General features: G+C 67.3%; 165 protein-coding genes, 1 other RNA gene, 4 pseudogenes and 2 riboswitches. Of the genes and pseudogenes, 78 read left to right on the top strand and 92 right to left on the bottom strand.

What is annotated here, in order from left to right; genetic code table 11:
* Nucleotides 1–419: 419 nt before the first annotated feature.
* The 3 genes from AC1VXD_RS00850 to AC1VXD_RS00840 all read right to left on the bottom strand — a co-directional run bounded on the left by AC1VXD_RS00850 (nt 420) and on the right by AC1VXD_RS00840 (nt 3017).
* Nucleotides 420–1580, bottom strand: a complete 1161-nt coding sequence (locus AC1VXD_RS00850; RefSeq protein ID WP_482990417.1) for an MFS transporter — start codon at nt 1578–1580, stop codon at nt 420–422.
* A gap of 258 nt (nt 1581–1838) precedes the next feature.
* Nucleotides 1839–2588 carry a TerC family protein gene (locus AC1VXD_RS00845; RefSeq protein WP_482990416.1) on the bottom strand — a complete coding sequence of 250 codons (750 nt, stop codon included), beginning with the start codon at nt 2586–2588 and terminating at the stop codon, nt 1839–1841.
* A gap of 33 nt (nt 2589–2621) precedes the next feature.
* Entirely contained in the window at nt 2622–3017 is a 396-nt protein-coding gene (locus AC1VXD_RS00840) for a diacylglycerol kinase (protein ID WP_482990415.1), read from the bottom strand.
* A 213-nt stretch (nt 3018–3230) separates the two neighbouring features.
* On the opposite strand from AC1VXD_RS00840, the gene AC1VXD_RS00835 reads away from it, so the two are divergent.
* On the top strand, nt 3231–3932 hold the full coding sequence (locus AC1VXD_RS00835; RefSeq protein ID WP_482990414.1) for an SGNH/GDSL hydrolase family protein: 702 nt from the start codon (nt 3231–3233) through the stop codon (nt 3930–3932).
* Nucleotides 3933–4102: 170 nt separating this feature from the next.
* Here AC1VXD_RS00835 and AC1VXD_RS00830 read toward each other — a convergent pair whose 3' ends face one another.
* The 3 genes from AC1VXD_RS00830 to AC1VXD_RS00820 all read right to left on the bottom strand — a co-directional run bounded on the left by AC1VXD_RS00830 (nt 4103) and on the right by AC1VXD_RS00820 (nt 6970).
* Complete coding sequence (locus AC1VXD_RS00830) at nt 4103–5374, bottom strand: sensor histidine kinase (RefSeq protein ID WP_482990413.1); 1272 nt, start codon at nt 5372–5374, stop codon at nt 4103–4105.
* Between the two features lie 150 nt (nt 5375–5524).
* Nucleotides 5525–6238, bottom strand: coding sequence for a response regulator transcription factor (locus AC1VXD_RS00825; RefSeq protein ID WP_002811889.1), 714 nt, complete (start codon nt 6236–6238; stop codon nt 5525–5527).
* Between the two features lie 87 nt (nt 6239–6325).
* The gene (locus tag AC1VXD_RS00820) at nt 6326–6970 is read right to left on the bottom strand and encodes an arylesterase (protein WP_482990412.1); all 645 of its coding nucleotides are present in this window, start codon (nt 6968–6970) and stop codon (nt 6326–6328) included.
* 75 nt (nt 6971–7045) lie between these two features.
* On the opposite strand from AC1VXD_RS00820, the gene AC1VXD_RS00815 reads away from it, so the two are divergent.
* The 3 genes from AC1VXD_RS00815 to AC1VXD_RS00805 all read left to right on the top strand — a co-directional run bounded on the left by AC1VXD_RS00815 (nt 7046) and on the right by AC1VXD_RS00805 (nt 10807).
* On the top strand, nt 7046–7693 hold the full coding sequence (locus AC1VXD_RS00815) for an ABC transporter ATP-binding protein (RefSeq protein ID WP_108767784.1): 648 nt from the start codon (nt 7046–7048) through the stop codon (nt 7691–7693).
* On the top strand, nt 7690–10206 hold the full coding sequence (locus AC1VXD_RS00810) for an ABC transporter permease (protein ID WP_482990411.1): 2517 nt from the start codon (nt 7690–7692) through the stop codon (nt 10204–10206). The genes AC1VXD_RS00815 and AC1VXD_RS00810 overlap by 4 nt, the downstream gene beginning before the upstream one ends.
* A gap of 115 nt (nt 10207–10321) precedes the next feature.
* A complete protein-coding gene (locus AC1VXD_RS00805; RefSeq protein ID WP_482990410.1) occupies nt 10322–10807 on the top strand; it encodes a hypothetical protein in 486 nt (161 codons plus the stop codon).
* Nucleotides 10808–10835: 28 nt separating this feature from the next.
* On the opposite strand, the gene AC1VXD_RS00800 is transcribed toward AC1VXD_RS00805, so the two are convergent.
* The 5 genes from AC1VXD_RS00800 to AC1VXD_RS00780 form a co-directional block, all read right to left on the bottom strand.
* On the bottom strand, nt 10836–11762 hold the full coding sequence (locus AC1VXD_RS00800) for a DUF6607 family protein (protein ID WP_482990409.1): 927 nt from the start codon (nt 11760–11762) through the stop codon (nt 10836–10838).
* Between the two features lie 71 nt (nt 11763–11833).
* Nucleotides 11834–12436, bottom strand: a complete 603-nt coding sequence (locus AC1VXD_RS00795) for a Hemin transport protein (RefSeq protein ID WP_079220664.1) — start codon at nt 12434–12436, stop codon at nt 11834–11836.
* Nucleotides 12437–12441: 5 nt separating this feature from the next.
* Nucleotides 12442–14628 carry a TonB-dependent hemoglobin/transferrin/lactoferrin family receptor gene (locus AC1VXD_RS00790; RefSeq protein WP_482990408.1) on the bottom strand — a complete coding sequence of 729 codons (2187 nt, stop codon included), beginning with the start codon at nt 14626–14628 and terminating at the stop codon, nt 12442–12444.
* A gap of 149 nt (nt 14629–14777) precedes the next feature.
* Entirely contained in the window at nt 14778–14972 is a 195-nt protein-coding gene (hemP, locus tag AC1VXD_RS00785; protein WP_005412278.1) for a hemin uptake protein HemP, read from the bottom strand.
* A 166-nt stretch (nt 14973–15138) separates the two neighbouring features.
* Nucleotides 15139–16110: a potassium channel beta subunit family protein gene (locus AC1VXD_RS00780; RefSeq protein ID WP_482990407.1), complete on the bottom strand. Its 972-nt coding sequence runs from the start codon at nt 16108–16110 to the stop codon at nt 15139–15141.
* Nucleotides 16111–16301: 191 nt separating this feature from the next.
* Between AC1VXD_RS00780 and AC1VXD_RS00775 the strand changes: the two genes are divergently transcribed.
* The 4 genes from AC1VXD_RS00775 to AC1VXD_RS00760 all read left to right on the top strand — a co-directional run bounded on the left by AC1VXD_RS00775 (nt 16302) and on the right by AC1VXD_RS00760 (nt 20718).
* Nucleotides 16302–17600: a NupC/NupG family nucleoside CNT transporter gene (locus AC1VXD_RS00775; protein ID WP_116865111.1), complete on the top strand. Its 1299-nt coding sequence runs from the start codon at nt 16302–16304 to the stop codon at nt 17598–17600.
* A gap of 25 nt (nt 17601–17625) precedes the next feature.
* Nucleotides 17626–18582, top strand: coding sequence for a ribokinase (locus tag AC1VXD_RS00770; RefSeq protein WP_482990406.1), 957 nt, complete (start codon nt 17626–17628; stop codon nt 18580–18582).
* A 302-nt stretch (nt 18583–18884) separates the two neighbouring features.
* On the top strand, nt 18885–19880 hold the full coding sequence (gene dusB / locus AC1VXD_RS00765) for a tRNA dihydrouridine synthase DusB (RefSeq protein WP_482990405.1): 996 nt from the start codon (nt 18885–18887) through the stop codon (nt 19878–19880).
* 10 nt (nt 19881–19890) lie between these two features.
* Nucleotides 19891–20718: a class I SAM-dependent methyltransferase gene (locus AC1VXD_RS00760; protein WP_482990404.1), complete on the top strand. Its 828-nt coding sequence runs from the start codon at nt 19891–19893 to the stop codon at nt 20716–20718.
* Between the two features lie 25 nt (nt 20719–20743).
* Here AC1VXD_RS00760 and AC1VXD_RS00755 read toward each other — a convergent pair whose 3' ends face one another.
* The 3 genes and pseudogenes from AC1VXD_RS00755 to olsF all read right to left on the bottom strand — a co-directional run bounded on the left by AC1VXD_RS00755 (nt 20744) and on the right by olsF (nt 24278).
* Entirely contained in the window at nt 20744–21799 is a 1056-nt protein-coding gene (locus tag AC1VXD_RS00755) for a metal-dependent hydrolase (RefSeq protein WP_482990403.1), read from the bottom strand.
* 152 nt (nt 21800–21951) lie between these two features.
* Nucleotides 21952–22573: pseudogene (locus tag AC1VXD_RS00750) on the bottom strand (UDP-2,3-diacylglucosamine diphosphatase).
* Nucleotides 22570–24278: pseudogene (gene olsF / locus AC1VXD_RS00745) on the bottom strand (bifunctional ornithine lipid synthase OlsF). The pseudogenes AC1VXD_RS00750 and olsF overlap by 4 nt, the downstream one beginning before the upstream one ends.
* A 315-nt stretch (nt 24279–24593) precedes the next feature.
* Here olsF and metK point away from each other — a divergent pair.
* Nucleotides 24594–25805: a methionine adenosyltransferase gene (gene metK, locus AC1VXD_RS00740; RefSeq protein WP_482990402.1), complete on the top strand. Its 1212-nt coding sequence runs from the start codon at nt 24594–24596 to the stop codon at nt 25803–25805.
* Nucleotides 25806–25979: 174 nt separating this feature from the next.
* Nucleotides 25980–26486, top strand: a complete 507-nt coding sequence (locus AC1VXD_RS00735; protein WP_164073371.1) for an acyl-CoA thioesterase — start codon at nt 25980–25982, stop codon at nt 26484–26486.
* 103 nt (nt 26487–26589) lie between these two features.
* On the opposite strand, the gene ppc is transcribed toward AC1VXD_RS00735, so the two are convergent.
* On the bottom strand, nt 26590–29301 hold the full coding sequence (gene ppc, locus AC1VXD_RS00730) for a phosphoenolpyruvate carboxylase (RefSeq protein WP_482990401.1): 2712 nt from the start codon (nt 29299–29301) through the stop codon (nt 26590–26592).
* Between the two features lie 279 nt (nt 29302–29580).
* Nucleotides 29581–32091: a S9 family peptidase gene (locus AC1VXD_RS00725; RefSeq protein WP_482990400.1), complete on the bottom strand. Its 2511-nt coding sequence runs from the start codon at nt 32089–32091 to the stop codon at nt 29581–29583.
* Between the two features lie 123 nt (nt 32092–32214).
* Nucleotides 32215–32298: riboswitch (S-adenosyl-L-homocysteine riboswitch) on the top strand.
* 36 nt (nt 32299–32334) lie between these two features.
* Between AC1VXD_RS00725 and ahcY the strand changes: the two genes are divergently transcribed.
* The 3 genes from ahcY to AC1VXD_RS00710 all read left to right on the top strand — a co-directional run bounded on the left by ahcY (nt 32335) and on the right by AC1VXD_RS00710 (nt 34996).
* Nucleotides 32335–33780 carry an adenosylhomocysteinase gene (gene ahcY / locus AC1VXD_RS00720; protein WP_482990399.1) on the top strand — a complete coding sequence of 482 codons (1446 nt, stop codon included), beginning with the start codon at nt 32335–32337 and terminating at the stop codon, nt 33778–33780.
* 299 nt (nt 33781–34079) lie between these two features.
* On the top strand, nt 34080–34553 hold the full coding sequence (gene ybaK, locus AC1VXD_RS00715) for a Cys-tRNA(Pro) deacylase (RefSeq protein ID WP_482990398.1): 474 nt from the start codon (nt 34080–34082) through the stop codon (nt 34551–34553).
* The gene (locus AC1VXD_RS00710; protein ID WP_482990397.1) at nt 34553–34996 is read left to right on the top strand and encodes a hypothetical protein; all 444 of its coding nucleotides are present in this window, start codon (nt 34553–34555) and stop codon (nt 34994–34996) included. Before ybaK ends, AC1VXD_RS00710 begins: the two co-directional genes overlap by 1 nt.
* 45 nt (nt 34997–35041) lie before the next feature.
* Here AC1VXD_RS00710 and AC1VXD_RS00705 read toward each other — a convergent pair whose 3' ends face one another.
* Genes AC1VXD_RS00705 through AC1VXD_RS00690 form a run of 4 tightly spaced genes read right to left on the bottom strand, consistent with a single transcriptional unit; the run spans nt 35042 to nt 38395 of the window.
* The gene (locus AC1VXD_RS00705; RefSeq protein ID WP_482990396.1) at nt 35042–35599 is read right to left on the bottom strand and encodes a DUF3228 family protein; all 558 of its coding nucleotides are present in this window, start codon (nt 35597–35599) and stop codon (nt 35042–35044) included.
* A gap of 50 nt (nt 35600–35649) precedes the next feature.
* On the bottom strand, nt 35650–36381 hold the full coding sequence (locus AC1VXD_RS00700; RefSeq protein WP_482990395.1) for a LytR/AlgR family response regulator transcription factor: 732 nt from the start codon (nt 36379–36381) through the stop codon (nt 35650–35652).
* Nucleotides 36366–37436 carry a sensor histidine kinase gene (locus AC1VXD_RS00695; protein WP_482990394.1) on the bottom strand — a complete coding sequence of 357 codons (1071 nt, stop codon included), beginning with the start codon at nt 37434–37436 and terminating at the stop codon, nt 36366–36368. The genes AC1VXD_RS00700 and AC1VXD_RS00695 overlap by 16 nt, the downstream gene beginning before the upstream one ends.
* A 26-nt stretch (nt 37437–37462) precedes the next feature.
* A complete protein-coding gene (locus tag AC1VXD_RS00690) occupies nt 37463–38395 on the bottom strand; it encodes an alpha/beta fold hydrolase (protein ID WP_482990393.1) in 933 nt (310 codons plus the stop codon).
* Between the two features lie 204 nt (nt 38396–38599).
* On the opposite strand from AC1VXD_RS00690, the gene metF reads away from it, so the two are divergent.
* Together metF and AC1VXD_RS00680 are read left to right on the top strand one after the other, a co-directional pair.
* The gene (metF, locus tag AC1VXD_RS00685) at nt 38600–39427 is read left to right on the top strand and encodes a methylenetetrahydrofolate reductase [NAD(P)H] (RefSeq protein ID WP_200751467.1); all 828 of its coding nucleotides are present in this window, start codon (nt 38600–38602) and stop codon (nt 39425–39427) included.
* Between the two features lie 40 nt (nt 39428–39467).
* The gene (locus tag AC1VXD_RS00680) at nt 39468–40049 is read left to right on the top strand and encodes a DUF4124 domain-containing protein (RefSeq protein ID WP_482990392.1); all 582 of its coding nucleotides are present in this window, start codon (nt 39468–39470) and stop codon (nt 40047–40049) included.
* A gap of 95 nt (nt 40050–40144) precedes the next feature.
* On the opposite strand, the gene AC1VXD_RS00675 is transcribed toward AC1VXD_RS00680, so the two are convergent.
* The 4 genes from AC1VXD_RS00675 to AC1VXD_RS00660 form a co-directional block, all read right to left on the bottom strand.
* Nucleotides 40145–41101, bottom strand: coding sequence for a Nudix family hydrolase (locus tag AC1VXD_RS00675; protein WP_482990391.1), 957 nt, complete (start codon nt 41099–41101; stop codon nt 40145–40147).
* Between the two features lie 100 nt (nt 41102–41201).
* Entirely contained in the window at nt 41202–44876 is a 3675-nt protein-coding gene (locus AC1VXD_RS00670) for an autotransporter outer membrane beta-barrel domain-containing protein (RefSeq protein WP_482990390.1), read from the bottom strand.
* Between the two features lie 299 nt (nt 44877–45175).
* On the bottom strand, nt 45176–47908 hold the full coding sequence (gene secA, locus AC1VXD_RS00665; protein WP_482990389.1) for a preprotein translocase subunit SecA: 2733 nt from the start codon (nt 47906–47908) through the stop codon (nt 45176–45178).
* A gap of 236 nt (nt 47909–48144) precedes the next feature.
* Nucleotides 48145–49098, bottom strand: a complete 954-nt coding sequence (locus AC1VXD_RS00660; protein ID WP_482990388.1) for a M23 family metallopeptidase — start codon at nt 49096–49098, stop codon at nt 48145–48147.
* 12 nt (nt 49099–49110) lie between these two features.
* On the opposite strand from AC1VXD_RS00660, the gene AC1VXD_RS00655 reads away from it, so the two are divergent.
* Complete coding sequence (locus AC1VXD_RS00655; RefSeq protein ID WP_482990387.1) at nt 49111–49560, top strand: DciA family protein; 450 nt, start codon at nt 49111–49113, stop codon at nt 49558–49560.
* A 281-nt stretch (nt 49561–49841) separates the two neighbouring features.
* Here AC1VXD_RS00655 and lpxC read toward each other — a convergent pair whose 3' ends face one another.
* The 15 genes from lpxC to mraZ form a co-directional block, all read right to left on the bottom strand.
* Nucleotides 49842–50753 carry a UDP-3-O-acyl-N-acetylglucosamine deacetylase gene (lpxC, locus tag AC1VXD_RS00650; protein ID WP_482990386.1) on the bottom strand — a complete coding sequence of 304 codons (912 nt, stop codon included), beginning with the start codon at nt 50751–50753 and terminating at the stop codon, nt 49842–49844.
* Between the two features lie 183 nt (nt 50754–50936).
* Nucleotides 50937–52172, bottom strand: coding sequence for a cell division protein FtsZ (ftsZ, locus tag AC1VXD_RS00645; protein ID WP_482990385.1), 1236 nt, complete (start codon nt 52170–52172; stop codon nt 50937–50939).
* Between the two features lie 164 nt (nt 52173–52336).
* Nucleotides 52337–53572 carry a cell division protein FtsA gene (ftsA, locus tag AC1VXD_RS00640; protein ID WP_482990384.1) on the bottom strand — a complete coding sequence of 412 codons (1236 nt, stop codon included), beginning with the start codon at nt 53570–53572 and terminating at the stop codon, nt 52337–52339.
* Nucleotides 53569–54318 carry a cell division protein FtsQ/DivIB gene (locus AC1VXD_RS00635; RefSeq protein ID WP_482990383.1) on the bottom strand — a complete coding sequence of 250 codons (750 nt, stop codon included), beginning with the start codon at nt 54316–54318 and terminating at the stop codon, nt 53569–53571. The genes ftsA and AC1VXD_RS00635 overlap by 4 nt, the downstream gene beginning before the upstream one ends.
* Nucleotides 54315–55277 carry a D-alanine--D-alanine ligase gene (locus AC1VXD_RS00630; protein WP_482990382.1) on the bottom strand — a complete coding sequence of 321 codons (963 nt, stop codon included), beginning with the start codon at nt 55275–55277 and terminating at the stop codon, nt 54315–54317. Before AC1VXD_RS00630 ends, AC1VXD_RS00635 begins: the two co-directional genes overlap by 4 nt.
* Complete coding sequence (gene murC, locus AC1VXD_RS00625) at nt 55274–56710, bottom strand: UDP-N-acetylmuramate--L-alanine ligase (protein ID WP_482990381.1); 1437 nt, start codon at nt 56708–56710, stop codon at nt 55274–55276. Before murC ends, AC1VXD_RS00630 begins: the two co-directional genes overlap by 4 nt.
* 40 nt (nt 56711–56750) lie before the next feature.
* Nucleotides 56751–57848 (bottom strand): undecaprenyldiphospho-muramoylpentapeptide beta-N-acetylglucosaminyltransferase, encoded by a 1098-nt coding sequence (gene murG / locus AC1VXD_RS00620; RefSeq protein WP_482990380.1) that lies wholly within the window; start codon nt 57846–57848, stop codon nt 56751–56753.
* Nucleotides 57845–59167 carry a putative lipid II flippase FtsW gene (ftsW, locus tag AC1VXD_RS00615; protein ID WP_482990379.1) on the bottom strand — a complete coding sequence of 441 codons (1323 nt, stop codon included), beginning with the start codon at nt 59165–59167 and terminating at the stop codon, nt 57845–57847. Before ftsW ends, murG begins: the two co-directional genes overlap by 4 nt.
* A gap of 2 nt (nt 59168–59169) precedes the next feature.
* Nucleotides 59170–60255: a phospho-N-acetylmuramoyl-pentapeptide-transferase gene (gene mraY / locus AC1VXD_RS00610; protein WP_079220628.1), complete on the bottom strand. Its 1086-nt coding sequence runs from the start codon at nt 60253–60255 to the stop codon at nt 59170–59172.
* Complete coding sequence (locus AC1VXD_RS00605) at nt 60245–61639, bottom strand: UDP-N-acetylmuramoyl-tripeptide--D-alanyl-D-alanine ligase (RefSeq protein ID WP_482990378.1); 1395 nt, start codon at nt 61637–61639, stop codon at nt 60245–60247. Before AC1VXD_RS00605 ends, mraY begins: the two co-directional genes overlap by 11 nt.
* Nucleotides 61636–63195 carry a UDP-N-acetylmuramoyl-L-alanyl-D-glutamate--2,6-diaminopimelate ligase gene (locus AC1VXD_RS00600; RefSeq protein WP_482990377.1) on the bottom strand — a complete coding sequence of 520 codons (1560 nt, stop codon included), beginning with the start codon at nt 63193–63195 and terminating at the stop codon, nt 61636–61638. The genes AC1VXD_RS00605 and AC1VXD_RS00600 overlap by 4 nt, the downstream gene beginning before the upstream one ends.
* Complete coding sequence (locus tag AC1VXD_RS00595; RefSeq protein ID WP_482990376.1) at nt 63192–65039, bottom strand: peptidoglycan D,D-transpeptidase FtsI family protein; 1848 nt, start codon at nt 65037–65039, stop codon at nt 63192–63194. The genes AC1VXD_RS00600 and AC1VXD_RS00595 overlap by 4 nt, the downstream gene beginning before the upstream one ends.
* Complete coding sequence (gene ftsL / locus AC1VXD_RS00590) at nt 65036–65299, bottom strand: cell division protein FtsL (protein ID WP_482990375.1); 264 nt, start codon at nt 65297–65299, stop codon at nt 65036–65038. The genes AC1VXD_RS00595 and ftsL overlap by 4 nt, the downstream gene beginning before the upstream one ends.
* Nucleotides 65296–66264, bottom strand: a complete 969-nt coding sequence (rsmH, locus tag AC1VXD_RS00585; protein ID WP_482990374.1) for a 16S rRNA (cytosine(1402)-N(4))-methyltransferase RsmH — start codon at nt 66262–66264, stop codon at nt 65296–65298. Before rsmH ends, ftsL begins: the two co-directional genes overlap by 4 nt.
* A 14-nt stretch (nt 66265–66278) precedes the next feature.
* On the bottom strand, nt 66279–66725 hold the full coding sequence (gene mraZ / locus AC1VXD_RS00580) for a division/cell wall cluster transcriptional repressor MraZ (RefSeq protein WP_004143635.1): 447 nt from the start codon (nt 66723–66725) through the stop codon (nt 66279–66281).
* A 323-nt stretch (nt 66726–67048) separates the two neighbouring features.
* Between mraZ and AC1VXD_RS00575 the strand changes: the two genes are divergently transcribed.
* Nucleotides 67049–67837: an NRDE family protein gene (locus AC1VXD_RS00575; RefSeq protein WP_482990373.1), complete on the top strand. Its 789-nt coding sequence runs from the start codon at nt 67049–67051 to the stop codon at nt 67835–67837.
* 62 nt (nt 67838–67899) lie between these two features.
* On the opposite strand, the gene rnpB is transcribed toward AC1VXD_RS00575, so the two are convergent.
* Both rnpB and rsmI read right to left on the bottom strand, forming a co-directional pair.
* Nucleotides 67900–68251: RNase P RNA component class A (gene rnpB / locus AC1VXD_RS00570), an RNA gene on the bottom strand.
* A gap of 117 nt (nt 68252–68368) precedes the next feature.
* On the bottom strand, nt 68369–69187 hold the full coding sequence (rsmI, locus tag AC1VXD_RS00565) for a 16S rRNA (cytidine(1402)-2'-O)-methyltransferase (protein WP_482990372.1): 819 nt from the start codon (nt 69185–69187) through the stop codon (nt 68369–68371).
* Between the two features lie 81 nt (nt 69188–69268).
* Here rsmI and AC1VXD_RS00560 point away from each other — a divergent pair, with 81 nt between their 5' ends.
* The 5 genes from AC1VXD_RS00560 (at nt 69269) to AC1VXD_RS00540 (ending at nt 74360) form a co-directional block, all read left to right on the top strand.
* Entirely contained in the window at nt 69269–70990 is a 1722-nt protein-coding gene (locus AC1VXD_RS00560; protein WP_482990371.1) for a penicillin-binding protein activator, read from the top strand.
* The gene (locus AC1VXD_RS00555; protein WP_482990370.1) at nt 70980–71348 is read left to right on the top strand and encodes a YraN family protein; all 369 of its coding nucleotides are present in this window, start codon (nt 70980–70982) and stop codon (nt 71346–71348) included. The genes AC1VXD_RS00560 and AC1VXD_RS00555 overlap by 11 nt, the downstream gene beginning before the upstream one ends.
* Nucleotides 71349–71397: 49 nt before the next feature.
* Nucleotides 71398–72006: a metal-dependent hydrolase gene (locus AC1VXD_RS00550; RefSeq protein WP_482990369.1), complete on the top strand. Its 609-nt coding sequence runs from the start codon at nt 71398–71400 to the stop codon at nt 72004–72006.
* The gene (locus AC1VXD_RS00545; protein ID WP_482990368.1) at nt 72003–73388 is read left to right on the top strand and encodes an FAD-binding oxidoreductase; all 1386 of its coding nucleotides are present in this window, start codon (nt 72003–72005) and stop codon (nt 73386–73388) included. Before AC1VXD_RS00550 ends, AC1VXD_RS00545 begins: the two co-directional genes overlap by 4 nt.
* Before the next feature lie 561 nt (nt 73389–73949).
* Nucleotides 73950–74360: a hypothetical protein gene (locus AC1VXD_RS00540; protein WP_482990367.1), complete on the top strand. Its 411-nt coding sequence runs from the start codon at nt 73950–73952 to the stop codon at nt 74358–74360.
* Between the two features lie 255 nt (nt 74361–74615).
* On the opposite strand, the gene AC1VXD_RS00535 is transcribed toward AC1VXD_RS00540, so the two are convergent.
* Nucleotides 74616–77873, bottom strand: coding sequence for an autotransporter family protein (locus AC1VXD_RS00535; RefSeq protein WP_482990366.1), 3258 nt, complete (start codon nt 77871–77873; stop codon nt 74616–74618).
* A 195-nt stretch (nt 77874–78068) separates the two neighbouring features.
* Here AC1VXD_RS00535 and AC1VXD_RS00530 point away from each other — a divergent pair, with 195 nt between their 5' ends.
* The gene (locus tag AC1VXD_RS00530; RefSeq protein WP_482990365.1) at nt 78069–78698 is read left to right on the top strand and encodes a porin family protein; all 630 of its coding nucleotides are present in this window, start codon (nt 78069–78071) and stop codon (nt 78696–78698) included.
* Between the two features lie 212 nt (nt 78699–78910).
* Here the strand turns inward: AC1VXD_RS00530 and AC1VXD_RS00525 are convergent, their stop codons facing one another.
* Genes AC1VXD_RS00525 through AC1VXD_RS00515 form a run of 3 tightly spaced genes read right to left on the bottom strand, consistent with a single transcriptional unit; the run spans nt 78911 to nt 82905 of the window.
* On the bottom strand, nt 78911–79408 hold the full coding sequence (locus tag AC1VXD_RS00525) for a fimbrial protein (RefSeq protein WP_482990364.1): 498 nt from the start codon (nt 79406–79408) through the stop codon (nt 78911–78913).
* 27 nt (nt 79409–79435) lie between these two features.
* Entirely contained in the window at nt 79436–81931 is a 2496-nt protein-coding gene (locus tag AC1VXD_RS00520) for a fimbria/pilus outer membrane usher protein (protein ID WP_482990363.1), read from the bottom strand.
* A complete protein-coding gene (locus tag AC1VXD_RS00515) occupies nt 81928–82905 on the bottom strand; it encodes a fimbrial protein (RefSeq protein ID WP_482990362.1) in 978 nt (325 codons plus the stop codon). The genes AC1VXD_RS00520 and AC1VXD_RS00515 overlap by 4 nt, the downstream gene beginning before the upstream one ends.
* Nucleotides 82906–83074: 169 nt before the next feature.
* On the opposite strand from AC1VXD_RS00515, the gene AC1VXD_RS00510 reads away from it, so the two are divergent.
* The 3 genes from AC1VXD_RS00510 to AC1VXD_RS00500 all read left to right on the top strand — a co-directional run bounded on the left by AC1VXD_RS00510 (nt 83075) and on the right by AC1VXD_RS00500 (nt 84903).
* Complete coding sequence (locus AC1VXD_RS00510) at nt 83075–83581, top strand: fimbrial protein (protein ID WP_482990361.1); 507 nt, start codon at nt 83075–83077, stop codon at nt 83579–83581.
* A gap of 51 nt (nt 83582–83632) precedes the next feature.
* Nucleotides 83633–84355 (top strand): fimbrial biogenesis chaperone, encoded by a 723-nt coding sequence (locus AC1VXD_RS00505; RefSeq protein ID WP_482990360.1) that lies wholly within the window; start codon nt 83633–83635, stop codon nt 84353–84355.
* Between the two features lie 176 nt (nt 84356–84531).
* A complete protein-coding gene (locus AC1VXD_RS00500) occupies nt 84532–84903 on the top strand; it encodes a DUF805 domain-containing protein (RefSeq protein WP_482990359.1) in 372 nt (123 codons plus the stop codon).
* Between the two features lie 105 nt (nt 84904–85008).
* Here AC1VXD_RS00500 and thiL read toward each other — a convergent pair whose 3' ends face one another.
* The 5 genes from thiL to AC1VXD_RS00475 form a co-directional block, all read right to left on the bottom strand.
* Nucleotides 85009–85971 carry a thiamine-phosphate kinase gene (gene thiL, locus AC1VXD_RS00495; RefSeq protein ID WP_482990358.1) on the bottom strand — a complete coding sequence of 321 codons (963 nt, stop codon included), beginning with the start codon at nt 85969–85971 and terminating at the stop codon, nt 85009–85011.
* Between the two features lie 224 nt (nt 85972–86195).
* Nucleotides 86196–86675: a transcription antitermination factor NusB gene (gene nusB / locus AC1VXD_RS00490; protein WP_482990357.1), complete on the bottom strand. Its 480-nt coding sequence runs from the start codon at nt 86673–86675 to the stop codon at nt 86196–86198.
* The gene (gene ribH, locus AC1VXD_RS00485; protein ID WP_079220615.1) at nt 86672–87139 is read right to left on the bottom strand and encodes a 6,7-dimethyl-8-ribityllumazine synthase; all 468 of its coding nucleotides are present in this window, start codon (nt 87137–87139) and stop codon (nt 86672–86674) included. Before ribH ends, nusB begins: the two co-directional genes overlap by 4 nt.
* Nucleotides 87140–87294: 155 nt before the next feature.
* Nucleotides 87295–88395, bottom strand: a complete 1101-nt coding sequence (gene ribB / locus AC1VXD_RS00480) for a 3,4-dihydroxy-2-butanone-4-phosphate synthase (RefSeq protein WP_482990356.1) — start codon at nt 88393–88395, stop codon at nt 87295–87297.
* Nucleotides 88392–88994 (bottom strand): riboflavin synthase, encoded by a 603-nt coding sequence (locus tag AC1VXD_RS00475; protein WP_482990355.1) that lies wholly within the window; start codon nt 88992–88994, stop codon nt 88392–88394. The genes ribB and AC1VXD_RS00475 overlap by 4 nt, the downstream gene beginning before the upstream one ends.
* A 77-nt stretch (nt 88995–89071) precedes the next feature.
* Nucleotides 89072–89217, bottom strand: a riboswitch (FMN riboswitch).
* A 305-nt stretch (nt 89218–89522) separates the two neighbouring features.
* Between AC1VXD_RS00475 and AC1VXD_RS00470 the strand changes: the two genes are divergently transcribed.
* The 6 genes from AC1VXD_RS00470 to AC1VXD_RS00445 all read left to right on the top strand — a co-directional run bounded on the left by AC1VXD_RS00470 (nt 89523) and on the right by AC1VXD_RS00445 (nt 93991).
* Nucleotides 89523–90146 (top strand): hypothetical protein, encoded by a 624-nt coding sequence (locus tag AC1VXD_RS00470; protein ID WP_482990354.1) that lies wholly within the window; start codon nt 89523–89525, stop codon nt 90144–90146.
* A 145-nt stretch (nt 90147–90291) separates the two neighbouring features.
* A complete protein-coding gene (locus AC1VXD_RS00465; RefSeq protein WP_482990353.1) occupies nt 90292–91170 on the top strand; it encodes a hypothetical protein in 879 nt (292 codons plus the stop codon).
* A gap of 127 nt (nt 91171–91297) precedes the next feature.
* Complete coding sequence (locus AC1VXD_RS00460; RefSeq protein ID WP_482990352.1) at nt 91298–91519, top strand: hypothetical protein; 222 nt, start codon at nt 91298–91300, stop codon at nt 91517–91519.
* Nucleotides 91520–91681: 162 nt separating this feature from the next.
* The gene (locus AC1VXD_RS00455; protein ID WP_482990351.1) at nt 91682–91999 is read left to right on the top strand and encodes a hypothetical protein; all 318 of its coding nucleotides are present in this window, start codon (nt 91682–91684) and stop codon (nt 91997–91999) included.
* A 106-nt stretch (nt 92000–92105) separates the two neighbouring features.
* Nucleotides 92106–93083, top strand: a complete 978-nt coding sequence (locus AC1VXD_RS00450) for a hypothetical protein (RefSeq protein ID WP_482990350.1) — start codon at nt 92106–92108, stop codon at nt 93081–93083.
* A 278-nt stretch (nt 93084–93361) separates the two neighbouring features.
* Nucleotides 93362–93991: a hypothetical protein gene (locus AC1VXD_RS00445; RefSeq protein ID WP_482990349.1), complete on the top strand. Its 630-nt coding sequence runs from the start codon at nt 93362–93364 to the stop codon at nt 93989–93991.
* Nucleotides 93992–94116: 125 nt separating this feature from the next.
* Here the strand turns inward: AC1VXD_RS00445 and ribD are convergent, their stop codons facing one another.
* From ribD to AC1VXD_RS00415, 6 genes are all read right to left on the bottom strand, one after another.
* Nucleotides 94117–95202 (bottom strand): bifunctional diaminohydroxyphosphoribosylaminopyrimidine deaminase/5-amino-6-(5-phosphoribosylamino)uracil reductase RibD, encoded by a 1086-nt coding sequence (gene ribD / locus AC1VXD_RS00440; RefSeq protein WP_482990420.1) that lies wholly within the window; start codon nt 95200–95202, stop codon nt 94117–94119.
* A 78-nt stretch (nt 95203–95280) separates the two neighbouring features.
* The gene (gene nrdR, locus AC1VXD_RS00435) at nt 95281–95802 is read right to left on the bottom strand and encodes a transcriptional regulator NrdR (RefSeq protein WP_108767702.1); all 522 of its coding nucleotides are present in this window, start codon (nt 95800–95802) and stop codon (nt 95281–95283) included.
* A 96-nt stretch (nt 95803–95898) separates the two neighbouring features.
* Nucleotides 95899–96318 carry a hypothetical protein gene (locus AC1VXD_RS00430; RefSeq protein WP_482990348.1) on the bottom strand — a complete coding sequence of 140 codons (420 nt, stop codon included), beginning with the start codon at nt 96316–96318 and terminating at the stop codon, nt 95899–95901.
* Nucleotides 96311–96769 carry a hypothetical protein gene (locus AC1VXD_RS00425; protein WP_482990347.1) on the bottom strand — a complete coding sequence of 153 codons (459 nt, stop codon included), beginning with the start codon at nt 96767–96769 and terminating at the stop codon, nt 96311–96313. The genes AC1VXD_RS00430 and AC1VXD_RS00425 overlap by 8 nt, the downstream gene beginning before the upstream one ends.
* A 66-nt stretch (nt 96770–96835) precedes the next feature.
* Complete coding sequence (gene glyA, locus AC1VXD_RS00420) at nt 96836–98089, bottom strand: serine hydroxymethyltransferase (RefSeq protein WP_482990346.1); 1254 nt, start codon at nt 98087–98089, stop codon at nt 96836–96838.
* A gap of 177 nt (nt 98090–98266) precedes the next feature.
* Entirely contained in the window at nt 98267–98746 is a 480-nt protein-coding gene (locus AC1VXD_RS00415) for an RcnB family protein (protein ID WP_482990345.1), read from the bottom strand.
* Nucleotides 98747–99000: 254 nt separating this feature from the next.
* Between AC1VXD_RS00415 and ettA the strand changes: the two genes are divergently transcribed.
* Together ettA and AC1VXD_RS00405 are read left to right on the top strand one after the other, a co-directional pair.
* Nucleotides 99001–100665 carry an energy-dependent translational throttle protein EttA gene (gene ettA, locus AC1VXD_RS00410; protein WP_079220603.1) on the top strand — a complete coding sequence of 555 codons (1665 nt, stop codon included), beginning with the start codon at nt 99001–99003 and terminating at the stop codon, nt 100663–100665.
* Between the two features lie 89 nt (nt 100666–100754).
* Nucleotides 100755–102071, top strand: coding sequence for an NCS2 family permease (locus tag AC1VXD_RS00405; RefSeq protein ID WP_482990344.1), 1317 nt, complete (start codon nt 100755–100757; stop codon nt 102069–102071).
* Between the two features lie 180 nt (nt 102072–102251).
* Here the strand turns inward: AC1VXD_RS00405 and AC1VXD_RS00400 are convergent, their stop codons facing one another.
* The 3 genes from AC1VXD_RS00400 to AC1VXD_RS00390 are packed head-to-tail and all read right to left on the bottom strand — an operon-like array spanning nt 102252 to nt 104490.
* Entirely contained in the window at nt 102252–103538 is a 1287-nt protein-coding gene (locus AC1VXD_RS00400; RefSeq protein WP_482990343.1) for a sensor histidine kinase, read from the bottom strand.
* A complete protein-coding gene (locus AC1VXD_RS00395) occupies nt 103535–104194 on the bottom strand; it encodes a response regulator transcription factor (protein ID WP_482990342.1) in 660 nt (219 codons plus the stop codon). The genes AC1VXD_RS00400 and AC1VXD_RS00395 overlap by 4 nt, the downstream gene beginning before the upstream one ends.
* Nucleotides 104194–104490 (bottom strand): PepSY domain-containing protein, encoded by a 297-nt coding sequence (locus AC1VXD_RS00390; protein ID WP_482990341.1) that lies wholly within the window; start codon nt 104488–104490, stop codon nt 104194–104196. Before AC1VXD_RS00390 ends, AC1VXD_RS00395 begins: the two co-directional genes overlap by 1 nt.
* 145 nt (nt 104491–104635) lie before the next feature.
* On the opposite strand from AC1VXD_RS00390, the gene AC1VXD_RS00385 reads away from it, so the two are divergent.
* Nucleotides 104636–105070: a PepSY domain-containing protein gene (locus AC1VXD_RS00385; protein ID WP_482990340.1), complete on the top strand. Its 435-nt coding sequence runs from the start codon at nt 104636–104638 to the stop codon at nt 105068–105070.
* 183 nt (nt 105071–105253) lie between these two features.
* On the opposite strand, the gene AC1VXD_RS00380 is transcribed toward AC1VXD_RS00385, so the two are convergent.
* The 3 genes from AC1VXD_RS00380 to AC1VXD_RS00370 form a co-directional block, all read right to left on the bottom strand.
* Nucleotides 105254–105742 (bottom strand): hypothetical protein, encoded by a 489-nt coding sequence (locus AC1VXD_RS00380; RefSeq protein WP_482990339.1) that lies wholly within the window; start codon nt 105740–105742, stop codon nt 105254–105256.
* A 124-nt stretch (nt 105743–105866) separates the two neighbouring features.
* Nucleotides 105867–107075: an NAD(P)/FAD-dependent oxidoreductase gene (locus AC1VXD_RS00375; protein WP_482990338.1), complete on the bottom strand. Its 1209-nt coding sequence runs from the start codon at nt 107073–107075 to the stop codon at nt 105867–105869.
* Nucleotides 107076–107084: 9 nt separating this feature from the next.
* Nucleotides 107085–107579 (bottom strand): lipocalin family protein, encoded by a 495-nt coding sequence (locus tag AC1VXD_RS00370; protein WP_482990337.1) that lies wholly within the window; start codon nt 107577–107579, stop codon nt 107085–107087.
* Between the two features lie 186 nt (nt 107580–107765).
* On the opposite strand from AC1VXD_RS00370, the gene AC1VXD_RS00365 reads away from it, so the two are divergent.
* Together AC1VXD_RS00365 and AC1VXD_RS00360 are read left to right on the top strand one after the other, a co-directional pair.
* Complete coding sequence (locus AC1VXD_RS00365) at nt 107766–108014, top strand: hypothetical protein (RefSeq protein WP_079223952.1); 249 nt, start codon at nt 107766–107768, stop codon at nt 108012–108014.
* A gap of 222 nt (nt 108015–108236) precedes the next feature.
* On the top strand, nt 108237–110633 hold the full coding sequence (locus tag AC1VXD_RS00360; protein WP_482990419.1) for a DUF3772 domain-containing protein: 2397 nt from the start codon (nt 108237–108239) through the stop codon (nt 110631–110633).
* A 693-nt stretch (nt 110634–111326) separates the two neighbouring features.
* Here AC1VXD_RS00360 and AC1VXD_RS00355 read toward each other — a convergent pair.
* Both AC1VXD_RS00355 and AC1VXD_RS00350 read right to left on the bottom strand, forming a co-directional pair.
* On the bottom strand, nt 111327–113432 hold the full coding sequence (locus AC1VXD_RS00355; RefSeq protein ID WP_482990336.1) for a phosphoglycerol transferase I: 2106 nt from the start codon (nt 113430–113432) through the stop codon (nt 111327–111329).
* Between the two features lie 232 nt (nt 113433–113664).
* Nucleotides 113665–115308 carry an ABC1 kinase family protein gene (locus AC1VXD_RS00350; protein ID WP_482990418.1) on the bottom strand — a complete coding sequence of 548 codons (1644 nt, stop codon included), beginning with the start codon at nt 115306–115308 and terminating at the stop codon, nt 113665–113667.
* A gap of 225 nt (nt 115309–115533) precedes the next feature.
* On the opposite strand from AC1VXD_RS00350, the gene AC1VXD_RS00345 reads away from it, so the two are divergent.
* Complete coding sequence (locus AC1VXD_RS00345) at nt 115534–116460, top strand: DUF808 domain-containing protein (RefSeq protein ID WP_482990335.1); 927 nt, start codon at nt 115534–115536, stop codon at nt 116458–116460.
* A gap of 215 nt (nt 116461–116675) precedes the next feature.
* Here AC1VXD_RS00345 and AC1VXD_RS00340 read toward each other — a convergent pair whose 3' ends face one another.
* The 4 genes from AC1VXD_RS00340 to AC1VXD_RS00325 all read right to left on the bottom strand — a co-directional run bounded on the left by AC1VXD_RS00340 (nt 116676) and on the right by AC1VXD_RS00325 (nt 121693).
* Complete coding sequence (locus AC1VXD_RS00340) at nt 116676–117716, bottom strand: fimbrial protein (RefSeq protein ID WP_482990334.1); 1041 nt, start codon at nt 117714–117716, stop codon at nt 116676–116678.
* Nucleotides 117707–120280 carry a fimbria/pilus outer membrane usher protein gene (locus AC1VXD_RS00335; protein WP_482990333.1) on the bottom strand — a complete coding sequence of 858 codons (2574 nt, stop codon included), beginning with the start codon at nt 120278–120280 and terminating at the stop codon, nt 117707–117709. Before AC1VXD_RS00335 ends, AC1VXD_RS00340 begins: the two co-directional genes overlap by 10 nt.
* Nucleotides 120281–120366: 86 nt before the next feature.
* On the bottom strand, nt 120367–121092 hold the full coding sequence (locus AC1VXD_RS00330; RefSeq protein ID WP_482990332.1) for a fimbrial biogenesis chaperone: 726 nt from the start codon (nt 121090–121092) through the stop codon (nt 120367–120369).
* 73 nt (nt 121093–121165) lie between these two features.
* Nucleotides 121166–121693 (bottom strand): fimbrial protein, encoded by a 528-nt coding sequence (locus AC1VXD_RS00325; RefSeq protein ID WP_482990331.1) that lies wholly within the window; start codon nt 121691–121693, stop codon nt 121166–121168.
* Between the two features lie 432 nt (nt 121694–122125).
* Between AC1VXD_RS00325 and AC1VXD_RS00320 the strand changes: the two genes are divergently transcribed.
* Nucleotides 122126–122491: a hypothetical protein gene (locus AC1VXD_RS00320; RefSeq protein ID WP_482990330.1), complete on the top strand. Its 366-nt coding sequence runs from the start codon at nt 122126–122128 to the stop codon at nt 122489–122491.
* A 30-nt stretch (nt 122492–122521) separates the two neighbouring features.
* Here the strand turns inward: AC1VXD_RS00320 and pncB are convergent, their stop codons facing one another.
* The 5 genes from pncB to AC1VXD_RS00295 form a co-directional block, all read right to left on the bottom strand.
* Entirely contained in the window at nt 122522–123712 is a 1191-nt protein-coding gene (gene pncB / locus AC1VXD_RS00315) for a nicotinate phosphoribosyltransferase (protein WP_482990329.1), read from the bottom strand.
* A gap of 98 nt (nt 123713–123810) precedes the next feature.
* On the bottom strand, nt 123811–124650 hold the full coding sequence (locus AC1VXD_RS00310; protein WP_108767691.1) for a glycosyltransferase family 2 protein: 840 nt from the start codon (nt 124648–124650) through the stop codon (nt 123811–123813).
* Entirely contained in the window at nt 124647–125501 is an 855-nt protein-coding gene (locus AC1VXD_RS00305) for a glycosyltransferase family 2 protein (protein WP_482990328.1), read from the bottom strand. The genes AC1VXD_RS00310 and AC1VXD_RS00305 overlap by 4 nt, the downstream gene beginning before the upstream one ends.
* Nucleotides 125502–126119: 618 nt before the next feature.
* On the bottom strand, nt 126120–126665 hold the full coding sequence (locus AC1VXD_RS00300; RefSeq protein ID WP_482990327.1) for a WG repeat-containing protein: 546 nt from the start codon (nt 126663–126665) through the stop codon (nt 126120–126122).
* The gene (locus AC1VXD_RS00295) at nt 126662–128368 is read right to left on the bottom strand and encodes an alkaline phosphatase (protein ID WP_482990326.1); all 1707 of its coding nucleotides are present in this window, start codon (nt 128366–128368) and stop codon (nt 126662–126664) included. Before AC1VXD_RS00295 ends, AC1VXD_RS00300 begins: the two co-directional genes overlap by 4 nt.
* A 152-nt stretch (nt 128369–128520) precedes the next feature.
* Here AC1VXD_RS00295 and AC1VXD_RS00290 point away from each other — a divergent pair, with 152 nt between their 5' ends.
* The 7 genes from AC1VXD_RS00290 (at nt 128521) to AC1VXD_RS00260 (ending at nt 135623) form a co-directional block, all read left to right on the top strand.
* A complete protein-coding gene (locus AC1VXD_RS00290; RefSeq protein ID WP_367382844.1) occupies nt 128521–129855 on the top strand; it encodes a dicarboxylate/amino acid:cation symporter in 1335 nt (444 codons plus the stop codon).
* 231 nt (nt 129856–130086) lie between these two features.
* Nucleotides 130087–130626 (top strand): hypothetical protein, encoded by a 540-nt coding sequence (locus AC1VXD_RS00285; protein ID WP_482990325.1) that lies wholly within the window; start codon nt 130087–130089, stop codon nt 130624–130626.
* On the top strand, nt 130623–131246 hold the full coding sequence (locus AC1VXD_RS00280; protein WP_482990324.1) for a hypothetical protein: 624 nt from the start codon (nt 130623–130625) through the stop codon (nt 131244–131246). Before AC1VXD_RS00285 ends, AC1VXD_RS00280 begins: the two co-directional genes overlap by 4 nt.
* 45 nt (nt 131247–131291) lie before the next feature.
* Nucleotides 131292–132674: an adhesin gene (locus AC1VXD_RS00275; RefSeq protein ID WP_482990323.1), complete on the top strand. Its 1383-nt coding sequence runs from the start codon at nt 131292–131294 to the stop codon at nt 132672–132674.
* Nucleotides 132675–132814: 140 nt separating this feature from the next.
* Nucleotides 132815–133519, top strand: coding sequence for a C39 family peptidase (locus AC1VXD_RS00270; protein WP_108769512.1), 705 nt, complete (start codon nt 132815–132817; stop codon nt 133517–133519).
* 13 nt (nt 133520–133532) lie between these two features.
* A complete protein-coding gene (locus AC1VXD_RS00265; RefSeq protein WP_482990322.1) occupies nt 133533–134282 on the top strand; it encodes a hypothetical protein in 750 nt (249 codons plus the stop codon).
* A 45-nt stretch (nt 134283–134327) separates the two neighbouring features.
* Nucleotides 134328–135623 (top strand): transporter, encoded by a 1296-nt coding sequence (locus AC1VXD_RS00260; RefSeq protein WP_482990321.1) that lies wholly within the window; start codon nt 134328–134330, stop codon nt 135621–135623.
* 126 nt (nt 135624–135749) lie between these two features.
* On the opposite strand, the gene AC1VXD_RS00255 is transcribed toward AC1VXD_RS00260, so the two are convergent.
* From AC1VXD_RS00255 to AC1VXD_RS00245, 3 genes are all read right to left on the bottom strand, one after another.
* Complete coding sequence (locus AC1VXD_RS00255; RefSeq protein ID WP_482990320.1) at nt 135750–137102, bottom strand: sigma-54 interaction domain-containing protein; 1353 nt, start codon at nt 137100–137102, stop codon at nt 135750–135752.
* 241 nt (nt 137103–137343) lie between these two features.
* Nucleotides 137344–138087 carry a C40 family peptidase gene (locus AC1VXD_RS00250; protein WP_482990319.1) on the bottom strand — a complete coding sequence of 248 codons (744 nt, stop codon included), beginning with the start codon at nt 138085–138087 and terminating at the stop codon, nt 137344–137346.
* Nucleotides 138088–138219: 132 nt separating this feature from the next.
* On the bottom strand, nt 138220–138759 hold the full coding sequence (locus tag AC1VXD_RS00245) for a C40 family peptidase (RefSeq protein ID WP_482990318.1): 540 nt from the start codon (nt 138757–138759) through the stop codon (nt 138220–138222).
* Nucleotides 138760–138870: 111 nt separating this feature from the next.
* Here AC1VXD_RS00245 and AC1VXD_RS00240 point away from each other — a divergent pair, with 111 nt between their 5' ends.
* The 6 genes from AC1VXD_RS00240 to AC1VXD_RS00215 all read left to right on the top strand — a co-directional run bounded on the left by AC1VXD_RS00240 (nt 138871) and on the right by AC1VXD_RS00215 (nt 144386).
* Nucleotides 138871–139353: an FKBP-type peptidyl-prolyl cis-trans isomerase gene (locus tag AC1VXD_RS00240; RefSeq protein WP_108769506.1), complete on the top strand. Its 483-nt coding sequence runs from the start codon at nt 138871–138873 to the stop codon at nt 139351–139353.
* A 99-nt stretch (nt 139354–139452) separates the two neighbouring features.
* A complete protein-coding gene (locus AC1VXD_RS00235) occupies nt 139453–140697 on the top strand; it encodes a DUF418 domain-containing protein (protein WP_482990317.1) in 1245 nt (414 codons plus the stop codon).
* A gap of 139 nt (nt 140698–140836) precedes the next feature.
* A complete protein-coding gene (gorA, locus tag AC1VXD_RS00230; RefSeq protein WP_482990316.1) occupies nt 140837–142195 on the top strand; it encodes a glutathione-disulfide reductase in 1359 nt (452 codons plus the stop codon).
* Nucleotides 142196–142354: 159 nt separating this feature from the next.
* Nucleotides 142355–143275 (top strand): DMT family transporter, encoded by a 921-nt coding sequence (locus AC1VXD_RS00225; protein WP_482990315.1) that lies wholly within the window; start codon nt 142355–142357, stop codon nt 143273–143275.
* Nucleotides 143182–143610 (top strand): MGMT family protein, encoded by a 429-nt coding sequence (locus AC1VXD_RS00220; protein WP_482990314.1) that lies wholly within the window; start codon nt 143182–143184, stop codon nt 143608–143610. Before AC1VXD_RS00225 ends, AC1VXD_RS00220 begins: the two co-directional genes overlap by 94 nt.
* Before the next feature lie 92 nt (nt 143611–143702).
* Nucleotides 143703–144386, top strand: coding sequence for a rhomboid family intramembrane serine protease (locus AC1VXD_RS00215; RefSeq protein WP_482990313.1), 684 nt, complete (start codon nt 143703–143705; stop codon nt 144384–144386).
* A gap of 76 nt (nt 144387–144462) precedes the next feature.
* On the opposite strand, the gene AC1VXD_RS00210 is transcribed toward AC1VXD_RS00215, so the two are convergent.
* Nucleotides 144463–146049, bottom strand: coding sequence for a phytoene desaturase family protein (locus tag AC1VXD_RS00210; RefSeq protein WP_482990312.1), 1587 nt, complete (start codon nt 146047–146049; stop codon nt 144463–144465).
* Complete coding sequence (locus tag AC1VXD_RS00205) at nt 146046–146528, bottom strand: VOC family protein (protein WP_482990311.1); 483 nt, start codon at nt 146526–146528, stop codon at nt 146046–146048. Before AC1VXD_RS00205 ends, AC1VXD_RS00210 begins: the two co-directional genes overlap by 4 nt.
* A 135-nt stretch (nt 146529–146663) precedes the next feature.
* Here AC1VXD_RS00205 and AC1VXD_RS00200 point away from each other — a divergent pair, with 135 nt between their 5' ends.
* The 3 genes from AC1VXD_RS00200 to AC1VXD_RS00190 all read left to right on the top strand — a co-directional run bounded on the left by AC1VXD_RS00200 (nt 146664) and on the right by AC1VXD_RS00190 (nt 155169).
* Nucleotides 146664–148319 carry a saccharopine dehydrogenase family protein gene (locus tag AC1VXD_RS00200; protein ID WP_482990310.1) on the top strand — a complete coding sequence of 552 codons (1656 nt, stop codon included), beginning with the start codon at nt 146664–146666 and terminating at the stop codon, nt 148317–148319.
* Between the two features lie 315 nt (nt 148320–148634).
* A complete protein-coding gene (locus AC1VXD_RS00195; RefSeq protein WP_482990309.1) occupies nt 148635–151664 on the top strand; it encodes a TonB-dependent receptor in 3030 nt (1009 codons plus the stop codon).
* Nucleotides 151665–152130: 466 nt separating this feature from the next.
* Nucleotides 152131–155169 (top strand): TonB-dependent receptor, encoded by a 3039-nt coding sequence (locus tag AC1VXD_RS00190; protein WP_482990308.1) that lies wholly within the window; start codon nt 152131–152133, stop codon nt 155167–155169.
* 126 nt (nt 155170–155295) lie between these two features.
* Here the strand turns inward: AC1VXD_RS00190 and AC1VXD_RS00185 are convergent, their stop codons facing one another.
* From AC1VXD_RS00185 to AC1VXD_RS00160, 6 genes and pseudogenes are all read right to left on the bottom strand, one after another.
* Nucleotides 155296–157302, bottom strand: a complete 2007-nt coding sequence (locus AC1VXD_RS00185; protein WP_482990307.1) for a M13 family metallopeptidase — start codon at nt 157300–157302, stop codon at nt 155296–155298.
* A gap of 288 nt (nt 157303–157590) precedes the next feature.
* The gene (locus tag AC1VXD_RS00180; RefSeq protein WP_482990306.1) at nt 157591–159696 is read right to left on the bottom strand and encodes a M13 family metallopeptidase; all 2106 of its coding nucleotides are present in this window, start codon (nt 159694–159696) and stop codon (nt 157591–157593) included.
* Nucleotides 159697–159916: 220 nt separating this feature from the next.
* A complete protein-coding gene (locus AC1VXD_RS00175) occupies nt 159917–160729 on the bottom strand; it encodes an SEL1-like repeat protein (RefSeq protein WP_482990305.1) in 813 nt (270 codons plus the stop codon).
* Between the two features lie 128 nt (nt 160730–160857).
* The gene (locus AC1VXD_RS00170; RefSeq protein WP_482990304.1) at nt 160858–162852 is read right to left on the bottom strand and encodes an alpha/beta hydrolase family protein; all 1995 of its coding nucleotides are present in this window, start codon (nt 162850–162852) and stop codon (nt 160858–160860) included.
* 114 nt (nt 162853–162966) lie between these two features.
* The gene (locus tag AC1VXD_RS00165; RefSeq protein ID WP_482990303.1) at nt 162967–165819 is read right to left on the bottom strand and encodes a TonB-dependent receptor domain-containing protein; all 2853 of its coding nucleotides are present in this window, start codon (nt 165817–165819) and stop codon (nt 162967–162969) included.
* 418 nt (nt 165820–166237) lie between these two features.
* Nucleotides 166238–169049, bottom strand: a pseudogene (locus tag AC1VXD_RS00160) (TonB-dependent receptor plug domain-containing protein).
* 433 nt (nt 169050–169482) lie between these two features.
* Here AC1VXD_RS00160 and apbC point away from each other — a divergent pair.
* Both apbC and dcd read left to right on the top strand, forming a co-directional pair.
* Nucleotides 169483–170337 carry an iron-sulfur cluster carrier protein ApbC gene (gene apbC, locus AC1VXD_RS00155; RefSeq protein WP_482990302.1) on the top strand — a complete coding sequence of 285 codons (855 nt, stop codon included), beginning with the start codon at nt 169483–169485 and terminating at the stop codon, nt 170335–170337.
* A gap of 79 nt (nt 170338–170416) precedes the next feature.
* Nucleotides 170417–170989, top strand: coding sequence for a dCTP deaminase (gene dcd, locus AC1VXD_RS00150; RefSeq protein ID WP_482990301.1), 573 nt, complete (start codon nt 170417–170419; stop codon nt 170987–170989).
* An 85-nt stretch (nt 170990–171074) separates the two neighbouring features.
* Here the strand turns inward: dcd and AC1VXD_RS00145 are convergent, their stop codons facing one another.
* From AC1VXD_RS00145 to AC1VXD_RS00135, 3 genes are read right to left on the bottom strand one after another with little or no spacing between them, the layout of a single operon-like run.
* Entirely contained in the window at nt 171075–171242 is a 168-nt protein-coding gene (locus AC1VXD_RS00145; protein ID WP_165835665.1) for a LiaI-LiaF-like domain-containing protein, read from the bottom strand.
* A gap of 15 nt (nt 171243–171257) precedes the next feature.
* Nucleotides 171258–171680, bottom strand: a complete 423-nt coding sequence (locus AC1VXD_RS00140; protein WP_108765801.1) for an HIT domain-containing protein — start codon at nt 171678–171680, stop codon at nt 171258–171260.
* Nucleotides 171677–172348, bottom strand: a complete 672-nt coding sequence (locus tag AC1VXD_RS00135) for a dienelactone hydrolase family protein (protein ID WP_482990300.1) — start codon at nt 172346–172348, stop codon at nt 171677–171679. Before AC1VXD_RS00135 ends, AC1VXD_RS00140 begins: the two co-directional genes overlap by 4 nt.
* Before the next feature lie 205 nt (nt 172349–172553).
* Between AC1VXD_RS00135 and rimO the strand changes: the two genes are divergently transcribed.
* Together rimO and AC1VXD_RS00125 are read left to right on the top strand one after the other, a co-directional pair.
* Nucleotides 172554–173915, top strand: coding sequence for a 30S ribosomal protein S12 methylthiotransferase RimO (rimO, locus tag AC1VXD_RS00130; RefSeq protein ID WP_482990299.1), 1362 nt, complete (start codon nt 172554–172556; stop codon nt 173913–173915).
* A complete protein-coding gene (locus tag AC1VXD_RS00125) occupies nt 173912–174745 on the top strand; it encodes a DUF3025 domain-containing protein (protein WP_482990298.1) in 834 nt (277 codons plus the stop codon). Before rimO ends, AC1VXD_RS00125 begins: the two co-directional genes overlap by 4 nt.
* Nucleotides 174746–174795: 50 nt before the next feature.
* On the opposite strand, the gene greB is transcribed toward AC1VXD_RS00125, so the two are convergent.
* Together greB and AC1VXD_RS00115 are read right to left on the bottom strand one after the other, a co-directional pair.
* Entirely contained in the window at nt 174796–175302 is a 507-nt protein-coding gene (gene greB / locus AC1VXD_RS00120) for a transcription elongation factor GreB (RefSeq protein WP_482990297.1), read from the bottom strand.
* A gap of 101 nt (nt 175303–175403) precedes the next feature.
* The gene (locus AC1VXD_RS00115; RefSeq protein WP_482990296.1) at nt 175404–176909 is read right to left on the bottom strand and encodes a helicase HerA-like domain-containing protein; all 1506 of its coding nucleotides are present in this window, start codon (nt 176907–176909) and stop codon (nt 175404–175406) included.
* A gap of 123 nt (nt 176910–177032) precedes the next feature.
* Between AC1VXD_RS00115 and AC1VXD_RS00110 the strand changes: the two genes are divergently transcribed.
* Nucleotides 177033–178640, top strand: a complete 1608-nt coding sequence (locus AC1VXD_RS00110) for a transglycosylase SLT domain-containing protein (protein ID WP_482990295.1) — start codon at nt 177033–177035, stop codon at nt 178638–178640.
* A gap of 18 nt (nt 178641–178658) precedes the next feature.
* Nucleotides 178659–179006, top strand: coding sequence for a ribonuclease E inhibitor RraB (locus AC1VXD_RS00105; protein WP_164072899.1), 348 nt, complete (start codon nt 178659–178661; stop codon nt 179004–179006).
* Nucleotides 179007–179100: 94 nt separating this feature from the next.
* Here AC1VXD_RS00105 and asd read toward each other — a convergent pair whose 3' ends face one another.
* Nucleotides 179101–179943: an archaetidylserine decarboxylase gene (asd, locus tag AC1VXD_RS00100; protein WP_482990294.1), complete on the bottom strand. Its 843-nt coding sequence runs from the start codon at nt 179941–179943 to the stop codon at nt 179101–179103.
* On the bottom strand, nt 179940–180590 hold the full coding sequence (locus AC1VXD_RS00095) for an SCO family protein (protein ID WP_108769482.1): 651 nt from the start codon (nt 180588–180590) through the stop codon (nt 179940–179942). Before AC1VXD_RS00095 ends, asd begins: the two co-directional genes overlap by 4 nt.
* 122 nt (nt 180591–180712) lie before the next feature.
* On the opposite strand from AC1VXD_RS00095, the gene prmB reads away from it, so the two are divergent.
* The 14 genes and pseudogenes from prmB (at nt 180713) to AC1VXD_RS00025 (ending at nt 199723) form a co-directional block, all read left to right on the top strand.
* Nucleotides 180713–181642 carry a 50S ribosomal protein L3 N(5)-glutamine methyltransferase gene (prmB, locus tag AC1VXD_RS00090; RefSeq protein WP_482990293.1) on the top strand — a complete coding sequence of 310 codons (930 nt, stop codon included), beginning with the start codon at nt 180713–180715 and terminating at the stop codon, nt 181640–181642.
* Nucleotides 181639–182742 carry a chorismate synthase gene (gene aroC / locus AC1VXD_RS00085; RefSeq protein ID WP_482990292.1) on the top strand — a complete coding sequence of 368 codons (1104 nt, stop codon included), beginning with the start codon at nt 181639–181641 and terminating at the stop codon, nt 182740–182742. Before prmB ends, aroC begins: the two co-directional genes overlap by 4 nt.
* On the top strand, nt 182735–183772 hold the full coding sequence (locus AC1VXD_RS00080; RefSeq protein WP_482990291.1) for a 2-hydroxyacid dehydrogenase: 1038 nt from the start codon (nt 182735–182737) through the stop codon (nt 183770–183772). Before aroC ends, AC1VXD_RS00080 begins: the two co-directional genes overlap by 8 nt.
* A 91-nt stretch (nt 183773–183863) precedes the next feature.
* Nucleotides 183864–184892 (top strand): aspartate-semialdehyde dehydrogenase, encoded by a 1029-nt coding sequence (locus AC1VXD_RS00075; RefSeq protein WP_482990290.1) that lies wholly within the window; start codon nt 183864–183866, stop codon nt 184890–184892.
* Nucleotides 184893–185010: 118 nt separating this feature from the next.
* Entirely contained in the window at nt 185011–187041 is a 2031-nt protein-coding gene (locus AC1VXD_RS00070) for a FimV/HubP family polar landmark protein (protein WP_482990289.1), read from the top strand.
* Nucleotides 187042–187064: 23 nt separating this feature from the next.
* Nucleotides 187065–187425: pseudogene (locus AC1VXD_RS00065) on the top strand (VOC family protein).
* A gap of 35 nt (nt 187426–187460) precedes the next feature.
* Nucleotides 187461–188231: a tRNA pseudouridine(38-40) synthase TruA gene (gene truA / locus AC1VXD_RS00060; protein ID WP_482990288.1), complete on the top strand. Its 771-nt coding sequence runs from the start codon at nt 187461–187463 to the stop codon at nt 188229–188231.
* Nucleotides 188228–188884 carry a phosphoribosylanthranilate isomerase gene (locus tag AC1VXD_RS00055; protein WP_482990287.1) on the top strand — a complete coding sequence of 219 codons (657 nt, stop codon included), beginning with the start codon at nt 188228–188230 and terminating at the stop codon, nt 188882–188884. The genes truA and AC1VXD_RS00055 overlap by 4 nt, the downstream gene beginning before the upstream one ends.
* A gap of 188 nt (nt 188885–189072) precedes the next feature.
* Nucleotides 189073–189744 (top strand): hypothetical protein, encoded by a 672-nt coding sequence (locus AC1VXD_RS00050; RefSeq protein ID WP_482990286.1) that lies wholly within the window; start codon nt 189073–189075, stop codon nt 189742–189744.
* Nucleotides 189744–191762, top strand: a complete 2019-nt coding sequence (locus tag AC1VXD_RS00045) for a hypothetical protein (RefSeq protein ID WP_116865115.1) — start codon at nt 189744–189746, stop codon at nt 191760–191762. Before AC1VXD_RS00050 ends, AC1VXD_RS00045 begins: the two co-directional genes overlap by 1 nt.
* Nucleotides 191763–191847: 85 nt before the next feature.
* Nucleotides 191848–197238, top strand: a complete 5391-nt coding sequence (locus AC1VXD_RS00040) for a DNA repair ATPase (RefSeq protein ID WP_482990285.1) — start codon at nt 191848–191850, stop codon at nt 197236–197238.
* Entirely contained in the window at nt 197235–197942 is a 708-nt protein-coding gene (locus tag AC1VXD_RS00035) for a hypothetical protein (RefSeq protein WP_482990284.1), read from the top strand. The genes AC1VXD_RS00040 and AC1VXD_RS00035 overlap by 4 nt, the downstream gene beginning before the upstream one ends.
* A gap of 44 nt (nt 197943–197986) precedes the next feature.
* Nucleotides 197987–199096 carry a toxic anion resistance protein gene (locus AC1VXD_RS00030; RefSeq protein WP_482990283.1) on the top strand — a complete coding sequence of 370 codons (1110 nt, stop codon included), beginning with the start codon at nt 197987–197989 and terminating at the stop codon, nt 199094–199096.
* A 42-nt stretch (nt 199097–199138) separates the two neighbouring features.
* Nucleotides 199139–199723 carry a hypothetical protein gene (locus AC1VXD_RS00025; RefSeq protein WP_482990282.1) on the top strand — a complete coding sequence of 195 codons (585 nt, stop codon included), beginning with the start codon at nt 199139–199141 and terminating at the stop codon, nt 199721–199723.
* A 15-nt stretch (nt 199724–199738) separates the two neighbouring features.
* Here AC1VXD_RS00025 and AC1VXD_RS00020 read toward each other — a convergent pair whose 3' ends face one another.
* Nucleotides 199739–200623 (bottom strand): LysR family transcriptional regulator, encoded by an 885-nt coding sequence (locus tag AC1VXD_RS00020; protein ID WP_482990281.1) that lies wholly within the window; start codon nt 200621–200623, stop codon nt 199739–199741.
* Nucleotides 200624–200720: 97 nt separating this feature from the next.
* On the opposite strand from AC1VXD_RS00020, the gene trpB reads away from it, so the two are divergent.
* From trpB to trpA, 3 genes are read left to right on the top strand one after another with little or no spacing between them, the layout of a single operon-like run.
* Nucleotides 200721–201938 (top strand): tryptophan synthase subunit beta, encoded by a 1218-nt coding sequence (gene trpB / locus AC1VXD_RS00015; protein ID WP_150455316.1) that lies wholly within the window; start codon nt 200721–200723, stop codon nt 201936–201938.
* Entirely contained in the window at nt 201935–202624 is a 690-nt protein-coding gene (locus AC1VXD_RS00010) for a hypothetical protein (protein ID WP_482990280.1), read from the top strand. The genes trpB and AC1VXD_RS00010 overlap by 4 nt, the downstream gene beginning before the upstream one ends.
* 1 nt (nt 202625) lies before the next feature.
* Nucleotides 202626–203435, top strand: a complete 810-nt coding sequence (gene trpA, locus AC1VXD_RS00005) for a tryptophan synthase subunit alpha (RefSeq protein WP_108769467.1) — start codon at nt 202626–202628, stop codon at nt 203433–203435.
* Nucleotides 203436–203535: the final 100 nt, after the last annotated feature.

Raw genomic sequence — 203535 nt, 5'->3', positions numbered from 1 at the left:
GGTTGGCTGGGGGACGCTGCAAGTACGTCCCTGTAAGCTCGGTCGCCGCATCCATGCGGCTCACGCCCCCAGCCAACCCACCCTCCCGACCATGGACGGTTTATCGGCACCGCGGGAAAGATCAAAAAGAGCAAGAGCAAGAGCAAGAGCAAAAGCCAAAGCCCATGCTTCAGGCATTCGTGCCGACCAACGGTCGGCACCCACCAACAGCCGAGTGGACCTGTCGGGGGTGGGGCGGTGTGGGCTTGCAGGACCGCAGGCGCCATGGATGGCGCCTACGAGCCCCCATGGACGGGTTTACGGCGTGTCCTGCAAGCCCACACCGCCCCGCCCAACCAGCAGAAAACCAGCACCGCTTTTGACGTTGACGTTGATTCTGCGGGTGCAGGGCTGCAAGCCCTGCCGGAACCCCACACCATTCAACAAGCCTCAGCCACCGGCGCGCGCGTCCGCCCCAGCCATGCCAGCAGCAGGCCCGATGCCGCCAGCAGGCCACCGGCCACCGGAATCGCCGCATACCCCAGGCCCGCGCTGATCACCGCACCGCCCAGCGCCGCACCCACCGCGTTGCCCAGGTTGAACGCACCGACGTTGATCGACGACGCCAGGCCCGGCGCCTCGCTGGCCACCTGCATCACCCGGATCTGCAGCGGCGGCACCAGGGCAAAGGTCGCCGCACCGAACAGCAGGACACCGAGCGCCGCCGTGGCGTGGCTCATGAAAGCCAGCGGCAGCACGAACATCAGCACCGCCAGCACGGCCAACAGGATGCGCGTGGCACCGTCCAGCGACCAGTCGGCCATGCGCCCGCCGATGCCATTGCCGACGGTGAAGCCGATGCCGATCAGTGCCAGCGACATCGCAATGAATGCATTCGACGCGCCCGTCAGTTCGCTCAGTACCGGGGCCACGTAGGTGTAGAGGGTGAACATCGCACCGGCACCCAGCACCGTGGTGGCCATCGCCAGCAGCACCTGCGGCTGCAGGATCGCGCGTATCTCGCGACGCACGTCCGGGCGCGCATCCGGCGCCGACGCCGGCAGCGCCAGACCCAATGCGGTGATTGCCACCAGGCCCAGTACCGCGGTACCGGCGAAGGACAGGCGCCAGCCCAGCTGCTGGCCGACCCAGGTGGCCAGCGGCACGCCACCGATGTTGGCGATGGTCAGGCCCATGAACATGGTCGCCACCGCTGCCGCCTGCTTCTCCTTCGGTACCAGGCTGGCGGCGACCACGGCACCGATGCCGAAGAACGCGCCATGGTTGAGGCTGGTGACCAGGCGTGACAGCAGCAGCAGGCCGTAGTTCGGCGCCAGCGCCGACAGCAGGTTGCCGACCACGAAGATCGACATCAGCAGCATCAGCGCGGTGCGCTTGCCGAACCGCCCCATCAACAGGGTCATCACCGGTGCGCCCAGCATCACGCCGACGGCATAGGCGGTGATCAGCATGCCGGCGGAAGGAATGCTCACGCCCACGCCATCGGCGATGACTGGCAACAGGCCCATCGGGGCGAACTCGGTGGTGCCGATGGCGAAGGCGCCGACGGCGAGGGCCAGCAGTGCGGCTCTGGAATTCATGGGGGTTCCTGTGGGGAGGAAACGGAAGGCTGCGTAGCCTGCGCGCTTTGCCGCCGCCGATTAAGCCTCGCCGCGGGAAAACAGTGTTGATCCCGGTTCACAGGTAGCGGGAACCGCCCCGCCGGGCATCGCCCGGCGCTACCAGACCACGCCACGAGCGGTAGCGCCGGGCCATGCCCGGCGAGCGCAGCGGCCCCGATAACGCAGGACCCCCGGCAGTGCCGGGGGTCCTGGGTTGCATGCGTGGCAGAAGCCCGTTTACCAGTTGCCGGCACCCGGCACGTGGTGGTCGCGTGCGCGGCGGCGCATCAGCAGGTTCAGCCATTCCACCAGCACCGAGAAGCCCATCGCGGCGTAGATGTAGGGCTTGGGCACGTGCACGTCCAGGCCGTCCAGGATCAGCACCGCACCGATCAGCAGGATGAAGGCCAGGGCCAGCATCTTCACCGTCGGGTTGGCATCGATGAAGCGGCCCAGCGGGTTGGCGGCCAGCAGCATCACCAGCACCGACAGCAGGATGGCGGCGACCATTACCGGGATGTGGTCGGCAATGCCGACGGCGGTGATGACCGAGTCCAGCGAGAACACGATGTCGATGACCGCGATCTGCGCGATGACGTAGCCGAACACGGCCGAGGCCTTGGTGGTGCTGGGGTCTTCATCCTCGCCACCGCTGATCAGCTCCTTGATCTCCATGAAGCCCTTGATGATCAGGAACAGGCCACCGACGATCAGCACCAGGTCGCGGATGGAGATGCCCATGCCGGCCACGGTGAACAGGTTGGCCGCCATGTGCGCCAGGTAGGCCAGCGATACCAGCAGGCCGATGCGGGTGATGCAGGCCACGGCAATGCCGAGCTTGCGCGCGAACGGGCGACGCTCTTCCGGCAGCTTGCTGACGGCGATGGAGATGAACACCAGGTTGTCGATGCCGAGCACGATTTCCAGGGCGCTGAGGGTGAACAGGGTTACCCAGGCGTTGGGGTCGGCGAGAAACTCAAAGGACATGGAGACTCTTCAGGACAGTGGGGGAATGGGGGTTCAGGCGTACGTGCCGCCCAGCAGGTGGGGCACCACGACCAGTGCCCAGCACAGCAGCACGTTCATCATCAGCACGAACACTGCTGCCGAGCCCATGTCCTTGGCGCGGCCAGCCAGCTCGTGGATCTCGGCGCCGTAGCGCTCGATCACCGCTTCGATGGCCGAGTTGGCCAGTTCCATCGCCAGCACCAGCAGCATCGAGCCGATCATCAGCGCGCGCTCGACCGGGGTCTGGCCCAGCCACAGCGCCAGCGGGGTCAGCACGACCAGAAGGTAGACCTCCAGCCGGAACGAAGACTCGTGCAGCCAGGCGGCGCGCAGGCCCTGCCAGGACCAGCGCGCGGCCTGGAAGATGCGCCGCGGGCCGCGGGGCATGTGGCCGAACTGATCAGCCACGAGGGAAATATCCAGCAACAGGGGCGCGGCGCAGCGACCGCTCAGACGCACGGCAGGCAATCATGGGTGCACAGGAATGGGCAGACAGCCCCCATTTTGCCACAAGGGCGACAGCAGCAGCCCTCGGCGGCCGGCCAACGACCCGCCATGGGCAAGCGCAGCACGGCGGCGAACTCCTATGATGGGTGTCCCCTGCCCTTGCTGGAGCCGCTGATGACACTCGCCCGAACCTGTCTGCTGTCGCTTGGATTGCTGACCCTGGCCCCGCTGGCCCAGGCGTTGAGCCCGCCGGCCGCGCCGCACGTGCCCGACCAGGTGTCCAATGTGGCCTGGGAAGGCGACATTGCCAGCTTCCTCAAGGCCGACCAGGGCAACCCGCCGCCGCGCGGGGGCATCGAGTTCATCGGCAGCTCCTCGATCCGCTTCTGGGAGAGCCTGGCCGAGGACTTCCCGGGCCAGCAGGTGTTCAACCGTGGCTTCGGTGGTTCGGAAGTGCGCGACAGCACCTGGTATGCCGACCAGATCGTGGTGCCGTATGCGCCGTGCAAGGTGTTCTTCTACGCTGGCGACAACGATCTCAACAGCGGCCGCAGCGCCACCCAGGTGCGCGATGACGTGGTGGCCTTCGTGCAGCGCGTGCACCGCGACCTGCCGAAGACCAAGGTCGAATACCTGTCGATCAAGCCCAGCCCGTCGCGCGCGCACCTGCTGCCGGCGATCAACCAGGCCAACGCGATGATCAAGGCCGCCCTGGCCAAGCTGCCCAACGCCGGCTACACCGACATCTACACCCCGATGCTGGGCGCCGATGGCCAGCCGGATGCGAAGCTGTTCCGCGAGGACATGCTGCACATGACCCCGGCCGGCTATGCGATCTGGACCAAGGCCGTGGCGCCGAAGGTCACCTGCCGCTGAGGCGGCACGGTCGCCGGGCACGGCCCGGCGCTACCGCATCCACGCATGGCGTGGATCTACTGCAGATCGCGGCTGTCGGTCAGTCGCCGGGCATGGCTCGGCGCCACCTCATTCGCGCATGGCGTGGATCCACCGCGGACGGTAGCGCCGGGCCATGCCCGGCGTCGGGATCAGCGGAAAACGACCGTCGCTTCGGTGCCCTTGCCCAGCTCGCTGGCGAGGCTGACCTTCCAGCCGAAGCGGTCGCACAGCCGGCGCACGATCGACAGGCCCAGGCCGGTACCCTGCGGGCGATCCGGTTCGGCGCGGTAGAACGGCTCGAACGCGCGGGCCAGCGCCTCGGCCGACATGCCGATGCCGGTATCACGCACCACCACCCGGTCAGAGTCGACCTGCACGTCGATGCGGCCTTCGTCGGTGTAGTTGCAGGCGTTGCGCACCAGGTTGCTGACCACCACCTGCAGCACCCGCGGCGGCGCGTGCAGCTGCACCGGGCCGGCGCTGTGCAGGTGCACCGCCACCGGGCGGTTGCCCAGCAGTTCGTTGGCGTTGTCCACTTCGTAGCGGACAATGTCGTTGACATCGAACAGCTCGATCTGCGGCTCGATGTCGGCCTCGCGGGCCAGGATCAGGAACGCATCGATCACCGCTTCCATGTCCCGCCCGGCGCGCTGGATGCGCTGCAGGCTGCGGCGCAGGCGCGGTTCCAGGGTCTCATCGCCCAGCGCCATGTCGCTGGCCACGCGGATCACGGTCAGCGGCGTACGCAGTTCGTGGCTGGCATCGCGGGTGAAGTTGCGCTCGCGTGCCACATGGTCGGTGACCCGGTTGGCCAGTGAGTGCAGCGCCGCCGCCAGCTGGCGGGTCTCGCCCTGCATGTCGGCCGGCAGCTTGTCCGGCTCCAGATCGGCCGCCTCGGGGTGGCCGGGGTCCCAGCGCGACACCCGCCGCGCCAGCCAGTTCACCGGCGACACCAGGCGCTTGGACGCGCGGTAGGTCACCCAGCTGGCGCCGTAGACGGCCAGCAGGGTCAGCAGCACCGGCACAATGCCGAACCAGAAGGCCAGCATTTCCGCGCGCGAGCGCAGGAACACCAGGTACAGGCGGCCCTGCGGCCGGGCATCGACCAGCACCAGCTGGTCATCGCCGGGCAGTTCATGGAAACCGGGTTCGAGCGTGCGCAGATTGGCCGGCAGCGACAGGCTGGAGCGCCCGCGCTCGAGCAGGTAGCCGCGGATGTTCTGGGTATTGGGCGGCGGCTGCGCGGGCGAGGCCTCGTGCAGCGTCCAGTAGTAGGCGGCCTCTTCGCGCAGGGCGGCGCCCACCAGGCTGTGCTTGATCACCAGCGAGACCAGCCAGGCGCCCAGCAGGATGCCTACGCTGGCCAGCACTGCCTGCAGGATGAAAGCGATACGGATCTTGCGCGGCAGGCCGTGCGGCATTGCGGGGTCCCGGTTGAAGCGCTGCGATTATAGGCAGCGCGCCGTGCCGGCGACGTGCACGGAGGGTGATACCCCCTGCAGCCGACAGCCCGTTCCCTGCCCCGCGACCCGGCCGAAGCCGGGGCGGGCCTGTTCCTGTACCGGCACTGCTCAGGCCATGGGCTGGGCGATGTCGGCGATGCGGTAACCGGCGCTCTGCACGGTGTGCAGCAGCGGACGGTCGAACGGCTTGTCGATGATCTTGCGCAGGTTGTACAGATGGCTGCGCAGGGTGTCCGAATCCGGCAGCCCGTTGCCCCAGATCTCGCGTTCGATTTCCTGGCGGGTGACCACGCGGGGCGATTCCCGCATCAGGATGGTCAGCAGGCGCAGGCCGATCGGCGAAAGCTGCAGTTCGGTACCGGCGCGGGTGGCCCGCATGCTGACCGGATCGAGCACCAGGTCGGCGACCTTGAGCACTTCCGAACCGACCTGGCGACGTTCGCGGCGGATCAGCGCGCGCAGGCGGGCTTCCAGTTCCTGGATGGCGAACGGCTTGGTCAGGTAGTCATCGGCACCAAACCCCAGGCCGGTGAGCTTGTCGTCCAGCGTGTCACGCGCGGTCAGCATCAGCACCGGCGTCGACTTGCGGGCATCGTTGCGCAGGCGGCGGCACACTTCGATGCCATCCAGGCGCGGCAGCATCAGGTCCAGCACGACCACGTCGTAGCTGTTTTCAGCGGCCAGACGGTAGCCGTCCAGGCCATCCTGCGCATAGTCCACCTCGAAGCCACGGCCTTCCAGGTATTCGCCGATCATCTCGGAGATGTTGCGGTTGTCCTCGACCACCAGCACCAAGCCGGAAGTCTCCTTCGTCTGACGCATGTGAGTACCTCTTTCTTCAGCTTTGTGAAACATGCCCGATCGACGGTGGACGCGATGTGAAGTTCCGTCAAGACACCGAAAAAAGTTTCACAGCAGGGGTTCGAGCAGCGGCCAGACGTTGTCCAGCACCTTCGGCTGGGCCTGCGCGGTAGGGTGCAGGCCGTCTGCCTGCATCAGCCCCGGCTGCAGGGCCACGCCCTCCAGCAGGAACGGCAGCAGCGGCACCTGGTACCTGTCGGCCAGCGCGCGGTAGGCGGCGGCCAGGCGCTGGCGGTAGGCCGGGCCGTAGTTGGGCGGCACGTCGATGCCCAGCAGCAGCACCTTGGCGCCGGCGGCGCGGCTGGCCAGCAGCATCTTTTCCAGGTTGCCCTGCACCTGCGCCGGGGTCAGCCCACGCAGGGCATCGTTGCCGCCCAGGGCAATGACCACGACGGTCGGCTTCTCCTTGGCCAGCAGGCCCGGCAGGCGGGTCAGCGCGCCGGCGGTGGTTTCCCCGCTCATGCTGGCGTTGACGATGCGGGGCGGGGATTTCGACTGCTGCCTGACCCGCTTGTCGAGCAGGGTGACCCAGCCTGCCTCGGCCGGGATATTGTGGGCAGCACTGAGGCTGTCACCGAGCACCAGCACCGTGCCCGCCGGACCTTTGGCACACGCCAGCCCGGACCACAGCAGCAACCCTAGCAGCAGCACCATCATCGTGCCGGCTTGCCGGCTCCATCCTGTAATGCGCATTGGAGTCTCCTCATCGACAGCCTGTCCCCCCGCAGCGCGTCCGTCGCCATCGCCGTCGACCAGGTCGGCAAATCCGTGCATGGCCCGGAGGGTGAAGTCCACATACTGGACAACATCACCCTCACGGTACATGAAGGCACCAGCGTGGCGATCGTCGGTGCCTCCGGTTCCGGCAAGACCACCCTGCTCGGCCTGCTGGCCGGGCTGGACCTGCCCAGCCGCGGCGGCATCACCCTGGCCGGGCAGGCGCTGGGCGCACTGGACGAGGAAGCCCGGGCGCAGCTGCGCGCACGCGAAGTGGGCTTCGTGTTCCAGAGCTTCCACCTGCTGCCAGCACTGACCGCGGCCGAAAACGTCGCACTGCCGCTGGAGCTGGCCGGCCGCGAGGACCGCGCGCGGGTCGATGAAGTACTGGCCCAGGTCGGCCTCTCGCACCGCGCCCGCCATTACCCGCGGCAGCTGTCCGGCGGCGAGCAGCAGCGCGTGGCCCTGGCCCGCGCCTTCGTCACCCGCCCGCGCATCCTGTTCGCCGATGAACCCACCGGTTCGCTGGACCAGGCCACCGGCCAGCACATCAGCGACCTGCTGTTCGAACTCAACGCCGGCAGCGGCACCACCCTGGTGCTGGTCACCCACGACCTGCGCCTGGCCCAGCGCTGCCAATACATCCACCGCATCGACAACGGTCGCCTGCAGGCGGTCGAGTACGGGGCACAGGCATGAACCTGCTGCGGCACGCCTGGCGCGCGCTGCGCCGCGAAGCCCTGGCTGGTGACCTGCTGACCGTCTTCGCCGCGCTGGTGCTGGGCGTGGCGGTGATGACCGCCGTCGGCACCCTGGTGAACCGGGTCAACCTGGCCCTGACCGGCAGCGCGGCCGAGATGCTGGGCGGCGACCTCGGCGTGGCCGGGCGCAGCGATCCACCTGCCGCCTTCGCCGAGGAAGCGCAGCGGCGCGGGCTGGCGCATACCCGCATCGCCGGCTTCGGCAGCGTGCTGTTCAACGGCGATGCCAGCCAGATGGCCAGCATCAAGGCGGTGCAGGCCGGCTACCCGCTGCGCGGCACGCTGCGGGTGCGGGCCACCCCGGGCGGCGCGCCGATCGCCGATGCCGGCATGCCGCCGCAGGGCCAGACCTATGCCGACCCGCGCCTGCTGCAGGCGCTGGGCCTGAAGGTCGGTGATGCGCTCGAGTTCGGTGCCGGCACGCTGCGCGTGGCCGGCATCATCGAGGCCGAGCCGGACAGCGGTGGCGACCTGCTGACGCTCTCGCCCACCCTGCTGGTCAATCGCGCCGACGTCGATGGCACCGGCCTGCTCGGGCCGGGCAGCCGCATCAACTACCGACTGATGGTGGCCGGTGCACCCGACCAGGTGGCCGCCTACCGGCAATGGCTGCTGCCGCAGGTGAAGGGCATGCGCCTGCTGAGCGTGGACGACACCCAGCGCGGCGTGCGCCAGGCGTTTGATCTGGCCGGCCGCTTTCTGGGTCTGAGCGCGCTGCTGGCAGTGCTGCTGGCCGGCGTGGCCACCGCGCTGGCGGCAAACCGCTTCGCCCTGCGCCGCATCGACCAGGTGGCGATCCTGCGCTGCCTGGGTGCGCGCCAGCGCGACATCCTCGCTGGCCTGGCGCTGCAGCTGCTGATGCTGGCGGTGCCGGCCTGCGCGCTCGGCATCGGCCTGGGCATGGTCGCGCAGGAGGGCCTGGTGCAGGTGCTGGGCAGTCTGGTGCCGCAGCGCCTGCCGCTGCCCGAGGCCACCCCGGCGCTGACCGGTGCGGGCATCGGCCTGCTGCTCTTGTTCGGCTTCGGCCTGCCGCCGCTGCTGCGCCTGCGCGGGGTGCCGCCAATGCGCGTGCTCAACCGTTCCTTCGCCGCCCTGCCGCCGGCCTCGCTGCTGGCCTACGTGGCGGCGCTGGCGGCCAGCCTGGTGCTGGCGGTGCAGGTCACCGGCGATCTGAAGCTGGCGCTGTGGGTGCTGGGCGGCCTGGCCGCGCTGGCACTGGCCGCCGGCGTGGTCGGCTTCGGCCTGCTGCAGCTGCTGCGCGGCCTGCAACATCGCCTGCATGGCAACTGGCGGCTGGGCCTGGCCGCGCTGACCCGGCGGCGGATGCTGGCGGTGATGCAGCTGGTGGGCCTGTCGCTGTCGCTGTGCGCGCTGCTGCTGCTGGCGGTGACCGGCCCCGGGCTGCTGCAGCAGTGGCGCGAGCGCCTGCCGGAGAACACGCCCAACTACTTCCTGATCAACATCCAGCCCGAGCAGCGCGACAGCGTGCTGGCCGCGCTGCAGGGGCTGGGCGCGGCCGATGCCAGCGTCGAACCGATGGCCACCGGCCGCCTGATCGCGATCAACGGCAAGCCGCCGCTGCGCGTGGACCGTACGCCGGAGCAGAACGGCCAGTCGCCGCAAGGGGAAGGCCAGCGCGACGACGATGACGAGAACCGGCCGTTGAACTTCAGCTGGCGCAGCACCTTCCCACCGGCCAACACGCTGCTTGAGGGCACGTTCTGGAAGGCCGACAGCACCGCGCCGGAGGCCTCGGTAGAAACCGGCTGGGCCAAGCGCTACGGCACGCACCTGGGCGACCGCATCACCATTGCCGTGGGCGAGCAGGAACGCGAGTTCACTGTCACCAGCGTGCGCAAGGCGGACTGGAACACCTTCCGCCCGAACTTTTTCGTGCTGCTCAACCCCAACGCGGTGGGCGATACGCCGCACAACCTGCTGTCGGCGTTCCACCTGCCGGCCGGCAAGGCCGCTGGACTGGGCGCGCTGGTGCGCGAACAGCCGAACCTGTCGCTGCTGGATGTCGATGCGGTGATCTCGCAGGTGCGCGAGGTGATGAACCGCGTCGCGCAGGCGGTGCAGCTGGTGATGGTGTTCAGCCTGCTGGCCGGCGTGCTGGTGCTGCTGGCCGCACTGCAGGCTACCGCCGGCGAGCGCCGCTACGACAGCGCGGTGCTGCGCACGCTGGGGGCCACCCGGCGCCAGCTGCGCGGTGCGGTACTGGTGGAATTCGGCGCGCTGGGGGCGCTGGCCGCGATGTTGGCGGTAGGTGCGGCGGCCGGCATCGGCGTGGCGGTATCGCAGAAGGTGTTCGAGCTGCCGCTGCTGCCGCCATGGCCGGGCCTGCTGCTGGGCGGGCTGGTGGGCATCGGCCTGAGCCTGCTGGCCGGCTGGTGGGGCACGCGGACGATCCTGCACACGCCGCCGGCGCTGGCCCTGCGCGAGGCCTGACGCCGCCGTGACACGCTGCGGGTGGGGCCGGCTGTATGCTGCGCGCCCCACCTGATGAGATCGCCCGGGTGACCGGCACGTCGATTGCCGCTTGGGTAGTATTCAAGGAATGAAAATGAAACACGGCGCGTGCCTGAATCTGTTTCTTGGCAGTGTCCCGCTGATCGCCACGGTAATGCCCGCCTGCGCTCGCACTGCTGATGGCTACGTGCCGGACCCGGTACAAGCCTTCGTGCTGGAAACGGTGCTGGCCGACGAGGTCAGCGCCTTCCACTCTGGCCGCGGGACCTACTTGGTTCCGACTGGCGTGGCGCGCACGCGTGGGGATGCTGAGGTCCTGGCCGACCTGCGTGCGGAGTTCACGCGGTTCTACCAGGGCCAGCGCAAGCCGAGAAAGGAGGTCGCCCACATGGCGATCTTGGTCGCACAGACCGCACGGCTGCTGCCCGACAGGACGGCGTGCAGCACCGATCGCGTCCGCTGCAGCGAAGCAATCAGGGGCGTGCGCACGCGCGAGGACAAGCCCGGCCTGCACGCCACGCTGCGTGCGTTCCAGGACGCGGGGCTGGACCTGACCTCATTGGCCGGGCCAGCGGACTGAGTGGGGCGCATCCACGCATGGCGTGGATCTACTGGGCCTTTTCCACGTACTTGGCGAACACTTCGTCGATCTGCGTGTCCTTCACCTTCTTGCCCGACTGGATGTCGTCGGCCTGGGTGAACAGCGGGATGATCATCGCCATGCCATCCAGCTTGGTCTTCAGGTGCACGCCCGGGGCCTGGGTCAGGAAGCCGTCCCAGCGCTGGCGCACCTTGGCCCAGTAGCCAGCGGTCGCCTTCCAGTAGTCGCGCGCCGGGGTGAAGTCGACTTCGGTGGTCTTGATGTAGTCGTTGAAGCCGAACTCGCGGGCGATCTCCACTTGGCTGCCGTCGGCGTTGCGCTGCACCTTGGTGTTGAACTGTTCGTGGGTCCAGCCGTTCGGGGTGAGCGTGTGGCGGTTGACCACGGCCAGCGCGTTATAGTCGCTGCGCTTGGTGTATTCGCGGCGCGGCAGGGGACGCCAGCTGATGTCGCTGGTCCACGTCGGCACGTTGTTGTCGTAGGTCCAGGTGCCGGTGCCGCAGTAGCGCGGGGCGTCGCTCACTTCGTAGACGCACTGGGTCCAGGCGCCCGTGTTGGTGGCCGCTGCGATCGTGCGCACCTGCCAGGTCTGGTCGGCGCTGAACTCGAACCGGTTGGGGGCTTCATACACCCAGTCCTGGCGCCAGTGCTTGGTCACGTGGCCGCTCTTGGCGTCCACCAGCAGGTGCTGCAGGACAACGCGCCGCGGGCTGTCTTCAACCACGATCACCACTTCGTTGCCGGCACTGCGCATGGCCGGCGCACGCTCGTAGCCCGGCTTCAGCAGCACGGTTTCGTCGAAGGCGAAATCCACGGTGTACTCGCCCTGCATGGCCAGGATGCTGGCGTGGTCACGGGCGATATCGGAGGGCTGCGCGCTGGCTGCACCGCTTGCGGCGATCAGCACCATCACGCTGGCTGTCTGCAACTTCATCTGGAATTCCTTCGGGGTGTCACGTTCGAGGGGTGGCCATCCATGGCCGCATTCGATCCTTCAGGTTCGGGTTACAGGCGCACCAGCGGCAGCTCGCCCGGAATGCGGGGTGCAGGCCTGCGCGCGGCATCGGCGCAGCAGCAGTCATCGATGGACAGCTCGCCCTCGGCACCCTCCAGCCGCGCGATGCGGCGCGCCGTCGCGGCGCCCAGCGAGGACAGCGTGGACAGGCTGGCGGCCAGGGTGCGGCCTTCGTCGGCGGCATGCAGGCGCAGCGCGCACAGGCGCCAACGCTGGCCCCCCAGGTGGCCGGCCAGGCGCCGCCACAGGCGCTCGCCGACACTGCCTTCAGCATCATGCTCCGGGCCCGGCGGCAGCGACGCCACCAGCCGGTCCCACGCCAGGAAATCGCTGTCCGGCAGCAGGTACAGGCGCCACACGCAGCGGCCGCGCCCGTCAAGGAAACACAGGCTTTCGCGCACCCCTTCACTGTCCACGCCCTGGCAGGCGTGCACCGAAACGGCCTGGCGCCAACCGCCCAGTTCGCTGCTGTCGGCGTGGTAGAGGCACAGCACGGTGCCCAGCGCGGCCAGCTGCGCCGGCGTGGGCCAGGCCTGCAGCGCGTGGTGCGGCAGGAAGGACGACAGGCGACGTGCAGACAGGGCTCGGCTCATGGGATTCACCAGGAAACGGCAAGGCTGGCCGACAGGGTGCGGCCGGGGCTGGTATAGCGGTCCAGGACGGTGCTGCTGGCCGAGAGGGTCGAGCCCACGTTGGACCAGTCGATGTAGCGTTTGTCACCCAGGTTGAACACACCGACGTTGACGGTGGCACCCGGCGCGAAGTTCCAGTGCGCCATAAGGTCGGCCACGCCGTAGCCGGCTGGGCGGTAGGCGGTGGCAGTTGCCAGGCGATCCTTGCGCTTGACGAAGGTGCCGGCCAATTCGACGCCCCAGGTGTCGGTGTCGTACATCAGGCCGACGGTGCCGCGCAGCGGGTCGATGGAATCCAGCGGCGTGTCTTCGGTCTTGTTGTCACCGCGCGACCAGGCCACTGCACTGCGCAGTGCCCAGCCCTGCAGCGCCGGGCTGACCTGGCCGAAATCCACGCCGGCCTTCAGTTCGGCACCGTAGATGCGCGCGTCGGCGATGTTGCGCGACTGGAACACCATCAGGCCCTGCTCGTTGGTGCCGACCAGCGACTGCGACTCGATGAAATCCTTGTAGTCGTTGTAGTAGCCGCTGAGGCTGACATACGCCACCGGCGCGACGAACCGCAGGCCCAGCTCCACGCCATCACTGGTTTCCGGCTTGAGGTCAGGGTTGGGAATGGCGGTGTAGCCGAAGGCGAAGTTGGTGAAGCCTAGATTGACGTCGTTGTACGGCGGCGAGCGGAAGCCGCGCGAATAGCCGGCAAACAGCGACCACACATCGGTGAAGCGGTAGACCAGGCCGAACTTCGGCGACACGCTGGTTTTGCTCAGCTTGGACACGGGCACGCCGGGATTGTCTTCGGCGAAGATGCTGTCCACTTCCGGCTTCAGTTCATAGCGGTCCACGCGCACGCCGGGCACCAGCGAGAGCCTGCCGTCGGCCAGGTGCATTTCGTCCTGCGCGTACAGGCCCAGCTCGGTGGTCTTGCTGATCGGGAAATCGCGTGCCGGGAATACATCCGGCAGCAGCGTGCTGGTGACCTGGCCGTTGGCCAGCATCTGATAACCGTCGCGCTTCTGGCGGATGTCGGTGCGCGCGCCGTCGAAGCCGTAGGTCAGCGCGTGTTCGACGCTGCCCGTGCTGAACGCCTTGTTGAACTGCGCCTGCAGGCCCCACGCACGCTGGTCGAAGTTGAACTCGCGATGGCGGCGGCTGCGGTTGGCGCGGCCTTCATCGGTGATCTGGGTGGTTTCGCTGTGCTGGGTGTACAGCTGCCAATGCAGGCTGTCGGCGAAGGCCTTGTCCAGCGCATCCATTTCATGGGCGAAGGACACCCGCGTGCGGTTCTGCGTGTCGCGCGCCTTCATGCTGGTCGTGGTGGTGTGGTCGATGGAAGAAAACACGTTGGTATCGGTGTTGTCTTCGTTGCCTTCCACGGTCAGCCGGAAACGCTGGTCTTCGCTGGGCGCATACACCAGCTTCGCCAGTCCGCTGCGACCGTCGCGATCCTGCGGGTTGGCGGCGGTGCGGGTGTTGTCGAGGCTGCGGATGTCGCCCTGGTTGCCGGTTTCCTGGCCCTGGTGATGGTTGATGTTGACCATGCCGCTCCAGTGTTCGCCCCCCCAGGCACCGGTGACGCCACCCAGCAGGCCCTTCCACTCGCCGTCAAAGCCGAACTTCAGGCCGGCGTAGCTGTCCTTGCCGTCCTTCAGGTAGTCGGCCGGATCTTTGGTGACGAAGGCCACCACGCCGCCGAGGGCGTCCGAGCCGTACAGGGAACTGGCCGGCCCGCGCACGATCTCCACGCGCTTGAGCGTGTCCAGATCGGTGAAGTTGCGGTTGGCGTTGGAGAACGAGCCGATGTTGAAACTGGTCGGCATGGCGATGCCATCGGTCTGGATGCGCACGCGGTTGCCGTCCAGCCCACGGATGCGGATGCTGCCCAGGCCGAAGCGGGTGGTGCTGCGGCCGGCCGACAGACCGGGTTCGTAGCGGATCAGGTCCTTGATGTCGTGCACCAGCTGCCGGTCCATCTGCTCGCGGTCGATCACATCGACAGTGGCGGCCACGTCGCTGACCGCACGTTCGGTGCGGGTGGCGGTGACCTGCACCCGATCAAATTCGCGCGCTTCGGGCGCGGCATCGGCAGCAGCATGGGCGGACAGCGGCAAGGCCATCCACAGGGCAACGGACAGGGCAGTCGGGCGGGTCATCGGCGGTGATCGATCAGGCAGGGGGAGCCCCCGGCCACCGGCACGCCAGGCGTGCACGGACAGCCGAGGGGGAGAGAGCGGGAGCGGACGAGTCGCCCACCCTGCCGGCGGTGCCGGCAGGAGGGAGGGAGGCGGGCGACCAGGCCGCGTTACTTGGTCAGGATCAGCTTGTCGTTGCTGGTGTGGCGCAGCCGGTAGAAACGGTCGCCGTGCTGGATCAGGATTTCGCGGCGGCCCTTCAGCAGGGCTTCGCTGTCGATCACTTCTTCCGGCGGAACGACCCGCACCGGGCGGTCGCGCAGGGTCAGTGTTTCGGGGCGCAGCAGTACAGGTTGAGCATTCATGAGCATCTGGACTCGTGCGAGGGACGCAGTAGATGATAATGATTCTCAGTTAACAATCAACAACCATTCTCAACTTCATTAATGAGATTTATGATCGGTTTCTCAATTTCGATTGATCACATCAATGAGGGGCGCGGATCGGGAGCCGATCCGCGCCGCGAAGCCCTCAGGCGAAGACCGCTTCCACCTGCGCCCAGCCGGCATCGTCCACCTGCTGCAGCACGTCCAGCGCCTGCAGGTTCTGCAGCAGCTGGCTGACCCGGCTGGCGCCGAGAATCACGCTGGAGACATTCGGGTTGCGCAGGCACCAGGCGATGGCCAGGCTGGCCGGGGCATGGCCGAGCTCGGCGGCAATCCCGCTGAAGCGGCGCACCTGGGCCAGGCGCACGGCAGCGTTCTGGCCCAGCACCAGGTCCTGCAGCCAGCCCATGCCCTCGCGGCCCAGCCGTGCATCGGCGGGAATGCCCTGGTCGTACTTGCCGCTGAGCAGGCCCGAGGCCAGCGGCGAGAAGATGGTGGTCCCCAGCCCGGCGCTGGCATACAGCGGGGCGTACTCCACTTCCACCCGCTCGCGGTGCAGCAGGTTGTACTGCGGCTGCTCCATCGACGGTGCCTGCCAGTTGTGGCGGGCGGCGATGTCCACCGCTTCCTCGATCTGCGTGGCCGACCATTCGGACGTGCCCCAGTACAGCACCTTGCCCTGTCTTACCAGAGTGTCCATGGCGTGCACGGTTTCGGCGATGGGCGCGTCCGGATCCGGGCGGTGGCAGTAATAAAGGTCCAGATAGTCCACCTGCAGGCGCTTGAGCGCGGCGTGGCAGGCGTCGGTCACATGCTTGCGCGACAGGCCACGCTGGGTCGGGCGCGGGTCCTTGGCGCTGCCGAAGAACACCTTGCTGGACACGCAGTAGCCATCGCGCGGCAGGCGCAGGTCGGCGATCACGTCGCCCATCACCTGCTCGGCGCGGCCGTTGGCATAGCCCTCGGCGTTGTCGAAGAAGTTGATGCCGTGATCCCAGGCGGCTGCGACCAGGTTGCGGGCCTCGTCACGCGGCACCTGGTCGCCGAAGGTCACCCAGGCGCCGAAGGACAGGGCGGACACCGGCAGGCCGGTGGAGCCAAGGCGACGGTAGAGCATGCGATTCTCCTGTTGCAGGCCCGCATACGGGCCGGGATCGAGCCCCATTCTACCCGCCCCCGTCTGCGGCAAGCCCTTGCCGTTGCTGGCCTGATCGGTGCCGATGGGCCCGCGCACGCCGCTTTTCCTTGCTCCAGCCCCGGCCCTGCACTAGGCTTCCCGTTTTTCGCGCGCCCCCGGGGGGAGCTCTCATGGTCGAAGGTTTGGGCAGGATCGGCTTCGGCCTTTTCGGGTTGGCGGTGCTGATCGGCATCACCTGGCTGTTTTCCAACAACAAGCGCGCGGTGGACTGGAAGCTGGTCATCACCGGCATCACCCTGCAGATCGCCTTCGCGGCGCTGGTGATCCTGGTACCGGGCGGGCGTGACGTGTTCGATGCCCTGGGCAAGGGCTTCGTCAAGATCCTCAGCTTCGTCAACGAGGGCTCGGGCTTCATCTTCGGCTCGTTGATGGACACCCAGAACTACGGCTTCATCTTCGCCTTCCAGGTGCTGCCGACCATCATCTTCTTCTCGGCGCTGATGGGCGTGATGTACCACCTCAACATCATGCAGGGCATCGTCCGCGTGATGGCGTGGTCGATCACCAAGGTGATGCGCGTGTCCGGTGCGGAAACCACCAGCGTCTGCGCCAGCGTCTTCATCGGCCAGACCGAGGCGCCGCTGACCGTGCGCCCGTACATCGCCAAAATGACCCAGTCCGAGCTGCTGACCATGATGATCGGCGGCATGGCCCACATCGCCGGCGGCGTGCTGGCGGCCTACGTGGGCATGCTCGGCGGCGGCGACCCGGCGCAGCAGGCCTTCTACGCCAAGCATCTGCTGGCGGCCAGCATCATGGCGGCCCCGGCCACCCTGGTCGTGGCCAAGCTGCTGATCCCGGAAACCGGTACCCCGCTGACCCGCGGCACGGTGAAGATGGAAGTCGAGAAGACCTCCAGCAACATCATCGACGCGGCTGCGGCCGGCGCCGGCGACGGCCTGAAGCTGGCGCTGAACATCGGCGCGATGCTGCTGGCCTTCATCGCCCTGATCGCCCTGTTGAACGCCCCGCTGACCTGGATCGGTGATGTCACCGGCCTGGCTGCCGCGATCGGCAAGCCGACCAACCTGTCGACCATCTTCGGTTACGTGCTGGCCCCGATCGCCTGGGTGATCGGCACCCCGTGGGCCGACGCCACCACCGTCGGCTCGCTGATCGGGCAGAAGGTCGTCATCAACGAATTCGTGGCCTACACCGAGCTGTCGCAGATCGTGAACGGCCAGATCGCCGGCGTGTCGCTGTCCGACGAAGGCCGCCTGATCGCGACCTACGCCCTGTGCGGCTTCGCCAACTTCAGCTCGATCGCCATCCAGATCGGCGGCATCGGCGGCCTGGCCCCGGAACGTCGACACGACCTGGCCAAGTTCGGCCTGCGCGCCGTGCTGGGCGGTACCATCGCCACCTTCATGACGGCGACCATCGCCGGCGTGCTGACGCACTTCAGTTGAACCCTTGTTTGAGAAGAAATCCCCTATGAGCAGCAGTGTCGTTGTCGTCGGTTCCTTCAATGTCGATCACGTGTGGCGGTGCGAAGCGCTGCCGGCGCCGGGCGCGACCATTGCCGGCCGCTACAGCACCGGCCCGGGTGGCAAGGGCTTCAACCAGGCCGTGGCTGCCTGCCGGGCCGGTGCAGACACCACGTTCGTGTGCGCGCTCGGCGATGACGTCGGTGGCGCCACGGCGCGTGACCTGGCCGCGCAGGATGGCTTCGCGCTGATCGCCGAGGCCAGCAGCGAGCCGACCGGCACCGCCGGCATCTACGTCGATGCCCGTGGCCGCAACACCATCGTCATCGGCCCCGGCGCCAATGCCGCCCTGAGTACCGCGTTCGTGGAACAGCAGCAGGCGCTGCTGGCCGGTGCCAAGGTGGTGCTGGTGCAGCTGGAATCGCCGGTGCAGACCATCGAAGCCGCGCTGGCTGCGGCGCGCGAAGCCGGTGTCACCACCGTGCTCAACGCCGCACCGGCCGACGCCCCGTCCAGCATCGGCCTGCTGAAGCTGGCCGATGTGCTGACCCCGAATGAGACCGAGTTCGCGTCGCTGCTCGGCCGCCACGTGGGTGAGCGCGTGGATGCCGACGACGTGGCCGCGCTGGATGGCGCCAGCCTGCACGCGCTGTGCCGCAAGCTGGTTGGCAACGGCACCGTGGTGGTCACCCTGGGTGCCGTGGGCGTGTTCGTTTCGCACGCCGACGAGAACCTGCGTGGCGACACCCAGCCGTACTACCGCGTGGGCGCCGAGCAGGTGCAGGCCATCGACACCACCGGTGCCGGTGATGCCTTCAACGGTGCGCTGGCGGCCTCCATCGCCCAGGTGCCGGACGCACCGTTCGCCCGCCACGTGCGTTTCGCCAACCAGTTCGCCGGCCGTTCCACCGAGAAGGAAGGGGCCGCTGCGGCGATGCCGCGCTTCACCCCGGCCGACGCGTAGATCCACGCCATGCGTGGATGAAAACCCCGGGCGTGCGAATGCCCGGGGTTTTTTGTGTCCCGCGAAACGCCCCATCCACGCATGGCGTGGATCTACTGGGTGCGTGTGCCGCCCCATCGATGGGTGGCATGGATGGGCCTTCCCCAATGACCCAGCCGCCCACCATGACCGGCCCGTGGGGGCGGCGGAAGCGACCATCAAGCATCTGCTGATGCCGGTGTGGCATGAGGTCGGTCCGGATTGGCCTGAACAGGGCCGCCGCTGACGGCGCTGCGGCGGGCCCTGCAGCCTACAATGGGCACATGCAGATCGGCCCGTACACCATTGCCCCCAACGTCGTGCTGGCCCCCATGGCCGGCGTCACCGACAAGCCCTTCCGCCTGCTGTGCAAACGGCTGGGCGCAGGTCTGGCCGCCTCGGAAATGACCATCAGCGACCCGCGCTTCTGGACCACGCGCAAGTCGATCCACCGCATGGACCACGAAGGCGAGCCGGCACCGATCAGCGTGCAGATTGCCGGCACCGAGCCGCAGCAGCTGGCCGAGGCGGCGCGCTACAACGTCGACCACGGCGCGCAGATCATCGACATCAACATGGGCTGCCCGGCCAAGAAGGTGTGCAACGCCTGGGCCGGCTCGGCGCTGATGCGCGATGAGCTGCTGGTGGCGCGCATCCTCGAAGCCGTGGTCAACGCGGTGGACGTGCCGGTCACCCTGAAGATCCGCACCGGCTGGGACTGCGATCATCGCAACGGCCCGGTGATCGCGCGCATCGCCGAGGACAGCGGCATCGCCGCGCTGGCCGTGCACGGCCGCACCCGCGACCAGCATTACACCGGCCAGGCCGAGTACGCCACCATCGGTGAGATCAAGGCCGCGCTGCGCATTCCGGTCATCGCCAACGGCGATATCGATTCGCCGCAGAAGGCCGCCCATGTACTGCAGCAGACCGGCGTGGACGCGGTGATGATCGGCCGTTCGGCACAGGGCCGGCCATGGATCTTCCGTGAAGTGGCGCACTACCTGGCCACCGGCCAGGAACTGCCGCCGCCCTCGCTGCAGGAAGTGCGCGACATCCTGCTGGGACACCTGCATGCGCTGCACGCGTTCTACGGTGAGCCGCAGGGCGTGCGCATCGCCCGCAAGCACCTGGGCTGGTACGCCAAGGACCGGCCGGAGAACGCCGCCTTCCGCGCGGTGGTCAATCGTGCCGAGGACCCGACCAGCCAGATCGCGCTGACCACCGAGTATTTCGACCGCCTGATTGCCGGGGAACCGGCGATGCCCTCCGCCGCCTGATGCCACTACCATGACGCCGCCGATCTCTTCCCCGACCTACCTGCACGGTTTTTCCGGCACCGAACAGCAGCGCCTGATGACCCAGGCACGCCTGCTGGAATCGAGCATCTTCAGCCAGATCGACTACACCGGTGCGCGCCACCTGCTGGAAGTCGGCAGCGGCGTCGGTGCGCAGACCGAAATCCTGCTGCGCCGCTTCCCCGGGCTGCACGTCACCGGCGTGGACCTGAGCGAAGCGCAGCTGGCCACCGCGCGTGAGAACCTGGCGCGCACGCCGTGGTGCAGCGACCGCTACACCCTGCAGCAGGCCGATGCCGGTGAACTGCCGTTCGAGGCCCGCAGCTTCGATTCGGCCTTCCTGTGCTGGGTGCTGGAACACGTGCCCTCCCCTGCCCGCGTGCTCAGCGAAGTGCGCCGAGTGCTGGCCCCGGGGTCGCCGGTCTACATCACCGAGGTGATGAACGCCTCCTTCCTGCTCGACCCGTATTCGCCGCACATCTGGCGCTACTGGATGGCCTTCAATGATTTCCAGCATGACCACGGCGGCGACCCGTTCGTTGGCGCCAAGCTCGGCAACCTGCTGCTGGCCGGTGGCTTCCGCGACGTGCACACCGAGATCAAGACCATCCACCTGGACAACCGTGAACCGGCACGCCGCAAGACGATGATCGCGTTCTGGGAACAGCTGTTGCTGTCGGCTGCCGACCAGCTGCTGCAGGCCGGCGCTGTTGACGAGGAAACCGTGGAAGGCATGCGCCGCGAGTTCCGCCTGGTGCAGAACGACCCGAACGCGGTGTTCTTCTATTCGTTCGTGCAGGGCCGCGCGACGGTGTATTGAGGTACCGCCCGCGCGGTGCGCGGGTTTACGGGTCGATGTGCAGGGTCGCCGCCGGCGGCGCCTGCCAGATCCGCTGCCACATCGCCGCCAGCCGGTGCCCGGCATCGGCGCGTGCGGCCGGGCTGCTGTAATCCATGCGCTGCTGCTGCGGCACGATCGCCCGCCACTGCCCGTCCACCTGTTCGGCCACCGCGAAGTTGAACGTATAGTCCGGCTCCAGGCCCATGCGCAGGTCACTCAGCACCAGTTGGTTGTCCACCACCTGCGCGCGCATGAACCCGCGGTTGAACCACTGCAGCCGCTGCACGGCCGGAATCGCGGACGCTTCGCGCAGCGCCTGCACGTTGGACGGGTAGCCTTCAAACCGCATCGGGCCCTGGTCGGCCACCAGCGAACGGTCGCCCACCACGTAGCCACTGGGCGTCATCGCCACCACCCGCCACAGCAGGGTGTTGAACGGCATAGGCACCGAGAACCGCGGCGCGTCGCCCAAGCCCATCGCGGCCAGGCTCTGCTGTGCGGCGCGGTCGACCTGGGCCTTGGCCACCAGGCCCCAGCCCAGGTAGGCCGTGCTGACCAGCAGCGAGACACCCAGCACCTTGCCCGCCCACGGCCGTGCGCGCGCGAACCAGGCCACCACGCAGCCCAGCAGCAGCCACACGGTATAGGCCGGGTCGATGATGAAGACGCTGGAGCCCATCGTCGGATGCGGCCGCAGCGGCCACCACAGCTGCGTGCCGTAGACGGTGAACGCATCCAGCAGCGGATGGGTGACCAGGGCCAGCTGGATGGCCCAGAACCAGCGCAGCGGTGACTGCGCCACGCGGCCGTTGCCGAAGCGCTTGAACAGCCACCAGATCAGCGTCGCCACCCACGGCAGCACCAGCAGCGAATGGCTGAAACTCCGGTGGTCGACCATGTTGGCCACCGGGTCGGCCGCGGCGAAGCCGAGCCACAGGGCATCGAGGTCGGGCAGCGTGCCGAGTGCGGCACCGGCCAGCAGGGCCGCACGGCGATGGCCGGGCGGAGCGATGGCGGCAGCGACGGCGCCACCGAGAACGATCTGGGTCAACGAGTCCATGCGCCGATGCTAGCCGCTTGTGCGTGGTGTATGTAGAGCCGAGCCGATGCTCGGCTTGCGCGCGCAGCGCGACAGGTTCGGTAGAGTCGACTGTCAGTCGACTCCCACGCGCAGCGCGTGGCATCCAAGGAGCAGTCGAGCAACGCTCGGCTCTACAAGCGCAAGCCGAGCATGGGCTCGGCTCTACAGAAAGCGGTCGTTACGCTGCCTGCGACATCCGCGCCGGGCAGCTCCACCCATGTCTGGCCATGGTGGTCCAGCAGGCGCAATGCGCCATCGTGGTCTTCGGCCAGCGCGGTCAGGCTTTCCACCCAGTCGCCATCGTTCGCATAGACCAGCCCATCCCACTCGACCAGCGCCGCGCGGTGGATGTGGCCGCAGATGATGCCGTCCAGTCCGCGCCGGCGCACGTCATCCAGGCCGGCCTGGACGAAGCGCTCGATGTAGCGCTCAGCGGCGCCGCTGCGCTTGTTCAGGAATTCAGGCAGCGACCAGTAGCGCATGCCCAGCCGGCGCCGTACCGCGTTCAACGCTTGGTTGCCGGCGCAGCGCATGCAGTGCCTGGATCACCTCGCTGTGCGAGGCACGCCAGTTGGCACGGCGGTGCGCCAACCACCACAGGTCGATGATGTCGCCGACCAGGTAGAGCCGCTCGCAGCGCAGCTGGCCGAGGAAGGTGGCCAGTTCGGCGGCGTGGCAGTGGCGCGACCCGAGATGCACATCGGAGACGAACACTGCACGCCGGTGCGGCGACAGGTTCGCCAGCGCGCTCATGCCGGCATCCCCGCGTCGCGCAGGTAGCGTTTGCGTTTGTTCGGCCGGATCGCCTGCAGGTCCACTTCGATCAGGCCGTCGATCGAATCGCTGAAATCCGGGTCGACGCCGAACGCCAGGAAGCGCGCGCCGCCGGGTTCGCACAGATCGGTGTACTGGCGGTACAGCGTCGGCACACCCGTGCCCAGCGCGGCCAGGTTGGCCTTCAGCACGTCGAACGCAGCGCCTGCGTCGAGCTCACCGAAGCTGGGCGGTGCGGCAAAATACTGGAACGGTTGATTGGATTCGACCAGGCCGCTGCGGGCTCCATAATAGCGCTGGTAATAGGCCACCAGCTGCTCGCGCGCTTCGCGCGGCAGCGCGGCGCTGATCGATACCGCGCCAAACAGGTAGCGGATGCCCGGCTGGCACTGGAGGTAGGCACCGATGCCCTGCCACAGGTAATCCAGGCTGCGGCTGCCCCAGTAATCGGGCACCACGAAGCTGCGGCCCAGTTCCAGGCCTTCGGCGATGCGGGTGATGGCATCGTCGGAATAGCGGAACAGCGAGGCGCTGTAGAGCCCGGCCAGGCCGCGGCGGGCCAGGGCCTGTGCGCCGCGCATGATGCGGTAGGCCCCGGCGATGCGCTGCGCGCTGCCATCCCAGATGACGATGTGCTGGTACTGCAGGTCGTAGTCGTCCAGGTCGCGGCTGCGGCCGGTGCCCTCGCCCACCTGGCGGAAGGTCAGTTCACGCAGCCGGCCCAGCTCGCGCAGCAGCGCAGAGTCGGCCGTGCAGGTGGCCAGCAGGATCTGCTTGCCGTCGCCGGTCTGTCCCAGCACCGTGGCCCGGGCGACATCGGCGGCCACATGCGCCGGCGGCACCGGGGCGGCCAGCGGCTCGGGGCCGGCCGGCAGGCTGCCGGTGGCACCGTCCACGGGGCCGAGGGCGTACAGCGCACGGCGCACCGCCAGCAGCTGCGCACCGGGGTCGCCCTGGCCCAGCTGCATCGGCTGGCCGATGCGCAGGCGCAGCGGGCGGCCGCGGCGGGCGAACATCTCACGCGCCAGCAGGGCGGTGCCGGCCGGCTTGAACAGGGTCGAGGCGCCGTAGAACAGCGCTGAGTTGCGCGCGTCCACCCGCACCGGCAGCACCGGCGCCCCGGCGGCACGGGCAAACCGGACGAAGCCGCGCTGCCAGCGCCCGTCGCGGATGCCCTGCAGCGACAGCCGCGATACTTCGCCGGCCGGGAACACGATGACGCACTGCTCGGCGTCCAGCGCCTTTTCCACCGCGTGCAGGCTGCCACGCTGGACCTTGCCGCCGAGGATGCGCACTGGCAGCAACAGGTCCTGCAGCGGACCGATGGCGCCGAGCAGGTCGTGGCGACGATGCGCACGTCGCGCCGGACCCGGCCGACCGCGTCCAGCAGGGCCAGCGCGTCCAGCGCACCGGAGGGATGGTTGGCCACGATCAGCAGGCGACCGCTGGCCGGGATCCGGGACAGGTCCAGCGGGTCGACCTGGTAGCCGCTTTCGAGGAACTCCAGGCCGGCGGCGACGAAGTCGAAGCCGCGCAGATTCGCGCTGCGCTGCAGGAAGGCCTCCACCCGGTCCAGCCGCGACCAGCGACCCACGCTGCGCAGCAGGGGCCGCGCCAGATGCCCGCGGCGGCCGCGGAACCGATCGGGGAAACGTTGCTGCAAGCGCTGCTCGAGTTCCTGCATGGCGTGCTCACTGATGCCCGGCGGCCGGATTGGCCGAGAGCCTGCGCCCGCCGCGCGGCAGGCAGATGGCGGTTTGGCGGCAGAACGGTGACGGCCGGGACCGCTGGGCCCCGGGCCGTGAAGGCCGCCCGCCAATAGTCACGCCAGTGGAACACTGCCTGCGCACCATGGGCCCCGGGGCCTCGCCAGGCCTTGTCCCGGCGGGCACAACACCTTAACCACAGGCAACCCATACGGGTTCACAATGCACAGGCGGCGCACCCCGTGTATGATGCGCGCCCATCTTTCCATCCGAATCAAGGGATATACCGCCTGATGTCCAGCTATCTCTTCACCTCCGAGTCGGTCTCCGAAGGCCATCCGGACAAGGTTGCCGACCAGATCTCCGATGCGGTGCTGGACGCGATCCTGACCCAGGACCAGCGCGCCCGCGTGGCGTGCGAGACCATGGTCAAGACCGGTGTTGCCATCGTCGCCGGTGAAATCACCACCAGCGCCTGGATCGACCTGGAAGCCCTGACCCGCAAGGTCATCACGGACATCGGCTACGACAGCTCCGACGTCGGCTTCGACGGCGCCACCTGCGGCGTGCTGAACCTGATCGGCAAGCAGTCGCCGCACATCGCCCAGGGCGTGGACCGCAAGAAGCCGGAGGAAATGGGCGCTGGCGACCAGGGCCTGATGTTCGGCTACGCCACCAACGAGACCGACAGCTTCATGCCGGCCGCGATCCATCTGTCGCACCGCCTGGTCGAGCAGCAGGCCAGGATCCGCAAGAAGCGCAACTCGCCGCTGTCCTGGCTGCGCCCGGACGCCAAGAGCCAGGTCACCCTGCGCTATGAAAACGGCGTGGTCTCGGCCATCGACGCCGTCGTCCTGTCCACCCAGCATGCCCCGGGCATCAAGCAGAAGGACCTCATCGAGGCCGTCCGCGAAGAGATCATCAAGCCGGTGCTGCCGGCCAAGTGGCTGCACAAGGGCACCAAGTTCCACATCAACCCGACCGGCAAGTTCGAGATCGGCGGTCCGGTGGGCGACTGCGGCCTGACCGGCCGCAAGATCATCGTCGACACCTACGGCGGCTGGGCCCGTCACGGTGGTGGCGCCTTCTCCGGCAAGGACCCGTCCAAGGTCGACCGTTCGGCGGCCTACGCGGCCCGCTACGTCGCCAAGAACGTGGTTGCCGCCGGCCTGGCCGACCGTTGCGAAGTGCAGGTCTCCTACGCCATCGGCGTGGCTGAGCCGACCTCGATCTCGGTCACCACCTTCGGCACCGGCAAGATCAGCGACGACAAGATCGAGAAGCTGATCCGCAAGCACTTCGACCTGCGCCCGTACGGCATCATCAAGATGCTGGACCTGGTGCACCCGATGTACCAGCAGACCGCCGCCTACGGCCACTTCGGCCGCAAGCCGAAGGAATTCAGCTACCTCAACGGCGAAGGCGAGACCGTCAACGCCACGGCCTTCTCCTGGGAGAAGACCGACCGCGCCGCCGCCCTGCGCGCCGATGCGAAGCTGAAGTAAAGCTTGCGGGTAGAGCCGACTGTTAGTCGGCTGATGTTGAAGAAGGGCCGCGCAAGCGGCCCTTCTGCTTTCTGTAGAGCCGAGCCCATGCTCGGCTTTCTTTTGCCTGCGCCAAGAGCAGCCGAGCATGGGCTCGGCTCTACAAGAGCTACGCCACGCCGATACAATCGGCGCATGTCGACCGAACTGAAAACCCACCAGCTGTCCATGACCGTGCTGATGTCGCCGGACATGGCCAACTTCTCCGGCAAGGTCCACGGCGGCGCCGTCCTGCGCCTGCTCGACCAGGTGGCCTACGCCTGCGCCAGCCGCTACGCCGGCAGCTACGTGGTCACCCTGTCGGTGGACCAGGTGATGTTCCGCCAGCCCATCGCGGTGGGCGAGCTGGTCACCTTCCTGGCCTCGGTGAACTACACCGGCACCTCGTCGATGGAGATCGGCATCAAGGTCGTGGCCGAGGACATCCTCAAGCGCAGCGTGCGCCACGCCAACAGCTGCTTCTTCACCATGGTGGCGGTGGACGAGGAAGGCCGGCCGACGGCGGTGCCGCCGCTGCAGCCGGCCAGCTCGGACGAGAAGCGCCGCCAGGCCGCTGCGCAGATCCGCCGCCAGCTGCGGCAGGAAATGGAACAGCGGCACCTGGAGCTGCTGGCTTCGAATCCGCCGTCGCCGGAAGACTGACCGCGAACCCGGCAGTGCCGGCCGCTGGCCGGCGACCTTGCGCGCTGCCAGACATGATGGGATTGCCGGCCAGTGGCCGGCACTACCCCTTCGAATTCGCAGGTCAGCCGGTGTTCTGTACGCCCTGCGAAACGCCGTTGACGCAGGCCACCAGCGCGCGCAGCAGGTCGTCATCCTCGCGTCCGCTGGCCCGCCAGCGCTGCAGCAGGTCCACCTGCAGCACGCTGATCGGATCCACGTAGGGATTGCGCAGGCGGATCGACAGCGCCAGCCGCGCATCATGATCCAGCAGGGTCTGCTGCCCCATCAGCGCCAGCAGCCAGTGCCGGGTCAGCGCAAGCTCCTTTTCGACCTGCGGGAAGAAGCGCCCGTGCAGGTTGCCGGAAAGCTGCGAGAACTGTTCGGCGATGGTGATGTCACCCTTCGACAGCACCATCGCGATGTCGTCGAGGAAGGTGCGGAAGAACGGCCAGTCACGCGCCATCTCGCGCAGCGTCTGTTCGTGGCCGGCGTCCACCGCCGCCTGCAGGCCGCTGCCGACGCCGTACCAGCCCGGAATGACGGCACGCGCCTGGCTCCAGGCGAACACCCACGGAATCGCGCGCAGGTTGCCCAGCGCCGCGTCCTGGCCCAGCCGGCGCGACGGCCGCGAGCCCAGGGTCATCCGCTCGATCACGTCGATCGGCGTGGCCGTGCGGAAATAGTCCATGAAGCCGGACTGGCCGACGAAGGCTCGATAGACCTCGCTGCTGGCCGCCGACACGGTGTCCATCACCGGCCGCCACCCGTCTTCGCGCGGCTCCGGCGCACGCGGCCGCAGGCTGGCGCGCAGCACCGCACCGGTGGCCTGTTCCAGCGAGCGCAGCGCCAGCGCGCGGATGCCGTACTTGCGGTGGATCACCTCGCCCTGCTCGGTCACGCGCAGGCGGCCATCGATGCTGCCGCGTGGCGATGCATCCACCGCGTGGGTGGTCTTGCCGCCGCCACGGCTGATCGAACCGCCACGGCCATGGAAGAAGGTCAGGCGGATGCCGGCCTGGGCCGCGACATCCAGCAGTTCCACCTGCGCACGCTGCAGGCCCCAGCGCGAGGCGGCGATGCCGCCGTCCTTGCTGCTGTCCGAATAACCCAGCATCACCATCTGCACGTCGTCGCGTGCACGCAGGTGCGCGCGGTACACCGGATCCTCCAGCAGGTCGCGCAGGGTGGCGGTGCCGCGCTTGAGGTCGTCCACGGTTTCAAACAGCGGCGCGATGTCGAGCGGCACGCCACCATCGGCATCGACCAGGCCACCGCGTCGCGCCAGCGCCAGCACGGCCAGCACGTCGCCGCGATCGTGCGCCATTGAAATGATGTAGCTGCCCAGTGCATCGCCGCCATGGCGTGCACGTGCATCGGCCAGCGCCACGAACACCGCATCCAGGCGCTGGTTGCCCTCGTCATCGGCCTTGGGCAGCGGCATTTCGCCGCTGGCATGCGGGCCCAGCAGGCGTGCACGTCCCAGTGCATCCAGCGCCTGCCAGGCGTCTTCGCCGCCCAGCACCGCAGCGAGTGCGCGTGCATGCACGCTCGACTCCTGGCGCACGTCCAGCCGCGCCAGATGGAAACCGAAGGTCTTCACCCGCCACAGCAGGCGCTGCACCGCGAAGCCACCAGCGTGCTCGCCACGGTGGGCACGCAGGCTGTCGAGGATCAGCTGCAGGTCGTCGATCAGTTCGTCCGGGCCGGCATAGGCACCGTCGCCATCATCCAGCGTGGCCTGCAGCCGCGCGCGCATGCGGTCGTTGAGCAGGCGGTACGGCATATCGGCGTGGCGGGGGCGCGACTGGACCTGCGGCAGCAGCTGCTGGTAGTGCGCCACGCGCGCCTGCAGGGCTTCGCTCACGCCCACCCGTTCGGTGGACTGGCTGAGCAGGCTGGCCAGCTGCAGCAGTTCCTTCTGGTAGCGCCCGAGCACGGCCTGCCGCTGTGCATCCAGCGTGTTGCGGATGGTGCCGGCATCCACGTTCGGGTTGCCGTCCATGTCACCGCCCACCCAGGTACCGAAACGCAGCAGGCGCGGCAGCGGCAGCTCCTCGCTGTAGGTATCGCGCAGCGCCTGCTGCAGCGATTCGTACAGCACCGGAATCACCCGGTACAGCACCTGCACCAGATAGAAGCCGACGTGCTCGCGTTCGTCATCGACGGTGGGCCGCACCGGCGAGGAATCGGTGGTCTGCCACGACGCAGTCAGCGCCATGCGGAAGCGCGCGGCATCGGCAGCCGCCTCGCCCGGCGTGCGCTGGCCGTCCAGGTTGTCCACCAGGCTGGCCACCATCAGCTGTTCTTTTTCCAGCAGCGCGCGGCGCACCGCTTCGGTCGGGTGCGCGGTGAACACCGGTTCGATGTCGATGCGCGGCAACCACAGCGCCAGCTCGTCCAGGCCTACGCCCTGCGCCTTGAGGTGCTGCAGCGCGTCCTGCAGGCCATCGGGCTGCGCCGCGGCGGTACCGGCACGCTGGTAGTCACGGCGGCGACGGATACGGTGCACGCGCTCGGCGATGTTGACCACCTGGAAGTACGTGCTGAAAGCACGCACCATGGTTTCGGCCTGCTCCGGCGTGCGACCGGCGAGGCCATCGGCCAGCTCGGACAGCGGTGCCTGGTTCTCGCGGCGCGCGATCGCGCGGGTGCGCACGTCCTCGACGTCGTCGAGAAACGCGGCGGAAACCTGTTCGACCAGCAGATCGCCGACAAGTGCGCCCAGTCGGCGCACATCATCGCGAAGCGGAAGATCGGGGGAAGCGAATTCGATGCTGCTGCGGTACTCGTTCATCGGCGACGCACGAACCTCGGGGCATGATCCGTCGCCAAGCCTATCCCAATTCGAAGCCGTTGCTGCGTTGCAGGAATGGTTTCATCTGCACGTATCGTCCGGCTACAGATGCACCGATCAGGGAAATACCGACGGGGTAGAGTCGACCGTTGGTCGACTATCGCGCGCAGCGCGGGGTTTCCAGCGGGTGAAAGAAGGGCAGTAGACCAAAGGTCGACTCTACCCCGCCGGAGCAACAGGCGGCCCCCGTTGCAGGGGCCGCCATCATCACGTGCGCGGTCAGCGCTTCGTCTTCGCCTTGCCCTGCTGCACCGGGCCGAGGGTCTGCTCCAGCCAGCGCTCGCTCTCGGCCAGCATCGTCATGATCGATTCGCGTGCGCGGTAGGCATGCGATTCGTTCGGCAGCATCACCAGCCGCGCGGTGCCGCCCAGGCCCTTCACCGCGGCGAACATGCGCTCGCTCTGGATCGGGAACGTGCCGGAGTTGTTGTCGTCCACGCCGTGGATGAAGAGGATCGGATCCTTGATCTTGTCCGCGTAGTTGAACGGCGCCATCTTCTGGTAGACGTCCTGCGCCTGCCAGTAGTTGCGCTCCTCGGCCTGGAAACCGAACGGGGTGAGCGTGCGGTTGTAGGCACCACTGCGGGCGATGCCGGCCTTGAACAGGCGGGTGTGCGCCAGCAGGTTGGCTGTCATGAACGCACCGTAGGAATGGCCACCGATGGCGATGTGCTCGCGGTCGGTCACGCCACGACGCACCACCTCATCCACTGCGGCCTGTGCGTTGGCTACCAGCTGTTCGATGTAGGTGTCGTTGGGTTCCTTGTCGCCCTCGCCGATGATCGGCATGGTCGGGCTGGCCAGCACCACGTAGCCCTTGGCCAGGAACGCCTGCGGACCCCAGTAGCTGATCGCGTTGAAGCGATACGGCGAATCGGTCACCTGGCTGGCGGCCGCGGCACTCTTGAACTCACCCGGGTAGGCCCACATCAGCAGCGGGCGCGGGCCGTCACGCTTGGGGTCGTACCCCGGCGGCAGCAGCAGCGTCGCGGTCAGGTCCACGCCATCGGCACGCTTGTAGCGGATCTGTTCCTTCTGCACGCCCTTCAGCTGCGGCAGCGGATGGGCGAAACGGGTCAGCGCGCGCGGTGCGGCATCGGCCTGGGCCAGCGACTGCACATAGAAGTTGGTCGGCTCGTCCGGGCTTTCGCGGGTCAGCAGCAGCGACTCACCTTCCTGGTCCAGCAGCGCGACCGGTGCCGAATAGACCGGTGCCTGCGAATGGAACAGGCGGGTGGCCTTGCGGCTTTCGATGTCGAAGCGGTCGACGAACGGACGGTCACCTTCCGGCGACGCGCCCTGCCCGTACAGGAAGATGCTTCGGCCATCGGCGGTGGTCTGCAGGCGGCTGCGGCCGTTGACGTCGCGCACCACGCCGGCGCGGCCAGGATCGCTGTAGCGGTCCTGTGCATCGCGGTCCCACAGCAGCTGCGGCGACTGCGTCGCGTCGTCCGGGGTGATGCGCCAGGTCTTGGTGTTGCGCGTCTTCCACCACGATTCGCTGAGCAGGGCCAGATCGCCACGGCCCCAGGTGATGCCACCGAAACGGCTGCCCAGCTGGGCCAGGGTCACCGGCGGCGTCTCGAACGGCGCGGCCTGCATGAACACCGCATCGCGCACCTTGGCGTCGCGGTTCGGGTCACCGCCGTCCTGCGCTTCTGCCCAGACCAGGGTGGCCGGCGCATCGGCGCGCCAGCTGATGTCACGCACGCCGGTCACCTCGGCATCGTTGCCGGTCGGCAGGCCTTCCACCAGCGGACGCGAGGCCACGCTGTGGGCCAGCTGGCCGTTGCGGTCGAGCACGTCGATGCGGCGCGGGAAGCTGCCCACCGGCACCACGTAGGAATACGGGCGCTGCACGGTCTGGCTGAGCAGGTAGTTGCCGTCCGGCGAGACCGACAGGCCCAGGTAGATGCCGGCCATGCCGATGGCGCGGGCCTGCCCGTCCAGGCCGACCTGCATCGGCTGCGCACGCGCGTAGTAATCGAACAGGCGCGCGTCGGCTTCGTTCTTCAGCAGGTCCTGGTAGGTGCGGATGGAGACTACGCCGCTGCTCCTGCCGGTCTGCTGCACGGCCGGGCCGGTCGGGATGCCATCGGCAGGCGGCGGATCACCGGCATTGGCCAGGCGGGTCATCACGATCAGGCCGCGGCTGTCGGGCAGCCACTGGTAACCGTCGCCGAACACCGTATTGAGGTTGGCCTGCAGGCGGCGCGCACTGCCGTTGGCGACGTCCACCAGCCACAGCTCGTTGGCACCGCTGGCGGCGTCGACCTGGTTGAAGGCCAGCCACTTCTGGTCGGGCGACCAGGCAAGGCCGGCGATCGACAGCTGCGCCGGTAGGCCGCTGATCTGCCGTTCCTTGCCGTCGGCCACATTCATCAGCCACAGCTTCTCGCCGAAGCTGAAGCGGCTGTCGGAGAACGTGCGCGGGTTGATGCGGATGCCGGCCAGCTTCAGTTCCGGCTGCGCCACCACCTGGATCGACGGCAGCGACGGCATCTGCATCAGCGCGGCCACGTCGCGGCGCGGCGACAGGAACAGGCTGGGCGCACGCGGCGCATCGACCACCGCCTGCAGCGCGGCCGAGGGCAGCTCATAACCGGCCACGTCCCGGGCGGCGGCCACCTGCGGACTGTCGGCCGACCAGGCCTGCGGGACCACCGCCAGCAGGGCCATGGACAGGACCAGGCCGGTCCAGCGCCGGCTGCGGCGCGCGTGCTTGCTCATCGTTCTTCCTGTTTTGGATGCGTGAAGACCCTCGACCTTAACAGGCGCCGACCCGCGCCCCATCTGCCGATGGTTGGGTCGCTCCTGCTCCGGCCCGGGGCCGCGATATACTGGGCGTTCTCCCCTGCCGAGGGGCGCTGCGACCGGATCCGCTGAGGCCCGGCCAGGCTCGGTAAGGTGGCTTTGTAACAACGGCGCCCGGCTAGATGCGAGTACCCGCTCGCCCACAACCGGAGCTACTGCATGAACGCTGTTGCCAAGACCTTCTCCACCGAAGGTGACTACAAGATCCGCGACATCACCCTGGCCGACTGGGGTCGCAAGGAACTGGACATCGCCGAGCACGAGATGCCGGGCCTGATGTCGATCCGCCGCAAGCACGCCACCAGCCTGCCGCTGAAGGGCGTGCGCGTGACCGGTTCGCTGCACATGACCATCCAGACCGCGGTGCTGATCGAAACCCTGAAGGACATCGGCGCCGACGTGCGCTGGGCCTCGTGCAACATCTTCTCGACCCAGGACCACGCCGCTGCGGCCATCGCCGCCACCGGCACCCCGGTGTTCGCCTGGAAGGGCGAAACCCTGGAAGAGTACTGGGACTGCACGCTGGACGCGCTGACCTTCACCCTGCCCGACGGCACCCTGACCGGTCCGGAGCTGGTGGTGGACGACGGCGGTGACGTGACCCTGCTGATCCACAAGGGCTACGAGCTGGAAAACGGCAGCGACTGGGTCGACACCGCCTCCTCCTCGCACGAAGAACAGGTCATCAAGAACCTGCTCAAGCGCGTGGCCACCGAGCGCCCGGGTTACTGGGGCCGCGTGGTCAAGGACTGGAAGGGCGTCTCCGAAGAGACCACCACCGGCGTGCACCGCCTGTACCAGCTGGCCCAGGCCGGCACCCTGCTGATCCCGGCGATCAACGTCAACGACTCGGTCACCAAGAGCAAGTTCGACAACCTTTACGGCTGCCGCGAGTCGCTGGCCGATGGCCTGAAGCGCGCGATGGACGTGATGCTGGCCGGCAAGGTGGCCGTGGTCTGCGGCTACGGCGACGTGGGCAAGGGCTGCGCCGCTTCGCTGCGTGCCTACGGTGCGCGCGTCATCGTCACCGAGATCGACCCGATCTGCGCCCTGCAGGCGGCGATGGAAGGCTATGAAGTCAACACCATCGAATCGACCCTGGGCCGTGCCGACCTGTACGTCACCACCACCGGCAACAAGGACATCATCCGCATCGAGCACCTGAGCGCGATGAAGGACCAGGCCATCGTCTGCAACATCGGCCACTTCGACAACGAGATCCAGGTCGATGCGCTGGTGGCGTTCCCGGGCGTGCAGCACGTCAACATCAAGCCGCAGGTGGACAAGTACATCTTCCCGAATGGCAATGCGATCTTCCTGCTGGCCGAAGGCCGCCTGGTGAACCTGGGCTGCGCCACCGGCCACCCGAGCTTCGTCATGTCCAACTCGTTCGCCAACCAGACCCTGGCCCAGATCGACCTGTGGGCCAACAAGGACAGCTACGAGAAGAAGGTCTACCTGCTGCCCAAGCACCTGGACGAAGAAGTGGCCCGCCTGCACCTGGAAAAGATCGGCGTGAAGCTGACCACCCTGACCCAGGAACAGGCCGACTACATCGGCGTGCCGGTGGAAGGCCCGTTCAAGCCGGACCACTACCGCTACTGATCGGCCGATGCAGCCACGCATGGCGTGGCTCTACAGAGGCTGTGGGGTCGGATCCCTTTCCGCAGGAAAAGGCTCTGACCCCAGCAATGGATGCACACGGAACGGGCGCCTTCGGGCGCCCGTTCTGCGTTTGCGATGCACCACGCATCCACGCACGGCGTGGATCTACTAGGCGTCTGCGATTGCGTGCGGCCATGCACCACGCATCCCAGATGCAGTACATCCACGCCATGCGTGGATGCGCTCCGGCAGTAGCCTCGGTCAAGGCAACGCGACCCGCGCGCGCTACGATGCCCCCCATGACTCCCGCCATCAACCTGCTCAAGCGCGAGAAGATCGCCCATACCGTGCGCAGCTACGTGCACGACGCCCACACCGAATCCTACGGCGGCGAGGCCGTGGACAAGCTCGGCCTGGATCCGGCACAGGTGTTCAAGACCCTGCTGGCCAGCAGCGAAACCCACGAACTGCTGGTGGCGATCGTACCGGTGGGCGGCCAGCTGGACCTGAAGGCGCTGGCCGAGGCCGCCGGCTGCAAGAAGTGCGAGATGGCCGCCATCGACGCCGCGCAGCGCGCGACCGGCTATCTGGTGGGGGGCATCAGTCCCCTCGGCCAGAAGAAGCGGCTGCGCAGCTTTCTCGATGCCAGCGCGCAGAACCTTGCGACGCTGCACGTCAGCGCCGGCCGCCGTGGCGTGGAAGTGGAACTGGCACCGGCCGATCTGCTGCGGCTGACCGCAGGGCATTACGCGCCCATCGGCAAGGCCCGCTGATGTCCGCGGCCGATGCCCTGCTGCAGGACCTGCTGAGTGGTGATGCCACGCGTATCCATGCTTCGGCCTGCCGGGTCGCGGTGACGTTTGATCACGCACTGCTGGATGCCCTGGCGCCGCATGCCGACCGCATCGAGCGGGCCTGCGCCGGGGTCACGCTGGGGGGCGCGCTGCTGGCCAACCAGGTGCATCTGCAGTCTGCGCTGAAACGCCTGCGCTACTGGCAGGCGCAGGCCGGCTGCCTGTGCGCGCTCACGCCGACGTATCTGTTCTTCGACCCGCGCAGGCTGATCGAACAGGGGCAGATGCGGTTGCTCTCGGCAGGCGATGCCGATGACGGCTGGGGCGAATGCCATCACGTTGCCTGTATGCAGTGCGGTCAGCACTGGCAGGCGACCGACCGCGAATACCATTACCCGTGGTGGGAGTGGAAAGCCGATTGACCGGAGAACATCCACGCATGGCGTGGACCCACTGGGGTCGGTGACTCACGGCCGCCAGTTGGCGTTGTTCTCCCAGAACCGCACGGCGCGCTGGTAGGCCTCCCGGTCCAGCGGCACGCCGGAACCGCCCTCCTCCACGCCCAGCGCATTGCGCATCATGGTGATCGGCGCCATCGGCACTTCTTCCGGCTCGGCGGTGTAGATGCAGCCGACGATGCCCCAGTCCGCGTCGATCGGCGAGCCTTCCTTCGCCAGCTGCTCGGCGCTGTACAGGATCACCACAAGATAGTTCGCGCGCGGCGATTCCACGCCCTCGAACCAGCGCACCAGCACCGGCAGCTCCTCGCGGTTGCGCGCCTCGTAGCCGCTGCGCAGCAGGTGGCGGTTGGCCTCGGTGACCGGCACGGTCAGGCAGCGCGTGCTGGTCCAGTTCTCATAGACAAACAGCTTGCAGAACGGCGCGTAGCCGTCGAGCACCTTCAGCGGCGCATGCGCATTGAGGTGCGCCTGGAACTGTTCGGCGCTGATGTCCTGGATGGTGTTGGCGCGCGGCACACGCGGAAACAGGCGGGGACGGGCGAATTCGGTGAGGACGATGGACATGGCGTGCCGTGGTTGGAATGTCTGGCACACAGGGTAACCGCTGCGCCCGGCTACAACGCCATCCGCTCGCGCAGCTCACGCGCCTGCCGCCGCGAAACCTCCACCTCGCTGCCATCATCCAGCGCCAGGTCGTAGCCATCGGCAATGTTGGGGGTAACGCTGCGGATGCGCCGCAGGTTCACCAGCGTGTTGCGGTTGGCACGGAAGAACAAGTCAGCTGGCAGGCGTGATTCCAGCGCGCTCAGGCTGCGGGTCAACAGCGCGTTCTGGTCGCGGAACCACAGGCGGGTGTAGTTGCCATCCACCACCAGCCGCCGGATCTCGGCCACCGCCACGAACCAGCAGCGTTCGCCATCGCGCACGAACACCTGGTCCTGCGCGCTCAGGCTGCCACCTGCAACCACCGCCGGTGCGGCAGGCACGCTCTGCTGGCGCGCGCGTTCCAGCGCTTCGTGCAGCCGCGGCGCTTCCACCGGCTTGACCAGGTAATCCAGCGCATTGGTCTGGAACGCGCGCACCGCATAGGCATCGTAGGCGGTGACGAACACCACCGCCGGCGCCGGGTCCAGGCCATCGAGCACGTCGAAGCCGGTGCCGGACGGCATCTGCACATCCAGCAGCACCAGGTCGGGCTTCAGCCGGGTGATCGCTTCGCGCGCCGCCGGTACATCATCGGCCTCGCCCACGCACTGCACCCACGGCAGCGCCGCCAGCAGCGTGCGCAGTTCCTGCCGCGCCAGCCGCGCGTCATCGACGATCAGGACGTTCAGGGTCGTGCGCATTGCGGAATCTCCAGGACGGCCTGCATGCGGCCGTCCAGCGGTTGCAGATGGAAACGGCCGCCATGGCCGAGCTGCGAACGCAGGTAGGCCAGGCCGACGCCATGCCCGGCGGTTGCAGCATTCGTGCCGGCCGTGGCCACACCGAGCGGATTGTCGACCTGCAGCCGCAGCAGGCCGTCGCGGCGCTGCGCGCTGATGCGCACCTCGCCTCCGCCAGGGCACACGGCGATGCCGTGCTTGATTGCATTTTCCACCAGCAGCTGCAGCGCCATCACCGGCAACCGTGCCTGCGCGGCATCCGCGTCGACGTCGATGCGCAGCTGCAGGCGCTGTTCATAGTGCACGGCCTCAACGGCCAGGTAATCGCGCACCACGGCCAGCTCGTCGGCCAGCACTGCATCCTCGCTGCGCGCGTGCTCCAGTGCGTGGCGCAGCGTGCGCGACAGATCGGTGACCATCTGCCGCGCGCGCTCGGGGTCCTCGAGGATCAGCGCGCGCAGGTTGTTGAGCGCATTGAACATGAAGTGCGGATTCAAGCGCGCGCGCAGTGCATCGCGTTCCAGCGCACTGCGCTGGGCCTCGGCCCGCAGGCGTTCGAGTTCCGCGTGGCGCGCCTGGCGCAGGCTGTGCAGGCCGGCCCACAGTGCGGTCCACAGGCCCAGCAGCAGCACGGTGTTGAGCAGATAGGCCAGCCGCGCCACCGGGCGGAAGTCGCCCGCCCGGCCGCCGAAATCCACCCAGCCCAGTGCCAGCGCCGGCTGCAGCACGGCGGTCAGCAGCAGCTGCGCCAGCAGCGCGCCCAGCAGCACCGCCAGCGCAAGCCGCAGCACCAGCGCACCGAACTCGCGCTGCCACCAGCCACGCCGCAGGGCCAGTGCACGCACGCCTGCACTGATGCCCCACAGCAGCACGCCCAGGCCGACGCTGATGAGCGTGCCACCACTGCTGGCGCCGCCGCCGAAGGTACTGGTCATCGCCAGGCTGAGCGCGCAGAACAGTGCCCACCCAAGGGTGTTGATCAGCCAGAAGCGCAGTGTGGAAGTCGAATCGGGCATGGCGATGGCCGGAGCGGACGGAAGGATCAGCGGTGGCTGTCCAGGAATGCCTGCACCTGCCCACGCAGCCACTGCGGATCATCCCACATCAGGAAGTGGTGGCCGGTCGCGCTCAGTACGATGCGCACGCCGGGCAGCGCGGCGTACTGCGACTGGAAGATCGCACGCGCCGATGCTTCGGTCGCGCCCATTGCCTGGTAGGACGCCCAGGCGCCAAGGACCAGCGTCGGCGAGCGGATGCCGGCCACTTCGCTGCGCAGGTCGGTCACCAGCAGCGAGTACATCGCATCGGCGGTGGTGGCGCGATCGCTGTCATGGCCCCAGCGCTTCAGTTCGGGCAGGCGCGCGGTGCTGTTGGTCAGCGGGGCCAGCGCCGCTTCGGCCTGCGCCTGGTAGCTGGCCGGGTCCGCCGCCAGCATCGCCGTGCGCATCTGCTCGGCCATCGGCTGCACGCTCTGTGCGGTCGCCTGCGGGTTCTGCATGCCGGCATAGAACGGCAGCGAATCGACGATGACCAGCGGCCCCAGTGCGTCCGGTTCCTTCACCGCCATCTGCAGGGTCAGCACGCCGCCCAGGCTGTGGCCGATCACCGCCGGATGATCCAGTTTCTGGTCGTGCACGTAGGCCAGCAGCTGATCGCGCATGGCCGACAGGAAATCGGCCGGTCGCGGGTCGGCGGCGCGGGCACCGGCGAAGCCCGGCAGCTGCACCAGATGGCACTGCACGTCCTTCAGCGCCCGACAGGTCTCGCGCCAGACCTCGGCGCTGCTGTTCAGGCCGGGGATCATCAGCAGCGGGCGGCCATGGCCGACCACTTCCACCTGCACCTTGCCGGTGCCAGCCGGGGCCGCCGCGGCGGCATGGGCAGCGCCCGAGCCGAGCACGGCCATCGCCATGCCCAGCATCGCCAGCCGAGCCAGGGCCTTCATCGCGTAGTACATCGCCAGCATCATCTTCATCGCGTACTCCTTGCAGGGACGGGTGCGTGGGGGGATGCGGCCAGCCTGGCCGCCGAGGCTGCCAGCGTGTTGCAGTGGCGGAGCAACGGTCGCGCGCCCGGGTGAACGGTCGCCCGGGGCGGACCAGTTCTTCACGCCGCGCAGCTTCACATCCATCTTGATGGAGAGATATACTCAACCGCACCCGCCGCCACCGCCCGTGCCATGACCGCCATCAGCTTCGAGTTCTACCCGCCCAAGACCGATGAGCAGCGTGGCCAGCTGGACCGTGCCGCCGCCCGGCTGAAGGCGTACGCCCCCGAGTACGTGTCCTGTACGTTCGGTGCCGGTGGCTCGACCCTCAGCTACACCTCCGAGACGGTGCGCCACCTCAACCAGCACCACGGCCTGGACGCCGCGCCGCACCTGTCCTGCGTCGGCGGCACCCGCCAGGAGATCCGCGAGCTGCTCAAGCTGTACCGCGCCATCGGCTGCCGGCGCCTGGTCGCGCTGCGAGGTGACCTGCCCTCCGGCATGGGCTTTCCCGGCGACATGCGCTATGCGTCCGAGCTGATCGCCTTCATCCGCGCCGAGCACGGCGATGCCTTCCGCATCGAAGTGGGCGCCTACCCGGAAACCCATCCGCAGGCACCGGACGCGCTGACCGACCTGAAGCACTTCAAGGCCAAGGTCGATGCCGGCGCCGATGCGGCCATCACCCAGTACTTCTACAACGCCGACGCGTATTTCCACTTCGTCGATGAAGTGCAGCGGCTGGGTGTGCAGGTGCCGATCACCCCCGGCATCATGCCGATCGCCAACTTCAGCCAGCTGCGGCGTTTCTCCGAGCAGTGCGGCGCCGAGATCCCCCGCTGGATCAGCCGCAAGATGCTGGCCTATGGCGATGACAGTGAGTCGGTGCGCGCGTTCGGTGCTGAAGTCGTGGCCAAGCTGTGCGAGCGGCTGGTCGCAGGCGGCGCACCCGGCCTGCACTTCTACACGCTGAACCTGGCCAAGCCGACGGTGTCGGTGCTGAAGCTGCTGAACGGCTGAAAGCGCACTGTGTTGTCGCTTTCAACGCTACCCTGTGGCGATGAAAGCTGTCCTGTCCCTGCTGCTGGTGCTGCTGTCCGCGGCCAGCATCGACGCCCACGCCCAATCCACGCGCTTGAACCGCTGCACCGATGCGCAGGGCCAGAGCGTCTATACCGACCGTCCCTGTGACAGCGTGGGCGCGCAGTCGCGACGCCTGCCGCCGCCGCCGGCCGGCAGCACCCTGCAGCGCGACAGCCTGGGCGCCAGCTGCCCGCGTCGCCTGAGCGAACTGGTGCAGGCCCTGCACGACGCGGTGAACACCCAGGACGTCAACCGGCTGTCCACGCTGTACCTGTGGAGCGCGGTGTCTGATGCCGGCGCGCAGCGCATCCTCGGCCAGCTGGAATCGGTGGTGCGGCGGCCGCTGGTGGACGTGGTGCCGGTGTATCCGCAGCAGGATCAGCAGCTGCCATTGGAAGCGGGTCAGAGCCCTGCTGCGCAGGGATCCGACCCAGAGCCGGCGGCCCCACGGCATCCCATCGGCCTGCGCCTGGAACAGACGCTGCCGGGCAGTGCGGCGCGCGCCGCGACGGTGCTGGGGCTGCGGCGGCAGTACGGGTGTTTCTGGATCACGTTGTAAGGCCGCATCCACGCATGGCGTGGATCTACTGGCAGCGCGCGATCGACCCTGGGGTAGCGCCGGGCCATGCCCGGCGGAAGGCAAGAAGCGCCGCGCTACCCGCCCGGCCACAGGCCGCGGATCGCAGCGATGCCCTGGCCGCCGTGGCGGCGGGCCTGGCTGACGTGGCCTGCGTCGAGCCCGCCCAGCGCATAGATCGGCAGCGACACCTGCGCGCGCAGCGCGGCGAACGCCTCCCAGCCCAGCGGCGTGGCATCGGGGTGGCTGGCGGTGGCCTGCACCGGGCCAAGCACGGCGAAATCGCAGCCCAGCCGCTGCGCCGCCTGCAGCTGCGCCAGGTCGTGGCAGGACGCGGCCACCAGCTGCCCGGCCGGCAATGGGCGTTCCTGCAGGGTCGCCAGCTGTTCGCTGCCCAGGTGCACGCCGACGCCCAGCGTGCGGGCCAGTTCGATATCGCGGTTGAGCAGCCACTGCACGCCCTGCCGGTGCGCCTGCAGGGCCTGCTCGATCAGCCCCTGCCGCTGCGGGTGCGCGGCCGGCAGGCGCAGCTGGATGCGCTGCTGGCCCGCGGCCACCGCCTGCCGCAGCTGGTCCTGCCAGCGCTGCGGCCCGTGCTCGCCGTCTTCCGGCGCCGGGGTGATCAGGTAGCGGTCCGGTTGCCGCAGCGCGGCCACCACCGGCAGGTCGGCCGGCGGCATCGAATAGCGACCCAGCTTGTCCGGCGCCACCCAGGTGATGGCCTGGCCCTCGCGCCCGCGCGGGGTGCCCTTCCAGCTGCGGATGTGCCGCACGTCAAGGGTCAGGTCCTTGTCCGGGTAATGCTGCGGCACGTCCATGATCCACTCGCCGATCTCGGCCTCGATGCCGAGCTCCTCGCGCAGTTCACGCACCAGCGCCTGCTCGGAAGTCTCGCCGGCCTCGCGCTTGCCGCCCGGGAATTCCCACAGGCCGGCCATGTCGCGGTTCTCGGTACGGCGGTTGAGCAGGATGCGGCCACGGGCGTCGGTGATGACGCCGGCCACGACATGGATCGATCGTTTCGGGGAAGGCATGGCCAGAGCATGCCCACGCGGCATGCAGGCTGCAACCTCGGTGCGGATGAACAAGGGGCCCCTTGCGGGGCCCCCTGCCAACCTCGTCATGACCGCTGGATCAGAACTGCACGTTCCAGGTCATCTGAGCACCGATCTCGTGCTGGCCACCGCCGGCACGGCCCAGCGCACCCAGCGACAGGCGGCTGTTGTCGGAGGTGTTCACCGCCACGCCCAGCTCGGCGATGCCGACGTTGCGGGCCAGCGGCACGCCGTCGATGCTGAAGGTGCTGCTGCCGACCACGAAGCGCTGGTTGCTGCGGGTGTGCACGTCGCCGCCAGCGTGCTGCCAGGCCAGGCCCGCTACCAGCTGGGCACCGTCGTCCTGGTTGGCACTGATGTCCCAGGTGGCGCGCAGGCCCGCCGTGGCGGTCCACACCGAATCCTTGCTCGATTCGATGACCAGCGCGGTGCTGCCGCCGGCTTCCTCGGCCGCGTCCATGGTCAGGCGGGTATAGCCCACGCCCACGTGCGGGGTCAGGGTCATGCGCTGCAGCTGGATGTCCCAACCACCTTCGGCGAAGCCGGACACGGCGTGCGCGTCATGGCTGGCGCGCAGTTGCTGGCGGGCATCGCCGACGATCGCGGTACGGTCGGTATCGACGTCGTAGCTGGCGTAGCTGGCACCGGCGTTGAACCAGGCCTCGCCGGCGCGGAAGCCTGCGTACAGGCCGCCGTGCACGGCATCGACATCGGAGCGGGCGCTGCGTGCATCGGTCTTCTGGCGCAGCTTCTCGGTGCCGGCCACCAGGCCCGCCGTCCACGCCTCACCGAAGGTCCAGTCGAGGCCGGCCATCAGCCCTTCGCGGTGCTGGCGGCTGTCGGCCACGCCATCGTTGCGGCCGTCCTGGCGGTTGCTGGCGCCGCCACCGGACAGCCAGAAGCCGCCACCGTGGGCCTTGATGGACGGGTTGCCACGCAGGCGCTGGCCGACGCCGTCATGCAGGAAGCGGTCGTCCAGCAGCAGCGCACGGTTGCTGGCGTGGATCTCACCGGAAAGATGGTCGAACGCTTCGCGTGCCTGGTCGGCATCGAGCATCAGCAGCTGGTTGTAAAGCGCCAGCGCCTCACCGGACTGCTGCAGCGTGTCCAGGCCGGCCGCCAGCGCGCGCTGGTTGCTGTTGGCCGCCACTGCGCCGAACACCACCGGCGGGTTCACTCCGCCCGGCTCACCCGGGGTACCCGGCGTGCCCGGATTGCCGGGGTTGCCCGGCTCGCCCGGAGTACCCGGTTCGCCAGGTTCACCCGGCTCACCCGGCGTGCCCGGATCGCTCTTGACCGCGATGGCCAGGCGCACGTCGTTGCCGGTCTGCACCAGGGTCGGATCGATGAAAGCCGAACGCGAGATGACATCGTCGAACTGGCCGTCGATGCCCTCGGCCGCGCTGAGGATGGTGTAGACCTGACCGTTCTGGTAGCTGGTGGACGGGTCGAGCGCGGTCACGCGCACGCCGGCGGCACCGGACTGGCCGCCCGCGGCGACCCGGCCCAGGTACGCCTTGCCGGTCACCGTCAGCAGGTCGGACTGGCCGTTGCCCAGCACATCCACGTCATAGAAGGCCTTGTCGGCCACCTGTTCGGGGGTGATGGCCTGGTTGTTGAAGTACAGGTTGCCATCGATCACCAGGGTGCCCACGCCGCCCTGGCCCGGCGACAGCACCGCACCATTGCGCACGAAGGTTTCACCCACGGTGGCGTTGCCGGCCAGCATGCCGCCGTTGATGACGTGCACGTTCGAGCTGCGGATCACGTCGCTGCCCAGGCCCGTGCCGTAGTTGATCGTCTGCTGGAAGCCGGCGCTGCCGTTGAGCACCAGGGTGCCGCCATCGATGCGGATCTCCTGTGCCACCGCCTGGCTCGTGCCGGTGTAGCCCTGGCCGGTGTAGGTGTCGGAGTTGATCACCAGGGTGCCACCGCTGACGTTGATGCCGCCGCCGAACGCGGTCAGGTCGCCGTTGAGCGTGGTGGTACCGGCCAGCTGGTGCAGGCCGCCGTAGGTCATCGAATCGGGGCCGCTGGCGATGGTGTTGTCCAGCGCGATGTCATCGGTGTGGTTGAACAGCAGGCCGCCGATGCCGTTGTTCATCGTGATCGGTGCACCGTCCAGCTCACCGGCAGCGGTGGCCGCGCCCCAGGTGGGGCCATCGGCGGCGGTCCAGTCCTCCATGCCGCCACCGATGACCAGGTAGCCGCTGTTGTCCAGGGTGTAGCCGGTGCCGGCGCTGAGCTTCGCGCCACTGTTCACCGTCAGCACGCCGATCGGGTCGAAGACGGACTTGCCCACGGTGATGCCATTGGCGGCGATGATCGACGAGCCTTCTCCGCTGACCAGCACCTGTTCGGGATAGAGCGCCGGCGTGCCGAGCGGGAAGTCCGAGCCACCGGACACGCTCAGCGTATCGGTGGTGATGCTGGCACCGTCCAGCACCTGCAGGTCGGTGGTGACCTTCATCGCGCCGGTGTTGACCCACTCGCTGCCGGTGCCGGTCAGGGTAGCCTTGGCGCGGCCGTCGCCGGTACCGGCGCCGAACGAGTTCTTGATGTTGGCGACGTCCGAACGGATCGCGCCACCGCCTTCGATCAGCAGGCTGGCGGTCGCGTCCACGCGCGCCGCTTCGATGGCCGAACCCACGCCGCGCACTTCGATGCGGCCGGTCTGCCCGTAGTCGCCCGACGGGCCATCCGGCGATTCGGCGATCAGCGACGTGGTCGCCCTCACGATGCCACCGTTCTCCACGCGCAGCAGCGCTTCGCCACGGCGGCCCAGTTCGAAGGTATCGGTCGTCACGCTGCTCGCGCCGGAGACCACCAACGTGCCGACCGAGTTGGCATCCTGGCCCAGGAACACGCTGTCGGCCACCACGGTGCCGCCATCGGTCACGTTCACGATGCCCGAGCTGTTCTCGACGATGCCGGCGACCAGCGCGCCGCCGACGTTGAGCGAGCCGCCGCTGCCGATGTTCAGCTCGCCCTGGCCACGCTGGCCCACCAGCAGGTTGTTGTTGGCGATGACCAGCGAACCACCCTCTTCTACCGTGACCACGCCCCTGCTGCCCGCCAGCACGCCGATGCGCATGCCCTGCGACAAGGTGGGGCTGTTGACGGCGGTGGCTGCCACGGCGGCGCCGCCCGTGATCAGGAGGCTGCCATTGCCGGCGTTGCCGACATCGATCTGGCGCGCGGTCAACGTTGAACCGGCGCCGCTGATCTCTGCCGCGCCCTCACTGCCTGCGGCAAAACCAAGCACCACGTTGCGGGTGATGTCGACGCTGGCGCCGTCCTTGACCGTCAGCAGGCCCTTGCCGGCGTCACCGACGCGCAGGTCGTCGAAGATGCTGGTGAGCTTGATGCTGCTGCCGGCGCCTGCCACGTTGAGCGTGCCGAAGCTGCCCGCCTGCGTGCCCAGCGAAGCGGCTTCGGTGGAGGTCAGGCTGCCACCGCCCAGCACGTTGACCACGACGGTGCCGTTGGGGCCCACGCGGAAGCCATCGGTGTAGGTCCGCGAATCGGTGATGGTTTCATCGTCGGTGAAATCGAAGGGCGCCGCGAACGCGGACTGCATCGGCAGTGCTGCCAGGCCCAGTGCGAACAGCAGCGCGGTGCGCAGTGCGGTCGGACGCTGGCCGTGGCCGACGCGGGCGCGGGCGCGGCCGGGAGTGTGGGAGGAAGTGAGTTCCGAGGCGACCTGCATCTGGCCGGTGGTGTGGTTGAACACCTGGCGATAGATCCTGTTCATGACGCTCCATGTGTATGTCGTGTGGCTCGCAGGACCACCTCATGTGATCCGCGACTTGCGCCTGCCGGCAACCGGGAATGGCCCCTGCGAAAAACCCGGCAGTAGAAACGCAGGCACACCATACGGACGCGAAGGGATTGAGCCCGTCAACGTCGCCTGAGTTCTAAGTAGGAAACTTCTGATGTGTCTGTCAGAAGCTTCGGAAATCCGCGTTTCTGTCTAACAGCTCACATAAACAGCGTGATTGCGGCCGTGAAGCCCATAACGAAGAAGCCCCGCTTTCGCGGGGCTTCCTGGGGTCAGCTGAGCTGGCCGTGGCAGTGCTTGTACTTCTTGCCACTGCCGCAGGGGCACGGATCGTTGCGGCCGATCTTCGGCTCGTCACGCTGCAGCGGGTTCACGCCCTGCTGCACGGCTTCCACCTGCGCCGCTTCTTCGTCGGCGCTGTAGCTGCCGGCGTCCTGGTGCTGGAACTGCGACTGGCTCAGGCGGGCTTCCACCTGCTGCCGTTCGGCCGCTTCCAGCGCCTGCACTTCCTCGTCGCTGCGGATGCGCACGCGGGCCAGCAGGGTCACCACTTCGCGCTTGACGTTCTCCAGCATGTCCGAGAACAGCTCGAAGGCTTCCTTCTTGTACTCCTGCTTGGGCTGCTTCTGCGCGTAACCACGCAGGTAGATGCCCTGGCGCAGGTAGTCCATGCGGGCCAGGTGTTCCTTCCAGCTCTGGTCGAGCACGGTCAGCATCACGTGCTTTTCCAGCGCACGCATGGTTTCCTCGCCCACACCGGCTTCCTTCTCGGCGAAGTGCTGGTTGACGCGCTCCAGCACCTTGGCAGCGATGCCTTCGGCATCCAGTTCCTCGTGCGACTTGACCATGTCCACCAGCGACATCTGCAGGCCGAAGTCCGACTCCAGGGTCGCTTCCAGGCCGCGCAGGTCCCACTGCTCGTCCACCGAGTTCGGCGGCACGAAGCGGGCGACGACGTCGAAGATCACGTCGTCGCGGATGCCATCGACGTTGTCCTTCACCGATTCGGCGTCCAGCAGTTCATCACGCTGGGCGTAGATCACCTTGCGCTGGTCGTTGTTGACGTCGTCGAAGTCCAGCAGGTTCTTGCGGATGTCGAAGTTATGGGCCTCGACCTTGCGCTGCGCCTTTTCGATCTGGCGGCTGACCAGGCGGTCCTCGATGACGTCGTCTTCCTTCATGCCCATCATGCGCATGGCCTTCTGCACCCAGTCGGAGGCGAAGATGCGCATCAGGTTGTCTTCCAGCGACAGGTAGAAGCGGGACGACCCCGGGTCACCCTGGCGGCCCGAACGGCCACGCAGCTGGTTGTCGATACGACGCGATTCGTGGCGCTCGGTGCCGACGATGTGCAGGCCGCCGGCGGCCTTCACCGCCTCATGGCGCTTCTGCCATTCGGCCTTGACCGCAGCCTTCTGCTCGTCGGTCGCGCCCTCGCCCAGTTCGTGGATTTCCGCTTCCAGCGAACCACCCAGCACGATGTCGGTACCGCGGCCGGCCATGTTGGTGGCGATGGTCACCGCGGCCGGACGACCGGCGTTGGCGACGATGGTCGCTTCGCGGTCGTGCTGCTTGGCATTCAGCACTTCGTGCTTCACGCCGGCCTTGGCCAGGTGCTCGGACAGCATTTCCGAGGTTTCGATCGAGGTGGTACCCACCAGCACCGGCTGGCCGCGCTTGGCGCACTCTTCGATGTCGGCCAGCACCGCATTGAACTTGCCCTTGCGGTTGAGGAACACCTGGTCCGGGCTGTCCTTGCGGATGGTCGGGCGGTTGGTCGGGATGACCACCACTTCCAGGCCGTAGATGCTCTGGAATTCGAACGCTTCGGTATCGGCCGTACCGGTCATGCCGGACAGCTTCTTGTACATGCGGAACAGGTTCTGGAAGGTGATGCTTGCCAGCGTCTGGTTCTCACGCTGGACCGGCACGCCTTCCTTCGCTTCCACGGCCTGGTGCAGGCCGTCGGACCAGCGGCGGCCGGACAACGTACGACCAGTGAATTCATCGACGATGACCACTTCGCCGTCGCGCACGATGTAGTCCACGTCACGCTGGTAGATGGCGTGCGCGCGCAGGGCGGCGTTGAGGTGGTGGACCACGGTCAGGTTCTGCGGCGCGTACAGGCCTTCGGTCTCGCCGTCGAGGATGCCGGCTTCCACCAGCAGCTGCTCGGCGTGCTCCATGCCCGCTTCGGACAGGTGCACCTGCTTGCCCTTCTCGTCGACCCAGAAGTCGCCCTCGCCGTCTTCCGCTTCCTGCTTGACCAGGTTCGGCACGACGCGGTTGACGCGGATGTACAGCTCCGGGGAATCGTCGGCCGGGCCGGAGATGATCAGCGGGGTACGCGCTTCGTCGATCAGGATGGAGTCGACTTCGTCGACGATGGCGTAGTGCAGGCCGCGCTGGTAGCGGTCGGCCTTGGACAGCGCCATGTTGTCGCGCAGGTAGTCGAAACCGAATTCGTTGTTGGTGCCGTAAGTGATGTCCGAGGCGTACGCTTCGCGCTTGTCGCTGTGCGGCATGCCCGGGTAGACCACGCCCACGCTCAGGCCCAGCCAGTTGTACAACTTGCCCATCTGGGCAGCGTCGCGGCGGGCCAGGTAGTCGTTCACCGTGACCACGTGAACGCCCTTGCCTTCCAGTGCGTTCAGGTACACCGGCAGGGTCGCGACCAGGGTCTTGCCTTCACCGGTGCGCATTTCTGCGATCTTGCCCAGGTGAAGCACCATGCCGCCGATCAGCTGCACGTCGTAGTGGCGCATGCCCAGCACGCGGCGGCCGGCTTCGCGGCAGACCGCGAACGCTTCCGGCAACACCTTGTCCAGGGCTTCACCACCGGCGATGCGCTGCTTGAACTCCGGCGTCTTGGCCTGCAGCTGCTCGTCGGAAAGCTTCTCGATCTCCGGCTCCAGCGCATTGATCTTGGCGACGATACGGTTGAGCTGGCGCAGCTGTCGTTCATTACGACTGCCAAATACGCGGGTAAGCAGGCTGTTGATCATTGAAGGAACCGGGTTGGATGGACACAGCGGCCCGGTCTTCCCCCTGGGGATCCGTCCGCCGCAAACGAAACAGGGCGCCTTGCGCCCTGTCGATGGCAACACCCATTGTAGCTTGGGACGGGCATGAGGGGTTTCAACCCTTGGCGGCCGCGCTTCGCGCTCGCGGGGCATGGCCCCGCGCTACTGCCGGGGTCCGGCGGCGTTCCGATAGCGCCGGGTCATGCCCGGCGTTGGCATCAACCGCGGCTGACGCGGCCGACCGGGGTATTACCGCCGTCGCCGAGGAACTTGCGCGGGTTGACCACGTTGCCGTTTTCCCAGACCTCGAAGTGCACGTGGGCACCGGTCGAGCGGCCGGTGGAACCGGCCTTGGCCACTTCCTGGCCGGCACGGACCAGGTCGCCGACCTTCACCACCAGGCGCGAATTGTGCGCATAGCGGGTCACGTAGCCATTGCCATGGTCAACGTCGACCACGTTGCCGTAGCCGCCCTTCACGCCGGAGAAGCTGACAACGCCATCGGCCACGGACATCACCGGGTCGCCCACCCTGGCGTGGAAATCCATGCCCTTGTGGGTGGCGGCACCTCGGCCGAACGGGTCGGCACGGGTGCCGAAGCCGGAGGTCACGTAGCTGTTGCGGATCGGCATGCGCGAGGGCACGGCGTTCTGCTGCAGCTGGTGGTCGAACATCAGCGATTCCATCACCGACAACTGGCGGCCTGAAGCAGCGAAGCGCTGCTCCAGCACCTGTAAGTCGGCGTTGACGTCCTTGACCGGGATGTCCGAGGTCGGACCGCCGGCATCGCCGTCACCCAGGCCGGGGGTCTCGTTGAAGTCGAACTCGCCGTCTTCCAGCTTGCCCATCTGGGTCAGGCGCTCGCCGAGGGCGTTCAGGCGGGTGGCCTGTGCCTGCAGCTCGCCCAGGCGGGCGGCCAGGGCGTTGACCTGGGTCTGTGCATCGCGCTGGACCCTGGCCAGTTCAGCTTCCTGGCGGTCGACCTTGGCCTGCAGGCGCGAATCATTGAGCGCGCTGGCGCCAATGCCGCCGGCAAGGCCGATAATGCAGCCTACCCCGAGCACGCTGCCCAGCAGGGCGCGGGGGCGGTCCTCGAAATAGAAACGGAGACGCGCGATCGGCGATTTGGCCTGCCCTTCACGCGTTTTGATTACGATCTTTTTGAATGCCATCAGTGAGTTTTCATGTCTGAGCCGAAATCCAGCGTTCGTCCCGCGTCCAGGCCGAAACCGGCACTGGATGCAGTGATGGCGGACAAAAGCGGGAACCCTCTGCGTCGTGCCTTGTGGCTCGATGCGCTGGACCGTCAGTTGCGCCCCCAGTTACCGCCCGCGTTGCGCAACCGTTGCCGGCTCGCCAATGTGGACGGGGAACACCTCGTTTTTCTCGTCGAATCACCGGTCTGGCATGCCAAGTTGCGGCTTGCCGAAGCCCAGTTGCTCGACGCGGCCCGGTCCATCGGGCTGAAGGCCACCAAGGTGACCATCAAGACTGCGTCTCCCACTCCCACGCGCTCCCCAGCGCACGACAACCGGAATGGCCCCCACGCAGTTTCAGCCGCCACGCACAAAGGGCTACGCGACGCCTTGGCGGCCCTGCAGGATGCCCCGGTCAAACCGAAGCAAGGGCCCTGAGGACAACGGAGCTTCCTGCTCTGATCCCCGTCAATGACGCATCACCGCTGCGTGAAATGTTCGGGGGCCGGGTCGCATCCTAGCCGTCCCGGGTGCTCGAGTCGTTAGATTGTTGTTAAATAATCGTTATATTCAGGGATCAACGCGGTCAGGTTCACAAAACCGTGATCCGCAGCCGACCGTCGCTTTACGCGCTGCGCCATTCAGCCGGCCCAGGCCGGAAACGACAACGCCGCCCGGAAGGCGGCGTTTTCTTCTTCTATTTCAACAACCTGGAAAGGTCAGGCGTAGGCTGGCACGGCGTACACCACCGGATCTTCGGCGGTCGGCGACTCGTAGGTCACCCATTCCCAGGCGGTGGCATCGGCCATCAGCGCCCGCACCAGCTTGTTGTTGAGTGCGTGGCCGGACTTGAAGCCCTCGTAGGCGCCCAGCACCTGGCCACCGGCCAGATAGAGGTCACCGATCGCATCGAGGATCTTGTGGCGCACGAATTCGTCGGCGTAGCGCAGGCCGTCTTCGTTGAGCACGCGGAACTCGTCGAGCACGATGGCGTTGTCCATCGAACCGCCCAGGCCCAGGTTGCGCTCGCGCATGTATTCCAGGTCGCGCATGAAGCCGAAGGTGCGCGCGCGGGAGATTTCCTGGGTGTAGGCCATCGTCGAGAACTCGATTTCCTGGCGCGACTGCTTGGCCGGGATCATCGGGTGGTCGAACTGGATGGTGAAGCCCAGCTTGTAGCCCTCATAGGGGGTGAAGCGGGCAACCTTGTCGCCCTCGGTCACTTCCACGGTCTTCAGCACGCGGATGAAACGCTTGGGCGCGTCCTGTTCCACGATGCCCGCCGACTGCAGCAGGAACACGAACGGGCCGGAGGAACCGTCCATGATCGGCAGTTCGGCCGAGGACAGTTCGACGATGATGTTGTCCACACCCAGGCCGGCCAGTGCCGACATCAGGTGTTCGACGGTCTGGATCTTGGCGTCGTTGCAGGTGAGGCCGGTGCACAGGGTCACTTCGGTGACCAGTTCGGCCTTGGCCGGCACTTCCACCACCGGGTCCAGGTCCACGCGCCGGAACACGATGCCATGGTTGACCGGTGCCGGGCGCAGGGTCATGTAGACCTTGTCACCGCTGTGCAGGCCAACGCCGGTGGCGCGGATCGTGTTCTTGAGGGTGCGTTGCTGGATCATGGGGGTAGACCGGAAGTGACACGCTAGATTAACACGCACGTCCCCATACCCCGGCTGAAACACCCCTGGAGGCTGCGGGTGGGACACGCGAAGCAAGGCGGCCGGGCCCATCCTGGCCCGGCGCCCGCATTTTCTGGACATGGTGGCGCAACCCGGGGGGGGACAAGCCCCGGGCAGCTCCGCTTAGTCCGCCTGGCGGCGCAGGAAGGCCGGGATGTCCAGGTAATCGTTCGGCAGTTCGGCCGATGCCGGGGCCGAAGAGGCCGTTGCCGACGGGGTCGACGCGGCCACGCTGTCGCTGCTGGCACGACGCAGGCCCAGGCCCATGCCGCCGACGGCCTTGGACACGGCGTCGCCACCGTTGTCGAAGTCGCCGAATTCCGGCTGGCCGGTGGTCGCGTTGCGCACCAGCTTGATCGGCGCGCGTTCACCCGGGCGCTGGCTCTTGCTGGCCGACACGCGGTTCAGGCCGGTGGCCACCACGGTCACGCGCACTTCGTCCTGCATGTCCGGGTCGAGCACGGTACCCACCACCACCGTGGCGTCTTCCGAAGCGAAGCCATCGATGGTGCGGCCGATCTCGTCGAACTCGGCCATGGTGAAGTCGGCACCGGCGGTGATGTTGACCAGGATGCCGTTGGCACCAGCCAGGTTCACGTCGTCCAGCAGCGGGTTCTGGATCGCGGCTTCGGCAGCGGCCTGCGCGCGGTCATCGCCACGGGCGGTGCCGGTACCCATCATCGCCAGGCCCATTTCGGACATGACGGTGCGCACGTCGGCGAAGTCGACGTTGATCAGGCCGGGACGCACGATCAGGTCGGCGATGCCCTGCACGGCGCCCTGCAGCACGTCGTTGGCGGCACGGAAGGCCTGGATCATGGTCGCGTTGCGACCCAGCACGGTGATCAGTTTCTCGTTCGGGATGGTGATCAGAGAGTCGCAGTGCTGGCTCAGTTCTTCGATGCCCTTCAGCGCGACCTGCATGCGGCGACGGCCTTCGAACGGGAACGGCTTGGTGACCACGGCCACGGTCAGGATGCCCATTTCCTTGGCCAGCTGTGCCACCACCGGCGCAGCGCCAGTGCCGGTGCCGCCGCCCATGCCGGCGGTGATGAACACCATGTCCGCGCCCTGAAGGGCGTCCATGATGCGCTCACGGTCTTCCAGAGCAGCCTGGCGGCCGACTTCCGGGTTCGCGCCTGCGCCCAGGCCCTTGGTCACGTTGGTACCCAGCTGCAGCTGCAACTTGGCACCGCAATTCTTGATGGCCTGCGAGTCGGTGTTGGCGGTGATGAATTCCACACCATCCACTGCCGAGTTGACCATGTGCGCCACGGCATTGCCGCCGCCGCCGCCCACGCCAACCACCTTGATCACCGCATTGGGTGCCATCTTTTCGATCAGTTCAAAATGCGCCATGTCCGTGTCCTCGTTGTATCCGCTTGTCGGTGGCATGGGCGTTACGGCCTCCTGCCTTTCGCGCGCCATGTTGCCGATGCGGCTGTGTGGGTTGTGTGTTGCCGGTGAAACTTTGTGTTGCCTTTGTTGCCGCCGGGCAATGCCCGGGTGATGCAGGTTCCGCCTCAGAATTCGCCGCGGAACCAGGTCCTGAGTTTCTTGAACATGCTGCCCGCGCGTCCGGTCGGCAGCGACGGCCGGCGCGGATGCTCGTTCTGGCTGCCCATCAGCAGCAGGCCCACGCCGGTGGCATGCACCGGGTTGCCCACCACCTCGCCGAGGCCGGTGACGTGCTGCGGAATGCCCACGCGGACCGGCATCTGCAGCATTTCCTCGGCCAGTTCGACCACGCCTTCCATCTTCGAGGCACCACCGGTCAGCACCAGGCCGGCGCGAACCAGTTCCTCGAAGCCGGAACGTCGCAGTTCGGCCTGCACCATCTCGAAAATTTCCTCGTAGCGGCCCTGCACTGCCTGCGCCAGCGAATGGCGCGGCATGCGGCGCGGCGGACGGTCGCCCACCGACGGCACCTGGATGCTTTCCTCGGCGGTGGCCAGCTGGGCCAGGGCGCAGGCGTAGCGCACCTTGATCTGCTCGGCTTCCGGGGTCGGCGTGCGCAGCATGTGCGCGATGTCGTTGGTCACGTGGTCGCCGGCGATCGGCAGCGAGGCGGTGTGGCAGATCGCGCCCTGCACGAACACGGCGATGTCGGTGGTGCCGGCGCCCATGTCGACCAGCACCACGCCCAGTTCCTTTTCATCGGCGGTCAGCACCGCCACGCTGGAGGCCAGCGAGGACAGCACCAGGTCGTCCACCTGCAGGCCGCAGCGCTGCACGCACTTGCTGATGTTGGCCGCCGCGGATTGTGCGCAGACCACCAGGTGGGCATGCACTTCCAGGCGCACGCCGGTCATGCCGACCGGGTTGCGGATGCCCTCCTGCGAATCGTCCAGCACGTATTCGCGCGGGATCGCATGCAGGATCTTCTGGTCAGCCGGGATCGCCACTGCCTTGGCCGCATCCAGCACGCGATCCAGGTCACCCCAGGTCACTTCGCCGTCGCGGATCGGCACGATGCCGGGCGAGTTCTTGCACTGCACGTGGTTGCCGGAAATGGAGGCGTACACCGAGCGGATCTCGCAGCCGGCCATCAGCTCGGCTTCTTCCACCGCACGCTGGATCGACTGCACGGTCGATTCGATGTCCACCACCACGCCGCGCTTGAGGCCGCGCGATTCGTGCGAGCCGATGCCGATCACTTCGATCGGGTTGCCCGGCGAATACTCGCCCACCAGCGCCACCACCTTGGAGGTGCCGATGTCCAGGCCGACGATCAGCGATTTGTCACCCTTGCGATTCATGTCCTTTCCTGCGTTCGTCTGGCCGGGGTCGCGGGTGCGCCGGCCGGCGTGGCCGGCGTTCCCCAGCTCAGGGTGAAACCATTGGTGTATCGGAGGTCGGCGCGCTCGATCGGCGCTGCCTGGCTGGCCAGCTGCGGCAGCACGCGCACGAAGCGCTGCAGGCGCGAGCGGGCATCGTCACGGCCGACCACCACCTCGGTGCCATTGCTCAGCAGCAGCGACCAGCTGCCGCGCGCATCCATGGTCAGGCGGCGCACGTCCACGCCGGCCGGTGCGAACAGCGCGCGCGCATCGTTGTACAGCTTCACCACTTCTTCGGTCTGGCTGTCCGGGCCATCCAGCTCGGGCAGCTGCAGGTCGGCCAGCTTCTTCGGCGTGGGGAACAGCTTGCCCTGCTCGGAGAGCAGGCGGCCTTCGCCCCAGCGCGCGAACGGCTTGTGCTCGACCAGAGTCACTTCCAGCACGTCCGGCCACTGCTTGCGCACCTGCGCGCTTTCCACCCATGGCAGCTTTTCAAGGGCGTCCTGCGCGTCCTGCAGCTTGACCGCGAAGAAGCCGGCATGTGCGTACGGCAGCAGCACCTGCTGCAGCTGTTCCGGCGGCACCCGCTTGAACTCAGCGTGCACGCGCAGCTTCGCCAGCGGCCAGCGCTCGGCGCCGACCCAGCCATTGACCACGGCCACCACCGGCAGTGCAACCACCGACAGGGCCAACAGCCACACGAAGATGCGCAGCACCGCGTTCATGCGTGCGATGCCTCCAGGGTCTGTTCCAGCACGCGCCACACCAGTTCCTCGAAACCGATGCCGGCCTGTGCCGCCGCCTTGGGCACCAGCGAGTGGCTGGTCATGCCCGGCGCGGTGTTCACTTCCAGCAGGAAGAAACGGCCGCTGGCGCGGTCACGCATCACGTCCACGCGGCCCCAGCCACGGCAGCCGGCGGCGCGGAACGCGGCCAGGGCGATGCGGCGGATTTCTTCTTCGTCAGCGCCGTCCAGGCCCGGACACAGGTACTGGGTGTCCTCGGCGATGTACTTGGCGTTGTAGTCGTACCACTGGCCCTTGGGCACGATGCGGATCGACGGCAGCGCGACATCCCCGAGGATGGCCACGGTCAGTTCGTCGCCCACCACCATCTGTTCCATCAGCAGCTGGCCGTCGTAGCGCGCGGCCAGGGCCACCGCTTCGTCCAGGCCGGCGTCGTCGGTTACCCGGCTGATGCCCACGCTGGAACCTTCGTTGGCCGGCTTGACCACCACCGGCAGGCCGAGCTCGGCCGCGTTGGCGTGCACGTTCTCAGCGGTCACCTTGCGGTACTGCGGGGTCGGCAGGCCCAGCGACAGCCACACCTGCTTGGTGCGGATCTTGTCCATGCTCAGCGCCGAGCCCAGCACGTCCGAACCGGTGTACGGCACGCCGAAGGCATCCATCAGGCCCTGCACGATGCCGTCCTCACCGCCACCGTTGTGGCCGTGCAGGATGTTGAACACGCGGTCGACGCCGCCGGTGGCCAGCGCCTTGGCCAGTGCCGGAATGCCATCCACGGCGAACGCATCGACGCCGCGCGACTGCAGGGCTTCGAGTACGTTGCGGCCCGAATCCAGCGACACCTCGCGTTCGCTGGAACTGCCGCCGAGGAGCACGGCGACGCGGCCGAACACGGCCGGGGCGGTGGCGCGCAGCGGCGGGAAGGTCAGCGTGCTCACGCCTGGCCCTCCGCCTTGAAACCTTCCACGGCGATCTGGCTGGCGACGGCGCCGATGTCACCCGCGCCCATCATCAGCAGCAGGTCACCGTCCTGCAGCACGTCCGGCAGCACGCTGGCCAGTTCGGCGGCCTTGCCCACCACCACCGGCTCGCTGCGGCCGCGCGCACGGATGGCGCGGGCCAGTGCATGCGAATCGGCACCGGCAATCGGCTCCTCGCCAGCCGGGTAGACCTCGCTCAGCACCAGCGCATCGACGCTGGAGAGCACGGCGGCAAACTTGTCGAACTGGTCGCGGGTACGGCTGTAGCGGTGCGGCTGGAAGGCCACCACCAGGCGCTGGTCGGTCCAGCCACCGCGGGCGGCGGCGAACACTGCTTCCAGCTCGCTCGGGTGATGGCCGTAGTCGTCGATGATGCGCACCTTGGCGCCACTGGCCGTGGTCACTTCGCCCAGGTCGTTGAAGCGGCGGCCGACGCCGGCGAAGCTTTCCAGCGCGCGGGCGATCGCATCCGGGGCCACGCCCAGCTGCCAGCCCACCGCCGCAGCGGCCAGTGCGTTCAGCACGTTGTGCTTGCCCGGCAGGGCCAGCACCACTTCCTGGCTGGTGCCCTGCGGCAGGCGCAGGGTGAAGCGCATGCGCGAACCTTCCTGCACCACGTTCTCGGCGCGCACGTCGGCCTGCGGACTCATGCCGTAGCTCATCACGTGGCGCGGGGTCCTGGCGGCCAGCGCGGCCACTTCCGGGTCGTCGATGCACAGCACGGCCAGGCCGTAGAACGGCAGGCGCTGCAGGAACTCGGCGAAGGCCGCCTGCACGCGGGCAAAGTCGTTGCCGTAGTTTTCCAGGTGGTCGGCATCGATGTTCGTGATGATCGACATCAGCGGGTTCAGGCGCAGGAAGCTGCCGTCGCTTTCATCGGCCTCGGCCACCAGCCACTGGCCACCGCCCAGCTTGGCGTTGGCACCGGCGGCCAGCAGCTGGCCACCGATCACGAACGTCGGGTCCAGGCCACCTTCGCTCAGCACCGCCGCGGTCAGGCTGGTGGTGGTGGTCTTGCCGTGCGTGCCGGCCACGGCGATGCCGCGGCGGAAGCGCATCAGCTCGGCCAGCATCGCCGCGCGCGGCATGATCGGAATGCGCTGGCTGCGCGCTTCCATCAGTTCCGGGTTGTCTTCGCGGATGGCGCTGGAGACCACCACGCAGTCGGTGCCCAGCACGTTGGCAGCCGAGTGGCCACGCATGATGCGTGCACCCAGGCCGGCCAGGCGGCGGGTGGCCGCGTTGTCGGCGTTGTCCGAACCGGACACTTCATAGCCCAGCGTCAGCATCACTTCGGCGATGCCGCTCATGCCGGTACCGCCGATGCCGACGAAATGCACGCGCGGGAACGCGCGCACCAGGTCGTTGGTGTCGTGCAGGCGGCGGATCATGCGCGGCCTCGCGCGTGGCAGGCGCAGTAGCGGGCCTTCTTCATACAGCTTCCTCGAGAATGATATCGGCGATGCGCTCGGCGGCATCGACCTTGGCCAGGGCACGCGCGGCTTGCGCCATCTGCATGCGGCGGGCGGGATTTTCGGACAATTCGCGCAGCAGTGCGGCAATGCCGTCGGCCAGCGTTCCATCCTGCTTCAGCAACACGGCCGCATCGCGCTCGACCAGGTACTCCGCATTGCGGGTCTGGTGATCGTCGACGGCGGCGGGGAACGGCACCAGCACGCTGCCCACGCCCACCGCGCACAGCTCGGCCAGGGTGGACGCGCCAGCACGGCACACCACCAGGTCGGCCCAGGCGAAGGCATCGGCCATGTCGGCGATGAACGGGGTGATTTCAGCCTGCACGCCGGCCTCGGCATAGGCCTGCACGGCTTCGCCATGCAACTTCTCGCCGCTCTGGTGGCGCACCTGCACCTGCACGGTGCCGGCCAGCGCGGCAATCGCCTGCGGCACACCGGTGTTGAGTGCGCGTGCGCCCTGGCTGCCGCCCACCACCAGCAGGCGCAGCGGCCCCTGGCGATCGGCGAAACGCTGTTCCGGCGGTGCGATCGCGGCGATCTCCGCGCGCACCGGGTTGCCGACGCACTCCTCGCCCTTGGCGAAGGTGCCCGGGAAACCGGTCAGCAGGCGGCGCGCGTAGCGCGACAGGATGCGGTTGGTCATGCCCGGCGCACGGTTCTGTTCGTGCACCAGCAGCGGCAGGCCGTGCAGGCGGGTGGCGATGCCACCGGGGCCGGAGGCGAAGCCACCGAAGGCGACCACGGCGCGCGGCTGGCGCTTGCGGATGATCATGCCGGCCGCACGCAGGGCACGCATCAGCCGCCACGGTGCGCCCAGCAGGGCCAGCTTGCCCTTGCCGCGCAGGCCGGTGATGGCCAGGGTGTCGACCGGAATGTCGTGCTGCGGCACCAGGCGGGTTTCCATCGCACCGTCGGCACCCATCCAGGTGACCGGCACGCCACGCTGGCGCAGCACGCGGGCCACGGCCAGGCCAGGGAAGATGTGGCCACCGGTACCGCCGGCCAGGATCATCACCGGGCGGGCGTTGGCATTCGTATTGGAGGCGGTGCTCATGACAGCCTCCCGAAGGTCGGTTCGATGCGCGACTGCAGGCGGCTGGTGCCACGTGCAGCGGCCGGTGCAGCGGCAGCCACCGGTTCGGCGGCCTTCGGCGCGCTGGTGGCAGCGGCCGGTGCAGCCGGTTCAGCCACGGGCGCACCCGCGGTCTCTTCGCCACCACCAATGCGCACGGCCTGGCGGCGCTCGGCGCGCTTCAGTTCATAGGACACGCGCAGCAGCAGGCCCATCGCCACGCAGGTCATCAGCACCGACGAGCCGCCCGACGAAATCAGCGGCAAGGTCAGGCCCTTGGTCGGCAGGATGCCCAGGTTCACGCCGATCGAAACGAAGGTCTGCATGCTGATCCACAGGCCGATGCCGAAGGCGATGTAGCCTGAGAAGTGGCGCTTCATTTCCACGCAGCGCATGCCCAGCCAGAAGGTGCGGCCGACCAGCAGCGCGTACAGGGCGACGATGGTGCAGGTGCCCAGGAAGCCGAATTCCTCGGCGGTGACCGAGAAGATGAAGTCGGTATGCGCTTCGGGCAGGTAGTACAGCTTCTGCACCGAGTTGCCCAGGCCCACGCCGGTCCACTCGCCACGGCCCACGGCCATCAGTGCGTTGGACAGCTGATAGCCGTCGCCCTGCTGGTCGGCCCACGGGTCGAGGAAGGAGGTGATGCGGCGCATGCGGTACGGCTCGATGATGGCCAGCGCGCTCATGCCGACCAGGCCGATGATCACCGGCATCGACATGCGCGGCATGTTCACCCCGCCCAGCACCAGCATGCCGGCGGTGATCGCCAGCAGCAGGGTGGACGAACCGAAGTCGGGCTGCAGCAGCAGCAGCACGACCAGTGCACCGGCCACGCCCAGCGGCTTGAGCATCGCCGGCCAGGTCGCATTGACCTCGTCGCGGAAACGCACCAGGTAGCTGGACAGCCAGACGATGTAGAGCACCTTCACCGCTTCGACCGTCTGGAACTTGGAGATGCCCAGGTTGATCCAGCGGCGCGCGCCGTTGACCGTGCTGCCCAGGCCCGGCGTGAACACCGCCAGCAGCAGCACGAAGCAGCCCAGCAGCAGGATCTGGTTGTACTGCTCGATTGACTTCAGCTCGGTGCGGGCGGCCACGACCGCCAGCACGATGCCCACCGCCAGGAAGATCAGGTGGCGGTTGAGGTAGTAGAACGGGCTGCTCATCAGTGCGATCGAGCTGGACGCCACCATCACCACGCCAATGCCCGTGAGCGCGATGATCGCGCCCAGCAGCCACTTGTCGTAGCTACCTTCGATGGCTTCGAGGCGTGTTGCCTGGCGGGACAGGTCGTTCATTCTCAGCGCACCTTCAGGGTGGCAAGGCCGATCAGCACGAGCACGACCGAGATGATCCAGAAGCGCACGATCACGCGCGGCTCCGGCCAGCCCTTCAGCTCGAAGTGGTGGTGGATCGGCGCCATGCGGAACACGCGCTTGCCGGTCAGCTTGAACGAGGCCACCTGGATCATCACCGACAGTGTTTCGATGACGAACACGCCGCCCATGATCACCAGCACCAGCTCCTGGCGGGTGATGACCGCGATCGTGCCCAGCACCGCACCCAGCGCCAGCGCGCCGATGTCGCCCATGAAGACCATGGCCGGATAGGTGTTGAACCACAGGAAGCCCAGGCCCGCGCCGGCGATGGCCGCGCAGATGATGACCAGCTCACCGGCACCGGGGATCTGCGGAATCTGCAGGTAGTTGGCGAACACCACGTTGCCCGAGGCATAGGCGAACACGCCGAGGCCGCAGGCCACCAGCACGGTCGGCATGATTGCCAGGCCGTCCAGGCCGTCGGTCAGGTTGACCGCGTTGGAGAAGCCGACGATCCAGAAGTAGGCGATGGCCACGAAGCTGATGCCGGCCAGCGGCAGCGCGATCGACTTGAACATCGGGATGTAGAAGGTCAGCGCGGCCGGTACGTCGGCGGTCTGCAGCAGGAAGATGCCCGCAGCCAGACCGAAGATCGACTGCAGCAGGTACTTCCAGCGCGAGGCCAGGCCGTTCGGGTCACGGCGCACGATCTTGATCCAGTCGTCGTACCAGCCGATGGCACCGAAGCACAGCATGACGGCCAGCACCAGCCACACGTAGCGGTTGCGCAGGTCGGCCCACATCAGCACCGACAGGGTGACGGTGAGCAGGATCAGCGAACCGCCCATGGTGGGCGTGCCAGCCTTGACGAAGTGGGTCTGCGGGCCGTCGGTACGGATCGGCTGGCCGCCCTTGAACTGGGCAAGGCGGCGGATCACCGCCGGACCGAGCCACAGCGACAGGAACAGGGCCGTCAGCGCGGCAAGGATGGCGCGGAACGTCTGGTAGTTGAACAGCCCGAACAGGCTCTCCAACTGCTGCAACCATCGAGCCAGTTCATACAACATGCGGGGATTCCTCTCCTTGCGCCAGCAGCGCTGTGACAATCGTGTCCATGGCGCTGCCACGGGACCCCTTGACCAGGCAGCGCACGCCAGCGTGCAGCTCGTCCTTCAGCGCCTGCGACAGCGCGTCATGGGTGGCGAAATGACGGCCGCCTCCGCCGAAGGCGGTAGCAGCGGCGGCACTGAGCGGGCCCAGTGCATACAGGCGCTTGAGGCCGGCGGCACGTGCGCGCAGGCCGGCCTGCGCATGCAGCGCTTCGGCGTCCGGGCCCAGCTCGCGCATGTCGCCCAGCACCAGCCAGCCCTCTTCCGGGGCGGCGGCCAGGGCATCGATGGCGGCGGCCAGCGAACCGGGGTTGGCGTTGTAGCTGTCGTCCACCAGCACCGCGCCGTTGCTCAGCTGGTGGGCGATCTGGCGGCCCGGTACCGGCTGCGCCGCGGCCAGGCCCGACGCCACCAGGGCCAGGTCGATGCCGGCGCCCAGCGCCAGGCTGGCTGCGGCCAGCGCGTTGCTGACGTTATGCCGGCCCGGCAGGCCGAAGGCGATGCGGGCCTCGCCCTGCGGCGCGACCAGGGTGAACTGGCTGCCCTGCGCACCGGCACGGATATCGCGCGCGGTGACATCGGCGCTGTGGTCCAGGCCGTAGCGCAGCACGCGGCAGCGCGCCGGGGTACCGACGAAATGCTGTTCGAACCATCGGCCGTAGGCATCGTCGACATTGACGACGGCCACGCCATCGGCCGGCAGCGCGGCGTAGATCGCGCCCTTGGTCACCGCCACGCCGAGCAGGCTGCCCATGCGTTCCAGGTGCGCCGGGGCGATGTTGTTGACCAGCGCATGGCGCGGGCGGGCGATGTCGGTCAGGTAGGCGATGTCGCCCGGCTTGCCGGCGCCCATCTCGTAGACGGCGTAGTCGGCATCTTCCGGGGCATCGATCACCGCCAGCGGCAGGCCGATCTCATTGTTGCGGTTGCCCGGGTTGGCGTACACCACCTTGTGTGCGTGCTCGGCCACCTGCTGCAGGATCGCCAGCAGCAGGCTCTTGACGCTGGTCTTGCCGTTGCTGCCGGTGATCGCGAACACCTCGGTGTCGCGGTCGCGCTGCATGCCGGCGGCAATCTTCGCCAGGGCCAGTTCGCTGTCAGCCACCAGCACCTGCGGCACGTCCAGCGGCAGCAGGCGCTCGACCAGCAGTGCGCTGGCACCGCGTGCCTGCGCATCGGCGGCGAAATCATGGCCGTCGAAACGCTCGCCGCGCAGGGCCACGTACAGGGTGCCGGCGCCCAGGCTGCGGGTGTCATTGCTGACCGCATCGATGGCCACGTCGTCGCCGTGGATCTCGCCACCGGCCCAGTGCGCGATCAGCGAAAGCAGGGTGCGCTTCATGCGATGCCCTCCCCTGCCTGCGAGGGGCCCTCTTCCGCGTCCTGCGGCCGGGCCACTAGCGCATCCATGCGCGTCGCGAGAACACCGGCCTTGGCGGCCAGTGCCGCAGCCGACACTTCGGTGTCGTCAAAGTCGTGGCGCACGCCGTTGACCTCCTGGTAGGGCTCGTGACCCTTGCCGGCGATCAGGATGATGTCGCCCGCACCGGCGCGTTTCACCGCCAGGCCGATCGCACGCGCGCGACTGCGCTGCACGGTCACGGCGGAGGCATCAGTGAAACCAGCCAGGATGTCGGCCACGATCACGTCGCCGTCTTCGCCACGCGGGTTGTCGTCGGTGACGATGACCTGGTTGGCCAGGCGCTCGGCGATGGCGGCCATCTGCGGACGCTTGCCGGTATCGCGCTCGCCACCGCAGCCGAACACGCAGTACAGCGTGCCCTGCAGGTGGCCGTGCAGGCTTTCAAGCGCCTGTTCCAGCGCATCGGGGGTGTGTGCGTAGTCGACCACCACGGTGGGCAGGCCATCTTCCCCACCCAGTCGGTTCATGCGGCCACGGATCGGCTGCAGTGCCGACAGCACGCCGGCGATGCGCTCGATCGATTCGCCCAGTGCATGCAGGCTGCCGGCCACGGCCAGCAGGTTGTCCACGTTGAAGCGGCCCAGCAGCGGCGACTGCACCGCAGCGCGCGCGCCGTCGGTGACCAGTTCGAAGCCGATGCCGCGGCCATCCAGGTTCAGGCCTTCGGCACGCACGCTGGCACCAGCGGCACCGCGCGAGCTCAGGCCGATGGCCTGCGCGCTGGCCGGCAGGCCGGCGAACAGTTCACGGCCAAACGCATCATCCAGGTTCACCACCGCGGCCTTCAGGCCCGGGCGGTGGAACAGGCGTGCCTTGGCCGCGCCGTAGCTGGCCATGTCACCGTGGTAATCCAGATGGTCGCGGGTGAGGTTGGTGAACACCGCCACGTCGTAGTGCACGGCATCCACGCGCCCCTGGTCCAGCGCGTGCGAGCTGACTTCCATCGCCACCGCACGTGCGCCGTCGTTGCGCAGCTGCGCCAGCAGCGCATGCATCTGCAGCACCAGCGGGGTGGTGAAGCCGGTCGGCTCGACCGCACCATAAAGTCCGGCGCCCAACGTGCCGATACTGCCACTGGGCGTACCGAGGAGGTGCCAGGCCTGGGCCAGCAGCTGCACGGTGGAGGTTTTGCCGTTGGTACCGGTCACGCCCACCATCGTCATCGCACGCGAGGGCGCACCATGGAACTGGTCGGCCAAGGCGCCGAGGCGTGCGCGCAGGCCCGGCACGGCGATGGCATCGGCCGGTGCCGGCAGCTCGGCCGGGGCCGGCGGCTCGAACAGGATGGCGCTGGCACCGGCCGCGCGCGCCTGCTCTGCAAAGCCCAGGCCATGCGCGCCGAAACCTGCGATGGCGACGAAGGCATTGCCGGGGCGCACGGCACGGCTGTCCAGCACCAGGCCGGTCAGAACGGGATCGTTGCCTGCCAGGGCAACGTCCGGAAGCAACTGCGAAAGCAACATCGAAGGGCTCATTGCGTGCCTCCCGCGGGCGGGGCCGGCACATGGTTCTGCGCGCTGGGCAGCGCGGCGTCGAATTCGGCGGCGGCATCGGCCGGCAGCGCGGCCTCGGCCGGCGGCGCCGGCAGGATGGAGGCCGAATGCCCCATCTTTCCGGACTGCTGGGCGGCCAGCCACGACTGCAGATCGTCCAGCGGGACGTCCATCAGGCGCAGGGTGCCTTCCATCACGTTGTGGTACACCGGCGCCGACACCAGGCCGCCGTAGAACTTGCCGGCCTGCGGGTCGTTGATGACGATGACGGTGGCGAAGCGCGGGTTGGTGGCCGGCACCACGCCGGCGAACAGCGAGTTGTAGTGGCCGCGCTCGTAACCGCCGGGGCCGGCTTTGCGCGCGGTGCCGGTCTTGCCGGCCACGTGGTAGCCGAGCACGGCTGCCTGCTTGGCGCCGCCCTGGGTCACCACCGTTTCCATCATCGCCACGACCTGCTTGGCCACGCCTTCGTCGATGATCTGCTTGCCTTCGTTGCGCTGGCCCTTGACGAAGGTCGGGGCGATCAGCTTGCCGCCGTTGGCCAGCGCCGAGTATGCGGTGGCGATCTGCAGCGGCGTCACGTTCAGGCCGTAGCCATAGGACATGGTGGTCTTGGACGTACCCGACCAGCGCGCCGGGCGCAGCACCACGCCCCCGGATTCACCCGGGAAACCACTGTGCGGTACCGAACCGTAGCCGAAGCTGCGGATCGAATCATAGAAGGTCTGGTCGGGCAGCTTGGCCGCAACCTTGGCAGCGCCCACGTTCGAACTGCGGGTGATCACGCCGGTCACGTTGAGCACGCCGTTGTTTCGCGGCACGTCGCGGATGGTGAAGCGGCCCAGGGTCATGTAGCCGGGGTTGGTATCGATGATGGTGTCCTTGGTCACCACGCCAGCCTGCAGCGCCGTCGCAATCGTCAGCGGCTTCATCGTCGAACCCGGCTCGACCAGGTCGGTCACGGCGCGGTTGCGGCGCGTGTCCGGCACTGCACCGTTCAGCGAATTCGGGTTGTAGGTCGGCAGGTTGACCATGGCCAGGATCTCGCCGGTGGCCACGTCCATGATCACCATCGAACCGCCGGCCGCCTTGTTGGCCACCAGCGCGTTGCGCAGTTCCTTGAACGCCAGGTACTGGATGCGGCGGTCGATGCTGAGGGTCAGATCCTTGCCCGGCTCGGCGGCGCGCAGCAGGTCGCTCTCCACGGTTTCGCCCTTGCGGTTGCGGATCACCCGCTTGGCGCCGGCCTTGCCGCGCAGCCATTCGTCGAAGGCCAGCTCCAGCCCTTCCTGGCCGCGGTCATCGATGTTGGTGAAGCCGAGCACGTGCGCCATCGCCTCACCCTGCGGGTAGAAGCGGCGGAACTCGCGCTGTGCGGCCACGCCCGGAATCTTCAGCGCGACCACTTTCTCCGCGTCGTCCGGATTGATCCGGCGGCGCAGGTACATGAATTCCTTGTCGGATTTCTGCGACAGGCGGCTGCTCAGCTCGTCTACCGACATGCCGACCGCCTGGGCCAGCTCGGGGATGCGGTCCGGCGCACGTAGCAGGTCCTGCGGGTTCACCCAGATCGAGGCCACCGGGGTGGACACCGCCAGCGGCTCGCCATTGCGGTCGGTGATCATGCCGCGCGAGGTCTTGATCGGCAGCTCGCGCAGGTAACGCGCCTCACCCTGGCGCTGGTAGAAATCGCTGTTGATGATCTGCACGTAGGCCGCGCGACCGACCAGCGACACCGAGCACAGGCCGAGCGCCAGCGCCACCCAGCGCAGGCGCTGGCGCAGGTTGAAGGCGTTGCGCGGGCGGTTGCGGCCGGTCTTGCTCATGGGCGCACCACCACCACGTCGGCGGCTTCGGGGAACTTCATGCCCAGCTTCTCGCGGGCCAAGCGGTCGACGCGGTTGGCTTCGGCCAGGGTGGCCTGTTCCAGCTGCAGCCGGCCGAACTCCAGGTTGATGTCATCGCGCGTGCGCTCGGCACGCGACAGCTCGATGAACGTCTGCCGATGACGGTGACGCACGAACACCACGCCGATCGCCGAGGCCACGGTGCAGGCCAACAGGATGATCAGCAGCAGCCGGCTCATGCATCGGCCTCCCGCTTCTGTGCCACGCGCAGCACGGCGCTGCGGGCACGCGGGTTGGCGGCCAGTTCCTCATCAGTGGCCTTGATGGCACCGCCGATCAGATCCAGGGTCGGCACGAACGCCACAGCCTCGGGCAGGCGGCGGTTGGCCGGCGGCGCCTTCGCCAGGCGGTTCATATATTGCTTGACGATGCGGTCTTCCAGCGAATGGAAGCTGATCACCGCCAGGCGGCCGCCGGGCTTGAGCCGTTCCACGGCCGCATCGAGCCCGGCTTCCAGATCGGCCAGCTCGCGGTTGATATGGATGCGGATGGCCTGGAAGCTGCGCGTGGCCGGGTGGATCTTGTCCTTGCCACGCGGCATCACCGAGGCGATCAGCTCGGCCAGTTCGCCAGTGCGGGTAAACGGCTGCTTCTCGCGGCGGGCGACGATGGCACGGGCGATGCGGCGGCTCTGCCGCTCTTCGCCGTAGGTCCACAGCACGTCGGCGATCTCGCGGTCTTCGACGCGGTTGATCCACTGCGCTGCGCTTTCGCCGCTGTCCGGGTCCATGCGCATGTCCAGCGGGCCGTCCTTGCCGAAGCTGAAACCACGCTCGGCCACGTCCAGCTGCGGCGAGGACACGCCGAGGTCGAACAGCACGCCATCCAGGCCTTCGGCCGTCGCCTCCCACTGCAGCAGCTGGGCGAAGCTGCCACGGAAGATGGACACGCGCGGGTCGGGCGCGAAATCGCGCTCGGCCACGGCGATGGCTTCCGGATCCTTGTCCATGACCAGCAGGCGCCCCTCCGGGCCCAACTGGGTGAGCACGCCGCGCGCATGACCGCCACGACCGAACGTGCCATCGAGATAACGTCCGTTTTCGATCACCCTCAGGCCGTCAATGACCTGGGTGTACAGGACCGGCAGGTGCACCGCCGGCGACTGCGACACCGGAAGGTGACCGGTCTGCGCTTCTGGGCGCATCCGGGCACCCCGGCTCACAACTTCAGGTCGAGCAACCCATCGCCCAGATCCTCGTCAGACAATGTCTGCTGGATCAAGGCACGATGCGCCTGCTCGCTCCACAATTCGAATTTGTCGCCCATACCGAGCAATACCGCCTTTTTTTCAATGCCCACCGCACCGCGGTGGCTGGCGGGAATGCTGATACGACCGTTGCCGTCGAGCTCGAGATGGGCGGCTGAGCCGACCAGCTTCTGCTGCAACAGGCGCACGACGCGCTGGGTGTTGGGCTTGGACATCACGTCGTCGCGGACCCGTTCCCATTCCGACTCGGCATACAGCCACAGGCAGCCGGCTTCGAACGGGTTGTAGGTCAGAACAAGACGGTTGTTGCTGGCACGCGCGACGAGGTCGCGGTAGGCGGTGGGAACCGCCATGCGTCCTTTATCGTCAACTGTGATGGCCGTCTCGCCCTGGAACACGACGCGTGCACCCTTCCTTCGCCCGGTGAAACATTGAACCACGAAAACCCACAAAACACCCGGTTTTCCCTCTGATGCCCACCTTAGCAGCGGCCCTAGGGTTGTCAACAACTTTTCGGCGGGGAAATCCACAGCCACATCAATGGCTTGCAGCAATGTTTAGAGAATTGTTCAAGGCTTATCCACAAGTTGCTGATCCGTCTCATTTTTTGAGATTGAACGGAAGTTCAGGGGTGTGGAGAGCGCGTGAAACATGGGGTGCGCATTCATCCAGAACGGGTTGAAAGCGGCGTCGCTCTGCGCAAACCGGGCACAATGACGGCATGTGCCTGCTTGCTCTTGGCTGGTTGCATCACCCGCGCTGGCGACTGGTGATGACCGGCAACCGCGATGAGTTCCACGCCCGCCCGACGGCACCCCTGGCCCCCTGGCAGGACGAGCCGTCCATCATCGGTGGCCGCGACCTGCGTTCGGGCGGTGGCTGGGCCGGCGTCGGCGGTGCCGGGCGCATGGCCGTGGTCACCAACGTGCGTGATCCGCTGGCCGCCCAGGCCGGCCCTTCGCGCGGTGCGCTGGTGGCCGATTTCCTGCGCGGCCGCGAACCGGCCGCCGTGCACATGGACCGTCTGGCCAGCATCGCCGCGGCGTATGCGCCGTTCAACCTGTTGCTGGCCGATAGCGACAGCCTCGAGTACCTGGGCAACCATCCGGCCGAGCGCCAGACCCTGGGCCCGGGCGTGCATGGCATGTCCAACGGCGCCCTGGATGCGCCCTGGCCGAAGACCCGCAGGCTGATGGCCGCGCTCGCAGCCTGGCTGGACGCCGACGGGGTCGGATCCCTTTCGCAAAGCGAAAGGGCTCTGACCCCAGCCCTGGCCCCACTCTGGAACGCCCTCGCAGACGAACACCGCCCCGCCGACAGCGACCTGCCCGACACCGGCATCGGCCTGGAACGCGAGCGCTGGCTGAGCCCGGCCTTCATCCGTGGCGACGACTACGGCACGCGCGCCAGCACCGTGCTGCTGATCGATGCCGAGGGCCATGGACAGATGCACGAACGCCGCTTCGGCGCGCAGGGCGTATTCCTTGGCGAGAGCCGCGTCGACTTCTGACGTAACCGTACGCCCGGTAGATCCACGCCATGCGTGGATGACATCGCCGATGTGAGAAATGGAGGCGGAGCCGGCCGATAAGCCGGGTTCTGTCGTGGACAGTCATTCCTCTAGGCGTTACGTCGCCGCAACGCTCAAGCAACCTACCCGGATCCAACGCGGGCCGCGCCAATGGATCCCTATTTGGTCTTGCTCCAGGTGGGGTTTGCCGTGCCGGTCTGTTACCAGACTCGCGGTGCGCTCTTACCGCACCATTTCACCCTTACCGGCCCTCCGAAGAAGACGTAGGCGGTATCTTTCTGTTGCACTTTCCGTCGGCTTGCGCCGCCCAGGCGTTACCTGGCACCTTGCCCTATGGAGCCCGGACTTTCCTCGGCACCCCCGAAGGGATGACGCGACTGTCTGGCCGGCTCCGCCAACGCGCATTCTAGCGCACGCACGCCTTTTCTGCCTGTCGCGTTTGGGTAGCGCCGGGCCATACCCGGCAGCTGTTGCATGCCGCGCTACGCGCTCGCCGGGCGTGGCCCGGCGCTACCGGCCGTACAACGCCTTGCGCGGAGCGCCAGTCAACTCGGCCGCCAGCTTGGCGGCGGTCGACGGCGGCAGATGCTCGCTCAGCTTGGCGTAGACGTGGCGACCGTGCGCCAGCTGCGCCTCGGCATCATCGCCGGCGCCCTGCACCATCACCACGAACTCGCCCTTGCGCTGGTTCTCGTCGGCCTCGACCCTGGCCAGCAGGCCGGCCAGATCACCGTCCAGCACGGTCTCGAACAGCTTGGTCAGCTCGCGCGCCAGCACCGCCGGGCGCTCGGCACCGAAGATCGCCGACATGTCCGCCAGCGATTCGACGATGCGGTGCGAGGACTCGTAGAACACCATCGTGCGCACTTCACCGGCCAGCGCCTGCAGGCGGTCGCGGCGGCCACTGGCCTTGGCCGGCAGGAAGCCCTCGAAGCTGAAGCGGTCGCTGGGCAGGCCGGCCACGCTGAGCGCTGCGATGGCCGCGCAGGCGCCGGGGATGGGGCTGACCTTGATGCCGGCCGCGCGTACGGCGCGGACCAGGCGGAATCCGGGATCACTGACCAGCGGCGTGCCGGCATCGCTCACCAGGGCCAGCGACTCGCCGGCCTGCAAGCGCGCCACCAAGCGCTGCGACAGGGCCTCTTCGTTGTGCTCGTGCAGTGCCACCAGCGGCTGCTGGATGCCGAAATGGGAGAGCAGCTGGCCGCTGCGGCGGGTGTCTTCGGCACAGATGGCCGCCACCGAGCGCAGCACCTCCTGCGCGCGCGGGCTCAGATCGGCCAGGTTGCCGATCGGCGTGGCGACGACATACAGGGTTGGCACACTCATTTCAGCGGTACTCACGGGGCAAGGGTAGAATCCTAGCGTGTACCTGGCCAAGGCCGCTGCCCTCATCGCATGGATCCGATCATGAACAAGCCCGCCGCACGCATCTCCGCCCTGTCGTTGTCGCTGATGCTTCTGGCCGGTTGTGCCACCACCAGCCTTACCAGCGCCCCCGAATCGCCGGCCCAGAGCCAGGCGCTGGCGCTGATCGAACAAGGCAAGCCGCGCGACGCTGCCCTGCAGCTGGAAGCGCAGGCTGCCACCCTGCGCGGCGGTGCCCGCAGCAATACCCTGGCCGATGCGGCCTGGGCCTGGCACCTGGCCGGTGACAGCGCCCGCGCACGCAGCCTGCTGGGCCAGCTGACCGCCCGCCAACTGTCCGGCGCCAGCCTGCAGCGTTTCCAGCTGACCAGCGCCGAGCTGGCCCTGGCCGACAAGCAGCCGGCGCAGGCCCTGGCGCTGCTCAAGGAATCGGGTGACAACGTGCACCCCAGCCTGCGTACGCGCTGGTACCTGGCCCGCGCGGAGGCACTGCAGGCCAGTGGTGACAACTTCGCTGCCGCCGCCGAGCGTGCCCGCGCCCATGCCGGCCTGGCCGGCACCGCCCGCAGCGAGAACCAGGCCACCATCGCCGGCCTGCTCGGCACGCTGGACGACGCCACCCTGCGCAGTCGTGCAGCCGCCCTGCCGGCCAATGACCCGCTGTACAACTTCGCCGGCCGCGCGCTGATTGCCCGTGGCCTGCCGCTGCCGCGCCCGTTCGACCGCGAAGGCGCGGCCCAGTTCGATACCAGCAAGCGTCCACCGGCGATGAGCGATGGCTACCGTCCGCCGGCAAAGATGGCCGTGCTGCTGCCGCTGAGCGGCCGTCTGGCCACCGCCGCGCAGCCGGTGCGCGATGGCCTGCTGGCCGCGTATTACGGTGAAAGCCGCCGCCGCCCGGACATCAACTTCTTCGATACCGCCGGTACCCCGGCCGGTGCACTGGCCGCCTACGACAAGGCCGTGGCGTCCGGTGCCGACTTCGTGGTCGGCCCGCTGGGCCGCGATGAAGTGGATGCGGTCTACGGCCGCCAGCCCCTGCAGGTGCCGGTGCTGGCCCTGAACCGCGGCAAGGATGCGCCGCCAGCCGGCAGCGCGGGCTTCTCGCTGGCGCCGGAAGACGACGGCATCGTCGCTGCCGAGTACCTGCGTGGCCGCGAGCGCAACCGTGCCCTGGTCATCAGCAGCAATGACGACACCGGCCGCCGTGCCGCCGCCGCCTTTGCCCAGCGGTTCGCCCAGCGCGGTGGCCAGGTGGCCGCCACGATCGCTGTCGTCGACGCCGTGGGTGATGTCAGCGCACAGGTGCGCAATGCCGGCCAGATCGATGCCGTGTTCCTTGCCGTGCGTGCCCCGCAGGCACGCCTGCTGGCACCGCAGCTGGCCCTGGCCGGTGCCGGTGGCGCAACGCGAGTCGGCACCAGCCAGCTGACCACCGGCAGCGGCAAGGCCGAGGAAGACGTGGCGCTGGACGGCATCATCTACCCGAACGAAGCCTGGAACGTGCGCAGCGTGTCCGGCCTGCCGTCGGCCGCGCAGGTGGGCCAGACCCTGCCCAGCGCGCGCGGTGCCGCCGGCCGCCTGTTCGCCTTCGGTGCCGATGCGTGGAAGATCAGCGCCTACCTGGACAAGCTGTCCAACGAGGGCGGCCTGGATGGCGCAACCGGCACGCTGTACCTGGACAGCAACGGCAACATCCTGCGCCAGCCGGCGTGGTCCACCTTCAGCGGTGGCCGCCCGATGCCGATCGTCGGTGGTCGCTGAGCACCTGCAACGGGGCTCGGCGGTGGAAGCGGCCGCCGAGCAGCACCTGCAACAGGCCGGGTTGCAGCCGCGTGCACGCAACGTGCGCTACCGCGGCGGTGAACTGGACCTGGTGATGGACGACGCGGGCACCGTGGTGTTCGTGGAAGTGCGTTACCGCGCGCGATCCGATTTTGGTGACGGCGCCGCCTCGGTGGATGTGCGCAAGTGCCGGCGCCTGGCCCATGCCGCGCTGCTGTACCTGCAGGATCATCCTGCCCTGGCCGATGCGCCCTGTCGTTTCGATGTGGTGGACGCCAATGGCGATCCGCCGCAGCTGCGTTGGCTGCGCGATGCGTTCCGGCTGGATGATTGCTGATGATTACCTGTTGCCGGCCAGCGGCCGGCACTACCCTGGTGCGTGACTGATGCCGTCGATCATCACCCATGCCGCCGTGCCGCTGGCGCTGTGGTGCGCCGCTGACCACGGCCGCATTCCGCCGCGCCTGCTGGCCGCCGGCGTCATTGCCGCCATGCTGCCCGACGCCGACGTGCTGGCCTTCGCCCTGCACATTCCCTATGCCGATGCGTTCGGCCACCGTGGCGCCAGCCATTCGCTGCTGTTCGCCTGCCTGCTGGCGGCGTTGGCCGCGGTGTTGGCATTCTTTGGTAGTCGCCGACCTTGGTCGGCGGTTCGGTGCCAACCAAGGTTGGCACCTGCCAAGGCAGGGCCAACGGTGGCATCGCCCCTACAAGCCGCCGCGTTCGTGTTCGTCTGCGCGGCCAGCCATCCGCTGCTGGATGCGATGACCTCCGGCGGGCTGGGCGTCGCCCTGGCCTGGCCATGGAGCGAGCATCGCTTCTTCGCACCGTGGCGACCCATCCGTGTTTCACCGTTTGCCCCGCAGTTCTTCAGCGCACGCGGCCTGGCCACGCTGCTGTCCGAGCTGCGTTGGGTGTGGCTGCCGCTGGCCACCGCCGTGGTTGCCTGGAAACTCATCCAACCCACCCCTGCCGTCCCCCGGAATCCCTCATGAGCACTACCCTGCCCGCCGCCCTGGTTGCCGAACTGTCCACCCTGCTGGGCACGGAGGGCTGGCGCATGGATGACGGTGCGTTGGAGGCGAATGCGCAGGACAATTCCTGGCGCCGCCAGCGCCCGGCAGCCGTGGCGCTGCCGGCGGACATCGAACAGGTGCAGGCGCTGGTACGCGCGTGCCGCGCGCACGGCATCGCCTTGGTCGCACGCGGCGCGGGTACCGGCACCACCGGCGCGGCCGTGCCGTTGCCGGGCAGCATCGTGCTGTCGTTCACCCGCATGGACCGCATCGTCGAGATCCGTGCCGGTGACCGCTGCGCCGTCGTGCAGCCGGGCGTGTTGAACGGCACCCTGCAGCATGCGCTGGCGCCGCATGGCCTGTTCTGGGCACCGGACCCGTCCAGCGCCGATATCTGCAGCGTGGGCGGCAACCTGGCCTGCAATGCCGGCGGCCCGCGCGCGGTGAAGTACGGCACCAGCCGCGACAACGTGCTCGGCCTGGTGGCGGTCACCGGCACCGGTGATGTGATCCGCTGCGGCGGCGCTTACACCAAGGATGCCACCGGCTACGACCTCACCCATCTGCTGGTCGGCAGCGAGGGCACGCTGGCCCTGATCGTGGAAGCCACGCTCAAACTCACCCCGCTGCCGGTCAGTCAGGCCGGCCTGCGCGTGCTGTACTGCGATGCCGATGCCGCCGCTGCTGCGGTGTCACGGCTGATGTCGCAGCCGGTGGTGCCCACCCGCCTGGAATTCATGGATGCGCGCAGCCTGCAGCTGCTGCGCTTGAATGGGGCCGACGTGCCCGACGCCGGCGCGATGCTGCTGGTCGAGGCCGACGGCGACCATGACACCCTGCCCTATCTGCTGCAGGCACTGGCCAGCGCCGCCGGGGGCGACGGCATGATCGAACTGGACGTGGCGATGGAAGGCCGCGCCCGCGACCAGCTGTGGGCCGCTCGCAAGGCGCTGTCGCCTGCACTGCGCAGTGTGGCGCCGGGCAAGATCAACGAAGACGTGGTGGTGCCGGTATCGCGTATCCCGGATCTCGTGGCCGGCGTGCAGGCGCTGGCGCGCGAGTACACGCTGACCATCGTCACCTTCGGCCATGCGGGCAACGGCAACCTGCACGTCAACATCCTGTACCACCCGGACGATGCCGACGAGAACGCGCGTGCGCATGCCGCGCTGCCGAAGATCTTCGAGCTCACGCTGGCGCTGGGTGGCACCTTGTCAGGCGAGCATGGCATCGGCCTGGCCAAACGCGATTTCATGGCGCAGGCGTTCACCCCGGCCACGCTGGCGACGATGCGTGCGATCAAGGCGGCGCTGGACCCGGATGGCATCCTCAATCCCGGCAAGGTGCTGCCGCCAGCGTGAGGTTTCGCCGCGCGCCGACTTTGTAGAGTCGAGCCATGCTCGGCTGCTCCTCGCTTTTGTAGAGCCGAGCCTATGCTCGGCTGCGCCTCGCTTTTGTAGAGCCGAGCCTGTGCTCGGCTGCTCCTCGCTTTTGTAGAGCCGAGCCTGTGCTCGGCTGCTCTTGGCAACAGCCGAGCATAGGCTCGGCTCTACATGACATGTCGCGATCGGCACGCACGTGCATGGCGTCATCGCTTTGCGAGTTTTTCGACTTTTCCAACTTTTCTCATTGGCAGTACAAACGCTGCGTGCGAATCATGTGGGGCCACCGACAACGGGTGGCACGGGCTTGCAATCCCGTTTGGTAACTATGTTGTTTACGCTTGTCTGCCGGCGTCGCTCTCTCCTTGTTGAGCGGCGCCGGCAGGCAATCCGTCTGCGCTTCTTTGGCGGGCGGTGTGTGGGGGCCTCGTGCCCGCCGGCGTTTCGCATAGTTACCACCGGTATTGCAACCACGCACCGTCCGCCACCCTCGCTGCCAAGCAGGGTGGCACTCTTCGCCCTACGCATGAGGAGGCCGCCATGAGTGTCCATCACTACCCCTTTCTGTTCGCCACCTTGGGCGAAGCTGCCCAGCAGCTGCCCGACGAACTGGCCCGCACACTCGAAACCACGCTGTCCAGCCTGCAGACTGATTCCGCCAACGGCGGCCTCACTCTGCTCAGCGCGCTGCGGGACATCCACGCGGTGGATGCGGCCGACGGCCAGCCGTTGCCGGCGCAGGGCCGCACGCAGAGCCAGCGTTGGGCGTTGTCGCGCATTGATCGTGCAAACGCCGGACTGACCTTCCTGCTGGAACTGCTGCAGGCCAGCGAACGCGTGCGCGTGGACGGGGAGGAAAGCCAGTACCTGGGCGACAGGGGGCGCGAGGCGCTGCTGCTGGCCTGCCGTGGCCTGTGCGAATACGTAGGGTTGCAGGTGCACGCGGCCTGACCGCCCCTCTCTTCGATTGCCGCCGGGCATGGCCCGGCGCTACCGCTTTGACGTGCTTTCAATTGCCGCCGGGCATGCTTCGGCGCGACCGTCCATCCCGCTCTTGTAGCGCCGAGCCCACGCTCGGCTGCTCCCGGCCTCGACCGCGGTGGAAGCAGCCGAGCATGGGCTCGGCTCTACTGGAGGCCGCGCGCAAAGCGGTTGGAGCCGGAGCCCATCGCAACGGCGATGAGCTCCGGCTCCAGCGTTGGTTCCTTACCAGGCCAGGCGCATTCCCACCTGTCCATTCACCTCGCGATAGCCACCACTGCCATGCTGCACGCCCAGACCACCCCACGCACCCCAGCGGTGGCCCAGCTTGAGCTCGGCACCGGCCCGTACTTCATAGCGGTCGCGCGGTATATCCGCAGCCATCGTCTGACCATTGAACTGCAGACTGCCGGTCGTGCTGGCGCGCAGCCAATGCACGCCGGCATAGGGCTGCACCCTGTTGCCTGCCGACGTAGCATGGCCGAACACACGCACGCCAAGCCGTCCGCTCAGACCACCCGCATCGGCACCGCCGACCACCGTGCCGTTGCCTTCAACGTGGCGCGCCATGCGGTAATCGCTGTGCGACACCTGCACCTGCGGCTGCACGTACAACCTGCTGGCTGCACCCGACCATGCGGTGAAGGTATGGCCCGCTTCCAGCGATGCCGACGTGCTGCGGGCAGCATAGGTTTCCATCGGCAGGCCGATGCCCTGGACGCGGTTGTCGAAGCGGCCGTGCTGGACGCTCAGATCAGCGTAGGCGCCCAGCGCGCCATCGTCCTGCTGGTGCCACGTTGCATACAGCCCTGCCGCCGTGCCCCGCACCCGACCCGTGGCGCTGTACCCGGTCAGCTGCGATACCGCCGTGGTGCTGGCGCGACCGCTGCCCAGCATCACGCCAAAGGAGGTCCTGCCGGCCCGCCACACGTCCGCGCCGATCTGCAGCAGCGAGGTGCCCCCCTGCATCGCCAGCTGCCCCTCCACCGCGCGGGCATCGGCCTGGTGGTGGCCCACGCGTGCCCACGCCGCGCGGGTGCCCGCGGTTGCCAACAATGCACCGCGATCCTGCAGGCGATGGCTGAACATGCCCAACGCCGCGGACTGGTTGGCCAGGTAGGCGCCGGCCTCGGGCCGCAGCACGGCCGGCGGCGTGATCACCTCACCCTCGCCACCGTCCTCGGGGTCAGGGCCAGGAGTGGGGTCCGGGCCGGGACCTGGGCCCGGACCTGGGCCCGGATCGACCACGCAGCCCGGCGCCGTCGGGTCCAGGTCACACGGGTCGCCCAGTTCGGAGCGCAGGTACCACTGTCCGTCGCCAGGGCGGGAAACGCTGCCCTTGTGCAGGAAGTACTCATAGCTGCCACCCACCGCACGCCCGGCAAGGCGGTAGGTTGCCAGCGACGCGCCATCGATCTGGATCAGCGGGATGCCGTCGCGGGTCGGCGCGCCCAGACCACCGATGTTCTGCACGGCGATGCTGGCGTCGCCGGTCGCATCCCCCCGCACGTGCAGACGGTCGATGGCACTGCCATCATCCCCCAGCGCACCCTGGAACAGGAACGACCCGCGCTCGCTGTGCAGATCGCCATCAATGGTGAGGACGTTGAAGCGGCCGCTGCCATCGGACAGGGCGATGCCACTGTCCATCAACGCAACCTTGCCCTGCACGCGGGCGTCACCGGTCAGCGTCCACAGGCTGCTGCCTTCCAGCGACACGCTCTGCAGCAGGCTGGAGGCGCCTACCCACAGCGATCCCCCGGACAACTGCGCGTGGACCTGCGACTGAGGCACCAGGCCAACGTCGACATCATCAGGGGTGATGACGATATCGCCGTGCAGCTGTGCACGGTCCCGCAACGAAACATCGAAGCGCCCGGCCACCGCTGCATCCAGTGCAAGGCCGATGCCGTTACCGCCTGAAACGATGGCCCCCCCACCCAGCGCAAGACCGGCATCGCGGCTGCTGCGCACCCATACGCCACCATGCTGCGCGCTGACCAGTGAGCCGCCCTTGATGTCCAGGCTGCCTCGGTCATTGATGACCGCCGCCCAAGCACCTTCGCCCTCGGTGCGTACATGGGTGTCACGCAGCGCCATCGCGCCACTGCCGCCGGACAGCACACCGTGGGCGCTGGCACCGGTGGTGCGCACGCGGCTGTCAGTCAGATCGTTGCTGCCACCCAGGCGTGCGATCGCGCCGATTGCCCCGTTGCCTTCGGTCAGCACATCCACGCTGTGCGAGCGCATCAGCGGGGCCGCCCCGTTGTTGCCATCGGCGTAAAGGCCGTGCCCGTTGTCACCAGTGGTGCGCAGGCGCGTCTGCTTGATGGTGCCCTCGCCGTTCAATGCGGAAATAGCCGCAGCGCTCGCGCCGTGCGTGGTGATGTCCGACTGGTCCACCAGCAGCCGGCTGTTGCCGCCAATGATGATCCCTTCATTGCGCCCAGTGGTGATGGACGAATTGACTACCTGGACGACGGCGTTGGATTGGTTGATGTCGATACCCGCCCGCTCAGAGGACAGCATGGTATTGCGCAGGGTCAGTGCCGAACCCTGCAACGTGCGGATGCCGAAGTGGCCGGAGGCCTCAACCCCGTCCAGCACCAGCACACCCTGGTCGGCAACATTGGCGATGCTCGCATTGTCACCGCGGGCATGAAGGCTGCCACCGCGCATCTCGACGTTGCCACCCACGCTGAGGCCGGTGCCGGACAACGCGTGTTTGAGGTCGATATCCACGTTTTCGAGCAGCGCTGTGCTGCCGCGCGCTACCAAAACGCCATTGCTGCCAGCGCCGTTTCCATTGATCTGTACACCGCGCAACGTCGCATCGGTGGTACCGGAAATGAACACCCCAGTGCCGCCGCCACCGTGTTCGATGCGCAGGTTCTCCACCTGCAAAGATGCGTTGCCGCGGGTTTCGATGCCGTTGGAACTGCTGCCATGGGTAGTAATTACGCTGTTGCGCACCTGCGCGCTGCCATCGGTGACAAACACACCATGAGATAGACCGCCGTGCGTCGTAATGGAAACATTGTCCAGCGTTGCACTGCCGCCGATGACCTCCACGCCGGAGGCCGTCGCACCGCGGGTAGCGATGCTGCCACCGCTCATCTCAACATGCGCCCCATTGCGGGCAAGCAACCCGCTGCCACCCAAACCACTGGTTTCGATGGTGCTGCCCGCAAGTGAGATACGGCTGCCCACTCCGTCCGCTGCAGCGCCAGCAGCCGTTTGACCTTGGGTGCGCAAGGTCACCGGGCCGGCAGGAACGATGCTGCCGCCATTGATTGCGTAGAACGCATGGCCGGCCGGGTTGCCGGGCTCCACGGGTTCGGTGGTGGTGTAATCACCGGCGGCGGGCGTCTGCTCATCGCCATCGGCAATGACCTGCTGGGCCGATGCCGGGGCCACGGCAGCTGCCAGGGCCAGTCCAAGCGCGACGGCCAAAGCATGATGTCTGGGAGGAGGCGACAACATAGGGTAACTCCTGCAAAAGGAGGCACCATGCTGGACGGCTGCTGTCGAGGGAAACATCGAATTCCTTGTGATCGGTCGGCCGGTCAAGAACGGTCACACAGCGTCGGCCGTGCGCACAGGTCCACCCAGGTTGAACTGAGGAAGCCGTCTGTCACCCCGGGCAGCATGGTTGCTCCCATCACAGGAGATGACTCCATGCGCAAATCGCTTTCCCTGCTGGCCCTCGTTCCCTGCCTGCTGCCCGCCTTGGCCAGCGCCCAATCAAATGATCGTGAGGGCGTTTACGGTTTCGCCGGTGTTGGCGCTTACTCGGTGACGATTCCGGCCAGCAGCAAGGTGGCCCCCGAGTACAAGGACACCCGCTGGAAGAACAGCAAGCTCGGCTTCCAGGCCGGCGCGGGCTACCGCATCAACGACCACTTCGCCCTTGAACTGGCAGGGCAGGCGCAGGGCGGTGGCAGCAAGGCCCGCAAGCCAACCCAGGCCGGTGATACCCATGTGCGCAGCAGCAGCCGTGCATTGACCCTTTCAGGTCTGGGCGTGCTGCCTCTCGGTGATCGCTTTGAAGTCTTTGGACGTGCTGGCCTGGGTGCCATGCGTACCTCGCTGACCGCCAGCACCGTCGATTTCGATCACAAGGCCACGTCCGGCACGCTGGCGCTGCAGTATGGGTTGGGCGCGAACATGCGGCTGGGCGAACGCAGCTTCGTGCGTACCGAATGGAATGTGCTGCGTCCCACCGGCAAGAGCACGTCGGCTGCGACTTTGGCGGGCAAGCGTGTGCTTGCGAGCCAAGTGAACGTCGCATTCGGTCGCCACTTCTAAGCAGGATGCGTGCGCGGCCGAACCATGTTCGGCCGCTTCATGCAGCCCGCCCCCAAGCAAGAACAGATCAGGCGCGTTCTGCGCACTTTGCCTCTGTAGAGCCGAGCCCATGCTCGGCTGCTCTTGGCAACAGCCGACTGTGGACTCGACGCTACATGCCGCCTCTCTACTGCACGTAGCGGAGCCAAGGCTTGCGCGAATACCATCATCGCTCAATCGTACGCTGCGGTCACCACGATGTCGGTGGAGATGTTGCCCGCGTTGATTCCCGTGGTCGATCCGATGTAGTACCCCGCGCGCAGGTCGTAGCTGGCAGTGGCGCCGCTTACCACGACCGTATCGGTATCACCGTTCTTCAGATAGGTGGTGCCGGTAGTCCCGGAAAGCAGCGCGATGGAAACACCACTTGCCGGCGTGGCGCCGACCGTATTCTTCCAGCGGTCGGGATCGCCGTCCGCGGCAACGCCATCGAACGACAGCCGCGCGCGCGCCACCCCGACACAGCCGGTAAAGCTCAAGACTCCGGCCTTGACCTTGGCGGGTGTGGCCACCGTCATCTCATCGGCCTTGACCGGGTCCAGATCGATGGCAGGCGCCGTCAGGGTGCAGGTACCCGGCAGTACGGTCCCGCTGATGGTCAACGTTGCCGTATCGGCCAGTGCCGCAACGGGCAACATCACTAGCAGAAGCGAAAGCAGGGGCTGGGTCATTTGGAATTCCTGGTCAAGAGGTAGGTGTCAGGGCGTACCGGAGTGCATCGAGGCATGGACCTGCACGCGTGCCGGCAGTGTTGGCGCAGGGGCACACACGGCCTGCGTCCATGAAAGCCCGTACGCATCGGGTGTGTCCGGCCGCCGATACGCCAGCCGGCAGCGCTGCGGCCCCTGCGGGTCGACGATCAGCACGCCATCAGTTTCAGCACCGCGCAGGGCAATGACGCTGCCCTGCCCTACCGCACCCCGTTGCTGCCCCTGCGCGTCTTCCACCCGCGCGGCGAACGGCAGCGGCTGGCCCAGCGCGTCGGTGGCTTCGATGTACAGCATGCGCTCACGGCGCACCTGGAAATCCACCCGCACGATGCTGCCTGCGGTGGGCGCAACACGCTGCGAGGTCTGCAGAAGCTCCACCTCCAGCGGCAGGCCGGAAGGGTCCAGGTCGATCTGGTTCCAACGGTACGGGCTGACATGCGGCAGCACCGCGTAGCCGTTGCTGCCAATGCGCACATCGCCACCACTGCCGACGCGCGCATCGGCTGCGCCCTTGGCCTGCACCAGGGCGAAGCCGTCGCCGACCGGCTGGCCCAGCTGCATACCACCGGCATGGGCCACGATGCTGCCCGAAAGTCCCAGCGACTGGGTGTGCCGGTTGCCGGACTGGCTGTATCCCATTTCGACGGTGCCGCGCCCGCCCCGGTAGCTGGCGAAAACATCGGTGCTGCGCTGGCTGGCTGATGCGGTAGTGGACGACAGGCTGTAGTTGAGTGCCTGTCGTTCGCCGGCCGTTCCGCTCACACCCACCTGGCGCTGGGTGTCCCCAGCGCCTGCGCGACTCAGCTGGCTGTTCAGCCGTGGAGCCCTGGCCTGCTGGCCCAGCGGCACGCTGAAGGTGAGTGCATAGCGTGTGTCCAGGCGGCCGTCGCCCAACCGGTAACGCAGGGCCGAAATGCCGTAGTTCACCGGCCCCAGACTGCTCTGGAAACCGAGTTGGAGATCATTCTGGCGGTCACCGCGGTCCCAGTAGGCGACATGGCCGCCGCTGAGGTACAGGTTGCTGCGATCGCCCACCCGCTGCGACAGGTTGACCTGGTAGCGATGTCGGGCGCGCCCCACCGGCGCCCAGGCATCGTCGCGCAGGCGTGCGGTATCGGCCAGCGTGTGGAAACCCTCGGTGCTGTAGCGGTAGGCGGCCAGGCCGACGTGGGTACCACTGGGCGCGAAGAAGCGCTGGTAGTTGAGCCGGTAGCTGTTGCCACGGGCCAGAGCGGCACCCGGGAGCCGCGCACGCGCATGCGTGATATCGGCGCCGAAGGCGCCGAACGAGGTGTTGATGGCTGCGCCTGCCAGCACCGCGGTATAGCGCTCGGCAAGCTGGCTGCCGCCGAGCAGGGTCAGCCGGTTGTTGATACCGCGTGCGTAGGTGCCTTGGGCAAAGCGCAGCGGCGTGAACACGCCGTCCTGCTCGCGCAGCGCACCGGCCGTGGCACTGAAGCGATGCGTGCCGGCACGCAGGGCCTGTGGCACGGCGGAAAAGTTGACGGTGAAACGCTGGCTGCGTCCGTCGGCTTCCTGCACCGTCACTTCCAGATCGCCGCCGAAGCTGGTCGGGTACAGGTCGTCGATCTGGAACGGCCCTGGTGCCACGTTTCTTTCGTGGATCACCCCGCCGTTCTGGCGGATGGTCACCACTGCATTGCCTTCGGCGATGCCCCGGACCACGGGTGCATAGCCGCGCAGCGCATCGGGCAGCATGCGTTCGTCAGTGGCGACCCGCACACCGGTGAAAGCAACGCTGTCGAACAGTTCGCCACCGGTGTTGGACTGGCCCAGCAGCAGCTGGCTGTTCCATGCAGGCAGATCACGTTGGGCATGGCTGCTGACGACGTCATGGCGGCTGCCCATATGCGAGGTACGGTTGAAGGTGGCCCGATGGCGCAGCCGCCAGTCACCCAGATTCACGCCGGCGCGCACGCCCAGATAGCTGCTGTCGCGACCAGCGCTGCGGGAGTGGTTGGCGCTGTAATCGACAAAGGCTGCGTTGATCCCTCGATCGCGCAGCTCCGGTGCCACGTAACCGCGCACCGACGCCGCCTGGGCAGCCTGCGGCACGGTGATCGACAGCCGCAGCGTAGCGCTGTCGAAGCCCACGGTCGCACCCTCCACCAGTGCCGGCAGGTCCACACAGGCGCCGCCCGCAGGCAGTGCCTTCAGGTAGGCCGGCTTCAAGCCCAGTCCTGCCACCACACTGGCCGGCAGGCACGGCTGGGCCGCAGCAGCGTCGTCGGGCGCCATGAAGGTGATGTCGCGCGTGGCCAGCAGGCGGTCGTTGAGATACAGATCGACCGCATAGACGCCGGCAGATACCGGATTTCCCTGGGTGTAGCGTGACAAATCAATGGCCTTGCCACCGACCAGGAAGCCCTCGCTGAACTCCAGCGCAGCTGCAGGAGCCGCCAGCGCACGCGTCGGCAGCGCCAGCGCCACAGCCACGCTGAGCAGGCCAAGCGAAGGCTTCATCGGTAGGTCGCCGTCAGCACGGCCTCGCCCTTGACCGTCCCCGGCACCAGCGCAGACGGCACGCGCAGATAGCGCGCAGAGAACGGCAGGGACTGCACCCCCTTGAGCGACCAGCCATGGTTCCAGCTACTGCCGAAGGACACCGGCGCCCCGCCCTGCAGCAACTGGATCTGCACGCCGCCGGCCGTACTGCCAGCGGACAGCGCCAGCACGCCGTCGGCGCCACCCACCGCGTTGGCGTCGGCCACGGACAGATCGACATCGACGTTGGCGCTCGGGCAGTTCATTGAAACGCCGAACGCCGACTCCTTGGCGGTGTCTCCGGCGCTGGCCAGCGCGTTGGCCGATACGTCGTCCAGCGTGTGACTGGCCGCCGACAGCGTGCACGTCAGCACAGGCACCGTCAGCTGCACCGACACGGTATGCCGCACGTGGTTGCCGGGATCACTCTGCGACCACACCTCAAGCGTTCCAAGAGACGCGGCAGGAATGCTCTCCATCGCACCGCCGCGAAAAAACACATAGACATTGACGGTCGACACATACAGCCCGGCGGCCGACGGCACGAACTGCGATCGGGTGGTCTCACCCGCGCGCAACGGCATACGTGTGTAGTCGCCGGCCAGATCACCAATGGTGTGGTTGAGGATCAGCAGCGGACTGCGCGGACTGGTCTGATAAGCGGGATAGGACCTTCCCTCATAAACGATGTCGCGCACATAGGTCAGCCCGGATGCTGGCATCTGGATCAACAGCTCTTCCATGCCGCCAGTGCAGCTGAACGCCTCGGTCGCCTGACTCAAGCTGCCCCCGAAACGCGTGTCCGGGCGGTCGATGTTGGGCATGGTGAGGGCCATATCCAGTGTCCCATCCGCGCTACCGTTGCGCAGGCATGCCGCCTGCACACTGCCCGCAATCAGGCAGAGCGCCGTAGCTGCGACCTGTCTGCGGATGAGAAAAATCGAAGCACGCATGTCGCACCTGCCCAACGTATCAGGGTGGTGACTTTAGGCCAGCGGTGGCCGAGCGGACATGCAACAAGTTGTATACATGCCCGCGCATGGATCGCTCTGCAACTTGTTGTATTCCCTCGCACGCGAGGAGGCCAGACACTGCGTCCCCATTCGTTACAGGAGCCACTCCATGACACCCCGCCTGCTGATCCTTCCGCTGCTGTTCTGCGCGGCGCCCGCCGCCTTTGCCGAGACGCTGGACATCACCGGTGAACTGGTCACCAGTACCTGCGCCGTCAACTCGACGGGCGGCACCATTACCGTGCCGATGGGCCGGGTCGACCTTGTCTCGGTCAATGCAAACACCCGCGCGGGCCAGAAGAATTTCTCCATCGAGCTGGACTGCACCGGCTCCGGTGCCGCCCAGGATGTCAGCGTGCGCTTCGGCGGACCGCCTCACGGCAGTACCGGCAATCTCGGCCTGACTGCCGCGTCAACCGCGCGCAATGTGGGCGTTGCTTTGTACGATGCGGCCGGCAACCACCAGAAGATCGGCGAGAACCCGGTCGAGTGGGTGACCATTGCCGCCGGCGGTAGTGGCCAGCTCGACTACACCGCGTGGTATGCCTCACCCGCCCAGGATGCTCAGGCGGGCACCGCCAACGCGTCCGGCGACTTCGTCGTGCTCTACCGGTAGTCGGGCGCCAGGGCGTCGCTCGCCGGACGCCCATTTACACCAAGGTGAATCATGTTCCTCCGCTCCATCAATGCCGCTGCAGCAGTACTGGCCATCGCGCTGGCACTGCCTGCGTCGGCCGCGGTGACCCTGCAGGGCACGCGCATCATCCATGACGCCGGCAAGGCGCGCGATGTCACGGTGAACGCCCTCAATGTCGGCAGCCAACCGGCCCTGACCCAGGTCTGGATCGATACCGGCGACGGCAACGCGCGCGCAGAAGACATACGCACTCCTTTCCGCCTGACTCCGGCCGAGCCGCGCCTGTTGCAGCCGAATCAGGGCCAGGCCTTCCGCATCACCTACGCACCACGCCCCGGCGAGCCGGCGTTGCCCGCCGACCGCGAGACGGTCTTCTATTTCAACCTGCTGGACATTCCGCCAAAACCGGGTGATGCCAACACGCGCAACCTGCTGCAGTTTGCCGTGCGCACGCGGGTGAAGCTCTTCCACCGCCCGGCGGGCCTGCCTGGCCAACCGCGCGATGCGGCCGCCCTGCTGCAATGGCGTGTGCAGGGCGGTGCACTGCAGGTGCACAACCCGAGCGCCTACCACGTGACCCTGAGCAACGTGACCCTGCCCGATGGGAATGCGGTGGAAGTGGACATGATCGCGCCTGGTGCACAGGCCGAGTTCCTGCTGCCGGCGGGTAGCGCGTTGCCTGCCGCAGTGAGTTTCCAGTGGCTGGATGACCACGGCACCGCGCGCGATGCGGAAGCTGCTGTCGTGCAGTGAGGTGACTGAGCGGGCCACTGTCGCTTCGTACCAGGGTCAACCCCGCTGGCGACCCACGAAACTGTGCAGGCGGCCTGCACTTCGGCAGCGTTTTACGGGCAATTGCAATGTATCTGGTGGCCTTCCTTCTCCTGAGCGGAGATAGTCGCCGCCTTCTTCTTTTATGGAGTGTTCCCATGCTGAAAATGATGATTCCGCTGACCCGCTATGCGCAGTTCGACGGACGCGCCAGCCGTAGTGAATTCTGGTGGTTCCAGTTGTTCATCGTGATCGTATCGATCCCGCTGTACATTCTGAGCTTCTACGCCGGTTACACAGGCTCAAGCACGCTGGCGCTGGTCTCGACCGGCCTGAGCGTGGCGCTCTGGCTGGCGGTGATCGTGCCGTTGATTGCGGTGACGGTGCGCCGCCTGCATGACACCGATCGCTCGGGCTGGTGGTACCTGCTGATGCTGGTGCCGTTCGTGGGCCTGGTGGTGCTGGTGTTCCTGCTGCTGCCGGGTACGCCGGGCGGCAATCGTTTCGGTGCACCCGTGCCGCACGTGTGACGTTACCGCTTTGGCAGGTGCCGACCTTGGTCGACACGGTGTTGGCGTGGGTGCCTGACACATTCGTGCCAACCAAGGTTGGCACCTACCAGGGCGGTGTTGCGGTTACGTGAAGTGCTGGTAACCGCCGCTGGCGGGTTCGCCATCCACCTGCACGCCCTGCCCTTCGGTGATGCGACCGATGCGGGTCAATGGCAGGTTCAATGAATCAGACAGATACAGCAACGCGTCGCGCTGGTCGGCCGCTGCTGTGAAGCACAGTTCGTAGTCGTCACCACCGCGAAGGGCGCAGTCGCGTGCGTCTTCGCGGCCCAGCAGGGTGCGCAGTTCTGGTGAGATCGGCAGACTGTCGGTGTCCACCTGTGCGGCGACACCACTGCGTGCGGCGATGTGGCCCAGGTCGGCAAGCAGGCCATCGGACACATCCACCGCCGCATGCGCGAACGCGCGCAGGCGCAGGCCGAGGGTAACGCGTGGCGTCGGCCGCAGCAGGCGCAGGCGGAGTGTTTCGTAGTCAGGCAGCAACGTGGCCGCAGCCACGTTCAGCGCGCCCTGCTGCCACAGGCGCAGCGCACCGGCGGCATCGCCCAGCGTACCGCTCACCCAGATGTCATCGCCTACCTGTGCGCGGTCGCGGCGCAGGGCCTGGCCGCGCCCCACCTGGCCCATCGCGGTCACCGACAACGACAGCGGACCGCGTGTGGTGTCGCCACCGATCAGCGCGATGTCGTGCTGGTCGGCCAGGGCGAAGAAGCCGTCGGCAAAGGCCTCGATCCAGTCTTCGGAGGTATCCGGCAACGACAACGCCAACGTGCACCACGCCGGGCGCGCGCCCATCGCGGCAAGGTCGGAGAGATTGACCGCCAGCGTCTTCCAGCCGATATCGAAGGCCGGCGTTTCGCCGGGGAAATGCACACCGCCGTTGAGCGTATCGGCAGTGACTACCAGTTGCTCGTTGGCACGCGGTTGCAGCAGCGCAGCGTCATCACCGATGCCGAGCGGGATGTCGTCGCGCTCGGTGGTGCGCGCGCGGATGCGGTCGATGAGGGCGAATTCGGCCAGGGACATGGGGCGCTCCGGCGGGTTGCATGGATGGGCGGCGGGCGCAAATGCGGGCGGATCGTACCGATCGGATGGAACCGGCGGGGGTGGAACCGACTGGGTAGAGTCGACTGTTAGTCGGCTGCCTTTCGATCAGCGGTCCTATCGCCGGATCAAGAGCAGTCGACAAACAGTCGACTCTACCGAAGCAGATTCCCGCGCCGTTCAATGACCGAGGCGGGACGCAGGGGTCAGTGACCCGATTCGACCTTGCGCCATTCCACGGCCGCACGATCCAGCACGCCGTTGACGTAGGTGTGGCCATGCTCGGAACCGAAACGCTTGGCCGATTCGATGGCTTCGTTGATGACCACGCGGTACGGCACGTCCAGGCGGTAGCGCAGCTCGTAGCCGGCCAGGCGCAGCACGGCGCGTTCGATCGCATCTACTTCTTCGATGCCACGGTCCAGGTACGGGCCGAGGGCTTCGTCAATGTCTTTACGGTTATCCAGCACGCCATGCACCAGCGCTTCGAAATACGCCAGATCGGCGATTTCGCGGGCCTGTTCGTGGGCGAACTGGGCAATGAGCGACTGTGCGTTGCCGCCGGAGATCTGCCAGGCATACAGCGCCTGCACGGCACGACGGCGGGCGCGCGAGCGCAGCACCGGGTCGATGCCATCACGGCGGACGGGTTTACCGGAGGGCTTGCCCTGGGGGTTCTTGTTCATGGCAGTTGCTCCAGCAGGTTGACCATTTCCAATGCAGCGATTGCGACTTCTTCACCCTTGTTGCCGTGGCTGCCACCGGCGCGTGCCTCGGCATCCTCGGCGCGCTCTACGGCCAGCACGCCGTTCAGCACCGGCACGCCGAAATCCAGCTGCACGCGCATCAGGCCTTCAGCGCAGCGGTCGGCCACGTGTTCGTAGTGGCGGGTGTCGCCACGGATGACGCAGCCCAGGGTGAGGATGGCAGCGTGTTCATGGGCGGCAGCGAGGCGAGCGGCGACCAGCGGCAGTTCCCAGGCACCCGGCACGCGGATCACGTCGATGTTGGCTTCGGCGATGCCGTTGCCGGCCAGGCTCTGGCGGGCGCCAGCAACCAGGGTATCGGTGATGCGGGCGTTCCAGCGGCTGGCCAGGATGGCAAAGCGCGCCGACTCGGGGGTGCGAAGATCGCCTTCGTAGTGGCTCATATGCGGCTTGGGGGTTCGATAAGGAGGTGATTCTACCGCATGGTGTGCCGACCAACGGTCGGCACCCATCGGGGGACGGGTCGATCTGCCGGGCACGGCCCGGCGCTACCGGGGTCGGATCCCGCGCCGCGGGCTTCGACCCCATCGGGCAACCGTTACAGGGTCACCGTCTCCACCACTTCCAGGCCGTAGCCGGCCAGGCCCACCTGGCGGCGGGGGGTACCCAGCACGCGCAGCTTGCCCAGGCCCAGGTCGGACAGGATCTGCGAGCCGGCACCATTGCGGCGCCACTGGCCCACATCCTTGTCCTTGCCCGGCACCACCGGCGCCGGCTGCTGGCGCAGGCGGGCCAGCAGGGCCTCGCCGTCGCGCGGGGCCGACAGCACCACCATCACGCCCGTCCCTTCGGCGGAAATCGCGCGCAGGGCATCGGTGGCGGCCACGCCGAAATCATCACGGCGCCAGTGCAGCAGGTCGGCCAGCGGGTTTTCCACCTGCACGCGCACCAGGGTCGGGGTATCGGCCGCCGGGGTGCCACGGACCAGGGCGAAATGCAGGTCGTGGGCGATGCGGTCGCGGTAGGTGACCAGCTTGAAGGGGCCGAATTCGGTATCGATGTCGCGCTCGTCCACACGCTCGACGGTCTTTTCGGTGGCCAGGCGGTAGGCGATCAGGTCGGCGATGGAGCCCATCTTCAGGCCGTGCTCGCGGGCGAACACTTCCAGCTCCGGGCGGCGCGCCATGCTGCCGTCCGGGTTGAGTATCTCCACCAGCACGCCGGCCGGTTCCAGCCCGGCCAGCATGGCCAGGTCGACGCCGGCCTCGGTGTGGCCGGCGCGGGTCAGCACGCCGCCCGGCTGGGCGATCAGCGGGAAGATGTGGCCCGGCTGGTGCAGGTCGGCCGGCCTGGCGTTGGGCTTCACCGCGGTACGGATGGTGTGGGCGCGGTCATGGGCGGAAATGCCGGTGGTCACGCCTTCGGCCGCCTCGATGCTGACGGTGAAATTGGTCTGGAACTGCGCGGTATTGGCCTGCACCATCGGCGCCAGGCCGAGATCGGCGGCGCGGGTACGGGTCAGCGGCAGGCAGACCAGGCCACGGCCGTGGGTGACCATGAAGTTGATGTCCGACGGCTTGACCAGCTCGGCGGCCATGATCAGGTCGCCTTCGTTCTCGCGGTCTTCGTCGTCGACGATGACGACCATGCGGCCTTGGCGGATGTCTTCGAGGATCTCGGGGATCGGGGCGAAATTCATGCACGTGCTCCTTCGCCCAGCAGGCGTTCAACGTAACGGGCAACCAGGTCGATTTCCAGGTTCACCGCGCTGCCCACGCGCGAGGTGGAGAAAGCGGTGTTGGCCACGGTGTGCGGGATGAGGGCGACTTCGAAACCTTCGTAATCCACTTCGTTGACGGTGAGGCTGACGCCGTCCACGCAGATCGAGCCCTTCTTGGCGATGTAGCGGCGCAGCACGGCCGGCGCGGCGAAACGCCAGCGCTGGGCACGTGCATCTTCGTGGATGGACAGGACCTGGCCGAGGCCATCGACGTGGCCGCTGACCAGGTGACCGCCAAGGCGGTCGGTCGGGCGCATGGCGCGTTCGAGGTTGATGACCGCCCCTTCAGACAGCTGGCCGAGCGTGGTCAGGCCCAGGGTCTCGGTGGACGCATCGGCCTGGAAGCTGCTGGCGTCGAAGGCGATGACGGTGAGGCAGACGCCGTTGATGGCAATGCTCTCGCCCATCTGCACGTGGTCGAACGGCAGATTCCCGACGTTGAAGGTGAAGCGGACATCGCCGCCGATGGATTCGCGTGCGGCCACACGGCCGACGCCTTCGATGATTCCAGTAAACAAGAAACGTTCTCCGCGAAAAGTGAGCGAAAAACGCCGCAAGGCAAACAGGCGGGCGCAGGGCCGCAAAGGCCCTGTGGCACCGTCTTCTTTCATCCGGACTATGACCGTCGGCTCCGGCATTGGACCGGATCTGCTGACCCCCGACCATGGGCCGGGGCGCTCGCGGGCTCGTGCTTGCGCACCTACCGCCGGTGGGGAATCGCACCCCGCCCTGAAGACGTTTGTGTACCGGCGAAACCGGCTCGGCCAGTGTACCAGCCTGGACTGACCGGAGTCGGATGCCTTTCCGCAGGAAAGGGCTCTGACCCCTTGTGTGGCCCACTTGGGGTCAGAGACCTTTGTGTTGCAAAAGGATCCGACCCCCCGCCCTGCACGGATCCGACCCGCAGCTGAACCGACCGCCAGCTGTGACGTAAGTCGCTCGTATTCTGTAAAAGTTTCATTAAAATCAAGCCTCGGACGACATGAGGTCGCCACGGACTGCCAACAGGGTGGCCCGCCAATGGACTGCAATTCACAGGAAAATCCATGCGCAAGATCCTGATCGTGGCCGCACTGCTGGCCGCCGCACCGTTCTCGGCCTCGGCCGATGCCCTGAGCTACACCTACGCCGAAGGTGGCTGGACCCAGGCCAAGGTCAGCGACGACAGCCTCAACGATCCCAAGCTGGACGGCGGCTACGTGCGCGGCTCGGTGGCCCTTGCCGAGCAGGTGCACGTGTTCGGTGGCTGGAACTACGGCAGCAAGACCTACCACTTCACCGATGGCTCGGTGAAGCTGGAACTGAACCAGCCGGAGCTGGGCATCGGCTACCACATGCCCTTCAGCGATCGCGTCGACTACACCGCCGACATCGCCTGGGTGCGTCAGCAGGCCAAGGTCACCGACCGCCTGGACGGTTTCGCTGATGAAACCTTCAAGGACCACACCAACCTGGTGCGCGCCACCATGGGCCTGCGTGGCAAGCCCTCGCGCATGACCGAAGCCTGGATCAAGGCCGGTTACATGGATGGCGGCAACAATTTCGAAGGCACCTGGGTCGGCACCCTCGGTGGCCAGGTCAACTTCACCAAGACCTGGGGTCTGGTGGGCGAGGTCTCCGGCTACCGCGACGTCACCCAGTTCTCGGCCGGCGTACGCGCCAGCTTCTGATTGCTCGATCCTCGTCGTGTAATCGAACGGGCTCCGCAAGGGGCCCGTTTTTCATGGGCGCGCGCACGGCGTGCCATCGAAGCTGCGTGCAGATGCGCCAGGCTTTCGCGCCTTTGCACTGCCTCACTGGAAACGGAACACCGTCATGAAGACTCCCCTGCGCACCCTGCTCGCCATCGCCCTGCTGTCCTCCCCCGTGTTTGCCACCGCCGCAACGGCCCTGACGCCGGAACAGACGCTGGACCTGTACGCGCGCGTGCTGATTGAAGACGATGCCGCTGCCGCACGCACGCTCAACGACGCCATGCGCAGCGCGCACGATGGCAAGGACGCGGTGACGCCCACGCCGGGCGCACTGGCCAAGGCGCTGGCCGAACCGTGGATGGCGCTGCAGGCCAGCGTTGGCGCCACGCCCGATGCAGCCGCGACCGAAGCGCTGTACGGAAAGGTGCTGAAGGCATCGACCTGTCGCGCCACTGGCAGCAGCATCGAAGAGAACGAGTACGTGGACGACCAGAAGATCGCCACGGTCGAGTTCACCTGCAAGGTGGTGGACCTGGCGAGCGTGCGCCCGCTGTTCGCCGACAGCATGACCAGTGAAGACCCGGCCAGCCGCACACGCTTCATCGAGGCCTATACGCAGGCGCTGAAGAGCGGCACGCAGCGCACGGTGAAGGGCAGCCAGAAGCTGTACTCCGGTGCCGGGCAAGCGTACTGGTTCAGTGGCAGCTTCGATGAGCTGGTCACCCCGGTGCTGGAATCCATCGCGCCGTTCCAGGTGTGGATGGAAGATGCCGAAGCGGCCAGCGCACCGAAGGTGACCGGCGTGCCCGGCTGCGACCTGCTGCTGCAGCAGCACCGCAGCTGCGTGACGAAGATCGCCCCGGAACAGATCAGCGGCGTGGATGCGATGGCCGACGAGCTGAAGGCCAAGGCCCAGGTGAAGTCGGCTGATGAGATGACGCAGGAGTGCAAGGCATTGCGCCCGATCGCACAGACGATGTGGACCGACGAGTGCGCGTAAAGCGGTAACGGCGGGTCGCTCGCACGATGTGCGCGGCCTTCCAGCCAACACAGTTCGGAAAGATTGCATGAACGGCAGAGGGCGGGATTGGCGATGCTTCGCAATCCCTCTGCCTGGCGACACCGCCATGTTGAAGCCTCTCCTTGTTCTGCCGCCGCGTGCGCGTGCCTTGGTGCTGCTGGCAGTGCTGGCACTGCTGGCGTCATCGGCAAACGCGGCGAGTTCACCGCCAAGACCGGAAGAGGCATGCACGCTGCAGGCCCGCGTCTACCTGCACGATGATGCGCCAGCGAAGGCATTGCTTGAGGCGTTGGGCCCCGGCTGGGTGCCGAGCGAACGTATCGACTGACAGCCCGTCATTGACGATGTACCTGCGTGGTTGGCACGGCAGGCATTTCCGCCCCCCGCCCCCGCCATCGGGCGCGCATTTGCCAACGCACTAAGCACGCGGCTATCGCTGATTCACTGCGAGGCCAGGAATTTTCTACCGTTGGGTTCACCGGAAATCGGCATGTGCGCACTGGCATGCACGTACCCGGACGTATCGCCCCTTCGCGAAGCCTATCTGGCGCTTCAGAACACGACACAACCCGATGCCCAGGCGCAGAGCGATGCGCTGTTCAGCCGCTGGACCACCCTGCTGCGCGACGCCCCGGATGGCTCGCACTGCGTACCGGTAACGGGCTGGTATCTGGGAAACCACGAAGCCTCGGACGCCGCGCGCGGGCAGCAGCTTTCGCGGACCGTGCTGATGGGGCTGATGCCACTGGGCAGGTGGGACGCCGGCGAGGATGAGGTAGACGTTTCGGCATTGTGCGAGATCGACTGACGCTATCAGCACACTGTAGGAAGCCCCGATTCCTTTACAAGTAATTGCATTGAAGCGCAGGTGCGAGTGGTCCACGCTGTGAGGCCGACGCGTCAGCATCGGCAGCATGAAGGAGCTTCAGATGTTCGATTCTCTGCGCCGCATCACGCGCACCGTACTGCTCTCCCTGCAGGCACTGCTGCTGGTGGGATGCTCCCAGGCCTCGCCGCCTTCGGTTCCCGTCCCCGGCTCGGTCGTCAGCCTGGCACCGCCTCCTGGCTTCGCACCAGCCCCCAACTTCTCCGGGTTCGTCAGTGGAGATGGACGCGCCAGCATCCTGATTGCCGAACTGCCCGCAGAAGCCGGTGCAGTGGTGAGCGAACTGTTCGCAGACAATGCGACAGCGCGCGAACGCTTCGCCAGCCAGGGCGTGCAGGTCGAACGTCTGGAGAGAATCACAAGCGACGGGCAGACGATTCCGGTGGTGATCGGCAGCCAGGACGCCCACGGTTACACGTTCGGCAAGTGGATCGCGCTGTTCAGCGGCTCTCCGACCGTCATGATCACGATTCAAGCCCCGCGCGATCATGAGTTGACCCACAAGCAGGCCGTGCGTGTTCTGGAGTCGGTGACGCGCGGTGCCCAGCCCACGCTTGAGCAGAACGTTGCCGCCCTCCCCTTCACCGTCGAAGCAGCGTCTCCGTTTCGGCTGCTCAACACGTTGGCCGGCTCGGCGGTGATGTTCACTGCGGGCAAACTGGACACCGATCCGCAAGGCCGCCAGCCGCTGGTGACCGTGGCGTCCATGCTGTCGCTTCCCTTCGATTCGGACGATGTGGCCGAGATCTCTGATGAACTGATTGCCGGCACGGTCAGCATTCAAGGAGGCACCATCGTTTCCAGGACAAACACGCACTTCGCAGGCATTGCGGGGCACCGCGTTGACGGACTCACCCCCAGCGGAAACCGCTACCGCCATTACCTGGCGGTGTGGCCAAGCGAGCGGTTCGTCCGTCTCGTAGCCATCCTGCCGGCGGACAGCCCGAAGGAAGTACTGGATGCGGTCGATGCCATGGCCGCCTCGGTCCAGTTCCGCGGCATGTGACGCCACAGCCCCTCCTTGCCAATGCAAGCCTCGATGCGCGCCCTCTTCTGTTCCCTGCTGGTCACCGCCGTATGCGATGGGCTGGTCCACAAGTTTCGGCGCTGCGCGGCGCGCTTCGCGCCCCAGGAACTGGCGGGGCCGATGCGCTGGGTAAGGCATTGAGCGACCAGCGAGCAGGCACGGCCGTGCAAGGTGCTGCGGCCGATGTTTGATGCCCTCTGGCCGGAGTCCTGTGAATGAAGTGCTGTACGCGGCGATGCCTGGCTGGTCGCCTGATCGTGCTGCTTGCCTGCGTGATGTTGCCTGGACTGGTAATGGGAGCGCCGGCCAAAAACAGTTTTTCAGGATTCGGCGCTACTGATTTCACACTCGAAAGCGCAAGCTCAACAATCAAACCTCATGTAGTTGCCTGCAAAGCACCCGAGAACTGTGAGAGCACATTGACTGAATCAGTCTCGATCACAACAGAAATTGTTGAGATGAATGGGGCGAAACTTGTTCTTCTGATGAATACCTGGGGTTTAGGTGGACGCTCTGAGACCGCTTTCTCGAAGCCTGTAGACCATCCACCAAGCCTGTTCTACGTCACGGGATCGCAATTCAACGACGTTGAGCTGACACCAAAAAATCTGAAAGAAACGCTGGCGGTTGTGATGACCGATGACTCCTACCTCCCTGCTGACAGGGAGAGCTTTCACACCTACTGGCTGGTGACCAACATTCCTGTACTGGTTGGGCTCATCTTGACTGGCCCAGATGACGAAAGAAGCGAGGTCAGCATTCCAGGAGGCACGTGCGTAAACATCAAGGCCGAGTCCACACGCATGGCAAGCCTATTCAGATACTGCAAAAAAAAAGTGACCTTATTGAAATTCAGTACTTCAAGGATATTGAAGATAGCGTACTGAAAGCAGGCATCACCCCGGATTTCCTGGGGTTCCAAGAATAATATCCTTGGAATGCCGATGCGCCACAGATACGCGGGTAACGGCGCAGTGTAGATCCACGCCATGCGTGGATGGCTTTCACCGCATCACGCGCGCAGCAGCAACCGCAGGTCATCCCCCACCTGGCGCTGGTCGACCGCGCGCAGGCGACGTTGCTGGTCCATCGCTTCAATACCGAGGCCAGCCAGCAGCGGGCGGCCGGTATCCCCCAGCAGCGTCGGTGCCTGGTACAGCAGCAGCTCATCGACCCAGCCGCCACGCAGCAGCGCGCCGGCCAGGGTGGCACCGGCTTCGGTGTGTACTTCATTGATGCCACGCTCGGCCAGCAGCGCCAGCACCGCACCCAGATCCAGGCGTCCATCGACGCTCGGCACGCTGGCGAATTCGGCATCGGCCGCATCCGGTGCGTTCACCGCAGCATCGTGCACATACAACGTCGGCGCCCGACCCTCGCGCACGCGGCTGCATTCCAGCGAGCGCAGTCGGGAATCAAGCACCACGCGCAGCGGCGGCATCACCTCGCAATCGGCCAGGCGTACGGTCAGCATCGGGTCGTCGGCCAGCACCGTATCGGCGCCGGTGAGGATCGCGCCGGCACGCGCGCGCCAGTGCTGCACGTCTTCGCGCGCCGCCGCACCGGTGATCCATTTCGAGCTGCCATCGGCCATCGCCGTGCGACCGTCCAGGCTGGCGGCCAGCTTCACCCGCAGCCACGGGCGGTTGCGCTCCACGCGCGACAGAAAGCCCTTGTTGAGCTCGCGCGCCTGCGCCGTCATCAGGCCTTCGCACACCTTGATGCCCGCTTCGCGCAGCAGGTCGAAGCCACCGCCATCGACCTTCGGGAAGGGGTCGCGCAGCGCCGCGACGACGCGCGACACACCGGCCTCGATCAGCGCCAGCGCGCACGGTGGCGTGCGGCCGAAATGCGCGCAGGGTTCCAGGGTGACGTAGGCGGTGGCACCCCGCGCTTCGCTGCCGGCTTCACGCAGGGCGAAGACTTCGGCGTGCGGGCCACCGGCACGCTGGTGCCAGCCCTGCCCGACCACGCGCTCGCCATGGGCGATCACGCAGCCGACCATGGGATTGGGGCGGGTGGTGTAGGCGGCACGCTCGGCCAGGCGCAGTGCGTTGGCCATGTGCAGGTGGTCGAGGACGGTGAACGGCGTGGTCATGCGGCCATGGTAACGCTGCGGGTGTGGATCCATGCCATCGTGCCAACCAACGGTTGGCACCCTCCACCCATCCGGATGTCAGCCCTTCTTTTTCTTGGTCAGGGCGATGACATCGCCCAGCAGCTGCAGCTGTTCGGTGCTGGACGGCAGGTCGCGTTCCAGCTTCTCGATCTCCTCGCGGAAATCGGCCACGTCCTCGAAGCTGCGGTAAACCGAGGCGAAGCGCACGTAGCCGACGTGGTCGAGCTTGCGCAGTTCGTTCATCACGAACTCGCCAACCTTGATCGAGGGCACTTCGCGTTCGCCGCTGATGCGCAGCTGGTGGACCACGGCGCGTACCGCCGCTTCGATCTTCTCTTCCGGCACTGCGCGCTTCTGCAGCGCGCGGTCGAAGCCGGCGCGCACCTTGCGCTGGTCAAAGGCTTCGCGTGTGCCGTCACTCTTGACGATGGCCGGCAGCTTCAGCTCGACCGTCTCCAGGGTGCTGAAACGTTCGTTGCAGGCCTCGCACTCACGCCGACGGCGGATCGTCGCGCCGTCTTCGGAGACGCGCGAGTCAATGACCCGTGTATCGGCATGCTGGCAGAAGGGGCAATACATGGAACGCCTGGCTCAGGGGGGATACCACTCTGTCAACGTCATGACAGCGTCGCAAAGGTACCTGAGAAGGGCTTTTGCAGCAAATCCGGGCGGCGCTCAGCCCTGTGCGGCAAGGGGTTGCCGCCAGCGCAGCCACGCCAGATGCGCAGCCGGCAGCAGCAGCGGCGGTCCCAGCGCAAGAAGCCCCAGCGAGGTCCAGTCGCCGCTCATGAATGCCAGTGACACGGCGACGGCAACCATGGCAACAGCTGCCAGCGCGCCGAGTAACAGGCCGCTCCAGACGAACCACGGTGCGGCACGCAGCCCGGACTGGCCGCGCCACAGGAACAAGCCGCTCAGCAACAGCCAGGCCATCAGCCCGACCAGACCCGCGCCGGCCCACAACCACTGCAGGACGGTGAGGTAGCGGGCAAACGCACCGAGCCCCAGCACCGACAGGGTGCCGGTTACGGCAATGATCGGAATGCCCAGCAGCAGGGCCAGTGCAATGCGGCGCTTTTGCGCGACCTCATCCACGGGGGGCGGCCACCTGCGGGGGTCCGGCCACCCGCAACAGCACCAGCATGCCCGCCGGCACCAGCATCGACGGGCCTGCAAACACCATGTTCAGCACAAGAAGGCCCATATCCGAGAGGTAGTACAGCGCCATGGCCAGCATCGGCAGGCAGGCCAGCATGCCCAGACCCAGCAGCCACCACCAGCGCAGCGAGGCCGCACCCAGGCCTCGTCGCCCTTCCCTCAGCCAGAAGAGGCTGAGCGCGATGCAGGCCACCAGGCCGGCAAGCGCAGCCGATCCCCACAGAAGCATGCCGGCGGCAAACCACAGCTTGTCCGGGTTCAGGGAGGCCAGGCCAATCACGCCCATGACCAGCGCGATGCAGGCACCTGCGCCTCCGAAGAGCAGGCTGGGCAGGCCGAACAGCACCGCCAGCGCCGTGTACAGGTACTTGAGGCGACGCTCATCCATGCGTGGGATACCCGACCGTGGGGTCAGAGCCCCTCCCTGCGGGAAGGATCCGACCCCACTCCCCGATCAGCCGTAGACCGGGTACTTGCGGCACTGCGCGCTGACGGCGTCGCGCACGCGGGCGATGACGGCGTCATCGGCCGGGGCGTCGAGCACGTCGGCGATCCAGTTGGCCAGGTCCACGCAGTCCTGTTCGACATAGCCACGGGTGGTGACCGCCGGGGTGCCCAGGCGCAGGCCCGAGGTCACGAACGGCGAACGCGGGTCGTTCGGCACCGAGTTCTTGTTGACGGTGATGTGGGCCTTGCCCAGCGCGGCTTCCGCGTCCTTGCCGGACACGTCCTTGCCGATCATGTCCACCAGCATCAGGTGGTTCTGGGTGCCGCCGGAAACGATCTTGTAGCCGCGCGCGATGAGCGTGTTGGCCATCGCCTGGGCGTTCTTCACCACCTGCTGCTGGTAGGCGGTGAAGCCCGGTTCCAGCGCTTCCTTGAAGGCCACGGCCTTGGCGGCGATGACGTGCATCAGCGGGCCGCCCTGGATGCCCGGGAACACCACCGACTGCAGCTTCTTGACCAGGTCTTCGTCGGCGCCCTTGGCGACGATGATGCCGCCGCGCGGGCCGCGCAGGGTTTTGTGGGTGGTCGAGGTGACCACGTGGGCATGATCCAGCGGGCTCGGGTAGACGCCAGCGGCGACCAGGCCGGCCACGTGGGCCATGTCGACGAACAGGTAGGCGCCGACCTTGTCGGCGATGGCGCGGAAGCGCGCCCAGTCGATCACCTGCGAATAGGCCGAGAAACCGGCCACGACCATCTTCGGCTTGTGCTCCAGGGCCAGGCGCTCGACTTCGTCGTAATCGATCAGGCCCTGGTCGTTGACGCCGTACTGCACGGCGTTGAACAGCTTGCCCGAGGCGTTGACCTTGGCACCGTGGGTGAGGTGGCCGCCGTGGGCCAGGCTCATGCCGAGGATGGTGTCACCCGGCTGCAGCAGGGCGAAGTACACGGCCTGGTTGGCCTGCGAACCGCTGTGCGGCTGCACGTTGGCGTAGTCGGCACCAAACAGCTGCTTGAGGCGGTCGATCGCCAGCTGCTCGGCAATGTCCACGTATTCGCAGCCACCGTAGTAGCGCTTGCCCGGGTACCCTTCGGCGTACTTGTTGGTCAGCTGGCTGCCCTGGGCCTCCATCACGGCCGGGCTGGTGTAGTTCTCGCTGGCGATCAGCTCGACGTGGTCTTCCTGACGCTGGGTTTCGGCGGCGATGGCCTTGGCCAGTTCGGGATCGTAGGTTTCGATGCGGACGTCACGCGGGAACATCGGGTACTCCGGCAGGCAGGGAAAGAGGGGTACGGCACAGCCCCTGATTGTAGCCCCGTGACGGCCTGCCGGGGCCGAACGGGACGGGGCCGGATCCCCGTGGAGGAGATCCGGCCCCGTATGGATGTGGCCCGACATGTCAGTAGATCCACGCCATGCGTGGATGTGACCGCTGACTCAGCGGCTGAGCACGTACTGGGCGATCACGCCGGTGGCGATGGCCACCAGCAGCATGTTGCCGCGATCGTCCCGGATCCACTGGTGGCCGTACGGCGGGCGGCGCAGGTGGTAGCGCGGGTAGTCGTTCACCACGTAGACCGGCCCACGGTAGTAATCGCGGTAGCGGTGGCCGACCTGCCAGCCGTAGCCCGGGCCCGGCCGATAGCCGGGGCGGTAGACCACGCGCGGCGGCGGCGGTGCCGGATGGTAGTAGCGGCGGTCATGGTCGCGGCGCCAGTCACGGCGCGCATCGCGGCGGTCCCGTTCGTAGTCGCGACGCGCCTCGCGGACGTCATGGCGGTACTCGCGACGATCATCGCGGCGGTCTTCCCGCCACTCGCGGCGGTCACGGTGATCGTTGTCGGCGAATGCCGGGGTGACCGATCCCAGCGCCAGCACAGAGGCCATGGCCCCGGCCACGATTCGATGGATGCGCATGACAGACCTCTGTTGCAGTGGATGGTGATGTCCATATTGCGCAACCGATCTGAACCGTTTCCGGCTGGAAACGCTTCCCGTTGACGCATTCTGCTCAGTATTCAGCCTTCGGCCAGCCCCACGGGGGTCCGGCAGGCGCGGCCGGGAGGCGGTTCCGGCTATAATTGGGGGTATTCCATTCAGTCTGTGCCCGCTGTCGTCCGGGAGCTTCCCGCTGACGGACGGGTGCAGGGCCGCGCCCCTACGGAGACCTCATGTCCTCGCAATACATCTACACCATGAACCGCGTGTCCAAGGTGGTCCCGCCCAAGCGGCAGATCATCAAGGACATCTCGCTGTCCTTCTTCCCGGGCGCGAAGATCGGCCTGCTGGGCCTGAACGGCGCCGGCAAGTCCACCGTGCTGAAGATCATGGCCGGCGTGGACACCGATTTCGAGGGCGAAGCCCGCCCGCAGGCCGGCATCAAGGTCGGCTACCTGGCGCAGGAACCGGAACTGGACCCGACCAAGACCGTGCGTGAAGCGGTGGAAGAAGGCGTGGGCGAAGTGCTGCAGGCCCAGGCTGCGCTGGACGCGGTCTACACCGCCTATGCCGAGGAAGGCGCCGACTTCGACGCACTGGCCAAGGAACAGGAGCGCCTGGAGGCGATCCTCGCCGCTGGCGACGCGCATACCCTGGAAAACCAGCTGGACGTGGCTGCCGATGCGCTGCGCCTGCCGCCGTGGGATGCCGTGGTCGGCAAGCTGTCCGGTGGTGAAAAGCGCCGCGTGGCACTGTGCCGCCTGCTGCTGCAGAAGCCGGACATGCTGCTGCTCGACGAACCGACCAACCACCTCGACGCCGAGTCGGTGGAATGGCTGGAACAGTTCCTGGCGCGCTACACCGGCACCGTCGTGGCGGTCACCCATGATCGCTACTTCCTGGACAACGCCGCCGAGTGGATCCTGGAACTGGACCGCGGCCGCGGCATTCCGTGGAAGGGCAACTACACCGACTGGCTGACCCAGAAGGATGAGCGCCTGAAGCAGGAAGACAACCAGGAAAAGGCCCGCCAGAAGGCGATCCAGAAGGAACTGGAATGGTCGCGCCAGAACGCCAAGGGCGGCCGTACCAAGGGCAAGGCCCGTCTGGCCCGCCTGGAAGAGCTGCAGTCGGTCGATTACCAGAAGCGCAACGAGACCAATGAAATCTTCATCCCGCCGGGCGAGCGCCTGGGCAATGCGGTGATGGAGTTCAAGAACGTCTCGAAGAAGTTCGGCGACCGCCTGCTGTTCGACAACCTGAGCTTCCTGGTGCCGGCCGGCGCCATCGTCGGCATCATCGGCCCGAACGGTGCCGGTAAGTCGACCCTGTTCAAGATGATCACCGGCCAGGAAAAGCCGGACACCGGCGAGATCGTGGTCGGCCCGACCGTGAAGCTGTCCTACGTGGACCAGAGCCGCGACGCGCTGGAAGGCAACCACAACGTCTTCCAGGAAATCGCTGGCGGCCTGGACATCCTCAACATCAACGGTATCGAGATCCAGTCGCGCGCCTACATCGGCCGCTTCAACTTCAAGGGCCAGGACCAGCAGAAGATGGTTGGTTCGCTGTCCGGTGGTGAGCGTGGCCGCCTGCACATGGCCAAGACCCTGCTGCAGGGTGGCAACGTGCTGCTGCTCGACGAACCATCCAACGATCTGGACATCGAAACCCTGCGTGCGCTGGAAGATGCGCTGCTGGAGTTCCCGGGCAACACCTTCGTCATTTCGCATGACCGCTGGTTCCTGGATCGCATCGCGACCCACATCCTGGCGTTCGAAGGCGATTCGCACGTGGAGTTCTTCCAGGGCAACTACCGCGAGTACGAAGAAGACAAGCGCCGCCGCATGGGCGACGACGCCGCACCGAAGCGCCTGCGCTTCAAGGCGCTGAAGTAAGGCAACCGGAAAGGCCGCGCTCGCGCGGCCTTTCTCTTTCGGCAGGTCACCACCGCTGGGGGTGACGCCCAATTGTTGTGAGTACCCCCATGTCCCTGTTCGAACGCCTGTTCCAGCTGCAGCAGCACGCCACCACCGTGCGCACCGAGCTGCTGGCCGGTGTCACCACCTTCCTGACGATGTCCTACATCGTCTTCGTCAACCCGGAAATCCTGGGCACCACGGGCATGGACGCCGGCGCCGTGTTCGTCGCCACCTGCCTGGCCGCCGCGCTGGGTTCGGCGGTGATGGCCCTGGCGGCCAATTTCCCGGTAGGCATGGCGCCGGGCATGGGCCTGAACGCGTTCTTCGCCTTCACGGTAGTCGGCGCGGCCGGCCTGCCGTGGCAGCAGGCGCTGGGCGCGGTGTTCATTTCCGGGCTGGTGTTCCTGGTGCTGTCGCTGACCGGCGTGCGTGCGTGGCTGGTGGCCGGCATTCCGTCGTCACTGCGCTCGGCCATCGTGGCCGGCATCGGCCTGTTCCTGGCGATCATCGCGCTGCAGAAATCCGGGGTGATCGTCGGCAACGAAGACACGCTGGTGGCGCTCGGCCCGCTGAACACGGCGCCGCCGCTGCTGGCGCTCGGCGGTTTCCTGCTGATCGCGGTGCTGGAAGCGCGCCGCGTACGCGGTGCGATCCTGATCGGCATCCTCGCCGTCACCGGCGCCGGCTGGGCACTGGGTGACGTGCAGTACCACGGCCTGGTGTCGCTGCCGCCGAGCCTGGCACCGACCTTCCTGCAGCTGGACCTGCCCGGCCTGCTGCACCACGACGGCGGCGCGCCGATCGCGGTGCTGCTGCAGGTGGTGCTGGTGTTCGTGCTGGTGGAAGTGTTCGATGCCACCGGCACGCTGTACGGCGTGGTCGGACGCGCCGGCCTGCTGAAACTGCCGGGCGCGCAGAAGCGCTTCGGCCGTGCGCTGCTGGCCGACAGCACGGCCATCGTGGCCGGTTCACTGCTGGGCACCAGCAGCACCACCGCCTTCGCCGAAAGCGCCTCGGGCGTGCAGGTGGGCGGCCGTACCGGCCTGACCGCACTGGTGGTGTCGGCGCTGTTCCTGGCCGCGCTGCTGTTCTCGCCGCTGGCGGCCATGGTGCCCGCCTATGCCACCTCGCCGGCGCTGCTGTTCGTGGCCGGCCTGATGCTGCGCGAACTGGTGGAAGTGGACTGGAGCGACCTGACCGAATCGGTGCCGGCCGCGCTGTGTGCGCTGGCGATGCCGTTCACCTATTCCATCGCCAACGGGCTGGCCTTCGGCTTCATCGCCTACGCCGCGCTGAAGGCCGGCACCGGCCGCTGGCGCGAGGTGCATCCGGCGGTATGGCTGGTGGCGACGCTGTTCGTGCTGCGTTTCGCGCTGGAATAAGACGACCGCGCTGCGCGCTCGCCGGGGGGGGGGCCGCCCCCCCCCCCCCCAACACCCCCCCCACCCCAAACCCCCCCCCCCCACCCCCCACAACAAAGGAAAAACCCCCCCCGCCGCCCCCCCCCCCCCCCCCCCCCCCCCCCCCCCCCCCCCCTTTTTTTTTTTCCGTCGTCGGCAGCGTCAGATGTGTATAAGAGACAGCCCCAGCCGCCCACCGTAGCTGGCGGCGATGTCTCCCACGATCGCCAGGCCCAGCCCGCTGCTGCCTTCGCGCTCATCCAGGCGCACACCGCGCCGGGTGACCTGCGCCAGCGCATCGGCGGCCAGGCCGGGGCCGTCGTCGCGCACATCAATGCGCAGTTGCCCTTCCTCACTCGCCGCGCTGATCGACACCCGCTGCCGTGCCCACTTGCCGGCGTTGTCCAGCAGGTTGCCCAGCATTTCTTCAAGATCCGCACGCGCACCGGCAAACTGCAGCGCCTCGTCGATGCCCTCCGCGCCGAACACCACGCCGCGCTCGCCGTGCACACGGGCCATCAGCCCACACAGCGCCTGCGCCACCGGCGCCACGCTGGTGCGCTGGCGATGATCGGCAGCCAGGCCCACCGCCAGGTAGCGGTCGACACTGGCCTGCATGCGCGCGCCCTGTTCGCGCACGGTCGTGCGCCAGTCCGTCCCGTCGCCATCGGTTTCGGCGGCCAGCACGCTCAGCGGCGTCTTCAATGCATGGGCCAGGTCTTCGGCACTGGTGCGCGCGCGCGCGACCATCCGCTGCTGGTGTTCGAGCAGGGCGTTGAGCTCCTCGCCCAGTGGCACGATCTCGCTGCCCAGGCCATCGGTGTCGATGCGCTGGGCCTGCCCGCGCCGCACGCGTTCCAGCTGATGGGCCAGGCGCCGCAGCGGGCGCAGGCCGAACTGCACCTGGCTGGCCAGCACCGCCAGCCAGACCGCCACCAGCACGGCCAACGCCAGCGCGGTGCGCTGGCGGAAGGCCGCCACATCGGCATCCAGCGTGCTGCGGTCGGTGGCCACGGTCACCCGATACGCCTGGCTGGCGCGTGGCAGGCGCACCTCCTGCACGCGCGCACGCAGCGCCTGTTGCAGGGGCCCGGGCAGGTTGCGGGGGGCCTCAGCGGCCGCCGTGGCCGGCAGGCTTTCATCCCACAGCGAGCGCGACTGCAGCAGCACCTCTCCGCGGCGGTTGGCGATCTGCCAGTACGCGCCGGAAAACACCCGCTGGAAGCGCGCGTCGTTGGGCTCCTGGCGCAGCTGCAGCTGGCCATCGGGCGTGGTTTCCATCTGCGCGACCAAGGTCAGCAGGTCCTGCTGCAGCTCATGGTCCAGGCGGTCGCGCGCGCTGCGCTTGAACAGTTCGCCCAGCAGCGCGCTGGCCAGCAGCGAAACCAGCAGCAGGCCGATGCCACCGGCCAGCAGCAGGCGGCGGCGCAGCGAGGGTTGCCCGCTCACGGCGCGGCCAGCCGCCAGCCCTGGCCGCGTACGGTCTGGATCAGGTCGCTGCCGAGCTTGCGGCGCACGCGCCCCAACAGCACGTCCAGCGCATTCGAATCCGGGTCGAGGCCGCCATCGAAGACCTGCTCGCCCAGCCGCTCGCGGCCGATCACCTGGCCGCTGTGGTGGATGAAACAGCTGAGCAGGCGGAACTCCTGCGGGCTGAGTGCCAGTGGCTGGCCGTCCAGTTCGAAGCGCCCGGCGTTGACGTCCAGCTGCAGGGGGCCGCACTGCAGGCGCGGGCTGGCATGGCCATGGCTGCGACGGATCAGGGCGCGCAGGCGCAGCACCAGCTCATCGGCCTGGAAGGGTTTGGTCAGGTAGTCATCGGCACCGGCATCGAACCCGGCCAGCTTGTCGTGCCAGCGCCCGCGCGCGGTCAGCACCAGCACCGGGAAGCTGCGGCCGTTGCTGCGCCAGCGCTCGATCACGCTCAAGCCGTCCAGCCCGGGCAGGCCGAGGTCGACGATGGCCGCCTGCAGATCCTCGATCTGGCCGATCTCTTCGGCCTGGCGGCCATCGGCCACCGTCTGCACCACGTAACCGGCCTGTTCCAGCAGCGGCTGCAGGCGCTGCGCCAGCGCCGCATCGTCTTCGGCCAGCAGGATGCGCATCAGTCGTCCAGCTCCGTCTTCAGCAACCTGCCGTTGCGCGCATCATAGTCCAGCTCCACCACCACGCCGTCGGCGCGCAGGATCTCCACTTCGTACACGCCATCGTCCAGCTCCACTTCCAGCAGCTGGCCGGGGTGGCGCTTGAGTGCATCGCGCACCACGCCTTCCAGCGCGACGTAGCGACCCTGCTGCACGGCCCGGCGCGCGACATCCTGCGCCGGATCCTGGGCAGGCCGGGCGGCGGTTGCGGGGCTGGCCAGGGCCAGCAGCAGGGGCAGGGCGAACAGCGGCGTCACGGGGGAGGGCAGCCATGCGGGGAGGATGGCGTGAGTGTGCCGGTTACGGCTAACCACTGGCTAACAGTGCCGGCTAAGCGGCTGTTAACCGTGCCCGGCATCGTGGCGGTGCCGGGATGGTCCGGCATTGAACAGGAGAACCCCCATGTTGAAGTCGCTCACACTCGCCACCGTCGCCGCCCTGGCCTTCGCTCCCGCCGTGCAGGCGGCCCCGCTGGGCATGGCCCAGGTCGAGCAGATCCTGCGCAAGGCCGGCTACACCCAGATCCACGAGATCGAGCGCGATGATGGTCTGTGGGAAGCCGACGTCAGCCGTGCCGATGGTCGCTTCAGCGAGGTGTATGTCGACCCGAAGACCGGCGAGATCTTCGACGAGCACGATGGCCGCGCGCTGCTGGGTACCGGGCAGGTGCTTGCCAAGGCGCAGGCGCAGGGTCTGCGCGAGATCCATTCGCTGGAACGCGATGGCGCGACCTGGTCGCTGGAAGCGCGCAACGCCCGCAACCAGCGCGTGGAAGTGCGCCTGAGCGGCCATGACGGGCGGATCCTGCACAGCGAGCGCGATGGCTGGCTGGATTGAGGCCGGTAGCGCCGGGCCACGCCCGGCGAGCGGAATGTGCAGCCGAGCGTGGGCTCGGCTCTACAACGCAGGTGGTAGCGCCGGGCCACGCCCGGCGAGCGGAGTGTGCAGCCGAGCGTGGGCTCGGCTCTACAAGGCAGGCGGTAGCGCCGGGCCATGCCCGGCGAGCGCAGCGGGAGCTGTTTACCAGCCGTACGGCGGCGGGTAATCCCAGTAACCCGGGCCACCGCCGCCATAGAAACCACCACCATACGGGCCAAAACCAGGCCCCTTGCCTTCGCTGACATGGATGTTGACGTTGACCCCGTGGGTCTTGCCTTCATCCGTGGTGTAGTTCTTGCTGAGGTTGAGCGTGGCGGCGTTGTAGTGCGAGTTGCCGTAACCCTTCGAATAACCGATGCCGGTGGTGAAGTTGCCGGACACCCTCAGCTTGTCGTCGGTCACGTCGGCGATGCGGGCATCGTCGTGCACGCGCGGGCCGCTCTTGTCGCCGTAGTAGGTGCCCGGCGGGTCCTGCTGCACGGTCGGGTCGTTGAGATAGCGCATCGGTGCCTGCGGAACCGACAGGTCCAGGCCGGGCGACTGCGGCGCCGTGGCGCCGGCAGCGGACTGGGCAAGCACGGTCCCGGGCAGGCTGGCCAGGCACAGCAGCAGGGTCAGGGGACGGATCATCGCGATGCTCCAACGGGCAGGGACCGCGCCACGCGCGGCGGTACAGGCCGACGCTAACAGGCGTTGCTTGAATGATGCCTGTCGCCGCCGGCTTGTGGTAGATCCGGGCCAGGCCCGGATCCCCTTAGACCCGGTCGAACCCGAAAAGATCCTGCAGCGGGTGCCGGCGCCGCTCGATCCGCGCCCGCAGCAGCCCGGCACCGATCATCGAGTAGGTGATGCCGTTGCCGCCGTAGGCCATGGCCAGGTGCACGCGCGGCCCCCGCTGCGGGTGCGGGCCGAAGAACGGCAGGCCGTCGGCGGTCTCGGCGAAGGTGCCCGCCCATGAAAACGCCGGGGTCGGGTCCAGCTGCGGGAACCAGTGCTGCAGCTGCTTCATCAGCTGCCTGGCCTTGCCTTCCACCCGGCGGTCGCGGCGCGCCGCGATGTCGATGGCATCGTCCAGCCCGCCCACCAGCAGCCGGCCCTCGCCGGTGCTCCGCAGATATAGGTACGGGCGCGCGCTTTCCCACACCATCGTGCGCTGCAGCGGGCCCAGCACGTCGGCATCGATGGGGTCGGTGATGAAGGCGTAGCTGCTGCGGTTGCGCGCCACCCGCTGGTCGATCCAGCGCTGGTTCGCGTAGCCCATCGCGAGTACGACGTGGCGCGCACGTATGGTGGCCCCCGCCTCGGTACGTGCGGTCACGCTGCGCGAGGTGGCATCCAGGCTGTGCAGCACCGTGCGGTCATGTACATGGCCGCCGCGACGGCGCACGCGCTTGAGCAGGCCATAGGTGAGGCAGTAGGGATCGACCCGCGCGGCCTGGCGGGTCAGCAGCGCGCCACCGGCGTCCACGCCGAAGCGCTGCTGCAGGTCGTCCGGCTGCAGCCAGCGGGCGTCCAGTCCGGCCTGGCGGCGTGCGGCACCCTCGGCCATCAGCACCGGCACGTCGCGGTGGCGGCTGGCCAGATAGAGGCTGTCCATGCGCTGGAAATCGACGTTCTTCAGGCCGCGCGCCACTTCGCCCAGGGCCGGTATGGCCTCGGCGCAGGCGCGGTAGGCCAGTTCGGCGGCATCGGTGCCGTACTGGCGTGCCAGGTCCAGCAGGTGGGTGTCGATCTCGTACTGCAGCAGGGCAGTGCTGGCGGCGGTGCTGCCCCAGCCGATGTCGCGCTGCTCGATCACCGCGACCTCGTGGCCGTGGCCGGACAGCTCATCGGCGATCAGCGCGCCGGTGACACCGCCGCCCACGACGAGGACATCGCAACGCAGGTCCTGCTGCAGCGGCGGGAAGGCCTGGATCAGCCCATTGCTCACGGCCCACCACGGGTAACCGCTCTTCAGGTCCATGGGATGGGCTCAGGCCGTCGGATTGCCGGTATGCGGGGTGTGGATGAGTTCGGACAGATCGAAGCCCTGCAGTCGGGCCGACGCCAGATAATGTTCCTGCACGGTGGTGTCCAGCTTCGCCTCGCGAGCCAGCAGCCAGAGGTACTTGCGGTCCGGGCTGCCGACCAGCGCCACGCTGTAATCGGGGGCAACCTGGATCACCCAGTAGTCGCCCTTGGCGAAGGGCAGCCAGCGCAGGCCCTTGGGCAGGAAGCTGACCTCCAGCCGGGCTACATCGTTGTCCACGGCGCATGCCTCGCCGGTGGCTTCCTCGACCTCGCCGTCCATGCGGCAGCGGTTGGTGACGCCCAGGTTGCCGTTTTCCAGCAGTTCGTAGTGAGCCGACACGTCGGTGCAGCCCTCCGGCTCGTGGCGCATGGGCAAGCGGGCGATCTCGTACCAGGTGCCCAGATAGCGGGGCAGCTTGAGGTCGGCGACGGTCTTCAGCGGCGGGTGGTCGGTCATCGTGTCCAGCGTCGTGGAAAGGGTGTCCCACCATGCCGTTGGGTTCGCCACGGGCGAGTGAAGCCGGGGCGAGCGGCACGTCCAGAACAATGCGTCGCCCGTGCGGCGGCGCAGCTGTCACCGGTGCAGCGCTATCCTTGCGTCAGCGCCGGGTTTTTTCCCCATACAAGTGAAGTGGAGGTGCCGATGTACCAGGTGATCCTGTTGAAGAGTGAAACCGCGTTTGCCCGCGAGCAGTGGCCGCAGGTGGATGACGTGGTGGATTACGAGGGCGTCAGCTACAGCCTGCGTGCGGGCCCGCGCCAGCCGCTGCCGACCGACCACGACTGGCACCCCATAGCCGTGTACGCGCCGGATGAGATCAGCGAAGAGGAGTTCCAGGATTGGTACGCGCTGCAGCAGCCGCAGGTGGAAGAGCTGCGGTTGAAGTACTGAGGGCTGGGGGTAGAGTCGACCGTTGGTCGACTGCTTCAGGCGGGACATCCTGAAAGCCCCGCGCTGCGCGCGATGGTCGACCAACGGTCGACTCTACCCCGTTCGGTGTTGGCGTGGCCGTCCATCCGGCCTTTACCAGCCGTGCCGTATAGTCGCGCGCAGGCGCGGTGGTCCGCGCGAACCGGTGTGGCTGGCTTGCTTTCCTTCTTCCGAACGATCCTGATGCGTGGCCCGTCGCTGGCGCTGCTGTTGTGTGGTGCGCTGCTGCTGGCCGCGCCGGTGCTGGCCCAGGATGACGACCCGACGCCGAAGCAGCAGTTGGCCCAGTTCGATGCCAGCCTGAAGGACGTGGAGCGCAAGCGCGATTCCGCCGAAGCCACCGAAACGCTGGCGATGCTGTCCGAGACCGCATCGCAGGTGCGCCGCGATGCCGAGGCGCTGGGCAAGAGCCTGCAGCCACAGCTGGACCAGCTGGACGAGCAGCTGGCCCAGCTGGGCACGGCGCCGGAGGGCACCACCGAGCTGCCGGAGCTGGCGGCGCAGCGCCGCAACCTCACCCGCCAGCGTGATGCGCTGGCGTCTTCGGTCGCGCAGGCCAAGGCCAGTGCCGTGCGCGCCGGCCAGCTTGCCAACGATATCGAGAAGCAGCGCACCGCGCAGCGTACCGAGGAACTGGGACAGAAGGTCGATTCGCCGCTGTCGCCCAAGCTGTGGCGCAAGGTGGCCAAGCAGCTGCCGGTGGATGTCGCCCGGGTCAGGCCCCTGGCCGCGCAGGGCCGTGATGCCCTGGTGTCCGCCCTCAACAAGGAAGGCTGGGGTACGCCGCTGCTGGGCCTGCTGGCCGCGCTGGTGATGATGTTCCCGCTGCGCCTGTGGCTGCGGGCGCTGGGCCGGCGCTTCGCCGCCTCCGACCGCGCGCCCGATGGCCGCCTGCGCCGCTCCGGCCTGGCCATGTGGCTGCTGCTGGTCGGCACGTTGCTGCCGGGCTACGCGGTGGTGGTGTTCATCGCCTCGCTCAATGCCATCGGCGCTATCGCGCCGCGTCTGCAGACCGTGGCGGAAGGCGTGCAGCAGGCCACGTTCGCCGCCGCCTTCATCGCCGCGCTCAGCGCCTGCCTGCTGGTGCCCACGCGGCCCTCGTGGCGCCTGTTGAATCTGGATGACACCGCCGCGCTGAAGCTGCGCAAGTACGCCTGGGGCGCAGCCGCGCTGGCCTGGCTCAGCACCGTGCTGGTGGCCATCGACCGGGCCACGCGCACCAGCGATGTGACCACGGTGGCGCTGGACGGGGTGATCGCGCTGACCTACCTCGGCCTGATCATGGCGATGCTGGTCACCTTGTCCCGCCTGCACCGCCGCCAGACTGCCGAAGCCGAGGCCAAGCTGGAGGCGCAGGCCGATGGCGTGGGCGCAGCGGTGCCGGTACGTCGCAGCAGCTGGCTGGTGCTGGCCCGCGTGGCCGGCAACCTCGCGGTCACCGCGGCGATCATCGCCACCCTGCTGGGCTACGTGAACTTCGCCAAGTTCGTGAACCAGCAGCTGATCGGCGGCAGCATCGTGGTGCTGGCCGCGCTGCTGCTGTTCAAGTTCGTCGATGACCTGTGCACCTGGCTGCTCAACGCCGACAGCAAGGTCGGCCAGACCATCCTGCTGAGCACCGGCCTGAGCGTGTCGCGGCTGGAGCAGGCCGGCGTGCTGCTGTCGGCGATGCTGCGCACCCTGGTGGTGCTGATCGCGCTGCTGGCCCTGGCCGCGCCGTTCGGCAACGTCGGCACCATCGTCGAGCGCATCGCTGCGCTGGCCAACGGCATCACGATCAACAAGGACCTGACGCTGCAGCCCGGCCGCATCGCCACCGGCGTGCTGGTGCTGCTGATCGGCGTGGGCCTGACCCAGCTGATGCAGCGCTGGCTGACCGACACCTACCTGCCCAAGACCGAGCTGGACCTGGGCGCGCGCAATTCGATCAGCACCATTTCCGGTTACGTCGGCATCATCTTGGTGGGCCTGTGGGCGCTGACCGCGATGGGCCTGGACATGAAGAACCTGGCGCTGCTGGCCAGCGCGTTGTCGGTGGGTATTGGTTTCGGCCTGCAGGCGATCATCCAGAACTTCGTCTCGGGCCTGATCCTGCTGGCCGAGCGGCCGGTGAAGATCGGCGACTGGGTGAAGCTGGGCGACCAGGAAGGCGACATCCGCCGCATCAACGTGCGTTCGACCGAGATCCAGGTGGGCGACAAGTCGACGCTGATCGTGCCGAACTCGGAGCTGATCACCAAGACCATCCGCAACATGACGATGGGCAACAACCAGGGCCGCATCCAGATCCAGTTCGCGGTGCCGACCAGCACCGATGTGGCGGGCCTGAAACAGGCGTTGCTGGATGCCTATGGCGCGCACCAGGCGGTGCTGCAGCAGCCGGCGCCGTCGGTGTTCATCGACAGCATTGGTGGCGGCCAGATCACGTTCAACAGCTTCGCCTACGTGGCGAGCCCGCGGCAGGTGTATGGCACGCGCAGTGATCTGTATTTCAGCCTGCTGCAGATACTGGCCGAGCGGGACATCCCGCTGTCGACCCCGACCGACATCCATCTGGTACGCGACACCCCTCCTGAGTAAAGGGGGGGCTTTTTGCAGGGCTTGCAGCCCTGCACCTGCCGAATCAACGTCAACGTCAACGGCAGAAGCGGGTATCCGTGGGATGGCGGGGTGGGTCCGGTTGAGGGGGACGCCGTAAATCCATCCATGGGGCTTGGTCGCGCCATCCATGGCGCTCACACCCCCTCAACCGGACCCACCCCGCCTTCGACAGTTTCCTGCGAGCTGTTGGAACCTGCTGCTGATGGTGGTGGATGCCGACCGTTGGTGGGCACGGGGTCGGATATCGATGCCTGATGGAAAAAACGTGTCGACCAAGGTCGACACCTACCAACAGCCTCCGTTACCAGTAGATCACGCCATGCGTGGATGAATTCATTCGATATCTGACTGATGTGCCGACCAACGGTCGGCACCCACCACCAGCAGTTGCCAACAGCCGCGTGAACCTGTCGAAGGCGGGGCACTGTGGGTTTGCGGGGTGTGAGCCGCACGGGCCCGAGGCATGCCTCGGGCGGCTTGGGCAGGACGCCCGACCCCGGCCTTGCCGTGTGCGCAGGACAGCGCACACGAGCTAGCGGCGACCAAGCCTAGATGGACGTATTTACGGCGTCCCCGCACACCCACAGTGCCCCGCCACCCACGGAATCCCGCTCTTGATCCTGCTTCGGCTTCTGCAGGCGCAGGGCTGCAAGCCCTGCTGAAGAAAAACCCTTACCCCCGCGGTCGTGCGCGCGACGGCACCAGCGCAAACGTATCCACCGCCAGCTTCTCGGCATGGTTCAACCACGCCCGGATCTCCAGATCATCCACCTCGTGGTCCAACCCGAACGAGACGTTGATCTTGCCGTCCGCATCCGGCTGCACCCACTGCTGGGCCAGCACCACCTTGCGCTGCGACGACACCGCCTCGATCCAGAAGCCGCGGTCCGGGCGCTGGCTTGCCACCAGTTCCAGCATGTACTGGCCCGCACGGGTGCGGCGGCCCTTCTGGGTGATCATGTGCGCCTGGCGCACGCTCGGGCGTGGGCCCTGGAACGACTCCAGCGGTGCATCCACCGCGATGCCGCCACGCAGGTCGTCATCGCGGAACAGCTTGATGCCGTTGTCGCGGTTCACCAGCAGTGCGCACCAGTCGCCGTCGGCCGAGCCATCCTCGAAGGCCGTGCAGCGATCCACATAGGCCAGCGTGTTGTCCGGGTCGGCATCATCGAACTGGCGCGAGGTGTTTTCCAGATACACCGACTTCAGCGCCCAGTCCTTGTCGTACTCAAGCAGCACCGGCGGCTGCACGTGCTGCAGGCCGACCACCACCTGGTCATCGCCGTCGATCTTCAGTTCGCGGGTCGGCTCGCCCAGCCACAGCGAGCGGGCGAAGGCCAGGTACTGCGGATAGTCGCGACCGCCATCGCGCTGGGTGGCCACGCTGGCGCTGGGCGCGCGCTGGGTGTCGATCAGCGATCGACCGAAGCCCATCGTCTTCAGCTGCGGGTCCAGCAGGCTGAGCAGGGTCGCACCGGAATCCAGCGTAGTGCCGGTGTCGGCCTTCAGCTGCTGCGGGGCAATGCCATCGCCGAGGAACAGCAGCAGGTTCTCGCGCTTCTGCTTCGTCAGGATGTCGGTGAGGTCGTTGGGCATCGCCAGATGGTCCGAGGCGATCACGATCAGCGTGTCCTTGCCATAGGGGCTGGCCTGGATGCGCTGCACCAGCTGCGAGATCAGCCGGTCGCTGCACTTCAGTGCGTTGAGCATGTTGATGTTGCCGTACCTGCTTTCATAACGCTGGCCCTTGCACGCCACCGGCAGATGGCCGGCCGGGTGGTGGGTGTCCATGGTCAGCGTGGTCAGCATGAACGGCTCGCCCTTGCGCGAGAGCTGTTCGAAACGCTGGTAGGCGGTGTCCAGCAGCACGTCGTCATGCACGCCCCACGGAGAGTAATGCACGCGGCCGATCTTCTTCTGCTGCCTGAACCATTCCAGGTCGTGCACTTCATCGAAACCGTGGCTGGCCAGGAACTGGCCTTTGCCGGCGAACCGGCCGCTGGCGCCACCCAGGTAATGGTTGGTGTAGCCCTGCTGCTTGAGGTAGTCGCCCAGGCACACGGCCTTGGGCAGGAAGCTGCCCATGCGATCCATGCTGTTTTCATCGCCCTGCGAGGTGGTCAGCGGCACGCCGCACATCGACGAGACCAGGCCGGCGATGGTCCAGCCGCTGCCTTCGGCCGAGGCCAGCCCGCGCACGTCCAGCGACTGGCTGGCAAGGCGATTGAGGTTGGGCATCAGGCCCGGGAACACGTTCTCATCCAGGTAGGTCCGTTCCAGGCTTTCGCCGTAGATCCAGACGATGTTGCGCGGACGCTGCAGCGACTGCGTCGGTACCTGGTATTCGGGGGCGATGCGGGCGAAATCGACCGGGCGCAGCTGCTGGTACAGGCGCTGGCCATCACGTGCCAGCGGGCTGATCATGAGCGTGGTGATCCACACCACTGCGAAACCGGCGAACCATGCGCCACCGCGGCCCGGGCGGCGCCAGCGCTTCACCCGCGTGGCGAACAGCGGCAGCAGCGACACCAGGACGAGCGCGATGTAGCCGGCGATGTAGCCCTTGAAGTCCGCGATGCCGGCGCCTTCCATGTCGGCGCCCAGGTGGTAGAGCGTTGCGGCATTCAGCCCATCGCCGGACAGCTTGTCGATCAACCACCACGTGCTGAGCAGGAGCAGCAGCAGCGAGAACGCGCCCGCTTTCCACCACACCCACTTAGCGGAGGCGAAGAACAGCCAGGCCAACAGCAACAGCGACAGCAGCAGGATCCAGAGCATAAGCGGCTTCGGCAGTGACAGGAGGTGGTGATGGACGTCGCACCGACGCGTGTCCATCCGACCAGCGCTGCCTCAAGCACAGGTGCATGACAGGCTGATGACCCGATAGTGCATGCACGAACCTGACTGAAATGTTTGTCTGTTACATGAGGTGAAATCGCGCGTTTCAAGTAAAGCCAGCGTGAAAGCTGCTACGCGATTTCATTAAAAAACAGCGCGATTTCCCGCTTTTTCAACGATGCCCGCGTTCCTCACGCGCACGTGCACGCCGATCAAACAGCAAGGCGCTGGTCACGATCCCCAATCCGAGCACCACACCGATCAGCATCAGGAACAGCGCGATGGCCGGATAGCCGAAGATGTGCCAGCCGGTCTCCATCTTCATCATCAACGAGGCGGCCATGATCAACGCTGCACTGATGATGCCGGCTGCCACGCGGTTGGCGATCTTCTGCAGGTTCTCCATCAACCGGGATTCTTCCAGGCCGGTCACCTTCATCTGCAGGCGGTTCTCGGCCAGCAACGCCATGATGTCGGTCAGCTTGCGCGGCCCGTCGCGCAGCAGCTGCTGCAGCTCCATCGCCTCGCTGGCCAGGTTGGGCATTGAGAGTGACTTCTTCAGGCGTGCGCGCATCACGTGCTGCAGCTGTCGTTCGACGATGCGGCGGGTGTCCAGTTCCGGTGCCAGGAGTAGGCACACGCTCTCCAGGTTCAGCAGTGCCTTGCCCAGCAGGCTCAGTTCCGGCGGTGTGCGCAGGCCGCAGGCGGTGGCGATGCGCACCATGTCCAGCACCACCTTGCCCTCGGTGAAGCTGCTGCTGGCCGCATAGCGGGCGATCAGTTGCCCGGTCTCACGCAGGTAGCGCTCCTCGTCAAAGGACTCCAGGCGCGTGCTGATGCTGATCAGGTCGTCGGCCACCTCCTCGCCCCGTCCATCCACTGCAGCGAACAGGATCTTCAGCATGCGCTCGCGCAGACGCGGCGGCATGTGCGCGACCATGCCCAGGTCGAAGATCGCCAGGCGGCCATCGCCGGTCACGCGCAGGTTGCCGGGATGCGGATCGGCATGGATCTCGCCATGCACGAAGATCTGGTCCAGATAGCCCCGGATCAGCGCGGCAGCCAGGGGGTCCATCGGCTGCTCGGTACGCCGCACGGCGGGGATTGCATCGACGCGCACGCCGTTGACCAGTTCCATCGTCAATACACGCTGGCTGCAGTAGTCCCACAGCGGCTGGGGCACCCACAGGCGCTTGAAGGGCGACAGGTGGCGGCCGAAGCGGGCCAGATTCTCTGCCTCGGTTCGGTAGTCCAGCTCCTGCATCAGCGTCTTGCCAAACTCGTTGAGCCAGTCGCGCAGGCGCACGCGGCGGCCAACCTGGGTGAGATGGTCGGCCGCCAGGGCGAAGCTGCGCAGCGCGTCAAGGTCCGAACGCAGCTGCGCGGCGACCTCCGGCTTCTGCACCTTGACCGCCACCAGTCGGCCGTCATGCAGGACCGCGCGGTGAACCTGAGCGATCGAGGCACAGCCCAGCGGCTCAGGGTCGAACGAAGCAAACAGCTTGTTCACCCCGGCGCCCAGTTCCTGCTCGATGACGGCGTGGATGCGCTCGACCGGGATGGGCGCCACATTCTCCTGCATGCGTTCCAGGGCCGTGGCGAACTCGGCCGGGATCATGTCCGGGCGCGTGGAAAGCATCTGCCCCAGCTTGACGAACGTCGGCCCCAGTGCCTCCAGATCGCTGACAAACTGGTCAGGGTTCCCGTCGGCCGGGATATCGGCGTGGGGGCCGGAGGCTTCCAGATTCATCCCGGAAAAAACGCCCGAGTGGCGATAGCGCATCAGCAGGCGCAGGATCTGGCTGCGCCGGTTCATGCCCTTGACCAGCGGGGGATTGGCCGTGGCGGTGGACGGATTGCTCAAGCGGAACTCCTCGGGGCGGTGCGCTGCTCTGGTAGCGCCGGGCCACGCCCGACGGACATGCCCGGCAGAAGGGGGGCCCTGCCAGTGTCCCTGCTGAGGAGTAGGCACACAGTGAACTCGCTTCCGCAGCAGGCACCGGATCAGTCAGAATCCGCTCATCCCTTCTTTGGATCCACCATGGCCGGTGCCAGCCTGTTTGCCCTGCTCGACGATATCGCCACCCTGCTCGACGACGTCTCGATCCTCACCAAGGTCGCCGCGAAGAAAACCGCCGGCGTCCTGGGCGACGACCTGGCGCTGAACGCGCAGCAGGTGACCGGCGTCAACGCCAACCGCGAACTGCCAGTGGTGTGGGCGGTGGCCAAGGGCTCGCTGGTGAACAAGGTGATCCTGGTGCCGGCGGCGCTGGCGATCAGCGCGCTGGAAGCCTGGCTGCACAGCCGCGGCTGGAACGTGCCGCTGATCGTGCCGCTGATGATGATCGGCGGTGCATTCCTGTGCTTTGAAGGCGTGGAGAAGCTGGCGCACCGCTTCCTGCATTCGGCCGATGAGGACGCCGAGCACCAGGCCGAGCGGCGCAAGGCGCTGGCCGACGCGCAGGTGGACATGGTGGCGTGGGAAAAAGACAAGGTGAAGGGTGCCATCCGCACCGACTTCATCCTCTCGGCCGAGATCATCGTGCTGACCCTGGGCGTGGTCGCCACCGTGGCCTTCACCCAGCAGCTGGTGACGCTGGCCGTGGTGGCCGTGGCGATGACAGTGTTCGTCTACGGGTTGGTGGCCGGTATCGTGAAGCTGGATGACGTGGGCCTGTACCTGTCGCGCAAGGGCGGGGTGGTGGCTGCGTTCGGTCGTGGCCTGGTGGTGTCCGCGCCGTGGCTGATGAAGTTCCTGTCGGTGGCCGGCACCATCGCCATGTTCCTGGTGGGTGGCGGCATCCTCGTGCACAACGTGCCGGCGCTGCACCACGCCGTGCAGGGCTTGGGTGGCGAAGGGCAGTGGGGCTGGCTGATCAGTGCTGCAGCGAACATGGTGGTCGGCATCGTTGCCGGTGCGATCGTGCTGGCCGCGGTGAGCGGCATCCAGAAGCTGCGCGGGAAATAACAGCGGTCGCCGGGGGGGGGGGCGGGGGCGCCCCACCCCGCCCCGGGGGGGGGGGGCGGGGCCGCGGGCGGGGGGGGGTCCCCCCCCCCCCCCGCGGGGGGCGGGGGGGGGGGGGCGGGGGCGCGGCCCCCCCCCCCCGCCCCGGTCTCGCCCCGGGCCGCGCGGGCCCGCCCCCGGCCTCCTCCGGGGCGCGCCGCCCCCCCCCCCGCGGCAGGTCAGTTGTAGGTAATGGTGAACGTCGCGGTGCCGTTGGCCTCGCCTGCCCCCACCGTTCCGGCTTGGGTCTGGATGTAGCGTGCGCGCAGCGGCATGCTCATCGACGAGGTACCGGTTACCGTGTCGCCCAGCGTCAGGCTGTCGCCGAAGGTGACGTTCTGCTCGCTGCCGCCGTTGCGGCGCACGATCTGGATGCCGATGCGGGTGGCACTGTTGGTGCCGCTGGTGATGGCCAGCGTGCCGGGCTGGTTGCCACTGGCCGGCGTGGCATCAAGCTGGATGCCGATGGTGCTCTGGTACTGCGCCACGTTGCTGCCCTGGCAGCGCAGGGTGATGTTGAAATCACGATCCACGGCACGCGAGCCCACGCCGGTGAAGGATGAGTTCGGCACGTTGCCGAAATCCACCACGATGTTGCGGCTGCCGGCATCCACTTCGCAGGTGGGGCTGACGACCGTGGTGCCCATGCCGCGGAAGCTGGACGTAAGCACCGGATCCGATGGGCCATCGCCATCCAGGTAGTACGTGGTGAACGGTCCGTTGGGAGCGATCGTGCCGGACCCTGTCTGTGCCGCCGTCTTGATCAGCTCGATCCGGAAGAAGCCGCCCGTCAGCGAGCCGGTTGTGCCTCCGCCGAGGTAGATGGTGTGCGGGTAGTAGGCCTGGATCGTGCCGGAATCCCGATACAGGCGGATGCCCACCCCGTCAACGCCCGTACGATAGACATTCTGGAACCCCGACACGGGCTGGCGCTGCGCCGCGTTGATGAAGGCCCCCATCGCACTGCCCCCACGCCAGTCGCAGCTGACGATGCTGTTCTTCTGCGTGATCGGCACGCTCAGCTGCTTGATCACGCCGCCCACGGGCGTGCTGGGCAGAATGACCACCTGCCCCATGTCCATCTGGACATCCTGAGGCGAGAAGAACCGGGGGTTGCTGAGCTTGCACGACGCCAGCGCCTGACCCGACAACCCCAGGCCCATGCCCGCGGCCAGCAGGCCCATCGCCAGAGTGCCCCGGCGGAACGTCTTCATCGGCATGCTGCCTCCACGGCAATCAATCCGGCAGGGCCGGCCGTGGTGCCCGCAGGCACCGTGTATTCAAGGGTACAGCGCTGGTCGGCGGCAACGCCCCACTCGACCAGCAGCTGGCCGCGGTCGTGTTCGCTGCGCACGTATACGCGGCCACCCTGCCCGACCATGCCCACCGGCTGATCCTGCTCGTCCTTCACCTGCGAGCCGAACGGCAGCGTGCTGCCATCGGCATTGCGGACCTGGATGAGCAGCGCACGGCCCTGGCGCGTATCGAAGCGCAGGTAGCTGATGGCACCGGCATACGGCGCGATCGACTGGCTGCTGCCGTCCAGCTCCACGTCCTGCGACATGCCCTGCGGGTCGAGGGTGACCATATTGAGGCGGTACGGCGAGACATAAGGCACCACCGCGTAGCCACGACCGTCGATGCGCAGGCCAGGTGCGTTGGTGACGCGTGCGTCGCGCGCGCCCTTCGCCTCGACCAGCACCATGGTGTCGCCACGCTGCGGGCTGAAGGTAACGCCGCCGGCGTGCACCACCATGCTGCCGTTGGCGCCCACCGATGCCTGGCGGAAATCGCTGGACTGGCCGTAGGAGCCACTGAGCGATGCATAGCGGCTGCGGTACTCAGCGCTGGCAGTGGCGGTGGATGCGCCGTTGCGGCTGTCCGAGAACGCTGCGCCGTAGGTGAAGTTGCCATCTGCGCCGGCCGCACCGGTCATGCCGATGCGGCTGTTGTCGTAGCCGCTGCGGTCGCGCACGCCGACGTCGGCACTGAAGGACATCGGCTGGCCGCTGCGGCGTCCCAGCGGAACGCTGAGCGACAACAGATACTGGGTGTCGGCCGTGCCGCCGTCGCCCTGCTCGGTCCGCACCGCGGAGATGCCGTAGTTCAGCGAGCGCCAGGCGTTGTTGTAGCCCAGCTGGTACTGCTTGCTGGTGCCAGGGCGATCATAGAAATCGCGCATTGCACCGGTGAGGTACAGCGCGCCCCCCTGCTCGCCCAGCGGCTGGTTCAGGGTCAGCTGGAACTGGCTGCGCTGGCGCCCACGCAGGGCAGGATCGATGCCGCGCGCGTCGTCCTCGCGCGCCAGCAGCGCATCCTGCTGGCTGTAGAAGCCGCCGGTGGAATAGCGGTACGCGGCCAGGGCGAAGTTGGTGTTGGTCTCACTGATGAGGTTGGCGTAGCTCAGGCGCACACTGGCACCGGAACGGCCTGCCATGTGATCGAACTCGGTCCGCGCGTGGGTGACATCGACGGCGAAGGCACCCAGCGGGGTGGCCAGGCCGACGCCATACAGCACCGAGCCGTAGCCCTTGCCCAGCGCGCTGCCGCCATACACGGTGAAGCGGTTGCTGACGCCACGCTGGTAGGTGCCCTGCAGCATCCACGGGTCATCCAGCAGCTGCGCGCTGCGCACCTGGCCGGCGGTGAGCGCGTAGCGCGAAACACCCTGGCGCAGCATCTGCGGCACCGAGCCGAACGGCACCTTGAACGCGCGGCGGCGGCCATCGGCCTCGATCACCAGAACTTCCAGGTCGCCGCCGTAGCCGGTCGGGTACAGGTCATCAATGACGAAGCTGCCCGGCGATACGGTGGAGGAGTAGATCAGCTGCTGGTTCTGCCGCACTTCGATGCGCGCGTTGGTCTCGGCGATGCCGCGCACCACCGGTGCGTAGCCACGCAGGGAATCAGGCAGCATGCGGTCATCGGTGACCAGGCTGATGCCGCGGAAACCGATCGAATCAAACAGTTCGCCACTGGTGTAGGCATCGCCCACGGTCAGCAGGCCGCGCACCTGCGGGATACCGCGCTGGGCGTAGGCAGCGATGCTCTGCCAGTGGCGGCCATCGCCGCTGTTCCAGGTCAGGTTGGAATCATGGCGGAACTGCCAGCCCCCCAGGTTCAGGCCAGCGTTGAGGCCGAGATAGGCACTCTGGTTGCGGCCACCGTCTTCGGTGCGCAGGTCGCTGTTGATGGCATTGAAGCTGTAGCCGACGAAGCCGGCGTTGATGCCGCGGTCCCACAGCGCCGGGCTGACGTAGCCACGCGCCTGGCGGCGCAGGAACACCTGCGGAATGCTCAGGTCGTAGCGCAGGTTGCCGCCGTCGTAGGCGCCGAAGGCATCGGCCATGCGCTGCTGCACCGGGACGCAGGCAGCGGCATCGATAGCCAGTGCAGGATCCTGCTGGGCCAACACGGCTTCGCTGTCCACGCCGAACTCCTCCAGCAACGGCATGCCGAGGCAGGCGTCCACCTTGCCCTGTGCGTCAGCCTTGAACTGCAGGTCGCGGCGGCCCTGCCAGGCGCCATTGACGTAGATGTCGACGCGGTAGGTACCGGCCACCATCGGGTTGCCGTTGGCGAAGGAGGACAGATCCACCTTGCCGGCCTGCCCGGAAAGGAAACTTGAATTGAACTGGGCCTGTTCCGGCACGCGCGCGGTTGCCGCAGCGCTCTGCGCCATCAGCGCCTGCTCGCCGAGGTTGGCCGGCGCCGCCACGGCCCATCCTGGGCAGGCGATACCCGCAGCCAGCAGGTACACAGCCTGCTGAATCGACAATGTCAATCTGTTTCCAATCACACTGACATTCCTTGACGACGGCCGCGATGCAGCCATGACGGAGGGCGCGCTGCCTGCATGCAGCCGTTCGATCAGCTCCCGCTTCCGACGGTGACGGTGCGCTCCACGCGCCCGCCGAAATCATTGATGGTGGTGAAGCGCACCTGCGCGGTGGTGGCCGGCACGGTGAACTCCAGCTGCTGGCCAGGTGCCAGCATTTTTCCCTGTTCCTCGACCGCGGCATCCTGGGTGCCTGCCAGCGCACGCACTTCGGCCAGGGTGACGTGGAACGGGCTCGGATTTTCCACGCGCAGGCGGTTGCCGATGCGGCTCCAGCGCAGCAGCGCGGGCGCATCGTTTGCGGTGCCGGCCAGCCCCTGCGGGCGATAGAACAGCTTCAGGCGCGAGCGGAATGCAACCTGCAGCAGGTTCTGCTCTTCGCCCGGGGTGGCCTGCGGCGAGGGCGGCACATCCAGCACGTTGAACCAGAACACCGATTCACGATCGCTGGGCAGCGCCTTGCCGGTGAAGATGATGCGCAGCGCCTGGCTGCGGCCAGCTTCCACGCGGCTGATCGGCGGGGTCAGCACGAACGGGGCGTCGCTCGTTTCCGGCGTCTGCTCCGCATCACCCGAATCGATCCAGGCCTGGACCAGCGACGGCGTGTCGCCGGTGTTGTCCACCTGCACGGTCACTTCGCGCGACTGCGCCGGATAGATCACCCGGGTACCGTTGATGACGACGCCGGCCAGAGCGCTCTGACACAGGGGCAGCGAGAGCGCCGCCAGCAGCAGCGCCCGGGAAAGGATGGCTTTCATCGGAAGGACGACCCGGGAAATGGAACGAAGCCCTGCCCGATGGCTGCATCGGGCAGGGAGGGTGCAGCTACGATCAGTTGTAGATGATCGTGTACTTGACGTTGCTGGCGACGTCGCCGGCAGTCGACTGGCCGGTCGCGAAGTACTGGGCGGCGTAGTCCAGCTTGGCCGCGCCCTTGTCGGCGACATCGGTCCAGGTACCGGCCTGCAGCGTGCCCGTGCCACTCACCTTCACCGCGGTGCCGTTGGCGGTCAGCAGCTGCAGCTGCACGTTGGTGGCGCCGCCGCTGGCGGTGTTGACCAGGTTGCCGGTGCTCGAGTCGACGGTGACGCCCGGCTCGAAGTAGGTGGCGACCTTGCCGGCAGAGCAGTTGCTCAGGTTGATCGAGAAGGCGGTACGGCCAGCGACGTCACCGGCGGTCTTCAGGGCGGTGGTACCGACCGGCGGCAGGGGAACGGTGAAGTCCTTGCTGGAGCCGGCATTGATCTCGCAGGTCTTGGCGGTGACCTTGCCGGTGAAGTTGATGGTGCCATCGGCAGCGTTGGCGGCCAGCGGTGCGGCGGCGAGCAGGAGGACGGCGAACAGATTGATCTTGCGCATTTGCTTTCTAACCCTACTGAGAAATGTGGACGTAGAGGAGGAAGCAAGGAGCACTGCCGGGCATCAGACCCATCCTTGCGTCTCACCTGTGGCCGGACCCGCGATGAAGCCATCCTTGGGGCCCGAGACGACAGTATAGATCATAAATGTGATGCAGTTCACGCATTAGATGTGTCGCATCGCACATTGACGCCAAATATTTGGCGTGATACCCCGCCATGCGTTCGACGACTTTCGAACGCACGTCACACTCCTGCGGAACGTGGTTTACACGCGTGTCACGCAGCGAAGAGGAGGCTGTTTTCAAGGCAAAAACGCAATATTTGACGCGCATCACTATTGCTCAGTGACGCGCCTTCCAGATCGGAATTCTGACCCTTAAAGACTGTCTGGGGCTGTCGTTAACAGACTCATACCGAACCAGAGAACGTCATGAAGACCTCGATCCTGCTCTGCGTGGCCCTGATGGGTGTCAGTTCGCTGGCACATGCCGATGGCGGCACGGTCCGCTTCAGCGGTCGCATCGTCGATCCGGGCTGCTCGGCGCGCGTGGACGCAAAGCAGCTGCGCCTGGAAGGCTGCCCGCTGTCGGCCAAGGGCGCGACGGTCGCACTGGTGGCGATGGATGAAGACCAGGGCGCAATGCTGCGCGATGGCAAGCGCCAGGGCCAGCAGCTGGCCGTGGCCGCACGCACCCTGCGCGCGGGTGATCTGGTGTTCTCGGAAAGCTACCGCCTGGAAGCCCCGAAGCAGCAGCCGCTGCAGGGGGCTTACCTGGTGCGCGTCGACTACCCCTGAGCGTGACCGCCCGGCGATTCCGCCCCGGGCTCAGCCCTGGGGCGTTTCCGGCGGCAGTTCGAAGACCTGGCGCAGGTAGCTGAGGTAGCCCGGGTCATCGCACATGCTCTTGCCCGGCGAATCGCTCAGCTTGGCCACCGGCTGGCCATTGCAGCGGACCATCTTGATGACGATGTTGAGCGGGGTCGGGCCAAGATCGTTGGTCAGGTGAGTACCGACGCCGAAGGCCACCTGGCAGCGCCCACGGAAGTAGTCGTACAGGCGCATGACCTTGGTGATGTCCAGGCCGTCGCTGAAGACCAGCACCTTGCTGCGCGGATCGACGCGGCGCTGCTGGAAGTGGGCGAGCATGCGATCGCCCCAGTCGAACGGGTCGCCAGAATCGTGGCGCACTCCGTCGAACAGCTTGCAGAAGTACATGTCGAAATCGCGCAGGAACGCATCCAGGCCGACCACGTCGGACAGGGCGATGCCGAGGTCGCCGCGGTATTCGCGTGCCCACGAATCCAGCGCCGCCACCTGTGAATCACGCAGGCGCGGGCCAAGGGCCTGGAACGCCTGCAGGTATTCGTGGGCCATGGTGCCGTGCGGGGTCATGCCATACAGACGGGCGAAGTGCACGTTGCTGGTGCCGACCAGCTGCGGGCCAAGGGCATCGCGCAGCAGCGGCAGCAGGCGTGCATGCCAGTCGCGCGAGTAGCGGCGGCGGCTGCCGTAATCGGCGATGCGGCACTGTTCGAACCCGGGGGTGTCGCGCAGCAGCGCGGCCTTGGCCTGCAGGCGGCGTTCGCCCTCGGCGAAATCAGCGGTGGTGGTGTTGCGGAACCAGACTTCGTTGATGATCGCCAGCAGCGGCACTTCGAACAGGATGGTGTGCAGCCAGGGACCGGTGATGTCCAGGTCGATCTCGCCCGGCACCGTCGTCGACGGCTTCAGCTGGATGTACTTGCGATCCAGGTGGAACAGGCCGAGGAAATCGGCGAAGTCGGGCTTCACGAAGCGCAGGCCACGCATGTAGTCCAGCTCTTCGTCGCTGAAGCGCAGGCTGCACAGGTGGTCGATCTCTTCGTTGATCTGGTCGATGTAGCTCGCCAGGTCGATACCGGGGGTGCGGCACTTGAACCGGTACTGGACCAGGGCGCCGGGGTGCTGGTGCAGCACCGCCTGCATCATGGTGAACTTGTACAGGTCGGTGTCGAGCAGGGACTGGATGATGGCCATGGGGCAATTATGCCCCTGTTCGCGTGAAACACCTTCCCCGGGCCCGGCTGCGCGTAGATCCACGCCGAGCATGGATGCCTGCCCCGCCCCACCCGCCGTCAGAGCGCCTTGCGCAGCAGCCGCGGCACCAGCATCAGTGCATGGGCCCAGATCGCGCCCCACACCAGCACCCGCACCGGCGCCGAACGCTGCTTCGCCTCGAACTTGCTGAAGTAGCGCCACAGGCCGCGGTGCTTGTGCCACTCGACGAAGAACGGCCGCGAGCGGCTGGACACCCCGCGCACGTGCGTCACCCGCAGATCGTTGGCGATGGCCACCACGCCGCCCGCCTCGCGCACGCGGCGGCACAGGTCCAGGTCTTCGGCGTGCAGGCGGTAGCCGGCATCCCAGCCACCGAGCCGGTCGAACAGCGCGCGCGGCATCAGCAGCAACGCACCGGACAGCGCCGGCACCTGCTGCATCGCCTGCGCCGGGTCGCGCGGGATGGCCAGGCGCCCGCCGCGTCCGGGCGAACGCAGCATGGCCAGGAAATCCGGATCGCGACGGCGCACGGCATCGTCGGCGAAGCCGTGTTCGTCCACCTGCTCCACGCCCAGCAGGCAGTCACCCAGTTCCAGCGCGCGCAGGCGCAGCGCCGCCAAGGTGTCCTCCTCCACCAGCAGGTCGGGATTGATGAAGGCCAGCCAGGGACTGCCTGAATCGGCCACGCCCTGGTTGTTGGCGGCGGCAAAGCCGGGATTGTCCGGGTTGCCGATGAAGCGCACGCGCGGATCGTGACTGGCGTGGCGCTGCACGATTTCCAGCGTGTCATCCTGCGAACCGTTGTCCACCACGCGGATCTCGGCCACGTCCTGCGCCTGGCGCAGCCGCGACAGGCAGGCATCGATGGTGCTGCCGCTCTGGTAGGTGACGACGATGGCGGCGATGGCAGGGTTCAAGCAGGCGACTCCGGCGGCGGTGGCGTGGCGAACAGGTCGCCCTGCTCTCGCGGCATTATCGCCTGCTGCAACCGTTGCTGCAGGTCATCGCGCAGCGCATGCAGCGGGTCGTGCATGAGGAAATCGGCCAGCCGCGGCATCCAGCCCGGCCAGCGCGCGGCCAGGGCCTCCAGGTCACCCTCGCGGCTGACGGCCTCGCCGGCGCGGCTGACGAAGGCGTTTTCGCACAGCACGTTGCGCCAGCCCAGCCCGGCCATGCGCAGGCTGAGGTCGACCAGCGCCGCGTTCCAGCCGAGGTAGCTGTCGGTATCGAGGCCACCGGCACGGCGCCGCGCGTTGCCGCGCACCAGCACCGCGTGGGTGACCGCCGAGGGCAGTTCCGGGTGCAGGTTCGGCAGGCTTGCACAGGTGTGGGCCAGCAACACGGGATCGACCGGCTCGGGATTGATTTCGCCCAGCCGCGGCCATGCGGCAGTTTCGCCGGCATTGCACCAGGGCGTGGCAGTGGCGATGGCGGCATCGCGGGCAAACGCCGCCTGCAGCTGCTGCAGCCAGCCGGGCGCGGGCACGCTGTCCGGGGCGAGGACGGCAACGTCCAGTCCCTCGCAGGCGCGCAGCATTTCATCAAGGTGGGCGACTTCGCCGAGCGGTCGCGCGCGGCGGGTGTATTCGGCCTGCAGCGGCGTATGCGCGAGCCAGTGCTCGACCACGGCCTGCGCCCGCGGCCCGGCTTGGGCATCATCGGCCAGCCATACCGCAGTGCCCGCGGCGGTGCCGGCGTCGAGCGCGGCCAGGCAGCGGTCGAGCGCGGCATCGTCCACGCCCAGCGGCAACAACACGATCGCCCCCATCCCGCCTCCGTGGTAGTCGCTGGCGGTAGCGTAGCAGGTGCACGTGCAGGGCTTGCAGCCCTGCACCCGCTCGATGCAACGGCAACGGCAACGGCAACGTCAAAAGCTGGCATTCCGTGGGTTGGCGGGGGTGGGTCCGGTTGAGGGGGACGCTGCAAGTACGTCCATGCAAGCTCGGTCGCCGCATCCATGCGGCTCACGCCCTCAACCGGACCCACCCCGCCTTCGACAGTTTCCCAGTGCTGTTGGTGGGTGCCGACCGTTGGTCGGCACGGATGAATTCATTCGATGTCTGACAGAAAAATCGTGTCGACCAAGGTCGACACCTACCAAAAGCCGCGCGTCCCAGTAGATCCACGCCACGCGTGGATGAATTCAATCGATATCCGACAGATGTGCCGACCAACGGTCGGCACCCACCAACAGCCGCCGGCCAACTGTCGAAGGCGGGGCACTGTGGGTTTGCGGGGTGTGAGCCGCATGGATGCGGCGACCAAGGCTACATGGACGTACTCGCGCCGTTCCCGCAAACCCACAGTGCCCCGCCATCCCACGGAAGGCCGCTCTTTATCTTGCTTCGGCTTCGGCAGGTGCAGGGCGCAGCCCTGCAAAAAGAACCTATTTGACCCGACCTCCCGTGCGGTCGATGCGGAACCACTCGCCGCCTTCCATCGGCGTATGCCCATCGCCATCCGGCGTGCCACGCCTGCACCCGTTGCAGACCTCCGCCACGCCGTCCTCGAACGGCCATGCGAAATCGAACAGCGCCGGAATCACCTGGCGGAACTGCAGGTCGAAGTAACCCACGCGGTCACCCACGCGCCCGCGCAGCAGGCCTTCCTGCGGTATGTCCGCACCGTTGTCCCACGCCAGCACCGGCAGGCTGCGGCCGCTGCGGTCCACGTAGTGGAAGCCGCCATCGGCATGCACAACCGCCAGGCCGTGCGCGTCGTACTCCAGTCCCTTCAGCGCGTCGGCGCTGAGCTGCAACCGGTGTCCGTCCACCTCGCAGCCGGGCAGGGCCACCAGGCCCTGTTCTTCCGTCAGCTGCGTGCACGCCGGTGCCTGCGCCCACGCCGCACCGCTGGCCAGCAGGCCGCCCAGCGCCAGCGACCGCGCGAGGCGGCCGCTGACAGACGACGGCCAGTCAGGCCGTGCCGTCACTGCGCCTCGGCCTTGCGCTCGAAGGCGGTCGGCGCCGGCAGCTGCACCGGCACGCCCTTGTCGTCGCAGGTGCCGGCCTGGCACAGGCGCTCGCGCAGGGCCGGGGTGGCCTGCACGATCATGTGGTAGATCGCGTTCTGTTCCAGGGTGCCGCGGATGGCCTTGCTGCCTGGGCCGCGTGCCCAGATGCCCACGTCTTCGCCACCGTGCGACTCGGACTTCATCGGCACCAGCGCTTCCTGCATGTAGTCCGGGTGCTCGGTGTCCACGTCATGCAGGTTCGGGCGGCCGTTGGCCTGTTCGAAGCTGCTCGGGTTGTGCGGGTAGACCTTCGGGCCGACTGGCTGCTGGTTGGTGGCGCCGGTGTGGCCCGGGCCGTTGGCATAGGTCAGCGTGGTGTAAGGCTGGCCGTTGCCGTCCAGCGCGTAGTCAAGCTTGCCGGCGCCATCTTCGCCGCCCTTGTCCTTCACCTTGCCCAGGATCGGGTTGCCGCGCGCCGGGTAGCCGACAAAGTTGAGGGTGTGCGAGTGGTCGGCGGTGACGATGATCAGCGTGTCGTCGGCCGAGGTCAGTTCGTTGGCCACGCGCACCGCGTCGGACAGGGCGACGGTTTCGGTGAGGGCGCGGTAGGCATTGCCGCTGTGGTTGGCGTGGTCGATGCGCGCGCCTTCGATCATCAGCACGTAGCCTTCCTGGTGCTGCGCGAGGTTCTTGATCGCCGCGGCGGTCAGCTCGGCCAGGCTCGGCTCACCGGCCGGGTCCTGCGGGCGCTCGTACTCGTAACGCATGTGGTCCGGCTCGAACAGGCCGAGGATGGCCGGCGCGGTGGCCGCGGCCGCCAGCTGCGTGCTGTTCCAGACGTAGGCACCCTGCGGATGCGACTGCTGCCATTCCTGCACCAGGCTGCGCCCGTCCAGGCGCTGGCCGACCTTGTCGTCGTACTCGGGGTCGCGTTCTTCCACAGTGGTGAATTCACCACGGCCACCACCGAGGGCGACCAGCGGGCCACGGCCATAGCGCGAGGTCGACAGCAGCTGCTGGGCGATGTCCTTGCAGCCGGCGGCCTTGGCGGCGTCGGTCAGATCGGTGTCGTTTTCCCAGTTGCGCTCGGGCGAGTGCGCGTAGGTCGCGGCCGGGGTGGCATGGGTCAGGCGTGCGGTGGAGACGATGCCGGTCGCCAGGCCGGCGCTGTCGGCCAGCTGCAGCCAGGTCAGCAGGCCCTTGGACAGGCTGTCGGCGCAGTCGCTGCGGCTGCCGGCGCTGACGCCGATCGCACCCATGTGGGTCTTCACGCCGGTGGTGATGGCGGTCATCGTGCCGGCCGAGTCCGGCGTCTGTGAATCGGTGTTGTACGTCTTGCTGAACGCCGTGGCCGGGAAGCGCTCCCAGGACAGCAGGTTCTCTTCGCCCGAGCCGCCCTTCTGCTGGCCTTCGTAGATGCGCGAGGCGGCGACGGTGGTCAGGCTCATGCCGTCACCCAGGAACAGGATGACGTTTTTCGCCTTGCCGGACATCGCGCCATTGGCGGCCGCCTGGGCGGCGCCGCTGCGGTACCACCACTGCGGAGTCTCGCCGGCCGGGTGGGCGACGGGATCAACGGCGACCTTCAGGCCGGCCGGTGCGGAGGCGGGGGTTGTGCTGGCGCAGGCGCCCAGCAGCAGGGTGGTGGCACAGGCGGCCAACAGGGAGACGGAACGACGCATGGACGCTGGGATCTCACAAAGTGTAACGGGGGTTCATTATGCCCAACCCCGCAATGCACGCCGATGACACACTGTTTGCCGGTGGGGCGGTCGTACCGCCTGCCCGCTTGGGCTATCGTGCCAGCATCCCTTCCTTCCCCCCTGGATTGCCTATGAAACTGGTCTCTGCCTGGCTGCGGATTCCATTCTGGCAGCGCGTGGTCGGTGGCTTCGTGCTCGGCGCGCTGGCGGGCTGGGCGCTTGGCCCGGCCGCTGAAACGTGGTTCGGCCCGCTCGGCGAGCTGTACGTCACCCTCATCAAGATGATCGCGGTACCGCTGGTGTTTTTCGCGGTCATCAACGCCATCTCCTCCCTGCACGGCCAGAAATCAGTCGCCGCGCTCAGTGGCCGCACATTTCTCTGGTTCGTCATCACTGCCGCGCTGGCGGTGTGCGTGGGCCTGGGCGTGGGCACGGTGCTGCAGCCCGGCGCCGGTGGCCTGCAGCTGTCGATGGCCAACAACTACGTGCCGCGCGAAGTGCCCAGCGTGGTGCAGGTGCTGCTGGACGTGGTGCCGTCCAACGTGTTCTACGCGCTGTCGGGCATCGGCACCAAGGTCAACGCGGCGGGCGAGACCGTGCTGGCGGCCGGCCGTGGTTCGATCCTGCCGGTGATCTTCTTCGCCGGCCTGGTCGGCTTCGCCATCGTCAAACTGGGCGAGAAGGTGACCGAGGCGCGCAAGCTGGTCGGCCAGATGAGCGACATCATGATCCAGGTGACCCGCTTCGTGCTGGAAGTCACCCCGATCGGTACGTTCGGCCTGATCGCCGGCCTGGTCGGCAGCTACGGCTTCGAGAAGCTGCTGCCGCTGGGCCATTTCGTGCTGGCGCTGTACGTGGCGTGCGCGCTGCACATCATCGTGGTCTACAGCGCCCTGCTGCTCTCGCACGGCCTGAATCCGCTGAAGTTCTTCCGCGGTGCCGCGCCGGGCATGCAGGTGGCGTTCGTCAGCTCGTCCAGCTTCGCGGCGATGCCGGTGGCGCTGCGTTCGATCACCCATAACCTGGGCGTCAACAAGGACTACGGCTCGTTCGCCGTGCCGCTGGGCGCGAGCATCAAGATGGACGGCTGCGGTGCGATCTACCCTGCGCTGTGCGCGGTGTTCATCGCCCAGTACAGCGGCGTGCCGCTGTCGCCGGAGCAGTACGTGGTGGTGCTGATCGCATCGGTGCTGGGCAGCTTTGGCACGGCCGGCGTGCCGGGCACGGCGGTCATCATGGCCACCGTGGTGCTGAGTGCGGCCAAGCTGCCGCTGGAAACCATCGGCTACCTGTACGCGATCGACCGCATCCTGGACATGATGCGCACCATGACGAACGTGACGGGCCAGATGCTGGTGCCGGTGCTGGTGGCCAAGGAAACCGGCCTGCTCGACCAGTCGGTGTACGACAATCCCTCGACCAACGTCGGCCTGGACGATCCCGACCCGACCCCGCCGCGTAGCTGAAGCGGCACTGCAACGGGCTGTATCAGCACCTGTAACGCCGCTGATACAGCCCCCGCCAAGCCTTGTGCAGCGTTGTTTCCTGCACGTTAAGGCAAACGAAATCCGAACGCCTTTGTAACATCCTGCTGGCAACGCGCCCCGCCTGGACTGGCTGAACCGCTTGCCACCAAGCAGTCCGGAAGTTGGCACGGAAGCTGCTCCATCCCTGCGCATACGCAACGGGAGAGCGGCATGGACAGCAGCACCACCCATCTCGGTTCCTCGGTCCGGCAGCTGACGCTGCTGCTGACCTTGGCCTGCCCGCTGGCGGCCGCCGCCTCCGGTGCGCGCCAGGGTGTGAAGGCGCAGCCGGGCGAGATCGTCCTGCTGCGCGATGTGGCCGCACGTCCGGCCTACCGCATGGCACCGCCCGGCATGGCGTTGATCGCCGATCCCAAACCCCAGCATGAGATCGCCACAGCACTCGGCAGCGGCGGCGGCTCCAGCGGCATGGATGAATTGAGCGATGACGACTATGCCGGGCTCGGGGCGGGGCAAACCGGCCGCATGGCTGCGCCAGGCGGCACCACCGTGGAGCGGGTGACCCACCAGGCCCTTGGCGGCACGCTGGGCCGTTCCAGTGACGGCGCGCTTGGCGGCAACAGCCTGGGCGGTGCGATGAGCGGCCCGCTCGGCGCCGTCGGCAACACCACCCGCGGCATCGGCGATACCGTGCGCGACGCGCTGGCGCAGTTCCCGCTGGGCGCGGCACCGCAGGGAGGTGGCAAGTGAATCGCGCGGCGCGTGGCGCGCTGCTGCTGGTGCTGGCGGGTGCGCCCGCACTGGCCTGGGCCGACGATTACAGCGGCATGCTGTCCTATCTGGACGTGACCCGTATCGGCGACCGCGCGCTGGGCGGTGCCAGCGGCGCCATCATGGTCAACCAGGCCAGCGGCGACCTGAACATCCAGGCCAACCTGCAGGGCATGGCCACCGGCGACCAGGCCAACGTCGCCATCGCTGCCCGCCAGCAGCGCCATGCCGACGTGGTGCTGTCGGGGCCGCTGCAGGCCAGCGCACATATCGAAGGCCAGGCGCTGAACGGCGCCAGTGGCATCGCATCCATCAACCAGGCCAGCGGCATCGCCAACACGACGCTCAACGTCGTCAGCGCGACGCTGGCCCGGCAAGAGATACGCGAGACCGACGACGCGGCTTTGGCGGCGTCGGACATCGCGTCAACAGGGGGGCAGGGCGACACCGGCGACGGTGTTGCGGCGGGTATCCGCAGCGTCGGGGTTTCCGCCTCGGCACTACGGGGCTTCGACGGTGTCCTGCAACTCAATCAGATCGCGGGAGCCCGCAACGACACGGCCAACGTGCTTGGCATGGTCGTCCAAGGCAACCCGTGAGCAGTACCCACCACCCGATGTATCACTGATGAGAGAGAGGACACCATGAACGCGACTTTCAAAAAGTCTCTGCTCGCCATGGCAATTGCTTCTGCCTCGACCGCCGCCGCGGCCAATGGCTGGGACAACCAGAACGCCAACGCGAACATCAACCACAACCATGTCGTGACCGAAACCCGTAACGACACCCACAACCACACCGACAACGAGGTCCGCAACTGGACCCGTACGAACACCACGGTACGCAACAACACCGACAGCTCGAGCGTGACCCGCAACCGTTCGGTCAACGAGCAGGTGCAGAAGAACAGCAACATCCAGGCCGACGAGCGCAAGGAAAAGAACAATCATGGCGTTGACGTGAATCTGGAGAAGGACCTGCGCCTGAGCAGCGACGTGAACTTCTCCGGCGATCCGACCATCACCGGTGACATCGACCTGGATTCGGCCGCCATCGCGGTCATCGACAACCGCCAGTCGATCAGCCATAACGCCGCGTCCAACAGCCTGGTCACCAACAGCGCCTCGATCGCCGATGACGTCGGCTCGGGTGCCTCGGGCAACCTCGGCTTCAACGTCGTGGCCGGTGACAACAACGCGCAGGACAATGCGGCTTCGCTGTCCGCCGCTGACGCCTCCTTCAGCTTCGGCATGGCCGACGCCGAAGTGTTCGTCAACCAGTCCGGCATGGGCAACACCACCATGAACTCCGGCGTCACCAACGCTGCCGGCCTCGGTGGCAATGCCTTCGGCGGCGCGTCCGGCAACATCGGCGTGAACATCGCGTCGGGCAACAACAACGAGCAGAAGAACGCGCTCGCTGCTTCGGTGGCCACCAGCGCGATGGCCCAGTCCAGCATCAGCTCCAACCAGGTGTCCAGCGGCAATGCGGTGAGCAATGCCGGCTTCGTGCAGTCCTACACCGATACGGTGCAGGTCGGCATGAGCGGCGGTGTCAGCGGCCTGACCCTGGCCTATGGCGCCGGCACCTACAGCGGCCGTGGCAACGCCTACCAGATGGCCAACTACTATCTGGATACCTGGAGCGGCGACCTGCCGCACCCGGGTGGCAACGCGACCGGCCACATCGATCTGGACAACGAGATCCAGAACGCGACGCCGAACCCGTACCGTCAGGGCGTCGGTGGCCTGGGCTTCGATACGCGTGAAAGCGGCACCAGCCAGTTCGTCGAACTGGGCGTGGCCGATCTGTACGCCAGCCTGAGCGGCACCGTCACGACCACCCGCTGGGTGAACGTGAATGCGACCAACACCTCGGCGCTGTCGGGCAGTGCGTTCTCGGGCGCCTCCGGCAACATCGGGGTGAACGTCGCCTCGGGCACCGGCAACCTGCAGGCCAACAGCCTGGCCCTGGCCGTGGCACAGCCGAGCACCGGTGGCGGTGGCGGCACCGGCGGCGGCGAGTAACACCTGGCGTGACCGCTTTCGCAGCGAAGCTGCGTTGAGTGCAACAAGCCCGGCCATCCGCCAATGGCCGGGTTCCCCCGGGAGCCCCTGCTCCTCCTCCCCCTTGGGGCAGGGGCTCCTTCCTTCTGCTGGAGGGCACCATGGCCGCACACCGCTGCTGGATCCGCCTGCTGTCCTGCCTGCTGTTGCTGGGCAGCGCCCACGCATGGGCGGGCGACGTCAAGTTCACCGGCGTACTGCCCAACGGCGCGCTGATGCAGCAGAAGGTAGAGAGCATGCAGGAGCGGCGCTACCGCAACCTGGTGCGGCAACACACTGATTACAGCTGTGGCGCGGCCGCACTGGCCACCATCCTCCGCTACGCCTACCACCTGGACACCACGGAGGCGACGGTGATCGAAGGGATGATGGGCGTGTCCGATCCGCAGCTGGTGAAGGAACGCGGTTTCTCGCTGCTGGACATCAAGCGCTATGTCGAATCGCTCGGCATGCGCGGGCGTGGCTACCGCATCGATGAGAGCCGGCTGCGCAACCTGCGCGTGCCCGGCCTGGTGCTGATGGACGTGCGCGGGTTCCGCCACTTCGTGGTGCTCAAGCAGGTCCGCGGCGGCATCGTCGAGGTGGCCGACCCCATCCTCGGCAACCGCAGCCTGTCCTTGGCCGAATTCAACGAAGCGTGGCCGTCGCGTGCTGTTTTCGTCGTGATCGGCAGCGACTTCGATCGCAACACTGTTCTTCTGCAACCCAGCGAGCGGCCCAGTGCGCGTGCGTTGTACGCGCGGCAGGGCCCGATCACCGATGCCGAACTGGTCGATTTCGGCTTCAGCCATGCCGACCTGTTCTGAAGGAGGCCCGATCATGCTGTGCCAACGTTTGTTGATCGCCGCGCTGCTGCTGTTGCCGGTGCTGCCCGCCTGGGCCGCTGAAGGCGCACCCGGGCGCGGCCTGAAGGAAATACCCGATCCCGAACTGAACCTGATGCGTGGCCGTTACACCGTGGGCGGCAACAACGTGGCCTGGTTCGGGGTAACGATGATTTCGCAATGGCAGGGTGCCAACGGCAGCAGCGTGCAGGGCGCGCTGACCCTGGGCATGGACTTCCGCCAGGGCAGTTCGCCCCGGCTGACGTTCCAGCCGCACGTGCAGGTCACCAACGCCGATGCGCCGATGCCCACCCCGGACGGACGCAGCATCGACAGCAGCGGCCTGGCCAACGCCACCGGCCTGGTGCAGGCGGTGCAGGTGGCGGGCGATGGCAACACCGCGCGCAACGTGACCACCTTGACCGTCCGTGATGGCGCGGTGCCGACCACCACCGACGATGGCAACCGCATCGCCCAGATGCAGCAGGGCGGGACCAGTGCCACGGCGGTGCTTGATGGCAACCAGGCGCGCCTGATGCTGCAGATCGACGGCCAGGGCCTGGTCCAGCAGTGGATCCGCAATGGCAGCGTCGGCCAGGGCATCGCCCTGTCCGGTGAAGGGCAAGTGGCAAGCAACCGGCTGCAGCTTGAGCTGGTACGCAGCACCGTGGCCAGCAACCAGCCGTTGAGCCAGAGCGTGGCCCAGGCGATCGCGCTGAACCGCGGCATGGGCCCGGGCCAGTAACACGGCCCGGTCAAGGGGGAAGGACGGACAACGCAGGCCAACGACATGCACACCTATTTGCGGCTTACCCCGCTGGCGCTGGCGGCGCTGGCGGCCAATGCCTTCGCCCAGCAACCGGCGGCAGAGGCCAAGGACGGTGCCGATGTACAGGCACTGATCACCCAGCTCGAGCAGCTCAAGGCCAACTACGCGCAGGAGGTGCGACGCCTGCGCGAGCTGGACATGCAGGTTCAGGCCATGCAGGCCCGCCTGAGCGGACGGGCCGGCGGCGCCACGACCCCGGCGGCGCCCCTGGCGCCTGCGGCGGCGGCCGCCGTACCACCGAGCAGCGAAGGCTATGCCAGCACCGCGGCCGAGGCCCGGCAGGCCAAACAGGAGGCGCGGCGCAGCGTGGACGATGTGAAACAGCAGCAGGCGGCGCTGTTCTCGCGCAGGTTCACCATTGAAAACAGCCTCACCTACGCACGCTATGACCGCAAGCAGCTCTCCCTTAACGGCTTCCTGGCGCTGGATGCGATCTTCCTCGGCAACATCGCCATCGAGAACGTCGAGTCCGATTCGCTGACCTACAACCTGGCCGCGCGCTGGGGTGTCAGCCCGAACCTGACGTTGAACATGGACGTGCCCTACCTGGCACGGCGCACCGTGTACCAGAAGGGCGGTGCGGGCGGCGCGGCGGCGGCCATCGCCCAGGAAGAGACCAACGGCAACGGCATCGGCGATGTCAGCATGAGTGCCAACTACCGCCTGTTCGGCGAGCGTGGCTGGCGCCCGGAAACGGTGCTGACCGGCGGCGTCACCGCACCGACCGGCCGCGCACCGTATGGCCTGGACTGGCGGGTGATCGAGCGCGATGACGATGACTACATCCGCTTCGCGGTCCCGCGCGAACAGCCGACCGGCAACGGCGTCTGGCAGGCCAACCTGGGCGTGTCGATGGTGAAGACCGCCGATCCGGCGATCCTGTTCGCCAACGCCGGCTACATCCACTCCTTCCCGCGTGGCTTCGACGACATCGACAGCAACCCGGACACCGTGAACCCCGGCGATGTGAAGCTGGGCGGGTCGGTGTACTTCGGTGCCGGTGTGGCCTTCGCCTTCAACGAACGCACCAGCCTGAGCATTTCCTTCAGCGACAAGATCAGTGCACGCGCGTCCACACGGTTCCAGGGCGGGCAGTGGGTGAAGGTGATCGGCAGCGATGCCAACGCGGCGTCGTTGAACCTGGGCGTGACCTACGCGCTGAACCAGCACGCGACGATGGTGACCCTGCTCGGCATCGGCCTGACCCCTGATGCACCGGACTTCACGCTGTCGTTCAAGGTGCCGTACATGTTGTAGCTGATTGCGGTGATCCTGCATCGGCAACGCCGGGCCTTGCCCGGCGTTCTTTGTCTTCGCAGCGGCGCCGGCTGTCAGTAGAGCCGAGCCATGCTCGGCTGGCGTCCTGCCGGGCAGCGCCCGGCACTACCGCTCCGCTGGCAGCTCCAGCCGGTGCTTCCGGCACAACCGGTACACCGTCACCCGCGATACCTGCATGTGCCGCGCGCAGGCCGACACGTTGTAGCCATGCATCTTCAGTGTCCTCAGCAGCACATCGCGCTCGACCTGGCCGCGCGCGTCCTGCAGCACCGCGCGCGACGAAGGGGCGTCGGCGTCGGCCAGATCCAGGTCGCTGGCGCTGATCAGCTCGTGTTCGCTGACGATCGCCGCGCGCTGCACCCGGTTCAACAGTTCGCGCACATTGCCCGGCCAGTCGAACTGGCGCATCGCCACGCGCGCACCGGGATCGAAGCCACGGGCGCGGCCGGGGTGGCGGTTGCGGAAGCTGCGCAGGAAATGCTCGGCCAGCAGCAGCACGTCGCTGCCACGGTCGCGCAGCGCCGGCATCGGCAGGCGCAGCACGTTGAGGCGGTAGTACAGATCGCGGCGGAACCGCCCCTGGGCGACGGCCTGTTCAAGGTCGACATGGGTTGCCGCCAGCACGCGGACATCCACCCGCAGCGGCTGGTTGCTGCCAACCCGCTCCAGCGTGCCTTCCTGAAGCACGCGCAGCAGGCTGGTCTGTGCATCGGCAGGCAGGTCGCCCACCTCGTCCAGGAACACGGTACCGCCGTCGGCGGTTTCGAAAAGGCCGACCCGGCGCTGCGCCGCCCCGGTGAAGGCGCCGCGCTCGTGGCCGAACAGCTCCGACTGCACCAGGCTGGCCGGGATGGCCCCGCAGTTGACTGCCAGGAAGGACCGGCCGGCGCGCCCGGAGAGGGCGTGCAGGGCCTGCGCGGCCAGTTCCTTGCCGGTGCCGGTTTCGCCGGTCACCAGCACCGGCAGCTCGACCGGAGCGAATTTGTGCAGGGACGCGCGCACGGCCAGCAGGGCCGGGCTGTCGCCGATCAGCGCGGGCAGGCCGCTGCCGTCGCGTATCGCCGCTGCGTGCGGATCATCCTCGCCGCACTCGCGCTGCATCGCGGTCAGCAGGTCCTGCAGCTCGCGGGGCAAGGTGAACTGGTCCTGGCAGGCGCGCAGCAGCGGCCCCCAGCTGGGGGGCGGCACATCCAGGCCGCCCGGCAGCACGGCCAGCCAGGGCAGGTGGTGGTGCTGCTCGACCCACGGCAGCATGGGCTGCAGCGCCTCCGCATCGAGGTGGCGCAGGTCCAGCACGGCCACCAGATGGTCGCGGCCGCGCAGGCCCACGGCCATGGCTGGCGAGGGACTGACGCAGCGCAGCTGCCAGCCGGCCGCCACCAGCGCGTCGCGCTCGCTTGCCAGTGGCTGGCCGAACCAGATCACACAGCGTGATGGAACCTGCAGGCTTGCCGCCATGCCTTCCCCCAAGCATCCGGGCAACGCGGGCGGTGGCAGACCGGGCATCGCCGCGTGCCGCCCCACGCCGGGATGCCATGGCCGCATCCAGCGGCCGGCCGCGGCAGGTATCTCGCCGTGACATCAGTGTCCAACGCAGGCAGCGGCGGCCAGCGGCCACGCATCTGCACTTCAGGGGAGGCGGACAACAAAAAAGCCGCTGCAGGGCAGCGGCTTCCAGTGCGGGTGCGGGGCATCCGGTTCAGAGGTCGACGCGGCGGGCCTGCATGAACTTGTTGCCCCAGTAGCCGCTGAGCAGGGTGTCGACGCGGACGTCCTTGCCGGTGCTCGGTGCGTGCAGGAAGCGGCCTTCGCCGACATAGATGCCGACGTGGTCGACGCGGCCCTTGCGGCCGAAGAAGACCAGGTCGCCCGCAGCCAGCGCGGCGCGGTCGTTGATCAGTTCGGCATTGTTGTCATGGGCCATTTCGCGCGAGACGCGCGGCAGCTCGATGCCCAGCGCCGAGCGGAACACGTAGCCGACCAGGCCGCTGCAGTCGAAGCCGCTGTCCGGGTTGCTGCCACCCCAACGGTACGGGGTGCCCAGCAGGGTCATCGCGCGGCGCAGGAGGGACTGCACCTTGCCGTTGTCGGCCTCGGTGCCGACGACGCTGCCGTTGGCGGCGCTGCTGGTGTCGTAGTTGGCAAGCAGGCGGCTGAGGTCGCCGGCGACCATCGCCGAGCGGTCCATCAGCGGAATGGTGTCATTGGCGGCCAGATGCGGCAGCAGGGCGGCCAGGGTGGCGGTGGCAGCGGCATCGGCACGGCTGCGCTGTGGAGCGGCAGCGTCGGCCTTGGTGGCCGGGGCCGAATCGGTCTTGGCGGGGACACTCTGCGACCAGGCCGGAAGGCTGGTCAGACACAGCGCCAAGCCCAGGAAGAGCGGGCGGACACCACGTGAAGAAGCGGCGGTCTGGCCATGGCCTTGCAGGTCGTCAGTCGTCACGCGTCGGTCACAGGAAAAAAACGATGGGGGCATCATGCCCTGTAAAAGCGTCAATAAGTTAAAAATTCCGTTAAAAAACCGTTATTAACAATGTGATGGACGTCTCATTATTGAACATATCGCCTGTTCATTTTAGCGAAGAACGCGTTTCGCTCCTGTGTAGTGGTCTTTCCAGTAGGGACCGCTGAGTGAGTCCAGGCGCACGGTGCCGCCGGTGCTCGGCGCGTGCACGAAACGGCCTTCGCCCACGTAGATGCCGACATGGGTGACGTTGCCGCGGCTGCCGAAGAACACCAGGTCGCCGGTGGCCAGGCGCTGCGGATCGATCTTCGGTCCCTGCACGGCGGCCAGGTCGCGTGAGGTGCGCGGCAGCTTCAGGTCGACCATCTCGCGGTAGACGTAGGTCACCAGGCCGCTGCAGTCGAAGCCCGAATCTGGCGTGTTGCCACCATAGCGGTAGGGCGTGCCGACCAAGCCGATGGCGCGCATCAGTACCGAATTGGCGGCCTCGGGATTGTCCGGCGTGGTGGCCGGCCAGTGCGCCGTGGGCGGCGGCGTGGCGGGGCGGACGGCCTTGCCGCCACCGCAGGCGGCCAGTAACAGTGGCAGGGCCAGCAGCAGGGCGGGCGCGAGGATCCGGCGCAGGCCGGACGAAACTGGCGTGTTGTGCATGTTCTCCGGATAATGCGCCACCTTGGATTGGCCGTCATGATGGCGGCGTCCCCGCCGGGCGACAACCCGCCCCAACCCGCCTGCCTCCGGCAGATCCAGACAGAGTTGCGCATGAAGATCGAAAAAGACCGCGTTGTCCGCTTCCATTACACCGTCTCCGAGGTCGGCCAGGCGCCGATCGAATCGTCCAAGGACCGCGGTGAGCCGCTGTCGATCCTGATCGGCCACGGCAACATCATTCCGGGCCTGGAAAACGCCATGATGGACAAGGAAGCCGGCGCGACCTTCGACGTCGACGTCTCGGCAGCCGATGCCTACGGCGAGCGCCGCGAGGGCCTGTCCCAGCGCGTGCCGAAGAAGCACTTCGGCACCGCCAAGCTGGTCCCGGGCCAGCAGGTCGTGCTGCAGACCAACTTCGGCCCGCGCGCGGTCACCGTGCAGAAGGTCGGCATGAGCGTGGTCGACGTCGACCTGAACCACCCGATGGCCGGCAAGGACCTGCATTTCGACGTCGAGATCGTTGAAGTGCGCGAAGCCGCCAAGGAAGAAATCGACCACGGCCACGTCCATGGCGACGGTGGTCACCAGCACTGATCGCCGCGCGATCGTGATGGCAGCAACGGCCCGCTTCGGCGGGTCGTTGCGTTTCTGGAACAGGGCGCGGCCGTCCATGGCGCGCAGGGCGGCGGCATAATGACGGACCTGCCTGCCGGATGCCCCGTGAACGCCGCTTCCCTTTCCCTGCAGCCGGTGGCTTCCGGCGAACGCATCGCAGTGCTGGACGTGCTGCGCGGGGTAGCCCTGCTGGGCATCCTGCTGATGAACATCGAGGCCCTCAGCGGACCGCTGGACCTGGCCTTCACCGGCATCGACACGCGCTGGCACGGTCTGGATTACGTGGCCGATGCCTTCGTCTACCTCTTCGTGCAGGGCAAGTTCTTCATCCTGTTCTCGCTGCTGTTCGGTGCCGGCTTTGCGGTCATGGCGCGACGCGCGCAGGCGGCCGGTCGTGAATTCGCACCGTTCTACCTGCGGCGCAGCCTTGGCTTGGCGCTGATCGGCCTGTGCCACGCGCTGCTGGTCTGGTCCGGCGACATCCTGGTGATGTACGCGCTGGTCTCGCTGCCGCTGCTGGCCTGCCGCGAAGCGCCGCGCAGCTGGCTGCCGTGGATGGGCATCGTGGTCTACCTGGCCGGCGTGTCGATGATGCTGCTGATCGGCGCGATGGTGACGATCTCGCCGCCGCAGGACCTGCAGAAGATGCTGGTCGATGCGCAGCAGGCCATCGACCAGCAGCGCCTGGTGTACGGGCAGGGCACGTGGATGCAGGGCAACGTGCAGCGCCTGCAGGAGTTCGGCTCCTCGCTGGGCGCGCTGGTGATCACCGGGCCGGAAGTGCTGGGCATGTTCCTGATCGGCAGCTGGTTCGCCGCCAGTGGGGCGCTGACCGAGCCGGAACGCTTCCCGCGGCTGTATGCCTGCCTGCGCTGGGTCGCGCTGCCGCTGGGCCTGCTGGTCACACTGGGCGGGGTGCTGTGGAAGCCGTACCTGGCGCCGGGCGAATACAGCTTTGAAACCACCGCGGTGATGTCGCTGGTGTCGGTCGGCGCGGTGCCGATGTGCCTGGGCTACCTGGCGTGGATCGTGCACTGGCGCGCGCGGCTGGGCTGGCTGGCACCGGCGGGGCGCATGGCGCTGACCCACTACCTGGCGCAGTCGCTGGTCTGCACATGGCTGTTCAATCACTACGGGCTGGGCTGGTTCGACCTGATGCCGCGCGCATGGCAGCTGGTGTTCGCACTGCTGCTGTTCGCGCTGCAGGTGGGCATCTCGCAGCTGTGGCTGCGGCGCTTCCGCTTCGGCCCGATGGAGTGGCTGTGGCGTGCGATCACCTACCGGCAGTGGCCGCCGATGCGCCGAGAGCGCGGGCAAGGATGACGCCGGTCCGGGCTGCTCACGCTGCGCTGCGTATCGGCGATGGCATGCTCGCTTCCAGCGGACGGTGCCATCCACGCATGGCGTGGCTCTACTCCACAACGGCGGCGCCCTCTACTCTTTTTTGCTTCGAGCGATTCCGATGAGCACTGCATCCTTTGACTACGACCTGATCGTGCTTGGCGGCGGTTCCGCCGGCCTGGCCGGCGCCATCCGCGCGGCCCAGCACGGCAAGCGCGTGGCGCTGCTGGAACCCGGCGCGCTGGGCGGTACCTGCGTCAACGTCGGCTGCGTGCCGAAAAAGGCGATGTGGCTGGCCGCCGACCTGCACGAGCGCATCGGCCTGGCCAGTGCGATGGGCTTCGATGTGCCGGTACGCCCGGCGCTGTCGTGGAAGGAACTGGTGATCCATCGCCAGGCCTACATCACCAACATCCATGCCAGCTACAACAAGCGCCTGGACGAAACCGGCGTGGTGCGCATCCCCGCGCGCGGTCACCTGGTCGATGCGCATACCGTGGCCTGCAGCGATGGCGTGCGCTACAGCGCCGGACACATCCTCATCGCCACCGGGGCGCACCCGCAGCGCCCGGACATACCCGGCGCGGAGCTGGGCCTGGTCTCCGATGATTTCTTCGACCTGCGCAGTGCGCCGGCCGAAGTGGCGATCATCGGTGGTGGCTACATCGCGGTGGAACTGGCCGGCCTGCTGCAGGCGCTGGGCAGCAGGGTCAGCCTGCTGGTGCGCGGCAACCGGCTGCTGGAGCGCTTCGATCATGAACTGACCGACCAGCTGGCCGAGAACCTGAAACAGCAGGGCGTGCGCATCCAATTCGACTACCGCCTGCGTGAACTGCAGCGCGACGGCGAGCGCGTGCGCGCGTTCGGCCATGACGGCCCACTGGACAGCGTGTTCGATGCAGTGTTCTTCGCCACCGGCCGACGTGGCAACAGCCGCGACCTCGGCCTGGAAGCGCTGGGCATCGGCATCGGCGAACACCAGCAGGTGGAAGTGGACGAGTGGCAGACCACGGCGGTACCCAGCGTGCATGCAGTGGGTGACATTGCCGGCAAGGTCGGCCTGACCCCGGTCGCGGTGGCCGCGGCACGGCGCCTGATGGACCGCCTGTTCGGCGGCCGCCCCGGAGCGAAGATGGATTACAGCAACGTGGCCAGCGTGGTGTTCTCGCACCCGCCGCTGGGCGCGGTGGGCATGGGCGAGGAAGAAGCACGCGCCTGCTTCGACCAGGTGACGGTCTACCACAGCCGGTTCCGGCCGATGCTGCAGGCGCTGGCCAACGGCACCCAGCGCAGCCTGTTCAAGATGGTCTGTGCCGGTGCGGAGGAGCGGGTGGTCGGCATCCACCTGCTCGGCGAAGCAGCCGATGAGATCCTGCAGGGCTTCGCGGTAGCGGTGAAGATGGGCGCGACCAAGGCGCAGTTTGACGATACCGTGGCCATCCATCCGACCTCGGCCGAGGAAGTGGTGCTGATGCGCTGACACGCAGTTGTTGTAGAGCCGAGCCTATGCTCGGCTTTCTTCGCCTTGGAACCGCGGCGCCGAGCGTCGGCTCGGCTCTAGAGGGCATCACGCGCCCGCATGCGACAATGCGCGTCCCCACATACCCCATGGCCGCCCCTGCGGCCTGCCGTCGTCCTGATGTCCAACCCTTCCCCCCGCATCGCTACTGCCTCCCCGCGCATTGCCCTGGGCGGCATCGGCCTGGCTGCGGTCGGTGCCATCGCCGCGTCCGGCAAGGCCATCATCGTCAAGCTGGGCCTGCGCCACGGCGTCGATGCCACCACGCTGCTGGCCCTGCGCATGCTGATGGCGCTGCCGCTGTTCGTGCTGATGGCCCTGTGGTCGGCGCGCCGTGCCGAAACGCTGTCCTGGGCTGACCGTGCCCGCGTGCTGTGGCTGGGCTTCACCGGCTACTACCTGTCCAGCCTGCTCGATTTCCAGGGTCTGCAGTACATCAGCGTGACCCTGGAACGGCTGATCCTGTACTTGAACCCGACCCTGGTGCTGCTGATCAACGTGCTGCTGGCGCGGCAGCGCCCAGGCCGCTGGCAGGTCGCGGCGCTGGTGCTGAGCTACCTGGGCGTGCTGCTGGCCTTCGGCCATGACCTGCAGCGCGAGGGCGGGCAGATCATCGTCGGCAGCCTGCTGGTGCTGGGCAGCGCGCTCAGCTACGCGCTGTACCTGTTCGGCAGCGGCCAGGTGGTCGCGCGCATCGGTGCGGTGCGGCTGACCGCCTATGCCAGCTGCGTGGCCGGCGTGCTGGTGCTGCTGCATTTCGCCATCACCCATCCGCTGCCGCTGCTGTGGCACGCACCGGCGCCGGTGCAATGGCTGTCGCTGGTCAACGCCACGGTGTGCACCGTGCTGCCGGTGCTGGCGATCATGCTGGCGGTGCAGCGCGTCGGCTCGTCGCTGGCCGCGCAGGTGGGTATGCTGGGCCCGGTTTCCACCATCGTGATGAGTCTATGGCTGCTCGACGAGCCGATGGGGCCGGCGCAGATCGCCGGCACCGTGCTGGTGCTGATCGGCGTGCTGCTGGTGACCCGCCTGCGGCGCTGACGCCGGAGCAGGCGCGTGACCGCATCCTGGCGGTGATCCGTGCGATCCCGCCGGGCCAGGTGCTGGGCTATGGCCAGGTGGCGATGCGCGCCGGCCTGCCCGGACGCGCCCGCCTGACTGCGCGCATCCTTGGCCGGAACGAAGACCCGGACCTGCCCTGGCACCGTGTGCTGCGCTCGGACGGGCGCATTGCCATGGCCGAAGGCTCGGCCGGCTGGCGCGAGCAGTCGCAGCGGCTGCGCGCCGAAGGCGTGGTGGTGGAAGACGGCCGCGTGCGCATGCCTGCCAGCGACCCGGCCGCCGCGCTGGACGCGGCGCTCTGGGGCCCGGGCTGATCGCCGGCGACGACTGAACGGACGGGCAGGGCAGTCGCCACGCTGTCGTGAGGCTGCGGCTATGATGGAGGCCGTTCCATGCCGGTATTCCCATGTTCCCGCGACTGCCCACCGTCACCAAGGCTCTGCTGATCGCCAACGTGATCCTGTTCCTGCTGCAGCAGCCGTTCCTGCTCGGCATGCAGACCTTCGAACCGTTCATGCTGCAGCCGTGGCAGCAGGGCTTCGATGCGTTTTCCCCAGGCGCCAATTTCCAGCCGTGGCAGCTGCTGACCTATGGCTTCCTGCACGGCAGCTTCGGCCACCTGTTCTTCAACATGCTGGCGGTCTTCATGTTCGGCGCGCCGCTGGAGCAGACCTGGGGGGAAAAGCGCTTCCTGCTGTACTACCTGGTGTGCGTGGCTGGTGCCGGTGTCTGCCAGTTGCTGGTGGGTACGCTGCTGGAGAACCCGGCCACGGTGCTGGGCGCATCCGGCGGTGTGTTCGGCCTGCTGCTGGCCTACGGCATGCTGTTCCCGAACCAGCGCGTGATGCTGCTGTTCCCGCCCATTCCGATGAAGGCACGCACGTTCGTGATCCTGTTCGGCGTGGGTGAACTGGTGCTGGGCATGACCGGCTGGCAGCCGGGCGTCGCGCATTTCGCACATCTGGGCGGCATGCTGTTCGGCTGGCTGCTGATCCGCTACTGGCGCGGGCAGCCGCCGTTCAACAAGCGTCGCCCGCCCGGCCCTCCCGGCCCACGCAAGCGCCCGAACCACCTGCGCAGCGTCAAATGATTTAAAGGATCATTTGACGCTGTGGGTGCCGACCGTCGGTCGGTACACGCTGCGCGCATCCACGCATGGCGTGGATCTACCCATCCTGCAACACCACCTGCGCGGCATTGTGCCCGGGCGCACCGGTCACGCCGCCGCCGGGATGGGTACCCGATCCACACAGGTACAGCCCCGGCAGCGCACCGCGATAGCCGGCCTGTCCGACCATCGGTCGTGCCGAGAACAGCTGGTTGGCACTGAGCGCGCCGTGGAATATATCGCCACCGACCAGGCCGAAGGTCCGCTCCAGATCCAGCGGTGACAGCACCTGCCGGCCCAGTACGCTGGCGGCGAAGCCCGGCGCATGGCGGTCGACGGTGGCGATCATCAGGTCGGCCACCTCATCGCGATGATCATCCCAGTGCCGGCCACCGGGCAGCACCGGCGCCACGTGCTGGCAGAACAGGCTGGCCACGTGCTGCCCGGGCGGGGCCAGCGAATCATCCAGCGTGCTCGGGATAAGCATCTCCACGATCGGCTCGCGCGACCAGCCATCGCGCCGCGCATCCAGCCAGGCGCGGTCCATGTAGTCCAGGCTGGGCGCCATGATGATGCCGGCGCTGAGGTGGTCGCCGGAACCGGGCAGGGCGCGGAAATCCGGCAGCCGCGACAGTGCCACGTTCATACGGAACGTGCCCGAGCCGCAGCGCCACTGTGCCATCCGCTCGCGCGTCGCCGGCGGCACCTGCGCCGGGTCCAGCAGTTGTTCGTACAGCAGCTTGGGATTGACGTTGGCGACCACCGCACGTGCGCGCAGGGTTTCGCCGTTGTCCAGTTCCACGCCGGCCGCCCGCCCCTGCTCGACCAGCACGCGCCGCACGCCCGCATCCACGCGCAGCTCCGCACCCGCCTGGCGCGCCGCCGCCGCCATCGCCTGGCTGATCGCGCCCATGCCGCCGATCGCGTGGCCCCAGGCACCCTTCACACCATTGCACTGGCCGAACACGTGGTGCAGCAGCACATATGCACTGCCCGGCGTGTACGGGCTGGCGAAGTTGCCGACGATGCCATCGAAGCCGAACAGCGCCTTGATCGGTTCGCTCTCGAACCAGCGGTCCAGATACTCGGCCGCCGACAGGGTGAACAGGTCCAGCAGCTCCTGCCGCAGCGACGCATCCAGCGTGGCCAGTTCGCGGCCGAGGCGCCCCATCTGCCACAGCGCAGGCAGGGCGCGCCATCCGCCGGACACGCCGAGGTCGGGCGGCGCACGCAGTGCCCATGCGCGCAGTACGTCGGCGAAGATCCCCAGCCGCGCTTCGTACTCGGGCAGCCGTTGCCCGTCGCGCTCGGAGAACTTCGCCACCTCGGCCCGGGTGCGGCCCGGTGCCGACAGCAGGTAGCGGCCGTCATCCATCGGCAGGAAGTTGTTGGCCGGCCGGTTGATGATGCGCAGGCCGTGCGCGTGCAGCTGCAGGTCGTCGATCACCTTCGGCTGCAGCAGCGACACGGTGTAGGACGCCACCGAGTTGCGGAAGCCGGGATGGAACTCCTCGGTGACCGCTGCGCCGCCCAGCACGCCACGGCGCTCCAGCACCAGCACCTTCTTTCCGGCTTTCGCGAGGTAGGCGGCGCACACCAGTCCGTTGTGGCCACCGCCCACGATGATCGTGTCCCAGTGGCTCATGCGCCGGCAATCGCCGCTTCGATGCTGGCGATGTCGATTTTCTTCATCGGCATCATGGCGTTGAAGGCGCGTTTTGCCAGTGCCTTGTCCGTGCTGGTCACAGCGTCAATGAGCATGCGTGGGCTGATCTGCCACGACACGCCCCAGCGGTCCTTGCACCAGCCGCAGTCGCTTTCCTGGCCGCCGTTGCCGACGATGGCATTCCACAGCCGGTCGGTCTCGGCCTGGTCTGCGGTCTGGATCTGGAACGAAAACGCTTCGTTGTGCTTGAACGCCGGGCCGCCGTTGAGGCCGACGCAGGCCACGCCGCAGACGGTGAACTCGACGGTGAGCACGGCGCCCTCCTGGCCGGCCGGGTAATCGCCCGGCGCGTGGTGCACGGCGGTCACCGCGCTGTCGGGGAAGGTGTTGGCGTAAAAGGTGGCCGCATCCAGCGCCTCCTTGTCGTACCACACGCAGATGATGTTCCTCACGGTCATGATCGGCTCCGCAGCGGACGAGGGCGCAGCGATAGCACGGGCGGTGTCAATGCGGGATCGTGCTGCACTGCAGGAACGCGCTACCCTGCGATGGCAGAGCAGTTCCCTTTCATGGCGGTACGACAAGGACGATGCGTGAAGATCCTGATTCTGGGCGGATATGGGGTGTTTGGAGGGCGCCTGGTGCAGCTGCTGGCGGACCTGCCGCAGCTGGAGCTGCTGGTGGCCGGGCGCACCCTGGCGGCGGCGCAGGCCTTCTGCGCGGACTACCGCGGCGAAGCGCACGTGCGGCCGCTGCGGGTTGACCGGCAGGAGCTGGCGCCGACCCTGCTGGCCGAGCGGCCTGATCTGGTGATCGATGCGTCCGGTCCCTTCCAGGAGTACGGTAGCCAGCGCTATGCGGCCATCGAGGCCTGCATCGCCGCCAGCATCGATTACCTGGATTTTGCCGACGCCGCCGACTTCGTGTTCGGTGTCTCGCAGTTCGACGCGCGGGCGCGCGCAGCCGGCGTCTACGTGCTGTCCGGGGTCAGCAGCTTCCCCGTGCTGACCGCGGCGGTACTGCGGGTGATGGCCACGCGCATGGACATCCTCAGCGTGGAGGGCGGCATTGCGCCGTCGCCCTACGCTGGCATCGGCCTCAACGTGATGCGTGCGGTGGTGGGCTATGCCGGGTCACCGGTGAAGCTGCGTCGCGGCGGCCGCGATGGCCACGGCGTGGGCCTGGCCGAAAGCCGCCGCTTCACCGTGGCGGTGCCGGGCCGGATACCGCTGCGCAACCTGCATTTCTCGCTGGTGGACGTGCCCGACCTGCAGGTGCTGCCGCCGGAGCACCCCACGCTGACCGATATCTGGATCGGTGCGGGCCCGGTGCCGGAGATCCTGCACCGCATCCTCAACCTGCTGGCCAAGGCCCGGCAGCACCTGCGCCTGCCGTCGCTGGAGCCGTGCTCGCGGCTGTTATACACCGTGCTGAACCTGATGAAGTTCGGCGAACATCGCGGCGGCATGATCGTGCGCGTGCTCGGCGTGCGTGATGGCGCGCCGGTGCGGCAGAGCTGGCATCTGCTGGCCGAAGCCGATGACGGTCCCTACATTCCTTCGATGGCCATCGAAGCACTGATCCGCAAGCAGCTTGCCGGCGAAAGGCCGGCACCGGGCGCGCGCCCGGCAACGCATGCGCTGGAACTGACCGACTATGACCGGGTGTTTGCCGGCCGCACCATCCATACCGGTTTCCGCCAGGACATGCCCGGCGCAAGCCTGTACCAGCGCGTGCTGGGCGAGGCCTATTCGCAGTTGCCCGCGGCCGTCCAGGCCCTGCATGCGCCGGGTGCGGCGCGGTGCTGGAAGGGCAGGGCCCGGGTGCAGCGAGGCCGCGGCCTGCTGTCGCGGCTGCTGGGCGTGGTGTTTGGTTTCCCGGCTGCGGGCGAGCAGGTGCCCGTCAGCGTCGCCTTTGCGCCGGAAGCCGACGGCGAACGCTGGACGCGCACGTTTGCCGGGCGCTGTTTCTCTTCGCTGCAGACCGAAGGCCGTGGCCGCAACGAGGCGTTGCTGGTGGAACGCTTCGGCGCTGTGTCGGTGGCCCTGGCCATCGTGGTTGATGGCGGCCGGCTGCAGCTGGTGCCGCGGCGCTGGTCGCTGATGGGCATCCCGCTGCCGCGCGCGCTGCTGCCGGGCGATGACAGCTTCGAGTACGAAGTGGACGGGCGTTTCGTGTTCGATGTCGAGATCGGTGCGCCTTGGGTGGGGCGCATCGTGCATTACCGGGGAACGCTGGAGCCGACGTGAAATCCACCGCTGCGTGCATGCCGCGGGTGTGTCGGAATCGGAGCGGATTGGCACAGCATCAAGTGCCCATCAAGACGCAGTGTTCGCGATCATGTGTCGGATAACGCCTGATTTGCGTCCCCGCGATGGCCGACGCAATGGCGTTCATGCGTGATCTTATCAGTAGTCTTTTCAATGACATGGCACAAGTCTGCGAGTGGCGAAGGAAGGTTGTTCTGACGCTTTCTGCGCGATTCATTGAAGGTTGTTGCATACCGGCACGGGCCGCACCTGTGCCTATAACTCTCCGGCAGTTCCACCACCGGAGAGAGCTTCATGGCAGTTGCATCCACCCATCGTGTGCTGAAGCGCAGTGCGCTTTCGGCACTCCTGTTTTCCATCGTCGGCAGCGTTGCTGCGCAGAGCACTACCGGCACCCTGTATGGCACCGCGGCGGGTTCCGAAGGCGCGACCGTCGTCGCCCAGAGCGACAGTGGCCTCAAGCGCACGGCCGCCATCGACGCACAGGGGCGCTACAGCTTTGGCGCGCTACCGGTGGGCCGTTACAGCATCAGCCTGCAGCGTGACGGACGGACTATTGAAGAACGGAATGACGTGCAGCTGCGCGTGGGCACTGGCACCGAAGTGAGTTTCGCCGCACATGGTCCGGCCACGACGCTCGATACGGTCAACGTCTCCGCGGCGAACATGCCGAAGATCGATGTCACCCATACCGTTTCCAAATCGGTCATCACCTCCGAGCAGTTGGACGTGCTACCACTGGGGCGCAGCGCCGAATCGATCGCGCTGTTGGCGCCGGGCGTGGTCGCCGGCAGTGGGGCCTTCACCAATGGCTCGCGGTCCGTGCTGTCGTTCGGCGGCTCCAGCGTTACCGAGAACGCCTACTATCTCAACGGCTTCAACGTCACCAATCCGCTCAACTACCTGGGCGGGATCAGCCTGCCTTACGGCTCCATCGACCAGCAGGAAACCTTTACCGGAGGCTACGGTGCAGGCTACGGGCGGTCTACCGGCGGCGTGATCAACCAGTTGGGGAAACGCGGCACCAATGCCTGGCGCTTCGGCGCTCAGGTCACATGGGCACCGGCCGGGCTGGCCGAATCACCGGCATCGGTGAACTACCCGGACGTGGGGCTGCCGGATGGATATGCCTACGAGAACGGGAGCAAGCCGGGCACGCTGTACCGCTACCGGCGCGGTGACAAGGAAACCACCACCACCTACAGCGGCTATGTCAGCGGGCCGCTGATCGAAGACCGGCTGTTCGTCCACCTGGCTGCGGAGTCCAACCGCCGCGAAGGTGTGGCCACTGCCAACGAAGCCGCCGCACAGCAGGCGCGCAACCACTACCGCGTGGACACCCCGAAGTTCTACGGCAAGCTGGACTGGAACATCAACGACAGCAACACGCTTGAGTACACCCGCTTCCAGGACACCGACCGCTATGGCGGCTACTACACCGCCTTCGACTATCCCACGCTGCAGGAGGGAGATCGCACCGGTACCTTCCCCAACACAACCAAGGCCAGCACCGACGTCGATATCTTCAAGTACACCGGCTACCTCAACGACGCGCTGACCTTCAGCACCGTGTGGGGGCGTACCCGTACCGGCAACCTGGAGTTCAACCCGCTGGAATCGGGCAACCCCTACATCAACGGTGCCGGCAACCAGGATCCCGCGTTGAACGGCGGCACGCCCATCCGCAACGACCAGCCCGATCTGTACACCAAGGCATCGGACGCAGGCAGTACCACGCACGGGCTGCGCATGGACCTGCAGTACCGCATCGGCAACCACGAGTTGACCGCCGGCATCGACAACATGACCTACCGGGCGCACAACGAAGGTCAGTCGATGACCGGGCCCGGCCACGCCTGGATCTACTCCCGCGGCAAACCCGATGCGTCGCCCAGCCCTGCGTTCGACATCGCACCGCCCGGTGGCGAGGGCTACTACGTGCAGAAATACATCTACTCGACCACCACCAGCATGTCGGTCAAGCAGAAGGCGTACTACCTGGAAGACCGCTGGCAGCTGACGCCCGACTGGCTGCTGACGCTCGGCCTGCGCAACGACACGTTCACCAACTACAACAGCGAGGGCAAGGCATACGTGCAGAGTGGCGACCAGTGGGCGCCACGCCTGGGCGCAAGCTGGGATGTGTTCGGCGATGCGTCGTTGAAGGTCTTCGCCAACGTCGGCCGCTACTACCTGGCACTGCCCAACAGCGTGGCCATCCGCGGCGCCTCCGCCTCGACCTACACGCGTGAGTACTTCACCTATACCGGCATCGACGCCAATGGCAACCCGACCGGCCTCACGCCGCTGGGGCCAGGGCCGGTGTCGACCAACGGCGAATACGGGCAGGCGCCTGATCCGCGTTCGGTGGCCCCCACCGACCTGCGTTCGCAGTACCAGGACGAACTGATCATGGGTTTCGAAAAGACCTTGGGCACGGACTGGAACAGTGGTGCCAAGCTTAGCTACCGCCGTTTGCAGTCGGCCATCGACGATATCTGCGATTCCGATCGCTTTGCCGAAAGGCTGGCGGGGATGGGTCTGGATCCTGACGGGTACGAACTGCCGGGGTGTGTGATCTTCAACCCTGGCCGTACCAACACCTTCCAGGTCAGGCACCGCGATGGCTCCGGCTACACGCCGGTCAGCATGAGTTCGCCCGATTGGGGCTACGACGGCAAGAAGGCGAAGCGTCAGTACGTCGCCATCGACCTGTTCATCGAGCACCCCATGTCCGATCGCTGGTACGGACGTGTCGATTACACCTGGTCGCGCAGCTTCGGCAATACCGAGGGCCAGGTGAAGTCGGATATCGGCCAGGACGATGTTTCCAAGACCCAGGACTGGGATGCGGTGTCGCTGATGGAGTACGCCGGCGGCTACCTCGCCAATGATCGCCGGCATCAGTTGAAGGCATTCGGCGCCTACCAGGTCAACGACGCATGGACGGCCTCGGCGACGGTGCGTGTGATGTCAGGGATGCCCAAGAGCTGCCTGGGCTTTTACGGTGCGGACCAGAGCGACCCGGCCGGTGGCTACGGTTCCTCCTACCACTACTGCAACGGCCAGCCCTCGCGTCCCGGCGATGCGGGCCGACAGCCGTGGACGGCGCAGCTGGACATCGGGCTGATGTATCGGCCGGCGTTTGCCGACAGCCGACTCGGTCTTGGCCTGGACGTGTTCAACGTGCTCAACCAGCGACGCCAGCGGCAATCGACCGCGAAATACCAGACGGGGCCCGGAACGGTGTCCAACGTGTACGGCATGGGCAGCTACTTCACGCCCCCGCGGACGGTGCGCCTGAGCGCCTCCTACGACTTCTGACCTGCGCGAACAGCGGCTCTCTCTCTCCGCAAAGGTTGGCTTGGCCCTGATCCGTCAGGGCCCTTTTTCCAGCGACCTGCCTGCATGGATCCGCGGCAGGCACGGATACCCGATCACCCCAGCGAAGGCGCCCCAGGGCGCCTTTTTTCGTTGTCGCCTCGCCCCGCCGCCCAGGGCCGGAAAACGAAAGCAAATACTCGTGGGCACCTCTCGAAATCAGCGCGCCCGCGTCGCGCATAAGCGGTCAAATGAATGCCGCACTGTCTCAGTTAAATGAAATGTAAATGAATGTTTTCGTTTGTATCAAAATAAATTCAATAAAATCAATAACATAAAATACCATCAAGTAAGCCTTGCAAGTTAAACTTTTATGAAATTAATATTCTATTCAGCTGTTTTCACAATCGAACGTGGATGCAGCGAGCCTGAAACGTAAGTGTGTCTTTTCACGAAACAAGGAAATTTCATGACCTATACCAAGACGGCCATCCGGCTGAAGCGCACGGCACTGGCCGTTGTCCTGACCTCGTTCGTCGGCGCCGCAGCGGCGCAGAGCACCACCGGTTCCCTGTATGGCAACGCCCCGGCCGCCGCAGGCGCCACGGTGGTCGTGCAGAGCGATTCGGGCCTCAAGCGAAGCGCCAACGTCGATTCAAACGGCCGCTACACCCTGGGCTCGCTGCCGGTGGGCCGTTACTCCATCAGCCTCGAGCGTGACGGGCAGGTGGTCGAGAAGCGTGACAACGTGCTGCTGAAGGTCGGCGTAGGCACGGAAGTTTCCTTTGGCCAGTCCGCCAGCGGCGGCGCCACCAACCTCGACGCAGTGAACGTCACTGCGGCCAACATTCCGAAGATCGACGTGACCAACACGGTCTCCAAGTCGGTCATCACCTCCGAACAGCTGGACGTGCTGCCGCTGGGCCGCAGCGCCGAAGCCATCGCGCTGCTCGCGCCGGGCGTGGTCGCCGGCAGCGGCGAGTTCTCCAACGGCTCGCGCTCGGTGCTGTCGTTCGGCGGCTCCAGCGTCACTGAGAACGCGTACTATCTGAACGGCTTCAACGCGACCAATCCGCTCAGCGCAATGGGCGGTGTCAGCCTGCCTTACGGTTCGATCGACCAGCAGGAAACCTTCATGGGGGGCTACGGTGCAGGCTACGGCCGCTCCACCGGTGGCGTGATCAACCAGCTGGGCAAGCGCGGCACCAACGAGTGGAAGTTCGGCTTCCAGACCACCTGGTCGCCCGACTCGCTGGCGGAATCGCCGCGCGACATCTACTACCCCAATCACACCGCGCCTCCGGGGTTCGAGCTCGAGGATGACACCGGCACCGTGGCCGGCTCCCTGTACCGCTCGCGCAAGGGCGACAAGGCGACCCGCACCTCCTACAGCGGCTATGTCAGCGGCCCCCTGATCGAGGACCGTCTGTTCATCCACCTCGCCGCCGAGAAGGATCGCACCGAAGGCGTTTCCACCAGCGCCGGTGAAGCCGCGCAGCAGGTCCGCAGCCACTACACCTACGACACGCCGAAGTTCTACGGCAAGATCGACTGGAACATCAACGACAGCAACACGCTGGAGTACACCCGTGTCGAGAACACGGACCGCTACGGCAGCTACTATCGCGATTTCGACTACGACACGATGAGCGAGGGCGAGCGTACCGGTACCTTCGCCAACACGACCAAGCTCAAGGATGAGTTCGACATCTTCAAGTACACCGGCTACCTGACCGATGACCTGACCCTGAGCGCGGTGTGGGGACGCAGCAAGGAATCCAACCTTGAGTTCAATCCGCAGGATTCGGCCAATGCCTACATCAGCGGCCCGACCAACCAGGATCCGTCGATCACCGGTGGTACCCCGGTCCGCAACGACCAGACTGCGCTCTACACCAAGTCGCCCGATGCAGGCAGCAAGACCCGCGGCCTGCGCGTGGACCTGCAGTACCGCATCGGCAGCCACGAGCTGACCGCCGGTATCGACAACATGACCTACCAGGGCCACAACGAAGGGCAGGCGATGACCGGTCCGGGCTACGCCTGGATCTATTCGCGCATCGCGCCGGGTTCGTCGCCGGCACCGGCGTTCGATATTGCCGCGCCGGGCGGTGATGGCTACTACGTGCAGAAGTACATCTTCTCCACCACCACCAGCATGTCGGTGGAACAGAAGGCCTACTACCTGGAAGACCGCTGGCAGGTCAGCCCGAACGTGCTGCTGACCCTGGGCCTGCGCAACGACAAGTTCACCAACTACAACAGCTCGGCGGTTGCCTATGTCGAGAGCGGTGACCAGTGGGCCCCGCGCCTGGGCGCCAGCTGGGATGTCTTCGGCGATTCGTCGCTGAAGGTGTTCGCCAACCTGGGCCGCTACTACCTGGCATTGCCCAACAGCGTGGCCATCCGTGGCGCATCGGCATCGACCTATACCCGTGAGTACTTCACCTACGGTGGCATCGATGCCAACGGCAACCCGACCAACCTGACCGCGCTGGGCCCGGGCCCGGTGTCGACCAACGACGAGTACGGCATCGCGCCCGATCCGCTGTCCGTGGCGCCGACCGACCTGAAGTCGCAGTACCAGGATGAATTCATCATGGGCTTCGAGAAGACCTTGGGTTCGTCCTGGAACAGCGGTGCCAAGTTCACCTATCGTCGCCTGCAGGCGGCCATCGACGACACCTGCGATTCCGACCAGATCAACGCCAAGCTCGAATCGATGGGGATTGATTCAAGCGGCGTGGAAGTGCCGGGCTGCGTGATCTTCAACCCGGGCAAGACCAACACCTTCATGGTCAAGCACGCCGATGGTTCGGGCTACACCCCGGTGCAGATGAGCTCGTCGGACTGGGGCTACAACGGCAACAAGGCCAAGCGAAGCTACGTCGCAGTTGATCTGTTCATCGAACATCCGCTGAGCGACAAGTGGTACGGCCGCCTGGACTACACCTGGTCGCGCAACTTCGGCAACACCGAGGGCCAGGTCAAGTCGGACATCGGCCAGGATGACGTGTCCAAGACCCAGGACTGGGATTCCTACTACCTGATGGAGTATGCCGGTGGCTACCTGGCCAACGATCGTCGCCACCAGCTGAAGGGCTACGGCGCGTACCAGTTCAACGACGAGTGGACGGCCTCGGCCACCATGCTCATCTCTTCGGGCATGCCGAAGAGCTGCCTGGGTTACTACGGCGCGGATGGCAGCGATCCGATCGGCTATGAGTCGTCGTACCACTACTGCAACGGCCAGCCGTCGCGTCCGGGTGATGCCGGCCGCCAGCCGTGGACCTATCGCCTGGATCTGGGCGTGATGTATCGCCCGACCTTTGCCGATCACAAGCTGGCCTTCGGCCTGGACGTGTTCAACGTGCTCAACCAGCGTCGCCAGCTGCAGTCCGATCCTTCGTACGAATCGGGTCAGCACACGATTTCCAATACCTATGGCATCGGCACCTACTACACGACGCCACGTTCGGTTCGCCTGACCGCGTCCTACGACTTCTGATGTAGAACACCGCTCTCTTTCAGCAGGACATTTGACCCCGGCATCTGCCGGGGTCTTTTCTTGCAGGCGCCGCCCACGAAAAAGGCGCCCGCAGGCGCCTTCTTCGTTACCGCATCACGACCAGGTTCAACGCCAGACCTTGATCTGCTCACCCTCGGTGCGCTGCATCGGCTGGCCGGCCTTGCAGCTGAAGGTCGCACCGAAGGCCGGCAGGTTCGACAGCGGGCCGTTGGTGCGCCAGCGACCCGGTGCACGGATGTCGGCGGTCAGGCGGCGTGCGGCCTCGTTCGGCGACAGCTGCTGCGGCCACAGCGCGGCCCAGGCGCGGAAGAAGCCCTGCTGCTGCGTCGGCGTCGCCTTCGGTTCCTGTGCGGCGTAGGCCGCCCAGGCCAGTTCCAGGCCGGCGATATCGGCCAGGTTCTCTTCCTGGGTCAGCGTGCCGTTGACCTTGGCGCCCTTCACGCCCGGGAAGTCGTAGGCGCCGTACTGCGTGGCCGCGCGGCTGCCCAGCAGCGTCCAGGCGGTCTTGTCGGCCGGGGTCCACCAGCTGCGCAGTTCACCTTTGGCATCGACCAGGGCGCCCTTGGCGTCAACGGCGCGATTCAGTTCGTGGCCGACCAGGCCACCGAAGCTGCCGAACTTGTCGGCGGCATCGGCCTTGGCGTTGAACACCGGGCCTTGCAGGATCGCGGCGGTGACGATCAGGCGGTTCTGCGCCAGGTCGTAGGCCAGCGACGGCTGCTGCGGCAGCACGTCCCAGCGACGGTCGGCGTTGCCCTTGCCGATGCGCTTCATTTCTTCGCGATGGCGCCAGGTTGAAGCGATCAACATGTTGCCGCCGAACGAGCCACGGCCCATCGGCTGCACGCTGTAATCCAGGTCGCGCAGCGGAGTGCCGATCTCGATCTTCAGTGCGGCCAGCTTGGCCTGTGCTTCGGCCTTGGCCTCGGCGCTCATCCAGGTGCTGTTCTTGACCGCCTCGATCTGCACTTCGCGCACCTTGTCGACGATCCACGCCGCCTGGCGGCGATCTTCGGCGGACAGGTGGCGGGCGGCGTACTCGCGGCCGACCATCGGGCCAGCGGCCACGTTGATGGCGTCCAGCACGTTCTCCCAGCGCTGCGTGGGCAGGGTCTCACCGCGCAGCACGCGGCCGCGGAACTCGAACTCGGCGTCGCGGTAGGCCTTGGACAGGTACGGCGCCATCGAGTCACCCACGCGCCAGCGCAGGTAGGCCTTCCACTGTTCCGGCTTGAGCTTGGTGACCATCGTGTCGAGCTGCTTGAACAGGCCCGGGTCAGCCAGCGAAACCAGATCGTCGTTCACGCCCTGCGCCTTCAGGAAGGCATCCAGCTGCAGGTTGCGGTAGCGGCTGTTCAGATCCTTGGTCGAGATCGGCGCGTAGTTGTTGAACGGGTTGTTGATGCCGGCCAGCGACTGCGCGTTGCGCGCCAGTTCGGTTTCCAGTTCGATCACTGACTGCGATTCGGCATCCAGCTTGGCTGCCGGGGTACCGGTCAGGGCCAGGATCTGCTTGACGTAGTTGCGGTAGCGGCCCATCAGGGCCACGGTGTCGGCATCGGTTCGGGTGTAGAACGCCGGGTCGGGCAGGCCCATGCCGCCCTGCATGAAGTAGCCGATGTGGCGGTCCAGCGCCTTCAGGTCCACGTCCGGGCCGAAGTTGAAGGCCACCGGGATGCCGACCTGGTGCAGTGCGGCGATCGAGGCCGGGACGTCCTTGGCCTTCTTTATCGCGTTGATGCGGGTCAGCAGCGGGGCGATCGGGTTGGAGCCATCGGCTTCCACCGCGGCTTCGTCCAGGCCACTGGCCCAGAAGTCGCCCAGCAGCTTCTGCACGTTGCCCTGTGGCGCCTTCATCGAGGCGTCCAGCAGTTCACGCTGCTGCTGGCGGCTGCGGTCGACCAGCTGGCCCAGCGCGGTGGCGGCGCCGGACTGCGGCATCGGGTTGGCCTTCAGCCAGTCCGCGTTGGTGGCATCGTAGAAATCGCTGCACTGAGCGCTGACGGCCGGGGCGCGCACGGCCTTCTTCTTGGCAGCGAACGCATCGTGGGTCGGGACCAGGGTCGCCAGGCTGATACCCAGGGCAACGGCAAGCGGACGGAAATTGGGCATGTAGAACGAATCCGTGATGGATTGAGGGCGGGCGAACTATAGCAAGCCGTGCATGGGCACGGGATGCATGCGTCACGCGGCTTCCGCCGGGCATGGCCCGGCGCTACCAGGTGGTGTGGCATGGGCAGTAGATTCACGCCATGCGTGGATGGCGCTACCTGCATGGGGTCAGAGCCCCCACGCTGCGCGCAAGGGATCCGACCCCGGGAAGGGCTGGCCTGAGCCGCCAAAAACAAAGGCCCGGGAAATCCCGGGCCTTTGAAGGTTCACTTTGGCGTCAGCCGCGGCTTACCAGATCACCACCTGCTGGTCGCCGGTGCGGGCCATCGGCGAGCCGGCCTTGCACTGGAACGCGGCGGCGAAGGTCGGCAGGTTCGACGGCGCACCCATGGCGCGGAACTGCGCCGGAGCGTGCGGGTCGGTGGCCAGGCGGACCTTGGCGTTTTCCGCGGTGTACTTGGTGCGCCACACGGTGGCCCAGTTGAAGAAGAAGCGCTGGTCGCGGGTGAAGCCGTCGACCTTCGGATCTTCCTTGCCGGCGGTGGCCTTCTGCAGGGCGTCGTAGGCAGTGGCCAGGCCACCCAGGTCGGCGATGTTCTCGCCCAGGGTCAGGTGACCGTTCACTGCCTGGCCGTCGACCTTGTACTGGTCGAACTGTTTGACCAGCTTGCCGGTCAGGCCTTCGAAGTTCTTCTTGTCAGCCGGGGTCCACCAGTCTTCCAGGTTGCCGCTCGGCCCGAAGCGTGCGCCCTGGTCGTCGTAACCGTGGGTCATTTCATGGCCGATCACCGCGCCGATGCCGCCGTAGTTCAGCGCGTCGTCGGCCTTCGGGTCGAAGAACGGCGGCTGCAGGATGGCGGCCGGGAACACGATCTCGTTCTGCAGCGGGTTGTAGTAGGCGTTGACCGTCTGCGGGGTCATGCCCCACTCGGTCTTGTCCACCGGCTTGCCGACCTTGGACAGGTTGAACTTGTAGTTGAACTCGTTGGCTGCGCGCACGTTGCCCAGGTAGCTGTCGCGCTGGGTCTGCAGGCCGGCCCAGTCACGCCACTTGTCCGGGTAACCGATCTTCGGGGTGAAGGTCTCCCACTTGGCGATGGCCTTGGCCTTGGTCTCGTCGCTCATCCAGCTCAGGCCCTGGATGCGTTCCTTCAGCGACGCGGCCAGGTTCTTCACCAGTTCTTCCATCTTCGCCTTGGCTTCCGGCGAGAAGGCGACCTTCACGTACAGCTGGCCAAAGGCTTCGCCGGCATCGTTCTCGATGGTGCCCAGCACACGCTTCCAGCGCGGCTTCTGTTCCTTCTGGCCGTTCAGGGTCTTGCCGTAGAACTCGTAGTTCTCCTGCACGAACGCATCGGCCAGGTACGGCGAGGCGCCGTCAACGGTGTGGAAGCGGAGGTAGGCGCGCCAGACCGACGGGTCGGTGTCGCCCAGTGCCTTGCTCACTTCCTCGTGGAAGGCTGGCATGGCCAGCGAGAACTTCTCCGGCGCGGCAACGCCCTGCGACTTGAAGAACTCGGTCCAGCTGAAGTTCGGGGTCAGCTTGTCGGCGTCGGCCAGGGTGAGCGGGTTGTAGAACAGCTCGACGTTGCGCGACAGTTCCACGCGCGACTTGGAGGACTTGGCCAGGCGGGTCTCGAACTTGACCACGTCCTCGGCCTGCTTGGCGGCGTCGGCAGCGGCCACGCCCGACAGTTCCAGCACCTTGGCGACGTGCGCCTGGTAGGCCTTCAGTTTGTCGGCGTTCTTGGCGTCGGTGTAATAGGTGGTGTCAGGCAGGCCCAGGCCGCCCTGGCTGGCGTAGGCCATGTTCATGGCCGAGTTCTTGAAGTCCGCTTCGGCGCCGAATCCGAACAGGATGTTTTCACCCTTGGCGGCGCTGGTGCGCAGGTAATCGGCGATGGCGGCCTTGTCCTGCAGGCCGTCGATGGCGGCCAGGTCGGCCTTCAGCGGCTCGATGCCCTGAGCGTTGATCTTGGCCTCGTCCATGCCGGTGGCCCACAGGTCACCGACGATCTTCTCGATGTGGTTCGGGTTCTTGACCTGGGCGACCTGCTCGGCCAGCTGGTGCTGCGCCGCTACCGAACGCTCGTCGAGGATGGTAAAGGCGCCCCAGCTGGTGCGGTCGCCCGGAATCTCATTGGCGGCCAGCCACTTGCCGTTGACGTAGTCGCCGAAGGCGCCGCAGGCGTCCAGATTGCTGTCCAGGTCGCTGGCCTGGAAGGCGTTGTAGGCCGGCAGCTTGGCTTCGTCCAGCTTGTAGGTGGTGGCCTGGTCAGTGGCGGCCGGCGTGGAGGCGGCGGCATCCTTTGCCGGGGTATCGGTCTTGCCGCAGCCGACCAGCGCGGCCGAAACGGCCAGGGTCAGCAGCACGATCTTGGGAGTACGGGTCACTTGTATGGCCTCCAGGCCGAGTGAGTCAGGGAAGGGCCGCAGGACGGCCGTGGGCCGAACGATACGCCGCCGGCCCGCCCTGCAAGGGTGTCGAAGGTCATGGGCGATGGCAAGCCGCCGGCCCGTTGTACATGGGCCGCAGCACAGCCGCCAGAATCGGGCAGGTCGCGGCACGGGCTGCGCAAAGAACGCTGCCGGCACAAGGCCGGCAGCGGAGACATCAGGGTTTGCCGTTGCCCAGCCGGGGCTGTTCGTCGGCGGTCTGCGGTTCGGGGGCACCCACCTGCGGTGCGCCGGCCTCGATGCGGGTCTTGCGGTCGGCTTCGTCCTTGATCTGGGTTGCCGCACCGACGTCGACCCGGGCGACCTTGGGCTTGGCCCATACCGAATCCTGCCAGGCCTGGTACTTCTCCGGGTCCCAGTAGCGATCGTCGTAGAACTTGCTGCCATCGATCTCCGTAGTGCCGACCAGGCCGGGCAACACAATGCGCAGGTTGCCGGTCGCGCCGGTGCGGCTGCCGGTCACCTGCCGGCGTTCGCGGCGCAGCGCGGCATCGATGCGCGGGCGCGCGGCCTCATCGCCGAAACGGGCGTAGACCGCCGGGCCTTCCTGCAGGGCACGGTCGCGTTCCTCGGGCGTCAACGCGGCCCAGTAGCGCTCGCGCAGGTCGAGGAAACCTTCATAGCCGCGCTCGGCGGCCAGGTCCATCCAGGCGTAGGCAAGGGCGCGGTTGACCGGAGTGCCGGTGCCATTCCACAGCATTTCCGCGACCATCGCCTGCGACGGCTTGTCGGCATAGAAGCCGGCGCGTTGGAAGAAGCCGAACGCCTGTTCCATCTTGCCGGCGTCGCGCTTTTCGATGCCCAACAGGCGGAAGCGCAGGTCCGGGTGGCCGCTGAGGAAGCCGGCGGTGATCATCATCGGATCCTCGGTGGGATCCGGCGCGGCGGCCGGTGAAGGCTTGGCGGCCAGCGCGAGCGGGGCGTGCAGCGCGAAAGGCAGCAGGGCTGTAAGCATGAGCCTGCGGTACATCGGTATCTCTCCTTGATTGAACGATGGCACCCACGCACCCGTTGCCGGGTACACGCAGGCACACCTTCATGGTGCGCCAAAAGGTGCCCGAAGTTCCCGGCTCCCCTGTTCAGGGAGCCGGGGACGGCTCAGTCAGCCGCCTTTGCCCCCGATGCCGTCGACGGGCCGATGTGGCGGCCGAAGAAATCCAGCATCGTGGTGTACAGCTTCACCCGCGCCGGCACGCCATAGAAGCCGTGCATTTCGCCGGGCTCGATGATCATGCCTTCGGGCGTGTTGCCGGCGGCGATCAGCGCCTTGTTCATCAGCTCGGTCTGTTCCGGCGGCGTGCGCACGTCACGCGCGCCTGCGGCCAGGTACACCGGGATCTTCACTTCCGATGCGCGACGTGCCGGCGAGGTGCGGGTCCAGTCGGCGGTGTCGGTGCCATGGGTGCGGCGCAGGAAGCGCTGGCCCGATTCGCGTTCCGGGATGTCGCCCTTCTTGAACATCATGTCGATGTCGTAGACGCCGACGTAGCCGAAGGTGCACTTGAACAGGCCCGGTGCACGGATCGGGGCCATCAGCGACGAGTAGCCGCCGAAGCTGCCGCCGTAGATACAGATACGGTCCTTGTTGGCGTAGCCCTGGTTGATGGTCCACTGCGTGGCATCGATGATGTCGTTCTGGATGCCATCGGCCCACTGCTTGTGGCCCGCATCCTGGAACGCCTTGCCGTAGCCACCGGAGCCGCGGTAGTTCACCTGCAGCACCGCATAGCCGCGGCTGGCGAACAGCTGCGTTTCGCCGGAGAAGCCCCAGTTGTCACGCGGGCCGATCGGACCGCCGTGCGGGTTGACGATCAGCGGCAGGTTCTTGCCGTCGCTGCCATGGGGCAGGGTGAGGTAGGCATGGATGGTTTTGCCGTCGCGCGCGGTGAAGCTGAAAGGCTTGACCGAGGCCATGCGCGCCTTGTCCAGCTGCGGCGCGCGCTGCATCAGGAAGCGTGCCTTGCCGGTGGCGCGGTCATACAGGTACAGCTCGCCCGGATTGCTGTCGCTGTAGACCGAGACGATGATCTTGCTGCCATCGGCGGTGTGGCTGGAGAAATCCACCAGTTCACCGGGGAACGATGCGGCCAGCGAGCCATACAGTTCGGCGTCGGGGTGGTTCTCATCGACCAGGGTCACCTTCGGTGCACCGGCTTCGGTGATCACGCCCAGCAGGCGGTTGTCATCGGTGGACCAGATGTAGTCAGAGACTTCGGCCACCGGGTCCTGGAACAGGGAGGTGAACGCGCCGGTGGCGGTGTCCAGCGTGCCCACCGCGCCGGGCGCCTTGTCGTCGCTCTGGGTGACATACACGGTGCCATCGGCGGTAGCGCGCTCGACCCACAGATGCTTGCCGTCGGTCTTGGACGCGTTGACCAAGGTCCAATCGCGGCCATCGCGGCGGTACAGTTCGGTGCGCTCGTCGTACTCGCCTTCCTCGTTGCGGCTGGACGAACAGACGGCGAAACGCGGTTCCTTCTGCGCGTCCAGCGCGATGGAGCAGTCGTCCTTGGGCGCGCGTGCGAGCACTGTGCGGCGGCCGCTGAAGGTATCGACCTGCACCACCTGTGTGCCGGCACCTTCGTTGGAGCGCGGGTAGCGCGACTGCATGATGACGTTGCGGTCGTCGTCCTTCAGCGTGTCGAGCAGGCTGAAGCTTTCGCGGCCGACGGTCTTGCCGCGCTGGGTGGCATCGCGGGTACCGTAGAAGATCAGCGGCACGGCTTGGCTGCCGTCGGCATTGACCGCGAACCATTCACCGGTGGCGAAGGGCTGGGCATAGCCGCCCATCTTCTTTACCGCATTGAACATCAGGCGGTCCGGCGCGATCCAGGTGAACTGGCCGACGCTCTTTTTTTCCGGCAGCTGGTTGACCTTGAGCACCTTCAGGTCGCTGGTGCGCAACACCGCCAGCACGTCCTGGTCGCCGTGGTCCATGGTCACGGCCAGGTACTGGCCATTGGGCGAGATGCGCACGTTGCCGTAGGCAGCGTGCTTGACGAAATCTTCGACCGAGTAGGCCGGTGCGGCGGAGGCCGGCACGGCGGTGGTGCCCAATGCCAGTGCAAGCAGGGCGAAGGACAGCTTGTACATCGTGTATCCCCTTCAAATGGCGGGCCTTCGTGGCCCGGGATATGGCGTTGCTGCCGGTGCGCAAATACAGAGCCCGGCCTAGGCCGGGCTCTGCTTGTCACACAACCTGTCGCATCAGAAACGGTAGGACAGGCTGAAGTAGTAGCGACGGCCCAGCGGGTCGGCACCGATGTAGCTGTTGAAGTACGGGTACGCGGTGTTGGTCGGGTCGCGACGGAACTGGTTGTCGGTAAGGTTGACCACCGTGAACTCGGCACGCACGTTCGGGCCGAACTTCTTGCTGACCTGCAGGTTGTACTGCATGTACGGGGCCAGGCGTTCGGTCCAGGCGGCGTTCCAGTTCGAACCGTAGCGGGTGCCGAACAGGGTGGCACCCCATTCGTCGCCGGCCCAGCTCAGGCTGCCGCGCAGGCGGCTGCGCTGGCTGTAGTCATACAGCGGCAGGTCGCGGTAGTCGATCAGCTCGTCGTCGCTGTTTTCCTGGTACTTGTTGGTCAGCACCAGCGAGTAGCCCAGGTCCAGGCCGAAGTCGCCGAGGCGATCGGTATCCAGCTTGTACTTGAAGGTGGCATCGATACCGCTGGTTTCCAGCAGCGCCGCGTTGATGTACGCGGTGTTGATCTGAGAGATGCGGCCGTCCAGGGTGGTGCCCGGTGCGTTGGTACGGGTGACCAGCGCGGTCAGGTTGCGGCAGAAGGCCGAATCGGAGCCCTGCTCGAACGGCGTGCCATCCGGGCGCACGCCGAGGCGGCAGTTGGCTTCGTTCTGCAGCAGGTAGGTCGAGCTAAGCTGGGTTGAGGCATCTTCCAGGCGGATCTTGTAGTAGTCCACCGACATGGACATCGAGTCCATGATGTCCCACACGAAGCCGGCGCCCCACGACTTGCCTTCTTCTTCCTTCAGGTTCGGGTTGCCGGCGATCAGCGACTGCGCCTGGTACAGGGTCACGTCACCGGTCACGTTGCACTGCGCGCGGGTACGGCCCGGAGCGCCTGCAGCCTGGCCCAGGCCGGTGCCCGAACGGCAGCTGTATTCGTCGAGGATGGTCGAGAACGAGGCGGCGCCTTCGGCGTAGACCAGCTGCATGTCCGGTGCGCGGAAGCTGGTGGCGTAGGAACCACGGATCAGCAGGTTGCTGAACGGACGGTATTCCAGGCCGACGTTGAAGGTCTTGGCATCGTCGACGGCAGTGATGTCGTCGTACTTGTCCCAGCGGCCTGCCAGGTTCATCGACAGGTTGCTGAAGATCGGCACGCGGAATTCGGTACCCACCGCATAGCGGTTACGGGCGCCGTGGGTTTCACCGGAGCTGGTCAGGTTGTAGATGGTCTGGTCGTCGATCGGACGCAGCTGGTTGGTGCGCACGTCGCTGACCAAGTCGGTGGTCTGGCGCATGCCTTCGATGACCGCCGCAAAGCCCACCGGGCCGGCCGGCAGCTCGAACAGGTCGCCGCTGATGTTGAAGTTGGCGGTGGCCGAGGTCGATTCGGCAACGTTCTTCACGCGGGTGGAGAAGCTCTGGTAGATCTCCGGGGTGATCGGAGTGTTCCAGCGGTCCTGGTTCAGCGTGTAGATCGGGTAATTGCTGATGTAGCCCTGCAGTGGGCCCAGGAAGTAGTCATGCACGGCCTTGGCCAGCAGGCGCGGGCGGTCGGCTTCGTACTCGTACTTGCCGTAGTTGACGCTCGCTTCCCAGTCGAAACGATCGGCGAAGGTTCCCTGCGCACCGAAGGTGAAGTCGTAGCTCTTCTCGTCGTACAGGGTGCTGGCGGCTTCGTTGCCACCCAGTTCAAACGGGTTGAAGGTGCGCTGCAGCTGGATCAGGTCCTGCAGGGCGGAGTCGTAGTACACGCTGGTCGCGGCGCCGCTCGGGTTGGAGGTGAAGCGGTCACCCGAGGTGCCCCAGAACTCGATGCCGCCGCTGGCCTTGGCCTTGGTCTTGTAGAAGTTGACGCTGCCGAACAGCTGGGTGGTGTCGGTCACGTCGAACGTGCCGTAGCCGTAGCCGTTGAAGTTCTGGTTCTTGTTCCAGATGGAACGGGCGGCGACCTGGGTGTAGCTGCCGCAGTAGGTGCCGCGCGAGGCGGTGGTCACCGTGGTGTAGTCGAACGCATCACAGGCCGCAGCGTTGTACAGCGCGTTCTGGTTGCGCACGTGGCCGTTCAGGCCGGCCGAGCTCAGGGCGACCAGCGACAGCGACGGATTCACCGCGATGCCGGCGGCGTTGTTGCGGGTATCGGCCAGCGCGTGGCGCTGCGAGGCGAACACCGGCTCGTTCTCGCTGTACTGCAGGGCGTAGGTCGCGCTCCAGCGGTCGCCGGTCTTGCCGCCGGTGTATTCGACGTTGACGTTGTCGCCGCCGCCTTCTTCGGTGGTGCCCGTGGTCAGGCGCAGCTGGTTGCCGTCGTAGTTCTTGCGCAGCACGATGTTGATCACGCCGGCGACAGCGTCCGAACCGTAGATGGCCGAGGCGCCGCCGGTCAGGACTTCAACGCGCTCGACGATCGAGCTCGGAATGGCCTTGATGTTGACCACGTTGTTGTCGCGGTTGTACGGCTGCGGGTACTGCGCCGGGCGGCGGCCGTTGACCAGGGTCAGGGTGTAGCCCGGGCCCAGGTTGCGCAGGTTGACCACCTGGGCGTTGGGCGTGAAGCCGGTCACGGCGAGATCGCCGGTGAACGAGCTGGTGGTGTTCTGGGTCAGGGTCTGCAGCATGTCGCCGACCGACTGGAAGCCTTCGCGATCGATGTCGGCGCGCGAGATGACGGTGACCGGCGCCGGGCCTTCGACTTCAGCGCGCTTGATGCGCGAGCCGACGACCGAAACGCGGTCCAGGTTGGTGGCGTTCTTGCCACCGGCTTCGTTGCCGGCTTCCTGGGCAAAGGCGGGCGAAACGACGGCTGCCAGCAGGGCGGTCGTCAGAGCAAAGCTCAGCGGGTGGCGGCTGAGCGCCGTGCGGATGGTCATGGATGGATCCCCTGATGTATCGAATCTCGACAGGCGCGTGGGCCTGTCGTCCCTGTAGGGCTTTTCGCCCCGTCCTGTAACCGGCTTCACAAGCCGATGAGCTGACGTTAACACGACCTTAACTTAATGTGTCAACTGTTCATGCTCCCGTCATGAAGCCAAGCTAGGCAAAGTGCTGATTTGGATGGATTTTTGATACAAGGCGTTGATTTCAAATGAAAGGTTTCTCTGCTTGGCACGCCGCGCCGACTCCCTGCGGAGGGTGCAGACGGTGCTGGATGTTCAGCCGGCAGTCCGGGTTGTGACGGCAGACGGGGGAGGGGGGGCGTTGCGACGCCCGCGGGCCAGCCACGCGGGCAAAAAAAAGGCCCCGCCGAAGCGGGGCCAGTACCAGTCATTCCCTGGAGCGTCGCGACGCTTACTTCGCGCCGAAGTCGTACTGCATCTGGGCGTAGATCGCCCGGCCGTACGGGTTGTAGAGGCTTTCGTTGTACGGCGCGCTGCTGTTGCCGCCGAAGCTGTGGCGCTGGCTCGACGGGTTCTTGTTGAACACGTTGTTGACCATCAGCGACAGGGTCAGGTTGTCCATCGCGCGGTAGCTCACGCTCAGGTTGTAGGTGGTGTACGAGCCCCACTTGCCAGCCTTGTAGCCCGAGGAGTGGACGTAGTCATAGCCTTCGCCCAGGTACGCCATGTAGTTGGGGGTACGGCCGATGTAGTTGTAGTACAGGGTGGTGGTCCACTGGTTCTTCGCCCAGCCGATCGAACCATCGGCTCGCACCTTGGCGAAGGCCTGGTAGTTCCACATCGCATGCGGATCGCGCAGCAGGTCCAGGTAGTCATCGCCGGTCTCCGGCTGCACTTCGCGCTTGAGGATGTTGGTGTAGTTGCTGGCGAACTGCAGCGAGCCGAAGCGACCAATGTCCTGCACGTACTTGAAGCTGGCGGTCAGCGCATTGAGGTTCTGCCGTGCCACGTTGAGCTTGGGCGTGTAGATCTGGTCCAGGTTGCCCGACGCATCGCGGGTGACCCAGTCGGCCACGTTCTGCAGGTGGCGTTGGTGTTGTTGTCCAGGTTGTTGCGGCAGTAGTGCTCGGCACGCAGCAGCTGGTCGGAGCTGAGGGTGTCGACCTCGTTCTCGATCTTCCAGCGGTAGTAATTCACCGACAGCGAGAGGTTGGCCATCGGTGCCCAGACCACGCCGGCGTTCCACACATCGGCGGTGATCGGTTCCAGTTCCGGGCTGCCCGACTGCACGCCGAGGGTGGACTGGCCTGCATACGGGCAGCCGACGGTGTAGGCGGGCTCGAAGCCCAGCTGTGCGCAGCGGTAGTAGTCGGTGGCGGCAGTGTAGAAGCCGCTTTCGCCCTGGAAGGCATCGGGCAACGACGGCGGACGGAACGCGGTGCCGTACTTGCCGCGGAACAGCAGGCTTTCAATCGGACGGGACTCGACGCCGATGCTTTACGTCGACTTGTCGACCGTGTTGTCCGCGATCTTGAAGGCGTCGTAGCGGCCCGAACCGGTGACGGTGAGCGAGTCGAGCAGCGGCAGGCGCAGTTTGCCGGTCACCGCGTAGTTGCTGCGGTGGCCGGCGCCGGCCACTGAAGTGGTGCCCCAGACTTCACCGTCGAGCAGGCGCGCATCCGGGCTGTAATCCCAGCCTTCGCTGCCGCCTTCGACGACGGGGTGCCCAGGCCGGCGTCGCCACCGGGCAGGGAGAACAGCCCGCTGTTGGTCAGCTGCACGCGGCCCAGGTTCTGCCAGGTGAGGCTCTTGTTGTAGTTGTAGCCGGTGAAGCTCTGGAACGCGCCTGCCGGCAGCTGCGAATAGAACGCGCCCCAGTTCGGGCTGTAGATGTTGTAGCCATCATCGGTCTGGCCGAGCACTGGGCCGAACACGTTCTGTTCGAACCAGCTGTCGATCGGTTCGGCCCAGCGAGCGAAGCTGCGCTCGGTCAGCTTGTACTCGCCGCGGCTGAAACTGGCGCTGTAATCCCAGTTGGTGCCGAAAGTGCCGCGGCCGCCCAGGGTGATCTGGCAGGCCTTGTTGCGGTTGGTTTCCTGGATGTCACGGTAGCCCTGGCCGCCAATGTCCTCCGGCGCGAACGCGCGCTGCAGGCTCATGTACTGGTCGGTGTCCTGGTCGTAGATGTAGCCGAAGCCCGGCCCGGTGCTCCAGAACGTGTAGCCGGAACCGGTGACGTAGTTGATCTCTTCGAGGCTGTAGAGCGCCTCGGCGAACAGTTCGAAGTTCTCGTTCACCTGGAAGTTGAGCGAGGAATAGCACTGGCTGCTTTCCTTGGCGTTCTTGATGGTGCGGTAGCCAGCGCTGTACTTGGAGCCGCAGGACTCACCGGCCGCACGCACGCCCAGTTCGGTGGTGCCGCCGAACTGCCCGGCCACGCTGGCGCAGCGGGTCGGGTCCATCATGACGAACGCGTTGTTTTCGGCGGGCAGGTAGACGAGGAAGTCGTTGGACGGCACCTGCGGCGAGTAGCCGCCAGGGTTGTTCACCTTGGTCAGGTCGCGCTGGTAGCCTCAGATCGGACTGGACGTCTCGTACTGCACGTTGAACAGCGCGTTGAAGCGATCATCGGCGCTGTTGAAGCCCTTGGCCACGCTGACCCGGACGTTGTTGCCGCCGCCCTCGGTGTAGGCGCCGCCGCGCACGTTGATCGTGCCGCCATCCATGCGCTTCTTCAGGATGATGTTGACCACGCCGGCGATGGCATCGGAGCCGTACAGCGACGACTGGCCGCCCGGCAGGATCTCGATGCGCTCGACGATGTCGATCGGGATGCCGCTGATGTTGTTGAAGGCGTCGCTGCCGTTGTACAGCGCCTGGTACTGCAGCATCGGGCGGCCGTTGATCAGGTACTTGGTGTAGCCCGGATCCAGGCCGAACATGCCGGCCGCTTCGGCACCCTGGGTGAAGGCCGCGGAGGACTGGCCGCCCTGCAGGCCGCCGGTGGTCAGCGAGGATTGCTGCAGGAATTCGGCGATGCTGGGGAAGCCGCGGGTCTGGATGTCCTCGGCGGTGACGGTCAGCACCGGGGTGTGGTTTTCCACCTGGGTCTGCGGGATGAGCGAACCGGTGACGGTCACGCGACCGAGGTCGGTGGTCTCCCTGCTGTCCTGGGCGAAGGCGGGAAGGGCGGTGGCTGGCAGGCTGCCGAACAGCGCGAGTGAGAGCGGGTGGCGGACGACATTGGTGCGACGACGAGACATTGCGATATCTCATCCATTAAGTAAGTCCAGGCAGTTCCTTTCCCGGAGCATTCAATCAGCCTTCAGTTTCAAGGCTGGCGAGCTGACCGTAACACGGCATTAACGTTAATGGCACGAGACCGTAAGAAATCTTTGTGTTTGTGAATAATTTCTAGGTGAATTCAACGAGATGGGCATTTATTTTCAGGCGTCGTAAAGCTGTCTTAATAATATATTTACTTATTCTTAACTATTGAATTTAAAATGAGCGCTGCGTTTCACCCAAAAGCAGTCGGCTGAATTAACGCTGCCAGTAGATTCTGTTGAAGCTGTATTCCGCGTGCAGCAGGTGTTCGGTGCTGGTTGGCTACGCGCGCAGGATGGCAGGGCTGCGCCTGGCTGAACTTGTATGATGGGAGGTTGCCCGCCCCATGAACCGCTTCCGGAGTCCGCAGTGAACAGCCCCGCCCGTCGTCCCCATGCCAGCCAGGTGCAGAAGGGCCTTTCGCCCCATGCGCGCATCCGTAACGTGATCGCGGTGGGATCGGGCAAGGGGGGCGTGGGCAAGTCCACCACCTCGGTGAATCTGGCCGTCGCGCTGCAGCAGCTCGGTGCCCGCGTGGGCGTGCTCGACGCCGATATCTACGGCCCCAGCGTGCCGGCCATGCTCGGCCTGTCCGGCCGCCCGGAAAGCCCGGACAACAAGAGCATCGAGCCGATGCGTGCGTTCGGCGTGGACACCATGTCCATCGGCTACCTGGTGGAAGACGAGACGCCGCTGATCATGCGCGCGCCGCGGGCGACCGCCGCCCTGACCCAGCTGTTCGAAGACACGCTGTGGGACGATCTGGACTACCTGCTGATCGACCTGCCGCCGGGCACCGGTGACATCCAGCTGACCCTGGTGCAGAAGATTCCGCTGGCCGGTGCGGTCATCGTCACCACGCCGCAGGACATCGCCACGCTGGATGCGAAGAAGGCGCTGAAGATGTTCGAGAAGGTGGAGGTGCCGGTGCTGGGCATCGTCGAGAACATGGCCGTGCACACCTGCAGCAACTGCGGCCACATCGAGCACCTGTTCGGCGAGGGCGGCGGCGAGCGCATGGCCGTGCAGTACGGCGTGCCGCTGCTGGGGTCGCTGCCGCTGCAGATCGACATCCGCGAACAGGGGGATGCCGGCAACCCGATCACCGTCGTCCAGCCCCAGTCGACCGCGGCCCAGGCCTACCGCCGCGCCGCCGAGCGCCTGGTGGAGGAGGTGGGCAAGCGCCCGCGTGCCTCGATCCAGATCCTGTCCTCGCTGCTGTAAGGCCAGGCCTGCGGGGCTGCGGCGTGCGTGCCCGGCCCCCTGCTAGAATCCACGCGCCCCCTCGTACCCAGGACAGAGCATGAGCATCAAGAGTGACCGTTGGATCCGCCGTATGTCCGAGCAGCACGGCATGATCGAGCCGTTCGAGGCCGGGCAGGTGAAGCACGCCAACGGCGAGCGCATCGTCAGCTACGGCACCTCCAGCTATGGTTACGACGTGCGCTGCTCGCGCGAGTTCAAGGTGTTCACCAACATCAACTCCACGATCGTCGACCCCAAGCACTTCGACCCGGGCAGCTTCGTCGACATCGTCGGTGATGAGTGCATCATCCCGCCGAACAGCTTCGCGCTGGCGCGTACGGTGGAGTTCTTCCGCATTCCGCGCGACACCCTGGTGGTGTGCCTGGGCAAGAGCACCTATGCCCGCTGCGGCATCATCGTCAACGTGACCCCGTTGGAACCGGAGTGGGAAGGCCACGTCACCCTGGAATTCAGCAACACCACGCCGCTGCCGGCGCGCATCTACGCCAACGAAGGCGTGGCCCAGATGCTGTTCTTCCAGGCCGCGGCCGACGACGTCTGCGAGACCTCGTACAAGGACCGCGGTGGCAAGTACCAGGGCCAGACCGGCGTGACCCTGCCGCGCACCTGATCAACATATCGGTAGCGCCGGGCCATGCCCGGCGTTTTCGTATGGGCCGCGTGGTGCATTCGCCGGGCATGGCCCGGCGCTACCTTTATTTGCCGCGTCCGAACAGCATCGCGATGCCGACGCCGACCAGGCCGACCGGCCACCAGGTCAGGAACAGCTTGGACAGATTCAGGTGCGTCCAGCCCAAGTTGCTGGCGAGCATGAACAAGCCGATCAGGATCAGCAGGATGGCGGCGACGAGATTGAAGCGCATCGGGTCGTCAAAGGCTCAGGGGTGGGCCGGATATCCTAGCCGTTCCTTCCAGTAGGCGACATGCTGGTCCAGTGCGGCCGGCTCGTAGCGGTGCGCCGGACCACTGCCCCAGACGGGCCCCGGCCACGCCGGATCGCCGTCGTGGCGGCCGATCACGTGGAAATGCAGCTGGCGCACGATGTTGCCCAGCGCGCCGATGTTGATCTTCTCCACCCCGTCCGTACCGTGCAGGGCCTTGCAGGCGCGGTTGAGTTCGGTGCGCAGCTTGTCCTGCTGCTCGCCGTCCAGCTCGATCCATTCGGTGATCCCGGCCAGGCGCGGCACCAGCACCAGCCAAGGGAACCGTTCGTCGTTCATCAACCGCACTTGCGACAACGGGCCTTCTGCTACCAGGACGCTGTCGGTGGCCAGGCGTGAATCCAGTTCGAAATCGCTCATCCAAGATGCTCCGTGAAGAAGTCCAGGGTGCGTTGCAGCGCCAGGGCGGCGCTGTCTGGATCATACGCATGTCCGACCTCCCGGTTGAAGGCGTGGTCGGCTGGATAGACGTAGGTGGCCATCTGCGGCAGCTTTTCGCGGTGGGCCTGCACGGCTTCCGGTGGGATGCTCTTGTCCTGGGCGCCGAAGTGGAAGATCACCGGCGCCTTGGGCGTTTCGTCGAGGAAACTGACGTTGCGGCCGCCGTAGTAGCTGGCCGAGGGCAGGCCCAGGCGCATCGCCGCCAGCAGGGCCACGCTGCCGCCCCAGCAGTAGCCGACGGTGCCGACCTTGCCATGGGGGGCCAGGCGCGTCGCTGCGGCGCGGACCACTTCCAGCGCCTTCTCCATGCCCAGGGTGTTGACCCGCTCCAGGCCGTCCTTCACGCCCTCGGGGCTGTAGGGCAGGGCATCGGGGTCGGATTCCGGGCCATCGACCAGGTCGAAGAACGACGGCGCCAGCACGGCGTAGCCTTCGGCGGCGAAGCGCTCGGCCACCCCGCGCATGTGCGCGTTGACCCCGAAGATTTCCTGTATGACCACCAGCGCCGCGCGCGGCTTGCCCTCGGGCAGGACCTGCCAGGCGCGGACCGGGCCATGATGCGTATCCAGGGTGATCCATTCGGACATCGTCGGGTACCTCGTTGCAGGGGACAGGCCTGCATTGTCGACGCTGGCCGGGTTAGCGGCGTGTCAGCGGCTGTGCCCGTTCAGGCGGCTGGCCGTTCAGAGCCCCGCCACCAACCCCGCTATACTGGCGCCCTTTCAGGCCCCGGCCCCCAGGACCCCCTGCCATGCCGGCAGGGGCCCAGGCCCCCAGAGTCCCGCGATTTCCATGTCCCAGCTGAACCCCAAAGTCGGCTTCGTCAGCCTTGGCTGCCCGAAGGCCCTTGTCGATTCCGAGCGCATCCTCACCCAGCTCCGCTCGGAAGGTTATGACATCGTCCCGTCCTACGATTCGGCCGACGTGGTGGTGGTCAACACCTGCGGCTTCATCGATTCGGCGGTGACCGAATCGCTGGACGCCATCGGCGAGGCGATGAACCAGAACGGCAAGGTCATCGTCACCGGCTGCCTGGGCAAGCGCCCGGAGCAGATCCGCGAGGCGTACCCGAACGTGCTGGCGGTGTCGGGCCCGCAGGACTACCAGAGCGTGATGGAAGCAGTGCACGAAGCGCTGCCGCCCAGGCACGATCCCTTCGTGGACCTTGTACCGGACTACGGAGTGAAGCTGACCCCGCGCCATTACGCTTACCTGAAGATTTCCGAGGGCTGCAACCACACGTGCAGCTTCTGCATCATCCCGTCGATGCGCGGCAAGCTGGTCTCGCGCCCGGTGGATGAGGTGCTGCGCGAAGCCGAGCGCCTGGTGCGCGGCGGCGTGCGCGAGCTGCTGGTGGTTTCGCAGGACACCTCGGCGTACGGCGTGGACGTGAAATACGCCGAGAAGATGTGGCGCGACAAGGCCTACCAGACCCGCCTGAAGGCGCTGTGCGAAGGCCTGTCCGAACTCGATGCCTGGGTGCGCATGCACTACGTCTACCCGTACCCGCACGTGGACGAAGTGGTGCCGCTGATGGCGGAGAACCGCATCCTGCCGTACCTGGACATCCCGTTCCAGCACGCCAGCCCGCGCATTCTGCGCCTGATGAAGCGCCCCGGTGCGGTCGAGAAGACTCTCGAGCGCGTGCAGAACTGGCGCCGCATCGCCCCGGACATCACCGTGCGTTCGACCTTCATCGTCGGCTTCCCGGGCGAGACCGAGGCCGAGTTCGAAGAACTGCTGTCGTTCCTGGACGAAGCACAGCTGGACCGCGTGGGCGCGTTCGCCTATTCGCCGGTCGAGGGCGCCACCGCCAACGACCTGCCCGATGCCGTGCCGGAAGAAGTGAAGCAGGAGCGCCTGGCCCGGTTCATGGAGAAGCAGGCGCAGATTTCCGCCGCGCGCCTGGAAGCCAAGATCGGCACCGTGCAGCAGTGCCTGGTCGATGCCATCGAAGGCGATATCGCCGTGGCCCGTTCGAAGGCCGATGCGCCGGAGATCGACGGCCTGGTGCACATCCAGAACGCCGACCAGGTGCCGCTGCGCGTGGGCGAGTTCGTCGATGTGGAGATCACCGAGAGCGACGAGCACGACCTGTATGGTGACGCGCTGGCCAGTGCCACGCGTCCGGCGTTCGACCTCAAGGTGCTGTGACTGCAGCGACGGCCGCCGGCGGCGACGCAGGCGGCCTTCGTCGCTTCATCCCGCCGCTGCGTGCGGCGGTCGATGCGCGGGTGTTCGAGCATCCGCTGTTCGAAGGCGTGCGCGGCTTTGCCGATCTGCTGGCGGGACCGGGTTGGCCGACCGTCGCCGCGCTCGATGCCCGGCTGGCCCTGCCCGGGCTGCAGCTGGTCGAGCAGGATGCCGCGCTGCTGGCCGATGGCCTGCACTACGAAATCCGCATCGCCCAGGGCCGCCTCGCGACCCGCGGGGACAACTGGCACGACCTGTTCAACGCGCTGGTCTGGGCCAGCCTGCTGCCGCTGAAGCGTGCCCTCAATCTGCAGCAGTGCCGGCACATCGCGGCGATGGCGCCCGGCCAGCGCAACCGCGCACAGGCCGCGCTGACGCAGTTCGATGAAACGGGCGTGGTCGTGCAGGTGCGCGATGCGGCCGTGCTGGCCGCGTGGGATGCGCATGACTGGCGCGCACTGTTCGATCCTTCGCACTGGCAGGGCGGTGGCATCGCTGTGGTGGCGGTGTTCGGCCATGCGCTGATGGAGCAGGCGCTGCTGCCGGGCCGGCTGCTGGTCGGCAAATGCGTGGTGGTGCAGGGCGATGGTGAAGCGGGCTGCGTCGAGACGGTCGGCCGAGCCATCGACGAGGGCAGGGTGCTGGGCGATCCACTGCAGCTGCGGCCGCTGCCGCTGGCCGGTATTCCCGGTTGGCATGAAGTGCAGGATGCCGCCTTCTACCGCAACGCCGATTATTTCCGCCCGCTGCGCGTCGGCCGCCACTACCCGCCGCCGCTGATGGTTTTGTAGAGCCGAGCCCATGCTCGGCTGCTGTGCATTCAGCGAGCATGGGCTCGGCTCTACACAGAGGCGTACTCCACCCCGATCACCGCGAACGTGAACTGCCCACCGGGCAGCTCCACAGCGAACTCGTCATCGATGCGCTTCTTCAGCAGCGCGCGCGCCAGTGGCGAATCGATACTGATCCAGCCCAGCCCTGCATCGGTCTCGTCCGGGCCGACGATGCGATAGCGGCTGGTCTCGCCACTCTCCACGTTCTCAAGCTCCACCCACGCACCGAAGAACACCGCCTGCGGATCGGTCGGCGTGGTGTCGACCACGCGCAGCGATTCCAGGCGCTTGGTCAGGTAGCGCACACGGCGGTCGATCTCGCCAAGCTGTTTCTTGCGGTAGGTGTACTCGGCATTTTCCGAGCGGTCGCCTTCGGCAGCAGCCGCGGCCAGCGCCTTCACCACCTCGGGGCGGCGCACCCGCCACAGGTCATCCAGCTCGGCTTTCAACCGGGCGTGGCCGGCGGCAGTGATCAGGGCGGTGCTTTTTTCTGCGGGGGGACGCCAGCGCGACATGCAATACGACTTCTTTTCAGGATGACGAACAGGGAGTGGGGTCGGAGCCCGGGGTCAGATCCCTTTCCAGCGGAAAGGGCTCTGACCCCAGCAATGGCAGATCAGCGCTTGCCGCCGAAAATGCCACCAAGGATGCCGCGCACGATCTGGTTGCCCAGCTTGGTGCCGACCGTGCGCGTGGTCTGCTTGGCCATGGTTTCGATCATGCCCTGGCGGCGCTTGGTGCCGAAGATCGCGTCCTTGATCGACTGGCCGAAGCCGCCTTCCTGGGCATCGTCCTGCTCGCGGCTGCGCGCGGCCGGGGCCGCAGCCTGCTCGGTGGCCTTCTGCGCGCGCTGGGCCAGCAGTTCGGCGGCCGATTCGCGGTTCACCGCAGTGTCGTAGCGGGTACCGACCGGGCTGCCCGCACGCACCTGCGCGCGCTCGGCCTCGGTGATCGGCCCCATCCGGCAGCGCGGCGGGGCGATCATCGTCTGCTGCACCGGCATCGGCACGCCCTTGTCCTGCAGCGTGGACACCAGCGCTTCGCCGGTACCCAGCTGGCTGAGCACTTTTGCCACGTCCAGCTTCGGATTGGGTACGAAGGTCTCGGCGGCGGTCTTCACCGCCTTCTGGTCGCGCGGGGTGAAGGCGCGCAGCGCGTGCTGCACGCGGTTGCCGAGCTGGCCCAGAATGTTGCCCGGCACGTCGTCAGGGAACTGCGAGCAGAAATACACGCCCACGCCCTTGGAGCGGATCAGCCGCACCACCTGCTCGATGCGCTGCACCAGCGAGGCCGGCGCATCGTCGAACAGCAGGTGGGCCTCGTCGAAGATGAAGACCAGCTTGGGCTTTTCCAGATCGCCCACTTCAGGCAGCTGCTCGAACAGTTCCGACAGCAGCCACAGCAGGAAGGTGGAATAGAGCTTGGGCTTGAGCACCAGCTGATCGGCGGCGAGGATGCCGACCACGCCACGGCCGTCGTGATTGACCCGCATGAGGTCGGCCAGTTCCACCGCCGGTTCGCCGAAGAAGCCTTCGCCGCCGTCCTGGGCCAGGCGCAGCACCGAGCGCTGGATGGCCGCGATCGACTGTGCGCTGACCAGGCCGTACTCGGTGGAGATGTCCTTGCGCTCCTCGGCCACCAGGCCGAGCAGGGCGCGCAGGTCATCCATGTCCAGCAGCAGAAGGCCGCGGTCGTCGGCCAGCTTGAAGACGATGTCGAGCACGCCAGCCTGGGTGTCGTTCAATTCCAGGATGCGCGCCAGCAGGGTTGGGCCCATCTCGCTGATGGTGGTACGCACCGGGTGGCCGAGCTTGCCGTACAGATCCCAGAACACGGTGGGGCTGCCGGCCGGGGCGTAGTCGGCCACGCCGATCTCGGCGGCGCGCTGCAGCAGGGCATCGGCACCGCTGCCGGGTACAGCCAGGCCGGACACATCGCCCTTCACATCGGCCAGGAACACCGGCACGCCCAGCCGCGAGAAGCCCTCGGCCAGGGTCATCAGGGTCACGGTCTTGCCGGTGCCGGTGGCGCCGGCCACCAGGCCATGGCGGTTGCCGAGTTTCGGCAGCAGGGTCACAGCCACATCGTCGGTGATGCCTTTGCCGAGCAGAATCGGATCCATGGTCCAGCCCTTGTGGTGAATGCGCCCAATGTTAACCGCCGACGGTGGCGGGCCGATGGCCGGGTTGCCCGGACCTTGGCGGCACCGCTACTCTGCCTGCCTGTTTCGCACACAGTGCCACCAATGCCCGTTCCTGTCCTGATTTCCCGTGGTTGGCCGCTGCTGGCGCTCGCCGGCCTGGTATCCCTGGCGCCCGACGCCCATGCACAGCGTGTTTCGGCACGGGACCAGGCGAAGGCCGATGCGCTGCAGCAGCGCATGGCCACCGCCGAGAAACGCTACAGCGATGCCCTGCTGCTGGTCGCCAATGCCGACCCCAAGGGCAGCAACGAAGCCGATGCAGCGCTGGAGGACATGGAAGATGTCATCAGCGAATGCGTGAAGCAGAAGGGCTGCCAGATGAGCAACATGCTGGTCACCTACAAGCGCCTGCTGAAGCGTGATGCCGACGCGGCCGCCAGTGATGACAGCGCCGACGAGGGCGGCGACCGCCTGGAGGCCGACCCGGACCACGTGGGCCCGCTGACCGCCGACGTGCCCGAGGCCGCCCGCGCCGCGGCGCTGCTCAATGACAAGCGCCACGCCTTCGACAACATGGTCGAGTACAACCCGGCCGTGCAGGCGGGCATCCGCCGCTGGCTGACCGACATGCGTCCGGCCCTGCTGACCAGCTACGAGAACTACCAGAACCTGCGCGCGGTGATGTGGCCCGAGTGGGAAAAGCGCGGCCTGCCCGAGGCGCTGCTGTTCGGCATCATGGCCAAGGAATCCAATGGCCGCGTGCATGCGTCCTCGCGCGCCGGTGCGGCCGGCCTGATGCAGTTCATGCCGGCTACCGGCCGCCGATTCGGCCTGGGCCCGGACGGCACCGGCTTCGATACCCGCTTCGATGCGCGCAGCGCCGCCGAAGCCAGCGCCAGCTATCTCAACGAGCGCCTGCGCGAGCTGAACAACAACGTGGAAATGTCGGTGGCGGCCTACAACGGCGGTGAAGGTCGCGCCGCGCGCGTGTTCAAGCAGAGCGGCGGGCAGAGCTTCTGGACCGACAGCGTCTACAACCAGTTCCCCGGCGAGACCAAGGACTATGTGCCGATGGTGATCGCCGCGGCGTGGATCTTCCTGCACCCGCAGCAGTACGGCGTGGAGTTCCCGAAGATCAGCGCGCAGCCTGCCACCCTGCGCCTGGCCAAGTCGACCACCATCTACGAGCTGACCATCTGCCTGGGCAGCCACGGCACGCGTGACGGCTACATGCGCGCGCTGCGCAACCTCAACCCGCGCTATGAAGCCGATGGCTGGATTCCGGCCGGTACGCTGATCAACGCCACCACCCGCATCGCCGGCCTGTACCAGCGCAACTGCGTCAGCGGCCCGCGCGCGGACCTGGCCCGCACCCTGATCACCGCCGATCTGAACGCGGCCATCGTGCGCCCGACCGCCGCCAGCTACACCGGCAGCGTGGCCGTGGGCGGCGTGGTGCCGCTGGCCGACCCGAACGCCAGCGCCACGGTGCCGACCGCACCGACGGCCCCGGTCGCCGCACCGCGCCCGGCGGCGCCCAAGGCCAAGCCCGCCAAGACCTACAAGGTTGGCAAGGGCGACACCTTGGGCCGCATCGCGGCGAAGTTCCAGTGCGAAGTGCCGACCCTGGCGCGCGCCAACGGCCTGAAGGCCCCCAGCTACAACCTGCGCCCCGGCCAGGTGCTGAAGCTGCAGGGCTGCGACAAGTAACCGAACCGGAAGAGAGCCATGGACCTGGAAGCAACCCGCGATCTGTTCGCCAACCTGCGCGAGAACACCGATTGGGATCTCGCCACGCCCCTGCTGTGGGGCTATTACTTCGTGCATTCCACCCCGGACCGCCTGCAGGCGCTGGCGACCACCCTGGAAGCCCAGGGCTATGAGGTGGTGGAACTGTTCGAACAGGAGCCGGAGGAGGGCGATGCGCCCTTCCACGTGCTGCACGTGGAGCGCGTGGAGATCCACGACGAAGCCTCGCTGGACCTGCGCAACCAGGAACTGGCCGCCCTGGCCAGCCAGACCGGCGTGGAAGACTACGACGGCGTCGACGTCGGCCCGGCCCCGACCCTGCAATAACGTACCGCTTTCTGTAGAGCCGAGCCCATGCTCGGCTGTTTTTCCCGGCAGCCGAGCAAGGGCTCGGCTCTACAGGCCCGGCATCGCCGGTTTTTCAGCGCAGTCTTGCCAGCGCCTGGCCCAGCTGCACCGGGCTTTCGGCGCCCAGCTGCGGGGCGAACTCGGCCACGCCCGGCGGCAGCAGCACGATCACCGTCGAGCCGTAGTTGAAGCGCGCCATTTCGGCGAAGCGCTCCAGCTGGATGCCCTGTCCGCGGTAATCCTTGCGGGTGATGCGGTCGCCGTAGGCCGGGATCTCTTCGCCGCTCCATACCGTTTCCACGCCGGACACCAGCAGCGCACCGACCATCACGCTGACCATCGGGCCGAAGCTGGTATCGAAATGGCAGACCAGGCGCTCGTTGCGGGCGAACAGGCGCGGCACGCCGTTCACCGCGGCCGGGCCGACGCTGAACAGGCGGCCGGGCACGTGCACGGTCTCGCGCAGGGTGCCGGTCCACGGCATGTGCACGCGGTGGTAGTCACGCGGGGACAGGTACACCGTGGCGTACAGGCCGTCGTTGTACGGCTTGGCATCCTCGTCGCTGCCCAGCAGCTCGGCGGCGGTGAAGGACTGGCCCTTGGCCTGGAAAATGCGACCGGCCTCGATCTTCCCCAGCTGGCTGATGCGGCCGTCGGCCGGCATCACCAGGCTGCGCGGATCGGCATCGGCCACGCGCGCGCCCGGCTTCAGGGCGCGGGTGAAGAACTGGTTGAAGGTCGGGTAGCTGCGCGGGTCCGGATTGGCCGCTTCGTCCAGGTTGACGTCGAACTTGCGGGTGACGGTGTCGATCAGCCAGCGCGACACGCGCGGGTCGTCCGAGTACGCCAGCGAGCGCGCCATCGAGGACAGCAGGCGGTGGGGCAGGGCGTACGTCAGGGCGGTGGTCAGGCTCATGGGGCGGATTTCTCGGTCAGCTTCTGCAGGTCGCGGGCGATGGCCGGCGCGTTGAACGGGGGCCGCACCAGGCCGGCAAGGCGGCCCTGCGGGTCGAGCACGGCCAGGCTGGCCGAGTGCTCGACGGTGTAATCTTCGGGATTCTCGTCGAAATGCTTGCCCGGCACCTTCTGGAACACGAAGCCCAGCGAGGTGGCGAAGCGCTCCAGCGAGGGAATGTCGGCGGTGGCGGCCAGGGTGTCCTTGTGGAAGCCGTGCACGTATTCGCCCAGGCGGATGGCGTTGTCACGGTCCGGGTCCACCGACACGAACAGCACGCGCGGGCGCAGCGTGTCGGGCAGGGCTTCCCACTGCTTCTGCGCACCGGCCAGCTCGGCCAGGGTAGTGGGGCACACGTCAGGGCAGAAGGTGAAACCGAGGAATACCAGGGTCCAGTGGCCCTTCAGCTCGCCGGGGATGAGCCGGGTGCCGTCGGACTGGGCCAGGTTGAAATCGGGCAGCTCGCGGGTGTGCGGGTACAGGGTGATCGCTTCGGTGGCCGGCTGGTTGGCCGGCGGCTTCGGCGCGAACACCTGCTGCGCGGCCAGCAGGCCCAGGCCCGCCGCCAGGGCGATCAGCAGGATGATGCCGACGTTGCGATTGAACATGGGAGCCCCCGCAGGAAGTAATCCCCATCATACCGGCTGCAGCCTGATCGTTTCCGTCGCAACGGATGCCGCCGCGGGCGCCAGCCTCTATAATCGTGGGCCACTTTGCCCGCAGTACCGCCATGACCGCTGAAACGGCCGCCGAACTCCACACGATCATCGACCTGATCCGCTACGGCACCAGCCGTTTCAACGAAGCCGGGCTGACCTTCGGGCACAGCTACGACAACGCACTGGACGAGGCCACCCAGCTGGTGCTGCACAGCCTGCACCTGCCGCACGACCTCGGCCCGGCCTACGGCCAGGCCCGCCTGCTGCAGGCCGAGAAGGTCCGCGTGCTGGAACTGTTCCAGCGCCGCATCGACGAGCGCGTCCCGGCCGCCTACCTGACCGGTGAAGCCTGGTTCGCCGGCCTCAGCTTCAAGAGCGATCCGCGCGCCCTGGTGCCGCGTTCGCCGATTGCCGAGCTGATCGAGTGCGGCTTCGAGCCGTGGCTGGCCGGCCGTGACGTCAGCCGCGCGCTGGACCTGTGCACCGGTTCGGGCTGCATCGCCATCGCCATGGGCCACTACTACCCGAACTGGGAAGTGGACGGCGTCGACCTGAGCGATGACGCGCTGTCGCTGGCCGAAGAGAACAAGGAACGCCTGCAGGCGCACAACGTGACCCTGCTGAAGTCGGACCTGTTCAACGGCCTGACCGGCCGCCACTACGACCTGATCGTCACCAACCCGCCGTACGTCACCAACGACGAGACCGATGCCCTGCCGCAGGAATACTCCTACGAGCCGGAAATGGGCCTGCGTGCCGGCGACGACGGTCTGGACCTGGTGCTGAAGATCCTGCGCGACGCCCCGCTGCACCTGAGCGAGGACGGCCTGCTGATCTGCGAAGTGGGTGAATCCGAGCAGCACCTGATCAAGCTGCTGCCGGAAGTCGACTTCGCCTGGGTCGAATTCAAGGTCGGCCAGATGGGCATCTTCGCGGTCGAATGCCGCGAGCTGATCGCCCACAGCGCACGCATCACCGAACTGGCGGCACAGCGCCCGTGAGTTCCAATTCGTTCGGCAAGCTTTTCACCGTCACCACGTTCGGCGAGTCGCACGGGCCGGCCATCGGCTGCGTGATCGACGGTTGTCCGCCGGGGCTGGCGCTGGATGCGGCCGAATTCGCCATCGACCTGCAGCGTCGCGCCACCGGCAAGAGCCGGCACACCTCGGCGCGCCGCGAGGCTGATGAGGTCGAGATCCTGTCCGGCGTATACGAGGGCCTGACCACCGGCACCCCGATCGCCCTGCTGATCCGCAACACCGACCAGCGCAGCAAGGATTACGCGAACATCGGCCAGCAGTTCCGGCCGGGCCACGCCGACTACAGCTACTGGCACAAGTACGGCATCCGCGACCCGCGCGGTGGCGGCCGTTCTTCGGCCCGCGAGACCACCATGCGCGTGGCCGCCGGCGTGGTCGCCAAGAAGTGGCTGGCCGAGCGCTTCGGCGTGACCGTGCGCGGTTACCTGTCGCAGCTGGGCGAGATCCGTCCGGCCGGTTTCGACTGGTCGGCGGTGGAAGACAACCCGTTCTTCTGGCCGCACGCCGAACAGGTGCCCGAGCTGGAGGCGTACATGGACGCGCTGCGCAAGTCCGGTGATTCGGTCGGTGCGCGCGTGGACGTGGTGGCCGACAACGTGCCGCCGGGCTGGGGCGAGCCGATCTACGGCAAGCTCGACGGCGACCTCGCCGCCGCGCTGATGAGCATCAACGCCGTGAAGGGCGTGGAGATCGGCGATGGTTTCGCCAGCGCCGCGCAGAAGGGCACCGAGCACCGTGACCTGCTGACCCCGCAGGGCTTCACCAGCAACCATGCCGGCGGCATCCTTGGCGGCATTTCCACCGGCCAGCCGGTGGTCGCCTCCATCGTGCTGAAGCCCACCTCCAGCCTGCGCCTGCCGGGCCCGTCGCTGGATACCGAAGGCAACGTGGTCGAAGTGGTCACCACCGGCCGCCACGACCCGTGCGTCGGCATCCGTGCCACCCCCATCGCCGAGGCGATGATGGCGCTGGTGCTGATGGACCAGGCCCTGCGCCACCGCGCCCAGTGCGGTGACGTCGGCACCATCACCCCGCGCATTCCCGGGCAGATCGATGGCTGATACCCGGCCGACGGTGTGGGTGAGCCAGCCGCTGGTCGACGCGGCCATCGCGCCGCTGCGCGATCGCGTGCAGCTGCTGGCCACTGATACCGTCACCGCCTGGTCGCCGCAGCAGATCGCCGAGCGCCTGGCCTCGGTCGACGGCGCGATCATCACCCTCAACGAGCGCATCGGCGCGGCCCAGTTGGCCGATGCCGCGCAGCTGCAGGTGATCGCCAACGTCGGCGTCGGCTACAACAACCTGGATGTCGACGCGCTGAGCGCGGCCGGCATCCTCGCCAGCAACACCCCGGACGTGCTCACCGAGACCACGGCCGACCTCGGTTTCGCCCTGCTGATGGCCACCGCGCGCCGCATTACCGAATCCGAGCGCTGGCTGCGCGACGGGCAGTGGGGCCAGTGGTCGTTCCAGACCATGCTCGGCGCCGATATCCATGGCAGCACGCTGGGCATCCTCGGCATGGGCCGCATCGGCCAGGGCATCGCCCGCCGTGGCGCGCTCGGGTTCGGCATGAAGGTGCTGTACCACAATCGTTCGCGCCTGCCGGCCGAGACCGAGGCCGCACTGGGTGCCACCTACGTCGACCTGGACACGCTGCTGGCGCAGTCCGACCACCTGGTCACCGTGCTGCCGTACACCCCGGCGTCGCACCACATCATCGATGCGGCCGCGCTGGCGAAGATGAAGCCTTCGGCCACGCTGGTGAACATCGCCCGCGGCGGCATCGTCGATGAGCTGGCACTGGCCGATGCGCTGGCCCATGGCCGCCTGGCCGCCGCCGGCCTGGATGTCTACGAAGGCGAACCGAAGGTGCGCCCGGAACTGCTGGCGCTGCGCAACGTGGTGCTGACCCCGCATATCGGCAGCGCCTCGCTGGGCACCCGTACCGCGATGGTGCAGCTGGCCGTGGACAACCTGCTGGCCGGCCTCGGCCTGGCCGGCGAAGCGGCGCGCATGCCGAGCGCGATCAACGCCGACGCGGCCCTCGCCGCGCGTGCCGTGCTGGGCAAAAAAACCGGGAAACGATAGGGAACCTCTGCGCGCCCCGCCTGAGGAGGTTCCCCGAACCCAGCTGTCGTGCGTGAGTTTTCCCCCTTCCCGTTTTCGTGAGAGTTCCCCCATGAGCAATGCACAACGCAGCTTCCACGTCGCCATCGTCGGTGCCACCGGCGCCGTCGGCGAAACCATGCTGGCCATCCTGGCCGAGCGCAACTTCCCGGTCGGTACCCTGAGCCTGCTCGCTTCCGAGCGCTCGGCCGGCGGCGAAGTCGAGTTCGAAGGCCGGAAGGTGAAGATCCAGGATCTGGCCACCTTCGACCCCAGCGGCGTGGACATCGCCCTGTTCTCGGCCGGTGGCAGCGTCTCCAAGGAATACGCGCCGAAGTTCGCCGCCGCCGGTGCGGTGGTGATCGACAACTCCTCGGCCTTCCGTTACGACGATGACGTGCCGCTGGTGGTGTCCGAGGTCAACCCGGACCAGGTCGGCAACCGTCCGCGCGGCATCATCGCCAACCCGAACTGCTCGACCATGCAGATGCTGGTGGCGCTGGCGCCGCTGCACCGCAAGTACGGCATCGAGCGCATCAATGTCTCCACCTACCAGTCGGTGTCCGGCGGCGGCCGCTCGGCGATGGAAGAGCTGGGCAAGCAGACCGGCCAGCTGCTGAGCTTCCAGGAGATCGATCCGCAGCGCTTCCCGGTGCAGATCGCCTTCAACCTGATCCCGCACATCGACGACTTCCAGGACAACGGCTTCACCAAGGAAGAGATGAAGCTGGTCTGGGAAACCCGCAAGATCCTCGGCGACGAGAACATCCGGGTGAACCCGACCGCTGTGCGCGTGCCGGTGTTCTACGGCCACTCCGAATCGGTGGCGATCGAAACCCGCGACAAGGTGACCGTGGCCGAAGCGCGCGCGCTGCTGGAACAGTCGCCGGGCGTGGAAGTGGTGGACCGCCACGAAGCCGGTGGCTACCCGACCCCGGTCACCCATGCCTCGGGCACCGATGCGGTGTACGTCGGCCGCATCCGTGAAGACCTGTCGCATCCGCGCGGCCTGAACCTGTGGATCGTCTCGGACAATGTGCGCAAGGGCGCGGCACTGAATGCCGTGCAGCTGGCCGAGCTGGTCGCCGCCGAACAGCGCTGATGGAGAGGCCGGGCAACGCTCGGCCTTTTCTTTGCAGCCGAGCCCATGCTCGGCTCTACCGGGTGCCTCCCCCCGCGGTGGATGCGGACCGTGGTCCGCACGCTTTATAGTGTCGCCCATGAATAAACGGGCCAAGGGCGCCTCGCGCCCGCTCCTCTATCTCTCTGCCGCACTGCTGGCATTGGCCAGCGGTTCGGCCATGGCCCTGGGCCTGGGCGACATCCGCGTGCTGTCGCGCCCCGGCCAGCCGCTTCTGGCCGAAATCCCGGTGGTCTCCGCCGATCCTTCCGAACTGCAGAACCTGCGCGTGGCGCTCGCCTCGGCCGTCACCTTCGAGCGTGTCGGCCTGCAGCGGCCGACCGGCCTGGTCAGCGAACTGCAGTTCGAGCTGACCACCAACAGCCAGGGCAGGGCGGTCGTGCGGGTGACCTCGCAGGCGCCGGTGGAAACCCCGTCGCTGAGCTTCCTGATCGAGGCAGACTGGGGCCAGGGCCGCCTGGTCCGCGAATACTCCGCGCTGGTCGACACGCCGGCCAGTGCGCTGGCCGTCGCCGAGCCGGAGATCGTCGCCCCGGCCGGCGTGCTGGGCAACACGATCACCCGCGACACGCCTGCCAAACCGGCCGCACAGGATGCAGCCACCGCAGCACCGCCCGCACCCGCCAGCGCCGCCCGTCCCGCCGCGCCGCCGCGCCCGCGTGCCGCTGCGCCGGCCGCCGCCGATGGCAGCATCACCGTGCAGCAGGGCCAGACCCTGTCGCACATTGCCGGCGCGCTGGCCCGTGGCAACCAGATCAGCCGGGAGCGGGCGATGATCGCCCTGTTGCGCGCCAATCCGGAGGCCTTCATCCGCGGCAACGTCAACCTGCTCAAGCAGGGCGCGGTGCTGCGCGTGCCAGGCAGCGAGGCCCTGGCCGCGATCGATGGCAACGAAGCTGCCGCGCTGGTCCGTGAGCATGCCGCGCAGTGGCGGCAGGCGCGTACCGTGCCGCAACCGGCCGGTGCGCCGACGCCGGCCGCGCCCGTGGCTGCCGCAGCCACCGCCGCTGCCGCCACGGCCGGGGCACGTCTTGAGATCGCTCCGGCGCTGGCGTCCGATGCCACGCACGCGGGCACAACCACCGGCACCGGTGCCGGCAGCGAGGGTGACATGCTGGGCAATGAACAACTGCGGCAGGCCAGGGAAGACGTTGCCACCCGCGATGCCGAGATCGGTGAGTTGAAGCAGCGCGTGGCCGAGCTGGAAAAGCTCAAGGAGCAGCAGCAGTCGTTGATCGCGATGAAGGACAACGACCTGGCTGCCGCCCAGCAGCGCCTGGCGCCGCCTCCCGGAGCACCCGCCGGTGGCACGCCTTGGTACTGGCTGGGCCTGCCGCTGCTGTTGCTGGTGGCTGGCGCCGCCTGGCTGCTGCGCCGGCGCAAGCCGTCGCCGCTGCCGCCGCTGCGCGAGGAGGGTGATGCCGTGGCGCTGGCCGCTGCGGTGCCTGCCGGTGCCGCGCTGGATTCGCTGGCCGAACAATCGTCCTGGGTCACCGGCCACGAGGACGACGGTCGCCAGGAACCGTCGATGCCGGCCTGGGTGATTGAAGAGGATCATGCCGTCCACGCGCATGACGCGCAGGCCAATGAGGCGCCGTCCGCCCTGGTCGAGCCGGACGACGAACCGGTGGCGCACCCCGCTGCCGATGTCGAGGCCTTCTGGCAGGTGGGGGCGCTGGTGACCGACGAGGGCGACCAGCTGCCGCTGGCGGTGAGCGACGTACCGCGCTGGGACGAACCCGAGGCAGTGGCGCCGGAACCGGCCGACGCGGCCCCCGTGCCCGCCGATGAGATCGGCGTGCCCGACTATGCCCTGCACGCCGAGCAGCAGCCGGAATTCCGTGGTGTGTTCGATCTGCCGGCTGAGCAGGCCGAGCAGGCCGAACAGGGGCAGCCCGTGGAGGCTGCAAGCGAAGACCTGGACCCGGCCGCTGGCTCCAGCAGCAACGACTGGGCTCCGCGCGCGGGCCAGGAGCGCCTGGAACTGGCCATCGCCTACCTGGACCTCGGCGATGCGCAGACCGCGCGGACCCTGCTGGAAGAAGTCGCCACCGATGGCGACGTGCACTGCCAGGCCCAGGCGCGTGAACTGCTCGCCCGCCTGGACTGACCACTGGACCACAGGGGCCACCCATGAGCCGCGAAAACCGCATCGACTACGTTGAGTTCGCCTCGGCCGACCCGGCCGCCAGCCGTGCCTTCTTCGAGGCCGTGTTCGGCTGGTCGTTCGTCGACTACGGCGAGGACTACACCGCCTTCGACGATGGCCGCCTGCAGGGCGGCTTCTTCCGTGGCCAGCCGCAGCGTGCCGAGGCCGGCGCACCGCTGCTGGTGCTGTATGCCGACCTGCTGGCACCGGTCGAAGCCCGCGGTGCACGCGGCCGGTGGGCAGGTCGTCCGGCCCGTTTTCTCTTTCCCCGGTGGCAGCCGCTTCCAGTTCGTCGAGCCCGGAGGCAACGAACTGGCGGTCTGGTCAGAACGCGACCCGGCCTGAGCGTCGCTCCACCCGCAACATTGAGGTAGCAGCACATGCGTTACGCGCTCGGCGTCGAGTACGACGGCAGCGATTTCAGGGGCTGGCAGAACCTGGGCGAGGGCGGACCCAGCGTCCAGGCCAGCCTGGAGAAGGCCTTGTCCTCGGTGGCCGACGCGCCGCTGCAGGTGGTCTGTGCCGGCCGCACCGATGCGGGCGTGCACGGCCAGTGCCAGGTCGTGCATTTCGATACCGACGTGGTGCGCGACCCGCGCGCCTGGATGCTGGGCACCACCACCCGCCTGCCGCGTTCGATCGCGGTGCGCTGGTGCGTGCCGGTGGCCGATGATTTCCACGCCCGCTTCTCGGCGCGCGCGCGCCGTTACCGCTACCGCCTGCTCAACCGCGAGGTGCGCCCAGCGCTGGACCGGCAGACCCTGAGCTGGGAACGGCGGGGGCTGGACGAGACCCTCATGCATGCCGCCGGCCAGGTCCTGCTCGGCGAGAACGACTTCAGTGCGTTCCGCTCAGTGCAGTGCCAGGCTCTGCATGCGCGGCGTGAACTGCAGTCCCTGCAGGTCAGCCGCCAGGGCGAAGTGATCGAGGTGGCGGTGCGTGGCAATGCATTTCTTCATCACATGGTCCGCAATATCGTCGGTTCGCTGATCATGGTCGGCAGCGGCGAGAAACCGGTGGAGTGGATCGCCGAGCTGCTGGCCGGCCGTGATCGCACCGTTGCCGGCCCTACCGCACCTCCGCAGGGGCTGGTGTTCCTGGGGCCGCTGTACCCCGACAACTGGCAACTGCCTGCCGAGGTCACCTTATGAGCCGCTCCTACTACCGTACCCGCATCAAGTTCTGTGGCATGACCCGCGCCGGCGATGTGCGCCTGGCCGGCGAACTGGGCGTGGACGCGGTGGGTTTCATCTTTGCCCGTGAAAGCAGCCGCCGGGTAGCCCCGGCCGAAGCCCGGGCGATGCGCCAGGCGATCGCACCGATGGTCGACGTGGTGGCGCTGTTCCGCAACAACAGCAAGGAAGAGGTGCGTGAAGTGCTGCGCACCGTGCGTCCGACCCTGCTGCAGTTCCATGGCGACGAAGACGAGAGCTTCTGCCGCAGCTTCAACATGCCCTACCTGAAAGCCATCGCCATGGGCGGTCGCGAGGACGTCAACGCACGCACGCTGCAGCTGCGTTACCCGAGCGCGGCCGGCTTCCTGTTCGACAGCCACGCCCCGGGCGGCGGTGGCGGCACCGGCGTGGCCTTCGACTGGGCGCGCATTCCCACCGGCCTGCATCGCCCCTTCCTGCTGGCCGGCGGGCTGAACCCGGAAAACGTGAAGGACGCCATCCTCGCCACCCTGCCGTGGGGCGTGGATGTGTCCAGCGGCATCGAGGTCGAGCCGGGCATCAAGGACGGCTACAAGATGCGCACGTTCGTCGAGGAAGTGCGCAGCGCCGACTGCACCGTGCTGGAGTAACGGCAAGGTTGCCCGTGCGGTACCGCCTGCGAGCGGCCCGCACCTTCACATTTGTCCCTGCACGCATTCTTCACATAGGATGAGGGGAACGCTGCGCCCATGAAGGCCGCTGCCGGATGCACGGAAGCGCCCTTGGTGGGCGCGTTCTGGACAGGTGCCACGCGCCCCTCAGCCTAGGAAGGCAAGCGATGCAGGAGTTCTTCACTGTCGTTTTCGGCTACCCGACCTTGCCGTACAGCGTCCTGCTGGCGGTATCGCTGGTCTATTGGGGACTTGCCGCTTTTGGCCTGGTAGATGACGGCTTCGGCGACCTTGGCGCCGACGGTGCGCTGGACGGCGGCACCGACCTCAGTGGCCTGTCGGCCCTGCTGCAGCGCTTCGGGCTCGGCGGCGTGCCGGTCATGGTCGTGGTCACCCTGCTGGGGTTCTTCGGCTGGGCGTTGACCTATCTCATCCATCTTTTCATCCTGCTGCCGCTGCCAGACGCGCTGCGCTGGGGCTTTGGCACGCTGGTGGCCGTGCTCGCGCCGCTGCCGGCCGTGCCGATCACCGCACTGCTGCTGCGGCCCATCCGCAGTTTCCTGCAGCGCCTGCAGCCGGTCGCGCAGGCCTCCCTGCTGGGCCGGGTGGGCGTGGTCGCCTCGCCGCGGGTGGACGCCCGCAGCGGCCATGCCAATGTCGAAGATGGCGGCGCCGGGCTGATCCTGCAGGTGCGCAGCGACATCGAACTGCAGCGTGGCGAGCGCATCGTGCTGGTCGAGCACGTGGCCGAACAGCACTACTACCGGGTGGTCCGCGCCGACGCGGTCGCCCTCGATTTCCAGGACAACCTGCTTCCGGGCAACAAGGAGAATCACTGATGAGTTTCGCTGGCGCGGCCCCCTTCCTGATCGGGATCATCGTCGTCGTAGGCCTGCTGCTGGGCCTGGCCGGACTGTTCAAGGCGTTCTACCGCAAGGTCGACCAGGGCGTGGCCCTGATCGTCAACGACATGAGTGCCACGCCCAAGGTGCACTTCACCGGTGCGCTGATCATCCCGGTGCTGTACCGCGCCGAGCTGATGCGCATCAGCCTGATCACCCTGCAGATCGACCGCCGCGGCAAGGAAGGCCTGATCTGCCGCGACAACATGCGCGCCGACATCGCCGTGGCCTTCTACCTGCGGGTGAACGAAACCCAGGCCGACGTGCTGCGCGTGGCCAAGGCCATCGGTGCCGACCGTGCGTCGGACAAGCATGCGGTCGATGAGCTGTTCAACGCCAAGTTCTCCGAGGCGCTGAAGACGGTCGGCAAGAAGTTCGACTTCACCGAGCTGTTCGAGAAGCGCCAGGAATTCCGCGACGAGATCATCGCAGTCATCGGCAACGATCTGAACGGCTATGTGCTCGAAGACGTGGCCATCGATTACCTGGAACAGACCCCGAAGTCGCTGCTGGACCAGTTCAACATCCTCGACGCGCAGGGCATCCGCAAGATCACCGAGCTGACCGCCGCGCAGAACGTGGTGACCAACGAGCTGGAGCAGAACGAGAAGCTCGCCATCACCAAGAAGAACGTGGAAGCGCGTGAAGCGCTGCTGGCCCTGGAACGCCAGCAGGCCGAGGCCGAGGCGCGGCAGAAGCGCGAAATCGAGACCATCCGCGCACGCGAGGAAGCCGAGACCGCCAAGGTGCAGGAAGAGCAGCGCCAGCTGTCCGAGAATGCCCGCATCGAAGCACAGCAGCTGATCGAGATCCGCGACCAGAACCGCCTGCGCGAAGTGGAAGTGGCCGAACAGAACCGCCAGCGAGCGGTGGCCATCGAAGCCGAGCGCGTCGAGCGTGCGCGCCAGCTGGAGCAGGTCACCACCGACCGCGAAGTGCAGCTGCAGGGCGTGGAGCGCGACAAGGTGGTCGAGCAGGGCAAGATGGACGTGGCCAACATCACCCGCGAACGCATCTCCATCGACAAGACCGTGGCCCAGGAAGAAGAGCGCATCAAGGAAGTGCGCGAGGTCTCCGAGGCCGACCGCCAGAAGCAGGTGCTGATCCTGGAAGCCGAAGCCAAGGCGCAGGAATCGCTGGTGCGCGAAGTGAAGGAAGCGCAGGCCCGCGAGACCGCCTCCAAGCACCGCGCGGTGGAGCTGACCACCCTGGCACAGGCCGAGCACGAGGCGGCCGGAAAGCAGGCCGAAGCCAAGCGCCTGCTGGCCGACGCGTTCCGTGCCGAACAGGCGGCGCCGGGCCTGGCCGAAGCGCAGGTGCGCGAAGCCTCTGCGCTGGCCATCGAGAAGGTCGGTATCGCCGAAGCCCGCGTGATCGAAGCCAAGGCCGAAGCCAACCTGAAGCAGGGCAGCAACGAGGCCCGCGTGCTGGCCGAGACCCTGCAGGCCCAGGCCCAGGGCGAGGAGAAGATGGGCCTGGCCCGTGCCACCGCCACCGAATCGCTGGGCAACGCCGAAGCCGGCGTGGTGCAGAAGAAGCTGCTGGCCGAGGCCGAAGGTCTGGTGCGCAAGTTCGAAGCCATTGCCTCGCTGAGCGACCAGGCACGCGGCCACGAAGAGTTCCGCATGATGCTGGACAACAGCCTGAAGCAGGCGCTGGCCTCCATCGAAGCGGGCAAGGAAGTCTCGCGCGAGAACGCCAACGTCATCGCCAGCGCACTGCGCAACGCCGACATCGACCTGGTCGGTGGCGACGGTGGCATGTTCGAGAACCTGGTCAAGGCGGTGTCGCTGGGCAAGTCGATCGAAGGCTTCGCCGGCAAGAGCCCGATCGTGCAGGAGCTGATGCAGCGCTACCTGGGCGTGGCCGTGGCCGAACCGGCTCCGCGGCAGATCGCCGGGGACGCCGAGGTGGCACCGACCGTGTCGGCCGCCGTGGTCGACAGCGCCCGTTGATGCACCGGGTGATGGCCATTGCGGCCATCGCCCGCCCGCGCCGGCCGCGACCACGGCCGGCCGTCCGTGAGCCGGAAGCCTGCTGATGTCTGAAACCCATCCGTCCGCCGAAACCACCGCGCCGGAGGCCGGCGGCAACACCGTCGACCAGGCCGTCGCCCAGGGCGGTGCCTACGAAGTCCTGCGCCGCCGCCTCAGCGAGCAGGGCCAACGCCTGCAGGCCCTGGCCGAGACCCTCAACCGCCAGCGGCTGTCCGAATTCGGTGACAGCCGCCTGGAGGTGATCGGCCGCTTCCGTATCCGCAGCGAAAACAACTGCGTTGGGCGGGATATCGTCCAGGTCGGGCCCGACCGCCTGCTGTTCGGCTACAACGTCTACATCGGGCTGAAGACCCACACCCGCATCGAGGATGTGTTCGGCCTGTACCGGCTTGTGCACGGCACCGATGGCTACGACGTGGCTTCGCTGGAGCTGAAGGGCAGCTTCCTCGACCAGCCCGGCTTCGTGCACGACTTCAACGAGCTGTATTCCTACTACAAGCATGCGCGCCTGCTGCAGCTGATCGTGGTCGGCGACAAGCTGCTGGCCTCGTTCCAGATTGGCGAGCGCAGCAGCGACGTGCGCGTGTTCCGCTGGGCGCTGGCGCGCGAAGGCGAGCTGACCTATCTCGATGCGCGCGGCGAACGCGATATCGCGCTGCCGCCGCCGTTCGATTTCGAATGGACCAAGGCCACCCGCGATCTCGCGGTCAACGGCCGCCATTCGCACCTGAACATCCTCGACACTCTGTTCGTGGAGACCACCGGTGGCGACCTGACCATCAAGGTCGAGAACAACACCGAGACCGGGCAGGGCATCTACAGCGAACCGGTGGAGGACAGCACGCAGTCGCTGGACGACGCCCAGTTCGAGTTCGCCCGTGTCGGCTCACTGCTGCTGCTGAAGGTGCTGCCGTATCGCGAGACCGTCTGGCGCGGGCTGATCTACAACACGCTCACCGGCGACATCGTGCGCAACGACGCCATCGTCCAGGCCTGCGTGCAGCTGCCTGAAGACCATGGCGTCATCTTCCCCGGTGGCTATTACCTGCAGGGCGGCGAGCACAAGGCCTTCGATGCCTCGATGGCCGGCATGCAGTTCAAGCGCAGTATCCGTTCCCCCAATGGCGAGGACGTGCTGTACATCTTCTACGAGCGCGAAGGCGGACGCTCGGCGCTGTTCGTCTACAACACCATCCAGCGCGTGCTGCAGAACCCGGTGTTCGGCCACGGCTATGCGTTCATGCAGGATGGGCGCATGGTGCTGTTCCATGCCGAGGGCACCGAACCCACGCGCATCCACCCGATGCAGGTCTGGCAGACGCCGTTCAGCAGCGACGAGTTCGCCGCCAGCCGTCCGCCCGGCAACACCTTCATGGGCCGCATCGGCAATGCCGAGCTGGTGCGCGGCATCTCCAACCTGTTCAACCTGGCCCGCGAGATCGATGGCCAGGATGTCTCGGTGCAGCGCTACCAGCGCCTGGTGGCGGACACCCGCCGCCTGTTCGACGCCCACCACTGGCTGGGTGACGAGGCCTGCGACGGCGCCGAGGCTCTGCTGCGGCAGATCAGCGCCACCGGCGAATCGGTGCTGGACGAATACGAGAAGGTCCAGTCCATCCGCGAGCAGTCGGCGCAGGCGATGGTCGAGGCGGAGGCCGGCTTCAAGACCCTGCTGGGCCGGCTGCAGCCGCAGAACTGGAACGAGGTGCAGGCCTTCGTCGAGGCACTGAACGAGATCACCGCGCTGCGCGGGCGCCTGCTGACCATCCGCGAGCTGCGTTACATCGACACCGCGCGCATCGAAGCGATGTCCGCCGAACTGGTGCAGGCGCAGGACCGCGTCGGTGCCGCCACCGGCGAATTCCTCGCCGGTGATGCCGCGCTGGCGCCGCTGGGCAGCCGCCTGCAGGTGCTGGACGAAGCCGCGCAGCAGGCAGCCAGTGCGCGCCAGCTGGACGAGCAGCTGGACGGCATGCGTGGCATGGCCGGCGACCTGGACATGCTGTCCGAACTGATGGCCGGGCTGAAGGTGGACGATGCCACCGCGCGCACCCGCGTGGTCGAATCTATTTCCACGCTGTACGGCCGCCTGAACCAGGCGCGCACGCGCGCCGAGCAGCGGCGCCGCACCCTCGGTTCGGCCGAGGCCGTGGCCCAGTTCGCCGCGCAGTTCGCCCTGTTCTCGCAGTCGATCACCAGTGCGCTGGCAATGGCCAACGACCCGGAAAAGGCCGACGAGCAGCTGTCGCGCCTGCTGGTACAGCTGGAAGAACTGGAAAGCCAGTTCGGCGAGCACGAGCAGTTCCTCGGCGACATCCTCAGCAAGCGCGAGGAGCTGGTCGAGGCCTTCGAGACGCACAAGCAGGCGCTGCTGGATGACCGCCAGCGCAAGGCGCGTTCGGTGCTCGACGCGGCCAACCGCATTCTCGATGGCCTGGCCAAGCGCACCGAGCGCTTCGCCACGGCCGATGAACTCAACGCGTTCTTCGCCGGCGATCCGCTGATCCTCAAGCTGCGCGAACTGGCCGAGCGGCTGCGTACGCTGCGCGACAACGTCAAGGCCGATGACATCGAGGCGCGCCTGAAGGGCGTGCGCGACCAGGCCGTGCGCCAGCTGCGCGACCGCAGCGACCTGTACGAGGCCGGTGGCAACGTGGTCCGGCTCGGTCCGCGGCATCGTTTCAGCGTCAACACGCAGGCGCTGGACCTGACCCTGTTGCCGCGCGGCGACACGCTTGCCATCCACCTCACCGGCACCGATTTCCTGGAAACCCTGCACGATCCGGAACTGGATGCGCTGAAGCCGTTCTGGCCGGTGACCCTGGATTCGGAATCCGATGCGATCTACCGCGGCGAGTACCTGGCCGGCAGCCTGCTGCTGGCCGCGCAGGCTGGCCGCGACGGCCTGGACCTGGCCCAGCTGCAGCAGGACGTCGCCAGCCCCGAGGCGCTGGACCAGCGCGTGCGCACGTTCGCCGCACCGCGTTACCGTGAAGGCTACGAACGCGGCATCCACGACCATGACGCCGCGTTGATCCTGCGCGCGCTGCTGCCGCTGCAGCAGTCGGCAGGCGCGCTGCGGCACGCACCGCGCGTGCGCGCACTGGCCCTGTTGTTCTGGGCGGCGCAGCAGCGCGAGGACGCGGTGAAGCAGTGGCCCAGCCGCCAGGCGGGTGCGGAAACCATCGCCCGTCTGTTCGGCTCCGACGAAGGACGCAGCGCCCTGCGCACGGAAATGGCGACAGCCATCGCCGCGTTCGCGCAGTCCGAAGCCTTGCCGTTCGACGATGAAGCCGCCGAGGCGGCGGCCGCCTACCTGGGCGACGAACTGATCAACGGCGAGCCGGTGTTCAGCACCAGCAAGCATGCGCAGGCGCTGCTGGATGCGCTGGCCCAGCAGCTGGAACAGGCCGGGCAGCGCGAGGCGCTGGAGCGTGCGCTGCAGCGTGCACAGGAGCCGCTGGCCGCACGCTGGGCGCTGGCCGGGCAATGGCTGCGCGCACTGGCCGGTCTGCCTGCCCAGGCCACGCACGCCGGCTATGCCGACGAGGCCGCAGCGCTGCTGCTGGTGCAGCGCCAGCTGCGCACGCGCGGCAGCGACGCGCCGCTGCGGGTCGACGTGGCGGGCCTGCTGGGCGAACACCCGCGCATCCACGGCGGCACGCTGTCGCTGTCACTGGATGATTTCCTGGCACGCCTGCAGCACCACCTGAAGCGCTTCGTGCCCGATTTCCACGCTTACCAGGCGGTACGCCAGGGCATCATCGACCGCGAACGGCAGACCCTGCGCCTGTCCGAATTCCAGGCGCGGCCACTGTCCTCGTTCGTGCGCAACAAGCTCATCAATGATGTCTACCTGGGCGTGATCGGCGACAACCTGGCCAAGCAGATGGGCACGGTGGGCGAGAACAAACGCAGCGACCTGATGGGCCTGCTGATGATGATCTCGCCGCCGGGCTACGGTAAGACCACGCTGATGGAATACGTGGCGCACCGGCTCGGCCTGGTCTTCATGAAGATCAACGGCCCGGCGCTGGGCCACGAGGTGCGCTCGCTGGATCCGGAACAGGCGCCCGACGCGACCTCGCGGCAGGAGCTGGAAAAGCTCAACCTGGCCCTGGAGATGGGCAACAACACCATGCTGTATGTCGATGACATCCAGCACACCCATCCCGAGTTCCTGCAGAAGTTCATCTCGCTGTGCGATGGCACCCGCCGCATCGAAGGTGTCTGGCGCGGCCGCACCCGCACCTACGACATGCGCGGCAAGAAATTCTGCGTGGTCATGGCCGGCAACCCGTACACCGAGTCCGGCGAGGTGTTCAAGATTCCGGACATGCTGGCCAACCGTGCCGACATCTACAACCTCGGCGACGTGCTGGGCGGCATGGAGGCGGCGTTCACCCTCAGCTACATCGAGAACAGCCTGACTTCCAACCCGGTGCTGGCACCGCTGGCCACCCGTGACATGGCGGACCTGTACCTGCTGGTCGATCGCGCGATGGGCAAGGACGTATCGACCAACGGGCTCAACCACGCCTACAGCGGCGCGGAGGTCAATGAGATCACCGCCACCCTGCAGCGCATGCTGCGCGTGCGCGACGTGGTCTACCGGGTCAACCAGCAGTACATCGCCAGCGCCGCGCAGGATGACCGCTACCGCACCGAGCCGCCGTTCCGCCTGCAGGGCAGCTACCGCAACATGAACAAGCTGGCCGAGAAGATCTCGCCGGTGATGAACGAGGACGAGCTGCAGCAGCTGATCTCCGACCACTACCTGGGCGAGGCGCAGCTGCTGACCACCGGTGCCGAGGAGAACCTGCTGAAACTGGGCGAGCTGCGTGGCGTGCTGGATGAGGCGCAGGCGCAGCGCTGGGCGCAGATCAAGCGTGATTTCCTGCGCAACAAGGCCATGGGCGCCGACGACAGTGATGTCGGCGGACGCGTGGTCGCGCAGCTGGCCGACATCGCCAGTGCCCTGCAGCTGCCGCCGGCCGCGCCGGTGCTGGCCGCGGAGCCGGCGCCGTGGCCGGCACTGCTGGAGGCGCTGCAGCGCCTGGCCGACGTGCGCCCGGCAGAGCCCGCACCTACGACGCCAACGAAGCCGGTGCAGATCGCTGCGCCCAGCGCACCGGCCACGCCGCTGGCGGACGACCTGCAGGCCGGGCTGGCGCCGCTGGTGCAGCTCCTTGTCGCGTCGCAGGCACGGCAGGAACAGGTGTCGCAGACCCTGGCCGCATTCGCCGGGTGGGCCCGGCAGCAGGTCGAGGGCGCGGGCGGCAGCAACGCCGCGGAGGTCCGCCGTCCGCGCGTGCGCCGCGCCAGCACGCCGGAGGAACGCGCACTGGATGAGGCGCTGATGCGCCACTTCTACGGCGAGTCGTTGCCCGCCGATGCCGCTGACGGCACACCGATGCCGCCGCCGCTGCCGTGATCGACGCTGCGCCCCTGCCAACGCCGCAGCGGCCGGACACGGCCGATGTCGCGCGCGTGGGCGAGTACGGCGCGCCGTTGCTGCAGGCGCTGGCCGCACGCGAAGCCGCGCTGCCGGCGACGGCCGGCGACGGCCTGGTGGCGGCGCTGGCACGCATCGCGCTGGCCCTGCAGTCGGCCGACCCGGCGCGCCTGCGTCGGCAGGAAAGCTGGTGGGGGCGACTGCTCGGCCGCGATGTCGAGCGCGAAGCCGAGGGCCGCGGGCTGCAGTCGCAGCTCGGCGTCCTTGCCCTGCAGGCACGCGAACAGGCCCAGCAGCTGCAGCAGCACATGGATCTGCGGGCCACGGCGATCAGCGCCGCAGGCCAGGCCGCCGAAGCACTGGAGGCCTGGGCGGATGCCGGCGCCGCGTGGCGCCCGACGCTGGACGGCGCAGGCCAGGCCGCGCTGGCGCCGCGCATCGACCACCTGCAGCGGCTGGCGGCACTGCGCCGCATCGAAGCCGGCCAATGGCAGCTGCTGCAGGAGCAGGACGTGGTGCTGCTGCAGCGCTTCGCCCGCATCCATGATGTCCTGCTGCCGGCATGGCGGCAGGCCGCACTGGCCGCGCAGGCCGCCACCGGCGCGTTACGCGCCGGGCAGGCGGCCACGCTGCACGCACAGATCGATGACGAGGTCGCGGCGGCTCAGGCTAGACTGCGCTGAGTCGGCCGCCGCTGCCGCCAACCCACCTGCAAGGAGACTGCCCGATGACCCAGGACAGCCAGCACCCCGGCACCCTCGTGCCCACCCCGGCCACCCCTTCCACACTGGACGAGGGCGCGCTGCAGTCCCTGGGCCTGGTCCGCGAGGATCTTCCCCGCATCGCCGAGATCCGCGAGGAACTGGACGACCTGCGGCCCGGCAACCTGCAGGTGTTCGGCCGCGAAGCCGCGTCGCGCACCGCCGCGTTTTCCAGCCAGCTGCTGGACCAGGTGCGCAACCGTGACCTCGATGCCAGCGGCGACAAGCTCGGCGAGGTGGTGCGCATCGCGCGCAGCCTGAAACTCGATGGCTTCGCCCAGCGTTCCAAGGTGCCGGTCATCGGCGGCCTGATCGATCGCCTGCGCGTGTCCAAGGGCGAGCTGGTGCAGAAATTCAGCGATACCAATGCGCAGATCGAGCAGCTGCTGGGCGACGTCGGCGTGCAGCAGGCGCTGATGGGCAAGCGCGTGGGCGAGTTCGACCGCATGCACGAGATCGTGCGCGAAGAGCGCCACGCGCTGGGCCTGTATGCCGCCGCCGGCAAGCAGCGCCTGGCTGAACTGCAGGCCGAGCAGCTGGCGGGGCAGGGCAGTGATGACCCGCAGCAGCGCATCCGCCAGAGCGAGGTCGACAATGCGATCCGCCTGATCGAAAAGCGCGTGTCCGACCTGCAGTTGATGCAGCATGCCGCCGACCAGTCGCTGCCGATGATCCGCCTGATCCAGGCCAATGCGCTGCAGCTGATCGAGAAGTTCAACACGGTGCGCGAGATCACCATCCCGTCGTGGAAGCGCCAGTTCGCCATCCAGCTGTCGCTGGGCGAGCAGAAGGCAGCGGTGGAGCTGTCCACCGCCATCGACGATGCCACCAATGAGATGATGCGCCGCAATGCCGATCTGCTGCGCCAGGCCTCGGTGGATACCGCGCGCAGCAACCAGCGAGGCGTGATCGACGTCGCCACGCTGCGCCACGTGCACGACCAGCTGATCGCCACAGTCGAGGAAGTGCGCGGCATCCATCGCGAGGGTATGCAGCAGCGGCAGCAGGCCGAAGTCGAACTGTCGCGCCTGCGCGAGGACCTGCAGCAACGCCTGGCCGCACCCACCGCGCCCTGATCGCGTGCCGGTTCCCGCTGTCATCCCCCCAAAGGACTGGCCATGAAAATTGCGTACCTGCATGACCGACGTCGTTTCGCATGCTGCGGCGTCGCCCTGTCCGGCCTGCTGTCCCTGCAGGCCTGGGCTGCAGCACCGGCTTTGGACGCCGTTGCCACCCTGGTGCAGGCCAGCGGCGTGCAGTGCACTGACCCGAAGGCCGGCAAGGGCTGTACGGCCGGCGATGTCGCCAGCGGTGATTTCTATGACGTTGAACTGGCGCCCGGCTGTGGTGCGCAGGGCTTCTTCGCAGGTGTCGCCGATGCCAAGGGCGTCGACGCGCTCGACCGCGTGCCCAGCACTGGGAGCAAAGCGGTGGCGACGGCGCGGTTCGCGCAGGGCCAGCTGGTCTGCGTGCAGGCCATCGGCCGTGCCGGGCAGAACCCGCAGTACTACTTCGTGACCTTGGTGCCAGCCAGCAGTGTCGCCGCCTGCAAGGTCGGCAGCGCGCTGTGCGGCACCTATGGCGACCGGCCGATCCAGCACCTGCAGCGCAATCGCGGCCCCGCCTGCCTGCCAGCATCGGCGCAGTGCGCACAGGGCTGGGTAAGCGCCAACGCGCTCGACGTGTTCTCCAACGGCATGTAACAGGCCCGGCCGACGCTACAGCTGCCCCATGGCCCAGTCGACCAGTGCATCCACCCGCGGGTCGGCCGGCCCATCCGGCCGCGCCAGCACCCAGAATCCGCCGGTCGCAGCGAAGCCCCACGGCGCGACCAGGCGCCCGGCGGCCAGGTCCTCGGCCACCAGCGGCTCCGGCGCGATCGCCGGCCCCAGTCCGGCAACGGCCGCTTCCAGCAGGTAGTACAGGTGCTCGAAGCCGGTGCCCAGCTGCAATCGCGCGGGGTCCAGCCCGTGCGCCTGCGCCCATGCCGGCCACGCCTGCGGGCGCGAGCTGGTGTGCAGCAGCGTCTCCTGCAGCAGCGCGTCCGGCGGTACATGGCGCAGGCGCTGCGCGGCAGGATGCGAGGGCGCCACCACCACGCCCACCCGTTCCGGTGCCAGCTCGCGCACCTGCCAGCCCCGCGGCCACGGCCCCTGCGCCAGCAGCAGGACCGCATCCAGCGCCGCCTGTGCCTCGGTGAAGGCGCCATCCAGCGCCGACCATTGCAGGTTCACCCCGGGCAGGGCCGCCTGCAGCGCGGGCAACCGCGGAATCATCCAGCGCGCCAGCACGCTGCCGCTGCAGCCCAGCACCAGCGCCGGAGAACGGGCCGGCTGGCGCAGTTCGCGCACGCAGGCCTCAATGCCGGCGAAGGCTTCGCCGCAGGCCGCGTGCAGGCGCTGGCCGGCCTCGGTCAGGCGCAGCCCTCGGCCGGCACGCTGGAACAGCGGCAGCCCCAGATGGTCCTCCAGCAGCTTCAGCTGCCGGCTCACCGCACCGTGGGTCACGTGCAGGGCCTGTGCGGCGCGGCCGACGCCCCCCAGGCGGGCGGTAGCCTCGAAGGCGCGCAGGGCATTGAGCGGCGGCAGCAGGGAGGTGCTCATGTGAGATTTCCTGACGATATGCGCCAGATAATATCGATATTCCGGTCAGGATCCGTGCGCTAGAGTATCCACCTGTCTCGAACCAGCGGTCGCTTCCATGTCTGCCTCCCCCATTGCCGACTATCACGCCTTCCCGGACGCCCAGGGCCACTTCGGCCGCTACGGCGGCAGTTTCGTCGCCGAAACCCTGGTCGGCCCGCTGCAGGAACTGGCCCAGGCCTACGACCAGGCCCGCCAGGACCCGGCGTTCCAGCTGGCCTACGACAAGGACCTGGCCCATTACGTCGGCCGGCCGAGCCCGATCTATCACGCCCAGCGCCTGAGCGACCATGTCGGCGGTGCGCAGATCCTGCTCAAGCGCGAGGACCTGAACCACACCGGCGCGCACAAGATCAACAACACCATCGGCCAGGCCCTGCTGGCCGCGCGGATGGGCAAGAAGCGCATCATCGCCGAGACCGGCGCGGGCCAGCACGGCGTGGCCAGTGCCACCGTCGCCGCGCGCCTGGGCCTGGAATGCGTGGTCTACATGGGCGCCACCGACATCGAGCGGCAGAAGATCAACGTCTACCGCATGAAGCTGCTCGGCGCGACGGTGGTGCCGGTCACCTCCGGCTCGGCCACCCTGAAGGACGCGCTCAACGAAGCGATGCGCGACTGGGTGACCAACGTGCAGGACACCTTCTACATCATCGGCACCGTGGCCGGCCCGGACCCGTACCCGCGCATGGTGCGTGACTTCAACGCCATCGTCGGCCGCGAAGCGCGCGAGCAGATGCTGGCCGAGTACGGCCGCCTGCCCGATGCGATCACCGCCTGCGTCGGCGGCGGCAGCAACGCCATCGGCCTGTTCCATGCCTTCCTCAACGACCGCGAGGTCGAGATCTTCGGCGCCGAAGCGGCCGGCGACGGCATCCACACCGGTCGCCACGCCGCCTCGATTGCTGCGGGCCGCCCCGGCGTGCTGCACGGCAACCGCACCTACGTGCTGTGCGATGACGATGGCCAGATCATCGAGACCCACTCGGTGTCGGCCGGCCTGGACTACCCCGGCGTCGGCCCGGAACACGCCTTCCTGTCCGACAGCGGCCGTGCGACCTACCTCGGCATCACCGATGAGGAGGCGCTGCAGGCCTTCCACCTGCTGGCGCATGTCGAAGGCATCCTGCCGGCACTGGAATCCAGCCACGCGCTGGCCCAGGCCATCAAGCTGGCCCGCGAGCGCCCGCGCGACCAGATGGTGCTGTGCAACCTGTCCGGCCGTGGCGACAAGGACGTGCATACCATCGCCGCGCGCGAAGGCCTGGTGCTGTGAACTGCGTGCTGCGGCACGGTGGCGCGCTGATGCTGGCGGTCGGTCTGTGCGGCTGCACGCCGCCGGATCCGCCGGTGCTGGCACCCGCGCCGGCGTCGCCCGCAGCGATCGCCCCGGCACGCCAGCTGGCCAGCAATGACGATGAGGCCGCGCATCGCCCGATCGAGGACGCGCCGGCGGCCACCCGCGCCGACAGCGCCGAGGATGAAAACGCCCCGGCAATCGTGTCGGTGGCGCTGGATCATGCCGGCGACGTGCTGATCGGCCAGCCCTTCAGCGAGCTGGAGGGCGAGGCGCAGTGGCACTCGGCCGGGCTGGGCGAGGCCACGGCCGGGCGCTGTGAGTATTACGAGCGTGGCACGCTGCCCGAAGGCGTGGCGATGATGGTGCAGGACGGCGACGTGGTGCGCTTCGACCTGGCCCCCATCGACGATTCGGGCCAGGTGGTGGTGCAGCCCGGGCCGTTCGGCCTGCGCCTGGACATGCCGCGTGCGCAGGCCCTGCAGCTGCTGCCACGGGGCGCCCTCGCGCGGCCCTATGGCGAAGATGCCGAGGCCGGCGAGACCCTGCTCTGGCAGGACCCCGGTTCCGACCTGGCGATCCGTGTGGAGATCGTCGACGGCACCGTTTCCCGAATGTACTGGGGCGCCAGCGGCGCCGTTGACCTGATCGAAGGATGTACCTGACATGTCCGTATCCCGACTCGATGCCTGTTTCCAGCGCCTGCGTGAGCAGCAGCGCAAGGCGCTGATTCCCTTCATCACCGCTGGCGACCCGTCGCTGGAGGCCACCGTGCCGGTCATGCATGCGCTGGTCGAGGCCGGTGCCGACGTGATCGAACTGGGCGTGCCGTTCTCCGATCCGATGGCCGATGGCCCAACCATCCAGCGCAGTTCCGAACGCGCGCTGGGCCGTGGTGCCGGCAGCCGCTACGTGCTGCAGGCGGTGGCGCAGTTCCGCCAGCGCGATGCGCAGACCCCAGTGGTGCTGATGGGCTACCTCAACCCGGTGGAGATCCACGGCTATGCGGCCTTCGCCGAGGCTGCAGTGGGCGCCGGGGTGGACGGCGTGCTGCTGGTGGACCTGCCCCCGGAAGAAGCCGGTGAAGCCCAGCAGGCTTTCGATGCGGCCGGCCTGGCGCTGGTGCTGCTGGCCTCGCCGACCACCAGCGAAGCACGCGCCGACAAGCTGCTCGCACTGGCCCGCGGTTACCTCTACTACGTCAGCTTCGCCGGCGTTACCGGTGCCTCCGAGCGTCTGGACAGCGATGCCGCCAGCGCACGGCTGCAGGCCCTGCGTGCACGCGCCAGCGTGCCGGTGGTGGCCGGCTTCGGCATCAAGGACGCGGCCAGTGCCGCGGCCATGGCCCGCCAGGCCGATGGCGTGGTGGTCGGCAGTGCCCTGGTGGCGGCGCTGGCCGATGCCGGTTCGGCCGAGGAGGCTGCCCAGCGTGCCGGTGCCTTCCTGGCCCCGCTGCGGCAGGCGCTGGACGCCTGAGGGTAGCGGCGGGGCCGGGCCCGGCCGCGCGGCGCCGCGCCCCCCCCCCCCGGCCCGGGCGGCGCCGGGCCCGCCGCAGCTACGGGGCCCCGACGGGGTT

Source organism: Stenotrophomonas sp. STEN054 (assembly GCF_056854535.1).
The sequence above is the reverse complement of the archived record's forward strand: the minus strand, read 5'-3'. Positions and strand labels throughout refer to the sequence as shown.

Coding starts and splice junctions, on each gene's coding strand:
- AC1VXD_RS00850 (WP_482990417.1), bottom strand. CDS start 1,580: ATGAATTCCAGAGCCGCACTGCTGGCCCTCGCCGTCGGCGCCTTCGCC.
- AC1VXD_RS00845 (WP_482990416.1), bottom strand. CDS start 2,588: ATGTCCTTTGAGTTTCTCGCCGACCCCAACGCCTGGGTAACCCTGTTC.
- AC1VXD_RS00835 (WP_482990414.1), top strand. CDS start 3,231: ATGACACTCGCCCGAACCTGTCTGCTGTCGCTTGGATTGCTGACCCTG.
- AC1VXD_RS00830 (WP_482990413.1), bottom strand. CDS start 5,374: ATGCCGCACGGCCTGCCGCGCAAGATCCGTATCGCTTTCATCCTGCAG.
- AC1VXD_RS00825 (WP_002811889.1), bottom strand. CDS start 6,238: ATGCGTCAGACGAAGGAGACTTCCGGCTTGGTGCTGGTGGTCGAGGAC.
- AC1VXD_RS00820 (WP_482990412.1), bottom strand. CDS start 6,970: ATGCGCATTACAGGATGGAGCCGGCAAGCCGGCACGATGATGGTGCTG.
- AC1VXD_RS00810 (WP_482990411.1), top strand. CDS start 7,690: ATGAACCTGCTGCGGCACGCCTGGCGCGCGCTGCGCCGCGAAGCCCTG.
- AC1VXD_RS00805 (WP_482990410.1), top strand. CDS start 10,322: ATGAAACACGGCGCGTGCCTGAATCTGTTTCTTGGCAGTGTCCCGCTG.
- AC1VXD_RS00800 (WP_482990409.1), bottom strand. CDS start 11,762: ATGAAGTTGCAGACAGCCAGCGTGATGGTGCTGATCGCCGCAAGCGGT.
- AC1VXD_RS00795 (WP_079220664.1), bottom strand. CDS start 12,436: ATGAGCCGAGCCCTGTCTGCACGTCGCCTGTCGTCCTTCCTGCCGCAC.
- AC1VXD_RS00790 (WP_482990408.1), bottom strand. CDS start 14,628: ATGACCCGCCCGACTGCCCTGTCCGTTGCCCTGTGGATGGCCTTGCCG.
- hemP (WP_005412278.1), bottom strand. CDS start 14,972: ATGAATGCTCAACCTGTACTGCTGCGCCCCGAAACACTGACCCTGCGC.
- AC1VXD_RS00780 (WP_482990407.1), bottom strand. CDS start 16,110: ATGCTCTACCGTCGCCTTGGCTCCACCGGCCTGCCGGTGTCCGCCCTG.
- AC1VXD_RS00775 (WP_116865111.1), top strand. CDS start 16,302: ATGGTCGAAGGTTTGGGCAGGATCGGCTTCGGCCTTTTCGGGTTGGCG.
- AC1VXD_RS00770 (WP_482990406.1), top strand. CDS start 17,626: ATGAGCAGCAGTGTCGTTGTCGTCGGTTCCTTCAATGTCGATCACGTG.
- dusB (WP_482990405.1), top strand. CDS start 18,885: ATGCAGATCGGCCCGTACACCATTGCCCCCAACGTCGTGCTGGCCCCC.
- AC1VXD_RS00760 (WP_482990404.1), top strand. CDS start 19,891: ATGACGCCGCCGATCTCTTCCCCGACCTACCTGCACGGTTTTTCCGGC.
- AC1VXD_RS00755 (WP_482990403.1), bottom strand. CDS start 21,799: ATGGACTCGTTGACCCAGATCGTTCTCGGTGGCGCCGTCGCTGCCGCC.
- metK (WP_482990402.1), top strand. CDS start 24,594: ATGTCCAGCTATCTCTTCACCTCCGAGTCGGTCTCCGAAGGCCATCCG.
- AC1VXD_RS00735 (WP_164073371.1), top strand. CDS start 25,980: ATGTCGACCGAACTGAAAACCCACCAGCTGTCCATGACCGTGCTGATG.
- ppc (WP_482990401.1), bottom strand. CDS start 29,301: ATGAACGAGTACCGCAGCAGCATCGAATTCGCTTCCCCCGATCTTCCG.
- AC1VXD_RS00725 (WP_482990400.1), bottom strand. CDS start 32,091: ATGAGCAAGCACGCGCGCCGCAGCCGGCGCTGGACCGGCCTGGTCCTG.
- ahcY (WP_482990399.1), top strand. CDS start 32,335: ATGAACGCTGTTGCCAAGACCTTCTCCACCGAAGGTGACTACAAGATC.
- ybaK (WP_482990398.1), top strand. CDS start 34,080: ATGACTCCCGCCATCAACCTGCTCAAGCGCGAGAAGATCGCCCATACC.
- AC1VXD_RS00710 (WP_482990397.1), top strand. CDS start 34,553: ATGTCCGCGGCCGATGCCCTGCTGCAGGACCTGCTGAGTGGTGATGCC.
- AC1VXD_RS00705 (WP_482990396.1), bottom strand. CDS start 35,599: ATGTCCATCGTCCTCACCGAATTCGCCCGTCCCCGCCTGTTTCCGCGT.
- AC1VXD_RS00700 (WP_482990395.1), bottom strand. CDS start 36,381: ATGCGCACGACCCTGAACGTCCTGATCGTCGATGACGCGCGGCTGGCG.
- AC1VXD_RS00695 (WP_482990394.1), bottom strand. CDS start 37,436: ATGCCCGATTCGACTTCCACACTGCGCTTCTGGCTGATCAACACCCTT.
- AC1VXD_RS00690 (WP_482990393.1), bottom strand. CDS start 38,395: ATGAAGATGATGCTGGCGATGTACTACGCGATGAAGGCCCTGGCTCGG.
- metF (WP_200751467.1), top strand. CDS start 38,600: ATGACCGCCATCAGCTTCGAGTTCTACCCGCCCAAGACCGATGAGCAG.
- AC1VXD_RS00680 (WP_482990392.1), top strand. CDS start 39,468: ATGAAAGCTGTCCTGTCCCTGCTGCTGGTGCTGCTGTCCGCGGCCAGC.
- AC1VXD_RS00675 (WP_482990391.1), bottom strand. CDS start 41,101: ATGCCTTCCCCGAAACGATCGATCCATGTCGTGGCCGGCGTCATCACC.
- AC1VXD_RS00670 (WP_482990390.1), bottom strand. CDS start 44,876: ATGAACAGGATCTATCGCCAGGTGTTCAACCACACCACCGGCCAGATG.
- secA (WP_482990389.1), bottom strand. CDS start 47,908: ATGATCAACAGCCTGCTTACCCGCGTATTTGGCAGTCGTAATGAACGA.
- AC1VXD_RS00660 (WP_482990388.1), bottom strand. CDS start 49,098: ATGGCATTCAAAAAGATCGTAATCAAAACGCGTGAAGGGCAGGCCAAA.
- AC1VXD_RS00655 (WP_482990387.1), top strand. CDS start 49,111: ATGTCTGAGCCGAAATCCAGCGTTCGTCCCGCGTCCAGGCCGAAACCG.
- lpxC (WP_482990386.1), bottom strand. CDS start 50,753: ATGATCCAGCAACGCACCCTCAAGAACACGATCCGCGCCACCGGCGTT.
- ftsZ (WP_482990385.1), bottom strand. CDS start 52,172: ATGGCGCATTTTGAACTGATCGAAAAGATGGCACCCAATGCGGTGATC.
- ftsA (WP_482990384.1), bottom strand. CDS start 53,572: ATGAATCGCAAGGGTGACAAATCGCTGATCGTCGGCCTGGACATCGGC.
- AC1VXD_RS00635 (WP_482990383.1), bottom strand. CDS start 54,318: ATGAACGCGGTGCTGCGCATCTTCGTGTGGCTGTTGGCCCTGTCGGTG.
- murC (WP_482990381.1), bottom strand. CDS start 56,710: ATGATCCGCCGCCTGCACGACACCAACGACCTGGTGCGCGCGTTCCCG.
- murG (WP_482990380.1), bottom strand. CDS start 57,848: ATGAGCACCGCCTCCAATACGAATGCCAACGCCCGCCCGGTGATGATC.
- ftsW (WP_482990379.1), bottom strand. CDS start 59,167: ATGAACGACCTGTCCCGCCAGGCAACACGCCTCGAAGCCATCGAAGGT.
- mraY (WP_079220628.1), bottom strand. CDS start 60,255: ATGTTGTATGAACTGGCTCGATGGTTGCAGCAGTTGGAGAGCCTGTTC.
- AC1VXD_RS00605 (WP_482990378.1), bottom strand. CDS start 61,639: ATGAAGCGCACCCTGCTTTCGCTGATCGCGCACTGGGCCGGTGGCGAG.
- AC1VXD_RS00600 (WP_482990377.1), bottom strand. CDS start 63,195: ATGAGCCCTTCGATGTTGCTTTCGCAGTTGCTTCCGGACGTTGCCCTG.
- AC1VXD_RS00595 (WP_482990376.1), bottom strand. CDS start 65,039: ATGAGCAAGACCGGCCGCAACCGCCCGCGCAACGCCTTCAACCTGCGC.
- ftsL (WP_482990375.1), bottom strand. CDS start 65,299: ATGAGCCGGCTGCTGCTGATCATCCTGTTGGCCTGCACCGTGGCCTCG.
- rsmH (WP_482990374.1), bottom strand. CDS start 66,264: ATGCGCCCAGAAGCGCAGACCGGTCACCTTCCGGTGTCGCAGTCGCCG.
- AC1VXD_RS00575 (WP_482990373.1), top strand. CDS start 67,049: ATGTGCCTGCTTGCTCTTGGCTGGTTGCATCACCCGCGCTGGCGACTG.
- rsmI (WP_482990372.1), bottom strand. CDS start 69,187: ATGAGTGTGCCAACCCTGTATGTCGTCGCCACGCCGATCGGCAACCTG.
- AC1VXD_RS00560 (WP_482990371.1), top strand. CDS start 69,269: ATGAACAAGCCCGCCGCACGCATCTCCGCCCTGTCGTTGTCGCTGATG.
- AC1VXD_RS00550 (WP_482990369.1), top strand. CDS start 71,398: ATGCCGTCGATCATCACCCATGCCGCCGTGCCGCTGGCGCTGTGGTGC.
- AC1VXD_RS00545 (WP_482990368.1), top strand. CDS start 72,003: ATGAGCACTACCCTGCCCGCCGCCCTGGTTGCCGAACTGTCCACCCTG.
- AC1VXD_RS00540 (WP_482990367.1), top strand. CDS start 73,950: ATGAGTGTCCATCACTACCCCTTTCTGTTCGCCACCTTGGGCGAAGCT.
- AC1VXD_RS00535 (WP_482990366.1), bottom strand. CDS start 77,873: ATGTTGTCGCCTCCTCCCAGACATCATGCTTTGGCCGTCGCGCTTGGA.
- AC1VXD_RS00530 (WP_482990365.1), top strand. CDS start 78,069: ATGCGCAAATCGCTTTCCCTGCTGGCCCTCGTTCCCTGCCTGCTGCCC.
- AC1VXD_RS00525 (WP_482990364.1), bottom strand. CDS start 79,408: ATGACCCAGCCCCTGCTTTCGCTTCTGCTAGTGATGTTGCCCGTTGCG.
- AC1VXD_RS00520 (WP_482990363.1), bottom strand. CDS start 81,931: ATGAAGCCTTCGCTTGGCCTGCTCAGCGTGGCTGTGGCGCTGGCGCTG.
- AC1VXD_RS00515 (WP_482990362.1), bottom strand. CDS start 82,905: ATGCGTGCTTCGATTTTTCTCATCCGCAGACAGGTCGCAGCTACGGCG.
- AC1VXD_RS00510 (WP_482990361.1), top strand. CDS start 83,075: ATGACACCCCGCCTGCTGATCCTTCCGCTGCTGTTCTGCGCGGCGCCC.
- AC1VXD_RS00505 (WP_482990360.1), top strand. CDS start 83,633: ATGTTCCTCCGCTCCATCAATGCCGCTGCAGCAGTACTGGCCATCGCG.
- AC1VXD_RS00500 (WP_482990359.1), top strand. CDS start 84,532: ATGCTGAAAATGATGATTCCGCTGACCCGCTATGCGCAGTTCGACGGA.
- thiL (WP_482990358.1), bottom strand. CDS start 85,971: ATGTCCCTGGCCGAATTCGCCCTCATCGACCGCATCCGCGCGCGCACC.
- nusB (WP_482990357.1), bottom strand. CDS start 86,675: ATGAACAAGAACCCCCAGGGCAAGCCCTCCGGTAAACCCGTCCGCCGT.
- ribH (WP_079220615.1), bottom strand. CDS start 87,139: ATGAGCCACTACGAAGGCGATCTTCGCACCCCCGAGTCGGCGCGCTTT.
- ribB (WP_482990356.1), bottom strand. CDS start 88,395: ATGAATTTCGCCCCGATCCCCGAGATCCTCGAAGACATCCGCCAAGGC.
- AC1VXD_RS00470 (WP_482990354.1), top strand. CDS start 89,523: ATGCGCAAGATCCTGATCGTGGCCGCACTGCTGGCCGCCGCACCGTTC.
- AC1VXD_RS00465 (WP_482990353.1), top strand. CDS start 90,292: ATGAAGACTCCCCTGCGCACCCTGCTCGCCATCGCCCTGCTGTCCTCC.
- AC1VXD_RS00460 (WP_482990352.1), top strand. CDS start 91,298: ATGTTGAAGCCTCTCCTTGTTCTGCCGCCGCGTGCGCGTGCCTTGGTG.
- AC1VXD_RS00455 (WP_482990351.1), top strand. CDS start 91,682: ATGTGCGCACTGGCATGCACGTACCCGGACGTATCGCCCCTTCGCGAA.
- AC1VXD_RS00450 (WP_482990350.1), top strand. CDS start 92,106: ATGAAGGAGCTTCAGATGTTCGATTCTCTGCGCCGCATCACGCGCACC.
- ribD (WP_482990420.1), bottom strand. CDS start 95,202: ATGACCACGCCGTTCACCGTCCTCGACCACCTGCACATGGCCAACGCA.
- nrdR (WP_108767702.1), bottom strand. CDS start 95,802: ATGTATTGCCCCTTCTGCCAGCATGCCGATACACGGGTCATTGACTCG.
- AC1VXD_RS00425 (WP_482990347.1), bottom strand. CDS start 96,769: ATGGATGAGCGTCGCCTCAAGTACCTGTACACGGCGCTGGCGGTGCTG.
- glyA (WP_482990346.1), bottom strand. CDS start 98,089: ATGTTCCCGCGTGACGTCCGCATCGAAACCTACGATCCCGAACTGGCC.
- AC1VXD_RS00415 (WP_482990345.1), bottom strand. CDS start 98,746: ATGCGCATCCATCGAATCGTGGCCGGGGCCATGGCCTCTGTGCTGGCG.
- ettA (WP_079220603.1), top strand. CDS start 99,001: ATGTCCTCGCAATACATCTACACCATGAACCGCGTGTCCAAGGTGGTC.
- AC1VXD_RS00405 (WP_482990344.1), top strand. CDS start 100,755: ATGTCCCTGTTCGAACGCCTGTTCCAGCTGCAGCAGCACGCCACCACC.
- AC1VXD_RS00395 (WP_482990342.1), bottom strand. CDS start 104,194: ATGCGCATCCTGCTGGCCGAAGACGATGCGGCGCTGGCGCAGCGCCTG.
- AC1VXD_RS00385 (WP_482990340.1), top strand. CDS start 104,636: ATGTTGAAGTCGCTCACACTCGCCACCGTCGCCGCCCTGGCCTTCGCT.
- AC1VXD_RS00380 (WP_482990339.1), bottom strand. CDS start 105,742: ATGATCCGTCCCCTGACCCTGCTGCTGTGCCTGGCCAGCCTGCCCGGG.
- AC1VXD_RS00375 (WP_482990338.1), bottom strand. CDS start 107,075: ATGGACCTGAAGAGCGGTTACCCGTGGTGGGCCGTGAGCAATGGGCTG.
- AC1VXD_RS00370 (WP_482990337.1), bottom strand. CDS start 107,579: ATGACCGACCACCCGCCGCTGAAGACCGTCGCCGACCTCAAGCTGCCC.
- AC1VXD_RS00365 (WP_079223952.1), top strand. CDS start 107,766: ATGTACCAGGTGATCCTGTTGAAGAGTGAAACCGCGTTTGCCCGCGAG.
- AC1VXD_RS00360 (WP_482990419.1), top strand. CDS start 108,237: ATGCGTGGCCCGTCGCTGGCGCTGCTGTTGTGTGGTGCGCTGCTGCTG.
- AC1VXD_RS00355 (WP_482990336.1), bottom strand. CDS start 113,432: ATGCTCTGGATCCTGCTGCTGTCGCTGTTGCTGTTGGCCTGGCTGTTC.
- AC1VXD_RS00350 (WP_482990418.1), bottom strand. CDS start 115,308: ATGAACCGGCGCAGCCAGATCCTGCGCCTGCTGATGCGCTATCGCCAC.
- AC1VXD_RS00345 (WP_482990335.1), top strand. CDS start 115,534: ATGGCCGGTGCCAGCCTGTTTGCCCTGCTCGACGATATCGCCACCCTG.
- AC1VXD_RS00340 (WP_482990334.1), bottom strand. CDS start 117,716: ATGCCGATGAAGACGTTCCGCCGGGGCACTCTGGCGATGGGCCTGCTG.
- AC1VXD_RS00330 (WP_482990332.1), bottom strand. CDS start 121,092: ATGAAAGCCATCCTTTCCCGGGCGCTGCTGCTGGCGGCGCTCTCGCTG.
- AC1VXD_RS00325 (WP_482990331.1), bottom strand. CDS start 121,693: ATGCGCAAGATCAATCTGTTCGCCGTCCTCCTGCTCGCCGCCGCACCG.
- AC1VXD_RS00320 (WP_482990330.1), top strand. CDS start 122,126: ATGAAGACCTCGATCCTGCTCTGCGTGGCCCTGATGGGTGTCAGTTCG.
- pncB (WP_482990329.1), bottom strand. CDS start 123,712: ATGGCCATCATCCAGTCCCTGCTCGACACCGACCTGTACAAGTTCACC.
- AC1VXD_RS00305 (WP_482990328.1), bottom strand. CDS start 125,501: ATGGGGGCGATCGTGTTGTTGCCGCTGGGCGTGGACGATGCCGCGCTC.
- AC1VXD_RS00295 (WP_482990326.1), bottom strand. CDS start 128,368: ATGCGTCGTTCCGTCTCCCTGTTGGCCGCCTGTGCCACCACCCTGCTG.
- AC1VXD_RS00290 (WP_367382844.1), top strand. CDS start 128,521: ATGAAACTGGTCTCTGCCTGGCTGCGGATTCCATTCTGGCAGCGCGTG.
- AC1VXD_RS00285 (WP_482990325.1), top strand. CDS start 130,087: ATGGACAGCAGCACCACCCATCTCGGTTCCTCGGTCCGGCAGCTGACG.
- AC1VXD_RS00275 (WP_482990323.1), top strand. CDS start 131,292: ATGAACGCGACTTTCAAAAAGTCTCTGCTCGCCATGGCAATTGCTTCT.
- AC1VXD_RS00270 (WP_108769512.1), top strand. CDS start 132,815: ATGGCCGCACACCGCTGCTGGATCCGCCTGCTGTCCTGCCTGCTGTTG.
- AC1VXD_RS00265 (WP_482990322.1), top strand. CDS start 133,533: ATGCTGTGCCAACGTTTGTTGATCGCCGCGCTGCTGCTGTTGCCGGTG.
- AC1VXD_RS00260 (WP_482990321.1), top strand. CDS start 134,328: ATGCACACCTATTTGCGGCTTACCCCGCTGGCGCTGGCGGCGCTGGCG.
- AC1VXD_RS00255 (WP_482990320.1), bottom strand. CDS start 137,102: ATGGCGGCAAGCCTGCAGGTTCCATCACGCTGTGTGATCTGGTTCGGC.
- AC1VXD_RS00245 (WP_482990318.1), bottom strand. CDS start 138,759: ATGCACAACACGCCAGTTTCGTCCGGCCTGCGCCGGATCCTCGCGCCC.
- AC1VXD_RS00240 (WP_108769506.1), top strand. CDS start 138,871: ATGAAGATCGAAAAAGACCGCGTTGTCCGCTTCCATTACACCGTCTCC.
- AC1VXD_RS00235 (WP_482990317.1), top strand. CDS start 139,453: ATGACGGACCTGCCTGCCGGATGCCCCGTGAACGCCGCTTCCCTTTCC.
- gorA (WP_482990316.1), top strand. CDS start 140,837: ATGAGCACTGCATCCTTTGACTACGACCTGATCGTGCTTGGCGGCGGT.
- AC1VXD_RS00225 (WP_482990315.1), top strand. CDS start 142,355: ATGTCCAACCCTTCCCCCCGCATCGCTACTGCCTCCCCGCGCATTGCC.
- AC1VXD_RS00220 (WP_482990314.1), top strand. CDS start 143,182: ATGGCTGCTCGACGAGCCGATGGGGCCGGCGCAGATCGCCGGCACCGT.
- AC1VXD_RS00215 (WP_482990313.1), top strand. CDS start 143,703: ATGTTCCCGCGACTGCCCACCGTCACCAAGGCTCTGCTGATCGCCAAC.
- AC1VXD_RS00210 (WP_482990312.1), bottom strand. CDS start 146,049: ATGAGCCACTGGGACACGATCATCGTGGGCGGTGGCCACAACGGACTG.
- AC1VXD_RS00205 (WP_482990311.1), bottom strand. CDS start 146,528: ATGACCGTGAGGAACATCATCTGCGTGTGGTACGACAAGGAGGCGCTG.
- AC1VXD_RS00195 (WP_482990309.1), top strand. CDS start 148,635: ATGGCAGTTGCATCCACCCATCGTGTGCTGAAGCGCAGTGCGCTTTCG.
- AC1VXD_RS00190 (WP_482990308.1), top strand. CDS start 152,131: ATGACCTATACCAAGACGGCCATCCGGCTGAAGCGCACGGCACTGGCC.
- AC1VXD_RS00185 (WP_482990307.1), bottom strand. CDS start 157,302: ATGCCCAATTTCCGTCCGCTTGCCGTTGCCCTGGGTATCAGCCTGGCG.
- AC1VXD_RS00175 (WP_482990305.1), bottom strand. CDS start 160,729: ATGTACCGCAGGCTCATGCTTACAGCCCTGCTGCCTTTCGCGCTGCAC.
- AC1VXD_RS00170 (WP_482990304.1), bottom strand. CDS start 162,852: ATGTACAAGCTGTCCTTCGCCCTGCTTGCACTGGCATTGGGCACCACC.
- AC1VXD_RS00165 (WP_482990303.1), bottom strand. CDS start 165,819: ATGACCATCCGCACGGCGCTCAGCCGCCACCCGCTGAGCTTTGCTCTG.
- dcd (WP_482990301.1), top strand. CDS start 170,417: ATGAGCATCAAGAGTGACCGTTGGATCCGCCGTATGTCCGAGCAGCAC.
- AC1VXD_RS00145 (WP_165835665.1), bottom strand. CDS start 171,242: ATGCGCTTCAATCTCGTCGCCGCCATCCTGCTGATCCTGATCGGCTTG.
- AC1VXD_RS00140 (WP_108765801.1), bottom strand. CDS start 171,680: ATGAGCGATTTCGAACTGGATTCACGCCTGGCCACCGACAGCGTCCTG.
- AC1VXD_RS00135 (WP_482990300.1), bottom strand. CDS start 172,348: ATGTCCGAATGGATCACCCTGGATACGCATCATGGCCCGGTCCGCGCC.
- rimO (WP_482990299.1), top strand. CDS start 172,554: ATGTCCCAGCTGAACCCCAAAGTCGGCTTCGTCAGCCTTGGCTGCCCG.
- greB (WP_482990297.1), bottom strand. CDS start 175,302: ATGTCGCGCTGGCGTCCCCCCGCAGAAAAAAGCACCGCCCTGATCACT.
- AC1VXD_RS00115 (WP_482990296.1), bottom strand. CDS start 176,909: ATGGATCCGATTCTGCTCGGCAAAGGCATCACCGACGATGTGGCTGTG.
- AC1VXD_RS00110 (WP_482990295.1), top strand. CDS start 177,033: ATGCCCGTTCCTGTCCTGATTTCCCGTGGTTGGCCGCTGCTGGCGCTC.
- AC1VXD_RS00105 (WP_164072899.1), top strand. CDS start 178,659: ATGGACCTGGAAGCAACCCGCGATCTGTTCGCCAACCTGCGCGAGAAC.
- asd (WP_482990294.1), bottom strand. CDS start 179,943: ATGAGCCTGACCACCGCCCTGACGTACGCCCTGCCCCACCGCCTGCTG.
- AC1VXD_RS00095 (WP_108769482.1), bottom strand. CDS start 180,590: ATGTTCAATCGCAACGTCGGCATCATCCTGCTGATCGCCCTGGCGGCG.
- prmB (WP_482990293.1), top strand. CDS start 180,713: ATGACCGCTGAAACGGCCGCCGAACTCCACACGATCATCGACCTGATC.
- AC1VXD_RS00080 (WP_482990291.1), top strand. CDS start 182,735: ATGGCTGATACCCGGCCGACGGTGTGGGTGAGCCAGCCGCTGGTCGAC.
- AC1VXD_RS00075 (WP_482990290.1), top strand. CDS start 183,864: ATGAGCAATGCACAACGCAGCTTCCACGTCGCCATCGTCGGTGCCACC.
- AC1VXD_RS00070 (WP_482990289.1), top strand. CDS start 185,011: ATGAATAAACGGGCCAAGGGCGCCTCGCGCCCGCTCCTCTATCTCTCT.
- truA (WP_482990288.1), top strand. CDS start 187,461: ATGCGTTACGCGCTCGGCGTCGAGTACGACGGCAGCGATTTCAGGGGC.
- AC1VXD_RS00055 (WP_482990287.1), top strand. CDS start 188,228: ATGAGCCGCTCCTACTACCGTACCCGCATCAAGTTCTGTGGCATGACC.
- AC1VXD_RS00050 (WP_482990286.1), top strand. CDS start 189,073: ATGCAGGAGTTCTTCACTGTCGTTTTCGGCTACCCGACCTTGCCGTAC.
- AC1VXD_RS00045 (WP_116865115.1), top strand. CDS start 189,744: ATGAGTTTCGCTGGCGCGGCCCCCTTCCTGATCGGGATCATCGTCGTC.
- AC1VXD_RS00040 (WP_482990285.1), top strand. CDS start 191,848: ATGTCTGAAACCCATCCGTCCGCCGAAACCACCGCGCCGGAGGCCGGC.
- AC1VXD_RS00030 (WP_482990283.1), top strand. CDS start 197,987: ATGACCCAGGACAGCCAGCACCCCGGCACCCTCGTGCCCACCCCGGCC.
- AC1VXD_RS00025 (WP_482990282.1), top strand. CDS start 199,139: ATGAAAATTGCGTACCTGCATGACCGACGTCGTTTCGCATGCTGCGGC.
- AC1VXD_RS00020 (WP_482990281.1), bottom strand. CDS start 200,623: ATGAGCACCTCCCTGCTGCCGCCGCTCAATGCCCTGCGCGCCTTCGAG.
- trpB (WP_150455316.1), top strand. CDS start 200,721: ATGTCTGCCTCCCCCATTGCCGACTATCACGCCTTCCCGGACGCCCAG.
- trpA (WP_108769467.1), top strand. CDS start 202,626: ATGTCCGTATCCCGACTCGATGCCTGTTTCCAGCGCCTGCGTGAGCAG.